Origin of the sequence: Lawsonella clevelandensis (genome assembly GCF_003241315.1) — a bacterium.
In the GTDB taxonomy this organism is placed as follows: Bacteria; Actinomycetota; Actinomycetes; order Mycobacteriales; family Mycobacteriaceae; genus Lawsonella; species Lawsonella clevelandensis_A.
Genome location: NZ_QFOZ01000004.1, coordinates 57,672 through 223,366, shown reverse-complemented (window position 1 = coordinate 223,366; position 165,695 = coordinate 57,672). Strand labels below are relative to the sequence as shown.

Genomic DNA, 165,695 nt, shown 5'->3' with positions numbered 1-165,695 from the left:
TCGGGAGTATCGGGAGTGTTGTAGGGAGAAGTCATAGATAGATTTCTACTTTCTTTTCTGCTTTCTCATAGTTCATTAATGTGCTGAACAGTCAGAGGACACTTTATACCTTCAGCTATTACTGTGGAAAAGCTACATAACAAGAATTCTCTAGAATGGGGCTGAAAAAGGCCTTAATGTAGCGATATTGCATTACGCCAGATTACGTATCACTTTTCTGCTAATACCTGATATTTTATATATATTTACCTATGTTTTATATTAATTTTTCCTATTTAAAGTAGCCTGGAGAAGATGTCTGTCCTCATCTAAGGAGCTTTAATGACTTTCATCCCATTATGGTCTTCTACTCCCCAGCACCATAAAAACTCCCCACTACTAAGAAACATCTACCAGCTCTTGGAGCTGCAGCACTCGTCCTCGCAGCAGCTCTTCCCGCTACGACAGCCCATGCTCTTCCTCTGAAAAGCTCTGCTAGCGTCCCCAAGAATATTATTGTCATGATTGGTGACGGCATGGGCTACAACACTCTTGACCTCGCTAATCTGTACCACCGCAACACCACCGGCTATCAAGTAGGCCAGCATGGTGAAAAACCGCAGAACACTCCCCAACCCGGTTTCCAAAGCTGGCAACGCGTCAGCATGAGTACTTACCCCGCATTCGGCACATACAATACGTTCGTTAACTGGTCCTCCACGGAAGGTGCTACCGGTAAACCCACTGATTCCGCCGCCGCCGGTACAGCTATGGCCACCGGACATAAAACTCTTCGCGGCGTTATCGGTATGGATATTTTCAACCGCCTGTAGAGAACCTCACCGAACGTGCCAAGAAGATGGGAAAGTCCGCAGGCGTTGTTTCCAGCGTTCCCTATTCTCACGCCACCCCGGCTACGTATGTTGCCCACGAACCGAGCCGCAAGAACTACCACAACATCGCCAACCAAATGATTAATAGCCAACTCGATGTTGTTATCGCTCCCGGCCATCCCTTCTACGACGACAACCATCGTCGTGTGAAAAAGCCTGACTACACCTACATTTCTCCCTCCGACTGGAGAGCTCTGTCATCTGGACAGACTGCATATTCTTTCTTCCAGAAAACACAAGACTTCTCCCGCATGGCCCGCACAAACATGAACTTCCATGGGAAGCGTGTCTGGGGCGTTCCTCAAGTAGGTTCCACACTGCAAGAAAAACGCAGTTCTGTCGCCAAGAAATCTACCCTCGAGCAGGTAGGTCAGACACCCTTCACCAAGGACGTCCCCACTCTCTCCGATCTTTCCCTCAGCGTCCTCAACGTCCTAGACGATAACAAGAATGGTTCTTTCCTCATGATTGAAGGTGGGGCCATCGACTGGTGTGGACACGCCAATGAAACCGCCCGCAGCATTGAAGAAACAACCGACTTCATAAAAGCTATTGACGATGTTTCCGCATGGGTAGAAAAGTACTCCAGCTGGAACGATACGCTTCTTATTGTTACCGCTGACCACGAAACTGGTTTCATCAACGGTCCATCTAAGGACAACTTCCGTACCCTCAGCAAAGATGGTTCAGCTATCCAGATGCAGTGGCTTTCGGACGAACACACCAACCAGCTAGTCCCCTTCTTCGTCCACGGTGCAGGCTCTGACACCGTACTTAATCTGGCCAAACACCACGATCTGAAGCGCGGACGCTACCTCGATAACACTGCCTTCGCTCAGCTTGTTATGAAGCATTGGTGGGTAAAGCACTAAACACTACTGAAATAACTAAAGCGGGTAATGCTTCCAGGCATTACCCGCTTTAGTTATTTATACGGAATTATTCTCCAAAGTCGAAGTCATCCAGAGGAACAGCTGCCCCAGTCTCATCGATGAAAGCATCATCGGGACCGTAGAAGCCATCATCAAAGCCCGTCGGGACAGCATACGCAGCAGCGCGTGCCTCCTCCGTTGGGCGAACCTCAATATCACGGTAACGAGCAATACCAGTACCAGCTGGAATCAGTTTACCGATGATAACGTTTTCCTTCAGACCAACGAGGTGGTCAACACGGCTGTTAATAGCTGCGTCGGTAAGGACACGAGTTGTCTCCTGGAAGGATGCTGCCGACAGCCAAGAATCCGTTGCCAGCGAGGCCTTAGTAATACCCATAAGGACTGGACGTCCTGCTGCAGGCCTGCCACCTTCGCGAACGACTGCACGGTTCGTGGCCTCAAACTCGGGACGTTCCACCAGAGAACCAGGGAGGAACTCAGTAGAACCAGAGTCAATGATGGTCACGCGACGCAGCATCTGTCGCACGATAACTTCGATGTGCTTATCGTGGATAGACACACCCTGGGAGCGGTACACGTTCTGAACCTCATTAACGAGGTGGACCTGTACCTGTCGGGGGCCCATAACGCGGAGTACATCGTGCGGATCAGCAGCGCCCTCAAGGAGCTGCTCACCAATAGTGATGTGGTCACCAGTAGCGATAACGCCTTCAGACCCATCGGCTTTCTTCACAACGTGGAGACGCTGACGCTTAGAAAGTTTCTCGTAGACGACATCATCAGAGCCATCATCAGGCGTAATGGTAATCGTCCAGAACTTCTCGCCCTCTTCCAGAGTGACAGTACCGGAAACCTCGGCGATAGGCGCCTTGCCCTTCGGCACACGTGCCTCGAAGAGTTCCTGAACACGCGGCAGACCGCCGGTGATGTCGCTACCAACACCACCCTGGTGGAATGTACGCATTGTCAGCTGGGTACCAGGCTCACCAATGGACTGGGCGGCCACAATACCAACAGCTTCACCCACGTCGACGAGCTTGCCAGTAGCCATAGAACGGCCGTAGCACTTAGCACAGACGCCATTCTTGGAGTTACAGGTAAGAACGGAGCGGACCTTAACCTCGGTAATACCGGCCGCGAGGAGTGCCTCGATCTCCGGATCACCAATGTCAGTACCGCCAGCAACGATGACGTTACCGTTTTCGTCCTTGGCATCATCGGCAAGAGTACGAGCAAAGACGCTGGTCTCAATGTGCTGATCGCGGACGAGAGTGCCATCGGGCATCTTCTCTGCGATAGGCACCATAATGCCGCGGGTAGTACCGCAGTCTTCTTCGCGGACAATGACGTCCTGTGCCACGTCAACAAGACGACGGGTCAGGTAACCAGAGTCTGCCGTACGAAGAGCGGTATCGGCAAGACCTTTACGAGCACCGTGGGAGTTAATGAAGTACTCCAACACGGTAAGACCTTCACGGAAGGAAGACTTAATAGGCTGTGGGATGAAGTTACCCTTCGGGTCCGTCACCAGGCCCTTCATACCGGACAGAGACCGCATCTGGGTCATGTTACCGGCAGCACCAGACTTCACGATCATTGGAATCGGGTTGGTGGCGGGGTAATTATCTTCCATGGCCTGGCCAACCTCTTCAGTGGCCTCGGACCAAATCTTCACAAGTGCAGCATTACGCTCATCATGGGACAGTGCACCACGCTGGTACTGCTTCTCAACCTTCTTAGCGCGCTTGTCGTAAGAGGCCAGAATTTCCTTCTTAACAGGCGGAACCTGCACGTCGGAAACAGCAACGGTAACACCAGAACGAGTTGCCCAGTAGAAACCGGCATCCTTCAGACGGTCAACGGTTTGCGCAACCATAATCATGGGATAGCACTCTGCCATGTCATTAATAATGACGGCCTGCTTCTTCTTCGACATCTGGTCGTTGACGAAGGGGTAGTCACCGGGCAGCAGATCGTTGAACATAACGCGACCGAGAGTAGTCTTGCAGGACCACACGTCGCCGGCCTTCCAACCATCGGGGAACTGTGCTTCCTCAATATCCTTCGGCGGACGCTGATGCGTCAGGCGTACCACAATAGGTGACTGGATAGACAAGGCTCCTGCGTCGCGAGCCATAATGGCTTCGGCAACAGAAGAGTAGTAACCGTTGGTGGGGCATTCCTTGTGTAGATCCTCCTGGTAAGACCCCGGCGCGTCGGGATCTTCCGTGGTGAGGTAGTACAAACCTGTCACCATATCCAGTCGCGGCATAGCCAGCGGGCGGCCGGATGCAGGAGACAGAATGTTGTTGGAGGACAGCATGAGAACGCGGGCTTCTGCCTGTGCCTCAGCGGAGAGCGGCAGGTGGACTGCCATCTGGTCACCGTCGAAGTCGGCGTTGAATGCTTCACATGCCAGCGGGTGCAGCATAATTGCTTTACCCTCTACCAGCACCGGCTCGAATGCCTGAATACCCAGGCGGTGCAGGGTAGGTGCACGGTTGAGCATAACAGGATGCTCAGCAATAACTTCTTCCAGCACGTCCCACACCTGCGAGCGCTGACGCTCCACCATGCGCTTAGCAGACTTAATATTCTGTGCATAGTTCAGGTCAACCAGGCGCTTCATGACGAATGGCTTGAACAGCTCGAGTGCCATGAGCTTCGGAAGACCGCACTGGTGCAGTTTCAGCTGCGGACCAACGATAATAACGGAACGACCAGAGTAGTCGACGCGCTTACCGAGGAGGTTCTGACGGAAACGACCCTGCTTGCCTTTGAGGAGATCCGAGAGGGACTTCAGCGGGCGGTTACCGGGGCCAGCCACCGGGCGGCCACGACGTCCGTTATCGAAGAGAGCATCTACAGATTCCTGCAGCATACGCTTTTCGTTGTTAATGATGATTTCCGGTGCACCCAAATCAATGAGTCGCTTCAAGCGGTTATTACGGTTAATAACGCGACGGTAGAGATCATTGAGGTCGGAGGTAGCAAAACGGCCACCGTCAAGTTGCACCATAGGACGCAGCTCTGGCGGAATAACCGGAATACAATCCAGCACCATTCCAGCCGGATCATTACCGGACTGGAGGAAGGCTGCAACAACCTTGAGACGCTTCAAAGCGCGCAGTTTCTTCTGTCCCTTACCGGTGCGGATAACCTCACGCAGAACTTCTGCTTCAGCTTCCAGGTCGAAGCTCTCAATGAGTTTCTGGATAGCCTCAGCACCCATACCAGCCTCGAAGTATTCACCGAAGCGGTCATCGAGTTCGTTGTAGACGTTTTCGTCCAGAATGAGGTCCTTGGGCTCCAACTTAGTGAAGGTATCCCAGAGAACATCGAGGCGGTCGAGTTCGCGGTTAGCATCCTCGCGGATGTGCTTCATCTCACGCTCGGCAGCGTCCTTGACTTTCCGCTTGACGTCAGACTTGGCGCCTTCGGATTCGAGCTCGGCCAGGTCAGCCTCTAGCTTCTGGGCACGCTCTTCCAGATCAACGTCGCGGGCGTCCTCAATTTCCTTCTTCTCGGCAGTAACTTCTGCTTCGAGAGTGGAGAGGTCATTGTGGCGGGCTTCTTCGTCGACACTAGTGACAACGTAAGAAGCGAAGTAGATGATCTTTTCAAGATCTTTCGGGGCCAGATCAAGCAGGTAGCCCAGGCGGGAGGGAACACCCTTGAAGTACCAAATGTGGGTGACGGGAGCAGCGAGCTCAATATGGCCCATGCGCTCACGACGCACTTTGGCACGGGTAACTTCCACGCCGCATCGTTCACAGACGATGCCCTTGAAACGGACGCGCTTGTACTTACCGCAAGCACATTCCCAGTCCCTGGTAGGGCCGAAAATGCGTTCGCAGAAGAGGCCGTCCTTCTCTGGCTTCAACGTACGGTAGTTAATGGTCTCCGGCTTCTTAACCTCACCGTAGGACCAACGACGGATGTCGTCGGCCGTAGCGAGACTGATTCGGAGCGAATCGAAGAAGTTGACGTCGCGCACGTAACTTCCTTTCCCCAGTGGGATTATGGCTACCCGGTTGGGTAACCGAGGTGTATGTCTCTATCTTTCAGGTGGCTCAGGAGAGCCGAAGACTCTTAAGCGAGGTCTTCCACGGACGCATTCTCATCGTGTGAGAGGTTAATGCCCAGGTTGGAGGCTGCCCTCTCGAGGTCATCATCATCATCAGACAGGCTGACAACGTCACCGTCTGCAGAGAGGACTTCCACGTTAAGGCACAATGCCTGGAGTTCTTTCAGCAACACCTTGAAGGACTCGGGGATACCCGGTGCGGGGATATTCTCACCCTTCACGATGGCTTCGTAGGCCTTCACACGTCCCACCACGTCGTCAGACTTAATGGTGAGGAGTTCCTGCAGGGTGTAGGCGGCGCCGTAAGCCTGCATGGCCCAACATTCCATTTCACCGAAGCGCTGGCCACCGAACTGGGCCTTACCACCAAGTGGCTGCTGGGTAATCATGGAGTACGGGCCGGTGGAACGAGCGTGAATCTTCTCGTCAACCAAGTGGTGCAGTTTCAGCATGTACATGTAGCCAACTGACACTGGGTACGGGAAGGGCTCGCCGGAACGACCATCAAACAATGTGGCCTTGCCGTCGGGACCCATCATGTTTTCACCGTCGGCATTGGGGCGGACGCAGCCTAGCAGGCCTTCAATTTCGTCCGGCTCAGCACCGTCGAACACCGGGGTTGCGGTCTTGGTGTTGGGCTCCACATCGCGCATTTCGTCGGGGAGCATCTTGGCCCACTCCGGGTCACCCTCGATCTTCCAACCGTACTTGGCCAGCCAGCCCAGGTGAATTTCCATGATCTGGCCGATGTTCATACGGCGGGGTACACCGTGGGTGTTAAGAACAATGTCGATGGGAGTGCCGTCGGGAAGGAAGGGCATGTCTTCAACCGGCAGAATCTTACCGATAACACCCTTGTTACCGTGGCGGCCAGAGAGCTTATCACCGGGCTGAATACGACGCTTCTGGGCGACGTACACACGCACGAGTTCATTAACTCCCGGGGGTAGCTCGTCGTCTTCTTCACGGGAGAAGACGCGCACGCCGGTGACTTTACCGGTTTCGCCGTGGGGTACCTTGAGGGACGTATCGCGGACTTCGCGAGCTTTTTCACCGAAGATGGCACGCAGTAGTCGCTCTTCTGGGGTGAGCTCAGTTTCACCCTTCGGGGTTACCTTACCGACCAGAATGTCGCCGTCGCGGACGGTAGCACCAATACGAACGATGCCGCGCTCGTCAAGATCGGCGAGAACCTCATCGGAGACGTTCGGGATGTCGCGGGTGATCTCTTCTGCACCAAGTTTGGTGTCACGCGCGTCAATCTCGTGCTCTTCAATATGAATTGAAGTCAGTTCATCCTCTTCAACAACACGCTGGGAGAGGATGATAGCGTCCTCGTAGTTGTAGCCTTCCCACGGCATAATGGCGACCAGCATGTTCTTGCCAAGTGCCATCTCGCCCTTATCGGTGGAGGGGCCGTCAGCAATAACTTCGCCAGCTTCTACACGCTGTCCGGCGGCCACAATCGGAACCTGGTTGTAGCATGTGCCGGGGTTGGAGCGAATGAACTTTTGTAGCTGGTAGGTGGCACGGGTGCCATCATCGGCCATGACGGTGATGAAGTCTGCGCAGACTTCCTCAATGATGCCGGCTTTTTCACTGATAATGACGTCGGCAGCATCATAGGCGGCACGCAGTTCCATGCCAGTACCGACAAGCGGAGAGTCCGTCTTGAGTAGCGGCACTGCCTGGCGCTGCATGTTCGCACCCATGAGGGCACGGTTTGCGTCGTCGTGCTCGAGGAATGGAATCATAGCGGTTGCTACAGACACCATCTGACGTGGGGAAACGTCCATGTAGTCGACTTCGTCTGGGGTGACGTATTCGACATCGCCGCCACGCTTACGGACGAGCAAACGCTCGTCGAGGAAGCGACCGTTCTCGTCCATCGGCGAGTTAGCCTGGGCGACAACGTGGCGGTCTTCCTCATCAGCAGTGAGGTAGTCAACCTGGTCAGTGGCACAACCATCAACAACACGACGGTACGGGGTCTCAATGAAACCAAAGGGGTTCACGCGTGCATAGACGGAGAGAGAACCGATAAGACCAATGTTCGGGCCTTCCGGTGTCTCAATTGGGCACATACGGCCGTAGTGAGAGTTGTGAACGTCACGGACTTCCAGGCCAGCACGGTCGCGAGTAAGACCACCGGGACCCAATGCGGAAAGACGACGCTTGTGGGTAAGGCCAGACAGCGGGTTGTTTTGATCCATGAACTGGGACAGCTGGGAGGTTCCGAAGAACTCTTTAATAGCTGCCACAACTGGACGAATGTTAATGAGGGACTGGGGGGTAATTGCTTCCATATCCTGGGTGGTCATGCGTTCACGCACAACACGCTCCATACGGGAAAGACCCACCCGCACCTGGTTCTGGATAAGTTCACCAACGGTGCGAAGACGACGATTACCGAAGTGGTCAATATCGTCAGTCTCTACCGGAATTTCTGCACCATCAGGCGAGGTCATACTGGTCTCGCCAGCATGCAGCCGTACTAGGTATTCAACAGTGGTAGCAATATCTTCTTCAGTGAGAGTGAGAACATCAGCTTCACTCTTAGATAGTCCCAGCTTGCGGTTGATCTTATAACGACCAACGCGAGCTAGATCGTAGCGCTTTTCCTTGAAGAAAAGGTTCGCGAGAAGGTTCTGGGCACCTTCCTTTGTCGGAGGCTCACCGGGACGCAGCTTGCGGTAGATTTCCAGCAAGGCTTCATCGGGAGTATCGGCAGTGTCCTTCTCTAAGGTGGACATCATCACTTCAGAGAAACCGAAGCGTTCCTTAATGGACTCGTTTGTCCATCCCAAGGCCTTGAGAAGAAGTGTGACGGGCTGACGACGCTTACGGTCAATACGGACACCAACGGTATCGCGTTTATCAACGTCAAATTCAAGCCATGCACCACGTGACGGAATGATCTTCACAGAGTGAAGTTCCTTCTCCGTGGCTTTATCAATGGACTCGTCGAAATAAACACCGGGCGAGCGAACAAGCTGAGACACGACGACACGCTCGGTGCCGTTAATGATGAATGTGCCTTTATCGGTCATCATGGGGAAATCACCCATGAAGACGGTCTGACTCTTAATTTCACCAGTAGTGTTGTTCACGAACTCAGCCGTGACGAACAATGGTGCGGAGTAAGTCATATCCTTCTCACGACATTCCGCGATGGAGGCTTTTACCTCATCAAATCGCGGATCGGAGAAGGAGAGAGACATTGAGCCAGCGAAATCCTCGATGGGGGAAATCTCATCGAGGATATCTTCGAGACCACCGGTGACGCGCTGCTCACCGGTGACTTCTTCAGAATCAGACTGGGTGTATTTCTTCGTTCCGACTAGCCAAGCAAATGAATCAGTCTGAACGCTAAGCAAATCGGGAACCTCAAGTGGTTCGCGAATAGTAGCAAACGACGGCCGCTTGGGGGCTCCAGGGATCTGAGCCTTCGAACTGGTCTGGCGGGAGACTGCCAAGGTGCGTCCTTCCAGGACCTCATGCGTAAAGACAGACACAACAGTCCCGACGGGTACTGTCATGAATGTTTTCACGACGTAATCTACAGTGGTTCCGTTGTTGACCTCTACACACTTTTCACCCTAGCTTCGGACTTCTCCAACTAAAGCCGTCTACTACCGCTCGAAGTGCACATTTTTCCTGGTCAAAAGGTTCCTACAGGATTTCCAGAGGATTACCAAAAGTTACTTTTTGATCAGTGGGTCCAATTTTGGACACAATAAGGCCAACGCAAAGGTTAATAGTATAACAAAACTCGACTTATGTCTACCGGACATACACCGGCGACTGTGTACTGCCTTCTATCGCATTCACAGAGATCCCACTAGCATCTAGTAGGAATCCCACAACAGAAGGGAACTCCCCCTGTAAATTATTACCACTAACGCGGTCTTCACCATAGTCGCCCGCAGGCGCTAGATTGTCAAGAACTGGCACGGAAACACAGTGAAAATTCACTTAAAGAAAGCGATTTTTCCCCACAAATAGGCTGATGCCCCTCCCGCACAATGCGGTGAGGGGCATCAAACAGTAAGACCGAAACTTACTTGAGGGTGACGGTGGCGCCAGCTTCTTCAAGCTTGGTCTTAGCAGCCTCAGCGTCATCCTTGGAGGCACCTTCGAGAACAGCCTTGGGGGCAGCCTCAACGAGATCCTTGGCTTCCTTCAGGCCGAGACCGGAAACGATCTCACGGACAACCTTAATAACCTGGATCTTCTTGTCACCGACGGCCTCGATAACAACGTCGAATTCGTCCTTTTCCTCAGCGGCGGCAGCGGGAGCACCAGCAGCAGCGCCAGCAGCGGCAACGGCGACAGGAGCAGCAGCGGTAACCTCGAAGGTATCTTCGAAGGCCTTGACGAACTCAGAGAGTTCGATGAGGGTCATTTCTTTGAAAGCATCGAGGAGCTCTTCAGTGGTGAGCTTAGCCATAGTGGCTTCCTTTCCTTGTGTCCTTGGTGATGGACTCTTACGTTTATGGGGGTAAGTGCCCGGGCAGCCCCAGGCGGTATTCGCTTACAACAGCGAATAGATGAACTACTCTGCGGACTTCTTCTCCTGCAGTGCGGCTGCGAGGCGAGCCACCTGCGATGCGGGAGCATTGAAGAGACCAGCAGCCTTCGCCAGGTTGCCCTTCATCGCACCGGCGAGCTTGGCGAGGAGAACTTCGCGAGACTCAAGGTCTGCAAGCTTCTCAACCTGGTCCACGGACAGCATTTCGCCATCCATGTAACCGCCCTTGATGACGAGTTCCTTGTGGTCCTTACCAAAATCACGGAAAGCCTTGGCGGCATCGACAGGTTCTCCATCGATGAATGCGATGGCGGTAGGGCCAGCCAATAGATCCTCGAGGCCTTCCACGCCAGCTTCATTAGCAGCGCGCTTGACCAGGGTATTCTTGGCGACGGAGTAGGTTGCGTTCTTTCCGAGAGCGCGGCGAAGTTCGGTCATTGCTGGGACAGAAAGACCACGGTATTCGGTGATGATAGCAGCAGACGACTTCTCGAACTGCTCCTTAATCTCGGCTACCACAGCAGCTTTCTCAGACTGAGCCATAACTTTGCCTCCTTCCTCTTGTCGTTCGCCCGAAATAAACAAACGCCTTGCGCAGGAAACGCAAGGCGTGAATTTTTAGCAAACAGACTGTTCGCCATCATCATCGACTTAGTTCTACCTGCGTGGGCCGCCGAATTATTTCGGACCTTCAACTGTTGACTAACGCCAACAGCGACCAACGGTCTTTGGTGAAACTTGATCGGGTCAAACTTCGCTATACATGTTAGTAATTGATATCGCTAAATACAAAATCGGCCCCTCCCCACAGCTATAGAAGCTGCAGAGCAGGGACCGATTAACTGGCATATTGTGTTGATGTTATACAACAACCCAACATCAGAAATTAGGCGTCATCCTCACCAAGGAAGTTACGAGTGATGCTGGGATCCACCGGGATGCCCGGTCCAGTGGTAGTAGACATCGTAATCTTCTTGACGTAGCGGCCCTTAGAGGAAGAAGGCTTAAGACGCAGAATCTCCTCGTACACCGCCGCATAGTTCTCCACTAGCTGCTCAGCATCGAAGGAAGCCTTACCGATGATGAGATGCAGGTTAGCGGCCTTATCAACACGGAAGGTAACCTTACCGCCCTTGATATCCTTAACGGCCTTCGTAACGTCAGTGGTCACAGTGCCGGTCTTGGGGTTCGGCATGAGGCCACGGGGACCGAGGATACGAGCGATACGACCAACCTTGGCCATCTGATCTGGGGTTGCAATAGCGGCATCGAAATCGAGCCAGCCACCCTGAATCTTGGCGATAAGCTCATCAGAGCCAACCTCGTCTGCGCCAGCAGCTTCAGCTTCAGCAGCTTTATCAGCAACTGCGAAAACGATAACACGGGCGGTTTTACCAGTGCCGTGTGGGAGGTTGACGGTGCCGCGCACCATCTGATCAGCCTTGCGGGGATCAACACCGAGACGCATGGCCACATCTACCGTGGCATCCATCTTGGTGGAGGAGGTTTCCTTAGCAAGCTTAACGGCCTGCGCAGGAGTGTAGAGCAGAGAATTATCGATCTTCTCTGCAGCGGCTTTATATGCCTTAGAGTTCTTGCTCATTTGATTCCATTCCTGTCACGTGTGTGACGGTTGGGGGTGGTCCGAGCCGAAGCGGGCTCTTCCACAAAGAGTGTTATGCACCCTCGACGATGATTCCCATCGAGCGAGCAGTACCGGCAATAATCTTGGCGCCGGCTTCAATGTCGTTGGCGTTAAGATCTGGTTCCTTAGTCTTAGCAATCTGGCGGCACTGATCCATAGTGACAGAACCGACCTTGTTGCTCTGTGGAGTACCTGATCCCTTAGAGATACCAGCGGCTTTCAGCAGCAGCTTAGCGGCCGGAGGAGTCTTCAGAATGAAGGTGAAGGAACGATCTTCGTAAACGGTGATTTCTACAGGAACAACATTACCGCGCTGATTTTCAGTAGCAGCGTTGTACGCCTTGCAGAATTCCATGATGTTGACACCATGGGCACCAAGAGCAGGGGCCACCAGCGGAGCAGAGTTAGCCTGTCCAGCCTGGATCTGCAGCTTGATGAGCCCGGTGACTTTCTTCTTCGGGGGCATCCGTGCTTCCTTACTAGTGTTGATTGTTAGTAGCACCTTGCAAACCGCAAAAGCTACTACTTGTTACCTCATCACATTGCATGTTGATGGCAGGACACATATTCCTGCCACACAGATAGGTGACGAAGAGATATTACCCGATAAACACAGAAAACCCCACATCGAGGCAGGGCTTCCATGGTCAAAGGGAGGTCTAAGAAATCTTTTCCACCTGGTCGAATCCAAGTTCCACAGGAGTTTCGCGACCAAAGATGGAAACCAATACCTGCAGTTTCTGAGTATCCACATCCACTTCGCTAATTGTGGCAGGCAAGGTAGCGAACGGACCATCCATAACTGTGACAGACTCGCCCACCTTGTAATCCACAGTAATGACGGGAGCGACTTCCTCCGCCGGAGCTTCCGGAGCAGCAGGCGCGGCATTATCCTTCGGCATCAGGAACTTCACAACTTCCCGCAATGACAGCGGAGTGGGATTACTAGTGGCACCGACAAAGCCAGTAACACCAGGAGTGTTACGAACAGTACCCCAGGACTCATCGTTGAGTTCCATACGAACCAATACATAGCCGGGGAGAATCTTACGCTTGACGGACTTCTTCTGGCCGTTCTTAAGCTCCACAACCTCTTCCTGAGGAACTTCCACCTGGAAGATGTAATCGCCCACATCGAGATTCTGAATACGAGTCTCAAGGTTAGTTTTCACCTTGTTCTCGTAACCAGCATAGGAGTGGATGACATACCACTTGCCCGGAAGACGACGAAGCTGCTTCTTAAACTCTGCAACCGGATCGACGGCGGGAGCAGCATCCGTCTCTTCTACCTGCTCTTCTACCTGTGATTGGTCAGCGGAATCAGAATCATCAACTGGCAGTTCCACGGCGGCAGTATCCGGCGTCTGCTCCTCAACTAGAGCGTTGTCGTCGGTGTTGCTCACTGGTTTCTTCCCTTCAAGCAGTACGGCCTGCAGCTAGGCGCGTCGAGGTCGTAGATAGCGTTCTTTTCATACGTGCTCGCGAATGATATTCGCTTACACCTACTAAGTCTATAAGTTCTCTAAAAACAATGAAGGCCCTCCGGAGAGGGCTTTCAACGGAGCTTTTACATACCAGGTATACCAGGCATGCCAGCACCCGGTACGGCACTAGCCCCATCTGGATTCTGGAAGATCACACGGACAAGCTCGCCTGCTCCCGCATCTACGCCAAACACCACAAGAACAGTGATTATTAAGAAAATAAACACCGTGAGTACCGACATCCACAGTTCCTTGCGCGTTGGCCAGACAACCTTAGCCATCTGCTCGTACACGCTCTTGAAAAACTGCCCGATACGCACGAAGAATCTCTTAGTGGCATTGCCAGAATGAGCCTTAGCGTCTTTCTCCGTGGTCTCTGCAGGAGTCTCAGCAGTTGAGTGTGCAGAAGCGCCCTTACGACGACGTTTGCCGGTTGGCTGTGTCGGTGCAGCAGCGTCAGCGTTGTCTGCAGACACCACCGGATCGACGATGTCGCCGGACGTAGTCTTCTCGTCGCTCACTCGTTGTCCTCCATGTCTTCAACGGATGTCCTGAAATTTCACAAGATCCTGGCAGGGGTGACAGGACTCGAACCTGCAACCTGCGGTTTTGGAGACCGCTGCTCTACCAATTGAGCCACACCCCTCCGGGAATACCTACACCATAAGTGAACAAAGCAGCGCCTACAACAGTACTCCTCAACAACACTGCTGCAATACGGCTGCACTGCCAACAGTGTCAATAGTGCCGATAGTACTGACTGACAATGTCTGTACCGTCTGTACCGCGGTAGTACACCGTAATACACCGTAGTGCACATATTGTAGGAGCACACGTAAGTACGCCTTATGCGATGATACGCGAGAATTACTACTCGTGACAAACGCCGTGCCGGCACGGCTCATTAGTACTCTTCGCCGATACCTACCCTTGTGCTAAGGACTCTCCTGAAAACTGCGAAAGCTTAGTATTACTGCGCTTCTATAGAGAAAACCCCTGGCAGCACGCTTCACCATGCTAACCAGGGGTTTTGACGAGTAGCGATGGAGGGGATCGAACCCTCGACCTCACGATTATGAGTCGTGCGCTCTAACCATCTGAGCTACATCGCCATGTTTAGTTATGTGTTAAAACCAGCGGATTTAACTGTAACTAAAGATCAAGAACTCTGGGATACATGAGATTTCTTTTACCTCTCTGTATTCAGAGCAAAAAGAGAGCCCCCTGACAGAATCGAACTGTCGACCTTTTCCTTACCATGGAAACGCTCTGCCGACTGAGCTAAGGGGGCAATCACGTTGACGGGAGATTCGCTCTCTCACCAAGCTTCTTGAAGATTACCGGACAGTGGCGTCCATGACAAATCGCCAGGACAAAGGTAACAACTCATGAACAACAAGTCTTTAAAAGAACATAAAGCAATAGGACACTCTGTGCACAACAGAACAGCGCACAGAAACGTTCCTCTAGACGACATAACCCCCGCACAGCAGAAGAATAATGCGGGGGTTATGTAACTATTGAGAGTGCCAGGTCAAGGATTCGAACCTTGGTAGGCAATGCCGACGGATTTACAGTCCGCTCCCTTTGGCCGCTCGGGCAACCTGGCGTGCACCTAATAACAGGTGCTCACAAGACTTTAGCGACTCATTACGCGATATAGCAAACCGGCAGCTAAAACCGCTAGTAGTAATAGCTACACCACTAGCTAACACGGGCCACCGTAAAATCCACAAGATGGAAGAAGGCGTCCTTCGCCGAGGAATCACGGAAGATACTCAACGCGTCTTTAGCTTCATCACGGTAGGCATAGATAGTCTCCCGGGCTTGACGCATCCCAGCGGAACCACGCAACAACGTCAGAGCCTCTTTCACCAGCTCCTCATCAGTAACAGAACCCGTCAAAATCTCGCGTAGGCGATCCCCCGCATGACTATCCTCTTCAAGGGCATACAAGACAGGCAATGTAAAGACACCCTCCCGCAAATCCGTTCCAGGAGTTTTCCCAGACTGCGTGGAATTAGACGAGATATCGATAACGTCATCAACAATCTGGAATGCCATGCCGGTAGCATGCGCCGCCTTCTTCAAAGCAGCAACCTGCTCCTCGGTACCGCCGGCGTAATAAGCACCAAAGTGGCCTGCTGTGGCAATAAGAGATGCTGTTTTCCCGTGAATGACACGTAGATAGGCCTCTACCGATTCCATGGAACCGGCGTGAACAGTTTCCTCCATCTGCCCATTCACAAGCTCTGCGAACGTTTCAGAGATCCACCGCACTGCCTGCGTTCCCATATCCGACATGATGGCGCTAGCTGCTGCGAAAAGATAATCCCCTGCCAAAATAGCGACAGAATTACCCCACCTGCTGTTAGCGGACTCCGTACCGCGACGCTGCAACGCCTCATCCATCACATCATCGTGATAGAGGGACGCCAGATGAATCATCTCAATAACGGATCCGGAACGAATAACATTCGTCTCCAGCTCATCCGTCATCCAGTTGGGATTATTCTCCGCCTGCACAACCTGTGCAGCGAGCAACACCATAAGGGGACGGAACCGCTTGCCTCCTGCCTTCGCAAGATAAGAAGCAGTAAGAGTGGGCATGGCGTGGCCATTATCCAGGCTGCTGTACATTAAATCCTCAACCGACTGCATCCCCATACGGGTACGGGAGGCCAGTGCAGCATCACCGAGGTCAATACCAGCGACCTGAGCGTCTTCTGCCATGCGTGTTACTTCCTTCGAAAGGTCTGTGATACCCGCGGGAGCATCCGGGGCCATCGTTCGGTAGGCAACACCACCAGCCTAATAGGTGGCGCGCAGTCTCAAAACAAATCCTACCGGGAGTTAGATGTTTCATTGTAAGGACGACGGCCATAATGCAACGCCACAATGCCGCCTGTCTCATTTTGGTACATTGTGTCCTCACTCCAGCCAGCGTCCTTTAATTCCCGCAATAGCTGCTCCTGATCTGGCCACGCCCGAATAGACTCGGCAAGATACACATAAGCCTCCGGATTAGACGACACCGCAGTTGCCACACGCGGAAGAGCTTTCATCAAATATTCCATATAGACAGTACGGAATGGTTTCCACGTAGGAGTAGAGAATTCGCACACAACTAAGCGACCACCAGGTTTCGTCACGCGCGCCATCTCCCGCAAGCCCGCCCGGAAATCAGAAATATTACGCAGCCCAAACGAGATGGTGACCGCATCAAAAGAGTTGTCCGCAAACGGAAGATACATGCCATCCCCCGCCACTTTAGGAACCGGACGGCTACTGCCCGCTTCCAGCATGCCAATGGAAAAATCTGTGGCAACACACCACGCACCGGACTTCGCCAGCTCCACTGTGGACACCGACGTTCCCGCAGCGAGGTCGAGAACCTTCTCCCCCGGTTTCACATTCAATAGCTCGCGAGTATGGCGACGCCATAGTTTATCCTGGCCAAACGACAGTACCGTGTTGGTAATGTCATAGCGTTTAGCAACGCCATCAAACATACGGGCGACGTCTTGCGGTTTCTTCTCTAGGCTTGCTCGTGACACAAGGCTCAGGGTACCCGTTTTGCAGGCAGAGATGTAGCTGCCCGCATCCGCGGCACAGTCCGCGAATAGTTAATATGAATCCCCGCGATAGCACCACCCCAATGAGTTCTGCGGATAAGACCACCGGCCCGCATTCGGTACCGCCCAATGACGCAATACGCCAACGCTATCCAGGGGAAACTACAGATAAGCACAGACAGTGCCGGAACAATAGATAACACCCAACTGCGCCCAGAAATGCGTGCATAGTTGGGGTTTGTATAGTCATAATCGACGCGAACAAGTTGTCCTTGCCGCACGCCCGTCGGATAAAACACACCCTCATGGGGGCTCTGTACGTTCCCGTCGCGATCGACAAAACTCACGTATGTCGTATTGCCATCAGTGGCCTCTACTCGCGCATAAGTACTGGCTAGGTGCGCATTAATGTGCTGATCGCTAATAGCGCATCCCACCACCATGCTGATAGCGAGAACAAAGATGAAACACCCCAGTGCAAGAAGAACTATTTGAGTGTAGCGCAAGGCTTTTCGGTAGCGTAAACGCACATAGGGCATCTCTTCATCATCTGGTCGCAGTTTGTGAGGAAGATCATGAAGCATCTTTCCCATGGTCTTTCCCACCGCTTTCCACCAGGCAGCACTCCGGTGACGATACGACGTGGACATCCTCACCGTCCTGACTGATCCGGCCGACCTAACCAACCTGACAAGGTAGCCGCTAATTCATGCCGATGCTGACGCTGCGTACGCACCTCTATAAAACGCACACCTGGCCGCAAATTATCGTGGGGGCATGTACCCTCACACTGCGAATATGTACTGTCATGCTGCGCATACTCGCCTATAGCAGTTGGCAATTCCGCCACTGTGCATTGGCGATACTCTACTCCCCACCCAGCCGCAAGAGACGCAAAATTCACTCCGTGGGGGACTCCAAAAAGACGCTCGAATTGCGTGGCATAAGCGGGAGCACCCTGCTCCAGAGTGGCAAAAATACCACCACCGTCATCATTGGCAACCACAATAGTGAGATTCCGCGGAGCGGTTTCCAACGTGGGAATAAGCAGACCCCCAGAATCGTGGACAGCAGCTAAATCCCCAAGAAAAGCGATAACCGGGCCAGAGTGGTGGAGTGCCAAACCACTAGCTGTAGAGATGTTGCCGTCAATGCCGGAAGCACCACGATTAACCCAACACCGTGGACCCAACTCAGGATGAGTGAGAGAAATATCACGCACGGGATTAGACGATCCTACGAAAAGAAGCATGCGCGGATCCGCAGCAACTACCTCCCCTACGGCATAGGCAACATCCACACCACACGGCAACTCCACAGGAGCACACTCTGCAGAAACAGAGGAAACGGAAGACGTGGTGGGCGCGGCAGAAGAAGCTGTCTCCTCTGCGCGAAGCTCCGCCACCACCTCAAGAACATGACTCCGCGCTGCACCATCCACCTCTGCACAAGCAGCCAACCACTGCTGCGGGCACTCCCCAGTACGCGTCAAAGACGTTGCTGCAATAGTCGCATTCCCCGAAACATCCGCCCACTCTGTCGGTGAGGTTGCTGCCGTCACCACAATCTGCGTGAGAGAAGGATCTGCCAACAATCGCGTGACCGACCGATGCAGTGTCGGTTTACCCACCACCACTACTTGTTCGGGGGCGGTGAAACTATTACTCATAAGCGCAGGCGGCGTGAGGGGGTTAAAAATAGTGCCCAGCGTGCGACCACCCGGTTCGCAGAATGTGGGGACACCTGCCAACGCCGGTATCTCCCAACTACCTTGCCCCGCAATGACTACTGTTCTCCGGGAAAGATCAAGAGTGTAGTTCGGAACGTATTGCGTCCACGGTTGTCCATCGCGACGCCCCTGCCACGGTGCAGGCAATAACGGTAACACTGCCGGTGATACTGCCGGTGATTCTGTCGGAGGGACAAGTGGCTCGCGGAAAGGAACATCAATATGGATAGGTCCAGCACTGATAGCTGACTGCGTCATAATGCGGCACAGTGCGGAACGCCAATGCGCATTCCACCCTAGTGAATCCTCTTCACTATTTATCTCGGGGCCTGCCGGAGTCATAACAAGCTCAGAAACAACATCGTGGGCAAAAATACTGCGCTGCACAATAGTTTGCTGCGCCCCCACCCCCTCCATCTCCGGAGGACGATTAGCGGTAAGGAACACAACACGACGATGGTTAAACCGCGCCTCCACTGCGGCGGGATGAAAATTGGCAACAGCTGAACCAGAAGTGCACACCACCGCAACCGGCGCATCACTAGCCGCAGACAATCCCAAAGCGAGGAAGGCGGCACTTCGCTCATCGACGCGTACATGCAAAGCAATACGCCCTGCAGATTCGGCGTCCGCCAAGGCAAAAGCTAACGGGGTGGAACGGGAACCTGGGCAGAGGACTGCCTCACGCATACCATTACGGATAAGCTCATCCACCACTACTCGTGCATGCAGAGTAGCCGGCGGTAATGCCACCGGATATGTCACGGTTCACTCACCCATTCAACTATTGCCACCGGGTTTCCTCCTTGTGCACTGCCATTCTTTTTGCACTCACACCGAACTGTATACCCATGTGGTACATCAAAAAACGGCATACCTTGTGGCTCCGCTACCGGATAATCGTCGGCTGGATCCTGCGCAATAGCTTGGGCAGTACTAGGCTGATCCTCCTCCGGCAACTTATCCGCGGCAGCAACGAACACAATTCCTGGAAAGTTCGGAAGAGTGAGTTCAGCGGTACCTGCAACAACCGCAAGGCGATGCAAACCATTAAGCGTGCCCTGTATTTCTACAGTGCTACCCGGCTGCAGAAAATGCGTACGGCTAGTAACCCGCGGCAATTCCTCAATGACTGTTGACGTAGGGAGTTTAGGAAGAATATGGCGGCCATTCTCCCCGTTCCGTAGCTGTGCTACTCGTAATTGTGCCGTCCGCAGCGTGGAATACAACTGAAATACAAGTCCGTAGCGAGACGACGGGATACGGTCCGGGATATGCCCGTCCACTGACATATTGGAAATCTCGTTGAGGGTAATGGCTAGTTGTCCAGTGGGTTCCTTACTGCTTTCCGCCATGGACATAGCAAGATCCGGCATCTCATTCGTCAGGATACGGGCAGCTTCCTGCGCATACATGATTGTCATAGGGCGGTCTTGGGATACCCGCGGATGCTTCCCGGCGCTAATAGCGTCACACAATTGGGCAATAAGAGCGCCCTTCATAGCGGGGAATCCCTCCCCGAAAACCTGCGGGAATTGCAGTTCCATATAGCGGGTGGCGGCGCCACTGGTCGCCTGCTCGATAAGAACTGCCGCTTCCGCCAATGCCTGCCCCACCTCCGTAGTGTTACCGGCACTAATGGAGCTTGCCAGTACAACTGTTGCGGGCATAACAGGAAGTGTCTCTATAACGTTGACGACAGCCTCCGTTGTGGCGCGAATTTCTTGTGCCAGTTCCGTATCAGTGGGTGTATGAGAAGGATCCTGTGGTGTCCACAAGCGTGCATCGGCAAGATAGATCAGACTGTCAAAATGAAAAGACGGACAACTACTATTCCCCGCTGCTACTACTGCCCCCGATACTGTCTCCGCCGTATCGTTCCACGTAGCGTTCTCGTCTGCAGCACCATTGGCAGCTGTAGCATTGTCTACCGCTACGGGACTACCTATGGGACTGCCTGCGGGAAGTGAGGACGTTCCGCTATTGGCATCATCATTCTCAGCGTCATCACAGATAACGTCAATATCGTCATCAGTGGGAATAGTGGCAAGGAAAACACGCGGGTCAACAACCTCTAACGTGTGCCCTGCCTGTGCAGCCTGCAACTGCATGCGCCAAGCCAAAACACTGCGATTTCCACACACAAGAGATGTCATTGTTCCATCCTCACTCTGTAGCTTAATTGTTTTTCTTCCCGCTTCTCAGGCGGATCTGGAATGGGCCAAGCGGCAAAAATACATGCAGGTACCATCACCGGAGCCAGCGCCCATAATGGTGCATGGGCTCCCCCGCACACGCACGCAATTCCTATGGACACCAACTGGACCATGACGACCACACCCACTGTTTTTCGGTGGGAATTAAAGTAACGCTGCAGCTTCTGGTAGTTATGCTCGCGGTGCATACGCATGAGGTTACGACGATAAAAAATGCTCTTTATGAAAGTGAACAGCACGTCCGTCCAATAAATGGTGAAAGGAGCAATAGTGGCAGGAATAGACACTCCCCGCACCATCAGCACCATGCACATTATCAACGTGACAGCTCCCGCTACATAGGCGCCGCTCTCTCCTGGGAAAATTCGGGCTCTCGGCAAATTCCACGGGAGGAACCCCAGGAATCCGGCAATGAAGATTAACGCCAATACTTCTAACGTTTTATCTGCAAAATCTCGGCACAAATACAGGGTCCATACTCCACAAATGATGACGTAAAGGCACGTGATGCCATTAATACCATCCATGAAGTTGGTGGCGTTCGTTACCCACACGGTAAAAGGAACTACCAGCACAGCGGTCGTTATCATTGCCGCGGCACCATACTCTCGAGCTCCCGTCGCCATAAGGTAAACACTCATGGCGGAAATCCCCACTCCACCCAAGGCGAGAAGAACCACACCAGCGGCCGTCTTCAAACCGTAAATATCGTCGAAAATACCTACTGCGGTAAACCAGGCCACAATAATGCCAACACCCATAAAAAGAGGCGGAATTTCTTCCCACCCTTCCGTAATGAGGTAAACAACATGAACCAAAATACCGGAGAGGATAGCTAGCGAAATGCCGATGCCACCACCGCGCACTGTCGGAACAGAATGCGCACGACGCTTGCCGGGCATATCAACAAGACCCTGACCACCCAGGAAAGAAAGCAACATGATGGGCATGGCCAAAGACATCACGAGCGTGATAAAAGGTCCCAACATACCGAACTACATGCCTCACTGTTCCATGCTGTTTCATACTGATTCATACTGTGGGCACAGCACTCATACAGTCTCCATACAGTCTCATAGTGGCGTTCATGGTAACGGCGCCATGCACATGGTGACATTACAGATACTACATATTCTATGAGGTGGCAGAACGAGTGAGAAGAACTGCACGAGAATAACAACGCTCCAGGCGTTCCCTCCACCACTGCTCCCGCTTCGCAGGTGCACGTAACTCTACCAACCGAGCCGGATCCGGGGTAGCCATGCGGTAAGGCAAAGAACCATCAACAAGCGTGTGCGCTTCGCATACATCCGTCACGAAGAAATGTCCTGTTCCTAACCCGCATGCGGCTACGTGTGGCAAAGCAGCGGCAGCCGCAATACCGGCATTCATCCCCACTGCTGAGTCAAGAGCGCTAGAAACGGTAAGGGGATAAGGGATGTGGCTAGATAAGTGCAACAGCTGCCGGGGGCCACCCAAGGGCGCAGCTTTCACAACCACGCGATCGACTGCACCCGCTTGAATAACACGCAATGGGTCAGAAGCACGACGGATAGACTCATCTGCGGCGAGAGGAATACTCCCCGCCAGACTATCGTGCAGTTCTACCAGTTCAGGAACAGTTCGGCAGGGCTGCTCGGCGTAGTCAAAAAATTCCTCCCCACCAGCGGCCTCCACAATACGCGGCAGAATCTCCTGCGCCTCACACACCGTCCACCCCATATTCGCATCAACACGAATACGTGCAGTGGGAGCCAATCGATGCACAAGCGCTACCCGTGCAACATCATCTGCCCACGTTTGACCCGCCTCCGCCACTTTCACTTTAAACGTATGAACCCCCGCAAAATCATGAACCAGACGGCGGATAACACCCTGCTGGGTAATAACGTTGAGGGCCGGAATTGTGCCATTGACAGGGATACGATCGCGCACAGCCGCAGGCGGCCCCTGCCACGCCATCTCCATTCCACACGCTAACCACCTGGCCGCTTCAGCGTCATCATATTCGGGAAAGGCGGAGAATTCCCCCCACCCGGCGGGACCATTGAGAAGCAGTATCTCGCGGTGGGTAATTCCCCTAAATTTCACTCGCATAGGCAATGTGACTACTACTGCCCGTTCCTGCAGCTCCTCTAAGGAAGGTAAGGATACGGACGGGGAAGAAGGATCGCGTGACACTGATGCTGACATAGTTCCAACTCTACTGTCTTGCTCTGTTGTCCCGCTCTGTTACCGTGCTCTACTAACATGCTCTGTTACCGTGCTGTGCTGCGACCGTCTACTGGGTTACTGTAGCGCTACAGGGATCCAGCCAGGCCATAGTTATGTGCAGTATGGTGAAGGAATGGAACCTTCGCCCAACATTAAGCGCTCCGGCGCCGATGCCCTCCACCCGCTGGAACCGCAGCCGCATATTACTGATAATCCTTTTGACCCCACGCAGTGGTGTACGGTTCCCGGATTCGACGATCTTACTGACGTCACCTATCACCGGCATGTGGGGAAGGGACGTGAATACGGAATTGTTCGCGTCGCCATTGACCGGCCTGAGGTATACAACGCCTTCCGCCCCCACACGGTAGATGAGCTACTGCACGTTCTTGACCATGCACGTTGCACTCCCGATGTGGGTGTTGTCCTTCTTACCGGGAATGGACCGTCACCAAAAAATGGAGGATGGGCTTTTTGTACGGGTGGCGACCAACGCATTCGTGGTAAATCGGGTTACCAGTATGCGCAAATAACAGAGACAGGTGCTCCGGCTGGTGATGATGCCTCCACCGTCGATACTGCCCGGGCGAAGGCAGAGGGTGGCCGTCTGCATATTCTGGAAGTGCAGCGACTTATTCGCACTATGCCGAAGGTTGTTATCTGTTTAGTTAACGGTTGGGCGGCCGGGGGCGGACACTCACTACATGTGGTATGTGACCTGACTTTGGCAAGTAGAGAATGCGCCCGCTTTAAACAGACCGATGCCGATGTAGGCTCCTTTGACGCTGGCTTCGGTAGCGCTTACCTGGCAAAACAGGTAGGGCAGAAGCGTGCTCGCGAGATTTTCTTCCTAGGCCGTTCCTACACTGCGGAAGAAATGTATCGCATGGGTGCCGTGAACGAGGTTGTTGACCATGCAGATTTGGAAGCTGTCGCTATTGAATGGGCCCGGGTTATTAATAAGAAGTCACCCACGGCACAGCGCATGGTGAAATTTGCACTTAATCTTGCCGATGACGGTTTAATGGGGCAACAAGTTTTTGCCGGTGAGGCAACTCGCTTGGCCTATATGACCGATGAGGCGGCAGAGGGACGCGAAGCTTTCCTAGAGAAACGGACTCCGGAATGGGAGCAGTTTCCCTTTTACTACTGATGTCGTTTATGCCATTGGAGAGTAAACACTGGATATATTTTTACTTTTCCTTAACCGTATCAAGTTGTGATTTTATTCCTTCTGTAATCTATTGTTATTGCACAGTATAGATACCCCATCTGTATCTTTAAATTACTAGTAAGACAATACTTTTCGAGTTATTTTGTAGTTTTGAACACAAAATTAAAATTCCAAAATTGTTGCATTGCTTAGTATTTAATCAAATTAAGTAGATGACCTGGCTAAATAAAGGGTGAACTACATTGTGAATCGACGTCCGGTAGACAATAATCAACTCCGTGAGTCCTGAATTATTCACCCTCTGTGTCGTGGTCGTTACTGCCTTAGCATTCGACTTCACCAATGGATTCCACGACACGGGTAACGCAATGGCGGCATCCATTGCCACTGGAGCACTGAAACCAAAAGTTGCCGTCGGCTTATCTGCAGCACTTAATCTTGTCGGAGCATTCCTCTCTGTAGAAGTAGCAGCCACTGTCGCTAAAGGCATCGTCAATCTTGACAAGGTCAACATTGGCCCCGGCGATGGCAAAAACCACATGCTACTTCTTATCGTCTTTTGCGGCCTTGTTGGCGGTATCCTCTGGAACCTCCTCACATGGCTATTTGGACTTCCCTCCAGTTCTTCACACGCCCTTTTCGGTGGACTCATTGGCGCCGCTCTTATCTCCCTCGGAAAAGACGGCGTTGTCTGGGGCGGCGTTGTAGGAAAAATTATTATCCCCGCCGTTCTTGCCCCCATTGTTGCGGGAATTGTCTCCGCTATTGCTACTGCCCTGGTGTACCTCATTACCCGAAAAGTAGAGCACGAAAAACAAATTAAAGGCTTCCGCTGGGGACAAATCCTTTCCGCATCTCTCATTTCCCTCTCACACGGTACTAATGACGCCCAAAAAACTATGGGCGTCATTTTTCTTGCCCTCGTCGCCTACGGCCGCGTTAACCCCGAAGACGGCATCCCCGTCTGGGTAAAAATCTGCTGCGCCCTCGCCATTGCACTAGGAACCTACATTGGCGGATGGCGCGTTATTCGCACTCTGGGCAAAGGCCTCGTCGAAATTGAATCCCCCCAAGGTATGGCCGCAGAAATGGCTACGGCATCAGTTATCCTCACCTCATCGCACTTTGGCCTTGCCCTCTCCACCACACACGTTGCCACCGGTTCTATTCTTGGTACCGGACTTGGGCGCAAAAATGCGGAAGTACGGTGGGGAGTTGCCGGAAGAATGGTCATCGCCTGGATTATTACACTTCCCGCCGCGGCCATTGTTGGTGCACTTACCTACCTGCTAGGCCACTACATTGGTCTTTATAACGAAGTTCTAGGCGTTATTGTCGTCTTCATCATTCTCGTTATCGCTGCTAGCTACATCTTCTACCGCAGCCGCAAGACCCCTGTGAACGCCAACAACGTTAACGACGACTGGGACGACCACAAATCCTCCAAAGACTCCAGAGCATCCAAACTCTCCACACAGCTTCCAACTGCTGAGAAAAATATCATTCCCCAGCAGCAGGAAATTACCCAACAACAGGAACAGGGAGATAACCACTAATGCTTATGGAAACTCTCAGCCATCTACCGGCTGTCCTCCTCTCCGGCCTTTTCTTCGGCGCCGGACTCCCCGTCCTCTTCGCCCTCGCCATGGCGGCCGGATCCGGCAAAACAGAGAAAATTGATGGCAAAATGGTGGAGGTAAAACCCCCCACTCTCCCCATGAAGATCCTCTCCTACGTGCTATTTGCCCTTGTTATTCTCCTTATTCTGGTGGGCGTCTTATGGGTATCGCAGCACTTCATTTACAACACTTTTGGCCTAGACATCTTCCACAATGGGGGTAAAGGATAAGCAAGGATACAAGGCTCCACATGCAGCTTCGCGCACTCACTCTTCTTCCTACACAAGAAAGCTACCGCCACGCCTATCCATGCTTACAAAGCATGCTGCGCGACGACACCACCACTGCCTTCCTTCCCCTTCCCACACCCGCAGACAGCGAAGAAAGCACCCGCACACTAGCCTCCCTGCAGGCCTACCACAACCACTTAGCGCCACACACCACCCTCATCGTCGCCACCTCCGGAACAACTGGCACACCCAAATATGCACAGTTAGGGGCACACCAACTACGCGCATCTGCAACAGCTACCCACCATGTTCTCGGCGGTCCCGGCGCCTGGTTGCTTCCCCTTCCGCCCTACCATATTGCGGGTATACAAGTTCTTCTCCGCAGTCTTGCTGCCGGCTATGAGCCCGTTCTACAAGACACTCGCCACGGCTTTGCATTATCAGATTTCGCTGCCGCTACCACACAACTTCTTGACTCCACTCCCCACACTCGCCACTACACCAGCCTGGTTCCCACACAACTGCACAAAATAGTGTCCGCCGCACAACGCGGTGACGCCGACGGCCTAGCAGCCCGCACCGCCCTCACCTATTTTGATGCGATTCTGGTAGGGGGAGCAGCACTATCCACTGACCTTTTACATACAGCCCGCACCGCTGGAGCACATATCGTATGCACCTATGGGGCGTCCGAGACAGCTGGCGGATGCGTCTACGATGGCTACCCACTGCCCGGTACACGTGTTGATATTGATGAAGAGGGACGTATTTGGTTGGGAGGCGACACTATTGCCTCCGGTTATCTCAATATGCCAGACCATATAGCTTGGCGACGCCCCGGTTGGTTCCGCACAGATGACCATGGACACTGGAACACCAGCTGCACCGATAGCGGCCGCAGAGATAACAAGGAAATCCTCCACTCGCCACGTCTCTGCGTTGATGGGCGTCTTGACGATGCTATCTGCAGTGGCGGACTGACCATTTTCCCCCACGTGGTAGAAAATGCGTTAGCCACCCACCCTGCCATTTCCCAGGTAGTTGTTATCGGAAAACCCGACGCACGCCTAGGGGAACACGTCACTGCCGTTATTGTTCCGGCAGTTCCTTCTGCGAATACGTCTGTTGCCGCAACCACGGATAATCTTGCTGACGCTCTTACTGTGGAGAGTCTGCGACACTGGGTGAGTGCTGCCGGACTGCCCCCTACCGCTGCACCCCGGGAAGTGATTATTCGCGCAGATTTACCAGTAAAAGGTATTGGGAAGATTGATCGTCGCCACCTCCGCGACATTCTCTAAATGCCCCTTACTATCTCTTCCCCGACCTGCTTAACATGATGAAATATGGAAAGTGTAAAAATAGAGTCGTGAATACTGCTACAACCACCTCCCCCGATAAGCACTACACTGCAACTTTCCACGATTGGGTCATTGGGGCGCGCACCCACACGTGGCCCAACGCAATTGCCCCAGTTATTGTTGGTACAGCTGCCGCTATCCGTATTCTCGGTTCCGGCTGGCTCCATGACCTTATCTGGGTGAGGGCAATTCTTGCCATGGTAGTGGCATGGGCCCTTATTGTGGGCGTGAATTTTGCCAATGACTACTCAGACGGTATCCGCGGCACAGACGATGACCGCGTTGGCCCACAACGTCTTACCGGCTCTGGTTTAGCTAAGCCCGCGCATGTCAAGGCAGCAGCTTTTAGCTTCTTCGGCATTGCCGGTATTGCCGGTATCGCACTGAGCATAATGTCCGGTTTCTGGTGGTTGATCCTTGTTGGCATCTGTTGCGTCCTGGCCGCATGGTTCTACACTGGCGGAAAACACCCCTACGGCTACCGCGGACTAGGTGAAGTCATGGTCTTCATCTTCTTCGGACTAGTTGCGGTGATGGGTACTCAGCTTACCCAACTAGGTCGGATTACCTGGGAGGGTGGCCTCACTTCCATTGCGGTAGGAGGCTTTTCCTGCGCTAATAATCTTGTTAATAACCTGCGAGATATTCCCTCTGACCGTGAATCTGGGAAAATAACATTAGCGGTACGACTGGGGGACAAGCGGACCCGTATCCTTGACGCAGTCCTTATATTCGGGCCATTTATTCTCAGTTCTCTCGTAGCGTTGAGCTCCATCTGGACACTCCTGTCACTGCTTGCCCTTCCCCTCGCATGGAGCGCCTACACTCCTGTTCGTACTGGTCAAAGCGGACAAGCACTCGTCGTATCGCTACGACGGACTGGTAAAGCCATGCTAGTGTGGTCCCTGCTCCTGGGGCTTGGTCTTATACTTGGCCCGATTACTGGCGTATTCTGATTCGCCCCCAGATAACAACTGTTACTGTGAAGATGAGGTGTTTTTCCGCAGGTTTACATAGATTCATGAGGAGGAGCAATCATGGTTACTGGTGCCCCCAAACGACTCTCTCGGATAGTTTCTCTCGCAAGTGCGATGACACTCGGATTAGCCGCCATTATGCCAACCTCTACAATGGCAGCCGCATACGCCTCCCCTCAACCACCTGCCTCTCACTGGATTACCTCCACTAACTACCGCTACCCCGGCAACGATGGGAAACACCACGCAGTCTCGTGGGACAAGTACTCCTACATGATTGACGACCATCACCTGAATATCTGGTCGGGGGAAGTCCACTACTGGCGTCTCCCCTCTCCCCATCAGTGGCGTGACGTCCTCCAAAAGATGAAGGCTGCCGGCTTCAACGCCGTCTCCTTCTACTTCTTCTGGGGCTACCACCAGAGCGCCCCAGATAGCCCCTTCGATTTTTCGGGAATTCGCAATATAGATCTTCTTCTCCGCATGGCAGCAGAAGAAGGACTCTACGTCATTGCCCGCCCCGGCCCCTACATTAACGCCGAAATTTCCATGGGTGGTATGCCCGCCTGGCAAACCAACAGTTCCCTCCCTCTCCGCAATGCCTGGGACAACACTAACTGGCAACAGCAGCGCGCCTGGCTACATGCTGTCAACAAGATTATTGCCCGCCACCAAGTGACCAATGGCGGCGGATCTGTCCTCCTCTACCAGGTAGAAAATGAGGAACTTGCCTCCGTTGGTCCCTACGCCGACTATGTCAAGAAGATCATTAAAGCCGCGAAAGAGGACGGCATTAATGTTCCTATTTTCCACAATGATTACGCACCCGTGGGTAACTGGGCATTCACCACTAAAGACACGGGCCTAGACGTCTACTCCTACGACGACTATCCCATCCGCTTCGACTGCTCCGCGACACGCCACAAACTCCAAGACCACAACTGGCATATTGATCCAGCCTTCCGCGCCGCTCACCATTCCCCCCATTTCATTGCCGAGGCACAAGGCGGTGCTTTTACCCCATGGGGAGCCTCCTTCAACGCCTCCGCCTGCGAAAAGTTCGTTGACGCCAACTTCTACCGGCAATGGGCTGCCCTCAACAATGGAGCCGGGGTTACCGCCTTCAACTACTACATGATTTTTGGCGGCACGAACTGGGGATGGACAGGATCCGCCCACTCCGGATTCACCTCCTACGACTATGGCGCCTCCCTCTCCGAGGACCGCAACCTGCGCGACAAACTCTCCGCACAAAAGGAAAACGGCTACTTCCACCGTGCTTTCCCGCAGCTCACTGTGATGGACGGCGCTACCGACCCCACAGTCCGTGATGTTCGTGGCGCCGCGGTAAAGAGTTACCTGCGAAAAGCCGCCGGCTTGCACTCCCTCTCCATGTCCGGCAAAGGATCCCAATACTTGGCTTTCCGCCTAGCGGACTCCAACGACATTACCCGCACCTCATTCACCACCACCCTCAACACTTTTGGGCCCGGTGGTAAAGCCGTCACCTTCCCCACCGTTCCACAAGAGGGGAAACTTATTCTGCACGGACGCGATGCACTGCAAATGCCGGTGGACTTTACTATCGGCGACTGGGGAGCCTACTACTCCACAGGGTTGTTATTCTTTAACTCCCCAATGAAGGGGCATCCGCTAGCCGTCCTTACCGGGACAGGTGGGGATCGCGGCGAAATTGTGCTGGACGCACCCCACAAACCCATGGTAACGAGTACTCACACCAACACTGCCAACACCTCCGTCACCTCCACGTGGGATAAGGAGAAGAAACAACTCCGCATTAACTACACGTGGGGATCCCCCTACGACATCACCGTGTCTATGCAGGGCAAAGCGCCCCTAACACTACGCATTGCGGACCGCCATAGCCTTATCCGTGCCTGGTCGCCGGAAAACCTCTTAAATGGCACAATGCAGGGGCTCCTCGTGGAGAATGCGGATCTTGTTCGCTCCGTCCACTACACCGGACACACCGCCCACCTTGTGGGCTCCACCACCGCACCACAAAAAGTACGGATCTGGCTCCCAGCAGGTATTACCCGGGCTACCTGGAATGGCCAGCCACTGCAGTTAACAGCAGTAAACGGGCATTATCGTGCACTTCTTCCCGGACCAGCCCCTGTCACCCTACCGAAACTCACGTGGGTAAAGCATGAGGAAAACTACGAGGCTAACCCGAATTTTGATGACTCCGCATGGCGCGTAGCCAACATTAAACACCCACGGAACTTCCGACAGGGGCCAGCATTCTTCCAGCATGTTGTCCTTGACGCGAACGCCTACAACTTCCATGAAGGTGACGTCTGGTACCGCGCCCACTACACCGCCAACACCGATGACCCCCGCATCTGGATCAAAGTCTTCGGCGCGGAAGGATCCAACTTCCTTGTCTGGATAAACGGGCATTATCTGGGTGCGTCCGCCGCTGTGAAAGGTGGCGTAGCCGATACTGGCCTGGACGATAAATCCTCCAAAGACCCCACCTCCAACCTGCAAGCCCAACCCAAAGCCGTCACCTTCACTGTCCCTAAGGGCACTGTGAAGAAAGGTGAGAAGGTCACCCTCGCTATTCTGCTACGCAATAATGGGCAGCGCGTGGACTGGGAAGGCATTGGCAATAACCTGCACCCCATGGGTATTCTCGATGCCCGCCTTGGAGAACAGGGTAACGCCGTATGGAAGATTCAAGGTGTACGCGGCGGCATACACCCCGCCGACACAACCCGCGGCATCTACAACAATGGTGGTCTCTACGGTGAAAGAGCCGGCTGGTATCTTCCCGGATTCCCCGACGCCACCTGGAAACACGCCACCACCATGCACGCCAACACCGCAGGCGTCACCTGGTACCGCACCCACTTCACCCTCAAATACCCCACCAACCAGGATGTCATGCTGCGGCTGAACGTCCTCTCCAAGCGTTTCAGCCCGGATCGCAAAGACAATGCCCACACCGTCATGTTCATTAACGGATGGAACGTGGGAACCTGGGTGGGCAACGTGGGCCCGCAAGAATCCTTCACCATTCCGTCAGGCTTCCTCAACCCCACTGGGCAGAATGAGATCGCTGTTGCGGTAACAGCAGAGGACGCCTGCTACGGCCCAGAGGATATTCAGCTTGGGCTTGTTGGTAACTGGTTAGGTTCTGTTCCGTGGGTGGAGAACACTGCCCCCACCTACCGGCAGCTGCAGCATTCCCTCCTGCCGGCCTACCCTCTTCTTCGTGTAGCTACTGCCAAATAGGACAAGCAGACAACAAGTAGGGCAAGCAAGCAGGCAGTGAATTCGTTTTAGGCTTGTAGCCCGCGCTGCATGTCCGATTTCAAACTGGCTGGATCGGACATACCCGACGGCTCCTGATACTCCAGCCGGGAGATGATGTCACCATCAAAAACGAGCGTAGTGATGGATCCCAGAGAACAGTTACGCTTGCCGGGATGGTGCCCCAGCCTCTTCTCCTCCACAAAACGACGCAGTACCCAGATAGCGCACTGGTGCGACACGCAGACAGCCTCATGCCCGCGGTTATCGTCCACTGCTCGATGGGCCATCGCTAGCATTCGCTCTGCCATCTTGCAGTAGTGTTCGCCCCATGACGGAGTGTTGAGATCACCAATCATTGGCCAAATATGCGGGGAGGTAAGAATACCCTTCGGCGTGAGGAGCTCATTCTCCAGATTGGAGCCCGCCTCAATAAGCAGAGGATTAGTAATAATACTGAGCCCATAGTCGTGAGCAACAGGATAGGCCGTCTGCTGGGCGCGTTTCAAGGGAGATGCGTACACAGCTGTTATATCGTGCCCCCGCAATGCCCGCGCCACGTTAATAGCATGCTGTTCCCCACGCTTCGTGAGCTTATAGCCACGCTGACGACCGTAAAGACGACCAGATGGGTTATCAACTTCACCGTGCCGCACAAAGTGCACTTTTGTAATAATCCCTGAGGATCCTGGAGGATACTGCCACTCCTGATCTTCCCCCGGCAGTGGTGACGGGTACGCGGGCTCGGTCGTCGGCGAAGTTATCGGCGAGGTCATTGGAGAGGCTCCTTAACGCAATCTTCTTTCCTGCAGTTTACCAACCAGGCAGGGAAAAACAGTGCTACGCCCACCGCAACCGGAGGGAATTGCCCACAACGAAAAGATCCGAGCACACCATGGCAAGACCAGCCATCATCGGGTTGAGGAAACCCAGCATTGCCAGTGGAATCATGGCCACATTGTAGATAAAAGCCCAGAATAGGTTTCCCCGCACAATGCGGTTCATCCGGCGTGCTAAATGCAAAGCTTCGGGAACAGCCTCCACATCACCACGCACCAGTGTGAGGTCCGCAGCCTGCATGGCCACATCCGTCCCCGTCCCCATCGCAATACCTAGATGAGATAAAGCAAGCGCGGCAGCATCATTAATACCGTCCCCCACCATAGCGACAGTGTTCCCACCCTGCTGCAGCTCCGTAATCCTATCGGCTTTCTGGGTGGGGAGTACGTCCGCGATAACATCGCTGGCCGATATGCCTACTTCCGCGGCAATCTGTTGGGCAGCTTCATAATTATCCCCCGTTAATAGTATTGTGCGGCAGCCTTGCTGGTGCAGCTTAGCGATAGCGTCGGCAGAAGTAGGTTTGACGGTATCCGCCACCGTAATACTGCCCACAAAAGTATCATTCTGGTACACCGCAACATGGGAAGCGGCCACACCGTGCGCACTGGCAGCACGGCGTAACGCCGCACGGCCAACCTCGTCTCGTGGTTTTCCCACAAAAACAGTGCCAGTAAAGGCAGTGCCGTCGGGTAGATCACCTTGTACGCCCTCACCTGGTATGGCGCTAATATTGTGAGCTCGCACTGTTTGCACTGTCTGCGCCGTTGGCATTGCTGAATCCGTCTGTTCTGCTGAGTCTTCTCTGCGCTGGGTGGCTGCTTTTACAATGGCGGCGCCAATGGGATGTTCAGAACCGTATTCCACCGCCGCCGCTAATGCCAGCACGTCGGTAGCAGACATACCCTCCACTGGTAAGACCTCACTAACCGACATTTCGCCCGTGGTAATAGTGCCAGTCTTGTCGAAAACGACTGTATTAATGTCGCGAACTTTCTCTAGGGTTTCTTGCGAACGCACAATAATGCCGCGTTGTGCCGCACGGCCTGTCCCCACCATGAACGCTAGCGGAGTCGCTAACCCGAGTGCGCATGGGCAGGCAATAATGAGGACGGCTACGCCGGCGGTAAAGGCTGCGGCAGCAGATTCTCCCGCAATAAGGTGCCCTGCTAAAGCCAGAAACGCCAACGCAATAACAATGGGCACGAAAACACTAGAGATACGGTCCGCGAGACGCTGTGCATGGGATTTACTCTCCTGCGCGCGCTTTACCGCATCGGTAATAGCTGCCAGTTGTGTATCCGCCCCCACGGCGGTGGCACGCACCAGCAGGGTACCGGTGGTGTTAATGCAGCCGCCTATCACACTGTCCCCGGGGGCTACCGACTGGGGAATGGATTCGCCGGTCATAGCGGAGGCATTGACGGAACTAATACCCTCAATAACTTCCCCATCAGTGGCAATCTTGTCTCCGGGTAGGACACGGAAAAGATCTCCCGCGCACAGTGACGCCACGGGGATACGGTGCTCATCCCCTTGCTCGTCAACGAAGAGAGCGTCCTTAGCGCCCACATCCATAAGAGCTGATAGCCCGGCGCGCGCTGAACGTTTCGCACGGTGCTCCACGTACCGCCCCAGGAGGAGGAAGAGGATAACGCCGGAGGCGGACTCAAAATATACTTGTCCGCTGGGGTCCACATCGGGGTTCCACAATTGCATACTGTGATGCATGCCAATATGCCCGGCGGTGCCGAAGAGCATGGCGCCCAGACTCCACAAGTAGGCGGCAAGTGTTCCGAGGGTCAGCAGGGTGTCCATGCTGACGGTGTGGTGTTTAGCGTTGGCAATGGTGGCGCGGTGGAAGAGCCAGCCGGGATAGAACACGACGACCGTGCTAAGAGCGAGGCATACCCACTGCCAGCCGGGGAATTGTGCACCGGGCGTCATGGAGATAACCATGACGGGGATGGCGAGAACTGCCGCCACAATAAGGCGAGTTACGAGATCCCGGTTAGCGCGCTGTTCCGCTGCAACAATTTGTTTATCGGCGTCGGCAGCAGAGACAGTGTTCCCGTCGGAGAGAAGACGGGCATCGTAGCCAGCACCTTTCACCGCATCAATAAGGTCTTGCGCACTGTAGCTATTGGCAGCGTCAAGTGAGGCGCTTTCCGTCGCATAGTTGACGGTGCATTCCACGCCCGCAAGTTTATTGAGAGTGCGTTGGACGTGGTTGGCACAGTTAGCGCAGGAGAGCCCCAGGAGGGCAAGTTCTACATGCCTGCTGCCTGTAGGGGAGGGAGCCGGATTTGTCATTGTCGCCAGTCAGTAGTGTTAGTTGGGAGTGGGAAGCAGGGGCGTCTAGCCGATACTGTTTAGGCGAGGGTGAAGCCGGCCTCATCGATGGCCGCGGCTAGGGCATCGCGGGGGATATCGTTTTCTGAGTCAAACGTGGCGGTGCCGGCGGCAAGATCGACAGCGACAGTGGACACTCCTGGGATTGTGGAGATTTCCTTAGTGACACGTTTGACGCAATGATCGCACGTCATACCATTAATTTTTATAGTGGTCGTAGCCATAGTAGAGCTCCTTTGCAAGACATATATACGCTGCCGTAAAGCACACATACGTTGTATGAAACACGGAGGAGCTGATTATTATTCCGGTTTAGGACGCCGTCCGGGGGTGGCAAATGTCACATCTGGGTAGAACCAGCGGACGGTACTGGGCCACATGAGCAACACCAGAACAACCAATATGACGCAAAGGTGGACAAGCGGGAGTCCGCCCTTGCCCAGAATGGAGACAATAACTAAAGCGATAAGGGAGACAACCGCTATACCCACATGGATTTTCCATCCCAGCACAGATTTTTGGTAGGTTGCACTGGCTACTACACCCACTAAAAGGCCACTGAGAATACAGATAATGGCGGCTGTGCGAGCCTGCGATACTTGGAAATTCGACGTGGCGTAGCGGTCGATAGCACGCAGCATGATGAAGCCGCCAGAAACTCCGAGTATCGTGGCAACGAGAGAGAGATAATAGGCGAATGACACACTTGTTGGACGGGTTGTCTTCACGCTAATTACCTTAGTGGAAAGTGTGTCAGATAGTCTTTTCACCCACATATTAGGAGATGACCATGGTCGACTCTCATCAGCCGCAGACGCTTGCCGCTACCGCAGCGCCCCGCCTACTGGTGAGCCGCCCCGCCGGTGACCCCTTCAGTGCTGCTCTGGAAAAGGCAGGCTATACCGTAGTCTCTACCCCCTTTAACCATTGTTGTGTTGCGGGCGATCCGCATGGCCCCAACATTTCCACCGTTAACGTGTGGGAGGAACCCCTCCGCAACGGCCACGTTATGTGGGTTGTTTTTGCGTCCCGCCGCGGCGTGGAAGTATTCAATAAACTCTTTCCCGATACTCTGGCAGCTGCCGCTAAAGCCGGTACTCACTTTGCTGTTATTGGCCCCGCTACCGGGGTGGCTTTACGCCACCTTGGCCTAGAACCCGACCTCACTATGCCGGCTTCGGCCGCCACTGGCCAGCAACTGGGCCAGGCTCTTCGCGAACGCGTCGATTATCCTCCGCAGAAACCCACTAAAAAGAAGCCGCCCGTACCCACTGTCCTCTGTATTGGATCTGCGCTATCTCGCTGGGATTCCGCGGTATCACTCCATGAGGCGGGCTGGGACGTTACCTGCCTGCCGGTGTATACGATGATGCCGCTAACAGCCGATGAACTTCCCGCCGGCACCATTGCGGACTGGCAGGACGGTCAATTCGCGTGCGCAGTGGTGACGGCCCCCTCCGCCGCCCGTGTTCTTGTCACCTTGTGCGGAAAAGGCAATGTTGTGTGCATTGGTGATACAACTGCCGCCACCGCTAAAAAAGTGGGACTAAATATTAGCCGCGTTGCTAAAACTGCTGACCCGGCGGGGGTGGTGGAAGCTGTCCAGCTCGCTTTCCCCCTCACTGAATCAGCTGAGCTAGCTGCACCGTCTGAACTAACTGAGCCGGCTGCACCATCTTCCCAGCTGCAGACCCCATCGACGTCACAGCCGCGAACGTCACTTATAGCTACTAGTGCGACCGCGGACCGTTCGGGGGAACAGGCGGAAGCGGGGGCATAGGCGGCATCGCTGTGGGCGGTGTCGGTGGATGACGCTGCTCAGCTATCGCGTTAAACCATTCGTCAGCTTCCGGTTTCCGCATTTGTGACAGTGCGGGTACTGCCATTATGCCCTCCAGAATGACGATGCACAGGATAACGAAAGAGAACACGTTACCCCCGGCAGCGCTACTGTCCTTCGAGAGGTAGTAGGCGATAATGCTGAAACTACTGGTGTTGTCCTGAAACGCCATAATAATGGCGGATATGCCCTGTACTGCCATGTAGCAGCCAATAAAAATGAGGACAACACGCGCCCATTTCCGCCCCCGGCTCATTCGCCAAATAATAATGCTGAATACAGCAACAAGAAGTATCTCCACGAAAATGGCCATGAACGGAAGTGCGACGGCCATCGTGTGTATTTCCGCGGATGAGTATCCTGCACCAGCATTATTCGCCTGGTTCTGTACCTGGTTTTGTGCAGTACCAAGGTGCGCAGTGAGGTCGTCAGAGATAACGTTTGTGAGGGTCTGTGAGTGCAGTACGCTTACAACAATTTCGGAAATAATCTGCACGATGGTGAGTATCAGTATCCCAATCCAGAGAATGAGGGCAGTACCAACACAATAAGGACGACGCAGTTTTTCCATATCCCTAGACTAGCGAACAGCGTTGGCAGTACTGGTACTGAAGTATTTCTCTACCTTGGTACGGATATCGTCATCGGTGAACTCGCCCGCGTCGGGTCCAATACCCGTCACGGTGTATGAGGCAGTAGCAACTCCCCACACGGCAGCTTCCTCGGGGCTGTAGCCTTCGGCAACACCTTTGAGGAATCCTGCAGAGAAAGCATCTCCTGCACCATCTGTAGAGACTATTTTTGTGCGCATGGCGGGGATAGTGGTGGCAGAGTCGCGTGTAACAACGACGGCACCGTCTTTACCGGTGGTAGCGGCCACACAGCCAACTCCGTAGTCAATCATTCGCCGGCAGGCCGCAATGAGGTTGTTTTCGCCCGTGTAGCCAAGGATCTGTTCCTCATTGGGAAGAAGATAGTCAACATATGGTAGAGCATCCTGAATCCACGTGACTACCGCTTTAGAACCATTGGCAAGAAGATCCGTAGAGGTGATGGCTCCGCCGTCTTTTGCAGCACGAAGTACTTTTGCGACGGCCTTACCTCCCTGGAATTCGGGGGCACCGTAGTGCACAACATCGACGTCGGCAATAAGATCCCACGGTGCATTGTCCACGTCATAGAGAATCTCTGTTCCTACCAGGTGCAAAGTGGGGTGTGAGCCATCTTTACGAATAGGGACAACAGAACCCGTGGTGGCGGTACCGTCAACAATTTGGAACGTGTCTGTATTAATACCGCGTTCGTTGAGGAGCTGCCGCAAAATCTGGCCACGAGTGTCATCGCCGCATGCAGACGATACGTATGTGTCGAACCCCAGTTTTTGGAATGTGAGGGCGGTGGCAGCGGCAGTACCCGATGGAGTGATGTGGATATCATCGACGAGCGCAATGCTCTGTCCCTGAGGAATACTATCTACCGGCTGGACCAGGACGTCCAGTGCACTAGTACCAATCGCGAGGGCTTTCATAGCCATGGGAACTCCTTTTTCTTTAGTTCACCGTAACGCACGGCAGTAAAGACAGCGTTGTACTGCAGTGAACACAATATGGCGAACACAGCGTGGCGACACAGTGGTGAACCTTGTGTACTCATTCCATGGGTGCAGCTGTTCTATTAACAAAAAGTAGCAATATCGACATAAATCGTACCGCGTATGGCGGAAAAATCTTGTCTATTGTGGAATCTCGTCCATCAGACCCGTAAAAATTCTAGTCGGTAATACGGAATCCGGGTATGGTTCGACTGGCTCGACTGTAGATAGATTCAATGGGAACGTATGTGGTAATGCCGTCACGACCACCGGAGAGAATACCAATGACACCTTTGTCTGTGTAGACAGCGGAGCCGGAATCTCCGGAGATGGAGCGCAAGGTAGCAGAGGTACCAATAACGATGCCCGGCACAAAAGCTCCGCGCATATAGGTAATTTCATTCTCCCGATTTACTTTTCCGCAGCGCACACCAGATTTAGTGCCGTGGAAGCAGATTTGTGAATCGGGGGAGACTTGGCCGAGGTAGGCAAAGTGGGGAACGTCGTTGTGGCCGACCTTAACATTCGATTGCAATTTGATAACCGCATAGTCAGCAATTTCGAATTGGGCACTTCGTACATGCCCAATTAATTTCTGATTATGGTAGATGGGCTGGCCAACAATTTCTCCCAATTTTCCGTTGACACAATGCCCGGCGGTAAGGAGATACAAACCCCCATGATTATCTCGAACTGGTGCTGCCGCAGTACAAGTAGACGTAGCAACAAGGTACTTCGCTTTAATGGTATCGCCAGGCATAATGACGGTATTCTGCGGTACAGCATAAGCTGCGGTAGGGGCCGCAATAGCCGCAAGGGCACAGGCGAGGGCAAATGTAGCCTTGGCGATGCGCATTAGTACTTCTCTTTTCTAAATGTGACAGTCCGCTATTCATCTTATGGGCTCATATTGAATTTTGTTACCTCGGTTTAAAAAACTTCTTATAAATAAAATGCAGCCGCCTCATTACCTGAGGCGGCTGCATAAAGATCGGTCGAGGTGTGATTACTTGCCGAGCTTACGACGCTGAACACGCGTACGGCGAAGCAGCTTGCGGTGCTTCTTCTTCGACATGCGCTTACGACGCTTCTTAATCACTGATCCCATGGAGATCCCTCACTGTTCTGTATGGTTTTATGCTTATGGCGTACGGGGCGCGATGAGTAATCTTCGCAGTGTTCTCTTCGCAGTGTCTCTGAGAACCAAGGGGTTCTCACGTTATTAATACTCCCGTGGACTAGTAAAGCTTACCCCTACCAGCACGTCATATAAAATTTTTGTTGTTAACCAACCTCGTAGAATGAGGATTTTAGGTAGTCGTCAACTACTCGAGAATCAACTCGGAAGGAACGACCAAAACGAGCCGCGGGCAGCTCTCCGCTATGGACCATGCGATAGACAGTCATTTTTGAGACACGCATAATCTCCGCAACTTCTGCAACAGTGAGAAACGTGGGAGCTTCTCCGCCTTGCGCGGTGAGCGTTTCGTTAGCACCAGTCGATGCCATGACATACACCTCCAGCACGAGCTGTGGCACGAGCTTCCCCACTCGTGGGCCAGTCACACACGTGCTGTATTTAGCCTAACGTGTCTCATGTTAAAAATGCGACACAAGAAACTAATTCACCCAAAGTTTATTCATGGAGTTCCCCTCCAACAGCCCCCATTACCGGAAAGCCCATGACAAACACAGAAGGTGCCTACCCCCGAACAGGGGTAGGCACCTTCTTGTTGCCACTTTTTACATCTTGGGACGCAACTGTTCCGACTTTTTCGCCGCCGCCTCAAGAACGTTATACACCGTGGATCGGAAACCACCATCCTCAAAAGCCCGTAATCCGGCCGCAGTCGTTCCCCCGGGAGAAGTAACAGCCTCCCGTAACTGCGTGGCAGACTTCCCACTATCCTGCAGCATTTTTGCAGATCCCGAGATAGTACCAACCGTCAGTTGTGTTGCTACCTGGCGCGTAAGCCCCATTGATACACCGGCCTCAACCATCGCCTCCACCATAAGGAAAAAGTAGGCGGGGCCAGAACCGGAAAGAGCGGTCACAGTGTCCATATCGGCCTCTGGAACCTCCAAAACAGTACCCACCTCCCCTAGTAGCCGGCAGACCTCTTCCATGTGCTCTGGGCGTGCATAGCGCCCCGCAGACACAGCACACACACCCTCCCCCACCAACATAGGAGTGTTAGGCATAACGCGGACAACAGGGGCCCCCGCAGACAACTGATTCTCATAGAACGCAGTAGGAATACCCGCCGCAATAGAAACGACAACAAGCTCGTTGTCTAAATTCGGTGCTACCTCCGACAAACCCTGTAACACTGCCTTCACGTCTTTAGGTCTGACGGCAATGAACACGTAATCTGCACTCTCCACTGCCTCGTCTATCTCAGCAGCCAGAATGTCATAACGCTTCGTCAGCTCAAAGGCTCTTTCTGCATTATTTTCACAGACAATAATGTTTTCTGGTGCTAAACCACCCTTGATAGTGCCGGCGATGAGCGCCTCGCCCATCTGTCCACCACCAATTACAGCAATCCGTGTCATGCCTATAACAGTGCCATAACGGGAGGACAGATGTCACAACCACGTGCCAGAAAAGTTAGTTTTCAAACTTGTAGCCAAGCCCGCGCACAGTCACAAGATGCACTGGGGAGGAGGGATCTTCCTCAATCTTGGATCGCAGCCGCTTAATGTGAACATCAAGAGTCTTCGTATCCCCGACATAATCGGATCCCCACACGCGGTCAATCAGTTGGCCACGCGCCAGCACACGACCTGCATTCCGCATCAAGTACTCAAGAAGATGGAATTCCTTCAGCGGAAGCTGAACCTCCTCGCCCCGGACAAGCACCCGGTGGGCGTCCACTTCCATGACAACCGGCCCAGCGCTAATAGTCGTTTCCTCCGGGGTGGGAGCCTCGGCGGAACGCTGACGGCGCAGAACGGCATTAATACGCGCAATAAGCTCACGGGATGAATATGGCTTGGTGACATAGTCATCCGCACCAATTTCTAGCCCCACAACCTTATCGATCTCGGCGTCGCGCGCCGTCACCATAATGATGGGAACATCTGAGACCGCACGCAATTCCTTGCACACGTCTGTCCCAGATTTGCCCGGCAGCATAAGATCTAGCAGCACAAGATCCGGCTGGACCCGTGCAAACTTATTAAGGGCGGTCACACCATCGCCCACGATGTCAACATCGAAGCCTTCCCGCTGTAGTAGAAAACCTAGCGGTTCAGCCAGCGACATTTCATCTTCCACGATCATGATGCGGCTCATTTATTTTTTCTCCTCTTGAGTGGTTACACCAGATAATTCCTGGGTATCTGCGGGCAGAAACCCCAGAGTAAACGTCGATCCAACACCCGGCTTGGACCATACCATCACTGCACCGCCCATATTGAGGGCAATCTGCCTGACGATAGCTAGACCTAAACCAGTGCCGCCCCGTCCACGTGAGCGGGCTTTATCAACACGGTAAAAACGTTCAAAAATGCGATTAATGTGCTGGGGAGGAATACCCATCCCCTTGTCCGAGACCTGCACAATGCACAGTTCTTGTTCATCGCGCAGTGTGTGGTTAAGAGACATGTAGCAGTTAGTGCCGGACATTCTCTCCCGCAACGTTCCAACCCGGATACGCTCCCGGGACACCACTACCCGCTTACCTTCCTCGGAATAGCGGATAGCGTTCTCGATAAGGTTATGAATGGCCATAACGAGAAGTGCCTGATCCCCCCACACCAGGAATCCCTCGTGGCTATCGAGACGGACCGCGACATCATATTTGTCCTGCGAGTGACGCGACCGAGAAAGCGCCTCTGACACAACATCATCAAGATTGACGATCTGCGGATCTGTAAGCTTCTCGGCTCCTTGCAGGCGGGACAATTCCATCAACTCAGAAATAAGCTGAGCCAATCGCATTGCCTCGGACTGCAATCGTTCACCAAAGTATTTAACCTGCTGCGTATCCGTAACATCGGCAAGAAGTGCCTCCGCTAAAAGGGCAATAGCACCCACGGGAGTTTTCAGCTCATGCGAAACATTGGCGACAAAATCACGCCGTGTTTTTTCCAGGCGAGCTTCCTCAGTTGCATCGATACAGTAAATAACGACAAACTGAGAATCCCCCTCCTCCAAAGGCTTCATCATGACGCGCAACGATTCCACAGGCTTCGCAATGCGGTAGGACGTCTTTGGCTGCATGTGGAATATGACGGGTTCTTTACTGGAGAATACTTGCTCCACCGTAGACCACAGTTTGTCATTGACATGCCGATTTTCCACAAGGCCAAGGAGACGGGCTTGTTCATTCGTCAGCACAACATCTTGCATGCGATCAACTAAGGCCACTCCAAAAGGAGCAGTGTCGGCAATACGGCGCAGCGCGTCAAGTTCACTAATGCCAGTGTCATCATGATGGTCAACATGGACAGGGCGATCTAAGAAATGATGAATAATACGTGGGCAAAAGACACCGAGAACAACGCCCACAATAAAAACGATGAGAGCGATTAGTGTCACATATCCAGCCTTCACACTTTCCATGGTACGAAATATTCGAGATGAAGGATGAACTAGAAAACCTCAAATTTGCTCGAAATCTATGTTTTACCCCCTATTTCAATGCGATGTCACTAATAATTCATCTCTCTGTAAATAGGTAGAGACACGCAGGAAACCGCTAAGGAACAACGAAAAACGGGAGACACCCCACCGAAAGGTGGAAAGTCTCCCGTTTAACGACGGTATAAAAACTCTTACTTATTACCCTGAGCAGCCACAGCAGCAGCTCCAGCAGCAGCAGCCTCGGGATCGAGGTAGTCGCCACCAGGGTTGGTAACCTTCAGCTCGCCATTAGCAAGCTCGAAGTGGTAAACCAGCGGAATACCGGTAGGAATGTTCAGTCCTGCAATATCGTCATCAGAGATATTGTCGAGGTACTTCACCAGTGCACGCAATGAGTTGCCATGAGCAGCAACCATAACGTTCTTTCCGGCCTTCAGGTCCTGCTCGATGCTCTCGTGGTAGTAGGGCACCAGACGGTTCACAACGTCCAGCAGGCACTCGGTAAGCGGAACCTCATCGAGGTTGGCGTAGCGAGGATCATGAGTCTGCGAGTACTCGTTCTCGGGATCGATAGCCGGCGGCGGGGTGTTGTAGGAACGACGCCAGAGCATGAACTGCTCGTCACCAAATTCCTTCTTGATCTCAGCCTTGTTGAGACCCTGCAGTTTGCCGTAGTGACGCTCATTCAGACGCCAGTCACGCACGACCGGAATCCAGTGGCGGTCAGCTGCATCCAGTGCAATCTGTGCAGTCTGGATAGCACGACGTAGAAGGGAAGTGTAGAGGACGTCAGGCAGGACGTTCTTCTCAACGAGAAGTTCGCCACCGCGCTTTGCTTCAGCCTCGCCCTTTTCCGTCAGACGAACATCTACCCAGCCAGTGAACTGGTTGGAAGCGTTCCACTCTGACTGACCGTGACGAAGCAGGATCAGAGTTCCAGGTTTATTTTCAGCCATGCCCCTATTCTGCACCGTCAGCACCCCATTGTAAAAGGGGAATATGTCACAAAAGGAGGGCACCACAATGAACATTAGGTGTAGGTGTTAAGGCTTGAGCACTGAACAACTGAGCACTAAGACAGTGACGGCCCGTAATAGTTATCCCGCGCCCGTCGATAACAATCCACCAGCTTCGAGCCCGTCCGTGACCATGAAAAATTCGCCGCATGCCGTGACGCCGCCACCGCCAAAGCAAACCGCAACGCATCATCATCCAATACCCTGCCGAGCACATCCGCCCAATGCAGCGGATCATGCCCATCAACGAGAAGCCCACTGACCCCATCATCAACAGCTAATGGCAGGCCACCCACATTAGTGGCTACTACCGGCGTGCCACAGGCTTGTGCCTCCAACGCCACCAGTCCAAAAGACTCATTATGGGAGGGGACGGCCACTACATCAGCAGCGCGGAATACCTGCACCAACTTTTCCGGTGGCATGGGACGGAAGAACTTTACATGTGCTTCTATTCCCAGCCTGGCCACTTGCTCCTGCAATACCGTGGGGGCATCTAGACCAGAACCGGAAGGCCCGCCCACAATAACAACAGTAAGGTGACGATCCGGATGACGGCGCAACAGTTCCGCAGTGGCGTCAATCAACACATCTGGTGCCTTCAAACGCTGAATACGCCCCACAAAAGCAATGATCTGATCCTCTAGAGGCAGCCCCAACTCACGTCGAGCTACCTCCGTTGCCCCCGGACCACCAGGCGAAAAAAGACTGAGATCCGCACCCGGAGGAATAACGTCAATACGCTGCGCCCGCGCCCCCAACATATCCACGAGCTCTTGTTTTTCCGCCGGAGTGTTAGCAGTAAGACGCGTCGCGGACGCCGCAATCTTATGCTCCGCCACAAGCCGATTCTGTGGTTCGGGCGTATCCCCCTCCGCCAAACTGGCATTCTTCACCGCCGCCACAGTGTGAAAAGTATGTACAAGCGGCACCTGCCACAATTGCGACGCGATCCGCCCCACCTGCCCTGATAGCCAGTAGTGGGAATGGATAAGGTCGAAGTATCCGGCCCCATGCCGCGCCTCCACCTGCATGACCCCATGCGCAAAAGAACAGAGTTCCTGCGGCAAATCATACTTGTTGAGGCCTTCTAACGGGCCAGCGAGAATATGCCGCACACGCACACCCGGTTCCTCTTCCTCCAGAGGATCCCGAGACGATTCGGTAGCGCGGGTAAAAATCTCCACCTCAATACCGCGACGCGCTAGCTGACGCGCTGTCTGCAGTACAAAAACATTCATTCCTCCAGCATCTCCAGTTCCGGGCTGCGCCAGAGGCGATGTGTGCATAGAAAGGAGTGCCACACGGCGTATTAAAGGACCGCGAACATGGGGGGAAGCGGAAGGCATAGTCCTATTCAACACCGAATACGACGCATCGTCTATGCTGCCGCGACTCTCCCGAGATGCTTTTTCTACAGAAAATATGGCAACAAATAAATAATTGCCACTACCAGGCATCACAGGTATTTACTACTAAGTAACTCGTTTCCGCAGGTAACCATACTTCGACCATTTGAATCAATGTAGATTAATCTATTAACCATGAGTTCACCACTACCGCCCAACGGGGAACCCACCGATCGTCAGAAGATTTGGTGCGGTAACTACGAAGACGGCGTTCCCGCGCGCCTTGAACAGGCAACGCGTACCATCGTCGACGTCTTCGATTCCAGTGTGTGTCAGTGGGCTGCCAAAGATGCTCTCGAATTTTTCGGCAAAACTACCACCTTTGCAGAACTAGCAGAACAGGTAGACCGCTGCGCGGAAGGACTCCGCCGTATGGGAGTCACCAAAGGCGATCGCGTGGCTCTCCTCCTCCCCAACTGTCCAGAAGCCGTCATCGCTTTCTACGGCATTCTACGACTAGGCGCAGTAGTCGTGGAACATAATCCGCTCTATACAGAACATGAACTCGCCCAACCTTTCTACGACCATGGCGCACGCGTAGCGATCTGCTGGGACAAGATCGCCTCAAAAATTGTGAAACTGCGGCGCACCAGCGATCTGGAAAACGTCGTCACCGTCGACATCACCCAATCACTGCCGAAAAAACTACAATTCGCCCTGCGTCTTCCCTTCCGGAAAACTCGCAAATTACGCGAATCTATGACGTCTCCCACCCGGCACACATTCCCCTGGGAACGTCTCCTCGACCATCCCCGCATCGCGGTTGAGCATCCCCGTCCCTCTATTGGGGATCCTGCTCTCATGTTGTACACCTCGGGTACCACCGGAACTCCCAAAGGAGCCGTCCTTACCCACTTCAACCTCGCCTCCGAACTCGCCATGTCGCAGGCATGGATCCAAAAAGCTATCCCCGGGAAAGAAACTATCCTTGTCACTCTTCCCCCCTTCCACGCTTACGGCATACTCTCCTGCACGCTTCTGGGAGTCAGTATTGGGGCTAAACAAGTCCTGCTCCCCAGCCCCGATATCAACCTCATTATGAAGGTATTTAAACGGGAAACCCCCACCTTCATTCCCGCTGTGCCACCCATTTACCAGCGCATATTGCGCGAATCTAAAAAGCGGAAGATCTCCATTAAAGGTGTCCGCCTCGCTTTCTCCGGCGCTATGTCTCTTCCCATGGAACTTGTTGAAGAGTGGGAAAACGCCACCGGTGGCATCATTACCGAAGGATATGGGCTTACAGAGACGTCTCCCATTATCGCCGGCAACCCCATGGATCCGGCACTCCGTAAAGCAGGTTCCGTTGGCGTCCCCTTCCCCGAAACTGAAATCCGCATTGTGGATGTAGCTGACGGTGTCACAGAACTAGACTTCAATGAACCCGGTGAACTCGTTGTGCGTGGCCCGCAAGTATTCTCCGGCTACCACAACATGCCCGACGCCACCGAAAAGGCCATGCACGGCGGCTGGTTCCACACCGGCGACGTTGCGGTGATGGATGAGCACGGCTACATCACCATCGTTGACCGCCTGAAAGAAATGATTATTACCGGCGGTTTCAACGTCTACCCCTCCGAAGTGGAAGAAGAACTAGCTGAACACCCCTCCATTGCAGAATGTGCAGTAGTAGGAGTACGCAACCGTAATGGCGGCGAAATGGTAGCCGCTGCAGTTGTTTTAGAGCATGGTGCACGGCTCAATGAAGAAGCCCTACGCGACCATTGCCGTAATTCCCTCACCCGCTACAAAGTCCCCAAACGCATTGTGGCATTGGAGGAAATCCCCAAGAACGTGATGGGCAAAGTGCTCCGTAAAGAAGCCTCCAAACAGGTGCAGGAATTCATTGACCAGCACCCCACTCCCATCGTTCCCACGCAGGAATCACACGACCGAGACAGCAAATAAGTCGCCAGCGGGAATAAAGCGAGAATAAAGCAGCTCACCACTCAAGCCGTTCGGCTGACTGCGCAGCCAGGTTAATCGAGAGGTGGAAGCGCACATCCCACGAAAACAGGTTCGGGGACAAGCTCCACCCCGAAACGCTCCCACACACCATCGCGTACCTGCTGTGCCACCTCTAGAAGCTCCGCTGTGCCCGCAGAGCCCCGGTTAGTAAGAGCCAACGTATGACGGGTACTGAGCGTGGCAGGGCTCCCCTCCCCCGGGAAACCTTTTGTAAAACCAGCCTTATCGATAAGCCAGGCCGCCGACAGTTTCACCCCACCCTGTCCGGGGAACTTCGGCATCACATCGGTATCAATACCAGCCGCCGCCAACTGCGCCAGCACATCCGCAAACATGCTTTCGGAAATAATGGGATTCGTAAAAAACGAGCCGGTAGAAAAAGTATCCGGATCCGGTGTAAAAGTCCCGGCTACCGTCTCACACCACACACCCGCCGATGATGGCTCCCCAAAACCCAGAGCGCGCACCCCCGCACCACACACCACCATGCCTTTACCGCGACGCAACTCCAGCACAGTTTCCCGCGCCACACCTACTGGTACCCGCTCCATCGGCTGACACCCCAAACGGCGCGCCAACTCCCGGTAGCGGATTGGTGCCGATAAACCATCCCGGCGCAGCCGCAACTCCACCGCTGTCACCACCGCGCGGTGCGTGAACTTCATATTCGAGTAGCGGTACCGCAGATCTAGCCGATCAGCCGTTTCCCACTCCACTGCCCCCGTCAGCCGGTCCACAAGCTGCACCCGCTGCAGCACAGACTCCATCTCCACCCCGTAGGCACCCACATTCTGCACCGGAGTAGCCCCCACCTGGCCAGGAATACCCGACAAGCACTCAATACCGCCCCAGCCGCGTGCAACCGTCTCCGCCACACACTGATCCCACGTAAGCCCAGCCGGAACCTGCACCGTCACCGAACTATCCGACTCGCGCACTACCTGCAGATGCGCACCTGCATGGTCAGCGTCTACAACGGACTGGCGCAGCAGCACCATTTCATGTCGAGGTACCCCGGTAGATTCATCCCCCACAATAAGATTCGAGCCGCCACCGACAACAAAAAGCGGTACATCGGCCCGCAATGCTGCCTTTACCACTGCACTAACCTGGGTAGGAGTTGTGCACGTTACCATTCCACGCGCCGGCGCACCCACCTGGGACGTGGTGAAATCGGCAAAACTCACCTCTTTAGCTACCTGCGCGCCAACCGCACGGGCAGCCTCCCACACGCCCTCTAGAGCGCTGCTGGACAGAATGGCTTGATTGTTTGGCATGCTCTCAGGATACCCGTTTAGCCAGGAAACACCGGTAGGCTTGCTACTATGCGAGCAGCCGACGCACGGGTAGAGGGAATTCCCACCACAGTCCCTCGCACTCCACCCGCACACGCCCTGGGAACCGTCACCCGCGGTACCACCGGGGTCAATCGGCTCCGCAAATGCGACCGCTGGATGTGCCACCACCCCGCCATCCGCAGTGCGCTCCGTAACGCCGTCTGCAACACCGTCCCCTCCGTATCTGCCGACACCTGTGCCAACACTTGTACCGATGCATGCACCGATGCAGCAACAGGCGCCCCGCTCGCTATCGATCTGGGATACGGCGCCGCCCCCTGGACCACTGTTGAGATGGCTACGCGTCTCCGCACACATGTCTGCCCCACCCTTGAGGTCGTCGGGCTAGAAATTGATCCCTCCCGCCTCTTCCCTCCCCAAAACGGTGTGCGGTTTGAACTCGGTGGCTTCGAGCTGAGCCACTACCACCCCTCCCTCGTCCGTGCCTTCAATGTTCTCCGGCAATACAGTGAAGCAGAAGTAGGGAATGCCTGGCGCATTATGCAATCGCGTCTTGCCCCCGGCGGACTCATCGTCGAAGGCACCTGCAATGAGGTGGGACAGCGCGCCGCCTGGATCCTGCTGGATAACGAGCGCCCCCGCAGCCTCACCCTCGCTTGGTCCCCTACCGCCGTCACCACCCCGTCCGATGTTGCCGAACGACTCCCCAAAGCACTCATTCACCGCAACGTTCCCGGCGAAAAAATCTATGACCTTCTGCAGGCCGCCGACGCAGCCTGGGACGCCACCGCCGGATATGCCACCTTCGGCCCCATCGACCGCTGGCGACGCGCTAAAAACCTCCTGCGGGAAAACGGCTGGCCCGTCGATAGGCAGCGCCGTAAACTGCAAGACTGCATTCTTACCGTGCCGTGGGAAGCCGTCGCCCCCGCAGACAATGTTCTCGGCTATTAAACCCGCAATTGGCAATGGAAAGGGCACGGACACATCTCTCAACAGAGCCCCGTGGAGCTTCAGCGAAGAATGCGGTGCACCTACAGTAACGCTTGTGATGGCACATACAGTGGCGAATGAACCAGCACACCTGGAACAATAAAAGCATGACTGAACCTGGAACCCCGCAAGGACAGCTCCCCAGCCGCCATCGCGCTGCCATCCCCCTCATCCTTATTGCTCTTTTCACCATTGTGCTGATTTGTCTCGGCATTGAGCTCTACACTCGCCACAGCATCGGCTCCCAGGTTGCCGACTCCATCTCCGCCGACATCAACAAAAACTGCACCGACAACCCCAACGATGAGGAAAGCTGCCGCAATATCGGTGTGCCCGTTCACACTGCCTTCGGTTCCAAACCCATCCTTTTCGGTCTCTCCTCCAAGACCCTGCCGCAGATCAATGTCACTATCGGCCCCATGCCACCTGCTGATATGCGTGCTGGCACACTTGTAGAATTCGACGCCAAGGGCATCAACTACGCCGACAAAAATAACCTGCACTTTGACAGCGCCCACGCCACGCTGACCATTCCCCCCGCAACACTCAAAAACGTCATCAACAATGAGTTGAAAAAGCAGGGAGGACTACTCGCTGATTCCGCTACCGTCACCGCCGTCAACTATCAGCCCACATCCAGCAGCGTTGATCTCATCTTCAATGACGGCTTCGCGAAATTCAGCATCATCCCCACCGTCCGCGACGGCAACTTCTCGTTTGAGCTCAAAGACGTCGCCATCGCCGGCTTCCACAACAACACTCTCGTAGATGCCCTCCGCGCTATCCTCCCCGAATTGTCTGGAGAATACGTTAAGCTCCTCCCCGCTAATTTCACCGCCGAATCAGTCACTATTAAAGACAACTCCATTGTGGTGGAGCTGAACGGTAAAGACTTCACCAGCCAGGACCTTATCCACGCCAGTGCAGTAGACCGCAAATAGCTCACGGGCTAAAGGCCGGGTCACAGCGCTGGCATACCAGCCAGAACGGCCTCCACCTCTGTTTCCGTACAGCCTAACTGCGTGGCCCCTGCCGCCATCGCTGCAAGTGCACACTCCGCTGAATCCACCCCACCCATTGCTTTAATACCGAGTTTTCCGCCGACGGTCTCCGCCATAATCTGCACTGCGGGCACAAGCTGCGCACTCTTCGGCGACGCTCCACCAGCCATGTGTAGCCCGGTGGACGCCACCACCATATCCACGCCTACAGTCGCAGCGATCCGGCAACAGCGCGCCAGACGCTCTGCCCCATCCGGCAAGGTCAGCAAATATCTCGTATCCACCACAAACTGTAGTATGACCGGGGACGGCACAGCCTCCCGCACCGTCACCATATCCGCCATAAGAGCATTCCAATCCCCCGCCACAATCGTTCCCAGATGGGACACCGCACAAATCTCGCTGGCCCCCTGATCCACCGCTAGGCGAGCCGCAAACGCCTTCGCAAGGCTGCAGTCCGTCCCCCACGGATAATTCACTAGCGCCCCCACCGGTACTTGTGCCTGCGGCTGCGGCACACAACTAGATGGCACATAGCAGGCGTTCAGCCCCCACTCGTCTGCCCGTGCAACCACATCCCGCACTTCATCTGCAGTGCGTTCTGGCGAGGTCACCATCAGATCAATAAAAGCCGCTAGTTCAACACGGTTGACGGGTAAATCAACACCATGATTAACAGATGCTGTGTCATCAAGAAATGTCATAGCTCCAGGCTACCCGCTAAAATATGGCACATGATTGTGAACGACCAGAAGCCCGCCATGTCCGGCAATGAACACCGCTACGTTCTTACCCTGGACTGCCCCGACCGCGTCGGCATCGTCGCCGAAATCTCCAAGTTTCTCGCGGACGTAGGCGGCTGGATTCTGGAAGCTGCCTACCATGCAGACCCTGTCTCCGGCTGGTTCCACACTCGTCAAGCTGTTCTTGCCAGCTCCGTCGACATGAGCTACGACGAACTTAAAAAACGCTGGATAGAAATGGCACAGCAAATCGGCCCCGACGCCCACGCCCAGGTAACTGACACCGCCATCTTGAAACGCGGCGTCATCCTCGTCTCCAAGCAGGGTCACTGCCTCCACGACCTCATGGGCCGTATTCACCACGGCGACTACCCCATGGACGTGGCCTGCATCGTCTCCAACCACCCCGACATGGAACCCGTCGCCGACTACTACGGCATCCCCTACCACTACGTCCCCTTCGGACCCGGAGAACAGGGAAAAAGGGAAGCCTTCGACGTCATTGCCAACATTGTTGATGCGGAAGAACCCGACGTTATTGTGCTTGCACGATTCATGCAGATTCTTCCCCCCGACCTCTGCGAACGCTGGGAAGGACGCTGCATCAACATCCACCACAGTTTCCTCCCCTCCTTCATGGGAGCCCGTCCCTACGGCCAAGCCTATAAACGCGGTGTGAAACTAGTGGGTGCCACCTGCCATTTCGTTACCAGTGACCTGGACAATGGCCCCATCATTGAACAAGACGTGCAGCGTGTCAGCCATGCCGACACAGAAAAAGACATGGTGCGTAAAGGCCGCGATATTGAGCAGCTTGTGCTCGCCCGTGGCTTGCGCTGGTTCCTAGAAGACCGTGTACAGGTGCACAACCATCGCACGGTTATCTTCGGCTCATAAAGCATAAAGGCCGGCTCATAAGCTGTAAAACCACGTCTTAGCTGCTGCGCCGCCTAATACACTGGACTAGCTAATGCACTGAGCTAGTTTGTTCTAGCGAGTCCAGTTATTGCCGTAACCGTCCTGTGAAAAGTTCACCAGGTTATCCATTTCTTTCCGCTTTGACCCCCAATAGACGCCCACAATGACCCAGGCGATAATCACCAGGGTAATCATGCGGTAGCCCAAGGAAAGAGCATTCATCAGTAGCACGATGAGGGATGCCACGAGCATAGCTACCCAGCCAGTTTTGGATACTTTTCCAGTGAGTTCAAAAGCATCCGCTCGCATCCGGGAAGCATGCACAATAGAGCGAATCGCAAGAACACCACCGATGAGTGCCAATACAGCCACGACGAGCATTTCAATAGGCACACTCAGAACATAGGTTGTAAAAGACAAACTGATTACACCCCTAAGACGAAGAAAGCGATGGTGTAGATAAGGAGGCCGGCAAGCGAACCTACGATAGTGCCATTCATACGAATGAACTGCAGGTCTTTGCCCACTAGTACTTCGATTTTATCGGAGGCTTCCGCCGCATCCCAACGCTCCACGGTATCAGAGATAATGGCAGTAATTTCTGGGGCGTAGTTGGAGGCTAAATGCTTAGAGGCAGCCACTACTCGCTCAGTGATAACCGCTTGCACTTTCTCGCTTGTTGCCATCGCGCGTCCCATAGACACAACAGCTTGGCGTGCTTTACGCCGCAGCAGACTATTCGGGTCAGCACTTGTGCGGAGCAGCATTTCCTTCGTACTGATCCACGTTTTTTCTGCGATACCCGATGTAGCTTCCTTCGCAAGGATATTCCTCTTGATCTCCTCAACTTTTTCTATGGTCTTCTCATCGGTACGGAGATCATCTGCTAGCTCCTGGAGCCACCGCTTCGCCGCTAGACGTGCCTCATGCTCCGGATCGTGAGCAACTTTAACTGTCCATTCCATCAATTCACGGTGAATACGGGAACCCAAAAGATTCTGCAGAACTTGCGGCGCCCACACGGGGCTATCCTTGTCTACAATGCGCTCAATAGTAGGACCGGCCTTCACCGCCCACTGCGAGACCTTATCCGCCAAGAATTGGATAGCGGGCTCTTCCTTCCCGGAATCTAAAAGTTTTTGGAGATATTCGCCAAGCTCCGGGGCAAGAACACGATCATCTAACTGTCGATGCAGCGTGCGGTCGAATAGCTCCAGCATTTCCTGATCATCAATAACATCCAGGACACCTTTGACGGCTGTGCCAAGCTCCCCGGATACTTTGTCGGCATTCTCCGGCTTCTGCAGCCATTCGCCGAGGCGTTGGGGAACATGCGCCGATTCAATCTTCTCCCCCACTAATTCCGGGTTGAGGAAATTATCGGCGACAAACGTCGCCATACTGCTCCCCATCTTGTCTTTCTGCTCACTGATGATGGCAGTGTGCGGAATGGGGATCTTTAGGGGGTGGCGGAAAAGCGCTGTCACTGCGAACCAGTCTGCTAGACCACCAACCATGCCGGCTTCCGCAGCAGCGCGTAAGAATCCCAACCACACCCAGTCGTAATGACGTTGCAGAATATGGCAAACGATGAAAATAACAGCTGCCACCACCAGCATTGAGGTGGCAATTGTGCGCGTCTTTTTCAGCTCTGCCCGTTTAATACGCGCCTGTTCAGGCTCAATATCGGGAAGCGGCAGTGGGGTTTTCTTTACTGGAGAAGTCACACTTCGATTCTGCATCAAAAATAAAATTTTGGTAGCGCATATCTGTTAGCGCGTAGCTAGCTAGCCGTATGTGCGACTAATTTTTTCTACTTGACCTGCAAAAATAGCATTCAAACTAGCTGTCTGCTGCGCTGTTGGAAGAGCCTTTCGCGATCGCAAAATAGCGATAACACCCACTCCATGAACATTCCCATAAAGATAGGTGGAGGACACGGTACTGTCCTGCACAGTACCGTGTGCGCTGTTGTGACTGAGCGCAATACGTTCTTGATATGCGCGTGCCCCCGGTGTCTTATCGGGAACACTATAGGGTTTAACGCTGACACCCAGGGTAAGGCCGCTGCCCTGTCGTATATAGTGCTGGCACAGGTCGATATATCTATCAATATGCGTCAGCGAACCGGCAGGACGGACAAGCAGTAGGGCAACAACCACTTCAGCAGCCGGGTATTCCAGATACTCACCCGCTTGATTATCGGCAGAAGCAACGGAAAACCACTGTTTTGACGGTTCCCTGCACTCCGCGCGGGAAGGCTGTTGGGTGCCTTCCGTGGCACGGCTCAACTCATTCCCGCGAATAGGCGAGGAGGAAAAACCCTGCGGTAATTCCTTCTCCGCGACGAGAAAATCCTGCACTGGGACACTCTCAAAACGAGATTCGGAAGTACTACAGCCACTCACTCCCACTGCTCCCGCCATGCTGAGCGACAGGGAGAGAGCTAACGGTAGTAGCAGCGTGCCAGCAGATTTTCTCCTCATTAGCTGTTATTAGCCCTATGCTTGGTTTCCTTGTTCTGCAGCTTGACGCGCAGCTTCAGCAGCAGCATCCATAGCCTTCTGCCACTCTTCCGCCTCCGGTGTTCCCGGACGTGGAGGAACGGGAGCGTAGGAGACGACAAGATCCCACGGGTTCGTGCCCCACGATGCGGCAGCGACTGTGGCAATAGAGCCCTGTTCGGCAGGATCAGTACTGCTGTCTGCGGCAACGATAGTGGGTCCAGACACAGGCTTATCGACAGTATCCCAGAATTGTGCATCTTCAGGATGCGGGAATGTTTCAATAACGATCTGGTCCCCATCATCCTCATCAGTGTGGAAAATACCGAAGAGGACATAGTGATCAGGATGCTCCTGGCCAGCTGGTTTCTGGTCTAAATCGCTTGCTTTCTCAACAATGGCATACTGGCCACGTGTAGGGTTTTCAGAAGCGATACGACGAAGGAACGCTTCCACATCCTCCCACGGATTATCCTCAGTTTCTTCCGGGTCGCTGAGGTGGAAGGTGTGGGTACGCATGTATATATCCTCCCCTTCCGCATCTTTATCTCCCTGCATTGGCTGCGTCACATCAGGATGCCCGGACCAGCGGTCTTTGCTGGGGTCGTCGACAACTTCTTTGGAGACCCGCTCCGCAACCATAAGCGTGCCAGCGGCAGGAGTAAGGAGACCTATCTCGCGCAGGCCGGAGGCGGGGGTAAGAGTACGTGGAATGGAGTTACGTCCCATAATGTCGCTGAGGCGTTCGGGATCGTCGACGGTCCAGAGGCTACCACCGATCGCGCTAAAAATGCTCACCATATGGGCAGCAACCATACCGAGGACGACGGGCATGGGCTCATTCGGATTGAAGGGGAGTTCCGGCATTTCGCCGCGCTCCATCTTTTCCCGCATCGTTTTTACAGCTTCAGAGAGCTTGTCGTAAGTTTCCTGGTCAATTTCCCCACTGTTGTAGGCAGCTTCGATTTCCGCATAATTCTGGTCAAGGATTTCTAGAGCGGCATTAATATCTTCTTGACTAGGCGCTTCTGGCGTAGTTTGAGCACCATCTTGCCAGTTCATAGGGATATCAGTGGGGTTAGTCATGAAAAACCTTCTTTATGAGACGGTAATGCCCTTCCAGCCTACCGAGCTTACGCCGGCATGGCTGTTAACTGGGCAACCTAAAGGAAAAACTTATACCACATAGAAAACTGGGGCGTACCCCGGAGGGTACGCCCCAGTCACCGAACTGTAGCGGGGCCGGCCGCAACAGTTATAGGGAGGTAGTGTTTTTAGTCGTCCTTACCACGGAACATGCGGCGCAGACGCTCCCGGTTGATGGCAGCTACTGCGGTGATGGGGATGCCTGCCGGGCAGACCTCAGCGCACTCACCGTAGTAGGAGCAAGAACCGAAGTCCTGCTCGAGAACATCAACCATATCCTTGGCGCGGCGACCACGCTCGAGAGAGCTTAGTGGCTGCAGAGCCAGGTGCATGAGCTTAGCACCGGTGAACAGGTGGGCTGCACCGTTCGGGCAGGCTGCGACGCAGGCACCGCAACCGATGCATGCAGCGTAGTCGAGGGAACGCTCAGCCTGGGCGTGGTTGCTGTTAACAGCGTCAGCGTCGGGGGCAGTACCGGCGTTGATGGAGACCCAGCCACCTGCTTCAAGCACGCGGTCAAGCTTGCCGCGGTCGATGATGAGGTCCTTAACCACCGGGTACACCGCGGAGCGCATGGGCTCCAGGGTGATGGTGTCCCCATCCTTGAAGGAGGAGAGGTGCTGGTGGCAGGACGGGGTGTTCTTCTTCGGGCCGTGGGGACGTCCGTTGACGTTCATACCGCAGCAACCGCAGATGCCTTCACGGCAGTCGGACTCAAAAGCGATAGGCTCTTCGCCGGCTTCGATAAGGCGATCGTTAAGGCGGTCGAGCAGCTCAAGGAGGGTCATTGCCTCGTAAGCGTCATCGACGTCGTATTCACTGAACGCGCCCGGGGCGTCGGGGCCAGCCTGACGCCATACCTTCAGATGCAACTTCATTCTTTGTAGTTCCTTGTCATCAGCGGGACCTTGTCGAAGGTCAAAGGTTCAGCGTGGCGGATGAAGGAGCGTTCGCCGCCCTTCTCGCTACCAGTGGATTCCCAAGCGGAAACGAAGCACCACTTGTCGTCAACACGGTCGGCTTCGCCTTCTGGAGTCTGGTGGTCATCACGAACGTGTGCACCGCAGGACTCGTCGCGGTCCGCAGCATCAATTGCCATCAGTTCTGCAAGTTCGAGGTAGTCGGCAACACGGCCGGCACGCTCCAGCACCTGGTTAAGGTCGCCTTCCTGGCCGGTGATGTTGAGGTCAGACCAGAATTCCTTGCGGAGGGCACGAATGCTGTCGAGGGCGTTCATAAGGTCCGGTACGGTACGGAACACGCCAACGCCCTTGTACATGATTTCGCCGAGCTTGCGGTGGAAGTACTCGGGGCCGTGGTTGCCGTTGATCGACATGAGGGCGTCGATACGGTCCTGGGTCCGGGTGAGGGCTTCCTGTACGGCCGGGTCGCTCTGCTCCAAGGTAGGAGTGTTGAGCAGCTTGGCCAGGTAGTTCGGGACGGTGTAGGGGAGGGTGAACCAGCCGTCAACGCATGCGGACAGCAGGGAGTTAGCACCCAGGCGGTTAGCGCCGTGGTAGCCCCAGCCACACTCGCCGCCGACGAACAGGCCCGGAATGGAGGTCATCATGTTGTAGTCGCTCCACAGACCACCCATGGTGAAGTGGACGGTGGGGGCGATACGCATGGGAACCTCGTAGGGATCCTCGTTGGTGGCGTCCTTGTACATGTGGAAAAGGTTGCCGTAACGCTCGGCGATGGTGTCCTTGCCGAAACGCTGGATGGCGTCGCGGAAGTCCAGGTACACGGCGTTATGGAGAGGTCCAACACCGCGTCCAGCGTTGATTTCGCGGGAGAGGGCACGGGAGGCCACGTCACGCGGAACCAGGTTGCCGAAGGCGGGGTACTTACGCTCGAGGAAGTAGTCGCGTTCCTCTTCGGGGATCTCGTTACCGGGGCGGTCGTCGCCTTCCTTCTTCGGCACCCAAATGCGGCCATCGTTACGGAGAGACTCCGACATGAGGATGGTCTTGGACTGCCAGTAGGAGTTCTTCGGCAGGCCTGTTGGGTGGAACTGCACGAAGGACGGGGAGGCGAAGTAGGCGCCACGCTGGTGGGCACGCCAGGAAGCCGAGGCGTTGGAGTTCTTTGCCAGGGTGGAGTCGAAGTAGACGTTGCCGTAACCACCAGTGGCAAGAATGACGGCGTGTGCGGTGTGAGCGGTGATTTCGCCGGTCACCAGGTTACGCACAACCACGCCCTGGCAGCGGTTGTCCTTCACAATGAAGTCAAGAACTTCTGCGCGGGTGGTCAGTTTAACAGTGCCGCAGTGGATCTGGCGCTGCAGTGCCTGTGCGCCAGCCAGCTGAAGCTGCTGTCCTGTTTGGCCACGGGTGTAGTACGTACGGGATACCTGCACGCCACCGAAAGAACGAGTGGCGAGGGTGCCGCCGTATTCGCGGGCGAAGGGGGCACCGATGGCATCCATGTGGTCAATAACGCGGACGCCTTCTTGACCCAGTCGGTAGGCATCGGCCTCGCGGCAGCGGTAGTCGCCACCTTTTACCGTGTCTTTAACGAAGCGGTAGAGGGAGTCATTATCAACCTTGCGGCCACGGGGGGAGTTAACGCCACCCTGGGCAGCAATGGAGTGAGCACGGCGGGGTGCGTCGTGGTAGGTGAAGGCCTGCACGTCGTAGCCGAGTTCACCGAGGGCAGCGGCGGCGCCGGAACCGGCGAGGCCAGTGCCAACAACGATGATCTTGAATTTACGACGGTTGAGGGGGCTGACGAGATTGAAGTGAGCCATCGCTTCATCCCATGCGACTGGTGTGGGGCAATCCGGCACATGGCCATCAAGCACATCACCAATGGTGACGCCAGGGACGATGGAGGCGGGTGCCACAAAGTCCTGTGCAGCCGAGGCAGAATCGGTAGTAGTCACTGCCTGCGTCTCCTTATCTTCTTTAGCTTGGAAAGCTTCGAGGGTAGAGGTGTGTTACCAGAAGCTTATGAGGGTGAACTAGGCGATCATGCTCAGGGCAGCCGCAGCCATGGCGGCGTGAGCAGTTCCGTCATATCCCTGGTTGGGGATAGCGACATCAACGTGATCGATGGCGCCACTGGCAACGCAGATAACGATGACCAGGTTGCCGAGAACAATGAGGCCAGCGATGATGCCGCCGATGATCGAGAAGGCAGCGCGCAGGCGACGGCCTGTGGCACCGAAATCGTTAGCGGTAGTAGCAACACCGTGCTCAATGTGAATGAGCAGAAGCAGCATGGTGATGACGTAGAAGGTAGCAACACCAGGACGATCGAACGAGGAGATCATGTTGTTGTATGCATCGCCATGTTCGAAGTCAGCGCCGGTGTCACCAACAGTTAAGTCGAGGATGTGGTAGACGATGAAGCATGCCAGGATCAGACCAGAAATGATCATGAAGCGAGCAGATACACCACGAGCAGTGCTGACCTTACGGGGGCCGCTACCGTGTGCCTGGCGTCCGCGAACGGCAAGCAGAATGCCGGAGGCGAAGTGCAGGATGATACAAATGAGCAGCACAATGCGGAATACCCACAGCACGCCTTCGTAGCCGAAAAGGCCACCGAGTAGGGTGCGGAGCCAGTGTGCGTAGTCATTCATTGCCTGGGCTTGCTGACCGATCTGGTCAGGTGAGTAGCCCTTGGCGAGGTCGTGCTGCGTGATCGTGTAAGTACTCTTGAACATCTTCAAGTTACCGATCATGTGGACGAGCAAGAAGAGTGAGAAAATCCAGCCAGTGATGGCCATGATGAACTTGGCGACCCAGCTTGGGTAACCAGGCTTCTTGCGGAGGTGAGCGCGATTAGTGGTGCCGGTCTTCGCCGTATTGCGCTCTGCGACGGCGGTACTGTTTCCGGCCATGGAACCTCCCTATTGTTCGGGTTTACCTGACTTAACTCTAACGCTTTTTAGTAGCTTCTAAGATTCGTAAAAAATGCCCTTTTTGCAGGTTAGGACACCCTTAGTTGTGTTTTTAAAAACACAACACGGGTGCGTCGTTCGAGAGGTCACCGAGCTTATTTAAATAAGAGTTTTCTTTTGTAAAGAAGAAGGAAAGATAAAAACGTGGGAATAATGTTCCCTAAAAATACGTTCACCAGCTTATTTAGTGATTATGTAGAGTTACTCCAGTACTAAAGTGTGTTCAAAATAATGGTCTAGTAATGGTTTTTGCGACACAAACCGGGTAGATGTCTTACTTCATCGACCGGTAATTTGTGTCACAAAAAACGAGTAATGAGGTTATCTATAAATGTGATTTAAGTCACTTACAGACAAATAAGTGGCAGACTTATCACAGCACAATATCCGTCATTATCTACTTTGGCTTCTTCACCACACACTTCTGGCCAGCCTTCAGCGAGACAGACTGTCCCCATACTTCCAAAGGCATCTCCACCGCCGAATCACATTCCAACTCCACTTCATCCGGACGCACTTCCACCCGCAACCGCGACCCCCGCAATTGCACGCGATAGCGCATGCACTCCCACTTCTCCGGCAAAACAGGATCAATGGTCCAGCGGCCGTCATAATCCCGCAAACCACCAAAACCAAACACCAGCGCAGACCACACACCACCACACGAAGCAATATGCAACCCATCGGACGAATTCCCATGCAAATTGCACAGGTCAACATACACCGCATGCCGGAACAACTCTTGCGCATGCGCGTCATACCCCAACTCAGCAGCCACAATGCACTGCACCACCGACGACAGCGAAGAATCCCCCGTCGTCAGCGGATCGTAGTAATCAAAGTCCGCCCGGCGCGCCTTCTCACTGAATTCAGACCCACGCAGGAAAAGCGCCAACACAACATCAGCCTGCTTAATAACCTGGTAGCGGTAAATCGTCAGTGGGTGATAATGCAGCAGAAGTGGACGCTTCGGCTGCTCCTGGCCCTTATTCCACACCTCCCTTTCTAGGAAGTGTGCATCCTGCGGGTGAATACCATGTTCATCGTCGAAGGGAATGTACATAGCGTCTGCCGCTTTACGCCATTCCTCTGGCTCCTCGGGGCGCAGATGCAGACGCCGCACCATTTCCTCAAAGTAGTTCTCCTCCACATCATGCAAGCGCTCTATCCATTCAGCGGCCACTCGCATGTTGTAGCGGGCCATGACGTTAGTGAAAAGGTTATCGTTGACGACGGTGGTGTACTCGTCGGGGCCGGTCACTCCATGAATATGGAATTTTCCGTCATCCCCAAAAAAGCCCAAATCCTCCCATAGGCGGGCGGTCTCCACCAGAATGTCGATGGCCTCGTGGAAGAGGAAATCCGCATCGCCGGTAGCACGCGCATACTGCACGGTGGCATACGTAATATCCGCATCAATATGGTACTGGGCTGTGCCCGCTGCATAGTATGCGCTAGCTTCCTCCCCGTTAATAGTGCGCCACGGGTAGAGGGCACCACGCTGGTCCAGTTCAGCCGCCCGTGCTCGTGCTTTCGGCAGCATTCGGTAGCGGAACCGCAACGCATTTCGCGCCACCTGCGGCATGGTGTACGTCAGGAATGGCATAACGTAGATTTCCGTGTCCCAGAAGTAATGCCCACAGTAGCCGGATCCCGTCACACCTTTTGCCGCAATACCTAAATCTTCTGCGCGGGCCGTGGACTGGATAAGCTGAAACATGTTCCACCGCACCGCTTGTTGTAGCTCCGGCTGGTCGGGGATCTCCACGTCGGCACGATCCCAGAAATCTGCCAGCCACTCCCGCTGCGATTCCACATAATCCATGGGCCCATGTTTATGGGCACGCTGTAATGTTTCCTCCACACGATCCATCAATTCACTGACAGAAGCACGGTAGGAATCGTGATACGAGAAATACTTGGTAAGAACAATTTCCTCCCCCGGCCGCGCATCGACGTGATACTGCACTTTCGCCATATCCGGTGCTGCCGAGGACGATACATAGAAGTCGTTAGAGGTTGAGAAATCATGGTCGGCACCCACCACAAGTGCCATGCCGGAATTCTTTATCCGATAGCCGAGGGCAATTTTCTCCCCCTCATTCACCTGCATAACGGGCACAAACACACGTGACTGGAAATGGTCTGCCCGGCGCGGATCAGACCCCGTATTCACCGTTGCTTGCGTAACATCTTCGGGGCTAGCGGGGCGGCTTGCAGAGGTGGCCGACCCGAACTCATCCTGCCCATCCTGCCGATTCATAATCTGGGAAGAGAGCATGACGGGGGCGGAATCCTCCGGCAGCACAATGCGGACTTCTTCAATTCCCAGGTGACGATCCGTCAGAGAAACTAGGCGAGTGAAGTCCATAAGGACGCGTTTTCCGGCGGGTGTCCGCCACTCTATAGAGCGGCGGAGAACACCGTCCCGAAAATCGAGGGAGCGCTCATAGTAAGAAAGGTCTGCGCGGGAAATGCGGAAGGGTTCATCATCAACATAAATACGGATAGTTTTCGCATCGGGGGCATTCACAATGGACTGTCCAACGCGCGCCAGACCATAGGCGTCCTCCGCGTGCTGAATATTCCATGTTTCGTGGAGGCCATTCACGTATGTGCCATTGAGAGTGTAGTCACGCCCCTCTTCTGGGTTACCCCGCACCCCCAAGTAGCCATTACCCACGGTAAAAACTGATTCTGCAACACCAAGATCGGAGGTGGGTGGGGCGGTTTCGATCCACCGCCATGGATCAATGGGGTGGGTGGAGCGGTCGATGGTGGGTTCGGCGAAGTAACTGCGCAGGTTGGGGTGATCGGGTGTCATGCTAGGGTGTCTCCTAAATCGTCGACAACAATGTCTGCACCGGCGGATATCAGTTCAGTTTCCCCCGTGCCGCGGTTCACACCAACAACCAGGCCAAAGCCCCCCGCCCGGCCTGCTGCTACCCCGGCGGCGGCGTCTTCAAACACGGCACAGTCTGCGGCCGGAAGTCCCAATAGTTCCGCCGCATACAGGTAGGTGTCTGGGGCGGGCTTGCCACGGAGATGCTTTTCCTCGGCAGTATTACCGTCCACAATGACGTCAAAACGCTCCAAGAGGTGGGCAGCACGCAGTACCGGGCGCGTATTCCGCGAGGAGGACACCACCGCGTAGGGGATACCTAAATGTTGCGCGGCATCAATAACAGCCGCACTCCCCGGGTAAGCCTGAATACCGTCCCGCTCTAGAGTTTCCATAAACTCAGCGTTTTTTTTCAGACCCAATTGCTCCACGATGTCCGGATTATCCGCCTCGGGAAGATTACGCGACCGCAGGACGTCACGCACTCCATCAAGACGATGCCGCCCATCCACGTAGGTGAAGTAGTCCTCCATTGTATAGGGGGCCAGTGGAGTGTGAAGTTCTGCCGCACGTTTTTCAATGTAGGGGGCAAAAAGGTTGAACCAGGCGCGTTTATGAATATCGAGAGTGGGGGTAATAACGCCGTCCAAGTCCAGCAGAAGGCCGCGACAGTCCTGCCAGCGCTGTATCTCAGGCGAATCCTGCGACGCCGCACGAGAGGCAGAGACGGAGACAGAAGCGGGGGCAGATGGGGAGGAGGAAGAGTTGGGAGAGGATGCTGTGTGGGGGTGATCGTCAGAAGTCCACGTCATAGTTCTAGCATAGTGTCGAAAGCATTGCTTTTGCCGTTGATCTGCCTTTTATAGAATCAGACGGTAGGTTAGGAGATATGACGGAGACTGAGCATAATCCAACGCCTCCCTTCGTCCAGAAGGATATGCGGCGGGCTATTCCCCCCCGCTGGTTGGCTGCACTTATCATTACTGCAGTGCTGCTTGCGCTTTCCGTCTACCCCGGGAAATGGCTGAGCATGCAGCCAGTTTTCGCCCAAATCTTCGCCCCCCGCGGTATCTGGATCGTCATCTCATTCCTTGCCCTCATCGCCAGCACCATCGTGTTCGCTATACGCTGGCACCGCAATCTTCCCCGCCGCGTATCCGCCCTCTTCATGGCGATTACCATGGTGGCTACCTTCGCCCACGTCAGCATTGGGTGGGGTGACGGACTCCGCGTAGACCCCCTTAAAACTGTCGCAACCCCCAACAAGGGATACTTCGGAACAGACATCACCGTCATGTCCCTCAACAGCTACAACAGTGGAGCGTCGCCCGTCACCATCGCAAAACTAGCGAACTCTGTGGGGGCAGACATTGTCATGCTTTCCGAAACCACAAAAGGCACCGCCAAACTTGTGGCACAGCTGATGGAAAAAGCGGGCAGCCCCATGCAAATGTTCCAGTCCGTTCCACGTACTCTGCGGGGCAGCAGTAGGGACTATCAAACTATCCTGCTGGTATCCGTCTACTTTGGAACCTATGAAGTAAACGAGAGTATTACCCCGGATACATCACTTGGGGCAGTGACGGTAGTGCCGCAGAATCGTGACGCTAATTTCGCATACCTGCCAACGATTGTTGCCGGCCATGTTTACCAGCCGAATCTTCTCCACACTGGACAGTGGCGCCACGAATTGAAACAAATGGTGGACATGTGCCACGGCCCACAGGCAGAAAACCTCATTATGGCGGGGGATATGAATGCAACACCGTGGCACGGTGGCCTAGCGGACATGGGTGCCTGCGTGGATGCACTGGCAGAAAAGAAGAGCGGCTCCGTGGGAACCTGGCCCACCTACCTACCGCGCCCACTGGGTGTGCCCATCGACCATATTTTCGTGTCGAAATCTCACTGGCACACAGCTGGCTCCACCGTGGCGGACGTCTCCGGAACAGACCATCGCGCGGTACTCACCCGCCTCACCTATTCAGAAATGTAGCGAATGTAGCGCCGCTGCTATGCGGCTGGCGCTGCGGGTTAAACCGGTGCCACTAGAGGTTAATCATTGTCCCCAGCACACCCTCGGTAGCCTCTTTCAAAGCCTCCGCCAAGGTGGGGTGAACGTGTACAGTGCGGGCGATCTCCTCCGTGGTCAGTTCCCACTTGTGTGCTAGTACTAGCTCCGGCAGTAGCTCAGAAACATGCGGCCCCACCATGTGCGCACCCAAGAGTTCCCCATAGTGCCCGTCGGCCACAATCTTCACGAAGCCCTGCGCTTCCCCCAAGCCTTGCGCTTTGCCATTCGCGCTGAAGGGGAATGTAGACACCCGCACGTCTAACTCCGGGTTCTCGGCGGCGGCAGCCCGTGCCTGCTCCTCCGTAAGGCCAAAACTGGCCACTTGAGGGTTACAGAAGGTGGCACGCGGCATCATGCGGTAGTCACCCAGCGACACAGTCTCCACCCCTGCGATAGTTTCCGCTGCTACCACGCCTTGTGCTTCCGCGACATGGGCAAGCTGTAGTTTCGCCGTAACATCACCGATGGCGAAAATATGTGAGACGGAGGTTCGCATGACGTCATCAACCGCAATAGCGCCGCGTTGCGTTAGCTCCACGCCCGTATTCTCTAAACCATACCCCTCTACGTTAGGGCGGAACCCTGTGGAGATAAGGCAGCGTTCTGCGTAGATAGTTTCCGGTTCCACATCTGCCGCTGTGACGGGGGCGATGGTGACGGCTACGCCACTATCAGGATCGCTGCCGGTGCGTTCCACCGCGGTAGTTTTATAACCGGTACGCAGCGTTATCCCCAGTTTTCGATACTGTTTGGCGATGCGCCCACAATGACAATGCTGTGCGGTAGCTGGGGGTTGAGAATCTGTTCTTCGTAGGAGACAACTGGCCCACCCATCTCTACGTTGGGTAGCTGTGCCACGTGGGATCCGGTGGCAATAATGCAGGTATCAAAACTGATGGTGACGGTTCCCTCCGCGGTTGTTACCTCCATGGTGTGCGCGTCGCAGAACGTGCCGTGCCCGTTTACCTCCGTGATCTTGTTTTTCCGCATGAGGTAGTGCACGCCCTTCACAATGTTGGCGGACACTTTTCGGCTGCGGGCATGGGCTACCCCAAAATCCATGCTGATGTTATCGGCCACTATCCCGAATTCGGTGGCGTGGTGCAGCATGATGTTGGCGACTTCCGCATTTTTGAGAAGCGCTTTGGAGGGAATACACCCCACGTTGAGGCACACGCCTCCCCAGTATTTTTCCTCCACGATGGTGACGCGTAGACCCAGTTGGGCGGCGCGGATAGCGGCCACGTAGCCGCCGGGTCCAGCCCCCAGGACCAGCAGATCCGTATACTGTGGGGACGATGATGTTGTGGAAGCGGTAGTGCGCGTATGCTGAGCCATATTTTTGATAGTAATGAGAACACGCAGGCTATGCGAGTATTCGCACACTTTAGTCTGAGCAGAATACACAAGGAAACAAGACGAAAACCAGTCGTCATGGACGAGTTGTCCTACTCCTGGAAAGAAAAATCGTTACTCTAGATAGGGGACGCTAACATAAATCTAGTTCAGGCCCACCGCCAGATACTGGTTCGCTTTCAGCTAGCCGGGGTCAGCAGCAAATAGCCACGACACTATTAGCCACTACACCATGTGAGGTACAAGAAAGAATGGCGAAAAACACGTCACCATCACGCCACTCGAGCGGTTCCTCACGCCGTCGGTCTAATACGTCCTCGAAGAAACAATCTGCACGCGACCATTCGTCCCGGGGTATGAGTGCAGCGGGGGTTATTGGCGCCACTCTCGTCTCTGTTCTGGTACTCGTTGTTGTTGCCTTTGGCAGCTATATATTGGGGAGTCGAGCAGGCCACGCGGAGGGGTATCACCGTGGCTACTCGGAGGGGTCCAACACTGTGGCACAGAGCGCAGATAATGCTCTCCAAGAACTCAGTTCCTTAAGTTCAGCATCATCATCCGTTTCTTCTTCCCTAGCGGCCATGGTGCCGCTGGTGAACCCCTGCTCGGAAAAATACGGGCAGCGTGAATCCGCCCAAACCACCTGGGGTAGTTACGGGTGGGGCTGCAAATTCACCAGCGATAAAGGCTACAAGTTTTCTGTCCTTATTGGGGAAGCTCGCCATGATGCGGTCGGTAAACCGCGTGTGGAGAAACGACACAATGGGAAAACACAAGGCTGCATAGCCACCGGTTCCCCGGAATCTCACCCGTCTTTTGGCCTCACCGTGTGGGTAGAGAACGCGAAAGGGCTGGATTCATGCGCAATGGCGCAAGACAAATGGGATGACGTCTCCAGGAGTAGCTAATGAGTGAAGCACACACCACCCCACCGCAAGCAAGCAGCGAAACAACACCAGCTACGCCTCCTACAGCTGCGCAGCAGACACAGAAAAAACGTCCCCCAAAAAAGCGGTCACCGAAAAAGCGGTCACTGTCTGCCCGCGGCTGGATTCCGGACTATCACGGCGCGTGGGCTATGGTTTTTGTGCCTATCACGTTGGGGATTGTGCTGGGTGGGTGGACTCCCGCCCAGGTCCCCCTGTATCTCTTGTGGGTTATTGGGTATTTTTGTTTCTTTGCCCTTACCAAGTGGTTTGTGGCGCGGCGGAACTCCCTCTACGCCATGCCGGTAAAAGTGTACACATGCATATCGGTGGTCCTCGGTATTCTCACCATCTGGTGGGCGCCGAAACTTCTCCTGTGGGCACCGTGGTTTGCCATCTTGGTCATTGCGACTGTTGTGCTTATTAAAGTGCGTAAAGAACGCACAATGGCAGCTCGCGGTATTACTGTGGCAGCAGGGGTTCTTATGGGGGCCGTCTCCTACGATCTTGGAACGGATTTCCAGCGCGCCGGATTCCCTCTTCTCCCCGTCCCCGTTAACACAACAATGGCGGCGCTACCGGGGCATAACTGGTCTAGTTCCGTTACCGGATGGAACTGGATGTGGTTGGTGTGCCTAGTGCTTTTCCTGTACTTCTTCGGCACAGTACCGGTGGTTAAAACTGTTATTCGGGAACGCCGCAGTACTCCCCACCTAGTATTTTCTATTGCTTTCCACGCGGTGGTGGCAGTACTAGCGCTGGTGAGTGCGATCCTCAGCTGGACTGGATGGATTCTCTTCGCACTATTCGTGGTGTTATTAGCGCGTTCCGCCTATTTCCCGCTGTCCATGCGATACCAAGGGAAGAAGTGGCGTGCGAAAACTATTGGCATTACCGAACTAGTTTTCACGGTTCTCGTTATCGCCGCACTCTTTCTCCCCTAGGAATTCTCCCCTAGGGAGCGCTGACCGTCGCGAGACTTTCCTAGCCTTTACTAGTTTCCCTTAGACTTCCTTAAGAGGCTTCCCTAAGGAGCTTTCTGGGGACCGCAGTCAAAGGCTTTAGGATAGTCCCGGAAAACATTTTTCTGCGTAATTTCGTCTTTCGCTAGTAATTTTTTACAAAAATATTTATTTCATAACAATACGATGTTTACGCAGGTAACGGTTTCATTACAGATTTGCTAAGGGGGATATTCCCCACTAATAACCCCTTTGAGAACTTCCCTCATGTAGCACAGTCAATCTATAGTTAGCGTACAGAAAACGATGATTGCTGGAAGTCTCCTTTCTGTGATGGTTTCCAGTCCGAGAACGAAACGAGAACATACCGTGAAATCATGGTTCCGCTCCACTGCTCTTGCAGTGATCTCTGCCGTTACCCTCACCGGCGCCCCCGCTATTGCTAACGCTGCACCTTCTAATGACTTCTCCTCTGTTCAGCAGACTCTGAAAGATAAGAAGCAAGAGCTGAAGGACAAGCTGCAAGCTTCCAAGAAAGACAAGAAAGACCCCAAGGATGCTCTTAAGGGTCTCAAGGACAAGGATCACAAGGACGCCATTAAGGGCAAGAAAGCTGCCCTCGACGATAAGCTGCAGTCCCTCAAGGACAAGAAGCCCGCTAAGCTAGCCCTTGCTGACGAGAAGCAGGCCCCCAAGGATGCTCTCAAGGATAAGCAGCAGGAGCTTAAGGATAGCCTGGATCATGTCGCTAAGACTATTGACGGTGCCAAGGTCTCCAAGGACGGCAAGGCCGTTACCCTTAAGAACGGCTTTTTCAAGATCAACAAGGACGGCAACAAGCTGGAAATTGTTGACTCTGAAGGCAAGGCCGTTATCGCTATCCCGCTGAAGGTTATTTCTGGCAAGTCCGTCTACAGCCTGAATGCTTCCCTCAGCAACTCCGACAAGACTATTGACCTTAAGAAAGGCAAGCTTCTCGGCAAAGCTAACCCCAAGCAGCTCGCTGGCCTCGACAAGATCAAGAAGAACACTGCTGCCTGGATTCGCCTAAATGGAGATTACGCCAGCTACGCCGTAGAGCACGATACCGCTCACCTGATCCTAGGTGCTGCGACTGGCTATCTTGCTGGAGCGATCGTTGGCAGTTTAGCTGCAATCGTAGTCTCTCTACCTGGGGAAATAATGATGCTTATCCCCGTTGCAGGTCCTGTACTAGCGTTCTCGTATGCTATGGTCGCGGATGCCTCGCTAATTGCCGTATACACCTTCACCATGGGCACCACTGCTGCTCTGATCTCTTCCAAGCACGCCAAGGATCCTGTAGCTCGCAAGAAGGCTCAGCGTCTGGTCAATGGCAGCAAGGCTTACCTCACTTTTGGTGACGTTGCCCGAGCCTAAACGCTCGATAATTGTTGTAGGTAGCTGAACGCTATTTATCACATTCATACATAAAAATGGACTTTAGCTCACATGCTAAAGTCCATTTTTTACTGTGCAGAGGTATCTCATTTATAGTTAGCCTGTTTCAGGAAAATAGTTGCTACAAAGATAGCTGCGCCTACGACGAAACGAGGATACATCATGAAATCATGGCTCCGTTCTGCTGCCCTCGCAGTAGCCTCTGCTGTCGCTATTACTGGCGTCCCCGCCATCGCTAACGCTGCACCCACCGCACCCACTGCGTCTACCACACACGCCGCCGATACATCTTCCATTCAAGAAAAACAGCATGCTCTCAAAGACACACTTGTGCACGCTGCCAAAACATTCGAAGGTGCTACAACCTCCCCCGACGGCAACACCCTCACCCTTAAACACGGTCTTTTCACAATCAATAAAAAAGACAGCACGCTAGAAATCATTGATTCAGCCGGGAAAACCATCACTACCCTGCCACTAAAGGGCATCTTCAATAAATCTGTCTACAGTCTGCACGCTTCCCTCAGCGACTCTCACAAAACAGTCACCCTCACTCGGGGAGAGTTCCTCAGCAAGGCCACCCCAGTGCAACTACACGGCGTGGAAAAGTTCAAGAAGAACACGTCTGCCTGGATTAAGCTCTACGGTGATTACGCCAGCTACGCACTCCAGCATGATCCCCTCGCCTTCGTGGGCGGCACAGTGCTAGGGATTGTTGGCGGCAATATCATTAGCTCTATTGCATTCTCCGCTACCGATGCGACCCTCAAATTCGTTAATGGCGTCCTTAGCCAGATTGCGGTCGTTGGAGCTCCCGCCGCTATTGTTATCGACATCATTACGTGGAATGTTTTTTACAATCCCACCATTATCGCCCTTTACATCACACTCATCGCCAATACCCCGGCGCTACTGTCCGCAAAACTTGCCAAAGATCCAGTAGCCCGCCACAAAGCCCAGCGCCTTCTCGACGGCACGAAAGCCTACCTTACTTTTGGAGACGTTACCCGCGTCTAAAACAGATAATGCGTCTAAACAGGTAAAAGGCTAAAAAGAAAGACTATGAAGGAGGGTCCGTACACTGCAGTGTACGGACCCTCCTTCATACTTTATAAACTTTTAACGCTGCATTACTGCTGCGCTTTGAGCTCTGTACTTTTTAGTATATGCCACCCATGTCATCGGCAGCGGGGGCAGCCGGTGCCGGGGGTTCCGGCTTGTCAGCAACAACAGCCTCAGTGGTAAGGAAGAGTGCTGCAATGGAGGCAGCGTTCTGCAGGGCAGAGCGGGTGACCTTCACCGGGTCATTAATGCCAGCATTGAGCAGATCCTGGTACTCACCAGTGGCGGCATTCAGGCCGTGGCCATTGGGGAGGGAGCGGACCTTATCGGCAACAACACCGGGCTCCATGCCAGCGTTGAAAGCAATCTGCTTCAGCGGGGCGGAAAGGGCAGACTCAACGATCTTGGCGCCAGTCAGTTCGTCGCCTTCCAGATCCAGATCCTCGATAGCAGCCTCGCACTGTACCAGTGCAACACCGCCGCCAGCGACAATACCTTCTTCCACAGCAGCCTTAGCGTTGCGGACAGCGTCCTCAATGCGGTGCTTACGTTCCTTCAGCTCAACCTCAGTAGCGGCACCAGCCTTAATAACGGCAACGCCACCAGCGAGCTTGGCGAGACGCTCCTGCAGCTTCTCACGGTCGTAGTCAGAGTCAGTGGAGGCAATCTCGGACTTAATCTGGTTGACGCGACCCTCAATGGTCTCGGCGGAACCAGCACCGTCAACGATGGTGGTTTCTTCCTTGGTAACAACAACCTTGCGGGCGCGGCCCAGCATGGTGATGTCGGCGGTTTCGAGGGAAAGGCCGACCTCTTCGGAGATAACCTGGCCGCCGGTGAGGATAGCGATATCCTGCATCATGGCCTTGCGGCGGTCACCGAAGCCGGGGGCCTTAACGGCGACAGACTTGAAAGTACCGCGGATCTTGTTCACAACGAGGGTGGAGAGGGCTTCGCCTTCAACATCTTCAGCGATGATGAGGAGGGGCTTGCCGGACTGCATGACCTTTTCGAGCAGCGGCAGCAGATCCTTAATAGCGGAGATCTTGCCCTGGTTAATAAGAATGTAGGGGTCCTCGAGGACAGCTTCCTGACGTTCCAGGTCGGTGGCGAAGTAGCCGGAGATGTAGCCCTTATCGAAGCGCATACCTTCGGTGAGTTCCAGGTCGAGGCCGAACGTGTTGGCCTCTTCCACGGTGATGACGCCTTCCTTGCCAACCTTATCCATGGCCTCGGCAATAAGGCTGCCGATTTCGGGGTCACCGGCGGAGATACCGGCGGTGGCGGCAATTTCGTCCTTTGTTTCAACTTCCTTGGCGGAGCTGAGGAGGGACTTGGTAACAACCTCTACGGACTTTTCAATGCCGCGGCGTAGTCCCATCGGGTTAGAGCCGGCGGCCACGTTGCGGAGACCCTCGTGGACGAGTGCCTGGGCGAGGACGGTAGCGGTGGTGGTGCCGTCGCCAGCGACATCGTCAGTCTTCTTGGCAACTTCCTTGACCAGCTCGGCGCCGATCTTTTCGTAGGGCTCTTCAAGTTCAATTTCTTTAGCGATGGAGACGCCATCGTTAGTGATGGTGGGGGCTCCCCACTTCTTTTCTAGGACGACGTTGCGACCCTTGGGGCCGAGCGTCACCTTGACGGTATCAGCGAGGGTGTTAAGACCCCGCTCCAGACCGCGGCGGGCCTCTTCGTCAAATGCAATCATCTTGGACATGTGTTGATGTCTTCCTCTGTTGATGGGGTGACTGGTGGCCGACACTGCCAAGCTGGCGCAGTTCCCGCGACGGACGACCAGTGTGTCTTGTACGGTTAGTACCCGGTCTTACCCGCCAGCTTTGGCACTCCCAATGATTGAGTGCTAAGTCTTTTTTAGCACTCGATAGGGGCGAGTGCAAGAAATATTTGGCCAGCTTAGAATGAATATATGGATTCTTCAACGATTCGTGTTTCCCGCACCATACCCGCCTCTCCCACAGTCATCTGGAAGGTTATTAGCGACATTGACAGCATGGGATCCCGCAGCCCCCAATGCAAGAAAATGATCGCCCTCCCCCTCGGCTCCAATCCACTTCACCCCGGCGGAACCACACTCAATATCAACCGACGCGGAAAATACACTTTCTGGGCAACCACCGCCCGATTCCTCACCGTAAAACCAGAAAAAGAACTATCCTTCTTCATTCCCGCCAACCATTACATGTGGGTCTACCGCCTAGAACCAGCCGGTGACGGCCGCACGACCGTCACTTTGGAACGCCTTCTCGCAGATACCCAGCCCACTCTTTTTAGTTCCCTAGTAACACGATTTTTCCTTGGCGGGGACGATGCTTTTGCCCAGGAAATGGCTGCTGGAATGCAGGAAACGCTAGCAAACGTGGAAAAGCAAGCGGTTGCGTAGACGGTTACTTAGGCGACCGCGTACGGAACCGTCTACAAGACACCTATACATTCCCGTATGCGCCTTACCCCTTTTACAAAATGTCATATAGTTCCATATAGTGAAAAAGTTTTTCCATTTTTATTGACAGTGAGGAAGAAGCTTCCTACCCTTTCACCTATGCAGATAAAGCACGTAGTAGCTCTAAGCCGCAGTGGGGTCATCTCGGACTAGCCCCCTTACTGCGGCGGAGAGAAGCGCTGGTCCAGTGCAGACCATTCCTCACCACGAAAAGCTCTCTCATGACTACGCCTCGCTTTACCCTCACCCACACTCCTCACACCTCCCGTACTTCCTGCACTTCCGATACTAAAGCTGTCATACTTAACACTTTCAACAGCCAACCCACCGGAAATGGGCGCTTCCTCTTTATTGCCGCCATTACCATCAATGGCACCGTCCACTGCACCACCACCGAAGCCACCGGCCCCATCCAAGCACTCTGCTACATGCTTGATAGCCTCGGTATTCGCCTGGACATCATCACTTTCCGGCAGCACGACAACCCGCACAATCCGCAACTTCCCTACACCACTCTTCTGGAAGTTGAAAACGGCTACTTTACGCGCTGGGCGAGCGGACACGGTACTACCAGAGAAGAAGCCAACCTCACTGCCCTCATTACTGCCGCCAACCAATATCTCAAGCTGAAACCGTCACCCGTGGCGGGGTAGTGTAGAAAACATCACTGCACAGATCACTATCGATCACTACCCGGTACTTTATGTACCTAATAAACCCCATATAAGACATGTAAGAGGAGTCCACCATCCATGACTGAGTCCTCCCCCCTCACCGGAGCAGACCAACTCCGCGACCACATCGCCCACCAAAGCGACCGCATTAAAGCTGACCTCACTAAAGCTGTCAGCTTCCCCTCCATCTTCGGCACTAAGCCAGAATCATGCGAAGCGAGTGCCGCCTGGGTTCAGCAGGCCTTCACCGAAGTGGGCATTAATGATGTCCATGTGGAGGATGCTGTTGACGGTTCCCTCCCTCTCTTTGGTTTCACCGCCCCCGCTGACGGCTGCCCCACCGTCCTACTGTACTGCCACCACGACGTGCAGCCTGCCGACGACCAGCCTGGCTGGGACACTAACCCGTGGGAACTTACGGAAAAGAATGGCCGCTGGTATGGGCGTGGCTCCGCCGACGATAAAGGAAACCTCGTTGCGCATTTGGCGGCCTTACGGGCACTGCGCGAGTGGGCACCCCAGTCCAGACACCCCGAACACCCCTTCGGTGGTATTGGTATACGCCTTGTTGTAGAGGGTTCTGAGGAAGCCGGCGGCGAAGGCCTGGAGACTCTTGTGGAGAAGCGCCCAGACCTTTTTGCCGCGGACGCTATCCTTATTGCCGATACCGGCAATGTTGCTGTTGGCGTACCCACTATTAATATTTCCCTGCGTGGCGTTGTGAGCCTTAAGGTGACGGTGAAAACTCTCCGCTCCCCCATTCACTCTGGCCAATATGGTGGCCCCGCCCCCGATGCTCTCTATGCCCTGGTCCACATGCTGGCCGGCCTCCGCGATGCACAGGGTGGTCTTACGATTGACGGGCTGGACGCCAGCCAAACATGGGACGGTGTGCAGTACACTCCGGAAGAGTTCGCCGCCGATGCGGGAGTTCTGGACGGCGTGGAACTGTGTTCTGCCGGCACCCCTTCCGAGTTAGCGTGGGCACGCCCCACCCTCACTATTACTGGCATTGACGCTGCTAGTACCGCCCATTCTATTAACGCGGTTCCAGCGGAGGCTGCCGCTATGCTTAATCTGCGTGTGCCGCCGAAGATGGATGTGCACGAGGCGGAGCAAAAGCTGATCGCGCATCTGCAGAATCATCGTCTGTGGAATGCACAGGTGGAGTGCGAGCCTATGGGTACCGGCGAGCCTTACTTGGCGGATATTTCGGGAAGTGCCCACCAGGGTATGCAGCAGGCATTGGCTTTTGCCTATGGGAAGTCCGTCGACGAAGTGGCGTTAAGCGCTGATGGTGGTTCTATCCCTCTGTGTGCTGCTTTGAAGGCGACGCATCCGGATACTCAGCTGGTGCTTTTTGGTGTGGAGGAACCCATTTGCGGTATCCATGGCCCTAACGAGTCTGTTGACCCCACCGAAATAACCGCCATCGCCACCGCCGAGGCTATCTTTTTAGCGAATTTCGCTAAAAAGCAATAAACACAGCTTGGCAAACTTCGGTACGAAGCAATAGGCACAGTGCCAAGAAGTAATGAACGCAGTGGTACGAAGTAATAAACACAGCGGTAGATAAAACGTGTGGCAGCCTGTTTGTGCAGGCTGCCACACGTTTTGTGTGTTTATGGGTTTGCCGTTGCGGGCGGCACAGTATGACTAGTGCGAAATAGACAGTGCTAGATAGCTAGATAGCTAGTGCGGTTTAGTCGTTGGCGAGGACAACGACGACGTCCTCGGGGTGGTTGTTGAGCCAGTCGGGGCGTGCTGCGGTGGTGAAGTGGAGTTGCTTGGCAATGTCCTCTGCGGCGGCTTTAGCTTGGGGAGTGTCCTTGTAGAAAACAGTGGAGGCACTGAGGGCACCGCAGGAGCCTTGCGGGCAGTTGGCGGCGGCGGTTTGATTGGTCCAGCCGGCGTCTTTTAGCTGGCCGCTGGTGGTGCCGGCGTAGCCTTCGCGGGTGGTGTTGTTGAGGACGATGACGCGCACGGCTCCCTTATCTACTTGGGTTTTTTCGGGGGTGTCTGCTTTCTTGGTGGGCTGTTTGGCCTGGTTGGGCTGATCTTTGTGGGTGGAGGTTTCACTCACGGTGCTGGAGCTGGAGGTGTCGGGGGTGGTGCGGACGTGAACTTCGTGTCGTCCGTTGTCTACCAGCATGAAGATACCAACGATAGCGCAGACGAGTGCTGCGGCAATGAGGACCATGGCGAGAGCCCGGTAGGGGAAGCCGGCGGAGTCACGCTCAATGCTGTCTTGAGCATTGTCCTGGGTGCTGTTCTGAGCCTCGTTCTCTAGGCTATTCTCTTGCATCTTGTCGTTAGTGTCGTCTTGGGTGCTCTTGTTCATATCAGCCACGTTGTTAGTCTAGCGGTTATTGGAAGGGGGTCGTATTACGGGTTTTATTTTTTCTTTGTGAAGTTGCGATGCGCCCGTGAGCGGGAGTCGGCAATGCGGCGGAGGCGCCGTACTAGTGCGGGGTCTTCGGCCAGGGCTTCGGGTTTATCAAGAAGTGTGTTGAGCTTCTGATAGTAGTTGATGGGGGTCATGTTGAACTGCACGCGAATGGCGTCTTCTTTGCTGGCGGCGTAGCGCCACCATTGCCGCTCAAATTTCAGGATGTCGTGTTCTGTTTCTGTCAGCACCGGGTGTTACTCCTGCGTGTGTGGGGTGAGGGTGGTGACGATGATGTCCTTCACGGCTTGCGTGTCATTGGGGACGTTCACAACGTGCCGGGGGAGGTCTTCAATACCGTGGAAGCGGGCGGGGGTGTCGGGGAGCCGCCCGGTGGCTTCCTTGATGGTTTCTGCGAATTTAACGGGCAGCGCGGTTTCTAGGCAGATGATGGGGGTGGTGACGGTGCCGTCGGCTTTCATGTCGCGGGCCACTTTCACACCGTCGGCAGTGTGCGGGTCAATCATGGTGCCACAGTCCTGCCAGGAGGTGCGAATGGTGGTGAGACGGTCCTGGTGGGTAGAGCGGCCGGAGAGGAATCCGTACTCACTTTCTACTGTGGCGAAAGTGGGATCGTTGGACAGGTCAATGTAGCCCTGGCTGGCGAGCTGCTTTCCGAAGAGGTCATTAATGCGGGCGGCGTCGCGGCCGAGAAGATCAGCGATGAAGCGCTCGAAGTTGGAGGCTTTGGAAATATCCATGGAGGGGCTGGAGGTGGCCAGGGTTTGCTCAGCGGAGCGCACCCGGTAGACGCCGGTGGTGAAGAATTCGTTGAGGACGTCATTTTCGTTAGTGACAACGATAAGCCGGTCGATGGGCAACCCCATGCAGCGGGCGATGTGCCCGGCGCAAATGTCACCGAAGTTGCCGGTGGGGACGGCGAAACTGACGTTGGTGGTGTTGCGTTGGCTGGGGTCGACGGATTCGGTGAGGCGGATCCAGCAGCAGATGTAGTAGACGACCTGCGCCATGAGGCGAGCCCAGTTGATGGAGTTGACGGCGCCGATGTTCCAGGTGCGTTTGAACTGGAGGTCGCGGCTGACGTCTTTAACGATGTCTTGACAGTCGTCGAAGACGCCGTCAACGGCCATGTTGACGATGTTGGGGTCGTCCGTCGCGGCCACGCATGGCGTATTCGGCGGAGGAGCCGGTGTCGCCGGAGGTGGCTCCCAAAATGTTAAGAACCTGGTGGCGGCGTTTGAGTTCGTATTCGAAGAGTTCGCCGAGGAGCTGCATGGCCATGTCTTTGAAGGCGGCGGTGGGGCCGTGGGAGAGGCCACCAAGGTAGATGCCGTCTTCGAGGGGGGTGACGGTGACGATGTCGGCTTCGGAGAATTTGGGGGTGGTGTAGGCGCGGGCGCAGATATCTTTGAGGTCGTCGGCGGGTATGTCGTCGATGAAGAGGGTGAGCACGTCAGCGGCGAGGGCTGCATAGCCCTGCTCGTTAAGGAGGTCGCGCCAGCGGTTGAGCTCAGCGTCCCCAATGGTGGGGTACTGCTCGGGCAGGTAGAGTCCACCATCTGGGGCGAGTCCTTCGAGGAGGATATCGCAGAAACTGCTGGTGGTGTGTTCTTGGTCTCGAGTAGATAGGTAACGCACGCTTCTATCCTAGCTGACCTGGGGATAGGGCACGAACGTTAGAGAAATGAAGATGGTGAGGCCACCCTCACATGCAGGTAGACTTATGGCATGACTGTGCGCCCTATTGTTATTGCCGGTGACCCCGTGCTGCATAATCCCACTGAGCTGGTTGATCTTAGCGCGGGGGTGACGCCCGAACTCCGCACGCTTATTGCCGACATGGTGGATACACTGGCGGCGAGCGGCGGGGTGGGGTTATCCGCGAACCAGATTGGGGTGGGGAAACGACTCTTCGTTATTGACTGCCCCGACACGGACTTGCCGGAGGGGGCACCCATGCCCCCGGAGATGATTGCCACGCGGGCTGGTAAACCGGGGTGGAGTAGCGATGGCGTCAACCAGGTGGCGTGCGTCATTAACCCGGTGCTGACGGTGGATAATCCCCCGAACGGGCGACAGATTCTTATGCGTGAAGGCGAGGGCTGCTTGTCCGTTCCCGGGGTACAGTTTGCGCTAGACCGCTACGATTGGGCGCAGGTAACGGGCTTCAATGAGCAGGGCAAACCCATTACTCTATCCGGCTATGGTTTCTTCGCTAAATGCTTGCAGCATGAGGTGGGACATTTAGATGGCCACCTGTATACCGAGTTCGTGCCCGTTTTTGCGCGTCCCAAGGTGAAGCGTGTGTTTAAGAACCGCAAGTGGGACCAGCCGGGGCGGACGTGGATGCCGGGTGTGGACCCTGATCCTTTCGCGTCCTAACAGCCGGGTTAGCGCGCGGCTTGCACAGCGATTCGCACAGCGATTCACACAGTACAGCCCGCGCCGTCGTATATTGCGCGGGTAGACTGCAACCATGCGTTTGGCTACCTGGAATGTGAACTCAATTCGTGCCCGTGTAGATCGTGTTACTGACTGGCTACTTGCCAATGATGTGGACGCTCTTTGTATTCAAGAGACGAAGTGTAAAGATGAGCAGTTCCCCTTCGACCGTTTTGAGGAGATTGACTACGAGGTAGCCCATGTGGGCTATAACCAGTGGAATGGCGTCGCTATTATTTCCCGCATTGGGGTGGAGGATATCCAGGAGCATTTCCCTGGCCAGCCTGGCTTCGCTAAAGACCCCACCGCTGAACAAGTGCGGGAGGCCCGCGCTGTTTCCGCAGTAGTTGGTTCGTTGGAGCCCACCGGACCCATAACATTGTGGAGTTTATATGTTCCCAATGGTAGGGAGCTGACGGACCGCCACTACACCTACAAGCTGGAGTGGATGCGGAAACTGCGGGAGGCTTCCGCGAAATGGCTAGCAGACAACCCCGACGCAAATATCATGATGGCGGGCGACTGGAATGTTGCGCCGCTGGATACTGACGTGTGGGATCCAGAGTTTTTTGTGGGGAAAACCCATCTTTCCCCGCCTGAGCGGGAGGCGTTTGCCGCTATTGGCGACACTGGTTTCCGGGAAGTGACCCGCGAGTTCCTCCCCGCTCCGCACACGTATACGTATTGGGATTACACGCGTCTCAGTTTCCCGAAGGATTACGGAATGCGGATTGATTTTGCGTACCTTAGCCCGGCGCTGGCGGATCGCGTTACGGGGGTTTCTATTGATCGCGAGGAGCGTAAAGGTGAGGGCGCCAGCGACCATGTTCCGGTGCTTATTGAGGTTGCGGACTAGCTCTTTTGTGGAACGATTGAGATAGTTTTATTCATTTCCGAAAATGACTATTTAGCTGCGAAGATGAACAATAGGAGAAGGGATGTTTACACCTTTAAATTTCGCTTTTTACCTCCTAGTATGAAGGTATGACACGTCTTACCGCGCTATCTCTTGGTCTTACATCCGCCCTCCTCGTGCCACTTGCCGCAATGCCCACCGCGTTTGCAGCTGAACAACCCCGTTGCACCACCTACACCACCGAACAAGAAGCTGGCGTCACCTGCACTAACCACACCGCAAACACCTACAATGGCAAGCTTGTTGTGGAGTGCACCGCCAGCAATCCCAAAGACGTTAAGGTCATTCGCCGTAACGTTACCGTTCCCGCTGCAGAAGAAGACGTTCTCTCCTCTGTAACATGCCCCTCCGGTACAAAGCCCCTCCCCCAATTCTTCACCGATCGCAACAAGTAATCCGCCACTAACTGCAGCCGGTTTGCTACTGTCACAGCAAGCGGAGGAGATCTTTATCGTTTCCCCCGCTACACTTGGTGTATCTAACTGGACAAAAGGGTAGGAATGGAAAACCGCGAACTTAGAGACTACATTGACCGTCTCCGCGCCGAAGGTTACACCGTCCGTGACGACCACGGAGAAGACCCCGACCTCATTGACATCAACGGCAAGGCGGTCGATACCTGGAGGGAGAATTATCCCTACCACCACCGTATGCACCGCAATAGCTACGAGGTGGAGAAGTATCTTCTGCAAATTGAACTACTGAAGTTTCAAAACTGGTCAGTGGATAATAAGAAACGCCACCTCATTATTTTCGAAGGCCGTGATGCTGCCGGTAAGGGCGGCACCATCAAGCGTTTCAACGAGTACATTAACGTTCGCCACGCCCGCGTCGTCGCCCTCACCAAACCCACGGAGAGGGAAAAGAACCAATGGTACTTCCAGCGCTACATTGAGCACCTGCCGTCTGCCGGCGAAATCGTCATGTTTGACCGCTCCTGGTACAACCGCGCCAATGTGGAGCGCGTCATGGGCTTCTGCACGCAGGACGAGTACGAACTCTTCATGCACCAAGTACCCACATTTGAAAAGATGCTCATTGAAGACGGCATCTCCCTCACCAAATTCTGGTTCTCGGTGAGCCAGCAGGAACAACGCACCCGCTTCGCGATCCGCCAACTGGACCCGGTACGCCGCTGGAAACTCTCCCCCATGGATCTCGAGTCCCTGGATAAGTGGGAAAAGTACACGAACGCTAAAGAGGAAATGTTCCGTCGTACGGATACCGACTGGGCACCGTGGACCGTCATTAAATCCAATGACAAGAAACGCGCCCGCATTAACGCACTGCGCTACTTCCTCAACAAGTTCGACTATGAGGATAAAGACACCCAAGTAGTGTTCAACCCGGACGCCAAAGTAGTGAAACGCGGCAAAGACACGCTTCCCGAGAATCAACATTCCAAGAAGACACAAGAACTAGCCCACCGCGAGTGAGGTTGACATAAGTATTCAGCCCGGTGCCGCTCCTCTAGTCCATAACAGGGGAAGGTACCGGGCTGAGCTATAGCCTGTGCCGCGCATAAGGACACCACATAAGGGCACGCACAGGGGTACCGCATAGGGACGCGCATAGGGGGAATAGAGGAAAGCGTAAGCCTAGCGCGAACTCCCCACCTGCATACACATCACATCACTACCCCATGGACTACGCTCGGTACTGTACACATGAGCAATATGCTGTACGCATAACTAACACTTGCGGGTGCTCCACAATCCCGGGGCTGAGAATGCGCAGACGCGCGCATACCGCCATGACCTGATCGGATAATGCCGAAGAGGGAGCCATAATGAACAATTCTGCCCACAGTTCTCTTGCCACCATCACCACGGGGCCCATCTACCACAGCGAAAAGCACTACATTGACGTCCCCTACGACGCCGCAGTATCCGCCCCCGGGGCTGCACTCCTGGAGGGCTCACCCAGCACCTGCACACTCCATGTTCCAGTACGCCGCATCAACCTCACCAATGGGGAACACTGCGACGTGTACGACACGTCCGGTATCTACACCGAAAACCAGTACGCCCCCGCAGAGGACGGCACCTACCCCCAGCAGCCCGATCTGGAGGCCGGCCTAGAGCGCCTCCACACCACGTGGCCGCAATTCGCCGCCGTCCCCGCCGACCCCACCAGCAACACCCCCGAGGGTCAGAAGCGTGTCCGCACGCAGCTAGCGTGGGCCCGCAACGGCATCATCACCCCCCAGATGGCGTTCATTGCCGCCCGCGAAAACATGCCCGCAGAGATGGTGCGGGAAGAGGTTGCCGCCGGCCGCGCCGTCATCTGCTGCAACCACAACCACCCGGAGGCAGAACCCTGCATTATCGGCAAAAAGTTCGCCACCAAAATTAACGCCAACATTGGTAACAGCGCCGTCAGCTCCTCCATTGCGGAGGAAGTAGAGAAAATGGTGTGGGCCACCCGCTGGGGTGCAGACACCATCATGGACCTGTCCACCGGCAAGAACATTCACGAAACCCGCGAGTGGATTCTCCGCAACTGCCCCACCCCGCTGGGTACCGTCCCCATGTATCAGGCGCTGGAAAAAGTGAAGGGTGACCCCGCCAAACTCACCTGGGAAATCTACAAGGACACTGTTATTGAGCAGTGCGAACAGGGCGTGGACTACATGACCATCCACGCCGGCGTACTACTGCAGTATGTGCCGCTTACCGCGAACCGGGTGACGGGCATTGTCTCCCGCGGCGGCTCCATCATGGCGGCCTGGTGCCTGGCCTACCACAAGCAGTCCTTCCTCTACGAGAATTTTGCGGAACTGTGCGACATTCTGGCCAGCTACGATGTGACATTCTCGCTAGGTGACGGCTTGCGTCCCGGCTCTATCGCCGACGCCAACGACAAGGCACAACTAGCCGAGCTGCACACCTTGGGTGAGTTGACGAAGATCGCCTGGGCACACGGTGCGCAGGTGATGATTGAGGGCCCCGGCCACGTACCCATGGACAAGATTGTAGAAAACGTCACCCTGGAGGAGGACTGGTGCCACGAAGCCCCCTTCTACACACTAGGGCCACTGGCCACTGACATTGCCCCCGCCTACGACCACATTACGTCCGCTATTGGAGCGGCGATTATTGCCCAGGCCGGCACCGCCATGCTCTGCTACGTCACCCCGAAAGAGCACTTGGGGCTGCCCAACCGTGACGACGTCAAAGTAGGGTGCATAACCTACAAGATTGCCGCCCACGCAGCCGACCTGGCAAAGGGACTACCGAATGCGCAGGCCCGCGATGATGCCATGTCTAGAGCACGGTTCGATTTCCGCTGGCGTGACCAGTTCGCCCTGTCCCTCGACCCGGATACGGCCCAGGACTTCCACGATGAAACCCTGCCGGCGGAGCCTGCCAAGCATGCCCACTTCTGCTCCATGTGTGGCCCGAAATTCTGCTCTATGCGCATCTCTAAAGACGTGCAGGATTATGCCCGCGAACATGGCCTAGATAGCGAAGAGGCTATTGCCGCTGGCATGCGGGAGAAGGCCGCCCAGTTTGAGGCTGTTGGTGGCGAGGTGTACGTGCCTGTCTCCGAGTTCAGAACAAGCCTGGGTAAAGAGGATAAATAGGACAAAAGAGTATACATATGAAAAGCCGGGACAGTACGTACTGTCCCGGCTTTTCCGTACTTTGTTACGGCTGTGTTTTAGTGAGATGGATTGTCCAGCGCGGCTACAGCTGGTTTCTGGTGAATCTGGAATTTTCGCAACATGGGATCTGTGACGAATAGTCCAATGATGAAGAGGGCAGCTGCAATACCGAAGAAGTATCCTCCTGCGCCGAGATAATTCCACTCAAAGTGCACCATTTGGAGGGTTCCACCACCATTAATGAATGCGCTGAGGTTTTGGAATGGCAGGTACGGGCCAAAGTTCACCTTGGGGGTAATGGCGATAAGAATGGATTCGATAGCCGTCATCCACACCACAAGTAAAGCGACAGCACCAGCAGTGTTGCGGATAATCATGCCGATGCCCATGGAGAGTATGGTCAGGAGGAAGAAACCAACGGGGATACGCCAGTAGAAGCCCGCCCAGTCTGCGGAGAAAATATCCAGTGTTCCTGAATTCAGCGCGATGAGCTTGGATACTAGCGTGCTCACAAAAGTAACGACGAGGCCAACCAGTGCCATGTAGAGCCCAGCCACCACAAGTTTTGCTAGAAAGACGAGAGGGCGGCGCGGCACTCCGCGGAACGTGGGTTCAATACTGAGAGTGTTGTACTCGTTAGTAACAATAGTGATACTGAAGAGAAGAACAACGACAATACCAGCACTCGTCACCCCCATGAGTACGCCCTCGGGGGGATAGTAGAAGCCATCACCCATATAGTGGGCTTGCGGCAGGTTCTTGTAGTACCAGGCCATAAAGGCGGAATTAGCAATTCCCAACACAGCAATAATGATGGTGTAGATAAGTGTTGAGCGAACGGACCACATTTTGATCCATTCGGCGCGCATGGCGTTGTAGAAAGTTTTCATGCTACTTGGCCTCCTGCCCGTTACCGTTGGTAGTCAAGGAAGTGCCACCACTGCGGTATTGCTCCCAATCCTGCGTCATTTGTAGGTAGACGTCCTCCACACTGGCACCAATAACCACTAGCTCATAGAGCGGAATATTATTTTTTGCGGCGAGATCTGCAACAACGGACGTATTATCCGCATCCACGATGACGGCGGTGCCCAGCGATGAATCGCTACTGGTGTCAGTGGGGTCAACGGCGGCGGATAAGCCAGCCTCAGCAAGAATCCGCACCAATTGCGGGGCGAACTTTGTGCGGGCTCGGACGCGGGTAGGTGCCTGTTTCTCAAATTCAGCAATGGACGTATTGGCAAGCAACTTGCCCTGCCCCAAAACGACAAGGCGGTCTGCAGTCTGCGAGATTTCTGCCAGTAGGTGCGAGGAGACCAGAATTCCTCTCCCCTCTGCAGCTAGGTTCTTCGCGAAGCGGCGGAACCAGGCGATACCCTCCGGGTCCAGGCCATTGACAGGCTCGTCGAAAAGCAGATAGCGGGGGTTACCCAGCATCGCTTCTGCCATTCCCAGGCGCTGCCGCATACCGAGGGAATAGGATTTGGTGGGCTGACTAGCAACCTCTGTTAAGCCAACAAGGGCTAAGCATTCCTCTACGCGATTCATGGGAATGTCATTGGAGGCCGCCATGTATCGCAAGTGATTACGGCCGGATCGACGGGGGTGCATGCAGTTGGTGTTCAGGAGAGCACCCACCGTGCAGAGGGGATTGTTCAGATCGCGGTAGCGCATACCGTCGATAAGAGCGAAACCGGCATTGGGGGTTTCTAGTTCCACGATCATGCGCATAGTTGTTGATTTGCCTGCGCCGTTAGGTCCCAGGAAGCCGGTGATGTGTCCCGGTTCAACAGTGAATGTGAGGTTATCAACAGCGGTGCGTTTGCCGAACCGCTTGGTGAGCCCAGAAATCTCTATCATGCGGTCCAGTTTTCTCCGCTAACCTGTGTGTATCCTGTGAAGGCGCTAGCAGTGTCCTATGTATGTCACGCGTATGCCGCGGGTGATTAGCCGCGGGAGATCACTCTTCACTATCAGAAAGATCAAAATGTCCCGCGGGGGAGGATGCTTTACCCCAGAAACGCTTCGACATACGCCCCGCCAAATATGCGGCACGCCCCGCACTAACAGCGTGACGCATAGCACGCGCCATCATCACCGGATCATTTGCCCGCGTAATAGCAGACGCCATTAATACTGCATCACACCCCATTTCCATGGCTAGAGCAGCATCGGAGGCAGTCCCAATACCGGCATCGCACACCACCGGAATATGCGCCTGGGAAATAATCATCTCCAAATTGTGTGGGTTGCGGATACCCAACCCGGTTCCAATAGGGGCCGCTAATGGCATAACCGCAGAACAGCCAACCTCTTCCAAATAGCGGGCAATAATGGGGTCATCGGTGGTGTACGGCAAGACAGTGAAGCCATCATCAATAAGCTGCTCAGCGGCGTCTAATAGCTCCACCACGTCCGGCAGTAGCGTGCGATCATCCGCAATAACTTCCAGCTTGATCCAATCCGTGCCGAGAGCCTCCCGCGCCAATTGGGCTGTTAAAACAGCTTCACGCGCAGTGCGACAGCCCGCCGTATTGGGAAGCGGATCAATAGTGAGATCCTGCAGAAGCTCTAGCGTGCTGGCCGCACCCGTGCCATGCCCTAAACGCGGGTCAACACGGCGAATAGACACTGTAGTGAGTTCCGTGCCGGACGCATCCAGAGCGTCCTTCAACACCTGCTGATTAGCGGCTCCACCAGTGCCCATAATGAGCCGGGACCGAAACGTCCGACCCGCAATAGTGAGGAGATCCTCCCCCACCTGACGATGATCCTCTGCAGCCAGACGCTGGCTCAGTTCCTCCGCTTGGTTGGCATCACGCATGTGCTAGCCTCCCTGTACAGCAGTAAGAATATCCACCTCAGCGCCCGGCGCGAGAGTAGTGGTGGACCATGTGGAGGCTGGAACAACCGCAGCATTGACAGCCACAGCAGTCCCTGCGCTAGTGAGATGACGCTCCGCCATAAGGTCTGCAACAGTAGCATTATCGGCGATAGTGACGGTGTCCCCATTCACGGTAATAGTCATGCGTTTCTCCCTTCTCCCTACGTTCTCTATTCCTACTTTTACTCTAACGACCTATCCCGTCACCCTGCTACAGGATGAAGTTAGGAATACGATGCGGATCGCACGCTTTCGCCTCGGGCAATTCCTGCCCTATGAGGGCAGCCACCGCCGCCACCGCAGACAGTGGAGTGTGCAAAATACCATTGCGCCCATGCCCGGTAGCGACCACCAGTCGGCCATCGAGAGCCTCCGGCACGCGCCCCAAATAGGGCAGATTATCTATACTGCCGGGGCGTAAACCGGCAATACACTCATACAGTTCATAGTCGGTGACGCCGGGGAAGAGAATCTCCGTATCCTCCAGCAGCTGCAGCACACCACCGACCGTCACCTGGCGATCCTCGCCATGCTCATACTCCGTGGCACCAATAAGGAGGCCCCACGGGCGTGGCACAAGATAGATGGGCCGCCCATGCACGCGACCGCGAATAGTGCGCTTCGGCGGCTCCGGAACCCCCGGCCGCGAGTGCAGCCGCAGCACCTCGCCTTTGATAGGGCGAATAGGCAGATTAATACCGACTGTGGCAGCCAAGGCTTGGGACCCATTCCCGGCTGCCAACACAACCTGGTCGTAGCGGCCAATTGTGCCATTAACAAGGTCGTTTAAGTCATCAATCTGGCGTTCGCAGAGAGTGACACCATAGGTGCCCTCGCACTGTTCCCGCAATGCTGCCAATAATTCCCGGTTATCAACAGAACGCTCGCCCTCAGTGAGCAGGGCAGCCCGCGCCGCCCGGCTTAACGAGGGTTCCAGGGCCCGCAGTTCCCGGCGGGTAATCTTCCGCATCCGCGCATCCACCGGATTATCAGAACCCGGAGCCAGGAAGGGGGCCACCCCATCAATAGTGCCGCCCCGCGCCCACAGATCCTCACGGGTGGTGACGTACTGATAGATCTTCTCCAGGTCCGCCACGTCCCCCGCATCCACACCCACATTGAGTGTCCCCACCGTGGAGGTGAACACGTGGGGGTGATTGGCGTTCAGTTTGCCCCCAAAACCCGGCCAGTGACGCAGCGAGGCGGCACCCAGACGTAGTTGCTCGTCCTCCCCCGGCCATGCTTCGGTAATGCCCCCCAACATGCCGCCGGCACACCAGCCAGCGGAATTAGCCCACGATAAAGACGGATCATAGACAGTAACCGTGAAACCCGCCGAGGCGGCTTTCAGTGCAGTGGCAAGACCAATGACGGAGCCACCCACAATAGCCACGTTAGTTCCTAGTGGTGCGCCGCTACTGTCAGTTGCGGTTATCCGCGAACGAAGATCAGACACAAAAACACCCTTCTTTATCCCCTTCTTTATCTCTGTGTCTACCCTACTCGGTGAAATGTGGCACGCTAGAGATTGTGAATACCATGGCGCCTAACTCTGCTTCCAACACTCCATCCCACAGTGCATCTCACAGTGCATACAGTGCTGCAACCGCGGCACTTACCCCGCGGGAACGACTCCAGACCGCCCACCTGTACCTTTGCATGGACGCCCGGCGCCACCTGGATAACGGCCGTCCTCGCTTTACCGCCTTACGCGAATTAGCGGAGCAGGCCTGCGAGGGCGGCTGCGACATTATCCAACTGCGCGATAAAAACTCTCCCGGCGAACGTGAGCTAGGCACAATGACTGTCCTAGAACAGTTGGAGGCTCTCCGCATACTGGGTGAGGTTGTGCACTCCTATGGGGCACTCTTGGCCGTCAACGACCGCATGGATGTGGCAGTGGCAGCCGGGGCGGACGTGGCACACGTGGGGCAGGACGATATTCCCACCGCTGTGGCCCGCCAGATTCTTGGCGATGACGTAGTACTGGGGCTCAGCTGCCACTCCCCCGCCGATGTTGACGGCGCCCTCACCAACCCCGCCATAGACTATTTTTGTACGGGACCTATCTGGGCTACCCCCACGAAGCCCGGCCGCCCCGCCGTCGGCCTCGACCTGGTGCAGTATGCGGCCCAGCAGCACCCTAAAAAACCCTGGTTCGCTATTGGCGGCGTGAACACAAAAACAGCACCAGATGTGGTGGCCGCGGGGGCCCAACGCATTGTTGTTGTGCGGGCTATTACTGACGCCTCCGACCCCGCAGATGCCGCCCGCATATTACGGTCCTCCACGGAACGCTAAACTACCCCCGGACAACCAGACAATTCCGCCAAAAACTGGCAGAATAAGCATTGTCGTTACTGCCATCTTGAGGAGGCTACGTCTCGATGCGTCTTACTCCGCGTCCCCGCCTTCTCCCTGAGCGACCGCTCACCGAGCTACGCAACGCGGTACAAAACCGATCCATCGACAAAGCCCTCAACACTAACTTCGACTACGACGAAACCTCCGACGCGCCCCTCCCCGAACACAGTCTCACCATACGGGAACGCTTCTCTTTCCTCCGCGGATTCCTCTCCACCACCCCCGGTAAGTTTTCTATCGTTACCACCCTGCTGCTTATCTGCTGCATTGTTTTAGGAGGCGCCGCCGCCGCCCTCACCTTCGACCGGCAGCAGGAACTAGACACCATGCTGAACGAGTCCGAACCGCTCGCGCACGCCTCCCAGCAACTCTATAGTTCCCTGTCTCTGGCGAATACTGCCGCCACCACCCAGTTCATGACCTCTGCGGAAAGTGAAGAAGTAGCGCGGCAGTACGAGCGAGCCATTATTGACGCCTCCGTTAACGCCATAGATTCCCGCTCCAGCACGTCCGCGCACGGTAAAGAAGACCGCGACCTCATTGTGCGTATTAACGCCAGTATCCCCGTCTACACTGCGCGCATTGGGCAAGCACTCGCCGAGCAGAGTATGAATAATCCGCTGACCACCATCCACCAGTCAGATGCCCAATCCATTATGGATGAGCATCTTCTGCCCGAAGCCGAGCAACTCTACAAGAACCGCTACGCTTCCATCAACGTTGCACAAAAAGCCTGGGCACGTCCCCTTTACGCGGCAGGAATATGCCTTATTTTCCTGATAGCGGCACTTGTGGCAGCACAGCTATGGCTCACGCACGTCACCCGCCGCCGCTTCAATGGTGGTCTCCTGGCCGCCACCGTCCTCGCGATCCTCTCCCTCCTGTGGGTGCTCGTCTCCTCCGGCATTTCCCTAGCCACCGCAGACAGTAGCGCCAGCAGCAACCACTCCATCTCCGAAGTGCTTACCGACGCCCGCATTATTACCCAACAAATGCGGTCTGGCGAGATGATGGAACTCTCCCAATCCAACGCCGGCTCCCCCATCAACCCGCAGCCCTTCCACGACAATATGGACACTGTTGCCAGCGCCCTCGACACATTTGAAGAACGCTCCGGCTCCTCCGAGGCCACCGACCTCACTAACCAAACCCGCACCGCCCTCCACAAATGGGAGATCACTCACCAGAAGATGGTGACGGCACTGCACCACGGCGACCGCAAAAAAGCCACCACCATAGCAACGAGCATGACGCAAGAAAACGGAGGCGGGCAATTCAATACCGTTGACACCCTGCTACAACGGTGCATTAGTAGCGCCCGCAACCAGGTACGAGACAGTGCAGACCTAGCCCACAGCACAATCTTCGCCACCGGAGTAGGGCTTGTTATTCTGCTCGTCCTAGAAGCTGGGTGCATCGTGGCCGGATTCCTCCCCCGCTACCGGGAGTACGAATAATGAACGCACGCCACAGCAAACACCACAGCAGCAACCGCAGCCGCTCCCTATAATCCCTTCGACGATGACGATGGCGACGACTTCTCCATCTCCGAACTCCTCGCCATGGGCGACCCCCGGAACTCCACAGCGGCAGACGAACCCCACCCCGACAGTATTGTCAGCACTGTTGGCGTGCGGAAAGTGACCGTCACCGGTAACCCCAATGACGGCGAAAACCCCCACCGCATAGACACCGAGTTTGAAGTCCAGCAACGCCCCGGAAGGCGCGTTGCCGACGGCCTCGTCACTATCCCCTTCATCACCCCCTATGATCCGCTCGACGCGCTCCTCAGTGAGGAAAAAGTGGCGAAAGTGGCCGCCCAAAAAGGTGTTCCGCTTCCCCGCCTGAAACCCGGCGACTGGGTGAGTGACCAGTACGAAATCCAGGGTGTTATCGCCTACGGCGGCATGGGGTGGATCTACATTGGCCGCGACCACAATGTTTCCGACCGCTGGGTCGTGTTCAAAGGCCTCCTTGACACTAACCGGGAAGAATCCCTGGAAGTTGCCCACGCCGAAAAAGAAATCCTGGCGCAAGTCACCCACCCCGGCATCGTCAATATCTACAACTTCGTTATTGACCACAACCCCGCCCACCACAGCGCCACCCAGCCCAATGACGCCGACTACATCGTCATGGAATACGTTGGTGGCCCCTCCCTGCGCACCGTCCGCAACTCCAAACCCGGGCATGTCCTGGACGTCACCCTGGCCATTGGCTACATTCTGGAAGTTCTCCCCGCCCTCGACCACCTACACTCCCTGGGGCTTACCTACAACGACCTGAAACCCGACAACATTATGCTCACCGAAGACCAGGTGAAACTCATCGACATGGGGGCGGTAACCCCCATCGGCAAATTCGGCTACATCTACGGCACCCCCGGGTTCCAGGCCCCCGAAATCTCCACCAGCGGCCCCTCCGTCGCCTCCGATATTTACACGGTGGGCCGCACCCTCGCCGCTCTCATTATGCGGCTACCGCACAAGCACGGCATCTACGAGCCGGGAATTCCCTCCCCCGCCGATGAGCCCCTCATGTACAAGCATGACAACCTCTACCGGCTGCTACGCCGTGCTACCGACCCTAACCCCAAGCGCCGCTTCACTTCCGCCACTGACATGTCAGTGCAGTTGATGGGTGTGCTCCGTGAGATCCTGTCAGAGCGAGAAGGACGCGAATATCCCTTCCTCTCCACCCAATTCTCGCCGCAGCGCAACACATTCGGCATCACTAAAGAAGTGGCCCGCACCGACTTCCTCCGCGACGGGCGCGTCCACGATTTCCTCCTCAACCCCGAATCCCTCGCCGAGGCCGTACCGCTGCCGCTACCAGACCCAGATGACCCCGGCATACAGCTTGTTACCGCCACCAGCTACTCCACCCCCCAGGAACGTATCGACAAACTCATGGTGGCGTTGCAAGATCCAGAATCCCCCGCCCGGCACTCCACGGAAGTCCCCCTGGCTATTGTGCGCGCCTACATTGACGCCGGTGAGCCCTCTGTTGCGAAAAACATTCTCACCCAAATGCACCCGCATATTCTGGACTGGCGCTACGAGTGGTACCACGGCATTACCAGCCTACTGAAACACCACTACCGGCCCGCCTACAAGCATTTCGACAAAGTGCTCGATAGTCTCCCCGGCGAAATCGGCCCCAAACTTGCCCTGGCCTCCACCTCCGAACTTATTGTGCAAGAAGAACCAGACATGTCTCTGGCGGAAAAAGAAGAATGGCAGGCGATTGCCCGCAGCTACTACCGCACCTGCTGGCGCAGTGACCACACCACCGTCTCCGCCGGATTTGGGCTTGCCCGCCAACTCAACCACCTGGGTGAAGTGGACCAGGCCGTCAACACGCTAGGAGAATTACTCTCCAATAACCGGCACTATCCCACGGCAGTACTAACAGCAGTACTAATGATGGTTCGGCGGCCACCCTCCGAACTGACAGAAGACACTCTTATCCAGGCAGCAGATATGCTGCTGACCTTACCGGAGACAGAGCCACGCATTCGCCAGGTTCGCATTGTGGTGTTGGAGGCTGCCCTGCGGTGGCTACGCTACAACAAACTCTCCTACGCGGAACACCACAAGAAGATCTTTAACCTGAACTTTTCCAGCAATGGTGTACGCGGCGGGTTAGAGCGCAGCTTACGTATTCTCGCTCGCAACGCCCCAACCCGCCTGCACCGCTACCGGCTAGTGGATATGGCCAATACGCTACGGCCATTCACACTGTTTTAACCGGCAGTGTTGTAACCGGCACTGTAAAGAGCTACTTCGCGAACTGGAGAGCGTGCCGGGAGATCGCTAGCTCCTCATTCGTCGGCACCACCATCACCGTCACCTTAGACGTTGGGGTGGAGATAATAGTGGGTGTGCTCATGCGGTGGTTATTGGCTTTTTCGTCAACCTCAATGCCCAGTTCCTCCAAGCCTTCCAGGCACGAGAACCGCATTTCGGGGGATTTTTCACCAATGCCGGCGGTGAACACAATAACGTCTAAGCCACCCAATTCCGCCATGTAGGCGCCCAGGTAGCGCTTCACACGGTGGACGTACACGTCCCAGCAGCGCTGGCCGACGGGATCGTGGGCGGCCATCAGATCGTCCAAGTCGCGCATGTCGGAGGAGCCAATCATAGCTTTCACACCGGATTCGCGGTTAAACATGGTGTCCATCTCGTCCACGGTGTAGCCGCCCTGGCGCATCAAGTGGAAGACCACGGAAGCATCAATGTCGCCGCAGCGCGTCCCCATCACAAGGCCCTCCAGTGGGGTGAGGCCCATAGACGTATCGATGGGTTTACCGCCGCGAATAGCGGAGGCGGAGGCACCATTACCAAGGTGGAAAATAATCTGACGGAGGGTCGCCGGATCACGGTCCAAAAGGCGCGGAACCTGCTGGGATACATACTGGTGGCTGGTGCCGTGGGCACCGTAGCGGCGCACCGCATACTTTTCGGCGATATCCTGCGGAATGGGGTAGATGCGGGAAGCGTCGGGCAGGTCTGCGAAAAAGGCAGTATCAAAAACAGCGACGTGGGGAATATCGGGGAGGAGGTCGCGGGCTACCTTCATACCCAGCACGTGCGCCGGGTTGTGAAGGGGCGCCAGCGGGGAGAGGCTGGCGATCTGCTCAATGACGGTGTCGTCAATTTTAACGGGCTCGCGGAAGAGGTTACCGCCCTGCACCACGCGGTGTCCTACTGCCACAACGTCCTGTTCGTCGAGGTTGAGGCCTACTTCGTTGAAGAGGTCAATGACGAGTTGCAGGCCGACCGCGTGGTCGGGAATTTCTGCCTGGTGTTCAATTTTTTCCCCATCGTGTTTGATGGAGTACTTGCCCTGCTGCAGACCGATCTGGTCGACCATACCGGAGGCAACAACGGCGTCTTTCCCCTCCAACGCCGGATTAATGAGCTGGTACTTAATGGAGGAAGAACCAGAGTTAATAACAAATACAGTGCTCACGTATGGCTCCTAGATATTTTGGGCTTGGACGGCAGTAACGGCAACAGTATTCACAATATCGTCGACAAGTGCGCCGCGGGACAAATCATTAATGGGTTTCTTAAGGCCCTGCAGAATGGGGCCGACGGCAACGGCGCCGGCGGTACGCTGCACTGCCTTGTAGGTGTTGTTGCCGGTGTTGAGGTCGGGGAAGACGAGCACGGTGGCGCGGCCAGCAACGGGAGAATCGGGGGCTTTAGCGGCAGCCACAGTAGCGTCCACGGCAGCATCGAACTGGATGGGGCCATCTATGGGGTAAGCCATGCCGTTTTCCTTTGCCAGGGTAACAGCGTCGCGAACTTTATCGACGGCGGCACCGGAACCGGAAGTACCAGTGGAGTAAGAGAGGAGAGCAACGCGCGGCTCCACCCCGAACTGGCTGGCGGTCTCCGCGGAGGAGACGGCAATGTCAGCAAGCTGGGTGGGGTTGGGGTCAATATTGACGGCGCAGTCCCCGAAAGCCAGCACGTGATCTTGGAGGCACATGAGGAAGATGGAGGAGACGGTAGAGACACCCGGCTTCGTCTTAATGATTTCAAAACTGGGGCGGATGGTGTGAGCGGTGGTGTGTGCCGCGCCGGAAACCATGCCGTCAGCTTTACCAAGGTGCACCATCATGGTGGCGAAGTAGCTGATGTCCTGTAGTTTCTGACGGGCATCGTCCATGCTGATGCCCTTGTGCTTGCGCAGTTCGTAGTAGGTTTCCACGAACTCGTCGAGGCCCTCATAATGCGTTGGGTCCAGGAGGGTAGCGGCGGAGAGGTCCAGGCCAAGCTGCTGGGCGCGGGTGCGGATAGTGTCCGGATCGCCCAGGATAGTGAGGTCTGCGAAGCCCTCGCGAAGAATGATATGGGCTGCTTTCAGAATGCGATCATCGTCGCCTTCTGGGAGCACAATGTGTTTCTTGTTGGCCTTGGCTCGTTCTAGCAGCTGGTACTGGAACATGTGGGGGGTGACGGCAGTGGGGGCCGGAAGTTCCAGAAGAGCGTCTGTAGAGAAGTCCGCGGCGGTAAAGACGGGAAGCTCGAGAGCATCGGCAAGAGCAGCGTTAGTAGAGGCAGCGTTAGCAGAAGCAGTGTCATCGGCAGAGGCAGCGTCAATAATGAGGGCTGCTGGGGCGTGATGGTTGTCGCGGAGGTACTGGACGGTAGCGCGGCAGACGGATTGGAAAGTGGCGGCGTCCTGGCCGTTAAAGCTCTCCACAAGAAGCAGGTGTGCACCCAGGTTCATGGCGATGGTGGCGTTAAGGTCGCATTCGCCTGCCATGTTTGCGGAGTAGTCACTGCCAAGAATGAGGACAATATCGCAGGTGTCTTGGACGGCGGCGAAGCGGGCAATGATAGTGCTGAGGGCGGCGTTGCGGTCTGTGACCGCGGTGAGGTAGTCAACGCCCGTACAGTCGTCGTAGCTGAGACTGGTGTTACTCTCGTCCACAAGCATGTGCAGGAAAACGTCTGTGCTGGTGGAGGCGAGGGGGTTGAGGGGGCGGAAGATACCAACGGTGTATCCGGCGTCTTTCAGACTGTGGAGGAGGTTCTTTGTGATGGTGTAGGTGTCGGTATGGGTGGCCGATGCCATGATGTAGAAGGGTGTGTGTTTCCGCTTCATAAAAGTCATCGATTCCTTATGTTTCGTCACGTGCGCGGAAGCGCCAGGGTTGTGGCGGCTGCGCTCATGGCAATTGTGTCCATAAATTAGTGTGAGCTCGGATAGTACAGAACTCCAGGCTGCGCCCTTACGCCCCATTGTAGTGACCAAAATTACATCCAGACGAATTTTCTTAGGGTGTACTGCGTCTCAATATCTCGCTAGAAAACTCTTAATATTTTCCAGGAGAGCTGCGACAATGAGGGTATGGCTACGCACAACTCGGAAACATCCCCCACAAAAACCTCCCCCGCGGAACACTCTCCCACAAAAACATCCTCGGCTACCACCCAGTGGAATTTCCTCACCGATATGGATGGAGTCCTTATTCAAGAGGACAAGCCCATTGACGGTGCCAAAGATTTCCTACAAGAACTCAAAGACAGCGGCACCCACTATATGGTGCTTACCAATAACTCTATTTTTACGCCCCGCGATTTAGCGGCCCGCCTGCGCCTATCCGGCATTGATATTCCCGCCGACCATATTTGGACATCGGCGCTGGCCACCGCCGCATTCCTAGACGAGCAAAACCCACACGGAACCGCCTACGTGGTGGGAGAAACTGGCCTCACAACCGCTATCCACGAGGCCGGCTATATTCTCACCGATACCGACCCAGACTATGTGGTGCTGGGGGAAACTCGTACCTATAGTTTTGAAGCTATCACGAAGGCCATCAACCTCATTTTGAAAGGCGCCAAGTTTATCTGCACAAACCCGGATAACACGGGCCCTTGCCCGGAGGGTGTCCTGCCTGCAACAGGGTCGGTGGCGTCCCTCATTATGACGTCAACAGGGAAAGAACCCTACTACATTGGGAAGCCAAACCCGATGATGATGCGTTCCGCGCTCCGCGCTATGCATGCGCACTCGGAGGAAACCATTATGATTGGCGACCGCATGGACACGGATGTGAAGTCTGGTCTGGAGGCCGGCATGCACACGTTCCTGGTGCTCTCCGGTATTTCCACGGTGAAAATAGCACGCCAATGGCCGTACCGCCCCAGCCGCATTATTGACTCAGTGGGTTCCCTTGTGGGACATATTGACGATCCCCTAAGCGTGCCAAACTCTAAACAAGTTACGAAGAAGAGCTAGACCCGGCAGAACGAGACTGCGACGAAAGAGACTGGGAAGAATTCAGCTGGGAAAGGCAGGAATTGTCCCACACGTGAATGAAATTCTGCGGTAGTTCCTCAATAAGGCCAGTATTTTCAGTGACCACAATAGTGTTGCGGCGCTTCGCCACATTCTCCAACACCATTGTGCGCACCAGCGAGGCGGAGTCGCTGTCTGAGTCAACGGTGTGGAAGTAACTTTGTGCGGTGTAGGGCAGGGCTCTATCCTCCCGCGCGCCCGTAATTTTTCCACCTAGCACAACTGTGCAGTGTGCGGTCCAGTAGAAACCCGGTTCGGTAGTTTCTTGCGCGCACCCGTCCGCGTCAAGAAAATCGGTGGCGTGGCGGCGGCGCCACACCCAGGGACGGTGTTTCGCAATTTTCCCGAGGATACTATCGGCCCTGCTGCGATCGCTTTGCCACCAGTGTTTATCCTGGCCAGAGTAGATGGATTCGCCATCAATAATGAGGTCGGCTTCGGTTGTTTTGAGGGCGGGCCAGACGCGCCCAAATCCGGGAATGAGTTCCAGTTGGGACACTTCATCTTCGGAGAGCCAGGCGAGTTCTTTGGATTCTTCGTCAGCTTGGAAGTCTACGGGCGCGTTGAGGTCCGCCACAACGGTAGTGTAGGTCCATAGACCGCTCGTTGTGTCCACGCGTTCAAAGTAGTGGTCGCCGCTGCGGGAGATGCGGTCCCCCAGGGGATCGAAGTCGCGGGTGAGGCGTTTCACAAACCGCATTCCGGCGGTGGGGGCGGACCAGCGGGCACGGGCGGGGTTGAGGGCGATGTGGGTTTCTTCGTGGACTTCGCGGAGGGCTCCTTCTATGGGGCTTTCGTGGGAGTCTATTGCTCCCCCGGGGAGTCCCCAGGTGCCGCCGGCATTGGTCCATTCGGCTCGATGTTGCATAAGGATGAGGGGAGTACCGTCTGCGGCGGGGGCGCGGAGGAGAAGTCCTGCTGCACCGAATACGCCCCAGCAGTGTTCGTCTTGGGGCCCAATACACATTCCATCGCCATCATGATCCACGGTGCCCATTTTACTGGTGAAGAGGTGTGTGGGCACTTTTTTAGAGGGGTGACCGTGGGAAGTGTGGCCTAAATTACCAGCGACCCCCACCGGAGCGCGTGCGTGGGGGTCGCTGATATCTTGTGACGAACGAGGAGGAGTATCTGCCCTTACTCCATCTCGCAATAATTATCTTAGGGTAGGCTAACCTTGTGGTGCAAGTTTTTCGGTACACTTTTTACAAAATAGTTTTCTTGCCCCGTTCTGTAGAATAGAAGCCACACTAAATGACACTCTGACCTCGACTGTAGAAGAAGTAATTATGACCCGACCCCTCCGCGTCGCCATCATCGGCTCTGGCCCAGCAGGTATCTACGCCTCGGACTGCCTTATGAAATCCGCCGCCGCCCAAGACCCCGGCGTCAGCATCGATATCCTCGAACGCATGCCCGCCCCCTTCGGCCTCATCCGCTACGGCGTAGCACCCGACCACCCCCGCATTAAAGGCATCATCGCCAACCTGCACAAAGTACTCAACAAACAACAAGTACGCTTCTTCGGCAACGTCGAATTCGGAACCGACGTCACCCTCGACAACCTCCTCCAGTACTACGACGCCGTCATCTTCGCCACCGGCGCAAAAGCCGACCGCGCCCTCAACATTCCCGGCATTGACCTAGACGGATCCTACGGCGCCGCCGAATTCGTCGCCTGGTACGACGGCCAACCCGAATTCCCCCGCCAGTGGCCCCTCGACTCCGAAAAAGTAGCCGTTATCGGCGTCGGCAACGTCTCCCTGGACGTCTCCCGCATCCTCGCGAAAACCGCCGACGAACTCCACGTCACCGAAATCCCCGACAACGTCTACGAGTGCCTTAAAGCCTCCAAGGTAAAAGAAGTTCACGTTTTCGGCCGCCGCGGCCCCGCCCAAGCCAAATACACCCCCGTTGAACTGCGCGAACTGGACCACTCACCAAACGTCCAAGTTCTTGTTAACCCCGAAGATATTGACTACGACAAGGCCTCCGAAGAAGCCCGGCGCGCCGCTAAAGCCACCGACATGGTGTGCACCACGCTGGAAAACTACGCCATGCGCGACGAGGACCCCAACCCGGATATCTGCAAAATCTATATCCACCTCTTTGAATCCCCCGTCGAAATCCTGGGCAAAGACGGCAAAGTGGCCGGTATCCGCACCGAACGTACCCAGCTCAACGGCAAGGGCGGTGTTACCGGTACCGGAAAGACCACCGACTGGGAGGTCGGCCAGGTCTACCGCGCCGTCGGTTACCTCTCCTCCGAACTGCCCGGTATTCCCTTCAACCACACCCTCGGCACCATTGAAAACGTGGCCGGACGTGTCGTTGACCAGGCCGGCGACCATATTGCCCCGCTGTACACCACCGGTTGGGTAAAGCGTGGCCCCGTCGGACTTATTGGCAACACTAAATCTGACGCCAACGAAACCATCCAGAACCTCCTGGAGGACTGGGCGGCAGGCAAACTCAACCAGCCAGCACACCCGTCACCAGAAGAAGCCCGTACTTGGCTGGATAACCTGCCGAAGAAAATTACTGACTGGACCGGCTGGTACCGCCTAGACGTTCACGAGAAGAAACGCGGCGCGCAGGAAGGACGCGAGCGGAAGAAGATCGTGGAATGGGACGACATGGTGAACGCCTCCCACGACACAAGCGTGGACGAAGAAGCCGAAGCGGACCGAAAAGCACGCGGAGGCTGCTAAAACATAAATAGAAGACCTCACCTGATCACCGGTAAAGGAGCATAAAAATGACCACTGCTGTTGTTGTTCTTATTGATGGTTTTGAGGAGATTGAAGCCCTTGCCACGGTAGACATTCTGCGCCGCGGCGGAGTGGACGTGACCACCGCTTCCCTCACCGAATCCCGGACGGTGACGGGTAGCCATGCCATTCCCGTCCAGGCAGACGCCATGTTCGCCGATGTGGATGCGCAGGGTGCGGATGTGCTTGTTGTTCCGGGCGGCACCACTGCTTTCAACGACCACGAGGGGTTGAAGAAAGAAATTGTGGCCCGCGCTAAGAGCGACAAGTATGTGGCCTCTATCTGCGCCGCCCCCATGGTGTTGGGTGGGCTTGGCCTCCTGAAGGGCAAGAATGCCACCTGCTACCCCGGTTTTGAAAAGTACTGCGACGGCGCCACCATGCTGGATGTTCCAGCGGTTGTGGATGGGAAGATCATCACCGGGCATGGGCCTGGTTGGGCGCTAGAATTTGCTCTCACTATTCTGGCCGAGGTTGTTTCCGCACAGACTGCTGAGGATGTACGCGCCGGGCTGCTACTGGACTAGCGGTTACTGAGCTAGCCTGAGCTGGCTTACCACACTAAAGGACTGCTAGAGAGCTCTAGAAGATGCTGCGTCGTCCTTGGAGGGCGCGGCCTAGTGTGAGCTCGTCCGCAAATTCAATATCGCCACCCATGGAGAGGCCAGTGGCCAGGCGGCTCACCGTAAGATTGGGGAAATCCTTGAGAATACGGGCCAGGTAGCTGGCGGTCGCTTCGCCGACGGTATTGGGGTTGGTGGCTAGGATGACCTCACTGATGTGAATATCAGTGGGGTCTCCTTTATAGTCCTCCACGGGTTGGGCGATGCGGGTGAGCAGATTCCGGATGTTGAGTTGGTCTGGGCCAATACCTTTCAGTGGGTCCAGTGCCCCACCGAGCACGTGGTAGCGGCCGTGAAATTCGCGGGTGCGTTCAATGGCTTGTACGTCTTTGGATTCCTCCACCACGCAGATGACGTCGAGGTCTCGTTTGGGGTCGGAGCAGATGCTGCATGTGTCGGTTTCGGAGACGTTTCCGCAAATGTGGCAGTAGGTGACGCCGTCGCGGAGTGCGGCAACAGCGTTTGCGAGGCGGTCAATTGTATCGGGTTCCTGGTTGAGGAGGTGGAAGGCGATACGCTGAGCACCTTTGGGGCCTACTCCGGGGAGGCGTCCGAGCTCGTCAATGAGGTTTTGGACGGGTCCTTCATACACTTAGTTATCATCATCCTCTATGAGTGTGGCGCCCAACGTTTCTTGCAGATGTTCGATAGCAATATCGGCGGCACTGCGGTGGTCAAGATTCTTTTGTGTGGGGTCGGCAGCATCAGCCAACATCTGGTTAATGCAGGGCCACTGTTGGCAGGGCCACCATCGCTCGAGGTCGCATCACCAGTGGGGTCGGCAGGTGTTGCACTAGCAGGTGACGTTCCACCATGTGAAACGCCGCCAGTCGGCGACGCCTTAGCATGCGCCCTCGCAGACTGTAGCCGTTCAGCATAAGACTGTGCAGAAGTGGATTGTGCAGTATGGGACTGTGCAGAAGCAGACTGTGCAGCTGGGTCATGCGTGGTAGAGGTGCCTGCACTGCGGGCGGCATCTTGTGCAGTGAGGCACCGAACATGCACCTGTACACCCAGCGTGTGGGCAATAGCGTCCGTCAACAATGCAATATGCCGGGGTTCGTTAATGCGGGAGACGAGGGGGCCGGACGTGTGGCTAATGGATAGTTGGGCAGTATCCGGCTGGTAGTCCACCACACGGGCGGTAGCGAGCATAACGTCCAGTGTGCGGGACTGTGCACGAACTGCATTACGGATAGCCACCCACTGGTTGGAGAAAGTTTCCGCGGTCAGATCGCTTGCAGCAGAACTGTTTTCCGAAGATTCAACCGTCTGTGTAGACGGAGTGGACTGTGCAGTCGAGGCAGACTGTGCAGACTGCCCAGCTGAGGCAGCCTGTGCGGCCGGAACAGCTTGTGCAGACGCAGCGGCCTGAACGGGCTGAGATTCTTGCGACGCTTCCTTTTTAGCCTTCTTCTCCGCCATAACAGCACGAATACGGGCTGTTCCCTCCGTAGCGTTACGGGCGGCCTCCTCACGGGAAATGTGTGGGGCGGAAGAAACGGGAGGTTCCATTGCCGCATTCTGATGAGCAGGCGTATTCAGAGAAATATTGGACCCTACACCGCGTTCCAGCTGCTCCACGCGCTGCAATAGTGCTTCGTAGGAATCGTCGGTGGCGGGTAGCAGCATGCGTGCCGACATAATTTCTAGCAGTAAGCGCGGTGATGTTGCTCCCCGCATATCTTTCAGCCCCGTGCTCAAAACATCAGCGAAGCGTGTGGCGGTGGCAGGGCCCAATTCCTTGGCCTGAGCTATCATGCGCTCCATCTGGTCGTCGGGGGCGTCCACCAGGCCCGTATCTGCCGCATCTTTTACCGACTGCAGCATAATGAGGTCGCGGAAACGGTCGAGGAGGTCGCTGGTGAACCGGCGTGGATCATGTCCGGCGGCAATAACCCGCTCAATAGTGCCGAACATGCCGGAGCGATCCGCCGCAGCCAGGGCGTTAACCGCATCATCGATAAGAGCAACGTCAGTGGCACCCAGGAGAGCGAGGGCACTCTGGTAGGTGATGCCGTCCTCGCCAGAACCCGCCATAAGCTGGTCCAGTACGGAAAGAGCGTCACGAGGGGAACCACCACCGGCGCGAATAACCAGCGGGTAGACTGCCGGGTCCACCTTGACACCCTCCTGCTCACAAATGCGTTCCAGCAGTCCACGCATAGCGTTAGGGGCGAGGAGACGGAACGGGTAGTGGTGGGTACGGGACTTAATGGTGGGGAGAACTTTCTCCGGCTCCGTCGTTGCAAAAATGAAAATGAGATGCTCGGGTGGCTCCTCCACAATCTTCAACAGGGCGTTGAAGCCGGCGGAGGTGACCATGTGGGCCTCGTCAATAATGAAAACCCGGTAGCGGGATTCGGCGGGCGCATAGAAGGCACGGTCGCGCAGTTCACGGGCATCGTCCACACCACCGTGGGAGGCCGCGTCCAGTTCGGTGACGTCGAGGTTACCGGGGCCACCGGGGGCGAGCGCCAAGCACGACGCGCACTTGCCGCAGGGGGTGCTGGTGGGGCCCTCGGCACAGTTCAGGGAACGGGCGAGGATACGCGCGGAGGACGTTTTGCCGGTACCGCGCGGACCGGAGAATAAATAGGCATGGTTAATGTGGCCGCTGTCTAATGCTTGCATCAGCGGCTCGGTTACATGCTCCTGCCCAACTACTTCAGCGAAAGTAGCGGGACGGTACTTATGGTAAAGCGCCACGCTTTAGAGCCTACCCGGACAGTGCGACAAACACAGCTCAGCAAGCCTGCCACCCCAAACGTGGGTTATGTGCAGACAGTCTCCTCCTTATGGGCATGCGCAGAATTCGCCGCACTTGGCGGTATTCACCACTTTTTTAAAAATTTTTTTATTACTTGTAAAAACATCGTAACTGCAGGTAAAAGAGCATTTTTTGATCAATAAAAGAGCATTTCTGACACAAGTAGCTCCCCCACGGGGGAACCTTATCCCCCATACTTGTCCGTGCTTCCCGCACTGCGCTTTACCGCGTTCTCCACTCTCCACGGGAAGCTACCGTAAGAGCCCACCTTAGGAGTAAAAGCATGGTTTATTCAGAATTCGGTGGCGACCACTACAACGCCCAACCCTCTACGCCCTTTACACCCTCTATCCCTCCGAAGCGCATCACCACCACAGAACTTCCTATCGTCGATCCGGACCCGGGCGAACGCCCATTTCTTCTGTCCGATGACGCAACTACCCCCCTCCTCCGCAGTCTTTTGAAAGCGCCTTCCCACCTGCCTATAAGGAGCCGACGACACCATCACCGTCCTTTAGTGATCCCTACCTAGGTTTCCGCGATCCTGCCTACTCTCCCACTCCTCCCGTCTATTCCCCCGACAACACTGCCCTATCCGGCCAGACTGCCACCCACGTTAACAACGCTCCTACACCATCTACACCCTCTCCATCCACACTGTCCGCTATCGACACTGTGCAGAATGTTCCCACCGCGAAGGCCGTCCCGCAGAGTGGCTGGCGGAAGTTTATTTATAAAGCCAGCCGCGGCACCATCAACCCCGGACTATCCACTGAAGAAAAAGAAGTAGAGGCGTTAAAGGAACGCGTCCGCCAAAACGTTCGTGGCGACTACCGCATTGCGTGTTTGTCACTCAAAGGCGGGGTGGGGAAAACCACCACCACTGTTGGACTGGGATCCACTTTCGCGTCCCTACGCGGGGACCGCATTATCGCCATTGACGCCAACCCGGACTTAGGTACCCTCGCACAACGCGTACCCCAGCAGACGAATTCCACTGTGCGGGACCTCCTCGAAGACCCCTCCATTCACCGCTACTCGGACGTACGAGCCCACACGTCACAGGCTCTCTCCCGTCTGGAAGTATTGGCCTCAGAATCCGATCCGGCCATTAGTGAAGCCTTCTCCGAAAAGGACTACCGCCGCACTATCGACATTCTGCAGTCCTTCTACAACATCATTCTTACAGACTGCGGTACTGGCCTTATGCACGATGCCATGCACGGCGTCCTCGACCTAGCAGATTCGCTTGTGCTGGTCTCCTCCCCCGCTATTGATGGTGCCCGAAGTGCCTGGTCCACCCTCAACTGGCTGGACGCGCACGGCTACCAACACCTTGTGAAACGCACTGTGGTAGCCATCTGTTCCAGCCGCGCCGGCTCCGCCAGTATCGACATGGACCAACTCCAGGCCACCTTTAACCAGCGCTGCGCCGCCGTCCACCTTATCCCCTTCGATGAGCACCTTGCGGAAGGCTCCGAAGTGGATATGGACAAAATGGGCAAGGCTACCCGCCGCGCTTTTATTGAACTTGCCGCTTCCGTGGCGGACGGGTTTTCGCAGACTCTCGTCCCAACCAGTGTGAAACGGCCAGAGAAGCATCATGTAGAGTAACCGCCACTAACCATGCACCCTTCCAGGTGGAAACCGCATGATGTGAGGAAAGCCCCGGTCTGTTTTGGAGAGCATGACCGGGGCTTTCTGTATGTATTTCTCTATACCATCACCACGTGTAATGACTACATGTCATTGGTGAAATGGTGGCGGATTACGCAGCTAGTGCCTTCTCAAGAGCAGCTTTCAGCACGCATGTAGCAACACCATCCATGGCGACGGTAATCTCCTCCAACGGGGGAAGAGACGGGGCCAGGCGAATGTTGGTCTCCTTCGGATCCTCACCCTTGGGGTAGGCGGAACCAGCATTGGTGAGCTTAATACCAGCCTCGGCGGCGAGAGCAACCACGCGCTTCGCGGTACCCGGAACAACATCAAGAGAGATGAAGTAGCCGCCCTTCGGCTCAGTCCAGGTAGCCACGTCGTACTCGCCCAGGCGCTCAGCCAGGATCTTCTCCACGGCCGCAAACTTGGGGGCAAGAATGTCCTTGTGCTTCAGCATGTGGGCTTTGACACCATCTGCATTGCCGAAGAAACGAACATGCGCCAGCTGGCTAATCTTGTTCGGGCCGATAGTGGCAATACCCAGGTACTTCTTGTACCAGTCCAGGTTGGTGGAGGAAGTGTTAAGGAAGCTAACACCAGCACCGGCGAAAGTGATCTTAGAAGAAGACGTCAGCTGGAAAACACGATCCGGGTGGCCCGCATCGGCAGCCATCTTGACGATGGGCAGAATCTCGGGGAATTCATCGGTGAGCGTGTGAATACCGTAAGCGTTATCCCACATGATGGTGAAATCAGAGGCGGCAGTAGGCATAGAAACAAGCTTCTCGGCAACCTCCCGGGAGGTAACAGTACCGTCCGGATTGGCGAATACTGGCACCAGCCACATGCCCTTAATAGAGGGATCATTGGCGACGAGGTCAGCGATAGCGTCAGCGTCGGGGCCGTCCTCGTTCATGGGAACCTGGATCATCTCAAAACCCAGTGTTTCCGTGATGGAGAAGTGGCGGTCATAGCCGGGGACGGGGCAGAGCCACTTTAAGGTGTTTTCTTTTACCCATGGTTGGGGGCTGGAGGGGAGGCCGTGCAGCATGGCGAATGTGAGCACGTAGTGCATAATCTCCAGGCTGGCATTATTTTCGGCAATGATCTCCTCGACAGGTACCCCAAGAATGTCGGCCCAGATAGTACGAATGGATTTCAGGCCAGCCAAGTTCCCATAGTTGCGGGCATCGGTACCGTCTACATCCGTGGTTGAGCCTTCACCGAGCAGCGAAAGGAGACCATTGGAGAGGTCGAGTTGCTGGGCGGAAGGCTTACCGCGAGTGAGATCCAGTGAAAGATTTTTACCCTTGAAGTCTTCGTAGCGGGTGTTGATCTCGTGGGAGAGAGCTTCCAGCTCTTCGCGGCTCATCGTCGACAGTGACATGAGAAGCCTTTCTAAAATTGGCATAAAAAAAGCGGGCGCCGCGCACCCGCCAGAGCCCGCTGACCCTTGCTGCCTTCCGGCCCTGGGGGGATTCACAGGATGGACGCCGCGCGGTGCCCACACAACAGTTTAGCGGTTCTTATCATTCAGGGAAACTCTACGTATCCTCCCCACCACTACTGTCCTCCATTAGCTGAGGGGATTCCGCAGGAGCCAGTCCCGCACCTGTGCGGCAGTACGACCCTTCGCCAATTCCGACTGCAATGTCATACCGGCACCACCCGCCCGTTTTGCCAGGCGTTTTCCTTGCTTGTCCCGCATCAGTGGTACATGCCGGTAGGTGACGGGTGGCAACCCTAATAAGTGCGCCAGATAGGCTTGCCGCGGGGCTGACGAGAGAAGATCCTCACCCCGCACCACCTGGTCTACCCCCTGGGCGGCATCATCAACGACCACCGCCAAGTTGTAGGCCCACATGCCGTCACCGCGACGCAACACAACATCATCCACCACACCGGTATAGGGTTGCGGATGTCCCGGCCGTGCCCCCTCCACCGCGCACTCTTCCGGAACTGTCCACTCCGTTACCTGCGCGCGCAGACGTAAAGCGGGCTGACGGAAATTCGCTGCGGCGGCAAGTTCTGCGCGTTTAGCGGCACGCTGTTCTTCGGTGAGGTTGCGGCAGGTACCCGGGTAGGATCCCGGCGGGGAATGCGGGGCGCGGGGTGCCTCCAGGATTTCCCGGCGCGAACAGTAACATTCGTACACCAGCCCTTGAGCGGCGAGCTTATCCACGGCAGCCTGGTAGGCGGCATGGCGGCGGGACTGCCACATAATGTCGCCATCCCACTCAATTCCGAGGGCGGCCAGGTCGGCTAGTTGACGTTCGGCAATGTCACGGGAGCAGCGTTGTTCGTCGAGGTCCTCTACACGCATGCGGAAACTGCGCCCGGTGCTGCGGGCGGCAGTGTAGGCCAGTAGTGCGGTGCGTAGGTTTCCCAGGTGGAGGTCTCCCGAGGGTGTGGGGGCGAAACGTCCAGCTCCCATAAAGTTGACCATAGGGTGGAGTTTAGCGCGAGGACGCAGAAGCAGAGTCCGCAGTGTCAGCAGCATCTACAGCGTCAGCAGAGTCTGCAGTGTCAGCAGGCTGGTCCGTATTCACCATTTTCCGTCGCATAACGTGGGCAACTATAGAGGAAAGCAGAACAGACCCCACACCGGCTACCGGCCAGATAACCCATGTTGTGTTCCAGTCGTCAGTTGTGAAACTGATGAGGAGATACAGGAACACCATGAGCATCCAGTAAATACTCATGATGGGTTCCAGCCGGGTTGTCACCATCTTGTCCTCCGGGCTGCGCTTACCATCTTGGAGAACCGAGTGGAAAGAATCGTTAATAATACTGTTGCGGGTCAGGAGAAAAACGGAAATACTCGCCACGGCGAAGCCCAAGGCCACGAAACTTCCAGCATCAATCTTGGTGCTGTTAGCCAGTAGGTCCGTAAGGGCGAAAAGGACGATGGCGGCAATAAGGAGTACCGCCGACGTCACAAGGTTAGTGGTGTAGGAGGTTTGGAAGGCGTCGCGACGCTGTTTCGCCATACCACCCACCCCGTAGGCGGTGTCGAAGGGCTCCTTTTCTATCCACTCCCACTTTTTCGTGCGGTTGTGGTTGATGATGAAAAGAGAAACACCAATTGCTACCAGGACGGCGGCGAGGGCGAACCCCAGGGGGCCACGGGTGCTTTCCGAGAGGCCACTCCATGTGCAGAAGAAGATGAGGACGACAATGGCCAGGGAGCATAGCATGCAGCCGATGGCCATGGGGAGGGCGGAGTTTTCTTTCGCAGCGAGGAATGCGTTTGCGCCCTCGAGTGAGAGTTGCCGGTGGGTACTGTGGGTAAGGCTGGGGAAGGAATCCCCCGCGTCGGTGGGGGGAAGTTCCTCCATGTCGTCGCGAAGGAGATAGTCAGTACTGACCCCCAGAAGATTACTGAGGGCAATAATATGGCTAATTTCGGGGGAACTTTGGGAGGTTTCCCATGCGGAGACAGTTTGGCGACTGACACCAATCTTTTGTGCTAATTCTTCCTGGGACCAGTCGCGTTGCTTACGCAGTTGGATAATCTTGTCAGCCAAAATCATGTCAACTACCTCCGCTACTTCACGGGAGCGGAGGAGGTGGGAAGAACCTTCTCCACGGAGGGAGTTGTGGGGTCCGGAAGATTATTTTGGTTCTTCCGCCAGGGAATATAGATGGCAAGGAAAATAACGGCAATAACGATGAGCGTTGTCATCATGGCCGCAAAAATCTTGTTGATATTCCGAGCGCGCTGCTTATTTTCTTCCTCAATAGAAGCAATTTCTTCGGGAGATTGTGGCGTGTCTTGGTCGTGTACCTCTTCGCTGTGCAACTCTTCGTGGCTATGCACTTTTTCACTGCGTTCTTTAGTCTGGTCACTCACGTCATCATTATTATGCGTTTTACCGTGGCTATGTGTTTTATCGTGGTCATGCACTTTATCATGTGCTTTGTCGTGTGATTTGTCGTGTGCGTGACCATGTTTTCTGTCGTGGACGTGCAGGTGAGTGGGCGTCTCGTCAGCTATCTCATCAGCTTCTTGAGCGGCCTCAAACTCGGGGGTTGAAGGAGCTATGGGAGCTTGAGAAGTGTCTTCTTCATCGGCAGGATCGGGGGTAAGATTCTCGTCCATTATGGGGCCTTCCCTAGGTCTATGGTGCACGCGTAGGTAACGACAGACCGCGTTGATATGTATGCCCCATGCTACCTGTCCTCTTCCTTAACGTCAGAACAATGGGGAGAGAGGTTGCGACAAAAGTGTAGGAAGGCTCCTCAGTTTTACTGTGATTTATTAGACACCTGTAAAGGGCCTTCTCAATAGTGTCTTTAACTAAGGGTAGGCTATACTGTTCATGCAATCGTCAGTATAGGTTTTGCCGTACTATTACGCCCGGCACTACTGCCAACCTCGCTGAAAGAACTGCTTATGCCCAATAACGTCTGCCTACTCTCCGACCTCACACCCGGAGACAGTGCCATCATCACTTCTATCTCTGAAGAAGCCCCCGATGCCGTCCGCAGACGCCTCAACGATCTCGGCTTCGCCCCCGGCACTCCCATTACCATGACGCGCCGCGCCCCCATGGGCGACCCCAGCATGTTCCGCCTCCGCGACTACAACATCTGCCTGCGAAAAAGCGAAGCCCAACAACTCCACGTCACCACCCCAACCAGCCCCTAATCACTAACATCCTGTTGACGGTACAACTCCACAAAGAATGAAGAATGAGGAATCATGGCCAGCTGCCACAATCCTGATGCCTGCGCACATACAAAACTCCACGGGAAAAAAGGGGGTAGTGTAGCCCTCGCCGAACGGGATAACGACGCTACCGCCACCCCCACCACCCGTATCGTCCTCATTGGCTCCCCTAACGCCGGCAAAACCTCCGTCTTCAACAAACTCACTGGCCTCAACGCCAAAACCGGTAACTACCCCGGAATCACCGTCACCCACACAGAGGGACACGTTAGCCCCAACGTTATTCTGGAAGACCTCCCCGGCACCTACTCCCTGGACCCCATCAGCCCCGATGAAAAAGTCGTCACCGACCTCCTCGCCGGCAACCTCGCAGGGGTTCCCTCCCCCCAGGCGATCCTCATAGTCGTCGACTCCACCACCCTGCACCGCTCCCTCAACCTCGTCGCCCAGGCACTCTCCCTAGGACTACCTGCCGCCCTCGTCCTCACCATGACGGACGAACTGGACAAGCTCGGCGGCAGTATCGACATTGACGCCCTCTCCGCCGGGCTCGGAATACCCGTTGTGGGCGTTATTGGCAACCGCAAAAAAGGCTTCACAGAACTGCGGAAACTCGTAGAAGACCCCACTTCCTGGCCCACCCCCATTGTTGCCCCACCCGCCGAACCCGGACCCGAGCGTGAATCCTGGACACACTCCATGCTCGCCCTCTCGCACTATGAGGCACCCCAGGAAAACACCACTACCAGCAAAGTAGATAAGGTACTTCTGCACCCCGTCTTCGGTACCTTGTTCTTCTTCCTCATCATGTTCCTCTTCTTCCAGGTGATCTTCACCGTGGCAGCCCCCTTCCAGGGCTGGATAGAGGACTTCTTCGCCTGGCTCGGTGACCTCAGTGCCGACCACATCACCAACCCACTGTTGGCCAGCTTCGTTAACAATGCCCTCATCGGCGGTGTTGGCGGCGTCCTCGTGTTCGTCCCCCAAATCCTGCTCCTCTTCCTCCTTATCAGCCTGATGGACAACATCGGCTACATGTCCCGCGCCGCCTACCTCATGGACCGTGTCATGGCCAGCGCCGGCCTGGAAGGACGCGCCTTCGTCGCCCTCCTCTCCAGTGTTGCCTGCGCCGTACCTGGCATTATGGCCACCCGCACCATGCCCTCCTCCAAAGACCGCATAGCCACCATCATGGCTGCCCCCCTCATGACATGCTCCGCCCGCCTCCCCGTCTACCTCCTCCTAGTAGGAATGCTGGTAGACCCCAATAAACACGCGGGCCCCTTCTCCATCCAGGGCATCGTCCTCTTCGGTCTCTATGTTCTTGGTGGCGCCAGCGCCATGCTAGCCGCCTGGGTTTTCAAACACACCAACCTGAAAAGCGAACACGTCCCCTTCTACATGGAGATGCCACCCTACCGCCTCCCCACCGGCAAAACTGTTCTCTCCGACATGTGGAAATCCACCAAGATATTCCTCAGCAAAGTCGGCCGCATTATCCTCGTCTCCACCATTATTGTCTGGGGACTAATGAACTTCCCCTCCCAGCAAAAAGTTATCGACGAACAACACCTAGATGACGTACAGGCCGTCGAATACACCACCGACCACTCCGTTGCCGCCAGCATCGGCAAGGCTGTAGAACCCATCTTTAGCCCCCTCGGATTCGACTGGCGCATCACCATCGGCCTCATTGGCTCCTTGGCGGCCCGTGAAGTATTCGTAGCCACCATGGGGCAAACAGCCGCCGCACAAGACCCCGACAACCCCACGGACGCGCTACAAAAAATGACCTTCACAGAAGGCCCCCACAAGGGTGAAAAAGTGTTCACCACACCCACAATTGTGGCGCTCCTTATCTTCTTCGCCTACGCCCTACAGTGCATGTCCACAGTGGGCGCTATCAGATCCGAAACAAACTCGTGGAAGTGGCCTCTTATTGCGCTGACATACTCGCTGGTCCTGGCCTGGGTACTGGCCTATGCGGCCAGGTGGATAACAATTGGCATCATGGCCATATAACACGGCTGTAGCATAGCTATAGCATGGCTACACCACTTCTCTTCTACCCCCAAACCACCCCGAACCCACTGGAACTCGAGTGGGTGGTGGGGCCTGGACTCATTCGCTTCACCTGGTCTGGTGGACTGCAGGAAGCCCGCCAACTGGCAGCCCAAGACGCCATGCCGCAGTCCATTCTGGGCTACCTAGAACGCGGCGAACTCGCCCATATCTCCCTCGCCCCCGGACTCATCACCACTGTGCTACCGGAAGGCGGTTCCTGGCAAAGCCGCAGCCCGGTGACAGACAGCAACGCGGCAGCCGAGGTAAACGGCGCAGAGAAAAGTGCACCGTTGGCGACGCGGCTCCGCCATGACCTTTTCGCCGCCATCTCCACCCCCATCACCGCAGACAATGCTGGTGCGAGTGAGGCTAGTGCAGGTACTAGTACAGGTAAATGCGGGTGGCCCACCGGCTCCCTTGACGTCCCCAGCATAGGCGGCAGTACCGATGCGGAACTACGGGCAGCAGTGGAGGAACTCCTCGGCGGCGCAGCTGGACGCTTCGCCGCCTCCCACGGTGGCACAATGCGGCTGGTGAGCGTACAAGACGGTGTTGTAAAAATTTCCATGGGTGGCGCCTGCCGAAACTGTCCAGCGATTGGCCGCACCCTACTTTTCCATGTAGACCGGCAACTACGCCCCTTCTTCCCCAACCTCGTGCGCGTGGAAGAAGCAAAATAGCGCATGCGTCGCCCAGACTGACACCTCATGGAGATACATAAAACATACGAAAGGCCCCGTCATGCTAAGTCGCAATGACGGGGCCTTTCTAGTGGCGGAGGATGCGGGATTTGAACCCGCGAGGAGCTATAAACCCCAACCCGCGTTCCAGGCGAGCGCCATAGGCCACTAGGCGAATCCTCCGGGTAGAAGTTTACCTAAAGGTTGTCTTTACGCCAAAATAGTGTCCCAGCAGCGTCTCCCATTCTTTCCCTTACACACCCTTGTGGACATTCCCATAAGTATTCCTGAACACCGAACCTCCTGAGCGGACTAGCCCAACGGCCTCCCCACTAGCCATAATGGAACACGTGACAGACTCCAAACACCCCACGCAGGACACCACCGCTACCGCAGACGGCACCCATGCCGCATCGCGCGCGGCCTTCGCACACTCCACCAGTAGCCACGTCATGCCGCTGGCAGTCTTCTTCGTAGCCGTCATGATGATCTCCACCATCACCGGCACAAAAGGCGTCCAACTAGGCCCCCTGGACACTGATGGGGCGTTCTACCTCTTCCCCCTGGCATACATTCTGGGTGACGTTATCAGCGAAGTGTACGGTTTCCGCACCATGCGCCGCGTTGTGTGGGTGGGATTCAGTGCCCTCGTCCTGATGAGCCTATGCATGTGGATTACCACCGAATTACCCGCCGCCGACTTCTACACCAACCAAGACGCCTTCGTGGCCGTGGCCGGCGTTGTCCCCCGCATTCTCATCGCCAGCCTGGCCGGCTACCTGGTGGGGGAAATCCTCAACTCCTGGGTACTGGTCAAGATTAAAGAACACACGGGTGAGAAAAGTCTCTGGGCCCGCCTCATTGGCTCCACCCTGGTGGGCGAACTAGCCGATACCCTTATTTTCTGCAGCATAGCCGCACCCGCTATCGGTATTTCCACCGGTAAAGACTTCCTGAACTATGCGGCCGTGGGATACGTGTGGAAAACATGTGCGGAGATTATCGTCCTCCCCCTCACCTACCAGGCGGTGAAGTGGATGAAACACCACGAGCCCACCTACCAACAGTCATTGGATAATCTCGACAGCCCTGAGACCTCCAGCGCCGCTAACACCCCCGCCAGCAGCAGTACCGCCAGCAATAGTTAGCGATCTATCATGTTTCTGCCGCCGTTCGCATAGTAACGGCCCATAACCTCCGCCTTGTAGTCCCAGTAGGTGCCGTCCTCCATAGAGGCCCGAATACCATCCACCAACTGCACAATAAAGAACAGATTGTGGATAGTGCACAAGGTCTGCCCCAACTTCTCCCCTGCCTTCAACAGGTGGCGAATATAGGCGCGGCTATAATTCTGGGACGTGTACGACGCCAACTCCGGGTCAATAGGGCGGAAGTCCCGCTTATACTTGGCGGCCGCCAGATTCATACGGCCATCCTTGGTGTAAACACCGCCGTGGCGGCCCAGACGGCTCGGGGCCACACAGTCGAACGTGTCCGCACCATTTTCCACCGCAGTGAAAATATCGTCCGGCTCCGAAATTCCCAGCAGGTGACGTGGCTTATCCTCGGGTAGTTCCTGGTTACACCAGCCCACGATCGTACCCAGGTTTTCCTTCTGCAGGGCGCCCCCAATGCCGAAGCCACCGAAGCCAACACCGCCCCGCTCCTCCGACTCCAAGGAAAGTTGCTGCAGATCGCGGCAGGCTTTACGGCGCAGATCCTCATACTGGGCACCCTGAATAACACCCCACAATGCCTGCGGGGGGCGATGCGCGCGCTCAACAGTAAGACGGCTATGCTCCACTAAACACCGCTCCGCCCACAGCCGGGTTCGCTCCAACGCCTCCTCCTGGTAGCCGCGCGAATTAAGAAGCGTGGTGAGCTCATCGAAGGCGAAAATAATATCCGCACCCAACTGGTGCTGAATCTGCATAGAGACTTCCGGCGTGAAGCGGTGACGCGACCCATCTAAGTGAGAGCGAAACGTCACCCCCTCATCATCCACATTCGCCATGCGCTCTTTACCCCGGCGAACCTCCCCATCACGATCCGTCCCAGCAAACTCAGCCGCCAACACTTTCTTAAAGCCCGAGCCAAGAGAAAGCACCTGAAAACCACCCGAATCCGTGTAGGTGGGACCATGCCAATTCATGAACTCGGCAATGCCGCCGGCCTCATCCACAATATCGGCGCCGGGCTGCAGATACAGGTGGTAGGCGTTACCGAGGACGGCCTGCGCACCGGTAGAGCGAATCTGTTCCGGTGTCAGGGTTTTCACAGTAGCGCGCGTACCCACGGGGATAAAAGCGGGTGTGTGAATATCCCCGTGGGGAGTGTGGATAGTACCAGTGCGGCCCAGTGGCTCCCCGGTAGTACGGCGAGTGATAGTGCCATATGCGCTAGCGTGCGCGCCGGTGGGTTCACTAAGGTGCGTACCCAGGGTGAAGGGGGTGGCGGGCTGCTGGTGTACTGCCATGGAATCTTCTAGAGAGCTAAAAGCAGGTATAGGGCGCGGAGATGTTAGATAGCGGTGTGTAGAGCACGCGCGATCATTGGCCAGCTCTTCCGCATGGCCTGGCCGAACTGCCCAAAACTATGCGCACCGTAAGGCTGGTTGAAAAACTCGTACTTTACGCCGGCGGCGTCAGCCATACCGCGGAAAAGAGCAGTGCAGAGATAAATATTCTGCTCCAACAGCGAATAGTCGGGCTGCTTGCGCATATCGTGGTCGTCTGGCGGCATCTTCGGCTTACCCGTGGAAGCGGAAATAAAGATGGGCTTTCCACGCAGTTGGCTCATGTGCAGCGCTGGATCGTTATGTATCCACGCTGGGGAGATCAATCCCGCATAGGCGTTCAGCGGGTTCACACCTGGCGTGTTGAGGATCATCGAGTTCATCGTCACCATCTTCATGGGAAGATTTGACGATACTGGGCACCCGGAATACGACGCCCCCGCCTTAAAAACATCACCATGGTTAGCAAGCAACGCTAAAGCGGTCCCGGCGGACATGGAATACCCGCCGATAGCATTACGCCCAGTGGTGTTGAGTGTGTGATTGATAACCGGCGGTAGTTCCTTCGACAGGTAGGTTTCCCACATGGGCTTATAACCTAAAACACGATCTTTCCGATACCAGTCCGTGTAATAGGTAGACGCTGCCCCCATGGGATTAACAACATAAACATCTTTGTCTTTGAAGAATCCGCGGGCGCCGGAGGCGGGGTGGGCCCACTGGTCGCCGTCGCCACCGTACATGCCGGAAAGAAGATAGAATACGGGGGCTCGCTTCATTCCCCGGGGAGTCATCACCTGGTTGGTGATAACTCGCTTCATGGAGGGGCTATACACCTTAACTTCCAGGAGTTGCTTCCCGATCCAACGCTTACCAACAAGATGAGCTACAGGGGAGGCTTCTTCAGCGGGGGCAGCTCCAGCCGGGGCGGCGTGGAGTCCACAACCAACCGAGAAAGCAGTAATCACAGCCATAAGAGCTCGTGCGAAAGGCCGACGCATACACTTCTCTTTCTCAACAAAAACTAGCAGACAAATACCTCACTTAGTGTACACAGCTAACTCTTTTACCTGGTAACAGTAATTTTTAACGAAAGGACGAGGTCCCACACATGCTGCACAAAGAAACAACCGCGAGTTCCACGCTAACAAGACCATTGCGCCGCATAGGCTCTGCAGGTGCTGCACTGGGCATTATCCTAGGTACCGCACTGGGCGCCGCCCTGCCCCTCGGAGCTCTGTCTCCCGGAGCTCTGCCTCTCGGGGTTCCTGCAGCCTCCGCCACGGATTTCCACCACACAAGAGTTACGGATCCCGCACTTGAACACGTGGAATGGCGTTACCTTGGCCCCGCCGGCGGTAGCTTCTCCGGCGGCAGCCTGGAGTTTAGTCATGGCACGGTGACGGGGGACGATTCCTGCAACAGAATTGTGGGTAAATACACCATCACCCACACATCTACCGGAAATATCCTGTCTTTTAGCAGTGTCGGCATTACGCGCCGTTACTGCCAGTATGGGCACGCTACCCAGCGAGCATTTAGCGCTATGCTAGCCCGCCCTAACACGTACACCATTGTGAAACATTCCGTGGGTGGCACGTATCTCACACTTTCCCCCGCTGGTAGCACAGGGATTCTGCCACACGGAACAATGGTTTTTACAAAGCGCAGCTAACTAGCGCAAAAGGCTACCCGCGCAGGGTATATAACGTTTTCTCGTAGCGCTACTACAGTGTGCTACTACATTTGGCGGTGGCGGCGGGATTTGAACCCGCGGTTGGGGTTAACCAACACTCGCTTTCGAGGCGAGCACCTTCGGCCGCTCAGACACGCCACCGGGGAAAACTATACGTGAATTATGGGCAAAGAGGAAAGCCAGCGCGGCCACCGGCTAACGTTTCTCCTGGAAAAACGTCTCCAGGACGGCGGCACACTGCTCCTCTAGTACTCCTCCCACAACCTCCGGTGTGTAGGTGGCGCCCGGCGCGCGCGGAATATCGACGAGGGATCCACACCCTCCCGTTTTCGGCTCCCAGGCACCGAAGACGATGCGTTTGATGCGGGCCCCTACCGCGGCCCCGGCACACATCGTGCAAGGTTCTAGTGTGACGACCAGGGTGCAGCCCTCCAGCCGCCAGCCGTCCCCTACAATCTTCGCGGCGGCACGCAAGGCCAGTACTTCCGCGTGGGCGGTGGGGTCCCCGTCGGCTTCCCTCCGGTTGACGGCCTCCGCCACGATCCGCCCCTGTGGGTCGACGATGAGAGCGGCTACGGGAACGTCAGCTTGGCAGTCGGCAGGGCGTACGTCGTGGCCGTCACTGTCCACGAGGAGGGCCAGGGCCCGGCGCATGAGGGCTTCATTTGTGGCGACGTGGGTGGGTTGTGGCAGGCCAGCACCAATAATGGGCACTAGTATTCGACCGCCTGCTCCAGTTCTTCATCGAACCCGAGTGTTTCCGCGATTTCCATGATCTGGTCGTCGGCCCAGCTTTCGTCATCGTCCACAATGACGCTTAATACTGACTCCGGCAGGCCTATGTCTTCCAGAATGCTGAAGTCGCCTATACCCCAGGAACCTTCCCAGTCCTCTCCCATTTCCGTGTCGTAACCGCGTTCCTCCAAGGCGTCTATGACGAAATTGTCGTCGAGGGCGGCATCGAGGTCGCTGACGAAAAGTTTTGTTCCCTTTGGTCCGGGCCGCACGATAATGAAGTACTCGCAGGCCCGGTTGAGGATACCGAAATTGACGCCTTCTGTACGGATACTGCGAATATCCTTGTCAAAGCAGGCGAAATTTTCCCATGCGTCAGCAGATAGGCGGGTAACGCGCCAAATGTTGTCTGGGCGCGCCACGGCCAGGGCGTATGTGGGTGCGGAGGTGGAGTCATCTGGGGGGTTCGCCCCGGTAGGCTTCAAGTTCCGCAAATCCTCATAATTGTTCTGGAGACGGTTCTTCTGCGGGTATTTCGTATCCATATGACATACGGTAGCTACATGAATTCAAATTGTCAGTCCCTTGCAGAGAAGTCTGTATCACAGCCCGTGTGCATTGTGGGTTTAGGCCTTATCGGCGGGTCTCTGTTACGGAGATTGACGGCAGCCGGCTACCCCGCTTTTGGGTGGAACCGGAGTGCCTCTACTGTGCAGCAAGCGGCGGCTGACGGCATGGATGTGTCCGGTGATCTATCCGCTACTTTGCAGCGGGCGGCGCGGGAGAATGCGCTTATTGTGATGGCGGTGCCCTTGTTCGCTCTGCGCGATATTGTGTCCCAGATTGCCGCGCATGCGCCGCAGTGCCCCCTCACCGATGTGGTGTCGGTGAAAGTGGAGGTGCTGCGGATAGTGCAGGAGGCGGGGTTGGCCGCCACCTATGTGGGGTCGCATCCGATGGCGGGAACGGAGAATTCTGGTTGGGGGGCAACCGATCCGGCCTTGTTTGAAAACGCCACCTGGGTGGTTATGACAGGTGGGGCGGATGATGTTACCGCGCGGGTTCGTGATATTGCGGTGGCTGCCGGCAGTGTGGTGGTGGAGACGGATCCGGTGTCCCACGATGGGGCGGTGGCCTGTATTTCTCATGTGCCGCATTTGGTGGCGGAGGCATTGTCTGTGGCGGCGGTGACGGAGTCCGTGGGGGGCGGGGATACGGCGTTGCGGCTATCGGCGGGGTCGTTCCGAGATGGGACGCGGGTGGCGGGCTCCGCGCCGGCCCTGGTGCGTGCTATGTGTGAGGGGAATCGGGACGCGGTTCTGCCCGTGCTGGCGGAAACTATTGGCCTTTTGCAGCAGAGTTACCGGGAGCTGTCCACGGAGGGGACATGCGAAACGCTGGTGGAGGCAGGGTATGCCGCGCACCAGCGTTATCGCACGGTTATGAACGAGCTGGGCCGCTAGTCTGGGCTAGCCCACTAAGCTGAGCTAGCCCGCTAGGGAGTTGTGTCGTTCAGAGTTGTGTCGTTCGGGGCGACACTGGCTGGCGCTGTGCCGGGGCTGTAGACGCGTTGCAGGCGAACATTGTCCCCCAGATCCCAGATTTCTCCCAGATCCATGGGGTGAAGGTCGTCGCGGTCAGCCGTGCGGAGAAGCGGCACGCTAGCACCGCTAGACCCAGCGCTGTCAGACACAGCATTGTCAGACCCAGCACTGCCAGGAACAGCACCGGCAGAAGCGGCACGGTCGGGCTCAGCACTACCAGATCGAACACTGCCAGTCCCAGCACTAGGGGCATTAGCAGCTGTGCCAGCGTTGCCCTCGGACGTGTCGAGGTCAATGGAGTCGCGTAGCACGGTGGAGTGCATGCAGAGGACACCCACGAAAGCAAGGATAGAAACAATGCCAATGCAGATGAAGATGACTTTGATGGAGTTCCCGTAGGAGTTCATCACCATGTGGGCTACTTCGTCTCCGGAGGAGAGGATGGAGAGGTCCCCAATGTGAGAGAGTTCGGTGAGTTGCTTCGCGTCAATTCCGTGCCGAATAAGGTCGTGAGCGCCGGCGGTGACATGGCGGGTGAGGCTGCGGTTGAAGAATGCGCCTAGGATCTGCAGGCCGATGGTACCGCCCATGGAGCGGGAGAAGGTGACAACAGCGGTGGAGGCGCCAATGTCCTTGTAGGCGACGGTGTTTTGGACGGCCAGAACAAGGTTCTGCATGGAGGCGCCTTGGCCAATGCCGATGAGGGCCAGGCCGAGGCAAATGTACCAGTAGGGGGTGGTGGCGTCGCAGAACATCATGATGATGGTTCCCACCATCATGGTGCCAATGCCGATGGTGACGGAGGGTTTCCATTTGCCGTGGGAGGAGACGATAAGTCCGGATACGGTGGAGGCGATGAGGGAGCCAAAAGCGATGGGGAGCAGGGCTAGTCCGGAGTGGGTGGGGGTGTAGCCGCGGCCCATCTGGAAGTACTGGCCCATGAAGATACTGACGGAGTTCTGCGAGATACCGAGAACGATGGAGACGGCGATAGCCAGTTTGGTAATGCGGTTATTGAGGACTTTATAGGGGATGATCGGTTCGGCGGCCTTCCGTTCCCAGAAGGCGAACCCTACCCCAATAACGATGGCGAGGACGAGGGGTACCCAGAATTGCCAGGTGGCAGGGGAGGCTTTCTTGGAGGCTTCGGACATCCACAGCATGAAGAGGATAACGCTGATGGTGATGAGGGCGGCGCCCAGATAGTCCACTTTGGGTGTGCGCTTGGGGGCGGGTGGAACTTTCAGTTTTAGCTGGACGACGATCATGGCGATGACGGTGAAGGGGACGCCAATCCAGAAGCACCAGCGCCAGCCCATGAGGTCCACAATGAAACCTCCGAAAACTGGTCCTGCGACAGTGGCGAAGGCGATGACAGCACCCAGGTAGCCGTTGTATTGGCCGCGTTCGCGGGGGCTGGTGACGGTGGCGATAACAACCTGGGAGAGGGACATTTGGAGGCCCAGTCCGAGGCCCTGCACGATGCGGAAGCCGATGAGGGCGCCCGTGTTCCAGGCGAATCCGGAGAGGAGGGAGCCGAAGGCGAAGAGGGCGAAGCCAGCCATCAGGAGGTGTTTTTTGTGGAATTGGTCAGCGAGTTTGCCGGCGATGATGGTGGCGATGGTGGAGGAGAGCATGCTGGCGGTAATGACCCACGTGTACATGGTTTGGGAACCGTGTAGTTCCTTAATCATGGTGGGGAGTGATGTTCCCACAATGGTGAGGGATGTCATGGCGACGAAAACGCCGACCATCACACCGATGAGTGCTTGGAGCACTTCGCGGCGGCGTGCTTTTTTATCTTCTTTAGTGGTGGTGTTCACTACTGTTCTTTTCCTCCTTCGTCGGCTCGTAGGGTGGGTTGGTGGAGGAGCTTGTCACGCATATCTATACTGAGGCGTTCTAGTAGGTGCGCGGCGTGCTCAATATCGTTGTCGCTCCATTCTTTAAGGGCTTCTTTAGTGAAGATGGAGTGTTGTTTCATGACGTCAGCGAGAGTATTCCGGCCTTTGTCACTGAGGGTAATGAGGGTGGCGCGGGCGTCCTGGGGGTCGGGAGTGCGGGAGGTGAGTCCACGTTCTTCAAGGCCTGCGACCTGCCGGGAAATAACAGACTGGCTGAGGTGCAGGATAGTGGCGATGTCGTTAATGCGAATACCGCCCGTACTGGTGTGGGGTTCCGCGGCTGTTGAAACAGCTGTTGAAGCGGCGCTGTCCTCTTGTTGTTTGAGGTGCCAGAGGATACCGAATTCGGTGCAGCCCAAGCCAGATGAGGTGCTGATGGCGATGGCGATACGCCGGTAAGTGCGAGTGAGTCGAGCGATCTCTGCGACGAGTGTCGTAATTGATTCTCGATTTTCGAGGGTATCGGTTATCTCGACTGCGTCAGAGGTCTCAACTGTGTCAGATCTCGTAGGAATGTCAGATGTCGTAGGTATGTCAGTCTTCTCGGGTATCTCAGGTGTCTCACTCATACGCCCCCACTTTATACTTGTATTCAGAATGAATACAAGTTAAGGGGAAGTTAATAAAAGAGGCCGGAGACGATACCTACTCGCTTCTGCATGTATCGTTCCCGGCCTCTTCACGTAAGCGACTGTACACAATTGACGTTCTCTTATACCGTGGCGATCTCCCATCCGCCACGCAACGTCACAGTCACTTCACCGCCCGAAACACTCAAAGGGCGGTAGCCTGTGTGGGTAGTGAGAAGCTATATTCTCTACCCACGTATGAGTGTACATACCGCCCCCGTATCTTCCTATTCAAACGACCAGGTTGTGGTTTACACACACGCTGCATTAGTGACGCCAACCACTAAAAAGCGATGGTCACACACCAAAAAGTAATGACAGGGGCCTAAAAATCCGCATACTGTGGGCACCACCACGTTACCGACGCGCTAATAAACTGACCCTTCTGCTGCGCCGTCATGCCATTATCAACATTCAATAATGCGACAGCAATATGGTCGAACGTGTACCCGCTATCGAACTGTTGACACACTGCCCGCGCAGTACTTACCTCATCCTGCTGGGATCCATCAATCCCTAACGTCAACAAATACTCATGGAAAAGCTCCACCCGCTTCGCCTCGGGTAGCTTTGCAATAGCATCGGGCGAAAGATCCCCCACAATACTCCCCGCGTCTCCCCCGTTACTGCTGCTTGTACTGCCGTTCCCCGCGGCGCTACTATCCGCGCCATGCCCTGAGCCAGTGTCGCTATGGTCGCCACGATGCCCGGCCTGCACCCCCAGCACAATACCCGCCGTCACTACCGCCACCACCAGCACCGACACAAGAGTATTCGCCCACACTGTGCGCTGCTTCACCCGCGCCAGCGTGGCGTAATCCACCTCCGGCTGCCAATCCTCATTAGGCTGCGTATGGGCGATAGCGTCCTGCAGTTTCTCCACAAACTCCATATTGGTGCGGGTGGTGACGGCCCGCATACGCCCCACCTGCATTCTTCTTGGTATTCCACGCCGCGGCCGGCGAAAAACAAACGTTAGCGACGTGAGCCGCTCCCTCCCCTGCCGCGGAGTTCTCCCCCACGTCACACTCCGCAACGCCCCCACCGGAATCTCTAACGGCTTCCCCCCATTCTTCAGAGAATCCTCATGCGTAATAGTGACCGTATTCCTACGGCTATCAAACGTCGCACTGGCCTGCTTCGCATCCAGGTTGAAGATACTCATAGAGGTAAACCTACCGCAGAATGTCGACTGTACTTGAGAACAGTTCTGAAAAAGGCAAACGATATGCGACTGTAAAGACATATAAGAGGCGACGCGCCTTTTACGACGCGTCGCCTAAGCCTTATAAAATTCACGTAGCTGTGAGCCAGAGGCTTCTACCGTCCTCACTCACAGTGTACCAATTGGTAAAAAGTTTTATATATAAAGAAAACCCTGGTACTTAGCGTTTCGCTTTAGTACCAGGGTTTTCGTTTGTGCGCCCGAAGGGATTCGAACCCCCAACCTTCTGATCCGTAGTCAGATGCTCTATCCGTTGAGCTACGGGCGCCCACTGCGATGCAGCAGCATGTGCAGCAAGAAAAAGTATATGCGTATTTTGTGCTGATGCAAAATTGCTTAACCGTTAGCTGCTGTGAACAGGCCCGTAAACTGGGATTTGCCTGGTGATAACTGTTTGGGTGACATATAAGACAGCGCATGGGGTGCCAACAAGAACGCGTGGGATAACGGCACGGCTGACCATACCGATATAGACGAACACCCCCGACTGCGGTAAACAGTCGGGGGTGTGGTAACCGCGGAGGCGAGAGGATTTGAACCTCCGGACCCCGCAGGGGGTCAACTCCTTAGCAGGGAGCCCCATTCGGCCGCTCTGGCACGCCTCCAAGTTAAATTGTGTGAACTGTGAAAAACACATGAACACTGGGTGCAAGTTTATTAGGCGCACGGTGAAAAAAGCAACATAGCCTAAGCATCTTCGTGCACACAGTTAGCGACGCACACGGCGCATACTATGTTTCACCACCATCATGATGAGGTAGAAAATGCCGGCCATGACGGCGATCATGCCTCCGGGGGACAATTCGCACCACACGCTCACCACCACACCCAGCAGTGCGATGGCGGCGCCGGTGAGTGGCGCCGCGACGAAGAGACTCCGCCAGGATTTCATAAGGGGGGCCAACCCGGCCGCGGGGGCGGCCACAAGTGCCACGGGGAGAATAGTGCCGACGGCGGGAATGAGCACCACAATGGTGGCCACAATCAGCATAAGAATGACGCCCTCCGCACGCGCTCCGGAAAGACCAACCGCCTGAAAACCAGACTGGTCAAAAGCGTAAAAGACGAGTTTTCACCCCTCCGCGGCGGTAATAGCAATGGCGATAAGAAGGATAACTGCCGCAGCTATCACATCCGCCGCCTGCACGTTGAGGACGGAGCCGGTAAGGAAACTCTCAATGCGCAGGGGTAGCGGCTGGAACCATTTCACCAGGAAATACCCCAGGGCGAACCCCAGCGTAAGCACAATACCGGCGGCTGCCTGCGAGGACTGGCCGGGAATGCGGGCCAGCTGATGCATGAGCCACGCCATGGGGATACACATAATGGCGGCGCCCGCGAAAAGACACAGGGAAAGAACCGTGTGGCGTTCCACTGTGCCCAGGCCGGTCACCAGTGGTACCGCACACACAACCCCTAGGACTGCGCCGGGGAAGGTGGCGTGGGTGACGGATTCGGTGAAGAAAATGCGCTGGTGGAGGACGGCTAGGCATCCCACCAATCCACCTAGTGCACCGACCAGAATGGCTTCGAGGAGAGGAAGGCGGAGAATATCCCAGCCGGAAACACTGGTGAGGTCTGCCGCCGCTAGCGTAGTGAGGGCGTTCATGCTTTCGCACCTCGTTTCCGCACGGAGTAGCCACACTTCCGCATCACATACCCCACGGGTAGGAGTAGCACGTAGATGGCTAGCACGGAGAGGGCGACGGCGGCCTGCGGGGAGATGGGGTGGGGTGAATCCACCGTCATAAGCCACATGCCGAACCAGCCGCCAGCGACGCCCACCAGAATAGCGACTGGCACCATGGTGGAGATACGACGCGTCACTAGGCGGGCTGCCGCACCCGGCACCACCAGGTAGCCGACGACCAGCAGAATACCCACCGCGGAGCTGGAGGCCACCACGACGGCGGCAATGGCGGCGTTGGCCAGGAAGTCCACGGCGGTGGCATTCATGCCGGCAGCCATGGCGCCGTCACGGTCGAAGGCGCGGAATATTTGCGCCCGCCACGACACCCCAATGGCAATAAGGGCAATGAGGCACACCAGAATGGACTGCACGAGGCGCGTGTCGGAGACTTCCAGGAGGCGTCCGAACATGAGGGCCTCCAACTGCCCGGACATGTCCCCTTTGTAGAGGGAGAGGACAATACCGAAGCCGAAGAAACTGGTGAGGACAATGGCGGTGCCGGCTTCGTTAATGCGTCGGGATCGTCCCAGCCAGGTGAGGGCGATGGCGACGATCACGGCCACAATAGCGGCACTCGGCACAATGTTGTCTATTCCCCAGTAGAGAGCACCGGCCACAATACCGGGAAAAACGGAGTGCACCATGGCTTCTGCGTTGAATTCCATGCAGCGCAGGTTCACGATGACCCCCACAAGACCGGCGGCAATACCGAGGAAAACAAGCATGATGAAGGGCCGGAACATGTAGGGTGCGGAGGCGACAGTCCGGAACCCGGGCACGTCTTGGAGGGCGATCCGCAAGTTTTCCACGCCCGTCATGATGGTGGAGACGGCACTATCCATTGCTAACCGCCTCTGCACTGGTCTTTTTTGGCTTAGCGCTGTCGGCGAAGGCGTGGTATTCCTCGGGTACGTGCCCACCGTAGGCTTCGGCGATGAGCTCGGGCACCAGAATCTCCTCTTTTGGCCCGAAGCCGATTTGTCGGTTGGCCAGCAGGAGAACTTTCTCGCACGTTTCTTGAGCCAGCACAATGTCGTGGGTGGAGACGACGACGGCTACCCCTTCTGCTTTCACGGAGTGAATGAGGTCGAGGAGTTTCAGGCGGTTGGGTTCGTCGAGGCCGTTGAAGGGCTCGTCGAGGAGGATAAGTTTTGGCCGGGCAACGATGGAGCGGGCAAGCAGAACGCGCTGTTTCTGTCCGCCGGAGAGATCGCCGAAGCGGCGCCCGGCGCGTCCCAGCATGTCAACGCGGTCTAATGCTTGGTCCACGCGTTTGCGGCGTTCGCCGGTGATGCGCCCCAGCCACCCTACTTCGCCGTAGAGTCCCATTTCTACTACTTGGCGGACGGTGACGGGGAAGGTGGGGTCGAGGTCTGCTACTTGGGGGACGTAGCCGATGGCGCCTTTGCGGACTTTGGTGACGGGTCCGCCGAGGATTTTCATGGTGCCGGTGACGGTGACGGTGCGGAGGATTCCGCAGAGGAGGGTGGTTTTTCCGGAGCCGTTGGGGCCGATGAGGGCGAGGGCTTCGCCGGGGTAGAGTGTGCCGGTAACGCCGGTGAGGACGGGTGGTCCGCCGTAGGTGAAGGAGGCGTTATTGAATTCGAGGGCGGGGGTGCGGGTGTCTGCAAACGTCATAATTAATAGTTCTTTCTGTGGTATTAGTTCTATATTTATAGGTTAATACAATAGTTAAATCGGTGCAGCACCTCGATAAGGCTCCGACATGAAAGGGATAAAAGGCTAGACTGCCTAGAAAAGTGGCGCCCCAACCCCGATAGGGCTGGGACGCCAGCCTTCACACACTTCCTACTTCAGGTCGCTAGGAAGCTCGGGGGACTTACCACCCCAGGCGTCAGTAAGGGTACTGACGTTGTGCTCAATGGATTTAATGTAGGTTTCCCCGTTGGAACCCTTGGGCCCCAGGGAATCTCCATAGAGGGCATCGTCACCAATAATGGCCTTCACACCAGCGGCGTGGGCAATAGCCTCAACGGACTTGGAGTTATTGGAATTCTCCGCGAAGAGGGCAACGGCGCCAGACTTCTTCACTTCCTCCGCCGATTCCTTAATGTGGGCGGCGGTGGCATCGGACTGGGCGTTGAAGTCCGAGAGGGCAGCGCCAATGAACTTCACACCGTAGTCGCGGGAGAAGTAGCCGAAAGCGTCATGGGAAGTAAAGAGGACACGCTGGGACTCGGGCACGGACACGATAGAGTCGTTGACCCACTTATCCAGCTCATCCAGTTTCTTCTCGTAATCCTTCGTGTTCTGAATGTACGCATCCTTATGATCCGGGTCGGCCTTCTCCAATGCCTTACCAATGTTATGAACCTGCACTTTGGCATTCTTGGGGGAGGTCCATACGTGCGGATCGTACTCGAACTCGGGCTGTTCACCCGGCTCCGGCGCGAACGGCCAGGGGGCAACGTTAACTTTCTGGTCGCCACGGTCCACCGTGTAAGGCTTGTCCTTATCATTCTTGGCGGCAGCAGACGAGTCCTTCACCTCGTTGGCGGTAAGAATGCCGGAGGTCACCACCATGGTGCCTTTAAAACCGGAAGCGTCCACGGCAGAATCCAGGAAGTGTTCCAGGTCCACACCGTTCACCATGAAAAGTTTGGCCTTGGAGAGCGCGTTCATCTGCTTGGGAGTCATCTCGTGGTCGTGGGCGGAAGCGTTAGGAGCCAGCAAGCAGGTCAGTTTGACGTTATCTTTCGCTATTTCTTTCGCGTAGTCACAAATCTGTGTAGTGGTAGCAACAACATCCATACTTTCGTTGTTGGAGTTGTCTGCATCTGAGTTGCAGCCAGACAAGAAGGGGACGGCAACAACAGCGGACGCTGCCGCGGCGGCGATAATACGCTTCGAGCGGCGAGATGAGTTCTTCATATAGGCCTCTTTCATCTATAGTTCGCGGTATCGAACCAGCATGTAGTGAAGGCAGAATATGGTGTTATCGTCTCAAGATGCGCTCTACACGTCAGCTTACCCCATAGCACTATTTACCTCTACGATGGAAACATGAGCTCCTTATTCCGTGACGACCTTGACGCCATCCCCGCCTACATTCCCGGCCGTAGTATCCCTGGCGCCATCAAAATCTCCAGTAACGAAGTAACCGACGCCCCCGACCAAAGCATTATTGACGCAGTAGCTACTGCTGTCGCCGGCGGTAATCGTTACCCGGATACCAGTTCTAAGGAACTCCGCACAGCCATAGCAGCCGCCCTCACACAAGACCTATGCGCCCGCGCCTCCCTCGATAACGCTTCTGATAACGCTTCTAGCGGCGAAGGTGACGATAATGCTGTCACCGGCGCCACTGAGACCACTGAGATCACTCCTGAGCAGATTGTGGTGGGGAATGGCTCCGTCTCCCTCCTCCAACACCTTGTGCAGGCCGCCTGCCCCGCCGGCAGTAACCTCGTCATGCCGTGGCGCAGCTTCGAGGCCTACCCCATCATGGGTTACGTTGCCCAGGCCACCCTCGTCCAGGTCCCCAACCTCCCCAACGGTAAGCACGACCTGGCCGCCCTGCCGCGGCCGCGCAGGACCCCAACACGGGCATGGTGCTCCTCTGCAACCCCAACAACCCCACCGGGGAAACCTTCACCCACGCAGAACTCGTCACCTTCCTCGATGCGATCCCCAGTAATGTCCTAGTCACATTGGACGAGGCCTACTACCACTACAACCGGACAGAGGACTTCCCCCGCAGCCTGGAACTCCTGTCCTCCTACCCCAATCTGGTTGTCCTGCGCACATTCTCCAAGGCCTACGGGTTGGCCGGATTCCGCGTGGGGTACTTCGTGGGATCTGAAGAAGCCTGCAGTAACCTCTCCAAAACGGTTATCCCGTTCTCTACCAGCCTGGCCGCCCAAGCCGCCGCCCGCGCCGCCCTCACCATTCGCGACCAGCTGCTTGCCCGCACAGACGCTATTGTGGCAGAACGGGAACGCGTCACTAAAGAACTCCGCGCCATGGGATTCCAGGTGGATAACTCCCAAGCCAACTTCGTATGGCTCCCCCGCAGTGACGCCCAACAACTTATCGACTACCTTATCCAGCGGAAAGTTATCATACGTGGCTTCCCCGGAGAAGGCATACGCGTCACCATCGCCACCCCGGAAGAAAACACCCAATTCCTTAACGTGATAGCCGACTACCCAGCAATCCGCCCAGAAATTTAGCGGAAAGCTCACTAGGCTAATAGGTAGAAGAAACTCTGATCCACACCCTGGCGATCAGCGGAAGCCCACCGTGCACATAAAGGATCCCACACCATGACTTCACAGCCCGCCGAACAGACCCCCGACGAGCAGTCCCCCGACGAGCAAAAACGCCGCGACAAGCAACGGCGAAACGCCCAACGGAAACGACGCTCCGGCGGCCTCAACTGGCGCAGCTGGGAACCGTGGGTACTCATCACCATCATCGTGGCCATTGTTGCCGTCATCGTCACACTTGTTGTGACCACCCACAACGACAAAAACAACCTCTCCTCCCCCGAAGCACAAATAGACCCAAGCCACTTCTCCAGCGACTCCTTCGGGCTAGCCCACCGCACCAAAGACGGCCTGTCCATTGGGGACCGTGAAGCCCCCGTCGTCCTCATCGACTACGGCGACCTCCGCTGCCCCTACTGCGCCAAGTGGATGAAAGAAGTAGAGCCCGAACTGGTTGACAAGTACGTCCGCACCGGCAAACTCCGCATAGAATTCCGCAACATGGTGCTCTTCGGCAAACAATCCATGCTCGGCGCCCGCGCCGTCATGGCCGCCGCACAGCAAGGCGCCGGCTACTCACTCGCCCGGAAAATCTACTCCACCATGCCCACCCAAGGGCACGGCACCATCACCCTCAACCTTGTTCGCGACTGGGCGAAAGAACTACAGATTAAAGACATTGACACCTTCATGAAGGACGCCCAGTCCACCAAGTTCGATGAGAAGATAAACGCCAGCAAACAAGAAGCCCACTCCATGGGCTTCCAATCCGTACCCGCATTCCTCATTAACGGCTACCCGATAGTGGGGGCGCGCGACACCCAAACCTACATCGACGCCATCGAATCAGCTATCCTGGCCACCGACAAGAAGTAAAACTACACGGAGAGTAACCCAGCACAGCATTGAGTACCATCGGCATCCTCGGCGCGTTCCTGGGAGGCATCCTTACCCTCATTAGCCCCTGCTCCGCCCTACTCCTCCCCGCCTTCTTCGCCTACGCCTTCGACGGCTTCGGCAAACTCGTCAGCCGCACCGGACTCTTCTACCTGGGACTCTGCATCACCCTCGTACCGCTCGGTGCCGGCCTGGGGAAACTAGGATCCTTCCTAGACTCCATCCGCCCCACCGTCATGCTCTGCGCCGGAATACTCATCATCATCTTCGGCATTATGACGGTATTCGGGAAAGGCTTCGCCTTCCGCCCAGCCCAAGACGCAGTGGGGAAACTCTCCGGCACCAGCGCGGTAAGCGTCCTCCTGCTGGGCTGCGTCTACGGCCTGGCCAGTTTCTGCTCCGGCCCTATCCTGGGCAGTATTCTCACCGTGGCCATGGCCGGCGGCAGCGCCCTCTACGGCATGGTCCTGATGGCCGTCTACGCCCTGGGTATGGCTGTGCCACTGTTTATTCTGGCTATCTTGTGGGAACGTTTTGACCTCTCCCACAAGAAATGGATCCACGGTAAAGAACTCAAGTGGGGGCCCATCACCACCAACACCACCTCCCTTATCTCCGGGGCACTCTTCATTTTTATTGGGGCACTCTTCCTAGCCACCGATGGGACCGCCGGAATAAACACTGGTGGTGACGGCACTAACCAGTTTGATGCGGAACTGTGGGTAACCCGCGTGGGCAATTCCTCCACCGACCTTATTGTGCTGCTTGTTGTGCTCGTACTGCTGCTTATTGCGCTGGTGGCCTACATGGTGCGACGGAAGCACACCAGCGGCGCCGGTGTAGACGACGATGCGGAGGACAGTACGGACAGCAGTGCAGACGATGGAGTGGATGGCGCTGGTCGCGGCGCTGGTCGCAGTGCGGGTCGCGACACTGGTCGCGGCGCGGGGCATGGAACAGGTCACGGCACAAGAAACAGCAAGAATGGTGAGGAAAGTACCGGGGGAAGTACGGGAATAGACGCACGCGACATAGCGGACCAGCTGGATAAACTAGCCGAGCGCGACGCGTCTGACAGCCACACTATCTAACCCTCTATCTACCCCTCTATCTACAGACCCTCGCGACATGCGAGCGCGAAAGTGATTTCCCTCCCTCTCCTCCCACAACGGTGAAGAAAATTAATCCGCATGGTGTGGACGCTGCGAACTATCCAGGGGATATTCAAAAGAGGAGAGCGTTTCTATAGGTAGAACGGTGCACTAACACAATGCACCAAAGTGTATGCACACAGAGTGTGTACGCATACTGGAGGGAGTTACTGTGAGCGGCTTTTATGACCAAAATTTTCAGGTGAAAACTACTGCCGGTGACACTGTAAATCTCGCTGATTTCTCGGGGAAAGTACTGCTAGTAGTTAATACAGCATCGAAGTGTGGATTCACCCCACAATTTGAGGGACTGGAGAAGCTTTACCAGGACTATCGCCACCGCGGGTTCTACATTATTGGTTTCCCCTGCAACCAGTTTGCCCACCAAGACCCGGGCAGCAACCACGACATTAGTGAATTCTGCCGCCTGAACTATGGGGTCAGTTTCCCTATGATGGCAAAGATAGATGTTAATGGAGAAAACGCGTGCCCTGTTTTTACGTACTTAAAAAACCAGCAAAAGGGTGTGTTTTCCAGCAAAATTAAGTGGAATTTCACAAAGTTCCTCATTGGCCGCGATGGTACTGTCCTGAAGCGCTACGCCCCTACCACGACACCCGATAAGATTGCCGCCGATATTGATACCGCGCTAGGCCACTCTACTGAGGACTAGTGAATGGAAATAGCGGGTACTACCACTAGCGAACAGTAAGCGGTTAGCACCGCACACAACATAAGCCGCACACCGCAATAAGCCGTGCACCGCACGCATAAGCCGCATACCGCATAATGGGTGTATGGGTTTACAGTTTGACCGCATGATGGCTGGCGAATGGTACCTTCCTACCCAGGACCCGGATATTCACACTGCCTATATGGAATGCCAGCGTAAAGTGTCCCGTTTTAATGCGACCACACCAGATGGCGATCCAGATAACGATCCAGATGACGCTGCTACGCGGACAGCTCTTCTCCACAACATATTTGGGGAGTACGGGGAGGGCTCCATTGTCCGCCAACCATTAACGTGCGAGTTTGGGGTTAATGTGCGGATAGGGCGGGAGTGCTTCCTCAATTTTGATGTGATGTTCGTGGACACAAACACGGTGACGCTGGGGGATAACGTGCAGGTGGGGCCGCGTGTGCAGTTTGTGACACCCCTACACCCGGTTGATGATGTGGAGATGCGGGCTGCCGGGTGGGAACGTTCCGCACCGATTACTGTGGGCAATAATGTGTGGATTGCGGCCGGGGTGACGGTGTGCGCCGGGGTGACGATTGGTGACAATAGTGTGATTGGGGCGGGCAGTGTTGTGACTAAGGATATTCCGGCCAATGTGCTGGCTGTGGGAACACCCTGCCGCCCAGTGCGCACTCTACGAACCAATACGCCACCTGCAGACTAGCTTAGCTGTTGGAGCTGCTAGTAGGTGTTGTGCGTTCGGTATGAACAATATAGTCAACGATGGTGGCGAACTGGTTAAAGGTTGTGGCCCAGCGGTCGTGCCCGAAGCGCTTTAGTGTGGGGCGGAGGAAGTCCCAACTGGGAAGTTCGTTAAGGCCTTTATCGGGGAGATCATCCTGGTAGTCAACTATCTGGATGGGAATATCAGGGAAGAGTCCCCGCAGGTAGGAGATGTTTTCGTGGAGGTCTAGGGGTATTCCATCCGTACAGGCGCGAATGAGGATTCCACCCAGCCGAAGATGTGGGACAGTGGACAAGTACTGGACGTTACTGAACCCTTGTTGCATGGGTTGGTATGCCCCCATAAGAACTGGAACTACCCAGGGGCTTCCTTTGGCGGGGAGGGGCGAGTCTAGGGGACGTTCATCTGCGCTTTCTCCCCACAGGTGGGTGATGGTGGTGGCCCCGCAACCGGGGTAGGTGCCGATGATGTGGACGAGGGGAAGGGGCATTCTGATTCCTACGTGTTGGAGGCTATGCGCCAGCGTCTGCTTCTTTGTGTTTTAGTTCTTTATGTTTCAGTTCTTGCACCACTGTGGGGTTGGGGCGCATATCGATAATGCGGAGGCCTTCCCCGGGGATAGTCTCCACGTGGTAGTCCCCTACCCAGGTGGTGACATCGTCGGGAGTATTTTTCTTTCGACTATCGACAATGACGGTGTACCAGCCGGATTCGGCGGGGCGGATAGTCGTACACCATTCAATAGAGCCGGTGGGGATACCGGCTATAGCATTGCTGACATCATTAATGTCGGTCCAGTCCCCGCCCACAAGCGCCATAACACCGTCAGCGGAACGGGCACCAAAGTATTGCTGCTCCATGGTGGCAAGGATCCCCTCGGGTGTTGACGTGTCCCCGCCCTTGCTGGACACGTAGGGATTCCCACTATGCGGAGTACACCACTTCTGAGCTGCATCTGTAGGTGATGAGTGTGCACTGGTGGAGTGTGCGGCAGACTGTGCGGCGGTATCCTGCGAGTGGCGATGGGAATGGCTCACCCCTATCCCTACCCCCAGCGCGATAACGAGGAGGGTAGGGACAAGAATGAGAGCTCCACGGAGGAGATGTTTTTTAGTGCTACCACTACCCGATGATGAGGGAGTAAGTGGCAAAGTGACTGGCTAGCCAGCCTGTTGGCCGGTCTGTTGGCCGGCCTGCTGACTAGCCTGCCAGCTAGCAGGTTGGGCACCTGACTGACCACCCCACGGCACGTCCAGCTGACTGTCCATCTGAATATTCGGCTGAATATTCGTCTGTGCGTCCAGCTGGATAGCTGGCGGAACGATGGAAAAGTTTTCCGTATCCACCACATTGCTGGTGTCAGTGTGGGTGTCATTAGTGGTTGCTGTGGCGTCCCACTGGTGTAGCCAGTCTCGCCAGTCACTTTCAAAAGAGAGCACTTACTTCTTATCTCCGTGGTGACGTTCGATAACCTTGTTTATCTTCTTACCGAGATCAGTGTTATCGAATGTGTGCGTGATCTTTTCCAGGGAATCTTTTCCGCCATTAGCGAGGTCGGAAGGGCCTTTTTCCTCAACGAGACCCTTGCCGAAAAGATCAATCATTTCTTTCGCATTCTGGACGGGAGACTGGTAGTCGGCCATTGCATGGTTCACCTGTATGGGGCCATAGCCATCATGCCTGCGGGCAGCATTCTCAATGGAGAGACCCGTGGCTGATATTCCGGAAACTACACCGTGTGCTGCGCTTCCCAGGACTGTGGCACCGAGGGTTGCTCCCACGCCACCGCCTACAGCGACTCCGCCCAAAACGGCGGGAATGCCCACAAGTGCGCCAATAGCGGCACTAGCAGCTGCACCAACAAAGAGGCCGGTGGCTCCGCCGGTTACTGCACCGGTTGCGGCGCCTGCGGCAGCACCCACGGTACCGCCAATTCCTGCGCCGAGAACTGCGGCAACAGTGCCGGTCATTGCGCTAGCAATAGCGGATACGGCAATGCTGACGCCTTCAGTGGAGAGACCACACATGGGCCCAATAGCAATACCTGCACCGGCGAGAACATCAGTGGCAGCTCCGCACACAACACCCAAAATAGTGGAGGCAGTTCCACCCAATGGGCCTGCACCGAGCAGGAAGGTTGTTACCGCGGCAGCTCCTCCCGCTACTGCGCCACCAATAACAGCACCAATAACGGCGCCAGTGGCACCCAAGGCCACCAGGCCAATAAGGGTGTCTCCCACAGCAGCAACCGGAACGATTACAGCACCGGCGGGCAAACCTAGTGCTGCCGGCAGTGCAACCATGCCCAGCCCGGCGCCAGCTACTGCACCGGGGACGGCGCCCACCGCTGAAAATGCGGTCGTTTCAACGATTTGCTTCCGCAGTCCGCGGTCTTTCAGCACGATTTCTGGATCTTTGATGATCTTGTATCCGGCATGCGGAAGGGAGGCTAGTGACGTGGCGGCGTTGAATCCGTGCTTCACACCATTTTTAACGGATTCTTTCAGTATGTCCGTGTTGGTGAGGGTGTTCTTCAGAACCGTCTTATCTTTGATGAGGTATACCCCGTCATAGTTTTTGGGGGCAGGGCGACGTTTCGCCGGACGAGCCTTGTGTGCTGTCTGGACGGGCGCGGAGTAATACGTTGGGGTGGAAGCGTATCCGCCGCTGTAGCTGCTGCCACCACTGTAGGTGCTTGAGCTTTGGCTGTTGGAGCTGCTGCTGTGGCCAAACTGAGGCGTGTCCTTGACGTCAGCGTTGGCGCAGCCAAGACCCAGGCTTGTCGTGAGGAGAAGTGACAGGGGGATGGAAAGAATTTTTTTCATTATTCCCACTTGAATAAAACGTAGTTGAATTGGACAGGCGGAAAGTTTAGACACACTCGGCGGCGCTGTGGGGACCTACTTTTGCTATCCGTGCCCCATATTTCTGGTATTTAACGCTGTGAACAGCACATTTACAGAAGAAAAACTCGCAGAAAATTACTATGAAAATTTTTTTGCGGCTTGTTTCTGCACTCTCATCTTTTCGCCTCTTTTTTCTTCTTTACAGAGGCCTATTCCCACACCGATTTTTCTGTAAAAGTGCTTCTAACCAGCAAGAACGAAACGAAAGTAGCCCATAAATACAGTGCGCCCCACGGCCTACAACGCGGTAAGAACGCGTCTAGAACGTGGGGCACACAAAACGTGCACACGTAGTGCACGATATGAAGTTATGGCAGACATTATGCCGTTTGCGAAAACGAGGAAACGCTAACGCTACTTATCTGCCGACGAGGACGAAGACGATGAGGACGAGGAATCGTCGCCACCATCATGATCATCGGAACCCGATTCAGCGCCGGTATTGTCGGCACGGCCAGCCTGATCCTTCTGATTAAAAGAGGATGCAGGATTACCTGGGTAGGACGGGCGGGCATACGGTGGGGTAACCGTGGGAGCACCAGGAACCGTCATTCCGCCACGGAACGGCATACCGGGTGCAGCACCAGCAGGAGCATTCGGGGCAGCATTAGTAGCATCGCCAGCCTGCGGATACGGCCAATAGTAGTGGCCATCAAAATAGTAGCCGTTAGCAGCGGCTTCCTTCTGCTTCTTCTCGTGAAGATACGAGAGGATAAGGAACACAATCTGGCCAATACCACCAGTTAAAAGAACAATCAGCAGCCACGCCACCCAAGGGAGGCCATAAACATCAACATCACGAAGTTGAATAACGCGAACAATAGCCCAAATGAAAATAGCAAGAGCAATAACGCTAATAATGCCGCCAACCACTAGCGAACTAAGACTAATAGCGGGATCAACACTAGGCTCTCCAACAGCAAGAAGCATAGTATCCATGTGCATGGTGTTCATGACTATATTCTCTCTTCACGTGATTACGATGACACCCAGTAGAACGAACGAACAGCCAAAAACGTTCCCAGCTGGTAGCGCAACAGCAGCCGAAAACTGAAACAGGACGACGATCTACCCCGTTCACTACGCTTTTATCCTTACAGATCTACTTAAATTGCCGCTCTCCATGAGCTAAATAAGACTGTAAATCTTCCAGGCGTAGCCGTTGAGAATCTGCGAGTTCTAGTTCATCCAACTGTTCCACTGAAACCCATTGGTAGTCAGTCGATTCAGAGTCAATACGTACTTCAGTATCCGCAGTTCGGCCTATATACACAATGGTGAATTCCTGCCGAACTTCCCCATCTGAGTACGCTATTAAAACGTTTGGACTGGTGTAGGTTCCCAAAATATCGGTGATTTCCACCTTTAAATTGGTTTCTTCCGCTAATTCTCTCACTGCACATTGCGGCAGGCTCTCACCGTATTCAAGTGTTCCACCCGGCAATGTCCATTTACTGTTATCTCGTCTACGAACTAGCAGTACACGGTTATCGTTCACCACTGCTACTGCGGCAGCCGGTTTAATGGAATTGGGAGACGGTGCATTCTCCTCATGAAAATAGTCAGTTCGCACTGTCTGTAATGGAGTGTCTAGCCACTTCTGCAGTTCCGCAGAAACATCTAATAGCTTTTTATCGTTAAGTGACGGCACTTTAATGAAGAGAATCGCTGTTCCCGGTTTCGACTTCTGGGCATATTTAGTGCCGGTGGTAATTGCGTAGAAATCACCAGTTCGGAAATCGTATTCAGTTCCCGTATCTAAATCTAGATACCGCGTCCATCCACTTAATACATATTGGTATTCGGTAGTGACATCATGCGTGTGAGGTGCTTCGGAAAAGGATTCTTCATATCGGGTAATACCGATTTCGAGATCCTTAGAATGTTGATGCCGAAGAGCTTGCGGAAGTTTAAGATCACCAACAAGATACTGACGCCGCGTCCCCTCGAGAGCAGTCAGTATCTCCTCATTCGTAATCGTCTGAATCATGGCTATCTACCCCTATCCATAAGTCACTAGCATTTTCTATGCATTGTTTTCTACGACGGCGATGTGAAGAACAAACTGCCCAATAAATACCTAATGCAATGAAGGAAGTTATTAGGCATATCACTAGAATGAATACGCTTCCCGAAGGAAGTAAACCTATTTTTTATCAGTTGTAAAGACTCCCATTGAATAAAAAGAAATAACCAAGGTCGGAATGGTAAAAAGCAGGCCGAGAATACTAACAATACGACTTATCGTTACTGTAGTTTCCGCATTTTTACGTCCCGCTAATGCTTCAACGGATTGGGCAGTATTAGCGAGAAACTCTGACGCTTTTTCAATACATTCTCGGCAATCGTTAACAACCTTATGCATGGCTGTGCATTGCTTTTCCGCCTCTTCTTTGACATCATCAATCTTTCTTTTCGTGACGAAGGAGCTATTTTCCGCTTTATGATGCAAATTCCGTACTGCTAAAGAAGCGGTACCAACGAATTCCGATAGTTTCCCCATCTCCTCTGAGCACTTATTTAGTTGATCTGCGGCAATGTCAGGATCAGAATTACTAGCTATTTTGAACGTCATAGTTTCCCAACGCTCAAACTCAACCTTCCAATTTTCCAGGTTATAAAGCTCGTATTCAATGGGAACTGTGAAGGCTTCTAAAGGACTCCCCACCTGAGTATATTCCGTGTAGTAGTCTTTCCCCCGGTTTAGCCAAATACAGTTATGAGGCCAGCGGCGTTGTGTCTTTTGCTCTTTCGGAATTTTCTCGTAGATGGTGATAGTACCCTTTGGGGTATCTTCATTAATCTTTTTCGAAAGATCGAAAATACGACACCACCGGTAAAGAGTACGAAGCGGCTCAGGGTTTTTACCTGATCTAGCTGGAAGATTCTGACACAATAAATCTACTGTCGGGATTTGTCCCCCAAAGCCATCATCAATATCTTGATTAGCCCTATTGGCTGAAACCCTCCTTATTATTTCCCCCATTGACTCCAGGAGATTTTCAGTAGTCTGCTCAGGAACAAAGTTATTCAGGAAATCTTTAATAGTGTCTGTATGCTCAGAAATACCATCGAGAGAAATCTCTATTTCATAGCTCTCAATATTTTTAAAAACCTGGTCAGAGTTAATTTCATTACGCCCTATAGGAATATATCCGACACTATTTAGTTCACCTGGCAGACCCAGATCCTTAAATTTCACGCCTGGGTATTCAAACTCAATCTGCCGCTTATGCCACCCCGACGCTAGCGTGGCCTGAGAACCATCTTCATAAGCTATTTTTGCGAGAAAACTAGAGTCTTTATCCCACCACCACTTAGTAGACTCATAGGTCTCCTTGTAGGCATCACGACCTACATCACGCGGTTCGACCTCTAAAGTTATATCTTCTCTATCCCGTATGCCCATAATGCTGGCACAATCCCATCATGGTAGCTATGTGAATCTTTACCTCAGTTTACTTGTGCACAGGAGCTATAAAACGGTTTATAGCCATTCTTTTTAGGAGAGATTACAGGATAAAAGCGCTCGGTATGGAGCTTTTTTATTTTTCTCTTTACCTCTCTGTATCGCTTGTATTACTATAACTAATACAAGCGATACAGAATGTTGTTTGGTGAAGGAGGAAGCATGATCATCACCATTGATCCGCATTCTGCGACACCAATTTTCCAGCAAATCCACGACCGCATCGTCGAGGCCATCTCGCGTGGCGACATTACCCCCGGGCAACAACTCGCCCCCGTACGGGCACTGGCACTGGATTTTGGAATCAACCCAGCAACCGTCAAGAAAGCCTACGACCTTCTTGTCTCGGAAGGCATTATCACCACATCACGAAGAGAAGGCAGCGTGGTCGTGGAGAACACCACTCCGCACCCCGACCACCTCACACAATTCCAGGAAGAATTGAAAACCCTTCTGGCAAAAGTCTACTGCCAGGGAATTGACGAAAACACCATACTCACACAAACACACGACATACTCGACGCATTCACCGGCATACACCCCGCCAACTCCCCCGAATCCCCCTTCTCCACCAGCGAAAGGGACCTATAACCATGCACACTGCCTTATCCGCACTACTATTTGCGCTTCTGCCAGTCCTCTGGTTGTGCTCAACCCTATTCATTCCCCAACACAATCCACTGGGAGTAACCGTCCCCTCTGCACACCAAAATGACCCCGTCATAAGAACTGGCTGGCTTCGCTTCCACATCGCTAATTTCGTTATAGCAGTAGTGTTTGCAGCAATAACTGTGGCATGCTTCTACACCCGCACAGAGTCCGAAGCCTCCGACGTGGAATATATCTTATGGATGGTACAGGCATACAGCATATTTTTTACCTGGTGGTGGGCGGGCCGCGTTATCCGCAAAAAGAAAACAGAACAGAATTGGGTATCCGACGCGCACGTAGAAGTTGCGGGCTCATTAACACCCGGAACCTCCGCTAACGCTATACCGCAAGTTTCTATGCAGTGGACACCCTACGTGTGCTCCTACCTACTAACAGGCATTACCGCACTTCTCCTCTGGCTGCGTTGGGGCGATATTCCACCAATGGTGTCCATCGACAACTCCTACGGAACCCATGAACTAGCAGCGAAAACCGTGTGGACCGTATTCGACGACGTATTTTTCGCCCTAGGACTAGTAACAGCCTGCACTATATGGGCAGTCTTTAACCACCTCAAACGCGGACAATACCGCACAGCCATGTCCCCCTCCGCGCGGCGCAGAGCACAATTACTTTCCGAGAGTCAGCAGCAAAGCATAGGGTGGCTAACAATATGCTTCACACTATGCTTAAACCTTCTCTCCATAACCGTGTTCCCCACCTTCGCCAATAGCGGAAAAACCCTCTATATCCTCAATGTAGCGATCATCGTAGGGGTAGTTGTAGCACTATCAATACACCATACGAAGACAGCACGATCACTCCCCATAGAGCCAGATGGAGCAGACTCCCGCGATCAAGACTCCCACTACGCAATGGGCATGTTCTACGCAAACAAAGACGACCCAGCCATGTTCGTCGACCACCTCAACGGAAACGGACTAGTCCTCAACTGGGCCAACACCAAAGGCGTACTACTAGCAGTAGGAACATCCATTATGTGCGTCCTACTCATAACCTTGCCGATAGTCCTCACCTACGTCCACAGCTGAGGCCACGGCTAAGCCGTGCTCTACATTTTCCAGACACAACTCCACAAAACTTCCCCATACCTATAAAAAGGGCTCAGGTCTCCGAAACGAACCTGAGCCCTTCTCTATCCCCGTGACCTATGCAGTCTCAGCATCAATCGCGACATATTACTCTAAAAAATGGAATAACAATGCGCCTAAACGAATCTAGAACCCCAATTACAAGCCCTGTAGTTATGACTAAAAGTATTACAGCTGTTACTACTGCTGTTGTTGTATCTGCTTGCATATCCGGTTTTTGTTTCATAAGCGTCACTATGGCCAACAGTATGGTCATACATAAATTTGAAAATGCTATTGTGGCCGCTGTCCCAGCACTTTCTTTACTCTCTTGCGTCCTGACAGCCTCAGACATACTGTCAAGAGATTCCGACGCTTCTACCAGCAGATTTGAGTATTCATCAACAATATTTTTTATTGTCTGAAGCTGCTCATTCACATACGAGGTCAATTCCGTACTAGATTCAAAAGAATCTTTCATACCGCTTTCAAGACTATTTATTGCCCGCGTAGTACATTTAAGGGCTTCTTCCAAAACCGCTTTTTCCTGCCATACTTCACGTATATGCCCAGGTATTACCTCATTTGAGTCAGCATCTGCAAGTAAAAATATTTTGCTGTACCATCTATCAAATTCAATACGCCATCGCCGCAAATGCGTACAGAGACTCTCTAGATAAGCGTAAATGACCGCAGAAGCGTCATATACTTCTTCACTATTCTGAGAAAAATAGCTTGGCCCCCGTACTAACCATGAACCACTATGCAAACTCTGAAATTTTTCCTGCTCTATACTTGAAAATGTTGTGTACAAGTGGATTACACCATTAGATGTAATAAAAGTACGGCTCCATCGGTGAACAATCCGGAGTGGATTCCTACCACCGGTCCCCGGTTTCTTCCGCTTCAAAGTAGTCGCATGAAGAAGCTCCAAATGTAAGAGGTCTATGGTCGGGATCGTCTCAACCGATACATCCTCCACAGGACGATTTTTCTTCCCTATACATGACATATTTATATCGTCTACAGAAGCAGCAATGCGTTTAGCAGTATTTTTATTGCCACACAACACATATGTAAGAATTTCAACTACTACATTCTTATCCCTCGGGTAATCTGATTGAATCTCGATTTCATAATTCTCACTACCCTGAAAAACATTTTCAGAAGGACACTGCGTTTCCCCTATAGATAGAATCTCTACGCGTCCTAGCTCTGGAATATCTTGCTTTTCCCATTGCGAAGCAGGGAGTAAAGATTTTATTTGGCGTCTGCACTTCCCCGCCGCTACCACAATCTGGCCACCGCCCGGATAAGCCACTTTTGCCCAAAAATTAACTGCTTCTCTTCGATAACCATTTTTACGCTTGAAACAGCCTCTGCTATTCCTCATAGTGCACATCTCTTATCTGGCAGGAATATAGTGATTATCTAAATACGTACCGCTACAACAGTATTACTACAATAGTAGTAAAGAAAATATATCTACTATTAAGCTGACGGCCACTACTAGTTCTTGTGCTACCTCAATAGTTTCCTAAGTAAAATATTCCGCTACTTCTTCCGGGGCTTGTTGGTTTTGGTCCAGATGGGGTTGTCGGTGATGTAGCGGTGTTCTACGGCTTGGGCTACGAAGTGTAGGCCGGCGGTGGTGTAGTGGTAGCGGACGCCGGTGCCTTCGTGGTTGAGGATGAAGCGTTTGGTGTCGCTGGCACAGAGGGTGTGCCCCATGACGTTGCGGAAGGGGACATTGACAATGCCTGTGCGGGCGGCACTGGTGGTGCTGGTGGAGGTGGTTGTGGTCGCTATATGGATACCGTGCTTGCGGAGGATGGATGCACTGTAGTCGCTGGCGCGGGTGGCGGCATTGGTGAGGGCTTCGTCAGCTTGTTGACGGAGGCTTTCCACCCGCGACATTTCCAGGGACGTCATGTTGGGGAGGTTCTTGCAGCGTCCACCTTCTACTAGTGGAAGGTACCCAACAGTGATGATGAGAGCGTTGGGGGCGTGGTCGCGAATGTTGACGAGGATATCGACCAGGTCGTCTTCGAGTATGCTGCGTTTTTTGTGGGTGAGGTAGGGGCCGGTGCCAGGGTGTTTATTGTCGCTGGCAAGCTGGTTAACAACGCGGAGATCATTGGATCCGTAGCTGAGGAGCACTAGGCGCGTGTTGGAGCCCAGGTATTGTTCCGTGTTGAGTTTCCAGTACAGGCTGCTTTTAGAGCCACTGCAGGAGAGGTCTGCCAGGGGTAGCCCTAGGGCGGTGGAGACTTGCAGGGGCCAGGCGCCCACGAAGTGGTGGCAGGCGCTGACGAGATTCAGTGCCTGGTTTTTTGTGGGGGCTAGAGCCATGGTGGAGTCCCCTATGGACACCATGGGGTAGCCCTGCGGGTAAAGGTTGGGGGTGTTGAGGCCAATCTTCTTCCCAATTTCCGCCAGCTGGGTTTTAGTGAGCCCATGGAGGTGTTTTTTTGCGGGGCGATGCCCGGTGACGTGGGTATGGGTGTGGGTGGAGTGTGTGGGGGTGTGCGCGTGCGGGTTGTGGGAGAGTTGCAGCGCGTTAGTTTGTGGGGTGGTGCGGTAGTCAGAGTCGGTGGCGGGGGTGGTGAAAAGTCCGCCGGTTGCTACCTGGGAGATGGCGAGGATAGCGGTTAGTGCCAGGGTGCTGGCTGTAATACCCACGCGTTGTGTGTGGGAGAGTGGCTTACGCTGCATTGTACTCACTCACAAACTTCTCTATTGTAAGAAACCCCCAGTTGGGAGAGTATGTGTTGTTCTCTACTGTTCTCTACTGGGGGTTTCTTGTGGGCGGAAGTGAAGGGATTTGAACCCCTGGTCCGCGTCAACGGACGCTCGCTTTCAAGGCGAGTGCATTCGGCCGCTCTGCCACACTTCCTCATGCCGCGCTAGGCGACTCCTTCATGTTACCGGCAACCGCCGGTAAAAGACTAACGGCCAAGATACACCATTTGACGGCTCCACTGTAACTGTTCGGAGAGGTACTTCCACGCAACATGGTCGGCAATGTAGGAGAGTCCTGGTTCCGTGTAGTGGTAGCGGACGCCGGTCTTTTCTCTGTTGAGAATGAATCGTTTGTGTCCCATGGCGCAGAGGTCATGCCCGTGTACTTGCCGGAATGGCACGTTGGAAATACCGGCGGATACTACTTCTACCCCATTGTCTTTCCATTGTTGTTCACTCATGCGGGCAACGGTCTTGCTGGCGGTGGTGAGGGCCTGGTCGGCGGCTTCGCGGAGGTGGCGAACTCTGGTGTTTTCAAAGGGGGTCATGTTGGGGAGGTTCACGCAGTGTTTTTCCTGAACCAGTGGGAGGTATCCGACGGTAAGAATGAGGGCGTTGGGGGCGCGTTTCCGAACGTCTTTCAGAATTGTGATGAGGGACTGTTCTACGTCTTTCCGGCTTCGCCCTTGGACTTTCTTGCCGGTGCCCAAGTGGGCATTGTATGTGGCTAGTTGGGCGACAACTCGCATGTCGTTGGAGCCGTAGCTAATAACCACTAGTTGTGTGCGTGGCCCTAGGTAGGGTCCTAGGTTTTTCTTCCAGTAGGAGGCGGTTACTTCCCCGGAGCAGGAGAGGTCTGCCAGGGGAAGATGTAGTTTTTGGGATACTTGCTGTGGCCAGGCGCCAGCGTAGTGGTGGCAGCTGCCGAAGGGGTTGGGGCGGCGGGTGGTGGGTGCTAGGGACATGGTGGAGTCGCCTAATGCGACCATGGGGTAGCCGTAGTATCCACTGCTGCCGGCGATCCTGTCGGCGTCAGCGTCTGATGTGGGGGTAGTTGTGGTGGACGCACCGGCACTGTTAGCACCATTCGCACCATTCGCACCGTTGGCGTTACCCGCGTTGCCTGCATTACCTGCACTGCCTGCACCGTTAGCCATGTAGTAGTGGCCTGCTTGGGCGGCGGCAGCATTGGCATCAGTCCACCAGTGTCCGGTTATGCCGAAACTGTTGGTGAGGGATCCTATTCCCAGGGCGAGCGTCATGGTGAGGGCGCTGGCGGTGAGAATCCTGTTCCGCAGGCGGGACGGGGCGTGCTGTAGCCGGGAAGGGCTGTTCTGCTGCAGTGGGTTGCGGTGCATTGTTCTGTGTGCGTTTCTTTTCTACGTGTGGGAGGTAATGAAGGACACCAGTGGTGAGCTGCCCGGAAAGGCGGGTTTGTTCGCTACATTAGGAACCATGTATGCACACACGCTTCCTGTTTCTCGCGGTCCGCAGTCCCTTACGTGGCGGCAGGTGCCAGATCCAACTCCCGGCCCCGGCGAGGTGCTGCTGCAGGTTACTGCCGTGGCCGTTAATCGCATGGATCTTGCCCAGTCGCAGGGAACACAGTGGCAGGTGGGTGACGAGTGCTGTGCTCTTCTGAACGGTGGTGGCTACGCCGAGAAGGTTGTGGCTCCAACGTTGCAGTTATTGCCTATTCCGCAGGGGGTTAGCCTTGCTGATGCGGCTGCTCTTCCTGAGGCTGCCTGCGTGGCGTGGTCCACTCTGGTAATGGAGGGGCACTTGTCGCCGGGGCAGACTGCGCTTATTGAAGGCGGTTCTGGGGGAATGGGGTCCTTCGCTATTCAATTGTGTAAAGCCTTGGGGGCTAGTGTGGTTGCCTTGGCCGGTTCCGACCAGGGTCTGAATTTGTGTTGGGAACTTGGTGCTGATGTCGCCTTGAATTATCGGGATGAGGATCCTATTGCGTCACTGCGTGCACTGGGTGGCGCAAACGTTATCTTCGACCTGATGGGTGCTTCGCATTTAGCTCAACACATTTACTGTATTGCCGCAGGTGGCAGAATTGTTACAGTGTCCTTGCAAGGAAAGGTAACAAAACCTGTTGACATGGGCATTCTCATGGGGAAATTGATGGCGAAACGGGGCGCCATCATCACCACCAGTATGCGGGGCCGTCCCGCTACTGGCCCCGGCTCCAAAGCGGAAGTTATTCGCCAGGTACGGCAGCACGTGTGGCCGCTTATTGATACTGGTCTTATTAAGCCGGTTATTCAGCGGCGTGTCCCCATCCGCTCCGCCAGCGATGTTCTGACCGACGTCCAAAACCACACCACCATGGGGAAGTCAGTACTCCTCGTGGGATAGCCGTGGGGTGACGGTGTCTAACTTTTTGTGTAGGGAAGGTAGGCTCAAAGAGTGCACAACGTAGAACGAACCGCCGGTGTTGTCCCCGAGAATGACCACACTGGCCTAGGCCTTCTTGCGAAAACTTTTGAAGGGGAACCCCCGAAGTCGGACTCCTTCACCTACAAACGCGCCTTCACCGACCTGGTGGAGGGCTGGAAATCTGACCAACTGTGGCTCCAACTGGGCTGGCAGGACATTAAGCAGCGCTACCGCCGCTCCACCCTGGGACCCTTCTGGATCACTATCGCCACCGGTGTCATGGCCCTCGCCCTGGGCCTCCTCTACTCCCTCCTTTTTCAGGAGGACCTGTCCTTCTTCCTCCCCCACGTCACCCTCGGCCTTATCCTGTGGGGGTTCATTGCCGGCTGTATCCAGGACGGCGCCCAAGTGTTCATCGCCAATGAGGGCCTTATTAAACAGTTGCCGGCGCCGCTGAGTGTGCACGTGTACCGGCTAGTGTGGCGGCAGACTCTCTTCCTGGCCCACAACATGATTATTTACCTCATCATGCTGGCAATTTTCCGCCCCCACCTGGGCTGGGCCGGGCTCCTCTTCTTCCCCGCACTACTACTGTTCCTACTAAACGGCGTGTGGGTGGCCATGTTCTTCGGCATCATCTCCACCCGCTTCCGCGACGTCGCCCCGCTGGTGGATTCCCTGGTCCAGTTGTGCTTCTACATGACCCCCATTGTGTGGACCACCCACACTCTCTACTCCAACCACACCATGTCGCAGCGCGCTAAGCTGGCGGAACTGAACCCCCTCTACCACTACATGGAGATTATGCGCTCGCCGCTGATGGGGATTCATGTGGACGCCTACCACTGGTATGTGGTTATTGGTGCCACCGTTATTGGCTGGGGCCTTATGCTCCTTGTGATGAAGAAGGCGCGCGGCCGCGTGTCCTACTGGGTATAAGGGGAGGAGACGACCATATGAGCCTCAAAAAAGACCACGCCGGTAAAGGCGGCGCCGGTAAAAACCGCGCCGGGCGCATGAAACTCACAGACCGCCTGCACCGCCCCGCCCCCCGCACCGAAAACGTCTCCATCGACACCTACGATGCCTGCGTCGACTTCCCCATTTTTGACGCCCGCACCCGCTCCCTCAAACAAACCTTCTTGGGGGCTGCCGGCGGCGCTATCGGCCGCAACAGCAGCAACGTTGTAGTGGTGGAGGCCCTCAAGAACATTAACCTGCACCTGCGGGAAGGCGACCGGGTGGGCCTTGTTGGCCACAACGGCGCCGGCAAATCCACGCTTCTGCGGCTTCTCTCCGGCATTTATGAGCCCACTCGCGGCTCCGCCGACGTCCGCGGACGCGTCGCCCCCGTCTTTGACCTGGGCGTTGGCATGGACCCGGAAATCTCCGGCTACGAAAACATCATTATCCGCGGCCTGTTCCTGGGGCAGACCCGCCAACAAATGCAGGAAAAAATGGAGGAGATCGCTGAGTTCAGTGAACTGGGCGAATACTTGGATATGCCACTGCGCACCTACTCCAGCGGTATGCGTATCCGCCTCGCCCTGGGCGTGGTGACCTCCATCGACCCGGAAATCCTGCTGCTGGATGAGGGCCTGGGTGCGGTGGACGCTGCCTTCATGCGGAAAGCCCGCAACCGGCTGAAAGACATGGTGCGACGCTCCGGCCTACTCGTTTTCGCCAGCCACTCCAACGAATTCCTCGCCCAGCTGTGCGACAAAGCCATCTGGATTGACCATGGTGAAGTTGCCCTGGCCGGCTCCGTGGAGGAGGTTGTGCGCGCCTACGAGGGGAACCAGGCTGGTGACCATGTGGCCCGCATTATTGCCGACATGGAGAAGGAAGACCAGGAGCGCAGCATCGACTCCCGGCGCGGCATTCCCCTAGACAGTGCCAATAGTGCTGATACTGCTGACGAAGGAGCATAGTTATGCAGGTCGTTGGGGTTGTCGTCACCTATAACCGCGTGGATGTTCTGGGCCGTTCCCTGCAAATTCTGGCTAACCAAAGCCGCCCCCTCGACCACCTTATTGTGGTGGACAATGGCAACGACCCGGCTGTACAAACCCTTCTTGAGGACGCCGGCAAGAACGCCCGCGGCGGCGCCGGTATGCCCGTCACGTATCTTCCCTCCCAACACAATTTGGGTGGGGCCGGTGGTTTCGCCCTGGGTATGCTGCATGCTCTGGCGTTGGGTGCGGATTGGGTATGGTGTGCTGACGATGACGGCCACCCGGACGGCCCCGATGTTCTCCGCACACTCCTGGACTGCGCCAGCGAATATGACCTGGACCAGGTGTCCCCGGTTGTGTGCACGATTGACGACCCGGAAACGTTGGCGTTCCCGCTACGTCGCGGCCTGGTGTGGCGGCGCAAACGTAGTGAACTTTTCGACGCGGACGACCCGCAACACTCAAACACGCAGCACCAGAACACGCAGAGCGCGCAGAGTACGCAGGGCGCACAACATCACACTGCGCTGCTGCCCGGTATTGCGTCCCTTATGAATGGGGCCCTATTCAGTTCCCGCTGCCTGGACACTATTGGCGTGCCTGACCTGCGTCTTTTTATGCGCGGTGATGAGGTAGAGCTGCATCGCCGGCTGGAACGCAGCGGCTTGAAGTTCGGCACCTGTCTTGATACCGCCTACCTGCACCCGAATGGTTCTGACGAGTTCAAGCCGATTCTGGGTGGGCGCATGCACGCACAGTACCCGGATAGTCCGGCGAAACGCTACTACACGTACCGTAACCGCGGTTTCCTTATGGCCATGCCCGGTAAGCACTCGCTGATCTTCCAGGAGTATGCCCGTTTTATGTGGTTCTTCCTGGTGCAGCGGCGAGACATTACGGGGTTCCGGGAGTGGCGTCGCCTCCGCAAACTGGGGCGCGACGAGAAACTCTACCGCATGTGAAAAGCGTCCACGTGTATGCGGTCTGGGCTTACCCCATGCTCCAGGAAGTAGCTGGAGTATTCCCTGCAGAGGTTTGTGGGCCCGCATATATGGATGGTGATGTCCTCCCCGTATAGCGGCGCAGCAGCAGGGGCGTGTGACGGTGCACCAGCACTAGCCGCGTCGGCAGCGTCAAAATTGTTCACACTATCGGTACTGTCCGCGGGGAAGGCGAGCTGGTGGGCCTGCTGCGGGGTGAGGCGCTCACCGTTTTCCGTGTCCACTTCCACCAGGGTCAGCCAGGGCCATTCTCGGGCGCATTGGCGTACCAGGTTCAGGTAGGCCGGCTTCTCCGAGGGGTGGTAGGACCACACGAGCGTCACCTGGCCGGGGAAATCCTTGCCCACCGCATAGTTGAGGTCCCGCAGCCAGGCCACAAATGGGGTAATACCAATACCGCCGGCCACCCACAATTGCCGCACTCCCCCATGGGCGGGGTGGGTGCCGCCGCGCGGTGTGGAGACCGTCACCGGCATGCCCTCTGCGAGGTTATCGACAAGCCAGCGGGACCCCTTGCCACCAGCTTTAATGCAGTATTCAACAGTGCGATCCCAGGCAACACCCTGCGTGCGCATGCGGGACCCCACACCCACATGCTGGGTGGGGCCAGTACGCCCCACAATGTTGGGAATGGACGTCATAGTGAAGGGGTGCGGCCCCTCCTTCTGCCCGGGAACACCCAGGTAGGAGTATTGTCCGGCGGTGTACCAGTAGGATTCTGGGCGGCCGCGGTGCAGGTGCGGCGCTAATTCCACGGTGACAATGGCGGTATCCGGGTTGGGGTAGGTGATGTTGACGACGCTCCCCGGGTAGAGCCGGTCGGTGCGGAATTGCTGAATGAGCATAACGCGGATAGTGACCAGGGCCGCCATGATCATCACGATGCAGTAGGCGGAAAGAAGGTAGGGCAGGTCCTTGGCGGAAATGCCTATACCAGAGGTGTCCAGCGCGGAACCGTCCAGGACGGACGTGGACCACATATGCCAGGCCAGAACACCCCACAGAATGATGGTGGCGGCGTTAAAGAGGGGGTAGATGACGTCGAAGGGGACACGGGCGATCCAGGTTAGGAGGGCACTGTCCTGACTGTTCTGCCTGTCCCGACTGTTCCGAGATGCTCGGCCTACAACGGCCCCGTCTACACCGGCCGCGTCTGCACCAGCCCCGTCTGCACGGGCCCCGCTAACTGCATTAGCTGCCTGAGAGGTCTTAGCCTTAGCTAAGCGCGGAGTATTTGGCCCCACATAGCGCAGGATCAGCAGCAGCGTCACCACAATAAGCATGACCAACAGAACAGTATCCACAGCGCGCTGCCCCACCGTGCTGGATAGGTCAATGTCGCGATCCTCGCCGGAAGTGTTGGGGGCGAAGCCGTCACCGTTAATGAGGGCGATGCGGCGCAGCAGGTAGGCTATCCACTCCAGAATGAAGCCGGTAATGGTGGCCAGCCGGTTCCACAGCAGCATGCCTTCCGCCCCGTTGAAGGATTTGTTGATGCGGGGCATGGCGTCGAGTGCGCCAATGCCTGTCACCATGAGCCACAGGCCCGCCAGTTGGAGGACGATGACGGGGAAATCGTGCACGCCCGAGAGAGTGGTGCCGCCCATTTGGTCCCCGTAGGCAAGCAGGACGAGCAGGGGGACAACAAGGCACGAAAGCAGCATGCCGGAGTTGGCTTTGAGGACCTTGATGGTGGCGCTGAAGAAGTAGCGCGTCTTGTGGGGTGTGGGCATACGTTTAGACTAGCAGCACTGTTAACACCCGCCGGCACTGATTAGCGTTGCCGGCGCTAACAAGCCGACGCTGGCCGGCACAGGCTAGCACTGTTCGGTGGTGCCGCAGTAGATGGCGTTGGCGAGGTCTAACGCCCCCCGCACCATAGTTTCACGCCGTGAAACATCACAGGTGTGGGTGGGTGGCTGCGGCGGCAACCCCACCGGGTAGACGATGGGCCACAAGGATCCTGCTGCCTGCACACTTTCATGCTTCACCGCATAGTAGTCACCATCGTGCGCATCTACCGCCACCCCCGCGCAGCCGGCCGCGGACGCCAGCAGATGCGGGTGGAAACGGGTGGAGAGCCAGCGCACGTTCTCCCCCACCGGCAGCCCCTCCCGCCACAGACGCGCAAACGGCATGAACTGGGCACCTGGGAAATCCTGCTCAATAACGTTCTGCCACACGGCATAATCACCGTAGGGAATACACTCCACCACCAGCAATTCGGAGCCCTGCACCTTCCAGTCGGCGAGGGTTTCCCGCAGCCACGCCCACAGTGTTTCTTTATCGTCTACTAGGTCCGACTGCACGCAGAGGATAGTTGTGCACCCCTCCGGTGCCGGGTGGTAGGGGAAGTAGTTATATGTGTCGGCGACAGTAAGGTGCTCACAACCCCACTCCAGCAACGGCATTCCGAATGCGGCAGAGTTAGCGGCTTCCCCAGCGGCTTTCCTATCGACTGCCCCATCAGCTGCGCGACCCGAGTGGGCTGAGTACGCTGCGTGGGCTGCGTGGGCTGACTGTACCGCACACCGCATTTTCGCCGCCAGGCGGGTGCAGAAATTACGATTCTGGGCGGCCGCGCGTTCTTCCGCTTGCCGTTGCGTGGCGCATTCCATAATGCCGAGGGCAACAGCGAGCCACGTATCGTCCCCCACCTTGGCGAATTCTGCCCGCGGGGTCAGCTCGGTAAAGAATTCTGGCAGCGTAGGCGTGGCGGAGGGTTCTTGCTGGCTGGTGACGGCATTAACGGTGTGGTGAAGAATGGCTTCGCTGGCGGCGTCGCGTACCGTCACCACGTCTGCTTGCAGCAGGTATGGGAGGGTAACGCCCAGGCGTTGCGGCATGAGCCCGGCGCCGGTGGCGACGAACAGTGGGCGTGGTTCACCTTCCGGGCGGGGGCGGTCTGCTACTGCCGCTACTGCCGCCACGATGGCTGCGTGGTGTGGCCACATGTCGTTGAGGTAGCCGCCGCCCACAATATGGAGAACGTCGGCGGATCCGACTAAGTCTAGGTTGGTGGCTAAGTCTGCTTGTGCTCCCCCGTCGAGTACCCAGGTGCGGGTGAGGGTGCAGAGTTGTTCTAGTTGTTGGGTGGTGATGTCGGTGGGGTCGATGGGTTCTTTGTCTTGCGGGAAGATGCGGCGTCCGGCCCTCTCGACCAGGTCCCAGAGGGTGTTGGTGACGACGAGGTGCGGGTGGAGGTCACGGAGGAGGACGGCGGCTTTTCCGGGGTTGTGGCAGTCCACGACGACGGTGTCGTGGGGGTGTGTGTGGGCGAGGTAGCGGAGCCAGGTGGCGGCGATCAGTTCGTCTCCCCAGTTGGGGACGCCTGCCGGGGCTACAAGGTAGTAGACGCGGGGGCGCCCCGGCTGCCATGCGCGGCGCGGGTGCTGGTGGAGGACGGACTGGATGGTCATGCTCTTAGGCTATCCAAATTGGGGAGGGAATACCGGCGGAAATGGCACCCTGGCCAAAGCGTTGCATAGACGTTGCATAGACGTTGCACAAACACAATAAATACGCTGCATTTCGTGCGCATTAGCCTAGCTGTGGCGGACTAGCGGTAGCGGCATAGCGTTATACCGCTCGGCGCGACGCAGCTTGTTTTAGCGGACTCGGAAGATGACGGTTCGCTGGACGATAAAGTTCACAATAGTGGCGACAGCCTGCCCCACCACGAAACCAATAGTTTTTGCCCACAGGTGTCCTAGCGACAGGGTGGCTTTGTACACCACATGGAAAATGCCGACGTTCAGCCCGAATGTCACAGCGTAGAGGATACAGACGGCAATAAGGCGTTTCGTGGAGTGCTCGGCCTGGAATGTCCAGCGGCGGTTGAGGGCGTAGGCCAGGGCGGTGCCGCAGATGAAAGAAATTCCTTTGGAAACGGTGGTGTTTAGCCCCAGGTAGGACAGGAGGAGGAGAAGCCCGAAGTCGACGACGGCAGACACGCAGCCGGTGGCGATAAAGCGAAGAATTTGTGTCTTTAGGCTTGTGGTGGTGGAGTTTTCACCCTCGAGGGGGACGGCGGTGACGTTCGTGGCGGCCATCATTGTTTCGTTGGCCTCCACTGTGGGATCAGTGCGGTTAGTGGTGTCTGCGGCGCCTGCACTATCCGCGGCACTTGTAGTCTCGATAGCGCCCGTGGGGTCGTTGGGGGTGTTATCCTGCTCAAACTGCTGCACGTTCCTCAGAGTAAACCGATTCCCCTGGCCATGCCACTCGCCTACCCGCCCGCGGCACGTCGCGCTATGCCCCAGCAATGTGCCGCGTCACGCCGTGCTACACCCCCACGTCATACACCATGCACATGCCACACCATTCCGCACCCCGCAGCATGAGGGATAGCGGAGGGCATAAAATGGGGGTCGTTGACTACTGCGAGGAAAGTGGGAAGCCATGCGTCATCGTGTTTCTGCCGCCACTACTGGGCTACTGCTTACGGGGGCGCTAGTGGTGGGAGTGGCGGTGTCTGGCTGCACTGTTCCTACTGCGGAGGATCGGAATAATGCCGGCGGCACCACGGGGACGCACCAGCCTGGTGATGGGGATTCTGCGGCAACCCCGTCTGCGGGTGTGCCGGGGGGCCAGCATGCTGCCACTATTACGGATAAGCAGGCGAATGCGTTGCAGCGGTCGTGGCAGCAGTTTGTGAATAGGCACCCTAAGGCGGATATGAGTATGGCGCTTTTGCCGGTGGGTGCACAGAAGGGTGCTGCCCCACTGGAGTTGGGGTTTGCGCCACGCATAGCGGGTGGGGAGGCTTTGCGCGTGCCTATTGCGTTGGCGGCGGTGGAGAAGTCTGGTGGCGATGGTGACGTGGGTGGGGATCTGGTCACTGCCCTCAACGCGAATGATGCGCGGGCGGCGGCGCGCCTGTGGGCATCGTTGGGGACGCCACAGCAGGCGGCGCAGGCTACTATGCGGGCGTTGCGCCAGGGTGGGGATACGACTACCCGTGTGCAGACCCAGTATCCTTTGCGCAGTGAGTGGCTGCCGGTGAATCAGGTGCGGTTTGCGGCGGGGTTAGCGTGCTTGCCGTCCGCCGAGTACATTCGTGCTTCTATGACGGCATCGAGCCCCAGCCAGCAGTTTGGTTTTGGTGGCTACAGTCAGGCGCAATTCAGTAATGCCTGGGTAGAAACACAAGGTGCGCAGGGGCCACAAGGTGCGCAAGGAAAGCAGGGCGCACAGAATACGCGGGGTGCACAGAAACAGAGCACACAGAAACAGAGCGTAACTACGGTGCGCCAGATGGTCATTATGGACATGGGGAAGGCGGGTTTTGCGGCACTGTCGCTGACGGCTCGCACACCGGACGGAACGCGGGCAGGCGCGGAGAAACTCCTTACCGCTATGGCGCATTGGTTAATGAGCCAGGCGGCCAATGTTCCCGCCGGGCGCTGCCTATAGCCAGTCGCCTACACAGCCGCGCCCTCGCCTAGTCTTAGAGCTGGTAGAGCCGTTTCCAGTTATCGCGGGAGGTGAGCTCCCCGAACGCGTCCCGGTATTGTTGCGCAACCTCATCAGCTTCGCGTGTGAAGCGGCGAATGAGGGCGGTGAGTTCGCGTACTTGCTTGCGGGACTTCTCGTGGTCGAAAACGCGGTGGTGGACTACCGACTGGGAAGCGTCCGTGACGTACACGTCCTCATAGAGTGAAGTGTTCCACCAGGTGGCGTCCTCGTAGGGGACGATGGTGGCACCGGGGATCCGCTTGTTGAGGAGGGCTTTCACGGTGCGTTTCGCCATGACGGCTTTTTCCCAGCGTTCGGCGGGTGGCGGGGCGGTGCGGCCGACACGGGCGACCGGTGGTACGTCGTCGAGGTTGGTGGGTTTGGTTTCGGGGAAGGCGGCGCGTTCGCGGTTAATGCGGGCGACGGCGTCCTGGCCACCGTCGTGTAATCCCTTGGGGCCATTGAGGAATCCGCGGACGGCCGCCATGTGGGTGTGGGCGAGGCCGTATTGCATGCCGAGGATCTCGCGGCGAATATCGGCCAGGGTGCTGGTGGCTAGGGCTTTGGGGTTGAAGCCGGGGTCCAGGGCGGCGGTGATGAGGCCGTTGCGCATGGAGAAGAAGTGTCCGAAGCCGTCCACGTCTTTCCAGTAGAAGTCGGCGTGCCAGACGGCGGCGCCGGGGAGGGTGACGGTGGGAATGTTGTTGCGGCGGCCGCGAAGTGAGTATTCCACGTCGTCCCATTGGAAGAAGAAGGGTATGGGCAGCCCCATGCGGGTGACGGCCTCGGAGGGGATCAGGCAGGACCACCAGCCGTTATATTCGGCGTCTAGGCGGCGTTCGGGGAGGTCCCCATCAACCATGCTGGTGTTGGTGACGCCGTGTGGGTCGGTGAGGGTGCCGCGGCGGAGGGTGCTGAGGTCCACGCCTTCGGCGCTGGCCAAGAGGAAGTCGGGGTTGTAGAGGAACATCATTTGCGCGCCCACGATGGTGGGGGTGCGGGTGAGGGCGGCGAAGGCACTCATGCGGACGACGGTTTCGGGTTCTACGCGAACATCGTCGTCCATGAGGAGAATGTCGACGGGGGTGGTGTCATGCTCGGTGGCTTCGTAGATGCCGCGGGTGAAGCCGCCGGAGCCGCCCAGGTTGGGTTGTTGAATGTAGTGGAGGGTGCCGCCGAAGGTGGTGGCGGCGTCCTGGAAGTCGGGCTGGTCAGCAACGTGCTGGGTGCCTTGGTCGGTGACGTAGAGTTCGTCGATCATGCCGCGAACGAGGTCGTCGTGGGCGAGGGCGGAGACGGTGGCGGCGCAGTCTGTGGGGCGGTTGTAGGTGCAGATAGCAATAGCCAGCCGGCGCTTGCTCTCCCCCGCGCTGGCGCTATCGTTCGCCGCTCCTGCGCTCACCCCACTACCAGCCCCGCTAGCAGCACTGTTTGTACTGCCGGGGGCGAGGGTGTGGGAGTGCCATTCTACGTCGCTGATGTGGGAGTTTCCTTCACGGGCGGCGAATTCTAGCCAGAGGGAGCCGCCGTCGTGGAAGCTGTTGAGGGGGGCGGTGAGGGTGAAGGTGCCGGGGCCTTGCAGGACGGTTTCGTCGATGGTGCGTTCGTGGCCGCCGATGTCGGAGGCGCGGAGGAGGATGGTGGTGTGGACGGTGGGGTCGGCGTCGATGGTGCCGGTGGCGTTGACGGAGGTGACGCGGGTCCAGCGTTGCCAGTAGGAGGCGGGGAATCGTCCGAAGTAGGTGTTGGTGCTAAGGCTGCCGCCGCCGTCGAGGGTGATGTGGTGGCGGGCGCGGAGTGCGGTTCCGGAGCAGTTTCGCGCGTAGAGGTCTTGGTTTACCCAGGCGCGGGGCCCGGTGAAGAGTGTGCGCTGTAGCAGCATGCCGTGGCACCTTCCATAGCGGTGAGGGAGCGGATGTACTTTTAGTGGAGGGTAATTCGCCCTCCCGAGGGGTGATGGGTGGGTTTACCTTCCCAGACTAGTCTATAGATAAGGTGTCGCCCCAAGCTCAACGCTTGGGGCGACACCTTTTAGTGATGGTTAGTGTTTACGTGGTGTTTTACTTCTTGTCGGCGGCGTCGAGGCGCTGCTTGGTCATTTCCTTGCAGCGGGCGGCGGCGTTGCGGCCGGCGCGGCGGCCGGAGAAGAAGCAGTCGGCGATGGACAGGCCGGAGACGTAGGAGTTGGAGCAGACGCCGACGGCGTTGCGGCCAGCTGCGAACAGTCCGGGGATGTCTTCGCCCTTGTCGTTAACAACATTGCCGGTTTTCTCGTTGACCTGCAGGCCACCCAGGGTGAGGCCGGGGGCGGGGTAAACAAGGCCGTTGAGGAGGTTGTTCGGAATGTTGGAGATGTCGATCCCGTAGAAGGGTGCCTTGATGATGGGGCTGGAGAGGTTGGCTGCCTTGTGGTAGGGGTCTCCGGTTCCTTCAAGGATGCCCTTGTTGTACTCGTCTACGGTCTTGCGGAGGCCGGCGGCGTCAACGCCGATCTTGGCGGCGAGTTCCTCGAGGGTGTTGGCTCGCTTGTGGCCGAGAGTGTACAGGTAGAGGGACATGGCCCAGTGGAAGATTTGGGACTGTGAGGGCACTTGCTTCAGAGCCTTAATCCACTGGTCGTGGTCGAGGACGAGGCGGCAGTTGGCGCCGTATTCGCGGACCATGTAGTTGGAGTGGGTTGCACCGTAGAGGTCTTCGTTGGCAACACGGTGGCCGTTGGTGCCAACGGAGACGCCCTCGATGAAGGCTTCCGGCGGGGAGATGAAGCGCCAGGAGGTGGCTTTGTCCATCTGGGCGATGGCGCCGCCGGCGCTTTGTCCGAGCATGATGCCCTTGCCGTTATCGCCACCGGTTCCTAGCGGGGTGATCTTGGCGTAGGGGCCGGTGTACTTTTCCATCCAGGAGGTGTTGTAGGCGAAGCCGCCGGCGGCGAGAATGACGGAGTCGCAGTGGACTACGTAGTCCTCTTTACCGGCGCGCCAGATGGCGTCGGTGAGTTTGTCGGCGGGGCGGCCGATGTAGTCGGGGAAGAAGTTACCCATCTTGGCGGTCAGTTTGGTGACTACCCAGTGGAGTTTCTGTAGCTTCTCGTTGTTGAGGGCGGAGAACTTCACGCCCACTACTTTGTTGCCGTCCATGACGAGGTCGGTGACGCGGGCCACGGGCAGGAAGGTGACACCCTTCTGCATGGCGGAGTCGTGGAGAGCTTTGAACAGTACCTTGCCGGATTTCAGGCCGGAGGCGTGGGTGCGGTGGCCACGGGCGGCGGGCTTGGCGTGCTCGTTGTAGGGGTAGGCCTTCTCGTTACCGGAGTAGTACAGGTAGTGCTTGTCGGTGGGGTAGGAGGCCTTGTAGGGGCAGAGGGAGGCGTTGAAGGGAACGCCGTTTTCTTTCAGCCACTCGATCATGCCGGGGGACTGTTCGCAGAATTCGCGGAGGGTTTCGTCGGAGACGACGCCCTTGGCTTCCTGCTTGATGTAGTTGAACATGTTCTCGACGGAGTCCTCGACACCGGCTTCCTGCTGGATGGAGGTGCCGCCGCCGGCGTAGACGATGCCGCCGGAGAGGCGGGTGGCGCCGCCACCGATGGAGAGGTCTAGGGCGAGAACGTGGGCGCCGTTGTCGGCTGCTTCAATGGCTGCGGCCGCACCGGCACCACCGAAGCCTACGACGACGACGTCGAATGAATCGTCGGGGATGAGTTTCTTTTTAGGAGACAATTTGTTCCTCCTCGTTATGTCTGGGTGTGGGGCTTTCCGCGGGGGCGGGAAGCGGGGTGGTGAAGATTAGCGGTTGAGCTGTGCTAGGAATTGGCTGTGCTCGGCAATCTTGTCGTATTCCCAGGGGTTGCGAACCTCGTGGGGGCACCAGTGGCCGGCTTTGAGGACGGCGAAGGGGCTGGCGTCGAATTCGTAGCCCATGGTGCCTTGCCAGCGGAGTGCCTCGTAGGGGTCGCCGGAGTACTTGGTGGAGAGCAGTTTGCCGCCACGGAATTTGGCTGCGTCCTGGAGTTCTTTCACGGTGATCTTGGAGAGGTCTTTGCTCTCGTCGTAGCCGTGGTCGTAGTAGGTGGGTTCTTTGGAGAACTCGGGGGGTACGAATGTATCCCAGGTGCCTATCTTCTTCCACTCGTCGTAGCCGCCGAAGTAGGCCTCCATACCTGCGGGGTCCTTCTCCTTGATGAACTTCAGCATGCCGCGGTCCTTCAAGCAGGTGGGGCGCATGACGAGGTTCTTGATGAAGCCCTTGGGCATGTAGCCACCCAGTTTGAAGCTGGCGGGGGCAGCGTTCACCATGCGGTCGATGGCCTTCTGCGGGTCCGCGCCGGAGCGGAAGGGAACCAGTTCTTCCAGGTAGTCGGAGTCGGTGTACCACTGGCCGTGGAAGTTGCGGTTGGCGTACCAGTTGTAGTCGTACCAGGTGCGCATGTCGGCGCCGAAGGCGCTAACCATGCGGGAGTAGATTTCGTAGTTGCTGAAACGCCAGGGTTCGCCGGAGCCGAGGTTGTAGACACCGCGCCAGAACTTGGGGTTGACCTCGTAGTCGGTGACGATGTTGCGGATAAGGCGGGCAGCGTCTTCCACGAGGATCCATTCCAGCACACCGTTCATGGTGGTGTGGGTCATGATGGGGTCCAGAATGAGGACGACGCCGGGGTGGAAGATGCCGGAGGAGCGGAGCCATGCCCACTTCTTCAGGCCGGAGTGAATGAGTGTCCGTTCCGCAATAATCTTGGACTGGGCGTACTCGTCGTACATGGAGGGCCACAGTGGGTCGCCGACGCGTCCCCAGTGGTGGGGTGCTTGGCGGTCGCCGGTTTCGGCGACGGAGCCGATGCCGATAACGCCGATCTCGTCGGGGTTCGGCTGGGCTTTAACGGCCTTGATGATGTTGCGGATAGCACCAACGTTGACCTTGTGGGTAAGAGCATGGTTGGCGTCTGCGACGGGGGACACCATGCCACCAAGGTGGATAACGTAGTCGGCGCCGTCAACGCAGCGCTTCACGGACTCGTAGTCGGTGAGGTCTCCAAGGACAATTTCGACGTTGTCCTGGGCTTCGAACTCCTTGCGGAGGTCGGGATTGTTTTCGTAGTCGGTGGGGAGGACGAGGGCAACAACATCTACCTTGTTTGCTACGCCAGCCAGTGACCGGAGGGTGAAGCGCCCCCAGTTACCGAAGCCACCAGTCAGAAAAACTTTCGTTTTCTTATTCTGAACCATTTAGGACTTCTCCTAGTTGCAGGGTGTAACGGCCATGTCGATGTTCAGTCTAGGTTTGCTGTCCTAGTTTTGATTTAGTTTCCGCAACTATTAGCGTCACGTCTGTGAAAAAGTGTGCTGAGTAGCACAAACATAAAGTGCCGGGGTGTGAAAATATGGTCCAGTGTGACCTATCTGCCACCACAAAAATGCCAAAACTTTCCATTTATGACACTTCTTGTGGCCCGTAACGCTGCCTATTTTTTACTTTCCCGCTACGCCTTATCCTCCCCTTTCTTTCTCCTTTTAGTACATCTGACCAGTACTATTGGAGCTCCCCCACATATCTACTAGACGGCCAAATATTGTATAGCAAAAAGACACACTTATGCGCATCGCGAGTTCCCTCTTGCGCGTCGCGTGCTACTAGCGCCCCGGCCGCGAGGACTGCGGGATAAATAAGGTATCCGAAGCGGCTAGCGGGCATGAGCAGCATGGCGGCGGTAAGCCCCACGGCACATATCCAGAGGGTGCGTACAAGCGTGGAGGGGGGTCGTTTTACCATCCACACCACTAGGGCAATTCCGGCCAGAAACAGCAGTGCGCGCGCTATCCACACCCCCACTGGCCCGGTGGCGGCAATAAGTTGCCCGGGGGTTCCGCCCTGCGCGGAGGAAGTGACGGCGGCGGATCCACTGGGGTAGTGGAGCGTTCAGCCGAGCGTGCAGCAGGGTGTGCAGCAGGGTGTGCAGTATGCGGGCGCCTAGCAGCACCCCACTGGTAGGCCAGGGCAATAAGGACAACGAGCACCACGGGCAGGGCGGTGAGTTTCATGCCTAGCGCTATCCCACCAGCTAGCCCGGCTAGTGCAGCGGTGGCGGGTTTGTCGTGGAAGGCTGCTACCGCGCAGAGGAGGAGCAGTGCTACTAGTAGTGCGTCTATGCCGGCGGCAACAAAGTTCATGGTGACGGGCGGTACCGCCACAAGGAGCAGGAGCGCACTTTCGGGAATGGCAGGCTTGTGGGCTAGGAGCCAGGTGAGGAGGAGAACCAGCACGGTTGCGGGGAGGAGGTAGAGCCGGACGTCAGTCCACCAGTGTGTTCCCCACCAGCTGGTGGGGAAGCCGAATATGGCAAGGAGTGGCGAGTAGGGGTTGTAGTCTGCCACGTGTGGGGTGGCCAGGTGGCCTGCATCAATGTAGGGGGTGCCGGTGTGGAGGAGGAGCTGGCCGGAGCGTTCCACAACATAGGTTTCTAGGTTGGCGCCTATCTCGTGCTCGGGTGGGGCGGCGGTATGTGCCCGGTGTGCCACTCCCCAATACATGGGGGCGAGGGAGGTTATGAGGAGGAACGCGGCAAGGATGCGGGCGCGTACGGGAGTGCGTGCGGGAGAGTGTGTGGGGGCTAGTGCGGGGAAATGATGGTGGGAATGATGGCGAGAAAGGTAGTAGAGGGTAGTTAAGTAGGCGATTGCTACTATGCAGGAGGGAAGAGTGATGTAACCCCATAGACGGTATGCAGAAGCAGTGTTGAGAGATGTGATAGCAGTGAGGGCGGCATAGATTCCTACTGCTACGAAAATGGCAACCTCTATAGAAAAGGTCTTCAGAGGGGTTAGCTGTAAGCGATTATTATCACGAAAAACTGAAACCATCAAGAAGGGAGAAGACACCTCCTACCATAGCTATTCGAACGAAATTCACACTGCAAGAAGCGATCTATTACCTAGTTCACACAAAAATAACCAAAAATCGCTATATCTCCAATGGGCTAAATGCTAACCTCGAAACACTCGCGGGAGGTCTCCTCCGCGTGAATTGCATTTCTAACTTTTAAGGAGAAAGTGATGCAAACTCTAACAAAGTCGGCTGCTGCGATTGCGGCAGCCACACTGTCACTCGCTATTGGTAGCGGTGTGGCACATGCACAGGAAGTGCCTGAGGCTCCACAAGGACTAGACACTACCGTGAGCACTAACGTGGTTCGCGGCGCGAATCTAGCCTCGTGGAATATTCCGGACACTCCGGCTCCGTCAAGTGACGCGGTTGCTTTCCTTGAAGATGCTCTTAAGCTTGCCGGCCGAGACACCCTCAAGAACGCTAAGCGCAATTCACTGATGTCGCCTACCACAACCATTAACGTTCGAGCAGACGGCAACGATAATAATAGTAACGATAAGAGCGATTACCTCAAAGCTGCGGTTAGCAGTGGTTCCACTGGTGCTATTGAAGGCGCGCTAGCTGGCGGCCTTCTCGGCATCCCCGGTGCAGTAATTGGCGGCACTATCGGTGCTGCTGCTGGACCGGTTATCGGTAGTGTACCTGCTGTCGCTACCAAGGTCGCTCGTAACTTCCACGCAGTAAAAGCTGCCCTGCCTACCATTGGCGTTAATAAGCAGATCATCGATGCCGCTCTAGCAGCTCGCAATGGTAAGCACGCCCTCGTCGACGTTAAGCTTGCTGCAGGGAATTTCGTCGCTCAAATTATCGACAAGAACCTTGCCGTTCTAGACGGTGTTGATGCACTCCTAGCTGGAGCTACCATTCCTGCTAACATCGCTGCCCAGGGCCTCGATGCTGTACGCGTCCTCCACAACGGACGCCAAGCATTCCTGGAACGCCGCCTACTGCTAGCAGGTATCCTGCCCGCAGCTAACATCGCTGCCCAGAAGATCGATGGCCTACGCGTCCTCCACAACGGAAAACAGGTACTCTTTGACGGTACTGTTGCTTTCATCGCAGGCAATCTAGCACTTTTAAGTGCGGCTTAGCGCTTCCCATGCCCGTCCCTGGTGTGGCAGCAAAGGCTTTTCTGCTTAAGTTCGCTGTTCTACAGCATCAGATTGCTAATGCTGCCCGCATTAATACTGGTCTTAACCTCGCTGCCCAGAACCTCGAAGCCGTACGCTTCGTTATCAACGGTGTTCAGGTAGCTGTCAATCTTCCACTGTCCCTCCTTGGAACAAAGTTCGCTGTAGCTAACATCGCTGCCCAGGCCCTCGATGCAGTACGCGTCCTCCACAACGGTAAGCAGATCATTGCCGCTGGCCTGGCTATCCCGGTTTTCATTGGTCTCAAGAAGTTCAACAAGATTCTTAAGATCAAGAATGGCATTGACACTCTTGCCTTTGGCGCTGCTGCTTTGAAGCGCATTGCTCTGAAGGTACTTGATCGCATCCTCCTCATCAAGAATGGTGCTGTGGTACTCGCCAGTGGATTGTTTGTTGTGCACAACCTTTTCAAGGCTGCACTTGCAGAAGGAATTCACCTTCTCACTGTCCTGCCGGGCATTGTTCTCAGTGCTCTAGGATTCGCGGCTGGTGCCTTCACCGGTGCAAGCCTTGGTGGTGTAGCTGGTGCAACCGCCAGCATTCCTGGTGCTTTCTGGGGAACCATCCTCGGAGCCCTCGGAGGCGTAGCCTACATGTACATCTACAAGGAAGTACTCAAGAAGTAACCAACCTTCCTAAAACGTAGATTGACACATAAGTTCATACACACACTGGGGTGCCCTCCACACAGGAAGGCACCCCAGTTCCTATTTACACACCACAACCCATCCACACAATGCCCCACCACCCCCCTATACCACTCGCCCCAAGCGCATGCCCCCCACACACACGTTTCACAGACCCCACCACAAAACTGTGTAACCTACACTCCCGCTTCAAATATCACCAAAATTAGGAAACATTACCTAAACATTTTCAGAAGACACTTCAGTAACAATATGAACTTCTGCCAGATCACTAGCATTTGCCACAGCCCTGACTATCCTTAGAAAGGAGACGCATCCCAGTCGCACATTTATACTCATTCCTACTCAAGGAGAAAATACAATGAGAGGGATAAACAAAGTGGCCCTAGGAATTTCCCTGGCTGCTTTATCTCTTACAGCGGGCAATGCAATGGCACAAGCCGAAGAAACACCCGCCGACACTCCCATCGCAGTCCTACGCACTGCACACGACACCGTTAACAACATTGCTCACCATGATGGCTCCACGCACCCCATCATCACCATCGAGCACCACGACACGGACCATAAAGACTCCACAAAACACGCACCACTACCCCCACGCGAAATCCTAGATTTCCTCACCCAATCACTCAACCTTGCTGGCCGCGACATCCTCACAGGCGCCACCAAACACACAAGCGCCAACCATACAGGTACAGACAGTGACGACACCACAGGTATTAGCGAAAACGAATACCGCACCATCATTGGTAGCACCGTAGCTGGAGCACTAGCCGGAACCCCCATCGGTGCAGTAGCCGCCGGACTACCAGGGGCGTTCGTAGGAGGCACAGTAGGATCCGTTGCTGGCCATCTAGGCGGAAGACTAGCCGGCAACATTATCGGTACAGTCGCCGGAGCTATCTCCGAAGTACTCCTCACCATGCCATTTTACGTACTATTCGGAGCAGCACGTCGTGCCCCCCTCGGCATCCTCCCCGGTATTGTTATTAACCCCATCCACAAATGTCTTAAATCCTCTGCGCTAGCCGTCATCCCCACACTGATGGTCACCACACCGGCCGCACTTATCAGAGGGACAATCGCTGTTCTTCCCAGCCTTACAATAGGGTCCATTCTTGGAATAATGGGTGGCCACCTCACTGCTATGGCAGTAGGTGCCATCCTCGGCGGTAGTGCTACTCGCCTCTGCGTGCCGCTAGGTGGTCCAATCCTCCACACAATGGCCTTCCTCTTTGGCGCTGCTGCCGGAGCACTTCTTGCCCGGTTAGGACTCAGCGGCATTATCGCCGGACACGCTGGGCTTCTACTCCTATGCCTCCCCCTAGCAGGAACGCGCACCCTCTTCAAAGCCGCAATAGCTGCCACTATTGCTGGTCTTCCCACTTTCATCGTTCTTAAAACTGGTATCTTTTTCCTGCTATCCCTACGCAATGCGGGTAGATTCGCCATCATCCTGGCAACCTTTGGTGGAATCCTTGGCATGCTGCACTGCGCCATAACGTCCTTCCTCCTTGGTGGACTGCTCATTGGCCGTCTTATTGTGGCAACCATTCTGGGACTCGTTGGCCCCATCGTTGGCACCGCCCTCGGCATCCCATTTGGTGCCGCAGCCGGTATTCCCGGTGCTCTTACCTGCGCCCTCCTCGGTGCAGCCCTAGGTGCCGGTATAAGCCTTGCCATTGTTACTCTTCTTCACAAGAAGGACATCACCGTTAAAGGCTTCGGAAAAGACGACACTGCTAAGAAGATGACGAATCCTCTCGACAAGATTCGTACTCGTAGCAACTACGCGCTAGCCGCCTAAGCCTTCATATATAGCATTACGCCATAACGTATTAGTGGGTGGGATACCTTCCTTTTAAGGGGAAGGTACCCCACCCACTTATGTATTAAGTATTAAGGACCGTGCAGTATCTCCACTACCTACGACACATGGTTATCCCCAAAGATGTAGCCCTCGATAAAAGAATGTATAGAGAGTAAACAAAGCTGTAAAAATACATCTAAAGAACATCAGTTGTTCATGACCAACTCCGTACAAGTGGTCTTTTACTGCGAATAATGGAAAACGAACCCTGTTCTCTCGCTCTGTACGCTACTAGTACTTCCGTAAACTGGCATGACATATTGCGGATACTATAATGGCATCGAGGAATAATTCGATAAGTCAACGTATAAGAGATTACTAAAAGGAGAAAGCTATGAAACAAGTGGCTAGATGGGCTGCGGTATGCTCCTCCGCAGCCTTGTCACTCGCTATCGGTAGCGGAATAGCACACGCACAAGAGGTGACCACTACCCCATCGTCACCCGCCTCCGCCACCACAGCCAGTGTGCTGCACAGTACTGGCTTACACAGTACTGATCTACACAGTATTACTGTGACTACCCAGGATCTCCCGTCCTCCCCCACACTTCCCAATACTGCAGTCAACTTTGTTATTGACTCCACCACCCTGGCAGGCCGCGACATTCTCAAAAAGGCGGAGCGTACCGCACAGAACGCTGCACAGAACCTGTCAGCCAGTATTGCCCCCACCAGCAATAACGGTAATGGGGGCAAAGACACCCCTGAAAACATTGCCCGAGCAGCCGGAATAGGCGCCGCCATCGGAGCACCCGCCGGAGCAATCACCGGCTCCATCGCCGGCATACCCGGGGCACTTGTTGGAGGCGGCATAGGAGCTAGCATTGGCTACCTTGTTAGTAAGCCAATCGTCAACACTATTGGTACGCTAATCACCACTGGCGCAGCAGTCATTCCCAACACCATTAACACAATTGGTGTCCTTGGTAACGGCAGCCTCGCTGCTGTCGCAGCTCCCGCTGCAATCCTCAACAGTGCACAAGCTATTAACCGAGCCATTGCCGCTACCGCAGTAGCAGTTGGCACCCCCTAGCGATCCCCGTATCTATTCTGAACGGCATACAGGCCATCAACCGTACAGCTGGAGCAGCTTGGCATAGCCTAAAAACTGCCGGCTTCGGTGCCGCAACTCTCATCAACGGCACTGAAACCCTCGCCACCATCGGCGGAGCCATACTTACCAGCACCACCGCTGTTGGACTTGGCACCCTGGCCCTTATAAACACCATTCAAGCCTTTAACCGTGGCATTGCCACACCGCTTGCCGGCGTTATCTCCGGCGGAACCATTATCGGCGCAGTAATTGACTACCTCCAAGCCGTCAACAGAAGCAGCATTGCGCTGCTCAGCGCAATCCCGGCTCTCTTGAACCCAGTAGGCGCTGCCCTCTCAGCCCTTAACGGTATCCAAACCATCAACCGGCTGATCCCCCAGCTAGCGGCCTCCTTCGCCACGGTTCTCAACCTCAACCTGGCAACCATCGACGCTATCCAGGCCTTCATCATTAATGGGCCACTGGCACTACTGAACGGCACTATCGTATTCTTCCTTCTCCCACAGACTGCCCTCGGCATAGCACTTATCCTGCTAGCCATTGCCCCTGTGGTGAACCCCATCATGTTCCGCGTCATATCGTGGGGCTTCGGCATTCTTGCCATTAATTCCGTTAACTTCCTCTTCGTAATGCCAACGCTGGGTCTCAAGATCGTCATGACCTACTCCACTGGCATAAACGCCATCCTGTGGGCCATCAACAGATTCTTCTCCGAGATCTCCGCAGCTACAGGGCTTATCTTCGCCCTTACCTTCGCGGTCTTCTGCCCCGCACTGGGGCTTGCCGGCGCCCTGCTAGCAGCCCCCGGCATTATTAACACCGTCGCAGGCCTCCTCAACGGGGCATTAGCGCTCTGGAACAATACCTGGTTCCTTCTCCTCAGCGGCCTCACCTTCCTCGTTGGAAACCTGGCACTTCTGGGGCTCCTCCCCGTTATCCACCACGCCATCTGGTTCCTTGGACTGGGATTCCCCAACATTCTCGTTATCCTTGGCACCATTAGCGCGGGATTCCACATCACAATCTCCGCAGGTTGCGCACTCCTAACCGCCATCTTCGCCGGTATAGCACTCGCTACGAACTTCCATACCGTCATGGCTATTCTCCTGGGCAGCCTTGCCGTCATTAACAGTGGACTCATCCTCCTTAACGGTGGCCTCACACTGTGGAACAATGCAGGTTTCCTCGCCTTCATCCTTCCCACCATTGCTAACGCTGCACTCGCACTTATCTACCTGGGTCTTGCCGCAGTAGACAGTGCGAAAGCCATCCTTACCCCCGCAAGCGGCATTACTGCCAGCGCACTCGCTGCCCTGGCAGTGCT

Annotated in this window: 143 protein-coding genes, 9 tRNA genes, 1 other RNA gene, 4 pseudogenes and 1 riboswitch (1 of these 158 only partly in view); of the genes and pseudogenes, 58 read left to right on the top strand and 99 right to left on the bottom strand. The window is 55.6% G+C overall.

Annotated elements, in window-relative coordinates; all coding sequences use genetic code 11:
* Positions 1–461: 461 nt before the first annotated feature.
* Both DI579_RS04605 and DI579_RS04600 read left to right on the top strand, forming a co-directional pair.
* On the top strand, positions 462–812 hold the full coding sequence (locus tag DI579_RS04605; protein WP_306559018.1) for an alkaline phosphatase: 351 nt from the start codon (positions 462–464) through the stop codon (positions 810–812).
* Positions 813–838: 26 nt separating this feature from the next.
* Positions 839–1,744 (top strand): alkaline phosphatase, encoded by a 906-nt coding sequence (locus DI579_RS04600; RefSeq protein ID WP_290595834.1) that lies wholly within the window; start codon positions 839–841, stop codon positions 1,742–1,744.
* Between the two features lie 67 nt (positions 1,745–1,811).
* On the opposite strand, the gene DI579_RS04595 is transcribed toward DI579_RS04600, so the two are convergent.
* The 19 genes from DI579_RS04595 to DI579_RS04505 form a co-directional block, all read right to left on the bottom strand.
* Positions 1,812–5,765, bottom strand: coding sequence for a DNA-directed RNA polymerase subunit beta' (locus DI579_RS04595; RefSeq protein ID WP_303678789.1), 3,954 nt, complete (start codon positions 5,763–5,765; stop codon positions 1,812–1,814).
* A gap of 95 nt (positions 5,766–5,860) precedes the next feature.
* Positions 5,861–9,331: a DNA-directed RNA polymerase subunit beta gene (locus DI579_RS04590; RefSeq protein WP_290598289.1), complete on the bottom strand. Its 3,471-nt coding sequence runs from the start codon at positions 9,329–9,331 to the stop codon at positions 5,861–5,863.
* A gap of 584 nt (positions 9,332–9,915) precedes the next feature.
* Positions 9,916–10,305: a 50S ribosomal protein L7/L12 gene (rplL, locus tag DI579_RS04585; protein WP_290595838.1), complete on the bottom strand. Its 390-nt coding sequence runs from the start codon at positions 10,303–10,305 to the stop codon at positions 9,916–9,918.
* 105 nt (positions 10,306–10,410) lie between these two features.
* Positions 10,411–10,929: a 50S ribosomal protein L10 gene (rplJ, locus tag DI579_RS04580; RefSeq protein WP_290595840.1), complete on the bottom strand. Its 519-nt coding sequence runs from the start codon at positions 10,927–10,929 to the stop codon at positions 10,411–10,413.
* 343 nt (positions 10,930–11,272) lie between these two features.
* Positions 11,273–11,989 carry a 50S ribosomal protein L1 gene (gene rplA, locus DI579_RS04575; protein WP_290595842.1) on the bottom strand — a complete coding sequence of 239 codons (717 nt, stop codon included), beginning with the start codon at positions 11,987–11,989 and terminating at the stop codon, positions 11,273–11,275.
* Between the two features lie 73 nt (positions 11,990–12,062).
* A complete protein-coding gene (gene rplK, locus DI579_RS04570) occupies positions 12,063–12,497 on the bottom strand; it encodes a 50S ribosomal protein L11 (RefSeq protein ID WP_290595844.1) in 435 nt (144 codons plus the stop codon).
* Between the two features lie 193 nt (positions 12,498–12,690).
* Positions 12,691–13,434: a transcription termination/antitermination protein NusG gene (nusG, locus tag DI579_RS04565; RefSeq protein WP_290595846.1), complete on the bottom strand. Its 744-nt coding sequence runs from the start codon at positions 13,432–13,434 to the stop codon at positions 12,691–12,693.
* 164 nt (positions 13,435–13,598) lie between these two features.
* Complete coding sequence (secE, locus tag DI579_RS04560; protein ID WP_290595848.1) at positions 13,599–14,036, bottom strand: preprotein translocase subunit SecE; 438 nt, start codon at positions 14,034–14,036, stop codon at positions 13,599–13,601.
* Between the two features lie 49 nt (positions 14,037–14,085).
* Positions 14,086–14,161, bottom strand: a tRNA-Trp gene (locus tag DI579_RS04555).
* A gap of 392 nt (positions 14,162–14,553) precedes the next feature.
* Positions 14,554–14,627, bottom strand: a tRNA-Met gene (locus tag DI579_RS04550).
* Positions 14,628–14,733: 106 nt separating this feature from the next.
* Positions 14,734–14,806: transfer RNA gene (locus tag DI579_RS04545), tRNA-Thr, on the bottom strand.
* A gap of 236 nt (positions 14,807–15,042) precedes the next feature.
* Positions 15,043–15,124, bottom strand: a tRNA-Tyr gene (locus DI579_RS04540).
* A 95-nt stretch (positions 15,125–15,219) separates the two neighbouring features.
* Entirely contained in the window at positions 15,220–16,248 is a 1,029-nt protein-coding gene (locus tag DI579_RS04535; RefSeq protein ID WP_290595850.1) for a polyprenyl synthetase family protein, read from the bottom strand.
* 110 nt (positions 16,249–16,358) lie between these two features.
* Positions 16,359–17,072: a demethylmenaquinone methyltransferase gene (locus tag DI579_RS04530; RefSeq protein ID WP_290595852.1), complete on the bottom strand. Its 714-nt coding sequence runs from the start codon at positions 17,070–17,072 to the stop codon at positions 16,359–16,361.
* 5 nt (positions 17,073–17,077) lie between these two features.
* A complete protein-coding gene (locus DI579_RS04525; RefSeq protein WP_290595854.1) occupies positions 17,078–17,740 on the bottom strand; it encodes a DUF3592 domain-containing protein in 663 nt (220 codons plus the stop codon).
* A 2-nt stretch (positions 17,741–17,742) separates the two neighbouring features.
* Positions 17,743–19,572, bottom strand: coding sequence for a 2-succinyl-5-enolpyruvyl-6-hydroxy-3-cyclohexene-1-carboxylic-acid synthase (gene menD, locus DI579_RS04520; RefSeq protein ID WP_303678788.1), 1,830 nt, complete (start codon positions 19,570–19,572; stop codon positions 17,743–17,745).
* A gap of 8 nt (positions 19,573–19,580) precedes the next feature.
* Positions 19,581–20,975, bottom strand: a complete 1,395-nt coding sequence (locus DI579_RS04515) for a hypothetical protein (RefSeq protein ID WP_290595858.1) — start codon at positions 20,973–20,975, stop codon at positions 19,581–19,583.
* Positions 20,972–21,997: a hypothetical protein gene (locus DI579_RS04510; RefSeq protein ID WP_303678787.1), complete on the bottom strand. Its 1,026-nt coding sequence runs from the start codon at positions 21,995–21,997 to the stop codon at positions 20,972–20,974. Before DI579_RS04510 ends, DI579_RS04515 begins: the two co-directional genes overlap by 4 nt.
* 172 nt (positions 21,998–22,169) lie before the next feature.
* Entirely contained in the window at positions 22,170–23,228 is a 1,059-nt protein-coding gene (locus DI579_RS04505) for an o-succinylbenzoate synthase (protein WP_290595862.1), read from the bottom strand.
* A 154-nt stretch (positions 23,229–23,382) separates the two neighbouring features.
* Between DI579_RS04505 and DI579_RS04500 the strand changes: the two genes are divergently transcribed.
* From DI579_RS04500 to DI579_RS04475, 6 genes are all read left to right on the top strand, one after another.
* A complete protein-coding gene (locus tag DI579_RS04500) occupies positions 23,383–24,402 on the top strand; it encodes a 1,4-dihydroxy-2-naphthoyl-CoA synthase (RefSeq protein ID WP_290595864.1) in 1,020 nt (339 codons plus the stop codon).
* Between the two features lie 299 nt (positions 24,403–24,701).
* Positions 24,702–25,979, top strand: coding sequence for an inorganic phosphate transporter (locus DI579_RS04495; RefSeq protein ID WP_303678786.1), 1,278 nt, complete (start codon positions 24,702–24,704; stop codon positions 25,977–25,979).
* Positions 25,979–26,272, top strand: coding sequence for a hypothetical protein (locus DI579_RS04490; protein WP_303678785.1), 294 nt, complete (start codon positions 25,979–25,981; stop codon positions 26,270–26,272). The genes DI579_RS04495 and DI579_RS04490 overlap by 1 nt, the downstream gene beginning before the upstream one ends.
* A 20-nt stretch (positions 26,273–26,292) precedes the next feature.
* Positions 26,293–27,573, top strand: a complete 1,281-nt coding sequence (menE, locus tag DI579_RS04485) for an o-succinylbenzoate--CoA ligase (protein WP_303678784.1) — start codon at positions 26,293–26,295, stop codon at positions 27,571–27,573.
* Positions 27,574–27,641: 68 nt separating this feature from the next.
* Complete coding sequence (locus DI579_RS04480) at positions 27,642–28,589, top strand: 1,4-dihydroxy-2-naphthoate polyprenyltransferase (RefSeq protein ID WP_303678783.1); 948 nt, start codon at positions 27,642–27,644, stop codon at positions 28,587–28,589.
* A gap of 81 nt (positions 28,590–28,670) precedes the next feature.
* Positions 28,671–31,871, top strand: a complete 3,201-nt coding sequence (locus tag DI579_RS04475; protein WP_290595875.1) for a beta-galactosidase — start codon at positions 28,671–28,673, stop codon at positions 31,869–31,871.
* Between the two features lie 47 nt (positions 31,872–31,918).
* Here the strand turns inward: DI579_RS04475 and DI579_RS04470 are convergent, their stop codons facing one another.
* The 4 genes from DI579_RS04470 to DI579_RS04455 all read right to left on the bottom strand — a co-directional run bounded on the left by DI579_RS04470 (position 31,919) and on the right by DI579_RS04455 (position 35,809).
* Positions 31,919–32,566 carry a histidine phosphatase family protein gene (locus tag DI579_RS04470; protein ID WP_290598290.1) on the bottom strand — a complete coding sequence of 216 codons (648 nt, stop codon included), beginning with the start codon at positions 32,564–32,566 and terminating at the stop codon, positions 31,919–31,921.
* A 163-nt stretch (positions 32,567–32,729) separates the two neighbouring features.
* Positions 32,730–35,042 (bottom strand): cation-translocating P-type ATPase, encoded by a 2,313-nt coding sequence (locus DI579_RS04465; RefSeq protein ID WP_290595877.1) that lies wholly within the window; start codon positions 35,040–35,042, stop codon positions 32,730–32,732.
* Positions 35,043–35,101: 59 nt separating this feature from the next.
* On the bottom strand, positions 35,102–35,305 hold the full coding sequence (locus DI579_RS04460) for a heavy-metal-associated domain-containing protein (protein WP_290595879.1): 204 nt from the start codon (positions 35,303–35,305) through the stop codon (positions 35,102–35,104).
* A gap of 78 nt (positions 35,306–35,383) precedes the next feature.
* Positions 35,384–35,809 (bottom strand): hypothetical protein, encoded by a 426-nt coding sequence (locus DI579_RS04455; protein WP_290595881.1) that lies wholly within the window; start codon positions 35,807–35,809, stop codon positions 35,384–35,386.
* Positions 35,810–35,871: 62 nt separating this feature from the next.
* Here DI579_RS04455 and DI579_RS04450 point away from each other — a divergent pair, with 62 nt between their 5' ends.
* Positions 35,872–36,861, top strand: a complete 990-nt coding sequence (locus DI579_RS04450; protein ID WP_303678780.1) for a uroporphyrinogen-III synthase — start codon at positions 35,872–35,874, stop codon at positions 36,859–36,861.
* Here the strand turns inward: DI579_RS04450 and DI579_RS04445 are convergent.
* The 10 genes from DI579_RS04445 to mshA all read right to left on the bottom strand — a co-directional run bounded on the left by DI579_RS04445 (position 36,812) and on the right by mshA (position 45,468).
* Complete coding sequence (locus tag DI579_RS04445; protein WP_290595885.1) at positions 36,812–37,492, bottom strand: hypothetical protein; 681 nt, start codon at positions 37,490–37,492, stop codon at positions 36,812–36,814. The genes DI579_RS04450 and DI579_RS04445 overlap by 50 nt on opposite strands.
* A gap of 9 nt (positions 37,493–37,501) precedes the next feature.
* Positions 37,502–38,455, bottom strand: a complete 954-nt coding sequence (locus DI579_RS04440; RefSeq protein WP_290595887.1) for a carbohydrate kinase family protein — start codon at positions 38,453–38,455, stop codon at positions 37,502–37,504.
* 235 nt (positions 38,456–38,690) lie between these two features.
* Entirely contained in the window at positions 38,691–39,368 is a 678-nt protein-coding gene (locus tag DI579_RS04435; RefSeq protein WP_290595889.1) for a trypsin-like serine protease, read from the bottom strand.
* A 150-nt stretch (positions 39,369–39,518) separates the two neighbouring features.
* On the bottom strand, positions 39,519–39,620 hold the full coding sequence (locus DI579_RS04430) for an AURKAIP1/COX24 domain-containing protein (RefSeq protein WP_003402602.1): 102 nt from the start codon (positions 39,618–39,620) through the stop codon (positions 39,519–39,521).
* A gap of 176 nt (positions 39,621–39,796) precedes the next feature.
* Entirely contained in the window at positions 39,797–40,021 is a 225-nt protein-coding gene (locus DI579_RS04425) for a helix-turn-helix domain-containing protein (protein WP_290598275.1), read from the bottom strand.
* A 234-nt stretch (positions 40,022–40,255) separates the two neighbouring features.
* Positions 40,256–41,068 carry a pyrroline-5-carboxylate reductase gene (proC, locus tag DI579_RS04420; RefSeq protein ID WP_303678778.1) on the bottom strand — a complete coding sequence of 271 codons (813 nt, stop codon included), beginning with the start codon at positions 41,066–41,068 and terminating at the stop codon, positions 40,256–40,258.
* A 55-nt stretch (positions 41,069–41,123) separates the two neighbouring features.
* Entirely contained in the window at positions 41,124–41,810 is a 687-nt protein-coding gene (locus DI579_RS04415; protein WP_303678777.1) for a response regulator transcription factor, read from the bottom strand.
* Positions 41,811–43,058 carry a cell wall metabolism sensor histidine kinase WalK gene (locus DI579_RS04410; RefSeq protein ID WP_290598278.1) on the bottom strand — a complete coding sequence of 416 codons (1,248 nt, stop codon included), beginning with the start codon at positions 43,056–43,058 and terminating at the stop codon, positions 41,811–41,813.
* Positions 43,059–43,294: 236 nt separating this feature from the next.
* Positions 43,295–44,059 (bottom strand): phosphoglyceromutase, encoded by a 765-nt coding sequence (locus DI579_RS04405; RefSeq protein WP_290598279.1) that lies wholly within the window; start codon positions 44,057–44,059, stop codon positions 43,295–43,297.
* Positions 44,060–44,175: 116 nt separating this feature from the next.
* On the bottom strand, positions 44,176–45,468 hold the full coding sequence (mshA, locus tag DI579_RS04400; protein ID WP_303678776.1) for a D-inositol-3-phosphate glycosyltransferase: 1,293 nt from the start codon (positions 45,466–45,468) through the stop codon (positions 44,176–44,178).
* Positions 45,469–45,663: 195 nt separating this feature from the next.
* On the opposite strand from mshA, the gene DI579_RS04395 reads away from it, so the two are divergent.
* Entirely contained in the window at positions 45,664–47,436 is a 1,773-nt protein-coding gene (locus DI579_RS04395) for a long-chain-fatty-acid--CoA ligase (protein ID WP_303678775.1), read from the top strand.
* A 71-nt stretch (positions 47,437–47,507) separates the two neighbouring features.
* Here the strand turns inward: DI579_RS04395 and DI579_RS04390 are convergent, their stop codons facing one another.
* Entirely contained in the window at positions 47,508–48,773 is a 1,266-nt protein-coding gene (locus tag DI579_RS04390) for a UDP-N-acetylmuramate dehydrogenase (RefSeq protein WP_290598282.1), read from the bottom strand.
* A gap of 48 nt (positions 48,774–48,821) precedes the next feature.
* Here DI579_RS04390 and DI579_RS04385 point away from each other — a divergent pair, with 48 nt between their 5' ends.
* Positions 48,822–49,748 (top strand): class I SAM-dependent methyltransferase, encoded by a 927-nt coding sequence (locus tag DI579_RS04385; protein WP_290598457.1) that lies wholly within the window; start codon positions 48,822–48,824, stop codon positions 49,746–49,748.
* A gap of 146 nt (positions 49,749–49,894) precedes the next feature.
* On the top strand, positions 49,895–50,728 hold the full coding sequence (locus DI579_RS04380; protein WP_290598458.1) for a hypothetical protein: 834 nt from the start codon (positions 49,895–49,897) through the stop codon (positions 50,726–50,728).
* 20 nt (positions 50,729–50,748) lie between these two features.
* On the opposite strand, the gene DI579_RS04375 is transcribed toward DI579_RS04380, so the two are convergent.
* A complete protein-coding gene (locus DI579_RS04375) occupies positions 50,749–51,492 on the bottom strand; it encodes a 2-deoxyribose-5-phosphate aldolase (protein ID WP_290598459.1) in 744 nt (247 codons plus the stop codon).
* A 30-nt stretch (positions 51,493–51,522) separates the two neighbouring features.
* Between DI579_RS04375 and purU the strand changes: the two genes are divergently transcribed.
* Positions 51,523–52,428, top strand: a complete 906-nt coding sequence (gene purU / locus DI579_RS04370; RefSeq protein ID WP_290598460.1) for a formyltetrahydrofolate deformylase — start codon at positions 51,523–51,525, stop codon at positions 52,426–52,428.
* A gap of 93 nt (positions 52,429–52,521) precedes the next feature.
* On the opposite strand, the gene DI579_RS04365 is transcribed toward purU, so the two are convergent.
* From DI579_RS04365 to DI579_RS04325, 9 genes are all read right to left on the bottom strand, one after another.
* Positions 52,522–52,842 carry a DUF2516 family protein gene (locus tag DI579_RS04365; protein WP_290598461.1) on the bottom strand — a complete coding sequence of 107 codons (321 nt, stop codon included), beginning with the start codon at positions 52,840–52,842 and terminating at the stop codon, positions 52,522–52,524.
* Between the two features lie 32 nt (positions 52,843–52,874).
* The gene (locus DI579_RS04360; protein ID WP_290598462.1) at positions 52,875–54,176 is read right to left on the bottom strand and encodes a DUF445 domain-containing protein; all 1,302 of its coding nucleotides are present in this window, start codon (positions 54,174–54,176) and stop codon (positions 52,875–52,877) included.
* A 60-nt stretch (positions 54,177–54,236) separates the two neighbouring features.
* On the bottom strand, positions 54,237–54,935 hold the full coding sequence (locus DI579_RS04355) for a hypothetical protein (RefSeq protein WP_290598463.1): 699 nt from the start codon (positions 54,933–54,935) through the stop codon (positions 54,237–54,239).
* Positions 54,936–54,950: 15 nt separating this feature from the next.
* Positions 54,951–56,039: a hypothetical protein gene (locus DI579_RS04350; RefSeq protein WP_290598464.1), complete on the bottom strand. Its 1,089-nt coding sequence runs from the start codon at positions 56,037–56,039 to the stop codon at positions 54,951–54,953.
* Between the two features lie 188 nt (positions 56,040–56,227).
* Positions 56,228–56,977 (bottom strand): succinate dehydrogenase/fumarate reductase iron-sulfur subunit, encoded by a 750-nt coding sequence (locus DI579_RS04345; RefSeq protein ID WP_290598465.1) that lies wholly within the window; start codon positions 56,975–56,977, stop codon positions 56,228–56,230.
* Positions 56,974–58,983, bottom strand: coding sequence for a fumarate reductase/succinate dehydrogenase flavoprotein subunit (locus DI579_RS04340; RefSeq protein WP_303678773.1), 2,010 nt, complete (start codon positions 58,981–58,983; stop codon positions 56,974–56,976). Before DI579_RS04340 ends, DI579_RS04345 begins: the two co-directional genes overlap by 4 nt.
* A 78-nt stretch (positions 58,984–59,061) precedes the next feature.
* Complete coding sequence (locus tag DI579_RS04335) at positions 59,062–59,946, bottom strand: succinate dehydrogenase cytochrome b subunit (RefSeq protein WP_303678772.1); 885 nt, start codon at positions 59,944–59,946, stop codon at positions 59,062–59,064.
* Positions 59,947–60,403: 457 nt separating this feature from the next.
* Positions 60,404–62,830 carry a glycoside hydrolase family 65 protein gene (locus tag DI579_RS04330; protein WP_290598468.1) on the bottom strand — a complete coding sequence of 809 codons (2,427 nt, stop codon included), beginning with the start codon at positions 62,828–62,830 and terminating at the stop codon, positions 60,404–60,406.
* Positions 62,827–63,660, bottom strand: a complete 834-nt coding sequence (locus DI579_RS04325; RefSeq protein WP_303678770.1) for an HAD family phosphatase — start codon at positions 63,658–63,660, stop codon at positions 62,827–62,829. Before DI579_RS04325 ends, DI579_RS04330 begins: the two co-directional genes overlap by 4 nt.
* 77 nt (positions 63,661–63,737) lie before the next feature.
* On the opposite strand from DI579_RS04325, the gene DI579_RS04320 reads away from it, so the two are divergent.
* A complete protein-coding gene (locus tag DI579_RS04320) occupies positions 63,738–64,844 on the top strand; it encodes an endonuclease/exonuclease/phosphatase family protein (protein ID WP_290598470.1) in 1,107 nt (368 codons plus the stop codon).
* Between the two features lie 52 nt (positions 64,845–64,896).
* On the opposite strand, the pseudogene DI579_RS04315 reads toward DI579_RS04320, so the two are convergent.
* Positions 64,897–66,260: pseudogene (locus DI579_RS04315) on the bottom strand (NAD(P)/FAD-dependent oxidoreductase).
* Between the two features lie 269 nt (positions 66,261–66,529).
* Between DI579_RS04315 and DI579_RS04310 the strand changes: the two are divergent.
* The 4 genes from DI579_RS04310 to DI579_RS04295 all read left to right on the top strand — a co-directional run bounded on the left by DI579_RS04310 (position 66,530) and on the right by DI579_RS04295 (position 70,602).
* Positions 66,530–67,186 carry a hypothetical protein gene (locus DI579_RS04310; protein ID WP_290598473.1) on the top strand — a complete coding sequence of 219 codons (657 nt, stop codon included), beginning with the start codon at positions 66,530–66,532 and terminating at the stop codon, positions 67,184–67,186.
* Positions 67,186–68,148 (top strand): YwiC-like family protein, encoded by a 963-nt coding sequence (locus DI579_RS04305; protein WP_290598474.1) that lies wholly within the window; start codon positions 67,186–67,188, stop codon positions 68,146–68,148. The genes DI579_RS04310 and DI579_RS04305 overlap by 1 nt, the downstream gene beginning before the upstream one ends.
* Positions 68,149–68,535: 387 nt before the next feature.
* Entirely contained in the window at positions 68,536–69,564 is a 1,029-nt protein-coding gene (locus DI579_RS04300) for a hypothetical protein (RefSeq protein WP_303678769.1), read from the top strand.
* Positions 69,565–69,747: 183 nt separating this feature from the next.
* Positions 69,748–70,602, top strand: a complete 855-nt coding sequence (locus DI579_RS04295; protein WP_290598476.1) for a hypothetical protein — start codon at positions 69,748–69,750, stop codon at positions 70,600–70,602.
* Between the two features lie 142 nt (positions 70,603–70,744).
* On the opposite strand, the gene groL is transcribed toward DI579_RS04295, so the two are convergent.
* Positions 70,745–72,364 carry a chaperonin GroEL gene (gene groL / locus DI579_RS04290; protein WP_303678768.1) on the bottom strand — a complete coding sequence of 540 codons (1,620 nt, stop codon included), beginning with the start codon at positions 72,362–72,364 and terminating at the stop codon, positions 70,745–70,747.
* A gap of 210 nt (positions 72,365–72,574) precedes the next feature.
* Here groL and DI579_RS04285 point away from each other — a divergent pair, with 210 nt between their 5' ends.
* From DI579_RS04285 to DI579_RS04275, 3 genes are all read left to right on the top strand, one after another.
* Complete coding sequence (locus DI579_RS04285; protein WP_290598479.1) at positions 72,575–73,048, top strand: SRPBCC family protein; 474 nt, start codon at positions 72,575–72,577, stop codon at positions 73,046–73,048.
* A 281-nt stretch (positions 73,049–73,329) separates the two neighbouring features.
* Entirely contained in the window at positions 73,330–73,761 is a 432-nt protein-coding gene (locus DI579_RS04280) for a hypothetical protein (RefSeq protein ID WP_290598480.1), read from the top strand.
* A 99-nt stretch (positions 73,762–73,860) separates the two neighbouring features.
* Positions 73,861–75,264, top strand: coding sequence for a M20/M25/M40 family metallo-hydrolase (locus DI579_RS04275; RefSeq protein ID WP_303678767.1), 1,404 nt, complete (start codon positions 73,861–73,863; stop codon positions 75,262–75,264).
* A gap of 220 nt (positions 75,265–75,484) precedes the next feature.
* Here the strand turns inward: DI579_RS04275 and DI579_RS04270 are convergent, their stop codons facing one another.
* From DI579_RS04270 to DI579_RS04260, 3 genes and pseudogenes are all read right to left on the bottom strand, one after another.
* On the bottom strand, positions 75,485–76,123 hold the full coding sequence (locus tag DI579_RS04270) for a LytR C-terminal domain-containing protein (RefSeq protein WP_290598547.1): 639 nt from the start codon (positions 76,121–76,123) through the stop codon (positions 75,485–75,487).
* 53 nt (positions 76,124–76,176) lie between these two features.
* Entirely contained in the window at positions 76,177–76,419 is a 243-nt protein-coding gene (locus DI579_RS04265) for a DUF3263 domain-containing protein (protein ID WP_290598482.1), read from the bottom strand.
* A gap of 6 nt (positions 76,420–76,425) precedes the next feature.
* A pseudogene (locus DI579_RS04260) lies at positions 76,426–77,827 on the bottom strand (threonine synthase).
* A gap of 90 nt (positions 77,828–77,917) precedes the next feature.
* Here DI579_RS04260 and DI579_RS04255 point away from each other — a divergent pair.
* From DI579_RS04255 to thiC, 5 genes are all read left to right on the top strand, one after another.
* Positions 77,918–78,571: a peptide deformylase gene (locus DI579_RS04255; protein ID WP_290598484.1), complete on the top strand. Its 654-nt coding sequence runs from the start codon at positions 77,918–77,920 to the stop codon at positions 78,569–78,571.
* Between the two features lie 94 nt (positions 78,572–78,665).
* Positions 78,666–79,487, top strand: coding sequence for an exodeoxyribonuclease III (locus DI579_RS04250; protein WP_290598485.1), 822 nt, complete (start codon positions 78,666–78,668; stop codon positions 79,485–79,487).
* 128 nt (positions 79,488–79,615) lie between these two features.
* Entirely contained in the window at positions 79,616–79,942 is a 327-nt protein-coding gene (locus DI579_RS04245) for a hypothetical protein (protein WP_290598487.1), read from the top strand.
* A 105-nt stretch (positions 79,943–80,047) separates the two neighbouring features.
* Complete coding sequence (ppk2, locus tag DI579_RS04240) at positions 80,048–80,983, top strand: polyphosphate kinase 2 (RefSeq protein ID WP_290598488.1); 936 nt, start codon at positions 80,048–80,050, stop codon at positions 80,981–80,983.
* A 254-nt stretch (positions 80,984–81,237) separates the two neighbouring features.
* Positions 81,238–81,348, top strand: a riboswitch (TPP riboswitch).
* Entirely contained in the window at positions 81,337–83,133 is a 1,797-nt protein-coding gene (gene thiC, locus DI579_RS04235; protein ID WP_303678765.1) for a phosphomethylpyrimidine synthase ThiC, read from the top strand. Its footprint overlaps the riboswitch before it by 12 nt.
* A gap of 77 nt (positions 83,134–83,210) precedes the next feature.
* Here thiC and DI579_RS04230 read toward each other — a convergent pair whose 3' ends face one another.
* The 5 genes from DI579_RS04230 to DI579_RS04210 all read right to left on the bottom strand — a co-directional run bounded on the left by DI579_RS04230 (position 83,211) and on the right by DI579_RS04210 (position 87,494).
* Positions 83,211–84,044, bottom strand: a complete 834-nt coding sequence (locus DI579_RS04230) for a hypothetical protein (protein WP_290598490.1) — start codon at positions 84,042–84,044, stop codon at positions 83,211–83,213.
* A 1-nt stretch (position 84,045) separates the two neighbouring features.
* Positions 84,046–85,014 (bottom strand): ATP-binding cassette domain-containing protein, encoded by a 969-nt coding sequence (locus DI579_RS04225; protein WP_303678764.1) that lies wholly within the window; start codon positions 85,012–85,014, stop codon positions 84,046–84,048.
* Positions 85,015–85,114: 100 nt separating this feature from the next.
* A complete protein-coding gene (locus tag DI579_RS04220) occupies positions 85,115–85,978 on the bottom strand; it encodes a thiazole synthase (protein WP_290598492.1) in 864 nt (287 codons plus the stop codon).
* 3 nt (positions 85,979–85,981) lie between these two features.
* Positions 85,982–86,182 carry a sulfur carrier protein ThiS gene (thiS, locus tag DI579_RS04215; protein ID WP_290598493.1) on the bottom strand — a complete coding sequence of 67 codons (201 nt, stop codon included), beginning with the start codon at positions 86,180–86,182 and terminating at the stop codon, positions 85,982–85,984.
* Between the two features lie 67 nt (positions 86,183–86,249).
* Positions 86,250–87,494: an FAD-dependent oxidoreductase gene (locus DI579_RS04210; protein WP_290598494.1), complete on the bottom strand. Its 1,245-nt coding sequence runs from the start codon at positions 87,492–87,494 to the stop codon at positions 86,250–86,252.
* Positions 87,495–87,577: 83 nt separating this feature from the next.
* Between DI579_RS04210 and thiE the strand changes: the two genes are divergently transcribed.
* From thiE to DI579_RS04195, 3 genes are all read left to right on the top strand, one after another.
* On the top strand, positions 87,578–88,339 hold the full coding sequence (gene thiE, locus DI579_RS04205; protein WP_290598495.1) for a thiamine phosphate synthase: 762 nt from the start codon (positions 87,578–87,580) through the stop codon (positions 88,337–88,339).
* Positions 88,340–88,425: 86 nt separating this feature from the next.
* The gene (locus DI579_RS04200) at positions 88,426–89,859 is read left to right on the top strand and encodes a hypothetical protein (RefSeq protein ID WP_290598497.1); all 1,434 of its coding nucleotides are present in this window, start codon (positions 88,426–88,428) and stop codon (positions 89,857–89,859) included.
* Between the two features lie 105 nt (positions 89,860–89,964).
* Positions 89,965–92,151 carry a serine/threonine protein kinase gene (locus DI579_RS04195; protein ID WP_303678763.1) on the top strand — a complete coding sequence of 729 codons (2,187 nt, stop codon included), beginning with the start codon at positions 89,965–89,967 and terminating at the stop codon, positions 92,149–92,151.
* 31 nt (positions 92,152–92,182) lie between these two features.
* Here DI579_RS04195 and DI579_RS04190 read toward each other — a convergent pair whose 3' ends face one another.
* Both DI579_RS04190 and pta read right to left on the bottom strand, forming a co-directional pair.
* Positions 92,183–93,379 (bottom strand): acetate/propionate family kinase, encoded by a 1,197-nt coding sequence (locus tag DI579_RS04190; RefSeq protein WP_303678762.1) that lies wholly within the window; start codon positions 93,377–93,379, stop codon positions 92,183–92,185.
* A 9-nt stretch (positions 93,380–93,388) separates the two neighbouring features.
* Positions 93,389–95,026: a phosphate acetyltransferase gene (gene pta, locus DI579_RS04185; RefSeq protein WP_303678761.1), complete on the bottom strand. Its 1,638-nt coding sequence runs from the start codon at positions 95,024–95,026 to the stop codon at positions 93,389–93,391.
* Between the two features lie 351 nt (positions 95,027–95,377).
* On the opposite strand from pta, the gene DI579_RS04180 reads away from it, so the two are divergent.
* The gene (locus DI579_RS04180; RefSeq protein WP_290598548.1) at positions 95,378–96,166 is read left to right on the top strand and encodes an HAD-IIA family hydrolase; all 789 of its coding nucleotides are present in this window, start codon (positions 95,378–95,380) and stop codon (positions 96,164–96,166) included.
* Here DI579_RS04180 and DI579_RS04175 read toward each other — a convergent pair.
* Entirely contained in the window at positions 96,150–97,214 is a 1,065-nt protein-coding gene (locus DI579_RS04175) for an NUDIX domain-containing protein (protein WP_303678760.1), read from the bottom strand. The genes DI579_RS04180 and DI579_RS04175 overlap by 17 nt on opposite strands.
* Positions 97,215–97,515: 301 nt before the next feature.
* On the opposite strand from DI579_RS04175, the gene DI579_RS04170 reads away from it, so the two are divergent.
* Positions 97,516–98,937, top strand: coding sequence for an FAD-dependent oxidoreductase (locus DI579_RS04170; RefSeq protein WP_303678759.1), 1,422 nt, complete (start codon positions 97,516–97,518; stop codon positions 98,935–98,937).
* 47 nt (positions 98,938–98,984) lie between these two features.
* Positions 98,985–99,524 (top strand): DJ-1 family glyoxalase III, encoded by a 540-nt coding sequence (locus DI579_RS04165; protein ID WP_303678758.1) that lies wholly within the window; start codon positions 98,985–98,987, stop codon positions 99,522–99,524.
* Between the two features lie 55 nt (positions 99,525–99,579).
* Here the strand turns inward: DI579_RS04165 and recR are convergent, their stop codons facing one another.
* Together recR and DI579_RS04155 are read right to left on the bottom strand one after the other, a co-directional pair.
* Positions 99,580–100,212 (bottom strand): recombination mediator RecR, encoded by a 633-nt coding sequence (gene recR, locus DI579_RS04160; RefSeq protein ID WP_290598506.1) that lies wholly within the window; start codon positions 100,210–100,212, stop codon positions 99,580–99,582.
* A 17-nt stretch (positions 100,213–100,229) separates the two neighbouring features.
* Positions 100,230–102,329 carry a DNA polymerase III subunit gamma and tau gene (locus DI579_RS04155; RefSeq protein ID WP_303678757.1) on the bottom strand — a complete coding sequence of 700 codons (2,100 nt, stop codon included), beginning with the start codon at positions 102,327–102,329 and terminating at the stop codon, positions 100,230–100,232.
* A gap of 344 nt (positions 102,330–102,673) precedes the next feature.
* On the opposite strand from DI579_RS04155, the gene DI579_RS04150 reads away from it, so the two are divergent.
* Both DI579_RS04150 and DI579_RS04145 read left to right on the top strand, forming a co-directional pair.
* A complete protein-coding gene (locus DI579_RS04150; protein ID WP_303678756.1) occupies positions 102,674–102,922 on the top strand; it encodes a hypothetical protein in 249 nt (82 codons plus the stop codon).
* Positions 102,923–103,104: 182 nt separating this feature from the next.
* Positions 103,105–104,004, top strand: a pseudogene (locus DI579_RS04145) (MinD/ParA family protein); the annotation flags it as partial.
* Positions 104,005–104,158: 154 nt separating this feature from the next.
* On the opposite strand, the gene DI579_RS04140 reads toward DI579_RS04145, so the two are convergent.
* The 5 genes from DI579_RS04140 to DI579_RS04120 form a co-directional block, all read right to left on the bottom strand.
* Positions 104,159–105,436, bottom strand: a complete 1,278-nt coding sequence (locus DI579_RS04140; protein ID WP_303678755.1) for an aminotransferase class I/II-fold pyridoxal phosphate-dependent enzyme — start codon at positions 105,434–105,436, stop codon at positions 104,159–104,161.
* A gap of 26 nt (positions 105,437–105,462) precedes the next feature.
* An RNA gene (ffs, locus tag DI579_RS04135) (signal recognition particle sRNA small type) lies at positions 105,463–105,559 on the bottom strand.
* A gap of 66 nt (positions 105,560–105,625) precedes the next feature.
* Entirely contained in the window at positions 105,626–106,495 is an 870-nt protein-coding gene (gene gluQRS, locus DI579_RS04130; RefSeq protein WP_303678754.1) for a tRNA glutamyl-Q(34) synthetase GluQRS, read from the bottom strand.
* A 10-nt stretch (positions 106,496–106,505) separates the two neighbouring features.
* The gene (locus DI579_RS04125; RefSeq protein ID WP_303678753.1) at positions 106,506–107,582 is read right to left on the bottom strand and encodes a helix-turn-helix domain-containing protein; all 1,077 of its coding nucleotides are present in this window, start codon (positions 107,580–107,582) and stop codon (positions 106,506–106,508) included.
* 14 nt (positions 107,583–107,596) lie between these two features.
* Positions 107,597–108,151, bottom strand: a complete 555-nt coding sequence (locus tag DI579_RS04120; RefSeq protein WP_290598513.1) for a hypothetical protein — start codon at positions 108,149–108,151, stop codon at positions 107,597–107,599.
* A 294-nt stretch (positions 108,152–108,445) separates the two neighbouring features.
* On the opposite strand from DI579_RS04120, the gene DI579_RS04115 reads away from it, so the two are divergent.
* The 3 genes from DI579_RS04115 to DI579_RS04105 are packed head-to-tail and all read left to right on the top strand — an operon-like array spanning position 108,446 to position 111,465.
* Positions 108,446–108,700, top strand: coding sequence for a FeoA family protein (locus tag DI579_RS04115; protein ID WP_290598514.1), 255 nt, complete (start codon positions 108,446–108,448; stop codon positions 108,698–108,700).
* 54 nt (positions 108,701–108,754) lie between these two features.
* Positions 108,755–110,743: a ferrous iron transporter B gene (locus DI579_RS04110; RefSeq protein ID WP_303678752.1), complete on the top strand. Its 1,989-nt coding sequence runs from the start codon at positions 108,755–108,757 to the stop codon at positions 110,741–110,743.
* 23 nt (positions 110,744–110,766) lie between these two features.
* On the top strand, positions 110,767–111,465 hold the full coding sequence (locus DI579_RS04105) for a NifU family protein (RefSeq protein ID WP_290598517.1): 699 nt from the start codon (positions 110,767–110,769) through the stop codon (positions 111,463–111,465).
* A 92-nt stretch (positions 111,466–111,557) separates the two neighbouring features.
* Here DI579_RS04105 and DI579_RS04100 read toward each other — a convergent pair.
* Positions 111,558–111,648 (bottom strand) — tRNA-Ser (locus DI579_RS04100).
* A gap of 269 nt (positions 111,649–111,917) precedes the next feature.
* Here DI579_RS04100 and DI579_RS04095 point away from each other — a divergent pair.
* Positions 111,918–112,613, top strand: a complete 696-nt coding sequence (locus tag DI579_RS04095) for a queuosine precursor transporter (protein ID WP_290598549.1) — start codon at positions 111,918–111,920, stop codon at positions 112,611–112,613.
* On the opposite strand, the gene tgt is transcribed toward DI579_RS04095, so the two are convergent.
* Positions 112,610–113,941 (bottom strand): tRNA guanosine(34) transglycosylase Tgt, encoded by a 1,332-nt coding sequence (gene tgt / locus DI579_RS04090; protein WP_290598518.1) that lies wholly within the window; start codon positions 113,939–113,941, stop codon positions 112,610–112,612. The genes DI579_RS04095 and tgt overlap by 4 nt on opposite strands.
* 44 nt (positions 113,942–113,985) lie before the next feature.
* Complete coding sequence (locus DI579_RS04085) at positions 113,986–114,981, bottom strand: alpha/beta hydrolase family protein (protein WP_290598519.1); 996 nt, start codon at positions 114,979–114,981, stop codon at positions 113,986–113,988.
* Positions 114,982–115,091: 110 nt separating this feature from the next.
* On the opposite strand from DI579_RS04085, the gene DI579_RS04080 reads away from it, so the two are divergent.
* Positions 115,092–115,655: an META domain-containing protein gene (locus DI579_RS04080; protein ID WP_290598520.1), complete on the top strand. Its 564-nt coding sequence runs from the start codon at positions 115,092–115,094 to the stop codon at positions 115,653–115,655.
* Between the two features lie 72 nt (positions 115,656–115,727).
* On the opposite strand, the gene DI579_RS04075 is transcribed toward DI579_RS04080, so the two are convergent.
* From DI579_RS04075 to DI579_RS04065, 3 genes are all read right to left on the bottom strand, one after another.
* Positions 115,728–115,817: transfer RNA gene (locus DI579_RS04075), tRNA-Ser, on the bottom strand.
* Between the two features lie 54 nt (positions 115,818–115,871).
* Complete coding sequence (locus DI579_RS04070) at positions 115,872–116,390, bottom strand: nucleoside deaminase (RefSeq protein WP_290598521.1); 519 nt, start codon at positions 116,388–116,390, stop codon at positions 115,872–115,874.
* Complete coding sequence (locus DI579_RS04065; protein ID WP_290598522.1) at positions 116,390–116,956, bottom strand: tRNA adenosine deaminase-associated protein; 567 nt, start codon at positions 116,954–116,956, stop codon at positions 116,390–116,392. Before DI579_RS04065 ends, DI579_RS04070 begins: the two co-directional genes overlap by 1 nt.
* A gap of 18 nt (positions 116,957–116,974) precedes the next feature.
* Between DI579_RS04065 and DI579_RS04060 the strand changes: the two genes are divergently transcribed.
* Positions 116,975–117,874: a prephenate dehydrogenase gene (locus DI579_RS04060; RefSeq protein ID WP_290598523.1), complete on the top strand. Its 900-nt coding sequence runs from the start codon at positions 116,975–116,977 to the stop codon at positions 117,872–117,874.
* A 32-nt stretch (positions 117,875–117,906) separates the two neighbouring features.
* On the opposite strand, the gene DI579_RS04055 is transcribed toward DI579_RS04060, so the two are convergent.
* The 9 genes and pseudogenes from DI579_RS04055 to DI579_RS04015 all read right to left on the bottom strand — a co-directional run bounded on the left by DI579_RS04055 (position 117,907) and on the right by DI579_RS04015 (position 126,295).
* Positions 117,907–119,778: an MFS transporter gene (locus DI579_RS04055; protein ID WP_303678751.1), complete on the bottom strand. Its 1,872-nt coding sequence runs from the start codon at positions 119,776–119,778 to the stop codon at positions 117,907–117,909.
* Complete coding sequence (locus DI579_RS04050; RefSeq protein ID WP_290598525.1) at positions 119,778–120,428, bottom strand: MarR family winged helix-turn-helix transcriptional regulator; 651 nt, start codon at positions 120,426–120,428, stop codon at positions 119,778–119,780. Before DI579_RS04050 ends, DI579_RS04055 begins: the two co-directional genes overlap by 1 nt.
* A gap of 385 nt (positions 120,429–120,813) precedes the next feature.
* Complete coding sequence (locus DI579_RS04045; RefSeq protein WP_290598526.1) at positions 120,814–121,653, bottom strand: DUF732 domain-containing protein; 840 nt, start codon at positions 121,651–121,653, stop codon at positions 120,814–120,816.
* A gap of 255 nt (positions 121,654–121,908) precedes the next feature.
* Positions 121,909–121,981, bottom strand: a tRNA-Arg gene (locus tag DI579_RS04040).
* 250 nt (positions 121,982–122,231) lie between these two features.
* Positions 122,232–122,318 (bottom strand) — tRNA-Ser (locus tag DI579_RS04035).
* 104 nt (positions 122,319–122,422) lie between these two features.
* Positions 122,423–123,322 (bottom strand): annotated as a pseudogene (locus DI579_RS04030) (metal ABC transporter permease).
* Positions 123,319–124,146, bottom strand: coding sequence for a metal ABC transporter permease (locus tag DI579_RS04025; RefSeq protein WP_303678793.1), 828 nt, complete (start codon positions 124,144–124,146; stop codon positions 123,319–123,321). The pseudogene DI579_RS04030 and the gene DI579_RS04025 overlap by 4 nt, the downstream one beginning before the upstream one ends.
* A 91-nt stretch (positions 124,147–124,237) precedes the next feature.
* The gene (locus DI579_RS04020; protein ID WP_303678750.1) at positions 124,238–125,041 is read right to left on the bottom strand and encodes a metal ABC transporter ATP-binding protein; all 804 of its coding nucleotides are present in this window, start codon (positions 125,039–125,041) and stop codon (positions 124,238–124,240) included.
* A 171-nt stretch (positions 125,042–125,212) separates the two neighbouring features.
* A complete protein-coding gene (locus DI579_RS04015) occupies positions 125,213–126,295 on the bottom strand; it encodes a metal ABC transporter substrate-binding protein (RefSeq protein ID WP_290598529.1) in 1,083 nt (360 codons plus the stop codon).
* Positions 126,296–126,427: 132 nt separating this feature from the next.
* Between DI579_RS04015 and DI579_RS04010 the strand changes: the two genes are divergently transcribed.
* The 6 genes from DI579_RS04010 (at position 126,428) to DI579_RS03985 (ending at position 131,086) form a co-directional block, all read left to right on the top strand.
* Positions 126,428–127,069 (top strand): aminotransferase class I/II-fold pyridoxal phosphate-dependent enzyme, encoded by a 642-nt coding sequence (locus tag DI579_RS04010; RefSeq protein WP_303678749.1) that lies wholly within the window; start codon positions 126,428–126,430, stop codon positions 127,067–127,069.
* Complete coding sequence (locus DI579_RS04005) at positions 126,976–127,596, top strand: aminotransferase class I/II-fold pyridoxal phosphate-dependent enzyme (RefSeq protein ID WP_303678748.1); 621 nt, start codon at positions 126,976–126,978, stop codon at positions 127,594–127,596. The genes DI579_RS04010 and DI579_RS04005 overlap by 94 nt, the downstream gene beginning before the upstream one ends.
* Before the next feature lie 93 nt (positions 127,597–127,689).
* Positions 127,690–128,508 (top strand): thioredoxin domain-containing protein, encoded by an 819-nt coding sequence (locus DI579_RS04000; RefSeq protein WP_303678747.1) that lies wholly within the window; start codon positions 127,690–127,692, stop codon positions 128,506–128,508.
* 29 nt (positions 128,509–128,537) lie between these two features.
* Positions 128,538–129,620 (top strand): cytochrome c biogenesis CcdA family protein, encoded by a 1,083-nt coding sequence (locus DI579_RS03995; protein ID WP_303678746.1) that lies wholly within the window; start codon positions 128,538–128,540, stop codon positions 129,618–129,620.
* A gap of 232 nt (positions 129,621–129,852) precedes the next feature.
* Positions 129,853–130,353, top strand: a complete 501-nt coding sequence (locus DI579_RS03990) for a glutathione peroxidase (protein WP_290598534.1) — start codon at positions 129,853–129,855, stop codon at positions 130,351–130,353.
* A 124-nt stretch (positions 130,354–130,477) separates the two neighbouring features.
* A complete protein-coding gene (locus DI579_RS03985; protein ID WP_290598535.1) occupies positions 130,478–131,086 on the top strand; it encodes a sugar O-acetyltransferase in 609 nt (202 codons plus the stop codon).
* Between the two features lies 1 nt (position 131,087).
* Here the strand turns inward: DI579_RS03985 and DI579_RS03980 are convergent, their stop codons facing one another.
* The 7 genes from DI579_RS03980 to DI579_RS03950 form a co-directional block, all read right to left on the bottom strand.
* Entirely contained in the window at positions 131,088–131,597 is a 510-nt protein-coding gene (locus DI579_RS03980) for a hypothetical protein (protein ID WP_290598536.1), read from the bottom strand.
* Between the two features lie 22 nt (positions 131,598–131,619).
* Positions 131,620–132,258 carry a Tad domain-containing protein gene (locus tag DI579_RS03975; protein WP_290598537.1) on the bottom strand — a complete coding sequence of 213 codons (639 nt, stop codon included), beginning with the start codon at positions 132,256–132,258 and terminating at the stop codon, positions 131,620–131,622.
* Between the two features lie 9 nt (positions 132,259–132,267).
* Positions 132,268–132,546: a hypothetical protein gene (locus tag DI579_RS03970; RefSeq protein WP_290598538.1), complete on the bottom strand. Its 279-nt coding sequence runs from the start codon at positions 132,544–132,546 to the stop codon at positions 132,268–132,270.
* Positions 132,547–133,932, bottom strand: coding sequence for a hypothetical protein (locus tag DI579_RS03965; protein ID WP_290598539.1), 1,386 nt, complete (start codon positions 133,930–133,932; stop codon positions 132,547–132,549).
* A gap of 435 nt (positions 133,933–134,367) precedes the next feature.
* Positions 134,368–134,967, bottom strand: a complete 600-nt coding sequence (locus tag DI579_RS03960; protein ID WP_303678745.1) for a hypothetical protein — start codon at positions 134,965–134,967, stop codon at positions 134,368–134,370.
* 148 nt (positions 134,968–135,115) lie between these two features.
* Positions 135,116–136,003 (bottom strand): NUDIX domain-containing protein, encoded by an 888-nt coding sequence (locus tag DI579_RS03955; protein ID WP_290598541.1) that lies wholly within the window; start codon positions 136,001–136,003, stop codon positions 135,116–135,118.
* Positions 136,004–136,159: 156 nt separating this feature from the next.
* Positions 136,160–137,422 (bottom strand): hypothetical protein, encoded by a 1,263-nt coding sequence (locus DI579_RS03950; protein ID WP_290598542.1) that lies wholly within the window; start codon positions 137,420–137,422, stop codon positions 136,160–136,162.
* A gap of 222 nt (positions 137,423–137,644) precedes the next feature.
* Between DI579_RS03950 and DI579_RS03945 the strand changes: the two genes are divergently transcribed.
* Positions 137,645–138,073, top strand: coding sequence for a GntR family transcriptional regulator (locus DI579_RS03945; protein WP_290598543.1), 429 nt, complete (start codon positions 137,645–137,647; stop codon positions 138,071–138,073).
* A gap of 2 nt (positions 138,074–138,075) precedes the next feature.
* Entirely contained in the window at positions 138,076–139,185 is a 1,110-nt protein-coding gene (locus DI579_RS03940) for a hypothetical protein (RefSeq protein ID WP_290598544.1), read from the top strand.
* Between the two features lie 133 nt (positions 139,186–139,318).
* Here the strand turns inward: DI579_RS03940 and DI579_RS03935 are convergent, their stop codons facing one another.
* The 4 genes from DI579_RS03935 to DI579_RS03920 all read right to left on the bottom strand — a co-directional run bounded on the left by DI579_RS03935 (position 139,319) and on the right by DI579_RS03920 (position 143,324).
* Positions 139,319–140,617, bottom strand: a complete 1,299-nt coding sequence (locus DI579_RS03935; RefSeq protein ID WP_290598545.1) for a hypothetical protein — start codon at positions 140,615–140,617, stop codon at positions 139,319–139,321.
* Between the two features lie 161 nt (positions 140,618–140,778).
* Positions 140,779–141,948 (bottom strand): hypothetical protein, encoded by a 1,170-nt coding sequence (locus DI579_RS03930; protein ID WP_366664341.1) that lies wholly within the window; start codon positions 141,946–141,948, stop codon positions 140,779–140,781.
* 85 nt (positions 141,949–142,033) lie between these two features.
* A tRNA-Ser gene (locus DI579_RS03925) sits at positions 142,034–142,120 on the bottom strand.
* A gap of 52 nt (positions 142,121–142,172) precedes the next feature.
* Positions 142,173–143,324: a GDSL-type esterase/lipase family protein gene (locus DI579_RS03920; protein WP_303678744.1), complete on the bottom strand. Its 1,152-nt coding sequence runs from the start codon at positions 143,322–143,324 to the stop codon at positions 142,173–142,175.
* Positions 143,325–143,361: 37 nt separating this feature from the next.
* Here DI579_RS03920 and DI579_RS03915 point away from each other — a divergent pair, with 37 nt between their 5' ends.
* The 4 genes from DI579_RS03915 (at position 143,362) to DI579_RS03900 (ending at position 147,271) form a co-directional block, all read left to right on the top strand.
* Complete coding sequence (locus DI579_RS03915; RefSeq protein ID WP_303678743.1) at positions 143,362–144,333, top strand: zinc-binding dehydrogenase; 972 nt, start codon at positions 143,362–143,364, stop codon at positions 144,331–144,333.
* Between the two features lie 51 nt (positions 144,334–144,384).
* A complete protein-coding gene (locus tag DI579_RS03910; protein ID WP_303678742.1) occupies positions 144,385–145,293 on the top strand; it encodes an ABC transporter permease in 909 nt (302 codons plus the stop codon).
* Between the two features lie 77 nt (positions 145,294–145,370).
* On the top strand, positions 145,371–146,285 hold the full coding sequence (locus tag DI579_RS03905) for an ABC transporter ATP-binding protein (RefSeq protein ID WP_303678792.1): 915 nt from the start codon (positions 145,371–145,373) through the stop codon (positions 146,283–146,285).
* Positions 146,286–146,287: 2 nt separating this feature from the next.
* On the top strand, positions 146,288–147,271 hold the full coding sequence (locus DI579_RS03900; protein ID WP_303678741.1) for a glycosyltransferase: 984 nt from the start codon (positions 146,288–146,290) through the stop codon (positions 147,269–147,271).
* Here DI579_RS03900 and DI579_RS03895 read toward each other — a convergent pair.
* The 3 genes from DI579_RS03895 to DI579_RS03885 all read right to left on the bottom strand — a co-directional run bounded on the left by DI579_RS03895 (position 147,259) and on the right by DI579_RS03885 (position 151,497).
* On the bottom strand, positions 147,259–149,043 hold the full coding sequence (locus DI579_RS03895) for a hypothetical protein (protein WP_303678740.1): 1,785 nt from the start codon (positions 149,041–149,043) through the stop codon (positions 147,259–147,261). The genes DI579_RS03900 and DI579_RS03895 overlap by 13 nt on opposite strands.
* 84 nt (positions 149,044–149,127) lie before the next feature.
* The gene (locus DI579_RS03890; RefSeq protein ID WP_303678739.1) at positions 149,128–150,729 is read right to left on the bottom strand and encodes a hypothetical protein; all 1,602 of its coding nucleotides are present in this window, start codon (positions 150,727–150,729) and stop codon (positions 149,128–149,130) included.
* Positions 150,730–150,918: 189 nt separating this feature from the next.
* Positions 150,919–151,497: a GtrA family protein gene (locus tag DI579_RS03885; protein ID WP_303678738.1), complete on the bottom strand. Its 579-nt coding sequence runs from the start codon at positions 151,495–151,497 to the stop codon at positions 150,919–150,921.
* A 214-nt stretch (positions 151,498–151,711) separates the two neighbouring features.
* Between DI579_RS03885 and DI579_RS03880 the strand changes: the two genes are divergently transcribed.
* Positions 151,712–152,725, top strand: a complete 1,014-nt coding sequence (locus tag DI579_RS03880) for a hypothetical protein (RefSeq protein WP_290599375.1) — start codon at positions 151,712–151,714, stop codon at positions 152,723–152,725.
* A gap of 34 nt (positions 152,726–152,759) precedes the next feature.
* Here DI579_RS03880 and DI579_RS03875 read toward each other — a convergent pair whose 3' ends face one another.
* The 5 genes from DI579_RS03875 to DI579_RS03855 form a co-directional block, all read right to left on the bottom strand.
* Complete coding sequence (locus DI579_RS03875) at positions 152,760–154,649, bottom strand: glycosyltransferase (protein WP_303678737.1); 1,890 nt, start codon at positions 154,647–154,649, stop codon at positions 152,760–152,762.
* A gap of 178 nt (positions 154,650–154,827) precedes the next feature.
* Positions 154,828–156,486, bottom strand: coding sequence for an FAD-binding protein (locus DI579_RS03870; protein WP_290599379.1), 1,659 nt, complete (start codon positions 156,484–156,486; stop codon positions 154,828–154,830).
* A 66-nt stretch (positions 156,487–156,552) separates the two neighbouring features.
* The gene (locus DI579_RS03865) at positions 156,553–157,989 is read right to left on the bottom strand and encodes an NAD(P)-dependent oxidoreductase (RefSeq protein WP_290599380.1); all 1,437 of its coding nucleotides are present in this window, start codon (positions 157,987–157,989) and stop codon (positions 156,553–156,555) included.
* A 304-nt stretch (positions 157,990–158,293) separates the two neighbouring features.
* Positions 158,294–158,533, bottom strand: a complete 240-nt coding sequence (locus tag DI579_RS03860) for a hypothetical protein (protein ID WP_303678736.1) — start codon at positions 158,531–158,533, stop codon at positions 158,294–158,296.
* Positions 158,534–158,577: 44 nt separating this feature from the next.
* Positions 158,578–159,621, bottom strand: coding sequence for a glycosyltransferase 87 family protein (locus DI579_RS03855; protein ID WP_303678791.1), 1,044 nt, complete (start codon positions 159,619–159,621; stop codon positions 158,578–158,580).
* A 192-nt stretch (positions 159,622–159,813) separates the two neighbouring features.
* On the opposite strand from DI579_RS03855, the gene DI579_RS03850 reads away from it, so the two are divergent.
* The 4 genes from DI579_RS03850 (at position 159,814) to DI579_RS03835 (ending at position 164,350) form a co-directional block, all read left to right on the top strand.
* Positions 159,814–160,737, top strand: a complete 924-nt coding sequence (locus tag DI579_RS03850; RefSeq protein ID WP_303678735.1) for a hypothetical protein — start codon at positions 159,814–159,816, stop codon at positions 160,735–160,737.
* Positions 160,738–160,745: 8 nt separating this feature from the next.
* Positions 160,746–161,423 (top strand): hypothetical protein, encoded by a 678-nt coding sequence (locus DI579_RS03845; protein WP_290599383.1) that lies wholly within the window; start codon positions 160,746–160,748, stop codon positions 161,421–161,423.
* Between the two features lie 382 nt (positions 161,424–161,805).
* Positions 161,806–163,254: a hypothetical protein gene (locus tag DI579_RS03840; protein WP_303678734.1), complete on the top strand. Its 1,449-nt coding sequence runs from the start codon at positions 161,806–161,808 to the stop codon at positions 163,252–163,254.
* 397 nt (positions 163,255–163,651) lie between these two features.
* The gene (locus DI579_RS03835; protein ID WP_303678733.1) at positions 163,652–164,350 is read left to right on the top strand and encodes a hypothetical protein; all 699 of its coding nucleotides are present in this window, start codon (positions 163,652–163,654) and stop codon (positions 164,348–164,350) included.
* A gap of 68 nt (positions 164,351–164,418) precedes the next feature.
* On the opposite strand, the gene DI579_RS03830 is transcribed toward DI579_RS03835, so the two are convergent.
* Positions 164,419–164,634, bottom strand: coding sequence for a hypothetical protein (locus DI579_RS03830; protein WP_290599389.1), 216 nt, complete (start codon positions 164,632–164,634; stop codon positions 164,419–164,421).
* Between the two features lie 48 nt (positions 164,635–164,682).
* Between DI579_RS03830 and DI579_RS03825 the strand changes: the two genes are divergently transcribed.
* Positions 164,683–165,695, top strand: the 5' portion of a protein-coding gene (locus tag DI579_RS03825) for a hypothetical protein (RefSeq protein ID WP_303678732.1). It continues 364 nt past the right edge of the window; 1,013 of the gene's 1,377 nt are visible here — the first part of the coding sequence; its start codon is at positions 164,683–164,685; its stop codon lies off the right edge, out of view.

Excerpts from the sequence above, each read along its gene's own strand:
- DI579_RS03875 (WP_303678737.1), bottom strand. The coding sequence starts at position 154,649 with ATGCTGCTACAGCGCACACTCTTCACCGGGCCCCGCGCCTGGGTAAAC.
- DI579_RS04515 (WP_290595858.1), bottom strand. The coding sequence starts at position 20,975 with ATGACATCTCTTGTGTGTGGAAATCGCAGTGTTTTGGCTTGGCGCATG.
- DI579_RS04385 (WP_290598457.1), top strand. The coding sequence starts at position 48,822 with ATGCGAGCAGCCGACGCACGGGTAGAGGGAATTCCCACCACAGTCCCT.
- DI579_RS04095 (WP_290598549.1), top strand. The coding sequence starts at position 111,918 with ATGCCGCTGGCAGTCTTCTTCGTAGCCGTCATGATGATCTCCACCATC.
- DI579_RS04180 (WP_290598548.1), top strand. The coding sequence starts at position 95,378 with ATGGATGGAGTCCTTATTCAAGAGGACAAGCCCATTGACGGTGCCAAA.
- DI579_RS04080 (WP_290598520.1), top strand. The coding sequence starts at position 115,092 with ATGCTGCACAAAGAAACAACCGCGAGTTCCACGCTAACAAGACCATTG.
- DI579_RS04170 (WP_303678759.1), top strand. The coding sequence starts at position 97,516 with ATGACCCGACCCCTCCGCGTCGCCATCATCGGCTCTGGCCCAGCAGGT.
- DI579_RS04020 (WP_303678750.1), bottom strand. The coding sequence starts at position 125,041 with ATGACGTTTGCAGACACCCGCACCCCCGCCCTCGAATTCAATAACGCC.
- tgt (WP_290598518.1), bottom strand. The coding sequence starts at position 113,941 with ATGGCAGTACACCAGCAGCCCGCCACCCCCTTCACCCTGGGTACGCAC.
- DI579_RS04345 (WP_290598465.1), bottom strand. The coding sequence starts at position 56,977 with ATGAAGTTGCATCTGAAGGTATGGCGTCAGGCTGGCCCCGACGCCCCG.
- DI579_RS04295 (WP_290598476.1), top strand. The coding sequence starts at position 69,748 with ATGAAATCATGGCTCCGTTCTGCTGCCCTCGCAGTAGCCTCTGCTGTC.
- DI579_RS04245 (WP_290598487.1), top strand. The coding sequence starts at position 79,616 with ATGACACGTCTTACCGCGCTATCTCTTGGTCTTACATCCGCCCTCCTC.
- DI579_RS03880 (WP_290599375.1), top strand. The coding sequence starts at position 151,712 with ATGCGTCATCGTGTTTCTGCCGCCACTACTGGGCTACTGCTTACGGGG.
- DI579_RS03935 (WP_290598545.1), bottom strand. The coding sequence starts at position 140,617 with ATGAGGAATAGCAGAGGCTGTTTCAAGCGTAAAAATGGTTATCGAAGA.
- DI579_RS03965 (WP_290598539.1), bottom strand. The coding sequence starts at position 133,932 with ATGAAAAAAATTCTTTCCATCCCCCTGTCACTTCTCCTCACGACAAGC.
- DI579_RS04285 (WP_290598479.1), top strand. The coding sequence starts at position 72,575 with ATGGATTCTTCAACGATTCGTGTTTCCCGCACCATACCCGCCTCTCCC.
- DI579_RS03920 (WP_303678744.1), bottom strand. The coding sequence starts at position 143,324 with ATGCACCGCAACCCACTGCAGCAGAACAGCCCTTCCCGGCTACAGCAC.
- menE (WP_303678784.1), top strand. The coding sequence starts at position 26,293 with ATGCAGCTTCGCGCACTCACTCTTCTTCCTACACAAGAAAGCTACCGC.
- DI579_RS04600 (WP_290595834.1), top strand. The coding sequence starts at position 839 with ATGGGAAAGTCCGCAGGCGTTGTTTCCAGCGTTCCCTATTCTCACGCC.
- DI579_RS04050 (WP_290598525.1), bottom strand. The coding sequence starts at position 120,428 with ATGAGTGAGACACCTGAGATACCCGAGAAGACTGACATACCTACGACA.
- DI579_RS03905 (WP_303678792.1), top strand. The coding sequence starts at position 145,371 with ATGAAACTCACAGACCGCCTGCACCGCCCCGCCCCCCGCACCGAAAAC.
- DI579_RS04200 (WP_290598497.1), top strand. The coding sequence starts at position 88,426 with ATGCGTCTTACTCCGCGTCCCCGCCTTCTCCCTGAGCGACCGCTCACC.
- DI579_RS04225 (WP_303678764.1), bottom strand. The coding sequence starts at position 85,014 with ATGATAGAGATTTCTGGGCTCACCAAGCGGTTCGGCAAACGCACCGCT.
- DI579_RS04165 (WP_303678758.1), top strand. The coding sequence starts at position 98,985 with ATGACCACTGCTGTTGTTGTTCTTATTGATGGTTTTGAGGAGATTGAA.
- DI579_RS04375 (WP_290598459.1), bottom strand. The coding sequence starts at position 51,492 with ATGACATTTCTTGATGACACAGCATCTGTTAATCATGGTGTTGATTTA.
- DI579_RS03890 (WP_303678739.1), bottom strand. The coding sequence starts at position 150,729 with ATGACCATCCAGTCCGTCCTCCACCAGCACCCGCGCCGCGCATGGCAG.
- DI579_RS04450 (WP_303678780.1), top strand. The coding sequence starts at position 35,872 with ATGGTCGACTCTCATCAGCCGCAGACGCTTGCCGCTACCGCAGCGCCC.
- gluQRS (WP_303678754.1), bottom strand. The coding sequence starts at position 106,495 with ATGGTCAACTTTATGGGAGCTGGACGTTTCGCCCCCACACCCTCGGGA.
- DI579_RS04025 (WP_303678793.1), bottom strand. The coding sequence starts at position 124,146 with ATGTTCCGGCCCTTCATCATGCTTGTTTTCCTCGGTATTGCCGCCGGT.
- DI579_RS04390 (WP_290598282.1), bottom strand. The coding sequence starts at position 48,773 with ATGCCAAACAATCAAGCCATTCTGTCCAGCAGCGCTCTAGAGGGCGTG.
- DI579_RS04425 (WP_290598275.1), bottom strand. The coding sequence starts at position 40,021 with ATGGCATCGACTGGTGCTAACGAAACGCTCACCGCGCAAGGCGGAGAA.
- mshA (WP_303678776.1), bottom strand. The coding sequence starts at position 45,468 with ATGCCTTCCGCTTCCCCCCATGTTCGCGGTCCTTTAATACGCCGTGTG.
- rplL (WP_290595838.1), bottom strand. The coding sequence starts at position 10,305 with ATGGCTAAGCTCACCACTGAAGAGCTCCTCGATGCTTTCAAAGAAATG.
- DI579_RS04230 (WP_290598490.1), bottom strand. The coding sequence starts at position 84,044 with ATGAAAACTTTCTACAACGCCATGCGCGCCGAATGGATCAAAATGTGG.
- DI579_RS03895 (WP_303678740.1), bottom strand. The coding sequence starts at position 149,043 with ATGCCCACACCCCACAAGACGCGCTACTTCTTCAGCGCCACCATCAAG.
- groL (WP_303678768.1), bottom strand. The coding sequence starts at position 72,364 with ATGTCCAAGATGATTGCATTTGACGAAGAGGCCCGCCGCGGTCTGGAG.
- DI579_RS04150 (WP_303678756.1), top strand. The coding sequence starts at position 102,674 with ATGGTTTATTCAGAATTCGGTGGCGACCACTACAACGCCCAACCCTCT.
- DI579_RS04510 (WP_303678787.1), bottom strand. The coding sequence starts at position 21,997 with ATGTCTTTGGCCATGCCCATCATGTTGCTTTCTTTCCTGGGTGGTCAG.
- thiE (WP_290598495.1), top strand. The coding sequence starts at position 87,578 with ATGGCGCCTAACTCTGCTTCCAACACTCCATCCCACAGTGCATCTCAC.
- DI579_RS04525 (WP_290595854.1), bottom strand. The coding sequence starts at position 17,740 with ATGTCCACGTCGTATCGTCACCGGAGTGCTGCCTGGTGGAAAGCGGTG.
- DI579_RS04250 (WP_290598485.1), top strand. The coding sequence starts at position 78,666 with ATGCGTTTGGCTACCTGGAATGTGAACTCAATTCGTGCCCGTGTAGAT.
- DI579_RS04430 (WP_003402602.1), bottom strand. The coding sequence starts at position 39,620 with ATGGGATCAGTGATTAAGAAGCGTCGTAAGCGCATGTCGAAGAAGAAG.
- DI579_RS04435 (WP_290595889.1), bottom strand. The coding sequence starts at position 39,368 with ATGCGCATCGCCAAGGCTACATTTGCCCTCGCCTGTGCCCTTGCGGCT.
- DI579_RS04500 (WP_290595864.1), top strand. The coding sequence starts at position 23,383 with ATGGAACCTTCGCCCAACATTAAGCGCTCCGGCGCCGATGCCCTCCAC.
- DI579_RS03840 (WP_303678734.1), top strand. The coding sequence starts at position 161,806 with ATGAGAGGGATAAACAAAGTGGCCCTAGGAATTTCCCTGGCTGCTTTA.
- rplK (WP_290595844.1), bottom strand. The coding sequence starts at position 12,497 with ATGCCCCCGAAGAAGAAAGTCACCGGGCTCATCAAGCTGCAGATCCAG.
- DI579_RS04320 (WP_290598470.1), top strand. The coding sequence starts at position 63,738 with ATGACGGAGACTGAGCATAATCCAACGCCTCCCTTCGTCCAGAAGGAT.
- DI579_RS04310 (WP_290598473.1), top strand. The coding sequence starts at position 66,530 with ATGGCGAAAAACACGTCACCATCACGCCACTCGAGCGGTTCCTCACGC.
- DI579_RS04120 (WP_290598513.1), bottom strand. The coding sequence starts at position 108,151 with ATGGACGAGAATCTTACCCCCGATCCTGCCGATGAAGAAGACACTTCT.
- DI579_RS04355 (WP_290598463.1), bottom strand. The coding sequence starts at position 54,935 with ATGAGGAGAAAATCTGCTGGCACGCTGCTACTACCGTTAGCTCTCTCC.
- DI579_RS03915 (WP_303678743.1), top strand. The coding sequence starts at position 143,362 with ATGAAGGACACCAGTGGTGAGCTGCCCGGAAAGGCGGGTTTGTTCGCT.
- rplJ (WP_290595840.1), bottom strand. The coding sequence starts at position 10,929 with ATGGCTCAGTCTGAGAAAGCTGCTGTGGTAGCCGAGATTAAGGAGCAG.
- DI579_RS04335 (WP_303678772.1), bottom strand. The coding sequence starts at position 59,946 with ATGGCCGGAAACAGTACCGCCGTCGCAGAGCGCAATACGGCGAAGACC.
- DI579_RS04305 (WP_290598474.1), top strand. The coding sequence starts at position 67,186 with ATGAGTGAAGCACACACCACCCCACCGCAAGCAAGCAGCGAAACAACA.
- DI579_RS03960 (WP_303678745.1), bottom strand. The coding sequence starts at position 134,967 with ATGAACACCATGCACATGGATACTATGCTTCTTGCTGTTGGAGAGCCT.
- DI579_RS03980 (WP_290598536.1), bottom strand. The coding sequence starts at position 131,597 with ATGCCCCTTCCCCTCGTCCACATCATCGGCACCTACCCCGGTTGCGGG.
- DI579_RS04110 (WP_303678752.1), top strand. The coding sequence starts at position 108,755 with ATGGCCAGCTGCCACAATCCTGATGCCTGCGCACATACAAAACTCCAC.
- DI579_RS03860 (WP_303678736.1), bottom strand. The coding sequence starts at position 158,533 with ATGGTAAAACGACCCCCCTCCACGCTTGTACGCACCCTCTGGATATGT.
- DI579_RS04125 (WP_303678753.1), bottom strand. The coding sequence starts at position 107,582 with ATGATTTTGGCTGACAAGATTATCCAACTGCGTAAGCAACGCGACTGG.
- DI579_RS03845 (WP_290599383.1), top strand. The coding sequence starts at position 160,746 with ATGCCCGTCCCTGGTGTGGCAGCAAAGGCTTTTCTGCTTAAGTTCGCT.
- purU (WP_290598460.1), top strand. The coding sequence starts at position 51,523 with ATGATTGTGAACGACCAGAAGCCCGCCATGTCCGGCAATGAACACCGC.
- DI579_RS03950 (WP_290598542.1), bottom strand. The coding sequence starts at position 137,422 with ATGGGCATACGGGATAGAGAAGATATAACTTTAGAGGTCGAACCGCGT.
- DI579_RS04475 (WP_290595875.1), top strand. The coding sequence starts at position 28,671 with ATGGTTACTGGTGCCCCCAAACGACTCTCTCGGATAGTTTCTCTCGCA.
- DI579_RS04060 (WP_290598523.1), top strand. The coding sequence starts at position 116,975 with ATGAATTCAAATTGTCAGTCCCTTGCAGAGAAGTCTGTATCACAGCCC.
- DI579_RS04085 (WP_290598519.1), bottom strand. The coding sequence starts at position 114,981 with ATGCGTCGGCCTTTCGCACGAGCTCTTATGGCTGTGATTACTGCTTTC.
- DI579_RS04490 (WP_303678785.1), top strand. The coding sequence starts at position 25,979 with ATGCTTATGGAAACTCTCAGCCATCTACCGGCTGTCCTCCTCTCCGGC.
- thiC (WP_303678765.1), top strand. The coding sequence starts at position 81,337 with ATGAACAATTCTGCCCACAGTTCTCTTGCCACCATCACCACGGGGCCC.
- DI579_RS04105 (WP_290598517.1), top strand. The coding sequence starts at position 110,767 with ATGGCTACACCACTTCTCTTCTACCCCCAAACCACCCCGAACCCACTG.
- DI579_RS04535 (WP_290595850.1), bottom strand. The coding sequence starts at position 16,248 with ATGGCAGAAGACGCTCAGGTCGCTGGTATTGACCTCGGTGATGCTGCA.
- DI579_RS04350 (WP_290598464.1), bottom strand. The coding sequence starts at position 56,039 with ATGACTAACCCCACTGATATCCCTATGAACTGGCAAGATGGTGCTCAA.
- DI579_RS03850 (WP_303678735.1), top strand. The coding sequence starts at position 159,814 with ATGCAAACTCTAACAAAGTCGGCTGCTGCGATTGCGGCAGCCACACTG.
- DI579_RS04065 (WP_290598522.1), bottom strand. The coding sequence starts at position 116,956 with ATGGATACGAAATACCCGCAGAAGAACCGTCTCCAGAACAATTATGAG.
- DI579_RS04460 (WP_290595879.1), bottom strand. The coding sequence starts at position 35,305 with ATGGCTACGACCACTATAAAAATTAATGGTATGACGTGCGATCATTGC.
- DI579_RS04465 (WP_290595877.1), bottom strand. The coding sequence starts at position 35,042 with ATGACAAATCCGGCTCCCTCCCCTACAGGCAGCAGGCATGTAGAACTT.
- DI579_RS04445 (WP_290595885.1), bottom strand. The coding sequence starts at position 37,492 with ATGGAAAAACTGCGTCGTCCTTATTGTGTTGGTACTGCCCTCATTCTC.
- DI579_RS04395 (WP_303678775.1), top strand. The coding sequence starts at position 45,664 with ATGAGTTCACCACTACCGCCCAACGGGGAACCCACCGATCGTCAGAAG.
- DI579_RS04045 (WP_290598526.1), bottom strand. The coding sequence starts at position 121,653 with ATGAGTATCTTCAACCTGGATGCGAAGCAGGCCAGTGCGACGTTTGAT.
- DI579_RS03865 (WP_290599380.1), bottom strand. The coding sequence starts at position 157,989 with ATGGTTCAGAATAAGAAAACGAAAGTTTTTCTGACTGGTGGCTTCGGT.
- DI579_RS03945 (WP_290598543.1), top strand. The coding sequence starts at position 137,645 with ATGATCATCACCATTGATCCGCATTCTGCGACACCAATTTTCCAGCAA.
- pta (WP_303678761.1), bottom strand. The coding sequence starts at position 95,026 with ATGAAGCGGAAACACACACCCTTCTACATCATGGCATCGGCCACCCAT.
- DI579_RS04275 (WP_303678767.1), top strand. The coding sequence starts at position 73,861 with ATGACTGAGTCCTCCCCCCTCACCGGAGCAGACCAACTCCGCGACCAC.
- DI579_RS04380 (WP_290598458.1), top strand. The coding sequence starts at position 49,895 with ATGACTGAACCTGGAACCCCGCAAGGACAGCTCCCCAGCCGCCATCGC.
- DI579_RS04505 (WP_290595862.1), bottom strand. The coding sequence starts at position 23,228 with ATGTCAGCATCAGTGTCACGCGATCCTTCTTCCCCGTCCGTATCCTTA.
- DI579_RS04270 (WP_290598547.1), bottom strand. The coding sequence starts at position 76,123 with ATGAACAAGAGCACCCAAGACGACACTAACGACAAGATGCAAGAGAAT.
- DI579_RS04000 (WP_303678747.1), top strand. The coding sequence starts at position 127,690 with ATGACTTCACAGCCCGCCGAACAGACCCCCGACGAGCAGTCCCCCGAC.
- thiS (WP_290598493.1), bottom strand. The coding sequence starts at position 86,182 with ATGACTATTACCGTGAATGGGGACACCGTCACTATCGCCGATAATGCT.
- DI579_RS04140 (WP_303678755.1), bottom strand. The coding sequence starts at position 105,436 with ATGTCACTGTCGACGATGAGCCGCGAAGAGCTGGAAGCTCTCTCCCAC.
- DI579_RS04280 (WP_290598480.1), top strand. The coding sequence starts at position 73,330 with ATGACTACGCCTCGCTTTACCCTCACCCACACTCCTCACACCTCCCGT.
- DI579_RS04440 (WP_290595887.1), bottom strand. The coding sequence starts at position 38,455 with ATGGCTATGAAAGCCCTCGCGATTGGTACTAGTGCACTGGACGTCCTG.
- DI579_RS04325 (WP_303678770.1), bottom strand. The coding sequence starts at position 63,660 with ATGACGTGGACTTCTGACGATCACCCCCACACAGCATCCTCTCCCAAC.
- DI579_RS03985 (WP_290598535.1), top strand. The coding sequence starts at position 130,478 with ATGGGTTTACAGTTTGACCGCATGATGGCTGGCGAATGGTACCTTCCT.
- DI579_RS04195 (WP_303678763.1), top strand. The coding sequence starts at position 89,965 with ATGGGCGACCCCCGGAACTCCACAGCGGCAGACGAACCCCACCCCGAC.
- DI579_RS04115 (WP_290598514.1), top strand. The coding sequence starts at position 108,446 with ATGCCCAATAACGTCTGCCTACTCTCCGACCTCACACCCGGAGACAGT.
- proC (WP_303678778.1), bottom strand. The coding sequence starts at position 41,068 with ATGACACGGATTGCTGTAATTGGTGGTGGACAGATGGGCGAGGCGCTC.
- rplA (WP_290595842.1), bottom strand. The coding sequence starts at position 11,989 with ATGAGCAAGAACTCTAAGGCATATAAAGCCGCTGCAGAGAAGATCGAT.
- DI579_RS03955 (WP_290598541.1), bottom strand. The coding sequence starts at position 136,003 with ATGATTCAGACGATTACGAATGAGGAGATACTGACTGCTCTCGAGGGG.
- DI579_RS04015 (WP_290598529.1), bottom strand. The coding sequence starts at position 126,295 with ATGAAGAACTCATCTCGCCGCTCGAAGCGTATTATCGCCGCCGCGGCA.
- DI579_RS04415 (WP_303678777.1), bottom strand. The coding sequence starts at position 41,810 with ATGAGCCGCATCATGATCGTGGAAGATGAAATGTCGCTGGCTGAACCG.
- DI579_RS03900 (WP_303678741.1), top strand. The coding sequence starts at position 146,288 with ATGCAGGTCGTTGGGGTTGTCGTCACCTATAACCGCGTGGATGTTCTG.
- DI579_RS04010 (WP_303678749.1), top strand. The coding sequence starts at position 126,428 with ATGAGCTCCTTATTCCGTGACGACCTTGACGCCATCCCCGCCTACATT.
- ppk2 (WP_290598488.1), top strand. The coding sequence starts at position 80,048 with ATGGAAAACCGCGAACTTAGAGACTACATTGACCGTCTCCGCGCCGAA.
- DI579_RS04405 (WP_290598279.1), bottom strand. The coding sequence starts at position 44,059 with ATGGCTGAAAATAAACCTGGAACTCTGATCCTGCTTCGTCACGGTCAG.
- DI579_RS03855 (WP_303678791.1), bottom strand. The coding sequence starts at position 159,621 with ATGGTTTCAGTTTTTCGTGATAATAATCGCTTACAGCTAACCCCTCTG.
- DI579_RS03940 (WP_290598544.1), top strand. The coding sequence starts at position 138,076 with ATGCACACTGCCTTATCCGCACTACTATTTGCGCTTCTGCCAGTCCTC.
- DI579_RS03835 (WP_303678733.1), top strand. The coding sequence starts at position 163,652 with ATGAAACAAGTGGCTAGATGGGCTGCGGTATGCTCCTCCGCAGCCTTG.
- DI579_RS04220 (WP_290598492.1), bottom strand. The coding sequence starts at position 85,978 with ATGCGTGATGCCAACCAAGCGGAGGAACTGAGCCAGCGTCTGGCTGCA.
- DI579_RS04255 (WP_290598484.1), top strand. The coding sequence starts at position 77,918 with ATGACTGTGCGCCCTATTGTTATTGCCGGTGACCCCGTGCTGCATAAT.
- DI579_RS04330 (WP_290598468.1), bottom strand. The coding sequence starts at position 62,830 with ATGACACCCGATCACCCCAACCTGCGCAGTTACTTCGCCGAACCCACC.